This is a genomic window from Ruegeria sp. SATB027 (genome assembly GCF_059613825.1).
Genome location: NZ_JBXWTH010000017.1, coordinates 113987 through 339214, shown reverse-complemented (window position 1 = coordinate 339214; position 225228 = coordinate 113987). Strand labels below are relative to the sequence as shown.

Genomic DNA, 225228 nt, shown 5'->3' with positions numbered 1-225228 from the left:
TATGTGCTGGATGAGCCCTCGATCGGACTGCATCAGCGTGACAATGACAGGCTTCTGGATACGCTCAAGAACCTGAGGGATCAGGGCAATACGGTGATCGTTGTAGAACATGACGAGGAAGCCATCCGTGAAGCTGACTATGTTTTCGACATCGGTCCGGGGGCAGGCGTACATGGCGGGCAGGTGGTCAGTCACGGAACGCCTGCGGAAATCGCGGCAGATGCGGCCTCTATTACCGGGCAGTACCTTGCGGGAACGCGTGAAATCGCGGTTCCGGTGCAGCGCCGTAAAGGCAAAAAGCAGAAAGTCACGGTGGTCAAAGCCACGGGCAACAACTTGAAGAATGTCACAGCCGACTTCCCCTTGGGCAAATTCGTTTGTGTCACCGGTGTGTCGGGCGGGGGTAAATCCACCCTCACGATCGAGACATTGTTCAAAACCGCGTCAATGCGGCTGAACGGGGCGCGTCAGACACCAGCACCCTGTGAAACCATCAAGGGGCTGGAACACCTCGATAAGGTCATCGACATCGACCAGCGCCCCATTGGGCGAACGCCGCGTTCAAACCCGGCGACTTACACCGGGGCCTTCACCCCGATCCGAGATTGGTTTGCCGGCCTGCCTGAGGCTAAGGCACGCGGGTACAAACCCGGTCGCTTCAGCTTTAACGTCAAAGGCGGGCGGTGTGAGGCATGTCAGGGTGACGGTGTCATCAAGATCGAGATGCACTTTCTGCCTGACGTCTACGTGACTTGCGAAACTTGCAAGGGGGCGCGGTATAACCGCGAGACGCTTGAGATCAAGTTCAAGGGCAAATCCATCGCGGATGTGCTTGATATGACAGTGGAAGATGCGCAGGAGTTCTTCAAGGCCGTGCCCTCAATCCGGGACAAGATGGACGCCCTTGCGCGTGTGGGTCTTGGCTATATCAAGGTGGGTCAACAAGCCACGACGTTGTCAGGTGGCGAGGCGCAGCGGGTAAAGCTGTCCAAAGAGCTGTCGAAGCGTTCAACCGGACGAACGCTCTATATTCTCGACGAACCGACAACAGGTCTGCATTTCGAAGATGTGCGCAAGCTGTTGGAAGTGCTGCACGAACTTGTCGATCAAGGAAATACGGTCGTGGTGATTGAACATAATCTGGACGTGGTTAAAACCGCGGATCATATCATCGACATTGGGCCTGAAGGTGGTGATGGCGGTGGCGAAATCGTCGCCACCGGAACACCGGAAGACATAGCCGATGTTGAACGCAGCCACACCGGGCGATACCTGAAGCCGATGCTGAAAGGGGCGCGCGTCGCGGCAGAATAAGTGCCCAGACGCGGCCTCAGTTCAGGATATCTGCGATCGCACCAATCAGGTTCAATACTTTGCGTGTCTCGGGGTCGACCCGGTACACGTAGTCACCTGCACGGACATATGAGTAGTTTCGGTTCAACCCATAGCGATAGGGGTCATTGATCCAGCGGTAATCGTTGGTAATGAAGTCACCATCGCGATAGATTTTCTTTGCCTGACCCGGCGGCACACAGGGAACGGATTTCTTGGCCAGACCCGGAGGGCAATGCCCGGCCTTGTTCTTTGCACCCGCGGCAATCGGGGAAAGGGCCAAAGCCGCCAGAGTTGCCGTCGTCACCAAAAATCTCGTCATGTCGCCTTCCTTTGCGATTTGGCCAGCCGGGGCCTTTTGTTCATGACTGCCTAGATGGTCGCTTGCCCAACATCTGTCAAATCGTTGGGCAAGATGCCGCCAGTTGTCTTAGTCACGCCCGCGCTTTTCGAACCGTGGCAGCATGGCACTGAAATCGCGTCCCTTGCCATCTTCATTCTCGACAAATTGCTCATAAAGCGCGGCGGCCACCTGACCCATTGGCGTATCTGCATCTGCACTCTCTGCCGCCTGCTGGCTGAGGCGCAGGTCCTTCAGCATCAGCTCGGCTGCGAAACCGGGGGCGTACCCATTGTCCGCAGGGCTTTGCGGGCCGACACCGGGGGCAGGGCAATAGGCGTTCATCGTCCAGCTGTATCCAGACGACGTACTTACCACGTCAAACATCTTTTGCCGGTCCAGACCCAGCTTGTCGGCCAATGCGAAGGCTTCACAGGTTGCAATCATGGTCACACCAAGGATCATGTTATTGCAGATCTTGGCAGCCTGACCGGAACCGGCCTCACCACAGTGAACAGCTTTCTGCCCCATGATGTCGAACAGAGGGGATGCCTTGGAAAACGCGACCTCTGATCCGCCAGCCATGAAGGTCAGCGTGCCAGCCGCAGCACCACCGATGCCGCCTGAAACCGGCGCGTCTACGGACAACAGTCCGGCGTTGATGGCCTGATCGGCAACTGCACGAGCGCTTTCCACATCAACTGTCGAGCAATCGATCAGCACAGCACCTTGTGCCATTGCGGGAATGATCTGATCGGCAACGGCCCTCAGAATCGCACCGTTTGGCAGCATCGTGATGACAGCATCGGCCGTTGCAACAGCTTCCGAAGCGGTTGCGGCCTGAGTTACCCCTTCAACCGTCACGCCTGCTGTGTCAAAGCCAATAACCTGATGACCGGCTTTTGCAAGATTGGCCGCCATTGGCGCGCCCATGTTTCCCAGTCCGATGAAACCGATTTGCATCTCTTAATCCTCTTCGAAAGTCAGGGCGTCCGCACCCAGTGGCTGCAGCATTTTCGACACGGCCACCAGAGGGACGTTCATGTCAGGAAACTGCCAGTTCGGATTGCGATCCTTGTCGATGATCTGCGCACGGATGCCTTCCAGAAAATCGCCATGCTCCATCGCGCGGTGGGTGAAACGATACTCCATCTCCAGAGCTCGGCGTATGGTCAGAGAAGGGGAGCGCAGGCGATGAAGAACCTCGATTGTGCAAGCCACGGAAAGCGGCGCGTTTTTCCTCAGCATGTCCAGAGTTTTCGCCGAAAACTCACTGTCGTCGCTGCGCAGACTGTTCAGAATGTCGCCAAGGGTTTCACCGGAAAAATGCTGATCGATTTGGGCCTGCAAGTTCACCAATTCACCATCAGTCGGTGTATCGGCGTGGTCAGCCAACAGCTCAGCGTTTCCAGAGGCTTCGAGCAACTCTATCAGATCGGACCATTGTGATTGCGGGATGAAAAGGTCGGCAAACCCTGCATAGATCGCATCCGCAGGCCCCATCCGATAGCCCGTTGTTCCCAGAAACTCACCCGCGCGTCCAGGTGCAAGGGCCAGCATCAACGAGCCGCCGACATCCGGCACCAGTCCGATGGAGCATTCTGGCATGGCAATCTTTGCGCTTTCTCCCACAACGCGATGGCTGCCATGGCATCCGATGCCAACACCGCCGCCCATCGCGAACCCCTGAAGAAAGCTGATGACCGGTTTAGGATATTCGAAGATCAGGGCATTCAGACGGTATTCGTCACGCCAGAATTTCTGACCGTAAGAAAAATCACCCTTGGTGCCGGTTTCATAAAGTTCGGCAATATCACCGCCCGCGCAGAAGGCCTTTTTCCCTTCGGCGTCCAGGATGATCAGGTCAATCTCATCGTCCTCGCGCCAGTTGCGCAGCGCTGTGTCGATAGCCATGCACATGTCATAGGTCATAGCGTTCAGCGCATGAGGACGGGTCAGGGTGATACGCCCGGCACGGCCTGTGGTGCGGATATCGATATCTGACATGGGCGCCTCAGCGATTGGCAAGCAATTGGCGTGATACAATCACACGCATGATCTCGTTCGTGCCTTCCAATATCTGGTGCACACGAAGATCACGCACAAGCTTTTCGATGCCGTAATCCGCAAGATAGCCATAACCGCCATGCAATTGCAGGCACTGGTCCACAACTTTCGATCCGGTCTCGGTAACGAACTTCTTGGCCATGGCGCAGAACTTCGTGGCATCCGGCGCGCCCTGATCCAGCTTCCAGGCTGCCTGCCGAAGGAACGTCCGCGCGGCCTGCAATTCGATCTCCATATCCGCCAGACGGAATTGAAGGGCCTGAAACTGGTCGATGGATTGGCCAAAAGCCTTTCGTTCGGACATGTATTGCAGCGTCATATCCAGCCCGGCCTGAGCGGCCCCAAGCGAGCAGGCAGAAATGTTAAGCCGTCCGCCATCCAACCCCATCATCGCATATTTGAATCCGTCACCTTCCGTGCCCACAAGGTTTCCGGCCGGTATCTTGCAATCGTCGAACTGAACTTGCGCGGTGGGTTGGCTTTTCCAGCCCATCTTCTGCTCGAGCGCGCCAAAGCTGAGGCCGGGCGTGCCGTCTTCAACGTAAACGGTCGAAATCCCTTTGGGCCCGTCCTGGCCGGTACGCACCATACAGACGTAAGCATCGGAATATCCGCCGCCTGAAATGAAGGCCTTTGTTCCGTTCAGCGTATAGCCTTCGTTGGTCCGTTCGGCGCGTGTTTTCAGCGCTGCCGCATCCGATCCAGAACCGGGCTCGGTCAGGCAATAACTCAACACAGTTTTCAAGCTCAGAATATCGGGCATGATGCGCGCCTTTAGGTCATCGTCTGCAAAGTTGTCGAGCATCTTGGCGCACATGTTATGGATCGACAGGAACGCCGCGACCGACGGGCAGGCCATCGATAGGGCCTCAAAAACCAGGGTTGCATCCAGACGGGTCAGGTTTGACCCACCGCTGGCCTCGGACACGTAAAGGGCACCGAAGCCAAGCTCTCCTATTTGGGGCCACAAGGTTTTGGGGATCGTTCCATCAGCCTCCCATTTCCGGGCAAAAGGGGCGATATGTTCCTGCCCAAAGGCATGTGCCATGTCGAAAATGGCTGTTTGTTCCTCGCTGAGTGCGAAATCCATGGCGCTCCCTCCCATCGGCAATGAATTGAACAGTTGTTTATTTCTGAATTCTTACAGAAATTTTGCAGGTTCAACAATGGCTCTGGGCAGGGGGCTGTTGTCGCCAGTGTCTAAAGATCCGCGTGGAACTCTTCGATCAGGTGGCGCACGACGGCCTTGCCGGGATCTTCCCCGCGCGCGGAAGCCTCGGCATGAACGCGGCGCTGGCGTGTGGCCGAGGTGCCGTTTTCGGCGATCTGCCGCAGGCGGGCCAGTTCCGACATTGTGCCCAGTGCCTCGGCATCCTCGGCCAGCAATCCCATCAGATCACCGATCAGGTCGGACATGGGTTTTATCGAGCGATCGCCGAAATCGATCAATCCTTCGCCCACACCATATCGCTGCGCGCGCCAGCGGTTTTCACCTATCAGAAAGCGATCGTATTGCCGCCAGCGCAAGTTGCGATCTTTCAAGCGGCACAACATTCTGGTCAACGCCTGAACAAGGGCGGCCAGTGAAAGCGTGTGTTCCAACCTTGGCTGGACATCCATAATCCGCGTTTCAAGTGTTGGAAAGCGATGCGAGGGGCGCAGGTCCCACCAGATTTTAGTGGTATCTTCGATGACCCCAAGTTCAATCAAAATACCCGTGGTGCGTTCATATTCGCCCCAGCTTGCAAAGACCGGTGGCAGACCGGTACGTGGCAGATTGTCAAAGACGGTCAGGCGGTACGACGACAGGCCCGTATCTTCGCCGTTCCAGAAAGGCGACGACGTTGACAACGCCAGAAGATGCGGCAGGAAGTAAGACAATTGCGGCATCAGATCAGAACGCAAGGCTCGGTCTTCGATCCCGACATGAACATGCATGCCGCAGATCAACATCCGGCGGGCCACGCCCCCAAGCGCGTGTTGCAGCGAATCATAGCGTTCCTTTCGGGTGTGGTGCTGATCCTTCCAGTTCGCAAATGGGTGGCACGACACGGCTATTGGTGACAGGTTATACTCCGCAGCCCGTTCCGATACACAGGAGCGCAGGCGTTTCAGGTCCTCGCGCGCCGAAGCAACGGTTGCATGCGGGCGGGTGCCGACTTCTATCTGACATTGCAGGAATTCGGGGCTGACCTGTCCTTCGAAATCATTCTGACAGGCTTCCATCAGCGCTTCGGGAGCTTCGGACAATTGGAGGCTGTCGCGGTCTACAAGAAGGTATTCTTCTTCGATCCCGATCGTGAATTCCTGCTGCATGGCGGCCCTCGCGGTAGTTATTTTGATCAGTGAATACGGAAATTTTCTTTTTGCCAAGGGTTTGCCCGGCTTGTCCTTGCAGAGGAACGACCAGCAAAGGTATGGAATAACGCAGCAAAGACCACGGAGCCAGCGATTTGAAACCCAGAAAATTCCCGCAGATCAACGCCGCTCTGGATGAGCTGGGTGTGAAACTGGTCGACAAGGTCGCTGAACAGGATGAGCGCACACGCCTGGAAGCTTTTGAGGCTGCCGGAGGTCTGACGCGCCCCGTCTATGCTTTGTCGCCGGGAATGGATGGGTTTGATATTTCGCAACTGGTCAGTGAATACGCCGCGCATAAGCATGCGCTGGACGCGCTGAAGGATCCTGAGCGCAATCAGACCGGCTATCGTTCTGGAAACGGCTATTACGACAGCCCCGACGCGGATGCCTTGTATCTGATGATCCGACGCTTTCAACCCCGGCGGGTGATTGAGGTTGGATGCGGAAACTCGACCAGAGTAACCCGGCAGGCAGTCATCGATGGCGGGTTTGACACCAACATTACGGCAATTGATCCGTATCCCCGCGCTGACATCGCCCAAGTTGTTGATCGGTTCGAACAAAAACGGCTGGAGGACGCCGACCCGGCGCTGTTTTCAGAGCTGGAAGCCGGCGACATTCTGTTCATCGACTCCAGCCATGTTGTTCGGATGAGCAACGACGTCGCGCACTTGTTCTGCCGCATCATTCCGACACTGAAGCCCGGAGTGGTGATCCATGTGCACGATGTTTTTCTGCCCTACGAATACCCCAAGCGGTTCTTCTATGACTGCCCGGGCTGGGGCGAGCAGTACATGTTGCACGCTTTGCTGCAATCTGGCGCATATTCAATGCTTTGGCCGGGATATTACCTGCAACAGGATCGACCCGATGCCGTCGCCAATTTCCCCTTTTTGGCTGAAGGGCGCGCTCAAAGCATCTGGGTACAGCTAAAAGAAAAATGAATTCAGACTGATCCGGCGTGACGATAGCCCCGTACCCCTTTCCATAACAAGCTGGAGAGGAGAAGACAGCCATGTTTCGTCGTACTTTTATGGGTGCCGCCGCCGCATTTGCATTTGCCATGCCGGTCAAGGCGCAGGCTGCGGATATCGTTGATACCGCTGTAGCGGCCGGATCGTTCAACACGTTGGTTGCCGCAGTTCAAGCTGCAGGTTTGGTAGATACCCTGAAAGGAAAAGGTCCATTCACCGTCTTTGCCCCAACAGACGAAGCGTTTGCCGCTTTACCCGAAGGCACGGTGGAAACGTTGTTGTTGCCGGAGAACAAAGATCAACTCGTGTCAATCCTTACGTACCATGTTGTACCAGCCAAGGTGATGTCCGGCGACATAGCTGGCAAGCGCGCGAAGGTTCTGACTGTACAGGGTGATCGGCTGAGCGTGAATGCCAAAAACGGCGTCAAAGTGAATGACGCCAAGGTCATACAGGCAGATATCGAAGCCAGCAATGGCGTGATCCACGTGGTTGACGCTGTTATCCTGCCGGAATGACGCTCTGCTCCTCAAAAAATCAAAGCCCTGGCGTATGACCGGGGCTTTTGCTTTTCTAAGCTGGTAAATTAGACCAAACGAACCTGTGTGCCAATCTGGACGAGCGGATACAGTTCCTCGACATGTTGGTTGTACAGGCCGATACAGCCAGACGAGCTCTGACGACCGATCTTGCGCGTGTCGTGCGTGCCGTGGACGAGATAAGCAGGCCAGTCCAGATACATGGCGCGGGTTCCCAGCGGGTTGCCTGGATCGCCACCTTCCATCCGAATAGGAAGGTTGGGGTCACGCTCGCGCATCGAGGCGGTCGGCGTCCAGCTTGGGAACTCTGTCTTGCGCACAACTTTTGTGTAGCCGCGTTTTGTAAGCTCTTCGCTCATGGGCACAGAGCTGGGGTACAGCTTATAAGTGCCATCCGGCGCCCAATAGTGAACCGCGCGGCTGGTAATGTCGGCCAACAGGCAGCCAACGCCCAGCTCATCAAAATGGTCTTGCCAGTTTTGTTGCGCGAATGACGATACATTGCGCCGTACCGGTAACTGTGTGCTGATCGCGTCTTCTGTCTCCGGAAACGCGTCCGTGCTTTGGGCCCGAACAAGGGCGGGGGTCGCCATCAGGGATGCAACGCCCAGCAGGGCGGAACGACGGGTTATTCGGGAGTGGGACAAGGGTGCCTCCGGTAAATTCACTGCTCGTTGTGTATTTGGCGGCAAGATATTTCCATTGGTCGCAATTTTCCAGAGTGACGCACCTGAATTTCTTGTGAGCGTGAAGGATTTGAACGCTGCTCGGCGGAAAAATGCAAAAACCCGGCCCTGAATAGGGCCGGGTTCCATAGTCATGCAGGCTGAAATCAGTCCATGGCTTTGAAGTTGAACTCGCCACCTTCCTTGATGCCCGACGGCCAGCGTGCGGTTACTGTTTTGGTGCGGGTGTAGAACTTGAAGCTGTCCGGGCCATGCTGGTTCAGATCGCCAAACATGGATTTTTTCCAACCACCAAAAGTGTGATAAGCCAGCGGAACGGGGATCGGAACGTTGATACCCACCATGCCGATATTGATCCGGCTGGCATAATCGCGCGCTGTGTCACCGTCGCGGGTAAAGATCGCTGTGCCGTTGCCGTATTCGTGGTCCATCGCCAGGCCGATCGCCTCTTCGTAGGAACCTGCACGGACGGTCGACAGAACCGGGCCAAAGATCTCCTGTTTGTAGATGTCCATGTCCGGAGTGACGTGGTCAAACAGGTGCGGGCCGACGAAGAAACCGTCTTCATAACCTTGCAGGCTGAAGTCGCGGTTATCGACGACCAGCTTAGCGCCTTGCTCGACACCCGAATTGATCAGACCAAGGATACGCTCTTTCGCGGCGGCGGTTACTACAGGGCCCATGTCGACATCGTCACCAGCGGTGTAGGGGCCCACTTTCAGCTTTTCGACGCGCGGTATCAGCTTTTCGATCAGCTTGTCCGCGGTTTCTTCACCAACCGGAACCGCAACAGAGATTGCCATGCAGCGTTCGCCTGCTGCGCCAAACCCGGCACCGACCAGCGCGTCGGCGGCCTGATCCAGATCGGCGTCGGGCATGACGATCATGTGGTTCTTGGCACCGCCAAAACACTGGGCGCGTTTGCCGTTTGCGGTGGCACGGCTGTAGATATACTGAGCGATCGGGGTAGACCCCACAAAGCTGACGCCCTGAATGATCTCGCTGTCGAGGATCGTATCAACGGCCTCTTTATCACCATTCACGACCTGGAACACACCCTTGGGCAGACCGGCTTCGACAAACAGTTCGGCCAGCATCAGCGGAACCGAGGGGTCACGCTCGGACGGTTTCAGAACAACGGCATTCCCGCAGGCCAGTGCCGGACCGACATGCCACAGGGGCATCATCGCAGGGAAGTTAAAGGGCATGATCGAACCCACGACACCCAGCGGTTGGCGCATGGAATACATGTCGATGCCGGGGCCTGCGCTGTCGGTGAACTCACCCTTCAGCATCTGAGGCGCACCGATGCAGTATTCGATCACCTCCAGACCACGCTGCAAGTCGCCCTTGGCATCGGGAATGGTCTTGCCGTGCTCGCGGCTTAGTGCCTCGGCCAGTTTGTCCATGTCGCGGTTCATCAGGCCGACCATTGCCATCATGACACGTGCACGTTTCTGAGGGTTGGTCGCGCCCCACTCCGGCTGGGCAGCGGCTGCGGCCTCAATGGCCGCCGTGGTTTCCGCAGCACTTGCCATCGGGCACTTGTATTGAACCTCGCCCGTAGCCGGGTTGTAGACGTTGTCGAAACGACCGGATGTACCGGCGACCATTTCGCCGTTCAGGAAATGGGTCAGATCTTGCATCAATAACTCCTCCGATAGATTTGTGCGCACAATAGGCTTGCAGAAATCCCGCGAACAGAGGCAATGTCTCAAAAGAGTTTTGCAAAAATGCAAAAGGAAACGGTGTGACTCCAAACTGGGACGATATGCGGATCTTTCTGGCCGTGGCGCGCGAGGAAAGTCTTTCCTCCACTGGTCGTATCCTGAAAATCGATCCCGCCACCGTGGGGCGACGTGTTGCGCGATTGGAAACGACGCTGGATTCTGCGTTGTTCACAAAGTCGCAGCAGGGATATGTCCTGACACCGGCAGGGCAGCGCCTGTTGGAACATGGATTGCATGCAGAAGAAGCGATGCGCGCAGCGGCCGGAGCCGTGGCCGGATCCACGAAATCACTCAGCGGGCAAATCCGGATCGGCGCGCCAGATGGCAGCGCAAATTACCTGTTGCCCCAGGTCTGCGCCAGGATCAGTGATTCAAACCCGGAACTGGATATTCAGATTCTGGCTCTGCCGAGGGTGATCAACCTGTCCCGTCGCGAGGCCGATATGGCCGTGACCGTCAGCGCGCCAACCGCAGGGCAGCTTTTGGTCAAGAAAGTCAGTGATTACAAACTGCATTTGGTCGCGACCGATGAATATTTGAAACGTCACGAACCAATCCACTCGGTCGCTGACCTCAAGGGGCACCGGTTGATCGGTTACATTCCCGACATGATCTTTGACCGCGAACTGGATTACCTGAACGATATTGGGGTTGACCGTGTCGCGCTTGCATCGAACTCGGTCTCGGTGCAATTGCGGCAGGTCAGTTTGGGAACTGGCGTTTGCGTGGCACATGACTTTACGTTGCCGTTCCATCCGGGGCTTCGGAAAATCCTGACGGATCAAGTGAGTCTGACGCGCAGTTTCTATCTGGTTCGGCATGAAGGAGATCAGCGCAACGAACGGTTGAACCGCTTTGCCGATGCCCTGACGCGCGGCATTCGCGAGGAAGTGCTTCGATTGGAAGCAGATGCCGGTGCTTGACAGGTCGCCACAATCGCGCAACGCTTTGGAATAAGTGTTATTATTCCGGAGGAATTCTTCATGTTGGTACAGGCTATCCTGACGTCCAAAGCGACAGACGGCGTTGTAACGGTGGCGCCAATGGCGACAGTTTCAGAAGCCTCGAAGATTCTTGCGGAAAAGCGGATCGGGACGGTTGTTGTTTCTGACGATGGCGGAGAAACCGCGATTGGAATTCTGTCAGAACGCGACATCGTCCGCGAGCTTGCCGCCAGCGGTAGTGGCTGTCTCGACCAGCCTGTAAAATCCTACATGACGCAGGACCTGATCACGACGACGCGTCAGGCCTCTGTTCAGGATATCATGGCCCGCATGACAGAAGGGCGCTTTCGCCATATGCCGGTTGTCGAAGACGGTAAACTGATCGGCATCGTCACACTTGGTGACGTGGTAAAGGCCCAGCTGGCCGAACTGGCGATGGAAAAGGACGCCCTGGAAGGCATGATAATGGGGCACTAACAGCAAGGGGTGCCAAAGCAATCACTTGCACCTGCAGCAAAGTTGTGTTTGCTTGCGCAGAAATTTTATTGCGCAGGAGGGCGTGATGCGGGTTGGTTTGTATCCGGGAACCTTTGACCCTATCACCATAGGGCACATCGATATCATTCGCCGGGCGGCTGCATTGGTGGATAAACTGGTCATTGGCGTCGCTATCAACCGGGACAAAGGCCCGTTGTTCTCGCTGGAAGAGCGCGTCGCGATGATCGAGGCCGAATGCGCCGAACTGACCGAACAAACCGGTACTGAAATTATCGCTCATCCCTTCGAAAATCTATTGATCGATTGCGCAAGGGATGTCGGTGCGCAGATCATCGTCCGCGGTTTGCGCGCTGTCGCGGATTTTGAGTATGAGTTCCAGATGGTTGGTATGAACCGCGCACTGGACGACTCGATCGAGACTGTCTTTTTGATGGCCGAGGCACGCCATCAGGCGATTGCTTCAAAACTGGTGAAAGAAATTGCCCGCTTGAACGGAGACGTGTCGAAATTCGTCACGCCCCGTGTCAATGCCGCACTGCGTGAGCGGTTAGGCTAGGGCACCCATCGCGGCGGCCGTATCCAGCATCCGGTTCGAAAAACCCCATTCGTTGTCATACCAGGCCAACACGCGAACCAGCGTACCGTCGGTGACTTTGGTTTCTGCCAGTGACACCGTCGAGCTGTGCGAGTCGTGGTTGAAATCGACCGAGACCAGTGGACGGCTTTCCGCGGCCAGAACACCGGGGATTTTTGCCGCGGCATCAATGAACAGTTGATTGACCTCATCTTCGGTCGTTGGGCGCGAAACCTCGGCAACCAGATCAACGACCGAAACGTTCGGGGTGGGTACCCGGATGGCCTGACCCGTCAATTTGCCCCTGAGTTGCGGCAGTACCAGCCCCACAGCGGCAGCTGCACCGGTTGTGGTGGGGATCATCGACAGGGCTGCGGCGCGCGACAGGTAGGGGTCTTTTCCAACCGTGTCATGCACAGGCTGGCTGGCGGTATAGGCGTGAACGGTGGTCATGTTGCCATGTTTGATGCCAAGACCAGCGTCCAGCGCTGCGGCAACCGGAGAAAGGCAATTCGTGGTGCAGGATGCGTTCGAAACGATCAGATCGTCGGCGGTTATTTCGCTATCGTTGACACCAAAGACGATGGTTTTCACACCGCCGTCACCCCGTGCAGGGGCTGAGATCAGGACTTTCCGTGATCCGTTCTTGAAGTGACGTTCAGCCGCTTCTCGTGTGCGGAAAACCCCGGTGCATTCCAGAACAACGTCGATATCAGACCAGGGCAGGTCTTCGGGATTACGCTCACTGCTCAGGCGGATCGGGCCGCGGCCCACATCCAGACCGGCGTCTGTAAGCGTGACAGGGTTGGGATAACGGCCATGAACACTGTCAAATTCGAACAGATGCGCGTTCATGTCGGGCTTGCCCAAGTCGTTGATCGCGACGATCTCAACGTCTGTACGTCCGCTTTCCATCACCGCGCGCAGAACCCCGCGCCCGATCCGTCCAAATCCGTTGATCGCTAGTTTCAGGGTCATGGTTCGCTCCGTACAAATATCTCAGCCATATGAGTTAGCGCTAACAATTACAGATCAAGCGAAATGTCAAGAAAAACCTCTGTCATCGCCAAAAAGCGAGCCAGTCCAGAAAGTCGTATAGCTTCTTACCGAGGAACAACATGTGCTCGGTTCCATACAAGGCTACGTCCAGCATCATGCCCCCAAGCAATAGGACGCCAAGCCAGATAGCGATTTGATTGTTCATGTCGGTTCCGAACGAAAATGCCCGCCCAGATAACCTGAGCGGGCATCAACGTACAAGCGAAGTCCGAAGGGTCAGTTAAGGCGGCCCATGGCGACGGCTACGTCTGCCATGCGAACCGAGAAACCCCACTCGTTGTCATACCAGGCCAGCACGCGCACCATGCGATCATCGACGACACGGGTCTGGTCGGGTGCGAAGATCGAGCTTTCTTCGGTGTGGTTGAAATCGGTTGATACCAGCGGTGCGGGCTCATATCCCAGAACGCGCTGCATCGGGCCCTTGGCTGCTTCTTCGACGATTGCGTTGATCTCGGCCACCGAGGTGTCACGCGACGCGCGGAAGGTCAGGTCAACCGCTGAAACGTTCGGGGTAGGGACCCGGATGGCAGACCCGTCCAGACGGCCTTTCAGGTTTGGAAGAACTTCACCCAAAGCTTTGGCAGCACCGGTTGAGGTCGGGATCATCGACATCGCCGCAGCGCGGGCGCGATAGAGGTCGCTGTGACGACGGTCCAGCGTGGGCTGGTCGCCGGTATAGGCGTGAATGGTGGTCATGATACCGTGTTCAATGCCGACGCCCTCGTCCAGCACCTTGGCCAGCGGGGCCAGGCAGTTTGTGGTGCAGGAGCCGTTCGACACCATGTTGTCGTTCGCGGTCAGGGTGTTGTGGTTCACACCAAAAACGATGGTCTTGTTCACGTTCTTGCCGGGCGCGGACAGCAGCACCTTGCCCGCACCGCGATCCAGATGTGTTTTGGCCTTGTTGCCGTCATTGAATTTACCGGTGCACTCCAGAACGACGTCACAGCCCTCCCAGTCCAGTTCATTCATATCGTAGGTCGAAAACATCTGCATCGGGCCACGGCCCAGATCCATTGTGTTGCCTTCGATCGAAACTTCGCGCGGGAACCGCCCGTGAACGCTGTCATATTTTAGCAGATGCGCAGAGGTTTCCAATGGGCCGGTTGCGTTGACTTTGATCACTTCGATGTCGTTACGCCCCGACGCGGCGATGTGCGACAGGGTGCAGCGGCCAATACGGCCAAAACCATTGATACCGACCTTGATGGTCATGTGACGTCTCCTGATGCGCTTGCGTTGAGGGCCATATAGCGGCGAAATGGGAATCTCAAAAGGGCAAAAACGGCATATTTTTAAGGTGTTAGCGCAAACCTGTGACGGTTGCGCTAACGCTTGCGCTAGCCGTTGGATCAGGTAGGGTCCAGATGCGGCAGTGATTGGGAAAGGAAACGCAATGAGTGGTCTTTTGGCCTTGTTGGACGATGTGGCCGGGATCGCCAAGGTTGCGGCGACATCGGTGGACGATGTCGTGGCCGCGGCGGGCAAGGCAGGGGCCAAGACTGCGGGAGTGATCATTGACGACGCCGCAGTGACACCGAAATACGTTCAGGGCTTTGCCCCGGCGCGCGAATTGTCGATCATCTGGCGTATCGCGCGCGGTTCGGTGTTCAACAAAATCATACTCCTGTTACCGGTAGCCTTGCTGCTGGCCAATTTCGCCCCGTGGCTGATCACCCCACTGTTGATGCTGGGTGGATCATATTTGTGTTTTGAAGGCGCCGAAAAGATTTTTCACGTTCTGTTTCCTCATGGAAGTCACGTCATAGAGGAAGACATGAAAAACCGGGATCCGGGCCATCTGGAAGAGCAGAAGGTCAAGGGCGCGATCAAAACTGATTTTATCCTCTCAGCCGAGATTATGACCATTGCACTGGCGGCGATCGAAGCGCCAAACCTTTGGATGCAAGCCGCAACTTTGGCCGTTGTGGGGATTGGCGTGACGGTGGCGGTTTATGGCTCGGTGGCGTTGATCGTGAAGATGGATGATGTTGGGCTTTATCTGGCGCAGAACGCGCCGACACCTATCGGTCGCGGTCTGGGCCGAGGGTTGGTCAAGGCAATGCCCGCGGTGATGAAAACACTGTCGGTCGTCGGAACTGCGGCGATGCTGTGGGTGGGGGGCTCGATCGTCATCCACGGGATGGAGGTGTTGGGCTTTGGATGGTTGGGCCATCATATCCATGATTGGGCCTATGCCATTGGGCATACTGTGTCTGATCAATGGGTTGGCGCGGTTGAGTGGGTATCCAAGGCCACGATGGATGGCGTATTTGGTTTGGCTTGGGGATTGGTTTTGATCCCTGTTGCAACCCGGATCATAGCACCACTGTTAAGTAAGAATGCGAAACACTGAATTGACCCGTTACCGTCTGGGCACGACCATCGATGGCCCGCTTAATCGAAAAGTGGGCACCCGCGGATCAAACGGCAGATCCTCAATTATTTCTGCTTTGAGTGTTGCTGCCGACGAGGTCCCATTCGATGAATCCGAGCTGTACAGTTTCTTGCATTTTCGTGTTGATACCGCTTTCAGGGCGCAGGAGCGTAGCCGTTGGTTCGGGGGACGCTTTTTCAACGCTTTAGTGGGTCAATCGGCTGCTTATGTTCCGCTGTCTGGAACACATCTTCGCCAGGCGTTGTCTTGCCTCGGCCTGCAAGTACCTGAGAAAGTGGTGGTGCGAGGACGGTATGAGTTGCGATTGGATTACGCTCTAAAAGCCTATGAAGAACTTGCGCTTCGGGTAAAGGCTGAACCCAAATGAAAAGGGCGGCCAAGGCCGCCCTTTGCTCGATCAGATGGGACTGATTTACAGCCCCAACAATTCCTTGACCTTGGCCACGGTTGCTTCGGCGGTGATGCCGAAATGCTTGTACAGTTCACCGGCAGGGGCCGAAGCACCAAAGCTGGACATGCCGATGAACCCGGCTTTGGCTTCGCGGCCACGTTCACCCAGCAACCAACGATCCCAACCACCAGCACGAACCGCAGCCTCGATACCAACGCGGACCGGACCTGCCGGAAGGACGCGCTTGCGGTAGGCTTCGTCCTGCTCTGCGAACAGTTCCATGCAGGGCATCGAGACGACGCGGGTGCCGATGCCCTCGGCTTCGAGCATCGCTTTGGCTTCCATGGCCAGCGACACTTCGGAACCGGTGGCAATCAGGATCGCCTGACGCTTACCTTCTGCTTCGGCCAGAACGTAAGCACCTTGTGCGGTCAGGTTCTTGGTCTTGTGCTCGGTACGTACAGTTGGAACACCTTGACGGGTCAGCGACAGGACCGAGGGGCTTTCCTTGAAGGTCAGCGCCAGTTCCCATGCCTCGGCCGTTTCAATGGTGTCAGCGGGGCGGAACACAAAAGTGTTGGGGGTTGCACGCGAGATCGCCAGATGTTCGACAGGCTGGTGGGTCGGGCCATCTTCGCCCAGACCGATCGAGTCATGGGTCATCACAAAGACACTGGGGATCTTCATCAGCGCGGCCAGACGCATGGACGGGCGGGCATAATCTGTGAAGGCCATGAACGTGCCACCATAGGGGCGGATACCACCATGCAGCGCCATGCCGTTCATCGCGGCCGCCATGCCGTGTTCACGGATACCGTAATGGATGTAGCGACCCTTGCGGTTATCCGGAAGGAATACACCCATATCGGCCGATTTGGTGTTGTTCGATCCGGTCAGGTCCGCCGAACCGCCAACGGTTTCGGTCATGATCGGGTTCACAACGTTCAGGACCTTCTCCGACGACGAACGGGTGGCCAGTTTTGGCTGGTCTTCGGACATCTGCTTTTTGAAGGCACGAATGGCGCCAGCCAGTCGCTTGGGGGCCTCGAACGCATAGGCGCGGGTGAACTCAGCCTGCTTACGCTCGGACAGTTGTGCGAAACGCGCTTCCCATTCCGCACGCTCGGCAGCGCCACGCGCACCGATGGCTTCCCATGCGGATTTGACATTGGCAGGCACGTCAAACGCGTCATGCGCCCAGCCATAGGCCTTCTTGGCAGCCTTAAGCTGATCCGGATCGGTTAGCGCACCGTGCCCCTTTGACGTGTCCTGAGCCGCGTGGCCCAAAGCGATGTGGGTTTTACACGCGATCATGGTCGGCTTGTTCGACTTCTTCGCCTGAACGATGGCCGCGTCGATGGCCTTGGGGTCATGACCGTCGATTTCGATCACATGCCAGCCCGACGCCGCAAAGCGACGAACCTGATCGGTGCGGTCCGCGATGTCGACGGTGCCGTCGATGGTGATGTTGTTGTTATCCCAGAAGACGATCAGCTTGCTCAGCTCGTGACGGCCGGCCAGCGTGATTGCCTCCTGGCTTACGCCTTCCATAAGGCATCCGTCGCCCGCGATGACATAGGTATAGTGGTCAACAACCTTCTTGCCATAATGTGCACGCTGGATTTCTTCGGCTATCGCAAAGCCCACGGCGTTCGAGATACCCTGACCCAGCGGGCCGGTCGTGGTCTCAACGCCAGCGACCAGGAAGTTCTCGGGGTGGCCTGCGGTTTTTGCGCCCAACTGGCGGAAATTCTTGATCTCCTCCAGCGTCACATCTGCATATCCCGTAAGGTACAGCAGCGAATAGACCAGCATCGAACCATGGCCGGCGGACAGGATGAAGCGGTCGCGATCCGGCCAGTTCGGGGCCGAGGCGTCAAACTTCAGATGCTTTTCGAACAGGACGGTGGCGACATCAGCCATGCCCAAGGGCATACCGGAATGTCCGGAGTTTGCAGCGGCGACGGCATCAAGGGTCAATGTGCGGATGGCCGCAGCTTTGTCCCAGTGTTCGGGGTTGGCATTGCGCAGCGCAGTCAGGTCCACGGGCGTTGTTCCTTTGGATAAAAAGCAGATTGCGGGCTCAATACCACTCAGCACTCAAAGTGCAAGCAGAACCGGGGTTTATCCGCCTGGATTGCTTGAAGTGCGTGGCCCAAGTGGTTGAAAGCAAACAGTGGGTATTTTCTGTCGCATTCCGTTAGACTGGCGGCAGGCGGGATTCGATTTTGATTCGGATCGCTTCGCAACAGAATGAACCTTGATAAAGAGGTGACAGGGGCATGAGCCAACTTGAGGAATTACAGCACCGCATTATTGCGGCGATGGACCGTATCGGAGCGGGCGTCGACGCATTGGGCGGTGCGACCGTAGATGCCCGGCCAGATGACGGCCTCCAGGCAGCGCTTGAAGATGAAAAAGTTGCGAACGCGCAGCTTCAGGAACGTCTGAGAACCCTGAAGGAACAGCACGAACAGGAAGTGGACGGGTTGCGTGCCGATCTTGAGGAGTTGCGAGCCGCTCCGGCCGATACAGCCGAAACAGACGCTCTGCGATCCGAGCTGGAAGAAGCCCGTGCGAAAATCGCATCGGTCGAAGCCGCGCGCGCTGAATTGGCCGAAGCCAAGGCCGCACTGGACAATAGCACCGAGCTGGAGGCGCTGAAGGCGGAAAACAGCCGGCTAAAGGAAGAACTGTCAGACACTGTCCGCGTCGACGACCTGAGCGCCGAGCTTGAGATGCTGCGCGCTGAACGGACCAGCCACGGCGCTGCAATGTCGCGGCTGGACGACGATCTGCAACGGATGCGCAAGGCAAACGAGCAGTTGCGCACTGCGATAGACGAATTGCGCGCCGCCGCCGCCGAAGGTGTCGCAGATGCCGAGCTGCTGAACCGGGCCACCGTCGCGGAATTGGAAGCAACGCGCGCGGCACAGGCGTCAGACGCCGCCGAAGCGCAGGCCGTTCTTGCAAGGTTGGAACCTCTGCTGTCGCAGGCGAAACTTGTTGAAGGTGAGGTAGAGTAATGCCCGAAGTGACCATTCATATCGGCGGGCGCGGTTTTGACGTATCCTGCCGGGACGGGGAAGAGCCCTTTCTGCACGCTGCCGCCAAAGTGTTGGACGACGAGGCGCAGGTGCTGTCCGATCAGATCGGTCGTATGCCGGAATCCCGCATGTTGCTGATGGCCGGTTTGATGCTGGCCGACAAGACTGCGGCGACAGAGGACAAGGTCAAATCGCTCGAAGGGAAACTGGCCGAAGCCGAAGCCGAGCTTCAGGCGCTGCGAAACGCCCCGGCGCCCGAACCTGAGCGCATTGAAGTGGCTGTGGTTCCACCATCCGTTACGGATACGCTGGCCGAACTGGCCGCACGGGCCGAAGCGCTGGCCGCAGTAGTTGAGGAGAAAAAGGCACGATGAGGTTCCTGCGCAAATTCATCTGTGCGGCGGCGCTGGTTACGCCCGCGACAACGGCACTGGCCGAAATCGATATTCTGTCTGTCACCTTCACCTGCGAGAACGGAATACCGCTGCCTGTCACCTATTTCAACGCGCCGGGTAGTACAGGTGCAGCGGCAACCTTGGTGGACAATTCTCTGGTTGTGATGCGTCAAGTCCAAAGCGGGTCTGGTATCCGCTACGAATCCATTGGTGATGGTGGAACCTACATCCTGCGTTCGAAAGGGTGGGACGCGTCCGTAAGCTATTTGGCGGCAGGCGCCGCCGTTGAGCAGGAGATCTACCGGGGTTGTTCCAGCCGTTAGGCTGGATTACGCGTTTGCTTCGCGAATTTTGTCGGCTGCTTCCTTGTTGTAGCCGACGTTGTTTTCGTCGAACAACGCGTCCAGTTCGCCCGACAGAGTCATCTCGGTGATGATATCGCAGCCGCCAACAAACTCACCTTTGACGTAAAGCTGGGGCACAGTGGGCCAGTCGGAATAATCCTTGATCCCCTGACGCACCTCTTCATCGGCCAGAACGTTCACATCCGTGTATTCAACGCCCATGTAGTTCAACACACCAGCCACGCGCGAGGAGAACCCGCATTGCGGCATTTCCTTGGTGCCTTTCATATACAGCACCACATCGTTGGCTTTGACGGTTTGGTCGATCTGGGTCTTAACGTCGGTCATCTTGTTTTTCCTTTTCATCCGCATCTGCGGGGATTGTTCCATCACTGGGCAAACTGGGTGCCCATCCTTCGGTTTCAAGCCGCCGGTGTTCGGCCTGCGCCATTTTCACCGGATCAAGCCCGTATCTCTCAAGGCCGCCCACTTTGCTGAGTTCACCCGGATCTGGACGCATGTCGGCGAGGTTGCGTTTTCTGTTCCGCTTCACATAGGCTTCGATCAGCGCGGCGGCAACTATCAAAGCTGCGATTGCTGATATCCAAACCTGCCATGAACTCATTTTTTGGGAACCATCGCTTTGGCGTAGGCCTGTGGGTCTCTTGTGACCCGAGACACGGTTACATGACCACCGCCGCCTCCCAACACGGTTCCGTGGTCTATCAATTGGTCTCCGTGACCAGGTTTCACGCCCCGAATTTTGTCGGAGCGCGTATTTTTTATTGCCGATCTGACAATAAAGGCGCTGCCGGCAAAGGCAATCAGTCCACAAATGCCGTATATCCAGACGGTTGCACTCACTCAGGTACTTTCGTCGTCAGCGCCAGCGCGTGCAGCTCACCATCTGGGCCATCCATCTTGCCTTTCAGCGCGGCATAAACCGCGCGTTGTTGCTGCACCCGGTTTTTGCCGCGAAAGCTTTCGTCCACCACCATGGCGGACATATGAACACCGTCGTTGCCGCCGACCTGAATATCCGCATCAGGAAAAGCTTCTCGCAGCAGGTGTTCGATTTGATGGGCGCTCATCGGCATGTAGGTAACTCCTGAAGGTCTTTCCAAAGATGTAGAGCGCCTGAACCGGGCGCGCAAGGGCACATGAATGTGCCAAAACGACGAAACCTGCGCTTATTCAGGGCGCAGGTTTCGAGCAAGTTTTATTCAGCCTGATCAGGCGACGGCGTCGGCAAAACTGTTGCGGAAAATGGCCGTCAAGTCTTCCAACGAGGCCTCCGAGCTTCCGATCCTGATCGTATCGCCGGTGAAACGGCCAACCGAGACCAGCGGCACACCTGCCTGACCCGCCGCGATCATCAACGCCTCGGCCTGATCAAAGTTGCACGCGACCAGATACCGCGCCTGATCTTCCCCGAACAGGATTTCCGTCGGTGCATCATCCAGGCACACGCCAACCCCGGCGGCCTCGGCAAGTTCGAAGGCCGCCAGCGCAAGGCCGCCATCACTCAGGTCTGTGCAGGCCTTGATCATTCCACGATTGGCGCGAATGAAATCACCGTTGCGTTTTTCAGCGTCCAGATTCACATGTGGCGCGTCGCCATCTTCTCGGTTGAAGACTTCGGCCAGAAGGGCTGACTGACCCAGATGGCCTTTGGTTTCACCGATCACCAAAGCCACGTGACCCTCGCGCACCTCGTTGCCGATGATTTCATCGCTGTGGTTCAGCAGCCCGACAGCGCCGATTGTGGGGGTGGGCAGGATCGCCTGGCCGTCGGTTTCATTATACAGCGACACGTTGCCGGACACGATCGGCATATCCAGCGCGCCGACTGCGGCGCCGATTCCCTGAATGGCGCCAACAAACTGGCCCATGATTTCGGGCTTTTCCGGGTTGCCGAAGTTCAGGTTGTCGGTGGTAGCCAACGGTTTCGCCCCAACAGCCGTCAGGTTGCGGTAGGCTTCGGCCACCGCCTGTTTGCCGCCTTCAACCGGGTTGGCGCGGACGTAGCGCGGAGTCACGTCAGAGGTAAACGCCAGCACCTTGTCGGTGCCGTGGACGCGCACCATACCCGCGCCCAGGCCCGGTGTCCGGTTTGTATCCGCCATCACCATCGTGTCGTATTGCTCATAAACCCACTGCTTGCCCGCGTAGTTGGGCGACGAAAGTAAGGCGCGCAGGCCGTCAATCGGGTCGATCTGAGGCACTTCGGCCAGTTCCTCGGCTTCGGGCGTCGGCACCCAAGGGCGATCATATTCGGGCGCGGTCGAAGACAGTTTGGACAGGACGAGATCGGCCTTGACCTCACCGTTGTGCATGATCAGGAAGCGGTCTTCGGCAATGGTTTCGCCAACGATTGCGAAATCGAGATCCCATTTTTCGAACACGGCGCGGGCCTCGGCCTCAAGTTCGGGTTTGAGAACCATCAGCATGCGTTCCTGAGATTCGGACAGCATCATTTCATAAGCTGTCATGTTCTCTTCGCGCTGGGGGACGCTTTCCAGATCCAGACGTACGCCCAGACCGCCCTTATCGCCCATCTCAACGGCGGAACAGGTCAGGCCCGCAGCACCCATGTCTTGAATCGAGATCACGGCACCGGTCTGCATCAGCTCAAGCGTTGCTTCCATCAGGCGTTTCTCGGTGAAGGGATCACCCACCTGAACAGTAGGGCGTTTTTCCTCGATGGTGTCGTCAAACTCGGCCGAGGCCATCGTCGCGCCGCCGACACCGTCGCGTCCGGTCTTGGCACCCAGATAAACCACAGGCATGCCCACGCCCGACGCGGCAGAGTAGAAAATCTTGTCACTGTCGGCCAAACCGGCGGCAAAGGCGTTCACAAGGCAGTTGCCGTTGTAAGCCGGGTGAAAGCGGACCTCGCCCCCAACGCAAGGCACACCGAAACAGTTGCCATAGCCGCCAATGCCTTCGACCACGCCGTTAACCAACTGGCGGGTTTTGTGGTGGCCGGGTTCACCGAAGGACAGCGCGTTCATCGAAGCGATCGGGCGCGCACCCATGGTGAACACGTCCCGAAGGATGCCGCCGACACCCGTTGCCGCGCCTTGATAGGGCTCGATGTAAGACGGGTGATTGTGACTTTCCATCTTGAAAACAACGGCCTGACCGTCGCCGATATCCACGACACCGGCATTCTCGCCCGGTCCGCAAATGACCTGAGGTCCCGAGGTCGGAAGAGTGCGCAACCACTTCTTCGACGACTTGTAAGAACAATGTTCGTTCCACATAGCCGAGAAAATGCCAAGCTCGGTAAAGGTCGGTTCACGCCCGATGATCTCGAGGATCATGTCGTATTCCTCGGGCTTGAGCCCATGTGCGGCAATCAGATCGGGTGTGATGGCGGGCTCTTGCATCTTCTGTCCTGTGTCCAAGTGGGCCGAGATTGCGCGCCTTGTAGGGCAAGCACGCGCGTGTGGAAAGGGTCAAGTCGGCGCAGGTCGCGTCTTTCAAAGAAAAACGGAACCGGCTTCACGGCCGGTTCCGAAAAACCGCACAGCAGTCCTGTTGCAAATCGCAGACGTAAACCCCGAAGGTTACGCCGATCCCTGGTCTTTGTTGACCTCGGCAGCAGCTGCGGCGCCAACAGCAGTCTTCTGCTCGGGCGTCAGATGCTCGACCTCTTCCAGTCCGGGAATTGCAACGCGCACCTCGCGGCGGGCAAAGTCGATGCCGTTGGCCTTGAACTCGGCCTTGACCTTGTTGAAGATTTCCTTGCGCAAGGTGAACTGCTTGCCGGGCTTTGCCATGAATTTACCGCGAATGATCATGCCCACATCGTCGAAGTCGAACACACCCTGAGACTTGAAGGGTTGCAGGAAGCCTTCTTTGTGGGTTTCGTCCTCCATCATTTCGGCCCCGATCTTCTTGAAGATTTTCTTGACCTTGTTGGGATCGGTATCGAAGGGCACGGTGAACTTCAGCTTCATGATCACCCAGTCACGGCTGTAATTCGTCAGCTTCTGGATTTCACCATAAGGGATTGTGTGCACAGGCCCCCTGTGATGACGCAGTTGCATTGAACGGATCGAGATTTTTTCGACCGTTCCGGTGGTTCCGCCCACATCGACATATTCGCCGACGCGGAAGGCATCATCGACCAGAAAGAAAACACCACCGACGATATCCGCCACCAGTTTCTGAGCACCAAAGCCGATGGCCAGACCCAGAACACCGGCACCGGCCAGAAGCGGTGTGATGTTGATACCCAGCGCACCCAAGGCCAGCAGGCCAAAGATTACCGAAATTGTGACTTGGGCCGTAATCCGCATCAGCGGCAGAACCGTCGCCAGACGAGAGCCCCCGGCACCGCCGCCTTCACCGCCGGCTTCCTCGTCGACTGCTTCAGCTGCGGTCTGTTCCTTGGCCAGCCTGCGGTTGATCCATAGTGAAACAACCTCGTTCAGGATGTAGCCGACCGCAATGATCAGAAGGAATTCAATGACAGCGCCGCCAACTTCGGCACTGACACCGGCCGAGGCGACATTGCGCAGGTCAAGATGCCACGTGCGGGCGATCATGAAAACCACGACCAAACCCGCAATAACCCGCCCAATCCGGATATAGCTGCGCTTGGCCGCGCGATGAGCGCGTTCGGCCAGCGGGCCTTCTCCTGACATTGGTGGCTGCAAGTGGCGCACCAGCCCGCGGATCAAAGTGTCGAGGGCAGGGGCAATCAGCAACCAGAACATGGTTGTGAAATGCGCACCACCTCCAAGCAATCTGAGCGTCGATGGATCGCGTTGTGCGACCAGGAATTCGACCAGCAGCCATATTGTCACCGAAACGCCAATGGCGAAGTAGGGGTAATAATGCGCGACTTCTTCATCGAATTTTGTGCGGTCCGGGTCTGTTCCCAGCATCATCTGAGACAACCCGTCGCGCGCGGTCCAAGCGATGACGGCGATATAGACATGGATTGCCGCATTCAGCCAGAAGGCGATGCGTGTGTCGTCCCCTGTGATACCATTTAGGGCGTTGAATCGCACAACAAACAGTGTGAACCCGATCAGGATCAACAGCCCGATCAGATTGCGATGCAGATACTTTGCCCAATGGTCGTCAATACTCACCAACCGATATTTGGGCTTCTCCGGTGCCAGAACAAAACGTGAGGCCGCAGCCCCCAGGCGCGGAATCCAGATCAGATAGAAAACAAACGGAGCGGCATAAGTGATCTGTTCGGGTGTCAAAAGCCCTCGACCAATCGCGCGAATGACAACATAGAACACGATCAGCCCGGCAATTTCGCGACAGAACCTGCGGAACAGGTAACTGATGGCGCCCCTGAGATCGGCCTCATCCCCAACTTCGGTCGCTTCATGCCAGCGACGGGTCAGGAAAATGAATAGTTTCTCGGCTATGAAACCCGCAATCAACACAGAAAGAATAAGCCCAAACAGGGTAAGGACGCCGGACGTTCCAAACGTGTCGCTGAAATTGCCAAACGCAGTTATCTGTGCCGTGACAATATTGGGAAGCGTGGTCAGAACATGTGTCCAGGACGAGACCATCTCGGCCCATATCTCACTGATTTCGGTCAGCGGGTCTTCCACGTTCGCCTTCTCGGCAGCCTGCTTTTCGGCGACTGCATCAAGGCGCTCTAACAGAATGGCGCGCACCTGGTCATCTGACATGCGGGCAACCAGACCATCGACCTGGTCAGGTGTTAGATCGTCCGGAATGGTCACTGAAGAAGTTGAGCCGGTGTCTTGCGCATAAAGCGGAACCGCCAAAAATAAAGTGCAGACAATCGCCAACATAAGGCGGAATGGGTGGAACATGGATTTTCCCTCGAACACGAAATTATCTCGTTTTTTTTGGGATCATATGCCTATGCGTGTATTTTTCCCAGAGCTTTCGCTGACTTGATGCAATGCCTAGAGCAAAAAAAAGGCCGAGCAATAAGCTCGGCCGTAGTCCAACAGGGAGGTATGAAGATGATGAGCGTTTCAGCATCACCGCCTTCGAGTGCTCATTTAGGGGTCAGTTTATAAACGTTCAAGGAATTTAACCCTGAAATGTCCTCATGCCCGCTATGCTATTTGTGCATAGCTAAAGTTTTCCCATCTTTTTCAGTTGTTTGCGCTGTGCGATGATCTCGTCCTGCACAAAATCGCGGAACGCCCCGACACGTTTGGAGTGTCGGAGTTCTTCGGGATAAGCCAGATAGACCGGCACGTCAGCGGTTTCGACATCCGACAGAACCGGCACAAGATGCGGGAAATCCTGCGTGACGTAATCTGGCAGAACCCCAATCCCGAGATTGTGCAACACTCCCTGAAGGACGCCGAAGTAGTTGTTTACCGTCAACAGGGATGCGGGATTGTAGGTCATAAGGTGGCGAACCATAGCCGCGCTGGCGCCCACCTGGGGTGCCGCGGGTGTTTGACAGATCAGCCGGTGATTTTGGATATCCTCCAGAGATTTCAGCATTCCGCCATGGGCTTCGATGTAGTTGTGCGTCGCGTAAAGCGCCATCTGAACCGTCATCAGGCGTTTTCGCACAAGATCTGCCTGGCTGGGTTCCTTCATGCGAATGGCGACATCCGCTTCTCGCATGGGAAGGTCCAGAACTCGTTCTTCCAGCATCAGGTCGATGTTCAGATCAGGATATTGCTCATAAAGCTTGGGTAGGCGCGGGGCGAGCCACAGTGTGCCGAACCCAAAGGTCGTCGTGACCCGAAGAACGCCAAAGACCTCTTCTTCACTGTCGCGAATGCGTGCGGCAGCTGCGTCCAGCCGTTTTGACATGGCGGATGTGGCGTCGAACAACAATTCACCCTGTTCGGTGAGAATCAGCCCCCGGGCGTGACGGTGAAAAAGGGTGGCATCCAATGACTCTTCCAGCGCACGGATCTGTCTGCTCACGGCGGATTGAGACAAATTGAGCTTGTCCCCGGCATGTGTGAGGCTGCCTGCATCGGCCACCGCGTGAAATATTCTAAGCTTGTCCCAATCCATCGCCGCAACTTTCGTTATCTTTTCGAACGCCTATATGAAACAGGTAACAAGTTCTACAATCAAAGGCCGAAATCGTTACGGTTCAGTGCATAAAACCTATACAGGTCAGAAATTATGACCTAAAATGCGCTGAGTACATGCACACTGATCTGGCGAGGGGAGACGTCTGATGAGTCAGCCACAGATTACGTTAAACGACCGGTTCGATCTTGAGAAAAGCCCCGTTCTTCTGAACGGAACACAGGCACTTGTCCGGTTGATGCTGATGCAAAAGGCCAGAGACCGGCAGGCGGGACTGAACACTGCGGGGCTGGTGACTGGATATCGTGGCTCGCCACTTGGCGCTGTTGATCAGCAGATGATGCGGGCGCAAAGGCAGTTGTCCCAAAGCGATGTCACGTTTCAGTTCGGATTGAACGAAGATCTGGCAGCAACGGCGCTGTGGGGCAGCCAACAGGCCGGCTTGCGCGGCGACGGCAAGTTCGATGGGGTTTTTGGGCTTTGGTACGGCAAGGGGCCGGGCGTAGACCGGTCCGGTGATGTCATGCGCCACGCGAATATGGCCGGAACCGCCAAGCATGGCGGTGTGCTTATGGCGATGGGTGATGACCATACCGGCGAAAGCTCGACCGTGTTGCATCAGTCCGAATGGTCACTGGTAGATATGTATATGCCTGTCGTCAGCCCGGCGGGTGTGCAGGAAATCCTCGACTACGGAGTTTACGGCTTTGCGCTCAGCCGTTTTGCTGGGGTTTGGGTCGGGCTAAAGACCATGAAGGACACAATCGAGGTTACCTCGGTTGTGGATGGTCGCCCCGACCGAATGCAGGTCGTCGTACCTGATTTCGATATGCCGGAAGGCGGTTTGAATATCCGCCTTGGGGACACGCCGCACCTGCAAGAAACGCGCGTCATCGATTACAAAAGGTTTGCAGCCGAGACGTTTTCGCATGCCAACAAGCTGGACAAGCGGATATGGGGCAAACCGGGTGCAAAGATCGGATTTGTTGCGGCGGGCAAGAACTGGCTGGACCTGACCCATGCGCTGTCGCTTTTGAATATCAATGAATCCGAAGCCGAACGGCTGGGGATCACGACCTACAAGGTGGGGCAGACCTTCCCGCTGGACATGGTCGGGTTCCACGACTGGGCCGAAGGGCTGGACCTGATCGTGATTGTCGAGGAAAAGCGCAAACTAATCGAGGTTCAGGTCAAAGAGGCTATCTTTGACGACCGTCGCGGCCGCCGGGTATATGGCTGGTACAAAGGCGGTGCCGGTACGTTGCACCGCGATGAACTGTTCCCGACCCGTGGCGCGCTGGACCCGATCATGATTGCTGAAAAGCTGGGTGAGATCCTGATCGAAGAAGGGCGTGAAACCGAAGGTATTCGGGCCGGGCTGGCCTCTTTGTCCGAGGCGCGCCGGGCCGACAACGCACAGGAAATCGCAACGCGGCTTCCGTACTTCTGCTCGGGCTGCCCGCATAACAGTTCGACCAAAGTCCCGGATGGCAGCCGTGCCTATGCAGGGATCGGTTGTCATTACATGGTCCAGTGGATGGACCGGAACACCACGGGCTTTACCCAGATGGGCGGTGAAGGCGCGAACTGGATCGGTGAGGCCCCGTTTTCGACCACCGAACACGTGTTCCAGAACCTTGGCGATGGCACCTATAACCACTCGGGCGTTCAGGCGATCCGCGCGGCGTTGTCTGCGGGCACGAACATCACCTTCAAGATCCTGTTTAACGATGCCGTCGCCATGACGGGCGGGCAGGAGAATGAAGGCGATCTGACCGCAGAACGGATCGTTGCCGAAGTCAAAGCCATGGGTGTCCGTGAGGTTGCTCTGGTCTATGACGAAAAGGAAGACGTGAACTTCAAGGCTCTGCCGTCGAGTGTTCAGACGTTCGAGCGTGCGGAACTGATGCAGGTGCAGGAGAAGTTCCGCGAGATCGAGGGTGTTTCGGTCATTGTCTACGTTCAGACCTGTGCGGCCGAGAAGCGCCGCCGCCGCAAACGCGGCACGTTCCCGGACCCGGACAAGCGCGTCTTCATCAATACCGATGTTTGCGAGGGCTGCGGCGATTGCGGGGTGCAATCGAACTGTGTGTCGATCGTTCCCAAAGAAACAGAACTCGGGCGCAAGCGCGCCATCGATCAGTCAAGCTGCAACAAGGATTATTCCTGCCTGAACGGCTTTTGCCCGTCCTTCGTTACGCTTGAGGGGGCGAAGATCCGCAAAGAGGCAACAACCGAAATCGACTTGCCCGACCTGCCGATGCCGGTGCTGCCCAAAATCAGCGGTACGCATAACGTGGTGATCACGGGTGTCGGGGGAACCGGTGTTGTCACGCTGGGTGCGATCCTTGCGCAAGCTGCCCAGATTGACGGCAAAGGCGCGGGCATGATGGAAATGGCGGGCTTGGCGCAGAAGGGCGGCGCGGTCCACATCCATTGCCGTCTGGCCAACGCACCCGAAGACATCAGCGCCATCCGTGTCGCAACCGGCGAAGCCCATGCGCTGATCGGCGGTGATCTGGTGGTATCCGCCGGAGCCAAAACATTGGGCCTGACCCGCACTGGCCGTACAGGCGCCGTTGTGAACAGCCATGAGACGGTTACAGGCGACTTTACGCGCAATACCGAGTTCCGCATTCCCGCCGATCAATTGGAACTGGCTCTTCAAGCACGACTGAAAGAAGATGTCTCGCTGTTTGACGCGACCGAGTTGGCACGCGCCGTGATGGGCGACTCGATCTATTCCAACATGATGATTTTTGGCGCAGCGTGGCAGCGCGGGTTGTTGCCCGTCAGCCATCAGGCGATCTTTGATGCCATCGAATTGAACGGAACTACGATTGAACGGAACAAGCGTGCGTTTGATATCGGGCGTTGGGCGGTTCTTCATCCGGCAGAGGTACAGTCCATTCTGTCCCCGACCGTAACCGAGATGCCCAAATCGCTGGATCAGAAGATCGAATTCCGCGCAAGCCACCTGACCGACTACCAAAGTGTGCGGCTGGCCAAGCGGTATCGCAAGCTGGTCGACAGTGTTGAGGATGCGGATATCCGCGAAGCGGTGGCAAAAGGTTATCACAAGCTGTTGTCCTACAAGGATGAATACGAAGTCGCGCGCCTTCTTCTGACAAGCCGTGACAAAGCGGCCGCCGAGTTCGATGGCGATTTCAAGATGACATTCCATCTGGCCCCGCCCTTTTTGGGGGGATCGGGCAGCAACGGCAGACCGCGCAAACGTGCTTTCGGGGAGTCGGTCATTGGCCCATTGAAGCTTTTGACCCGGTTGAAGGCGCTGCGCGGTACGCCGCTGGATATATTTGGCTATTCGTCGGAACGCAGGATGGAGCGTGCGTTGATCCGTCAGTATGAAAAGGACATGCGCGAAGTTCTACCGCTTGTGTCGCAGACCACACGCGATGCGATTGCCGCCCTGGCCCGTTTGCCGCTGGATATCCGTGGGTTTGGCCCCGTATTGCGCGAGAACGAGGCCAAAGCAGCCAAGCGGCGCGAGGAATTGCTGGCCGTCATTCGCGGCGGAGGGGCAGGGTTGCAGGCCGCGGCAGAATAAAACGTCACAAGCGTGTCACGATAGCTAGGCAAAATTGTTACTTGCACTTATTTTGCAGGCAGCAAACCGGAGACCCATATGCCTTCTCGTCGTCATGCCGTTCGCGACATTTCCTACGCGCATTCCGCTGAAACCAAAGGCGGGCGGATGGTCATCAAGCTGATGGAGAACACGACGGGCCGTATGCGCCTGATCAAACGCGCGGACGGGTACGAGAAAGACGTTGCCAATGGGCGCGACTTTTGGGCCGTAATGGTTGACCGCTATGGGCTGACACTGGACGTGGTAGGGGGATCGCTTTCGAATATTCCGAAAGACGGCCCTCTGATCCTGATTGCCAATCATCCCTACGGAATTCTGGATGGCCTGATGATGGGACATATCCTGTCCGAGACACGGGGTGATTTCCGCATTCTGGCCCATCGGGTGTTTCGCAAGGCCGAAGACCTGAATCGCATCATTTTGCCAATTTCGTTTGATGAAACGAAAGAGGCGATGCAACTGAACCTTGAGACCCGCAAAACCGCGCTCAGCTATCTGGGCGAAGGCGGCGCGATCGGCATTTTTCCCGGCGGGACGGTCAGCACCGGGGTTAAGCCGTTTTCCCACCCCATGGATCCGGGTTGGCGCGGGTTTACCGCGCGGATGGTGGCCAAATCGAATGCCACGGTTGTTCCGGTTTTCTTTGATGGCCACACGTCTCGTCTGTTTCAGATCGCCAGCCATCTGCACAGTACTTTGCGCATGGGCCTGCTGATTAAAGAGTTCAAGAAACGCGTTGATACATCGGTGAAAGTCGTGATCGGAGAGCCGATACGCCGTGACATTCTGGACCCGCTCAGCAAGGATACGCGCAAGATGATGGATTTCCTGCGCAAAGCCACGTATGAGCTGTCTCCAACGCCGTTGAAGTCTTATGATTACGGCTATGAGTTTGAGGAACGGCATCGCGCCTGAAGGATCTAATGGCAGTAGGTATCTTCGATTCCGGTTTGGGCGGTCTGACCGTCCTGAGTGCCGCGCAGCAACGTCTGCCGGACGTTGATTTCCTGTATTTTGCAGATAGTGCACACGCGCCATACGGTGTGCGTGATGCCGAGGATATCTATCAACTGACCCGCAAGGCGGTTCAGGATCTGTGGTCGCGTGGCTGCAATCTGGTGATTCTGGCCTGCAACACGGCCAGCGCCGCAGCGTTGCGGCGCATGCAGGAAGAGGGCGTGCCCAGCGGCAAACGCGTTCTTGGCGTTTTTGTCCCGTTGATCGAAGCGCTGACCGAACGGCAATGGGGTGACAATTCTCCGCCGCGCGAAGTGGCCGTCAAACATGTGGCATTGTTTGCAACGCCTGCCACGGTATCCAGTCGGGCTTTTCAGCGTGAATTGGCCTTTCGGGCCATCGGTGTGGATGTCGAGGCACAGGCCTGTGGCGGCGTTGTGGATGCCATAGAAGATGGCGACATGATCCTGGCCGAAGCCTTGGTGCGCAGCCATGTGGATGCGCTCAAGCGCAAAATGCCGGAACCTCAGGCCGCTATTCTGGGCTGCACGCATTACCCGTTGATGGCCGAAGCATTTCAGGCGGCGTTGGGTGAAGATGTGCAGGTTTACAGCCAGGGTGCGCTTGTTGCTGACAGTCTGGCAGATTACCTGCAACGTCACCCCACCATGTTGGGCGACGGCCCAAGTGGTTTCCTGACAACAGGCAAACCCAATGTTGTCAGCGACCGGGCGACGCAGTTCCTCCGACGACAAATCACGTTCCAGGCTGCCTGACTTAGGTCAAGGACGCAGCCGCTCTGCTTCCCTTATTTCAAGGCCGTCGCATCGGCGGTCGAAACATGTGACACCCAAGTGAAAGAGGTCTGACATGACCCATAAAATCGCAATTCTTGGCGCTTCGGGCTATACCGGCGCTGAACTGGTGCGGCTGATCGCCGAGCACCCGAGCATGGATATCGTCGCGCTGGCTGCCGAACGTAAGGCTGGCATGCCAATGGCGCAGGTTTTCCCGCATCTGCGCCACATGGATCTGCCGGATTTGTGCAAAATCTCCGAGATCGACTTTGCGCAGGTCGACCTGTGTTTTTGTGCCTTGCCGCACAAAACCAGTCAGGAAGTGATCCGGGACTTGCCGAAAGACCTGAAAATCATTGACCTGTCCGCAGACTTCCGGCTGGCAGACCCCGACGAGTACGAAAAATGGTACGGCAATCCGCATATCGCGCTAAAACAGCAGGAAGAGGCGATTTATGGTCTCACCGAGTTCTACCGCGAAGACATCAAGGCGGCACGGCTTGTTGCAGGTACCGGGTGCAATGCGGCGACCGGGCAATATGTTCTGCGGCCACTGATATCTGCCGGGGTCATTGATCTGGACGATATCGTTCTTGATCTGAAATGCGCCGTATCAGGGGCAGGGCGGTCACTGAAGGAAAACCTGCTGCACGCTGAACTGAGCGAAGGCAGCAATGCCTATTCCGTCGGTGGGACACACAGGCATCTTGGCGAGTTCGATCAGGAGTTTTCGAAACTTGCCGGTCGGGCTGTGCATGTGCAGTTCACGCCCCACCTTATCCCTGCAAACAGGGGTATTCTGGCCACAACCTATGTGAAGGGTGACCCGCACAGCATCTACGAAACGCTTGCCAAAGCCTACGCGGACGAGCCGTTCATCCAGATGTTGCCGATGGGTGAGACTCCTTCGACCCACCATGTGCGGGGGTCGAATTTCTGTCACATCGGTGTTGTGGCCGACCGGATTGAGCGGCGCGCAATTGTGATTGCGGCGCTGGATAACCTGACAAAAGGTAGCAGTGGGCAAGCCTTGCAGAACGCGAACCTGATGTTAGGTGAAGATGAAACTCTGGGCCTGATGATGGCCCCGCTTTTCCCGTGAGGATGGTATGAAAACGCTCAAGAAACGTCGGCGTGTACAAGTCATTCTGGTGGCAGTTGTTGCCTTGGTGGCGGCAACTGCGTTGATTGGTTGGGCATTGCAGGACGGGATCAACTTTTTCCGCTCGCCCAGCGAGGTGATTGCAGAGCCGCCGAAACCGACCGAAGTGTTTCGGATTGGCGGCTTGGTCGAAGAAGGCTCGATCATCCGCGGACAGGGCGAAACCATCCGTTTTGTTGTAACGGATGGCGGCGAAAGCGTTCCGGTCTCGTTCACAGGTGTTCTACCTGACCTTTTCTCGGAAAATCAGGGAATGATCGGCACGGGAAGTTACGTGAACGGCGTCTTTGAAGCGACTGAAATTCTTGCCAAACATGATGAGACCTACATGCCGAAAGAGGTCATGGACGCTCTGAAAGAGCAAGGTGTCTATAAAGGCGCGGAAGAAAGCTGAAGCCGTTTGAATCTGTTACGGAGCGTTGCGTGCATGGTGCATACAGCGCTCCGTTTCGTTTTAAATCATTAATATCTGTCGGAAACGGTGTGGCCACCTAACGTTACGAGGGTGGTATGCAAACGGTTCGGCAAATTGCCAAAGAGATTGTGGCCCGTGAAGGGGGCTTTGTTGATGACCCCGACGATCCGGGCGGGGCAACCAAGTTCGGGGTCACGATTCACACCCTGCGCAGGCTGGGTTTGGATCTGACTGGCGACGGCCGGGTTGACGAGGCGGATGTGCGCGCAGTGTCCCCTCGGCAAGCGGTCGACATCTTTGTGCAGCACTATTTCGACAAGCCGCACATTGCGGAGCTTCCCGAAATCCTGCATGCTTCGGTTTTCGACATGTATGTGAATGCCGGTGCGCAGGCGGTCAAGATCCTTCAGCGGCTGCTACAGGAAATGGGGTTTAACGTCACCACCGACGGCGTGATAGGCCCGCAAACCGTGGCGGCCTGCCAAAGCGCGGCGCAGCCAGAGCCCGACGTCCTGCGCGACGCCTACGGGATTGCGCGGCGAAACTACTATTTTCGCCTTGCTGATCGACGGCCTGCATCCAGAAAATACGCGCGCAACCGTTCAGGCGGCAAAGGTGGCTGGATAATACGGGCCGAAGAGTTTCTGTCGCCGCGTTATCATCTTTCGGACAGCGAATTTAACAGAAGGATCGCGGCATGGGGCTGATTTCAGGTGTGCTGGCGCTTTTGTTTGGTAACGGGCGCAACGTCTTACAGGAAACCGCAGAACTCTATCGTGAAAACACCGAAGCAAGCGCAGTACGCGCCAATGAGATTCAAACTCAGGCCATGGTGCAGTTCGGTAGCGAATTTCAAGCACCTCAAAAGGGGCTGTTTGACCGTGTCATGGACGGCGTGAACAGGTTACCGCGCCCGGCGCTGGCATTGGGAACGCTTGGCTTGTTTGTTGCCGCCATGGTCGACCCAATATGGTTTGCCGCACGGATGCAGGGCATAGCCTTGGTCCCAGAGCCGCTGTGGTGGTTGCTGGGCGTGATCGTATCGTTTTACTTTGGCGCGCGTCACCAAAGTAAAATGCAGGATTTTCAGAGGGATATCCGCTCAACCATGACGCAACTGCCAACGGTCATGAGCAATATCGAGGCCTTGCGCACGATGCAGAGCGACAGCCCGGGAGTTGCTGATCCCGGTCCGGATGCTGTGCTGAACAGCGATGTCATACGTCCCGAGGAAAACCAGGCGCTGAACGATTGGCGAAAGCTACGCGGTATCTGACCCGCGACACTTTGTGCGTGCAGAACAAGCTAAAGGTCATGGCCCCCGGTTCCGCACCGGCGTATATTCCGGGGCATGATTACAGAGCTTGGCCACTTCACCCTGATCCTCGCGTTCTTTGTCGCAATCGTGCAAAGCGTTGTTCCCCTGATCGGCGCCTCAAAACGCTGGACCGGCTGGATGGGCTTTGCAGAGCCCGCCGCGATCGTCCAGTTCCTGCTGACAGCGTTTGCATTTGGTGCATTGATCTGGGCGTTTGTAACGTCTGACTTCTCCCTCAGGATTGTGGTCGAGAATAGCCACACGGCAAAGCCGATGCTGTACAAGATCAGTGGAACATGGGGCAACCACGAAGGATCTATGCTGCTGTGGGTGCTGATCGTCACCCTGTTTGGTGCGATGGCGGCCTTCTTTGGTGGTGGCTTGCCACCGACACTCAAAGCCCGTGTTCTGGCCGTTCAATCGGCTATTGCCGTGGCGTTTTTCGGTTTTATCCTGTTCACGTCGAACCCGTTTGACCGGCTTGCCATCGCGCCGTTTGACGGGCGCGACCTGAACCCGCTGCTGCAAGACCCCGGGCTGGCCTTCCACCCACCGTTTCTGTACCTCGGCTATGTCGGGCTGAGCATGGCATTCAGCTTTGCGATTGCTGCCCTGATCGAAGGGCGTATTGATGCGGCCTGGGGCCGATGGGTACGCCCCTGGACGCTGGCGGCCTGGGTTTTCCTGACTATCGGTATCGCGCTGGGATCCTGGTGGGCCTATTACGAACTGGGCTGGGGCGGCTTCTGGTTCTGGGACCCGGTCGAAAACGCGTCCTTCATGCCCTGGCTGCTGGCGGCGGCGCTGTTGCACTCGGCAATTGTTGTGGAAAAACGCGAAGCATTGAAAAGCTGGACCATTCTGCTGGCAATCATCGCGTTTGGATTTTCCCTCATCGGCACGTTTATCGTGCGTTCGGGGCTGCTGACCTCGGTTCACGCCTTTGCCAATGATCCGGAACGCGGTGTGTTCATCCTGATCATTCTGGTCTTCTTCATCGGCGGCGCGCTTACCTTGTTTGCCGCACGCGCGCAAGCGATGGAGGCCAAGGGCGTTTTTGGCATGGTCAGCCGCGAAAGCGCGCTGATCGTGAACAATGTCCTTCTGGCGGTCAGTTGCTTCGTCGTTTTTGTCGGGACGATGTGGCCGATGGTGGCCGAGATGATGTTTGACCGCAAACTTTCGGTTGGGGCACCGTTTTTCAACGCGGCGTTTTCTCCGTTCATGGTTTTGCTGGGGCTTATCCTGCCAATCGGGGCGATGCTGCCGTGGAAACGCGGTCGGCTGGGCAAAACGGCCTGGTCCCTGCGCTATGCCTTTGGTCTGGCGCTGGCGATTGCGCTGTTGGTTTGGGCAATGCAGACCGGCCGCAGCGCGTTAGGACCCGTAGGCTTGTTCCTGGGGGCTTGGATCACATTCGGTGCCGCCATTGATTTGTGGAGCCGGACAGGCCGCAATGGCAGCTTCATACGTCTGATCCGACTTCCGGGCGCCGATTGGGGTAAGGCAGTTGCCCATACCGGCCTTGGGGTGACGATCTTTGCGATTGCCGGTCTGACCGCGTGGGAGGCGGAAGATATCCGTGTAGCGCAACTGAACCAGCCGTTCGAAGTGGGTCAGTTTACACTGACATTGCAGGACGTGCGACGGGTACAGGGGCCGAACTATTTTTCAACCACGGCTGATGTTCTGGTCGAAAAGGGCGGTCGCGTCATCGGAACGCTGCATCCCGAGAAACGGGATTATCCCGTTGCGCGCATGCCGACAACCGAGGCCGCGATTGACTATCGTTTTCTTGGTGATCTTTACGTCGTCATCGGGGATCAGCAGGCAGATGGCGGCTGGGTCATGCGCACCTATATCAAGCCTTTGGCGAACTGGATCTGGGGTGGATGTATCCTGATGGCGCTCGGTGGTGTCCTCAGCCTGAGCGACAGGCGGTTCCGTGTCGCCGCAGGTGCGCGCAAATCCCCCGCTGGCGGAGTACCTGCGGAATGAGACGCCTTGTACTGATCCTGCTGCTGCTGGCAGCCCCGGTGTTTGCGGTACAACCTGATGAAGTTCTGGACGACCCTGTTCTGGAGCAGCGGGCGCGCGACCTGAGTGTCGGGTTGCGATGCCTGGTGTGTCGCAATGAAAGCATTGACGAAAGCAACGCTGAACTGGCACGCGATCTGCGCTTGCTTTTGCGTGAACGCCTGGTTGCGGGTGACAGCGACGAAGAGGCTGTCGCGTTTATCGTTGACCGCTACGGCGAATATGTCTTGCTCAAGCCCACCACCAGCGGTTCGAATCTGCTGTTGTGGCTTGCCGGGCCAATCATGTTGCTGATCGCTACCGCAGTCGGGTTGAACTTTCTTCGCACACGCGCCAGGGCGCAGGTTTCAGGTGAAACCGAAGCTCTAAGCGCAGAAGAACAGGAACGCCTTCGCCAAATTCTTGAAGACTGACGTTTGGTTCTGCTTTTCCCAACCAGCCCGGACAAGTAAACGTGCTTAAACACGTGGCGCGAAGGAAAAAGTCTTCATGAATTACGAAACGGTTCTATTGGACATATCGGACGGTCTGGCGGTTCTGACCCTGAACAGACCGGACAAGATGAACGCGCTGACCACTCGGATGCGGGCAGAGATTACCCACGCGATGAAAGACGCCGCGGTTAAAGCGCGTTGTATCGTTATCACCGGGGCAGGTCCGGCGTTTTGTTCCGGGCAGGATCTGGGCGATGCATCATCGACCGGCAAGATCGATCTGGAACGATCATTGCGCGACGAATACGAGCCGATGCTGGAAACCATCCACAGCTGTCCGGTTCCGACGATCGCTGCTGTAAACGGACCTGCTGCGGGGGCAGGGGCCAACCTTGCGCTGTGTGCGGATGTGGTTATTGCAACGGAAAGTGCGTATTTCCTACAGGCGTTTGCACGTATCGGCTTGCTGCCCGATGCCGGGGGCACCTGGTTCATGCCGCGCCAGATGGGCTTGGCCAAAGCGATGGGGGCCGCCTTGTTTGCTGACAAGATCAGCGCCCGGCAGGCCGAAGAATGGGGCATGATCTGGGAAGCTGTGCCCGATGATACGTTTGCCGCACATTGGCACAAAAGGGCAGAATATCTGGCCAAAGGTCCAACCGCAGCCTATGGCGCGATCAAACGTGCCATTCGCGGGACCTACGAAAACACATTGCAGCAGCAGCTTGCGACCGAGGCGCATCTTCAAGGCGAATGTGGCCGGTCGCGGGATTTTGCTGAAGGTGTAGTGGCGTTCATGGAAAAACGCCCTCCGAAATTCGAAGGGCGTTGATAAGCGTTAGGCGCGGCGGCGGCGACGCGTGCGGCGTTCGGGGCCCGCGTCGTCCTCGGTTCCGTCCGAAGCCGACGAAAACGGCCCCAGTGCCTCGGTGATCTGATCCAGTGTCGGGCGCTCGCCGCGCGAAGTGGTATCCAGCGCTTCGCGCATTTTGCGCAGATGATCGGGCATGGTGCCGCAGCACCCGCCAATGATTGTGGCGCCCGAATCCCGCGCCATGGCAGCATACCGACCCATCAGTTCGGGTGTCCCGTCATAGTGGATATGGCCATCCACGTATTTCGGAATGCCCGCATTGCCCTTTGAGATCAGCGGGCGCTCGGTGCCTTGCGCAGCAAAACCCAGAACCGTGCGCAGGATATCCGACGCGCCGGTACCACAATTGGCCCCAAAAGCGATCGGTGGGTTTGGCAAGGTTTCAACCAAAAGCGCAAGATCGGCCGAGGTGACACCCATCATTGTGCGCCCGGCCGTGTCAAAGCTCATCGTGCCGCACCAGGGCATGTCGGCCAGTGCAAAGGCCTCGGCTGCCGCGCGGAACTCCTCGGGCGCGCTGATGGTTTCTACCCAAAGAACGTCAACCCCGCCTGCTTTCAAAGCCTCGGCCTGTTCATGAAACATTTCAACCGCTTCGGAATGCGACAGGCTGCCGACCGGCTCCATAATCTCGCCGGTGGGTCCAACCGATCCGGCCACGACAACAGGGCGCCCGGCTTTGTCTGCGACTTCACGTCCAAGTTCTGCGCCGATACGGTTCAGCTCGCCCACGCGGTTCTGCGCATCATGCAGTTTCAGACGCGCCGCAGTGCCTCCAAACGTATTGGTCAGAAACAGGTCGCTGCCCGCATCGACTGACCCCTGATACAGCGCCCTGATCTTGTCCGGAGCATCCACGTTCCACAGCTCAGGCGCATCACCTGATTGCAGACCCATGTTAAATAAGTTGGTTCCCGTTGCACCGTCCGCAAGGATGGCGTCTTTGGTGTCCAGAAGTTTGCTCAGCGCGTTTGTCATAGGGTTATTCCAGAAAAAGCGTAAAAACGCTGCAAAAAAACAGAGACGCCCCATGTCTCACGACCAGGGCGTCAAATCAAATTCATAAAACTCATGAAGATCATGAGTTTTGCATTTCAGGCAATCAATGTTCGCCTTCCGCCATCACCTGTTCTTTGGCCTCAACCAGAAGCTCGGCCATTTTCGAACGGATCGTGGCTTCATCTGCAAGATCACCCAAGTAGGCTTTGACTGCCTCGACAACATCGTCCTCGCCGACATGCTGCAGGTCGGTATGAACCAGTTCCTGTCCGTATTTCCGTGCCTGTTCAACAGTTTCGCCCTTCAGCGCAGACGCCCAGACAGCCATAAAGCGGTTGCGGCGCATCCGTGCGATGAATTGCATCTTTTCGTCATGGGCGAATTTGCTTTCAAACGCGGCTTCACGTTCGTCGAATGTGGTCATTGGTTGGGGACCCCTTGGATTACCGTTTCTCACTGATGATATGACAATAGGACACTCTGGGTGCAAGGTATTTGCGCTGCGTCAAAGGCCCTCGGGGCTGCGAACTTGCGGGAACGCAGGGCTTGCACTATGAGGACGCCAACGTGAAGGGACTCATTCCCTTTCGCCAGTCTGGAAAGGTCGCTTATGGCGCGTCGCAAGAAAATCTACGAAGGCAAGGCCAAAATTCTGTATGAAGGCCCCGAGCCGGGCACCATCGTACAGTATTTCAAGGATGATGCCACCGCGTTCAACGCCGAGAAGAAGGACGTGATTGATGGCAAAGGCGTGCTGAACAACCGTTTGTCCGAGTTCTTCATGACCGGGCTGACCCAGATTGGCATTCCGAACCACTTCATCCGGCGCCTGAATATGCGCGAACAACTGGTGCGCAATTGCGAGATCATTCCGCTGGAAGTGATCGTGCGTAACTATGCGGCGGGTTCGATGTCGAAACGTCTTGGCATTGCCGAAGGGACGCAATTGCCTCGTCCGATCGTTGAATATTGCTTCAAGGATGATGCCTTGGGCGATCCTCTTGTCACCGAGGAACACATCGCCGCGTTTGGCTGGGCCAGCCAGCAGGACATGGACGACATCCTCAGCCTTGCACTGCGCGTGAACGATTTCCTGAGCGGCGTGATGCTGGCGGTGGGAATCCGTCTGGTTGACTTCAAGATCGAAATTGGGCGCGTGTTTGAAGGCGACTATCAGCGGCTGGTTGTTGCGGACGAAATCAGCCCGGACAGCTGCCGCCTGTGGGATATCAAGACCGGTCAGAAACTGGACAAGGATGTATTCCGCCGCGATCTGGGCAGTCTGACAGATGCCTATTCCGAGGTCGCCCGAAGGCTGGGTGTGCTGCCTGCCAGTAATGTTACCAAGCCGACGCTGATCAACTAAACACTCCTTCTCAGCAGCGCCGCCCCGCTCAGGGCGGCGTTTTGCCTTTGCCAAGTTGTTGGCCGAGCAGGGTGTTTGCGTGTGGCCGGGCCGTTTGATCAGATGACTATTCCGAAGTTTCCAGCTGCTGCGCCAACAAAACTACTCAGGTCCAACTGACGGCGCAGGATCGTCACTCGCCTGCGGCAAACTGCGTTTGAAACAGGGTTGTCGAAACCCATCAGGCGCGCTATCCCCCGCGCAACGAAATGGGCCTTGTATGCGGCCCACAGGTGGAGTTGCCAAAATGAAAGCACGGGTTCATGTGATGCTCAAGAACGGGGTGCTGGACCCGCAGGGCGAAGCAGTACGGCACGCATTGGGTGCAATGGGCTTTGATCAGGTCGAAGGCGTACGTCAGGGCAAAGTCATCGATCTTGAGCTTGCCGATGGCGCGACCGAGGCAGACGTGACCGAGATGTGCGAAAAGCTTTTGGCCAACACCGTCATCGAACGCTACGAGATCGAACTGGTCTGATTGATGCGGGCCGCGCGTCTGATCACCTATCGTCAACCGCTTGAGGTGTCGACGATCCCCGACCCGGTTCCCACCGAAGACGGTGTTGTGGTGCGGGTGCTGGCCTGCGGCGTGTGCCGGTCCGACTGGCACGCCTGGTCGGGCTCAGACCCCGACGTTGTCCTGCCCATGACACCCGGTCACGAGTTTTGCGGCGAGGTGGTCTCGGTCGGAACGCGCGTCACACGGTGGCGTGTCGGGGACCGGGTGATTGCGCCCTTCATCCTAGCCTGTGGGCATTGCCCGGACTGCGCGCAGGGTCATCAGACAATCTGTCCGAACCAGGTCGTACCCGGCTTTACCTGTGACGGGGCTTTTGCTGAATATGTTGCCGTGGCTCATGCCGATGCCAACCTGACATCCTTGCCAGACAGCGTCGCGCCCGAAATCGCTGCCGCATTAGGGTGCCGCGTAACCACGGCGTGGCAGGCGCTTGTTGGCCGGGCGCAGGTACAGGGTGGCGAGTGGATCGCCGTCTTTGGCGGCGGCGGCGTCGGAATATCAACACTTCTTCTGGGCAAGGCGCTTGGCGCGCGCGTTATCGTTGTCGATATCGCCGAGGACAAGCTGGCCTATGCCGAAACTCTGGGCGCCGATGCGGTGGTCAACGCTGCGACATGTGATGCCTCTCAGGCGGTGAAGGACATCACCGGTGGCGGCGCCGATGTTGCGATCGAGGCGCTTGGCGTCGAAGCCACGACCGTTTCCGCCATGCGATCCCTGCGCAAAATGGGGCGCATGGTGCAAATCGGAATGCCCGCAGGGGACCATGCGCAGATGTCGCTGCCGATGGATGTGCTCTATTCTGGTCAGCTCTCCGTATTTGGCACCCGCGGGATGCCAAGCTGGCGCTATCCGTCGCTGTTGTCGCTGATCGCGGGTCAAGGGGTCGACCTGAGCCCGCTGGTGACCCGGAAAATAACCCTGAACCAGGTAAGCGCCGAGCTTGCCGCTTTTGACCATCCAACGCCTCCGGGTGTTGCGGTTGTCACAGATTTTGTCTCGTAGGAGGGCCCACCATGCGTGCAGCCGTAATCGTATTCCCTGGATCCAACTGTGACCGAGATCTTGCCGTCGCCTTTGAGCAGGCCGGTTTTCAGGTCGATATGGTCTGGCACAAAGACGCGGCTTTGCCTGAAGGTATTGATATCGTGGGTGTTCCCGGCGGGTTCTCTTACGGAGATTACCTGCGTTGCGGCGCAATCGCGGCGCAATCGCCGATTTGCAAGGCCGTGGTCGAACACACGCAACGTGGCGGTTATGCCGTTGGAATATGCAACGGTTTTCAGGTTCTGACGGAAACCGGCATCCTGCCGGGCGCGTTGCTGCGCAATGCCGGGCTGAAATATATCTGCAAGACCGTCGGCCTGAAGGTCGAAACCAGCGACAGCGCGTTTACCAGCGGTTACAACGCAGGCGATGTGATCGGTATTCCGATTGCGCACCACGATGGCAACTATTTTGCGGATGACGCGACACTGGCCGCTTTGAAAGATCAGGACCGGATCGCGTTCACCTATGCCGAAAACCCGAACGGCTCGGTCGGGGACATCGCCGGGATCCTGTCGGAAAACCGCCGCGTGCTTGGAATGATGCCGCACCCCGAACGCGCAGCAGATCAGGGCCATGGCGGCACAGATGGGGTGGCGTTGTTCCGCGCATTGTCAGGTGTGTTTGAAGCGGCGTGACTTGAGGTCTCGCCCGCCGGGGCGTAACCTTTCGCCATGAACCCCGAAGTTCGATCTGGCTGGTCAAATATGTTGAAACCGTTTCGTGGTGCACCGCTGGGCTGGCGGTTGCGGCTGGCGGTTCTTGTTCTGCTGGTCGCGACAATTGCAACGGTGTGGGTCACGAACCGGCTGTTGACCGACAGGTTCACCGAATCCACGCGCAACCGGGCGGAACTGCGGCTGACGCTGTATTCGGGCAACTTGCTGAGTGAACTGCGCCGCAACTCGATTGTTCCGCAATTGCTTGCCCGCGACCCGACGTTGATTTCGGCATTGCAGTCAGGCGATTACACCCTGTCGACACAGCGCCTTATTTCATTCGTGGAAGAGATCGGCGCGGCCTCACTGGTATTGCTGGACAGCGACGGGCGCACAGTTGCCGCGACCGACCGGAACAGGTTGGGCGAGGGGCACCGGAACACACCCTATTTTGTGGATGCGATCCGCTCGAACGCGACGATATTTTCCGTTATTCCCAAGGATGCAGGCGGATACAGCTTTGTGTATTCGCGCCGGTTGGAGAACGGGGCGGAGTTTCTGGGGGTGATCGTCGTCGAGGTTGACCTGCAGAAGTTCGAACGCGCCTGGGCCGGTATCTCGGATGCAGTGATGGTTACCGACAGCACCGGCAACATCATTCTGTCTACTGAACCCCGGTGGCGCGGGCTGGATGAGAACACGGCGATGCTGCGCCAACCTCCACAAGGAGCGATTCAGCGCGCCATCCGTGCAACAACCGATTGGACCGCGCTGCCGCCTGATGCCTACCTTCAGGGCGAAGCTGTGATGCGGATCGAGACGCGCATTCCGTTCCGCGGCTGGCAGATGACCTCGTTCACGACCTATGCCTCGATCCGGGAAAAGGTGAACAGCGTTCTGGCGCTGGAAATCATGGGGTTTGCGATTCTTCTGGCGCTTGCGTTCTATGCGTTGAGCCGCCGTGCCACGTTGCGCATGACCCTGTTCCAGCGCGAGTCGGCAGAGCTTCGCGCATTGAACGCACGGCTACAGCGGGAAATCGCTGAACGTGAACGGGTTGAAAAGACGCTGGATTTGGCGGAACAGACGCTTGCGCAAAGCTCGAAACTGGCCGCTCTGGGCGAGATGTCGGCAGCGGTCAGTCACGAGTTGAACCAGCCTCTGGCGGCAATGAAAACCTATCTGGCCGGGGCCCGTCTGCTGCTGCGCCGCAACCGCCCGGAAGAGGCCCTTGCCAGCTTTGGCCGCATCGATGGTCTGATCGAACGGATGGGCGCAATTACCCGGCAGCTCAAGTCTTATGCACGCAAGGGCGCGGATGCGTTTTCACCAGTAAATCTTGGTGAAGCGCTGGCCTCGTCCCTGTCGATGATGGAGCCTCAGCTGCGTCAGCGCCACGTGAAGATCACGCAGATCGTACCAGAGGAACCTGTGATCGTGATGGGGGATCGAATGCGCATCGAGCAGGTCATGGTCAACCTCTTGCGAAACGCGCTGGACGCCACCAAATCAGTGGTGGAGCCGGATGTGGAAATCATCCTGGCAGCAGGTGATATGGCAGTGCTGACCGTACGCGACAACGGGCACGGAATCGAGGATATCGAAAACCTGTTCGAACCGTTCTACACGACCAAACAGCCCGGAGACGGTGTTGGTCTGGGGCTTGCCATCTCGTCAGGGATCGTGAACGACCATGGGGGACGGTTGACTGCGCGCAACGGCCAATATGGCGGTGCGGTGTTTGAAATGCAGTTGCCTGCACTGGGAAGCGACGGCCTTGAAGCCGCGGAATAACGAGGAATGACTATGGCACAAGCCATGAAAATTGCCATTGTTGACGATGAACAGGACATGCGCCAGTCGATCAGCCAGTGGCTCGCTTTGTCCGGCTACGACACGGAAACCTTTGCCAGCGCGGAAGATGCGCTCAAGGTGTTGGGACCGGACTATCCGGGGATAGTGATTTCGGACATCAAGATGCCCGGAATGGACGGCATTCAGCTTCTCAAAAAGCTGATGGGCGCTGACAGCACGTTGCCCGTGATCATGATCACCGGTCACGGCGATGTTCCGATGGCTGTCGAGGCGATGCGTGTCGGTGCATTCGACTTCCTTGAAAAACCCTTCAATCCCGACCGCATGTCAGAACTTGCCAAACGGGCAAGCAATGCGCGGCGTCTGACGCTGGACAACCGCGCGCTGCGCCGGGAATTGTCCGGCGGCACCCAGATCATGAACAAGCTGATCGGCGCCAGCCCGGTTATGGAACGTCTGCGCGAGGATATCCTCGATCTGGGTCAGGCGGATGGCCATGTGCTGATCGACGGAGAGACAGGAACCGGAAAGACGCTTGTTGCACACGCCCTGCACGCGGTTGGCAGCCGCGCCGGTAAGAAGTTCGTGCTGGTGTCCTGCGCGGCGCTCGAGGAAGACGCGCTGGCCAAACGTCTGTTTGGGCCGATGATGCCCGAAGATGCCCAATTGCCCGCCATCGAAGAGGCGCGGGGCGGGACGCTGGTTCTGGAAGATGTCGAGGCGCTCAGCGACTCCCTGCAAGCCAAGCTGCTCAGCGTGATGAACGAGCAGGGCACACCGGCCGAGACACGCATCGTTGCGATCTCGAACCTGCAAGAGGCGGGAAAAACCTCCGAAGATGTCTTACGGCCGGACCTGTTCTACCGACTGGCCGCCTTGCGCATCACCATGCCGCCCCTGCGCCAGAGGGGCGAGGATATTCTGACCCTGTTTACCCGTCTGAGCGAGCAGTTCGCCGAAGAATACGGCTGTGACGCGCCTCAGGTAAGTGCTCAGGAAGCGGCGCAGCTGTTGCAGGCGCCCTGGCCGGGGAATGTGCGCCAGTTGATCAATATTGCCGAACGCGCGGTGCTGCAATCGCGCCGCGGGTCCGGAACAATCGCTTCGCTGTTGATGTCAGATCACGAGGAAATGCAGCCGGTCATGACCACTGAAGGCAAGCCGCTGAAGGAATATGTCGAAGCCTTTGAACGGATGCTGATCGACAACACGATGCGGCGGCACAAAGGCTCGATCGCGTCTGTGATGGATGAGCTGTGCCTGCCGCGCCGGACGCTGAATGAAAAGATGGCCAAATACGGCCTCCAGCGGTCGGACTATCTGTAAACTTTGTGGCGGGGGCTCTGCCCCCGTCGCCTTTGGCGACTCCCCCGGGATATTTTTGGCCAGATGAAGGCGATCCCGCACGCCGTGGCAGGGGCGGTGCAGTTTGCCCATTGTCTTTTCCACAGGACTGCTTTTATTGTGTCCGGACGGGCCGGGCCAGTTTTTGTGTCCATAAGCCCCGAATCATTGAGTTTCGCTGCTTTGCTGATGGTGATGACGGATTGTTCGCCGCAAAGCAGACCGATTGTGCCTCATTTGGGGCAATGTAGTACCTGAGTCCGACATGTCGGGCGAAAGGAATAATGGGCAGGCTGCGGCTAACGCGCCTGTCGGAGAAGAACCGCGATGACGCGCGCGCAACGATTGAGTGACCGGGCAGGGGGCCACAGCGCCAGACCCTTCCGCGCGCCGTCCAATATCGCCCTGACAAGACACCTCCCCAAATGTGCCTGTCCACCTGGACGGGTCAGGACAACGCGTTTGGCGCGGTGCACCAAGGACACATGGCTAAGAAAATGCTTATCGATGCCACCCACGCGGAGGAAACCCGCGTCGTGGTGGTCGACGGAAACAAGGTCGAGGAGTTCGATTTTGAATCCGAAAACAAGCGCCAGCTTGCTGGCAACATCTATCTTGCAAAAGTAACACGGGTTGAGCCGTCGCTTCAGGCGGCCTTTGTGGATTATGGCGGGAACCGGCACGGCTTCCTGGCGTTTTCGGAAATTCACCCGGACTACTACCAGATCCCAATCGCCGACCGCGAGGCGTTGATGGAGGAAGAGCGCGCCTATGCCGAAGCCATGAAGGCGCGGGATGAGGCCGACGAGGGCAAGCCGAAAAAGCGGCGTTCTCGGTCCCGATCAAAGGCCGCGGATCTGAAGTCGGACGATTTGGTCGAAACGATGGAAGTTTCGACCGAGCCGACCGGTATGGAAACCATCGATTTTGACGACAGTGACGAAGCGGACATGGAGGTGCCCGAGGGGACATCGCCAATGGAAGTCGTCGCTGAAACACCTGTTGAGGAGCCTGAGGACAACGAAGCGCCGGAAGCTGCGTCAGATGACACTGCAGAGGAAACGGCTTCGGAAGACGAGGCAGAGGCTGAAACGGTTGAGGCTTCACAAGACGACGCAGCAGGGGATTCTGATGACGCGGCGGATGCTTCAAGCGCTGACGATGGCGATGAAGCGTCTGAATTGTCTGAAGATGACCGGGACGCAGATGATGGCGACGCGGATGAAGAACACGCTGACGCTGCCGCGAAAGATGACACGATTGAATCCGTGGCCGAGGAAGACGACAGCGAAGACATCCGCCCTCCGCGCAAGCCACGCCCACGCCGGTATAAGATTCAGGAAGTGATCAAAGTGCGCCAGGTGTTGCTGGTGCAGGTCGTCAAGGAAGAGCGCGGCAACAAAGGGGCAGCCCTGACGACATATCTGTCGCTGGCCGGTCGCTATTGTGTTCTGATGCCAAACACCGCCCGTGGCGGTGGGATCAGCCGCAAGATCACCAACGCGGTTGACCGCAAGAAACTGAAAGAAATCGCCGCGGATATTGATGTGCCCACGGGGGCGGGTTTGATTATCCGGACTGCGGGCGCCAAGCGCACCAAATCGGAAATCAAGCGCGACTATGAATACCTGCAACGCCTGTGGGAGCAGATCCGGGCATTGACCCTGGAATCCATCGCACCTGCGAAGATCTATGAAGAAGGCGATCTGATCAAACGGTCGATCCGGGACCTTTATAACCGCGATATCGATGAGGTTTTGGTCGAGGGCGAGGGCGGATACCGCATCGCCAAAGACTTCATGAAGATGATCATGCCGTCGCACGCCAAGAATGTGAAACGGTACGAGGACGCGCTGCCGCTGTTTGCACGCTATCAGGTGGAAAGCTACCTGGCGGGGATGTTCAACCCGACTGTTCAGCTGAAATCTGGCGGGTATATCGTGATCGGCGTGACCGAAGCGCTGGTGGCGATCGACGTGAACTCGGGCCGGGCCACGAAAGAAGGCTCGATCGAGGAAACGGCGCTGAAAACCAACCTGGAGGCTGCGGAAGAAGTGGCCCGCCAGTTGCGTCTGCGTGACCTTGCCGGTCTGATTGTCATCGATTTCATCGACATGGACGAGCGCAAGAACAATGCGTCCGTTGAAAAGCGTCTGAAGGACAAGTTGAAAACCGACCGTGCCCGCATTCAGGTCGGCCGGATTTCAGGTTTTGGCCTGCTCGAGATGAGCCGTCAGAGGCTGCGCCCCGGTATGATCGAGGCGACCACACAGCCATGCCCGGCATGCCACGGCACCGGCCTGATCCGTTCGGACGACAACATGGCGCTGTCGATCCTGCGTCAGATCGAAGAGGAAGGCACCCGCCGCCGCTCACGCGAGGTTCTGGTGCGCTGCCCGGTCAGTATCGCGAACTTCCTGATGAACCAGAAGCGCGAGCATATTGCTCAGATCGAATCGCGCTATGGCCTGTCTGTGCGGATCGAAGGCGATGTGCATCTGGTCAGCCCGGATTTCTCGATGGAGAAATTCAAGACCGCCAGCCGCATTGTTCCCGAAGCGATAGCACCTGTCGTTTCGGTCGATGCCTCGCTGATGGATCTGGTCGATTCTTCGGACGAGGAAGAAACCGAAGAGGATATCGCGCCGACCGAAGATGACACCAAACCCAAGCGAAAGCGCCGCCGTCGTCGTCGCAAGAAGGGCGGGGGCAATGGTGACGCGCCGGAACAGGGCGCGGATGACGGTGAAGGGACAGAGCAGGAGGATGCCGCAGGCGAATCCGCTGAAACCGAGACCGCTGTCGAGGCAACCGATGCCGAAGCGACGGAAGAGGAAAAACCCGCCAAGCCCAAACGCAAGCGCGCTCCGCGCCGTCGTAAGAAAGATGCGGTGGCAGAAGAGGCTTCGGAACAGACAGAAGCAACTGATGCCGATACCGGGGCTGATGCACCGGTGGTCGAAGAGGCGGCCTCGGACGCTGAATCCGAACCTGCCAAGGCGGCTGTCGCCGAGCAAAGCGAAGCGGCTGAGACTGCTGACGCTAAGCCGGAAGCAACAGAGGTTGCCGAGCAGACTGAGGAAGTCGCGCAAGCTGAAGCGGTCGTTGCGGTGGAGGAACCTGAAATTCAATCTGCGGATGAGCCGGTCGAAGACGCGCCCGTGGAAGAAACGCCCGTTGCAGCAGAACCTGAACCGGTGCTTGAAACTGTGGCAGATGAACCTGAGCCAAAATCCGACAGGCCCAAACGGCGCGGATGGTGGTCGTTGGGCAACTGATGAAATGGCGGGCAGATTTGCCCGCCTTTTTTTATATCATTAAGTCAGTCGGATTTTTGGATCAGATAGACCTGATGTTCGCCATCCAAATCCTGAGACAGCAATGTGTGGCCAGCTTCGGCGCAAAAATGCGGGACATCGATGATGGCTGCCGGGTCATCAGCCAGTACACGCAACACAGAACCTTGCGGCATGGATTTCAGCCGTTTGCGGGCCTTGAGGACGGGCAGCGGGCAAAGAAGGCCCAGCGCATCCAGCGTATCTGTAATCTCTGACATGATTTTCGGGATAGGGCGTAGTTGTAATATTGTCCAGATTCCAAGCACGAGGATGTGACTCATTGGCCCCGTGACGGACCGCCAATCATCACTTATGTGCTTAGACATGTTCGGAATAGAAATCATAGACGCGGGGCTGCTGCCCGCCATGTTTGTTGCCCTGCTGGGTGGCCTGATCAGCTTTCTGTCGCCTTGTGTGCTGCCCATCGTGCCGCCCTATCTGGCATATATGAGCGGCGTCACGATCAACGAAATGCAGGATGAGACCCGCGCCCGGCGCAAGGCAACCATGTCAGCGCTGTTCTTTGTGCTGGGCCTGTCGACGGTTTTTCTGCTGTTGGGCTTTACCGCATCTGCTTTTGGAGTGTTCGTGCTGCAAAATCAGGTACTTTTTGCCAAGCTGTCGGGGGCCGTTGTCATTGTCTTTGGCCTGCATTTCCTGAATGTCTTCCGCATCCCCTTTCTGGACCGCGAAGCGCGGATCGAAACCGGTGATTCCGGTGGCTCGGTCTTTGGTGCTTATATTCTTGGATTGGCCTTCGCATTCGGCTGGACGCCCTGTATCGGGCCCCAACTGGGCGCGATCCTGTCCCTTGCGGCGACCGAAGCCTCGGTGGCGCGGGGCACGCTGTTGCTGGGTGTCTATGCAGCCGGATTGGGTATTCCGTTCCTGCTCGCAGCCATGTTCCTAAACCGCTCTATGACGGTGATGAACCGGATCAAGCCCTATATGGGTGTGATCGAAAAGGTCATGGGGGGGCTGCTTCTGTTCGTGGGCATCATGCTGGTCACAGGCCTGTTCACCCGCTTCAGCTGGTGGTTGCTGGAAACCTTCCCGGCACTTGCGAATTTCGGCTGAGCGTCTGACCCCCTTACCTTGACCTAAAGCCTGCGTTAACCTGCGCGGCAGAAGGTAAAGGCATGAGCAGTCAGAGAAATCAGTCACAGGTGCGCAAACGCCGGGTGTTCTACATCCCCGGTTATGACCCGATGCCGCCACGACGATATCGCGAGCTTTACCGAACCGAGTCGCAAGCGCAGGCCCGGATTTCGGGATATGAGATCGCCATGGCTCCCAAGTCCGCGGAGGGTCTGTTCGGCTGGTCCGTGACGTCCATTCAGGACGGTGCGTCCGTCGAGACGGAGATCGAAGTACTGGTCTGGTCAGACATCGTGCGCGACAGCATGTCCGCGTCGATCCCTGCCACCTATGCGCAGTTGGCCCACACGGCGTGGATATACATTTCGACCGGTGCTTTGTGGCGCCTGATGCGGTTGCGCAAAGGCCCGGTGATTGCGGCGCTCTATCCGGTGGCGATGTTGGTGTCTCAGCTGCTGGTTGCGTTTGCAGTCGTGTGGGCATCCGTGGCGATGGCTGGCTGGTGGGGTCTGTTTCCGGGTATCGCCGTTGCGGTTGCGCTGATGCTGTGGTTCCGCAAGATCGACAACCGGTTGTTTGCCTACTACCTGATGCATGATTACGCCTATTCCGCACAGTTAAAGGGGGAAACTCCGCTTAAACTGAAGGAAAGGCTGGCCGCATTCCGAAAAGCGCTTGAAGCCGCGCTGATATCCGGTGTGGATGAGGTTCTGGTGGTGGGCCACAGTTCGGGTGCGCATCTGGGGGTGTCTGTTCTGGCCGACCTGATCCGCGACAGGGCGGTTCCGAAACAGAGGGCAGAGTTGTCGTTCCTCAGCCTGGGGCAGGTGATGCCTATGGTGTCCTTTCTGCCAAATGCGCATGGCCTTCGGTCCGACCTTCAATTCCTGTCTTCCAGTCCGGACATCACGTGGGTCGATGTCTCGGCCCCCGGGGATGGCTGCGCATTTGCGCTGTGTGATCCGGTGGCCGTTACAGGGGTGGCCGGGCCGGACAAACGCTGGCCGCTTGTCCTGTCGGCGGCCTTTACGCAAACTCTGGCACCTGAACGTTGGAAAGCCCTGCGCTGGCGGTTCTTCCGGCTGCATTTTCAGTACCTTTGCGCATTCGATACGCCGGGTATTTACGACTATTTCCGAATTACAGCAGGCCCTTTGACGCTGAAACAGCGTTTCCGAGGACGTGCCCCCTCACGCAGCCGGATTGAGACGCCTGTGTCCAAATACACGTCGGTTCGCCCATGAACCCGCCAAAGCCCCAGCCACGCGCAGACAAGGTTTCCCTATTGCGTTACCTGAAACTGTTTCGTCAGGATCTGCTGTCTGCGCAGCCAGCGCGCCTTTATCGCGCGTGGATGGCCGAATTCAGGACACCCTTCTTTCGGTCCTTCCTGGTCAATGAACCGGACCTGATTGACATCGTCCTCAGGAAAAGCCCCGAAGATTTTCCTAAATCGGGCCGGATCAGCGAAGGCCTGCGCCCCTTGCTTGGAAATTCGGTGTTCCTAACCAATGGAGAGACGTGGAAACGTCAGCGGCGCATCATTGACCCGGCATTTGAGGGCGGGCGGCTGAAAGACACGTTTCCCGCAATGCTGGCCGCAGCAGACGCTTGTGTTGAGCGGTTGCGCCCCCATGTCGGCAAACAGATCGAAGTCGAAGAACAGACAAGCCACGCCGCAGCAGATGTGATTTTTCGCACCTTGTTTTCGGTACCGATCGACCACGCCATAGCCAGCAAGGTGTTTGAAAAGTTCCGTAACTACCAGCGTGAACAACCTCTGCTGAACCTTGCAGCTTTCGTTCCGCTGCCCAAATGGATGCCTCGGTTCCACTCCCGGACGACACGGAAAAACGCCGAAGACATTCGTAACCTGATCACTGACCTGACCCATGAGCGGGCAGAGGCGATCAAGGCCGGAACCGCCCCCGATGATCTGGCAACCAAGATCATGACAACCGCTGATCCTGAAACCGGTCAGTTTTTCGGGCCCAAAGAAATGGTCGATCAGGTCGCGATCTTCTTTCTGGCAGGCCATGAAACCAGCGCATCGGCCCTGGCGTGGACATTGTACCTGCTGTCGCTTTATCCCGAATGGCAGGAAAGGATTGCTGACGAAGCTGCCGCTCTGGACGATCCGACCTTTGCCTCGGTTTCCAAACTCAAGATCAGCCGCGACGTGTTTCGCGAGGCACTGCGCCTTTACCCGCCGGTTCCCATGATGGTGCGAGAGGCCACGTGCCCACACCAGTTCCGAAACAGGGACGTTCCGAACGGATCACAAATCGTCATCAGCCCCTGGCATCTGCACCGTCACGAACGGTTATGGGACAATCCCGACGGCTTTGACCCGACCCGCTGGAACAGTGAAAACGGCAAAACATGCCAGCGTAAGGCATATATCCCATTTTCCGCGGGTCCCCGCGTCTGTACCGGGGCCGGGTTTGCCATGGTCGAAGGGCCGCTGATCCTGTCGATGCTGGTGCGGAATTTCAAATTCGAAACAATCAGCGGCAAAACGCCGGTTCCGGTGGCCCATCTGACAGTTCGATCCAGGGATGGCATATGGTTGCGGCTGGTTGAGCGCTAACAAACTACCATCGGTCCTGACTGTGATGTATGCGGGGGAAGACATCGGAATCATCATTGAACGGGAAAACAGTATGGCCAAAGCAGAACAGCGCGCGCAGATGATCAACGGCGCAGGCTTTATCGCGGCATTGGATCAAAGCGGCGGCTCGACCCCGAAAGCTCTGGCGTTGTACGGCGTTGACGCGTCGACCTATAGCTCGGACGCTGAGATGTTCGGCGAAATTCAAAAGATGCGCGCGCGGATCATTCTGGCAAATGACTTCACCAAAGACAAAGTCATCGGTGCGATCCTGTTCGAACGCACCCTTGGTGAAGAGATCGAGGGCCGCAAGGTTGCTGATTACCTCTGGTCGGTCAAAGGCATCGTGCCATTCCTGAAAATCGACAAGGGCCTCGAGGATCAGGTCAACGGCGTTCAGTTGATGAAGCCGATCCCCGGTCTGACCGATACGCTGGCAAAGGCAGAAGGCGTATTCGGCACCAAGGAACGTTCGGTCATCCATGAGGCCAATGCCGAAGGCATCGCGGCCGTGGTCGCCCAGCAATTCGACGTTGCCCGTGAAGTGACTGACGCCGGAATGGTTCCGATCGTCGAGCCTGAGGTCAACATTCATTCAGAAACCAAGGCCGAGGCCGAGGACATTCTGAAAGCTGAAATCCTGAAGAACCTTGACCAGCTGGGTGAGGGGCAGGAGGTCATGCTGAAGCTGACGATCCCGACACAGGCAAACCTGTATGACGAACTGGCCGACCATCCGCGCGTTCTGCGCGTTGTTGCGCTGTCAGGTGGGTATTCGACCGAAGAGGCCTGCGACCTGTTGGGACAGAACGGCAAAATGATTGCGTCTTTCTCGCGCGCACTGACCGAAGGTCTCTCGAAACAGCAGTCGGATGCCGAATTCAACACCGCTTTGGGCGGCAATATCGACAAGATCTTCAAAGCCTCGGTCTGATCCTCAGACAGGTTTCGTGAAAGAGCGGCGCAACTGTGCCGCTTTTTTTCTGCTGATACAGCCTTCGGCATGGTCATTGACCAGCCCCATGGCCTGCATGAACGCAAACACCGTCGTGGGGCCAACAAATTTCCAACCCCGTTTCTTGAGGTCCTTCGACATTGCCACCGACTCGGGCGATGTGGATGCCGATTGTGGGGGCGGCGGGGTTTCCGCCTCATACCGCCAGACATAAGCCGCCAGCGATCCTTCCGACGCCACCAGCTCCTGCGCGCGGCGGGCGTTGTTGATCACCGCCTCGATCTTGCCCCGATGGCGAATGATCCCATCATTTTGCAGCAGACGTTCAACATCGGCTTCAGAGAACTCGGCCATCTTGTTGAAATCAAACCCGTAAAACGCTTCTCGGAAATTCTCGCGCTTGTTCAGGATCGTGCGCCAGCTAAGGCCGGACTGAAAGCTTTCCAGGCACAGTTTCTCGAACAGTCGCTGGTCATCCGAGACCGGAAAGCCCCATTCGGTGTCATGATAGTCAAAGAATTCCGGCGCCGCCTGGCACCAGGAACACCGAGGTTGACCGTCAGGTCCCAATACCGTGCTTCCCATGAGTGTACCCCTTTTGTTCCTTGGGGACGTTACACTCAACAACCAAGATCTGACAAGCGTTAAACCTTGTCTCGGTACCAGTTCAGAATAAACACGCGAATAGCCGAGGCCAATCCGGTTTCCGGGTCGCGGTCAACATCAATTTGCGCGGCCAGTGCATTGATTGGCTGATCTTTTTCTTTCGCAATGTCGCGAAATGCCCGCCAGAACTCATCTTCAAGCGAGACAGATGTCCGGTGTCCCTTGAGGGTCAATGAACGTTTTATCGGTCGACCGCTCATTCATCCAGCTCGTGATTGTCAAGGTCACGCCTCTGCTTGTCCTGCTGAAGTTTGACGATTGTTTTCTCGGACTTGGTGCGCCCAAAGGCGACGGCATTCTGATCTGCGCGGGCCTTCTTTTCGGCCCGCGCCTTTTCTTTTCGATACCGGTTCAGGTTGACCGGCTTGCCCATCAGTCTTTCGGGCCGATCATCTGTTCGGGGCGCACAACGGCATCAAAGGTTGCCTCGTCCACAAACCCCAGCGCAATGGCTTCTTCCTTGAGGGTTGTGCCGTTCTTATGCGCGGTCTTGGCGACCGTGGTGGCGTTGTCATAGCCGATGGTCGGGGCCAGCGCCGTCACCAGCATCAGCGATTCCTTCATCAGCTTGTCGATGCGCGGCTCATTGGCCTTGATGCCCAGCAACATCCGCTCGGTAAAGCTGTCGGCGGCGTCGCCCAGCAACTGGATGGATTGCAACAGGTTGTAGGACATCATCGGATTATAGACGTTCAGCTCGAAATGGCCCTGACTGCCTGCAAAATTCATCGCGGCGTTGTTGCCCATCACATGCGCAGCAACCTGTGTCAGCGCCTCGGCCTGGGTCGGGTTCACCTTGCCGGGCATGATGGACGAGCCGGGCTCGTTCTCGGGCAGGATCAGTTCGCCAAGCCCCGAACGTGGGCCAGAGCCCAGGAAACGGATGTCGTTGGCGATTTTATAGCAGCTGCCCGCGATGGTCGCCAAAGCCCCGGACATAAAGACCATGGCGTCATGGGCGGCCAGCGCTTCGAACTTGTTCGGCGCGGTCACGAAGGGCAGGCCGGTGATCTGCGCCATATGGCCAGCAACCGCTTCGCCCCAACCGTTTTGGGTGTTCAGGCCGGTGCCGACGGCGGTGCCGCCTTGCGCCAGTTCGTAGATGCCGGGCAGCGCTGCGTGTACGCGCGCAATCCCCTGACGGATCTGGTGGGCATAACCGCTGAATTCCTGCCCCAGTGTCAGAGGCGTTGCATCCTGCGTATGGGTCCGGCCGATCTTGATGATGTCCTTGAACTCATCAGCTTTCTGCTCAAGACCAGAGGCCAGCTTTTCAAGCCCGGGCAGAAGGACGTCACGAACACTCATCGCTGTGGCGATGTGCATCGCGGTGGGAAAGGTGTCATTCGACGACTGACCCATGTTGCAGTGATCGTTCGGATGCACGGGGTCTTTTGAACCGATGACACCGCCCAGAATTTCGATGGCGCGGTTCGCGATGACCTCGTTCGAGTTCATGTTCGACTGGGTGCCGGAACCCGTCTGCCAGACGACCAGCGGAAAGTTGTCGTCAAACTTGCCTTCGATCACCTCACCCGCGGCCTGAATGATGGCATCGGCAATCCTGGCATCCAGTTTTCCGGTCGCCTTGTTCTCCATCGCGCAGGCTTGCTTGATCACGCCCAGCGCACGCACAATGGCGATGGGTTGTTTCTCCCAACCGATCGGGAAGTTCATGATCGAACGCTGCGTTTGCGCGCCCCAATACTTGTCGACAGGAACCTCGAGCGGGCCAAAGCTGTCGGATTCGGTGCGGGTCTGAGACATCTGTCACTCCGTCTGGTATGCTGTTGTATGCCGTTTAGCCGCAGCCAAGCTGTGACGCAATCGGCCAGTTGCGCGCACCTTAAACCCAAGGGCGTCAAAGGTATAGGCGCGGGGTGTGTCACTTTTATTGTTGTCGTCAGGGAATGTCCCATTGTGCGCGGCCCCCTCTCAGCTACAATAGGTTCGTAGCCGCCTTGGAGGACAAGATGTCAAATTTCCATCGCATTACGCTTGAAAAAGCGATCGTGTTATTTGCTGTCTGTGCTTTGTGGCTGTCTGTTCTGGGCGCATCTGCGCGCGCCGCGGACATTACCCCGTTCCTGGGGGATTATGTGGGCTCGGCAAATGTCGTGGATGCGGACGGAACCTCAACCCCGCGGGATATGAGCGTTTCCATTTTCGAGACCAAAAACGGGTTCAACGTCAGCTGGCAAACCACGACCTACAAGCTTGATGGGCGGGTAAAAGAACAGCAGTTTTCCATCGACTTCGTGCCCTCGGACCGCCCGGATGTGTTTTCAGCCGCAATGAAACGCAACGTGTTCGGTCATGAGGTTCCGCTGGATCCGATGAAAGGTGAACCCTTCGTCTGGGGGCGTATCGAAGGCGAAACGCTGACGGTGTTTTCGTTGTTCATTGACGTTGACGGCGGATATGAATTGCAGCAGTTCGACCGAACCCTGGCCGAAGACGGGCTGAACCTGTCATTCTCGCGCTTCATAGACGGTCAGAAATCCCGATCTGTCGAAACATTTCTGATGAAACGCTGAACCCCGCGCCGGGCGGGGCTCAAAGGCTTATTTGCGGAAGCTGTCCAGCGACACGACATCGGCGTCGTGATGCGCCTGTTCTTCCTCTTCGACTTCGATCAAGTCCTCTGCAACATAATTGTCATCATCTTCGTCGTCCGGGCTTTCGAACCGCAGTCCAAACTCCACCGATGGATCGACAAAGGTCTTGATCGCGCCATAGGGGATGTAAAGCGGCTCCGGCGCGTCCCCGAAATTAAGGGTAATGGCGAATCCGTTCTCTCCGACCTCGAGGTTTTCAAACCAGTGTTGCATGACGATTGTCATTTCTTCCGGATACCGGTCGCGCAGCCAATCGGCGATATCCACGCCATCTTCGCGTGTGTCGAAGGTAATGAAAAAGTGATGCGCTCCGGGCAGACCGGATTTCGATACATCCGTCAGCACAGTCTTGATAAGCCCGCGCATGGCGGTGTGCATCAGGTTGCCATAGTCGATGCCTTGCGACATGTGTCATCCTCAAAAGTGGTTAAGCTCAGCATAGGGGTTTTGTTCGGAAACGAAAGGGCGGGTATGATCGGATTGATCAGATATTATGCGCAACCAGCCCTGCCAGTGACATCAGAACCAACACTTTTCCGATCCCCAATTTTAGTCGAAATATCAATATTCCAGCAATAAAGGTTAACGCAAGCGCCGGGATGTCGAGCGAAGACACTTGGGGCACGGGTATTGCCGCCGGACCCAAATTCATGTCTGGCACCGATTCGAAAAGAACATTCAGGGCAAACCACACGGAAAGGTTGAGAATCACTCCGACAACAGCGGCGGTGATACCGTGAAGGGCGGCAGACAGGCGGGGACGTGTGGCCAGACGGTCAAGGTAAGGGGCCGTCAGGAAAATCCACAAAAAGCAGGGCACAAACGTTGCCCATAGCGCAACAGCGCCCGCAGCAAGCGCCAGTGAGAATCCACCGTCGATTTGTCCCGCCAGCATGGCGACAAACTGTGTAACCAGTATCAATGGCCCGGGGGTGGTTTCTGCCAGCCCCAATCCGTCAATCATCTGGTCTGCACTGATCCAGTGATACTGATCCACAACGGTTTGCGACATATAGGCCAGAACGGCATATGCACCGCCAAAGGTCACAACAGCCAGACGGGCAAAGAACCACCCCAGATCGCTGAGCAATTGATGGCCGCTGAGTGTTAAAGCAACAAGCGGCCCCAGCCAAAGCGGCAACCAGACCGCTATCGTCCGGGCCGAACGGGCAAAGTGCGGCGTGTCCTGAACATCGGTTGCCCCAATGGATCCATTATAACGCAAATACCCGCACAGGGCCGCGATCAGAATGATCAGCGGGAAGGGCAGGTTGAACAGAAAGATTGACAGAAACGACAGGCCTGCGATGACACGATGTTCCATATCCGTCAGCGCCTTACCTGACAGCTTGCGCAGGGCTTGCAGGACGATCACGATGACGGTCGCCTTGATGCCGGTAAATGCGGATTGCACCAGTGGAATGTCGCCGTATGCTGAATAAAGCGCGACCAGAACAGTAATGACAAACGCCCCTGGCAAAACGAACAGGCTGCCCGCAATCAACCCGCCCGCGACACCGCGCAAGCGCCAGCCTGCGTAGATAGCCAATTGCATTGCCTCGGGACCGGGCAGCAACATGCACAAGGAAAGCGCGCGCAGATAGGTCTGTTCATCCAGCCAGGGCCTGCGCTCGACCAGTTCCTGATGCATCAGCGAAATCTGGGCGGCGGGCCCCCCAAATGACAACAGGCCGATCCGTCCGAATACCTTGAAAAGGTCCAGTGCCGTGGGTCTCATGCGCCATGACCCGATGGCCAGTCATGCTTTTCATCAAACCCGTCGCGCGCCCAGCGGAACAGGGCATCATAAAGGTGCAACCCGGCTTCAAGCTGAGCATGATCATCGCGATACTGGCGGGACAAACCGACCGAGAACGCCAGCAACCCAGCGGCTTCCGGGGCCAGATCATTCTGGTCGGTATCCGCAGCGCGAATGATCCGGGCCATACGCTCAAGCGCCTCGGTTCGCAGGTCAAATGCCCGGATCATCGTGTCAAATGTGCAGCCGCTGTCCTGATGCGTCCAAAATGTATTCGGAACGTCAAAGGGGGTGGCGTCAAAATGATCAACGACTCCCTGAACTTCTTCCGACGCGACAAAAAGGAACCGTGCATAGCGGTCAACAAACCGGCGGATCAGCCAGGGGCAGGCGATACGGTCAATTTTGGGCCTTTGACGCGTAACCCACAATGTGCTGCCGTCAATGCGCGCCGGCAGAATCGACTGTGGGACCAACGGCGCCTCGCGCTGTTCGTACCACCCTTCAAACCCGCCTTCCAGATGTTCGGCGTTTTTGCCCATCCCGCGCAGCCAGGACGCCACCCCCTGGCTGAGCTTTTTGCCCTTGTGGCAGATTACTACGCAAGGGTCGTTGCCAATCAGACGACTCATCGCGTCAAGTTCCGTGTGCGGACAGCGAATTGACCCCGGAATCAACCGCGGATCGTCGCTGAAATCCGCATCGGTGCGTATATCGATCAGAACCGGCGCCTGAGGCGTTCCGATTAACCGGCTCAATTGGGTCGGTGTGATGGCGTTAAGGGCAGCCATAGCATGTCTCCTTTAGTCATTCGGATCCATGCGAAGCTTGGGCTGACGCCTCACGGGGTGTTCGCAAGCTGACCCCCTGCGCCAGTGCTACCGCGCAAGAACATAGGGGGTCAAGTTTGCGTTTTGAACCGTCAGGCCCAGTCGAGCCGCTGACCGGTCATACACACGGGAAGGGTGTCGGCGGGAAACTGACCCATCTCTTCAAAGAACGAGATGAAATCGAAATGATTATACGCTTCGACCATCTTATTGTCCTTGAACCGGGCCATGACCTGACCGGTCACCTCCAAAGGGGCACCGTTATCGGCCCGGCACGTCTGCACATGCAGGATTGCGGATACCCAATCGCCATTTTCGATGATCTTGGGCAAATCCACCTTGATATCCCCCAAGACATGACGGAACGCCGTTACGAGGTCCCGAAAATCGTCTGCACCCACCTGCATTTCGGGGATCAGCCCCTCGGCCATGGTTTCGGGCGCAAAGAACTGATCGATTGCCTCGGTGTTTCCGTTTTCCCAAACCTCAGAATACCAGGATCTGAGTATCTCCGAATTTGTCATCCCAACGCTCCTGTCCAACTGCGAACACGATGGCAAAAAGGAATGAACAAACTCTGAATCTGCGCAAAGGCGGCATAAATATCAGACATATTGGGGGGAAGTGCAGGTTTCTGTTGCCAGGTACCTGCGAACCCCGCCTTACGCGGCTAGGCGCAAGGACTTAAGTTTCGGTCTTGTTACTGCTTACGCAGCAACTGCAACCGGAGCACGATTGTCGTTTGCAATTGTACTGTTTTCGCCGGTAACGGTGGCAGACAGCCGAGACAAAGCTTACCCCTTTAGACGTTCGTCGATCCTGTTTCGGCCCCGTGATCCTCAAACGAAGGATTTTGGTGGAGCCGCCGGGTACCGCCCCCGGGTCCGATCCGCTTATTACGAGCGCGTTTATGTCCATAGTCCCGAAGGACACCTCATATATAGGTGAGGAGAGCTGCGGATGCAAACCCGGAATGCACATCTTTGTTAGCTTTAATTACAAAGCGTTACGCGGCCCTGTTGAAGTTGGCGGCGATCAACCATATCGCCAGCACCAGTTCGATTCCACCAAAGGTTGCTGCCTTCACAAAAGGCGGGTTATCCAGCGCCAGTGACAGGAAGCGGCCCAATGCGGTACCCGCATAGACTATGCCCAGCATCGTGTAGGCCATCGGAGCATTCAGCCAGATGACAGCAATGCCCGAGACCACAAACAGCCCTCCGACCGAAGCGCGCAGCTCGCTCAGACCCATGGTGCTGTTGGTGGGTGCCAGATCCAGCGCGTTGGCGGTATGAACTGGCGCCAGAAAGCCGAACAGGCCAAAACCGATTGTCAGCAACGCGGCAATGACATTCAGGGCAGTGATCATCCGGGCCTCATTGAATTGTAGTATCAGCACCTGAGAATAGTGTGTTGCGGCCCAAAGGAAAGCGATTAAACCGCCGACCACAGCCCCAAAAGACCAACTAAAACAAGGCTGAGCGCCCAGATGAGTTCCAGGTTGAACCAGCTGCGGGACAGGAAACGCAGCCCCAGCCAACGATAAACAGCGAAGGCCAGAAACCCTCCGCCCAGAACCATGGCGGCGGTGTGCAAGGCCGCAACTCCCAGAACCAGCAGACCGTTTGTTGTCATGATTTTGGAGATCGCCTGATGACCGGCATCCAGTTCATCCAGCTGGCACAGACCAAGATAGATCGGAACCAGCATAAGGGCGGCCCCGTGGGCAAGCGCCACCAGAAACGACCACAGCGCCAGTTTGCTGGGCGGTATGCGCGACAGAAAACGGGGATGACGGCGGGTGATCGCAATGTATAGCCCCATCGCGATGACAATCAACGCAGCCCCGATGCGGATTTCCCGTTGATAATCGACCAGAACGGCCATCAGCGCAAAAGGCAGAAGGACACCCAGCATGGCAATGAAATGTCCACCTGCCAAAGCTGCCAGCGCGCGCCAGAGGGCGGATTGGCGCTGCTCCATCAGGGCCGAGGAAACCGCCAGCGGCCAGCCCATCCCGGGGTTCAGCCCGTGATACGCGCCGCTCAGAACAACGGCCAGCCAAAGGCCAGCCGTTGATGTCATCAGAATCTCCAATTCAGACCGAGGGGTAGCAGAAACTGTCGGTTGAGCAATCTCCGCCCTCCAGCCGGATTTGGTGGCTGCGATATCCTTTGGGGAAATCAACCCAGAATTTCGGGTCCAAAATCAGCCCGCCATTCTCACCGACATCCGCCTTGACCATGGCCGCGCCGCCTTCTTCGGGATAGAACTGATCGTCCCACGTGGAATAAAGTGAATTGGTCCAATAGACGCGTTTACCATCGCGGCTGATCTCGACCATTTGTGGCCCATAGCCAAAGGTCTGACCGTTCGGATGTTTGGTCTTTTTGACAATCCCTCCGATTTCAACTTTCCCGGCAAGGGTCGGATTCATCGGATCGGATACATCATATTGATGCATCTCGCCGGTGCCCCAGCAAGCGACATAAAGGTATTTGTCATCCAGGCTCAGGTCGATATCGGTGACCAGTGGTGGTACGGCGGAAAACCCCTTCAGAAGTTCAGGAAGATCATCTGGATCAGCGGGTTGTGGGTCGATGGTGATCGTTTTCTTGGCTTCGAACGTGCCATCTTCATTGCGCCACCACGTAAAGATTGCGCCTTGCAGGTTGGTGGTATCGACGACAACACCACAGAATCCGTATTGTTTGACTGGGTCATGCGCGGGCCGGATTTCCAGCGCCATCTGGTGGTTTTCGCCCAGATCGATGGTTTGGATATTGGTCCGGTTGCGCAGGTTCCAGAAATGGATGCGGTGACCGTATTTGTTCGAAAGCAGATCCCCGGCCACCAGCCCGTTTTCAAATTGCGGGGGAAGGCCCCATTCGGAACTGACCATGTAATCGCGCGGCAGATTCCACCAGAAATCATAGTGCTTGTCCTGCACGCCGCGCTCAATCTCATAGCGCCCGATGATCTCGAAGGTTTCACAATCCATGATGAAAATACCCGGAGGGCCATCCGTGCCGTCCTCACCGCCGCCGCCCAGCGTGCTCACATAGATGCCTTCCGGCCCGCAATGGATCGTGTGTGGTCGTGAATACCCTGTTTTGTCAAAGACTTCCTCGGGTTCGATGATCTTGTGAATCTTCGCCTCAAGCGGGTTCTTTACATCGATGATGTATATCCGGCTCGACCGGATACCGGGGATGATCAGATAGCGACGTTCCAGAAACGCATGACCGCTGAGCGGTGACAGCGACGACGAACAGGCATTCCAACCAAAATGGTGAAACTCGTCGCCTTTTTCGGGCATGATCACCTGATGCACGATTTTCCCGAAATCGGCCGAGGTTGGATCGACATTCACAACTGCCAGCCCGTCGGGTTGTGAAAAATCGGGGCTGAGCATCAGCGTGAAAGCAAGCGTTTCAGCGGGGCCTTCCATCGCCAGCTTGGCCGAAGGATAAAAGGTTGGGTCCGGTCTTTTGTTCATAACGTCCTCCCGTAAATCATTGTCATTTAATTCTTATTGAGAGTTCCGGTCTTGATGCCGGATGACATTCTGCCTGCTCGACCTCTGCCTTTAAAGTATGTTTCCGTTTAAGCCCTCAGGCCGGTTTACGTTTGCGTTCGGCCACATCGTGGGCCAGTTGCTGTGTGTAATGCTCCAGATCGACCAGCGCGGCGTCGACGGTATCTGCGTCTCTGGCCTCAAGCGCGTCTGCAATTCTGGTGTGCAATGCGATGATTTCTTCGCGCGAACGTGCCGTGAAGGTAATCATGTTCATCAAAGGCTGCATCGCCTCGACCGCGCCAGCCAGTTGATAGGACAGGACCGGGTTGTCGGCCCCGTCCACCAGGGCCCTGTGGAAGGTGACGTCTGATGCACAAAACGCCTCATCCGTCAGACCGGGCTGAGACTGGCGAAAGATTTCCGCCCGCATCGTGGCAAGCTGATCCGCCGTTCGTCTCTGGGCAGACAGGGGGGCGCAGGCGCGCTCCAGCGCATAGCGGGCCTCGCAGGCCGTATCAAAGCTGACCGCGTTCATCGACAGCAGCAGGGTCGAGGTCGTGATCTGCTGAGAATAGGCATCTTCGAAACTCAGACGGTTTACAAACGCACCTCCGGTTGCGCCACGCTGTGTGCGGATCAGGGATTGCGCCGCCAGTCGTTTCAAAGCCTCACGCACCGTTGGGCGCGAGACCTGAAATTGCTCGGATAGTTCCGCTTCCGAGGGCAGGCGTGCATCCACGATCAACTCGCCTGAGACAATCGCGTCCCGGATGGCATGTGCAATCTGGGCAGACAGGTCGGCGGTTTTCCGAGGCGCGGTTTTCATATTCAGAAGACCCTGAGTAAATTTTTATTTGTCTGACATTTAAAAGTCTGACATTTGAAAAGCAAGAGAGTTGAGTCGGGAGGCCGAAGTGAGTCGTACTTGGCTGCGCAGCGGAATGTGGCTGGGCTTTTATGTCCTGATCCTGTGGGCATGGTGGGTCATGTTCGCGATGGGCCGCGACATGGACTTGGACCTGATCGGTCGTCCGGGGCCCATGGGGCAGGCGATGGCTGCGATGGACCCGCGCATGGACATGTACATGCCGATGGCCGAGTTTGGCACGCTGTTCTGGATGTGGGCGATCATGATGGCCGCCATGATGCTGCCGACGCTTGTGCCAACCCTGCGCAGTTATGACGACCTGATCCGCAGTGCCAATGGCACCCGTGCCGGGTGGCTGGGTGTGCTTGCAGGGTATTCCTTGGTTTGGGTCGGGTTTGCGGCTGTGATCGCGGGAACGCAACTGGCTTTGCTGTTTGGTGGCGTGATTGACATGCTGGGCATTGCCAGATCCGGCTGGGTTGCGGGCGGGTTGATGATCGCGGTTGGCGCGTTTCAGTTCTCGCGCGTCAAAGAGGTCTGCCATGGCGTGTGCCACGCCCCGATGACCTATTTCCTGGGCCATTGGAGAACCGGATTTGCGGGCGGCGTTCGCATGGGACTGGGCCTTGGTGCCTTCTGCGTCGGATGCTGCTGGGGTTTCATGGCGCTGGGTTTTGTAGGCGGCGTCATGAACCTGTTGTGGATGGGTCTTGCGACCCTGTTCATGGTTTTGGAAAAACTTCCCCAGATCGGGCATGCTGTAACCCGACCGGTGGGAGTTGCATTGATTGCGGGCGGTCTTTTCCTGCTCGTCTACCCTATTAGCTACGGAGGATAAGCCAATGGCTAAGAACAGAAAACCAGATGCCGACCGGTTGCCCGTCAGCCAGCGTATCGACAGCCGTATGCCCAATCCCAAACGGCGCGAGATGAGCCCGACGGACTGGGCCATCAAGGGGGAGTTGATCCTGAACTGCTCGTGCGATGTGTTCTGCCCCTGCGTCGTTTCACTGGGCGCGCACCCTCCGACCGAAGGGCATTGTCATGCCTGGATGGGTATTATCGTTGATGAGGGCCATTACGAGGGCGAGGACCTGTCGGGTCTGAATGTCGGCCTGCTGGTCGACATTCCCGGACGGATGGGCGAAGGCCAGTGGAAAGTGGCGGCTTACGTCGATGAACGCGCCAGCGGCAAAGCCTATAACGGTCTGCTGCAAATCTTCAGCGGGCAGGCGGGCGGCACCACCGGTCTGTTCACCATGCTCGTCAGTGAAATCATCGGGGCCGAACGGGCGCCGGTTCAGATCGAGCGTGACGGCACCAAACGCCGCATCATGATAGGTCGCAAGATTCAGGGTGAGATCGAGATGCTGGCAGGCAAAGACCCCGAGCATCCCGTGATGGTTTCAAACTCAAAATACTGGATGGGTCCTGACATCATCGTGGCGCGTGGCACCAAGTCGAAAGTGCGCGACTACGGGCGCGTTTGGGATTTTGGCGGCAAGTCGGCTGAAATCTGTCCGATCGACTGGCACGGGCCCAAGTGATGATCACCGGCGCTTATGCGCAAAAGATGGCGCGCTTTAATCGCTGGCAACGCGAGCAGTGTCATATCTGGATCTGACCCGATCCCGAGGACACCATCTGGTGCTTCGCCGCAAAAGAGGTCGATGTCACAATGCCTTACGAAAACTATGTGATCCATTTCTTCAACCATCAGACCCACCATGGGGGTCCATTGCTCAAAGTGCTGACCGAAGTTCGGTCGCAAGCGCCCGTTAGCGACATCGTCTTTATGTCCGAGGAGGTTTGAATGCCGCAGATTTCCGCTTCGCGCCGCTTGCGGCGCACACCGTTTTCAGACGGGGTCGAAGCCGCAGGGGTCAAGGGGTACACGGTTTATAATCGTATGCTGTTGCCCACGGTCTTCGAAAGCGTCGAAGCCGATTACCGGCATTTGAAATCCCATGTGCAGGTCTGGGATGTCGCATGCGAGCGGCAGATCGAGCTGCGCGGACCGGACGCCGCGCGCCTGATGCAGATGCTGACCCCGCGCGATTTGCGGGGAATGCTGCCGGGGCAATGTTTCTATATCCCCATCGTGGATGAAACCGGCGGTATGCTGAATGACCCGGTTGCTGTAAAACTGTCCGAAGACCGCTGGTGGATTTCTATCGCTGACAGCGATCTGTTGTTGTGGGTCAAGGGAATCGCCGTTGGATATCGTCTGGATGTGCTGGTGGACGAACCGGATGTGTCACCTCTTGCTGTTCAGGGTCCCAAAGCCGACGATCTGATGGCGCGTGTCTTTGGCGACCGGGTGCGCGACATCCGGTTCTTCAAATTTGATATGTTCCAGTTTGAAGGTCGCGATCTGGCTGTGGCGCGATCCGGTTATTCCAAACAGGGCGGGTTCGAGATTTATGTGGAAGGCAGCGATATCGGCATGCCCCTGTGGAACGCTCTGTTTGCGGCAGGGGAAGATTTGCAGGTGCGCGCCGGATGCCCGAACCTGATCGAACGGATTGAAGGCGGTCTGCTGTCCTATGGCAATGACATGACCGACGACAACACCCCGCATGAGTGCGGTCTGGGCAAGTTCTGCAACACACATACCGCGATTGGCTGTATCGGCAGGGACGCGTTGCTGCGTGTGGCCAAGGAGGGGCCCGTTCAGCAAATCCGCCCCATCGCCATTACGGGCGATCCGGTGCCTGGCTGCGACCGCCCATGGGGCCTTTACGCCGACGGCAAGCGTGTGGGGCAGGTGACCTCGGCCGCGTGGTCACCCGATTTCAACACCAACGTAGCCATTGGCATGGTACGCCTGAGCCATTGGGATGCGGGAACGGAGCTGGACGTGGAAACGCCAGATGGGATGCGCCGCGCGACCGTGCAGTCGCATTTCTGGATTTAAAGGGGGGTTTTGGGGGCGCTGCCCCCGTCGCTGCGCGACTCCCCCGGGATATTTAGGGCCAGGTGAAGCAACGGGCCGGTTACAGAAACACGAAAGGAATTGAGAGATGTTCAATGCACTTGTGATGGACAAGGACGAAGAAAGCGGTTTGGCGAGCGCGTCAGTCAGGCAGCTTACGCTGGATGATCTGCCGCATGGCGACGTCACGGTCGCGGTTGAATATTCCACAGTGAACTACAAGGATGGTTTGTGTCTGTCCCCCAAAGGGGGCGGTTTGGTGCGGGCGTACCCGCATGTTCCCGGAATTGATTATGCCGGTACCGTCGAGGCATCGACCGATGCGCGTTACAAGCCGGGTGACAAGGTTGTTCTGACCGGGTGGCGGGTAGGCGAGGCGCATTGGGGTGGTTATTCGCAGAAAGCCAGTGCCAAGGCGGACTGGCTGGTGCCTCTGCCGGATGGGCTTGATGCCCGGCGGGCGATGGCCGTAGGCACCGCCGGGTTTACCGCGATGCTGGCCGTGATGGCGCTGGAGGATCACGGGCTGACCCCCGATCGCGGCCCGGTTCTGGTAACCGGGGCGGCCGGTGGTGTTGGGTCGGTGGCGACAGCCATTCTGGGCCATCGCGGGTATGAGGTGGCCGCCGTGACCGGGCGACCTGAAACCGGCGATTATCTGAAATCGCTGGGCGCAACGACAATCGTACCGCGTGAAGAGCTGAATGAGACAACCAAGCGCCCGCTGGAAAGTGAAACCTGGGCGGGCTGCGTGGATGCCGTGGGCGGTGCGATGCTGGCGCGTGTGCTTGGGCAAATGAAATACGGCTGTTCGGTTGCGGCCGTGGGACTTGCGGGCGGCGCGGCGCTTCCTGCAACGGTGATTCCCTTCCTGCTGCGCGGCGTGAACCTTCTTGGCATCGACAGTGTGATGCAGCCCTATGAAAACCGGCTTCGTGCCTGGAAAAGGATTGCAACCGACCTGCCGATGGACAAGCTTGAGTCGATGGTACAACCAGCGGCCTTGTCCGACCTTCCGCAACTGGGTGCCGATATCCTGAAAGGGCAGGTCAAAGGGCGCGTTGTTGTCGATGTGAATGCCTGAGCGCAGTTGACAACCTAAACCCGATACGATGCCGTGTCGGTTTTTGCGAAGGCGGTTTGGTACAAAATGATCGCAACACCTCTGGCCATTGGTACAAAACCGCCTCATGATTGCTATACATCCCAAATGTGATGGCGTAAGACCCATCCAAAGAGTACCTGAATACGGGGAGTGAGCAGCATGTCTGACGACTTCGAACTGGACACCGATGACCTGAAACGCCGTATGGATGGCGCAATGGCCAATCTGAGAACCGAATTTGCCTCGCTGAGAACCGGGCGCGCCTCGGCTTCGATGCTGGAACCTGTCATGGTCGACGCGTATGGCTCGATGACACCGATCAACCAGGTGGGCACCGTCAACGTGCCTGAGCCCCGCATGGTCACTATAAATGTGTGGGATAAGTCATTGGTCGGGAAGGTGGAAAAGGCCATTCGCGAAAGCGGCCTTGGCATCAACCCGCAGCTGAACGGCACCATCATCATGCTTCCGATTCCTGAGTTGAACGAAGAGCGTCGCCGTGAACTGGGCAAGGTCGCTGGCCAATATGCGGAAAGCGCCCGGATCGCGATCCGCAATGTGCGCCGGGATGGCATGGATCAGATCAAGAAGGCAAAAGCGGATGGTATGTCTGAAGACGACCAGAAGCTTTGGGAAAGCGAAGTGCAGGATCTCACGGATGCGATGATCAAGGCGGTCGATGCGGCGCTTGAAACCAAGCAAACTGAAATCATGCAGGTCTGATCTGGTCTGATGCCGAAAGATCCCCAAACCGATCCGGTCTGCGGCCCGCGCCACGTCGCTATCATCATGGATGGCAATGGCCGTTGGGCGCAGGCGCGTGGTCGCCCCAGGTTGTTTGGGCACCATGCCGGTGCGCGGCGTGTTCGCGAGGTTGTCGAGGCCTGCCCGCATCTGGGGATCAAGTACCTGACTGTATTTGCATTCTCGACCGAGAACTGGAAGCGAACGCAGGTTGAGGTGGCCGGGTTGATGAGCCTGTTTCGGCGCTACATCATCAAGGAGACACGGACCCTGGCGGATAATGGCATCCGGGTTCGGTTCATTGGCGATCGGGTAAGGTTGGATTCGAAACTGACCGAATTGATGGATTCACTTGAAGAGGAAACCAAGGACAACGACCTTGTTCATCTGACGGTCGCCCTGAACTATGGCGGTCGGGACGAGGTGGCGCGCGCCACCAAACGTCTCGCGCGGGATGTGGCCGACGGGCGGCTTAGACCCGAGGATGTGGATGAAGAAACGTTACCTAAGTATCTGGATACACGCGTTCTTCCGGATCCTGACCTTGTCATTCGCACCAGTGGAGAAGCACGGATTTCGAACTTTCTGCTGTGGCAGTCCGCCTATTCCGAGTACGAATTCATAGATACGCTGTGGCCGGATTTCACCGCCGCAGAACTCGAGAGGCTTTGTCGCAACTATGGGGCCAGAGAGCGTCGGTACGGGGCGGTTCTGGCATGAGTGATGGCCGGTGGTCTGATCTGACGAGCCGGGTCCTTTCTGCCGCCGTTCTGGTTGCGATAGGGGCCATCGAAGTCTGGCTTGGCGGTCTCTGGTTCGAGGTCTTCATTGCGGCTGCTTGTGGCCTGATGACCTGGGAACTGGTTCGGATGATCGACCCTGAAAGCCAGGGTGTGGCCGTCCAGTTGGGCGTTCTGACTGCGATTGCGGTTATCCTCAGCTACCACCTGCCGGCGCTATACACGCTCCCGGTCGTGCTTGCGCCGGCTTTGGTGGGCATGGGACAGATCAGCCGTTCGAAACCCCTGTACGGCTTGTTCGCGGTCTGGATTGTTGCGGCTGGTCTGGGTTTCATATCCATTCGCGAAAACTCGGGTTTTGGCTGGATGGTCTGGCTGATCGCGGTGGTGGTTGCCACCGATGTGGCGGGCTATTTTGTGGGTAAAATGGTCGGTGGACCCAAGTTCTGGCCAAAGGTCAGCCCTAAGAAAACATGGTCGGGAACGGCAGGCGGATGGGCTGCTGCGGCCTGTGTCGGTATCGCCTTTGCAAGCCACGCGGGTTTCGGCTTTGCCTTTGTTGTTGTTTCCGTTCTCGCATCAATGGCCAGTCAGGCGGGTGACATAATCGAAAGCGCGATCAAACGTAAATTCGGGGTCAAGGACAGTTCAAATCTGATCCCCGGCCATGGCGGCTTTCTGGATCGGTTCGACGGCATGATGGGGGCTGCGGTGTTTGTTCTGATCGCAGGGCTTCTGTACACGCCGGGTGAGATGTAATGCGACGGATTTCCGTTCTTGGGGCCACGGGGTCGATCGGGCAAAACACGCTTGATCTGATTTCGCGTAAACCCGAAGACTATGATGTGGTGGCCCTTACCGGCGGCGCAAATATTCGACAACTTGCTGATGACGCTCGTCGGTTGCGTGCCGATTTGGCTGTCACGGCACATGAAGACAGGTTGGAGGACCTGCGCGCCGCACTGGCCGGAAGTGGGGTCGAAGCGGCGGCCGGGCCGCGTGCGATCGCCGAGGCCGCAGCGCGCCCGGCGGATTGGGTCATGTCAGCCATCGTCGGAGCAGCGGGCCTTGCGCCTGGGATCGAAGCCCTGAAACAAGGAACAACACTGGCCTTGGCCAACAAGGAAACATTGGTCTGCGCAGGATCGTTGGTTCTGGACACTGCAAAAAACCATGACGCGCGTTTGCTTCCTGTCGACAGTGAACATTCGGCGGTGTTTCAGGCATTGGTTGGTGAAGATATCGACGCTGTCGAGAGGGTGATTATCACCGCAAGTGGCGGAGCGTTCCGCGATTGGCCGCTGAAAGATCTGGCAAACGCCACCGTCGAACAAGCGTCCAGCCATCCGAATTGGGATATGGGCCAGCGGATCACGATCGACAGTGCCTCGATGTTCAACAAGGCGCTGGAAGTCATAGAAACAAAAGAATATTTCGGAGTTTCCCCGGATCAGATCGAAGTTTTGGTTCATCCCGAATCCATTGTCCATGCAATGGTCGGGTTTCGGGATGGCGCGATGATGGCACATATGGGCGCCCCCGATATGCGCCACGCCATTGGGTATGCGTTGCACTGGCCCGACAGGCAGGAGCTGCCGGTTCAGCGGCTGGACCTCGCAAAGCTGGGACAGCTGCGCTTTAACGAACCGGATCTGACACGCTATCCAGCCCTGAAACTCGCCTGGGACGTGATGCAGCGTGGTGGGCTGGCTGGCGCAGTATTCAATGCCGCCAAGGAACGCGCGCTGGATCACTTCATTGCGGGCCGGATCGGCTTTCTTGATATGGCGGATACCGTTTCTGCCGTATTGGACAGGTTTGACGCAACGGGTGGCCTTATTGATGCCCCGATGACACTTGATAACGTGCAGCAAACCGACCATCTGGCACGTCAGTGGGTCGATAACACTGTGATGGAACGAGCAGGATAGAAATTTGGACGTACTTTCGCTGATCCCGCAATTCGGCAATCTGCTGTGGACGATTGTTGCCTTTGTTATTGCGCTGTCGGTCATTGTGGCCGTGCATGAATATGGCCATTACATTGTGGGCCGGTGGTCTGGTATCCATGCCGAAGTCTTTTCGCTCGGGTTTGGACCGGTGCTCTGGAGCCGCAAGGATAAGCGCGGAACCAAGTGGCAGATCGCAGCGTTGCCTTTTGGTGGATACGTGAAATTTCTGGGCGATGCCAATGCGGCCTCGGGCAAGGATGAAGAGGCGATGGAAGACATCGCGACCCAAAATCCTGAGGAGTTGCGCCGCACCATGCACGGCGCCCCGCTATGGGCACGGGCAGCAACTGTCGCGGCTGGCCCGGTCTTTAATTTCGCCATGTCCATTCTGGTTTTTGGCCTGATCTTCTGGTCACAGGGCGTGTCGCGTGAACCCCTGACCGTTGGCGCGTTGCAGCCTTTGCCAGGCACCGTGCAGGAATTGCGCGAGGGAGATGTGATTACGGCTATCGCCGGTCGTCCGACACCGGACTATGACGAAGAAGTCGCATGGAAGGAGTTCATCGATCAGCTGCCTGTTCAACCGGTTCTGGATTATTCCGTGATCCGCGATGGCCAACCCCTTGAGGTTCAGGCCCCCTGGATGCTTCCGCCGCTGATCCGTCAGGTTGCTCCGCGTAGCGCGGCTATGGATATCCAACTGAAGCAAGGGGATGTCATCACCTCGGTCAATGGTGAACCGATCTTTGCCTTCGAACAGCTAAAGGATCATGTCGAAGGATCGGACGGCCGCGTCTTGCTGCTTGAAGTCTGGCGGGATGGGTCCGAGTTGGAATTTGCCCTGGCGCCCCGGCGCACGGATGAACCGCAGCCTGATGGTGGTTTTGTCACCCATTGGCGCATCGGAATCGTCGGCGGCATGATGCTTGAGCCTGCAACCGTACCGGCTGGTCTTTTCGATTCCCTAAAGGGCGGTGTCATCCAGACTGGACGCATCATCGAAGGGTCCTTATCCGGCATGTGGCACATGGTGACGGGTGCAATCAGCACCTGCAACATCTCGGGGCCAATCGGAATTGCCGAAACCTCGGGGGCGATGGCCAGCCAGGGGGCACAGAATTTTATCTTCTTCATTGCTGTCCTGTCGACGGCGGTCGGGTTGTTGAACCTGTTTCCCATTCCGGCGCTGGATGGCGGACATCTCGTCTTCTACGCCTACGAGGCCATTGCCGGGAAACCGCCCAGCGACCGGGCGATGCGCATACTCATGGGCATTGGAATTTCGATCATTCTGACCCTGATGCTGTTTTCGGTCAGCAACGACCTGTTCTGCTGAATGTGGCGGCTGGAGCAGATTCCAGCCGCATTACCGCCATATTTCAGCGCTACAATATTCCCGTCTAAAGGGAACAGTCATGTCCAAAACGCTGAAAAAATCGTATCAAAGCTTTAGCTTCCTCTTCATGTTGAATTGGGATGTTATGTTGAGTTTTGCCGTTACAGCGTTGGCGATGGCTGGGGCCGCCTATCTGGCGGGAATGTGATTCTCGGGAAAATCGTAGGTCTGTTGTCGCGAAGCCGTCTGCCTAACTGCTTCGATATCGCCTTTTGACAAGCTCATTCAATCCCGTTACTCAGCATTAAAGTCTCAAAATTCTGGGTAGAGCATAAAATGACTGACAGGCGAGACGCAGGCACATCCTGCGGGGGGCATATGCCGACAAACAATATTTTGTGGCAGGCGCTAACGGTTTTTTTCCTTTTTGTTGCGGTAAGTTTACTGGCGTTTCCGCATGCGGCATCGGCGCAAAACTACACAATCAACTCGTTCGATGTTGAGGGGAACCGCCGGATCGAAACCGGAACAATTATCGCTCGGACCGGAATCGAACCGGGCCAGACTGTAACGGCCGGGCAGCTTAACGATGCCTATCAGCGTTTGCTTGACAGTGGTGTATTTGAGACAGTTGAACTGACGCCGCGCGGCACGACTCTGGTCATTCAGGTCCAGGAATATCCAACGATCAACCAGATCAGCATCGAAGGGAATGCTCGCGTCAAAGACGACGTTCTTCTGGACGTGATCTCGTCGCAACCCCGCCGGGTCTTTACGCCACAGGCGGCCGAAGCAGACGCCGACACCATTGCCGAAGTGTATTCGGCCCAGGGTCGCGTCGCGGCAACCGTTATTCCTCGCATTATCCGTCGCAGCGACAACCGGGTTGATCTGGTCTTTGAAGTGGCAGAAGGCACGACCATTGAGGTCGAGCGCGTCAGCTTTGTCGGCAACCGCGCCTATTCGGACCGCCGGTTGCGCCGGGTTCTGGAAACCAAGCAGGCAACCTTCCTGCGGACGTTCTTCCGCAACGACACGTTTATTGGCGACCGCATTGAATTCGACAAACAGGTCATTCGCGATTTCTACCTGTCGCGGGGCTATATCGATTTCCGTGTGAACAGCGCCAACGTCGAATTTACCCGCGAACGGGATGCGTTCTTTCTGGTGATGAACGTCACCGAAGGCCAAAAGTTCTCGTTTGGAAAGATCACGACGGTTAGTGAAATTCCCGGTGTTGATGCGGCGCCGTATCAGGATGCGCTGAAAATCAAACCTGGCGTGACCTATACGCCGACGCTGGTGGAAAACTCGATCGCGCGGCAGGAACGCCTTGGGTTGAAACAGGGTGTTGATTTCCTGCGGGTTGAACCGCGTGTGACGCGCAATGACCGTGATCTTACCCTGGATATTGAATTTGTTCTGACGAAAGGTCCGCGGATCTTTGTCGAGCGGATCGATATCGAAGGCAACACCACCACGCTGGACCGTGTGATCCGCCGCCAGTTCGACACCGTCGAAGGTGACCCGTTCAACCCGCGTGAAATCCGTCAGGCCGCGGAACGCATCAATGCGCTCGGATTCTTTGCCGTTGCCGAGGTCGAACCTCGGGAAGGGTCGTCCCCCAGTCAGGTCATTCTGGATGTTGATGTCGAGGAACAGCCTACAGGTTCGCTGAGCCTTGGCGGCAGCTACTCGGTCACAGACGGCTTCGGGATTGCAATCGGCCTGAACGAGGCAAACTTCTTGGGACGTGGTCAGAATCTTGGTGTGTCGCTGTCAACAGCGCAGGATTCGGAGCAGTACACCATTAACTTCACCGAACCTTATCTGCTTGGCCGCAAACTGCGTTTCGACCTTGGACTGGGTCTGTCGGCAACCAATTCCGGCTTTGCCAGCTACGACACGAGCTCGTTGTTCTTCAGACCTCAGTTGACCTATGCAATTGGTGAACTGTCTGCTCTTCGGCTGCGCTATGGCTGGGACCGCAGCGAAATGACACAGCAGAGTAATCAGACCAGCGGCGCGGTGATTGCGTCCGAGATCGCGCAGGGAAAACGGACGTCCAGCTCGCTGGGACTATCCTACATCTATGACAGCCGAATTGGTGGTCTGAACCCGAACTCGGGTGTGCTGTTCGAAGTGGGCGTCGACGCGGCAGGCCTTGGCGGTGATAACAAATACTTCAAAACCACCGCACGCGGTATCGCTCAAACACGGGTCTGGAACGAAGAGGTTGTTTTGCGTGCAACTCTGGAACTAGGCGCATTGAATTGGTCCGGTAATGGTTTCAGCCGTGCAGTTGACCGATTTGTGTTAGGGCCCAGTACCTTCCGCGGTTTTGAGCCTGCGGGTCTTGGCCCGCGTGATTTGTCCAATGGTCAGGACGATGCCATCGGCGGCAACTATTACTGGGTCGCGCGTTTTGAAACCGATTTCCCCTTGGGTCTGCCCGAGGAGCTGGGCCTGCGGGGCGGTCTGTTCTATGACGTTGGAAACCTTTACAACATCAACGATGTGAACACTGCAGGGGCAAATATCGTTGGCGCAGACGGGTCCATTCGTCACGTTATCGGTATCTCGGTCTTGTGGGAAACGCCGTTTGGACCTTTGCAGTTCAACTTCTCGAAGGCTCTGAAAAAGGAAACGTTCGACAAGGAACAGAACTTTGACCTGACCATTCAGGCCCGGTTCTGATCTGCGATGACGAACAGGTTCTTTACCTTGATACAGGGCCCGCTTTGGGCCCTGTGTGCATTTATGATGCTGTTTCAGGCCCCTTCGGCTGATGCGCAGCAGCTAGGTGTTCCGCAAGCCAGCGTGGTTACGTTGTCCGGTGAGCAGCTGTTCAAGAATTCCGCATTTGGGCAACGTGTGTTGCGCGAGATCGAAAAAGAAAGCGCAATGCTTGCGGAAGAAAATGAACGGATTGTCGCGGAACTCAGCCGAGAAGAAAAAGACCTGACCGAAAAGCGCGCGACCATGCCAGCAGAGGAGTTTCGCCCGCTGGCCGAAGCGTTCGATGTCAAGGTTCAGTCCCATCGAGACGGACAAAGGGCAAAGCTGGACGCGCTGGCACGTCGCAGCGAGGAAGCGCAGCAAACGTTTTTTGAAATTGTTCGCCCGATCCTTGTTGATTTGCTACGCGAATTCGGGGCCAGCGTGATCATCGAACGCTCCAATGTCGTTGTAAGCACGTCAGATATCACCGAGGCCGCGATAATCCGCGTGAACACGGCAATTGGCGATGGCAGCGGGTTGCAAAAGGACACTAGCGAATAGGTTCGCTTGCCCTTGCGAGGCTGTATTGCTAACCACGCTGAAAAAGAAACATCCAGAACAGGATAACCGCATCATGACAACGGAAACCAAAAGTGCCGATATTCAGTTGATCCAAAGGATCCTGCCGCATCGTTATCCGTTTTTGCTGGTCGACAAGGTGGTGGACATCTCTGGCTATCAATCAGCCCGAGGTATCAAGAACGTCACCATGAACGAGCCGCATTTCCAGGGCCACTTCCCGGGAACACCGATCATGCCGGGTGTTACCATCGTCGAGGCGATGGCGCAGACAGCAGGCGTAATGCTGGGCGTGGGTATGGATGTCATCGACACCGAGTTGCTGATCTATTTCATGAGCATCGACAAATGCAAGTTCCGCAGGAAAGTTGTTCCTGGCGACGTCCTGGAAATGCATGTCGAAACGGTTCGCGGCAAGAAAGGTGGCAAGCTTTTCAAATTCAACGGCCGCGCAACTGTTGATGGTGAAGTGGCCGCCGAGGCAGAATTCTCGGCCTATGTCGATTGGGATATGGAAAAAACAACATGAGCGGTATCCACCCCAGCGCGATTATCGAAGACGGGGCGCAGATCGGGCAGGATTGCGTCATCGGTCCTTTCAGCTATGTGGGCGCCAATGTAAAACTGGCTGATCGGGTCGAACTGAAGTCTCATGTCGTTGTGACCGGTGACACATCGATTGGCGAAGACACCGTGATCTTTAATTTTTCGGTGATCGGTGAGATTCCGCAGGACCTGAAATTCGGCGGTGAAAACACGCGCCTTGAAATCGGTCAGCGCAACCGCATTCGCGAGCACGTGACGATCAATACCGGGACCGAAGGTGGCGGCGGTGTAACCCGGATCGGGGATGATTGCCTGCTGATGGCAGGTGTTCATGTGGCCCATGACGTGCAGATCGGCAACCGGGTTATCATGGTGAACCACGCAGGGGCAGCAGGCCACTGCATCGTCGAGGATGATGTGATCGTCGGTGGCATTTCGGGCCTGCACCAGTGGGTGCGTGTTGGTCGCGGGGCGATCATCGGTGCGCTCACCATGGTGCCAAAGGACGTCATTCCCTACGGTTTGGTACAAGCCTCCCGGGGTGAGCTTGAAGGTCTGAACCTCGTGGGTCTCAAGCGTAAAGGTGTTTCGCGCGAAGACATCTCGGCGTTGCGTGCCGCGTTCAAGGAGCTGTCTGAAGGCGATGGAACATTCATGGATCGCGCCAACCGTCTTGGTCAGGGTAACGACAGCGACTATGTGCAGCGGATCGTTGATTTTGTCACCGGACATAGCGATCGGTCGTTCCTGACACCGAGGAAATAGGGACATGCTTGCGTTGATTGCGGGAACCGGGGCGCTGCCGACCGAATTGGTTGCCCAGCTGGCAGAACGTCCGCTGATCTGCGCGATGGAAGGGTTCCTGCCGGATGATCTGGTCGCAGATATCGTGTTTCCGCTTGAACAGCTTGGCAGTTTTATTGCCGGGCTTCAGGCGAAGGGCGTGACCGAGATTTGTATGGCCGGCGCAGTTCGGCGCCCGAAGGTTGATCCCAAACGTATTGACGCGGCAACGATGCCGTTGGTTCCGGTGATCCAGCAGGCCATGCTGTCGGGTGATGACGGAGCTTTGCGGGCTGTCATTGGCCTGCTGGAAAGCGCAGGTTTGCGGGTGCGTGCCGCGCATGAAATCGCCCCAAGCCTGTTGCCGCCTTTGGGCTGTCTTACCGAAGTGCATCCATCCGAAAGTGACATGACAGATGCGGACCGTGCTGCCGGAATTCTGCGGGCCATGGGGGCTGCGGATATTGGTCAGGCCTGTGCCGTCTCAAAAGGGCAGGTTTTGGCAGTCGAGGGCATCTTTGGAACCGCCTGGATGCTTCAATCCCTGACGCAACGCCCGGACGCGGGCGGCGGCATACTGTTCAAAGGCCCAAAGCCCGATCAAGATCGGCGTGCTGATCTGCCTGCCATCGGGCCCGACACCGTCACGGATGCGGTCGCGGCAGGCTTGTCTGGCATCGTTCTGGAAAAGGGCGGTGTGCTGGTTTTGGAAAAAGAACAGGTCATCGCCGAATGTAACCGTCTTGGGCTGTTCCTGTATATTCGCGAGCGGGCGGTCTGATGCGCGTCTTTCTGGTCGCCGGTGAACCTTCGGGCGACCGGCTGGGCGGCGCGTTGATGGAGGGGCTGAAATCCCTGATCCCCGATATTGAGTTCGACGGGGTGGGCGGACCTTTGATGGCTGCTCAGGGGCTGACCAGCCGGTTTCCGATGTCGGAACTTTCGGTGATGGGTTTGATCGAGGTTCTGCCGAAGTTTTTTCACCTCAAGCGTCGAATCTCGGAGACTGCGCATGCAGTGTTGGACACACAGCCGGATGTTCTGATCACCATCGACAGCCCCGATTTCAGCCTGCGTGTCGCCAAAATCGTCAAAGCCGCAAGTGATATTCGCACCGTGCATTACGTTGCGCCCAGTGTCTGGGCCTGGCGTCCGGGGCGGGCGGATAAAATGGCAAAGGTCATCGACCATGTGCTGGCACTGCTTCCGTTCGAGCCGCCATACATGGAGCGGGCAGGGATGGAGTGCGACTTTGTCGGCCACCCTGTTGCCAGCGAACCGACGGCAACACAGGCCGAGATTGCGGCCTTCCGGAGCAGGTACGACCTAGGGGATGCACCAGTCCTGCTGGCTCTGCCCGGATCGCGACGGGGTGAGATCGAACGTCTGGCAGACACGTTCGGTGAGGTATTGCGGCTGTTTTTGACGGACCATCCCAGTTATCGTGTCGTGGTTCCAACCGTGGGTGCGACAACTGACCTGGTCAACGCTCTGACGCAAAGCTGGCCGGGCGCACCAATAGTGCTCGACCCGCGACAAATGGGGGCCGGGCAAGCCACGGTCGAAAAACGCGCGGCTTTTGGCACGGCATGTATCGCGCTGGCCGCTTCGGGTACGGTTTCTTTGGAACTGGCGGCGCAGTATACACCTATGGTGATCGCCTACAAACTCAATTGGCTGACCCAGAAAATGGCCGAACGCATGGTCAAGCTGGACACTGTTACATTGGTCAATCTGGTATCTGAAACACGCGCCGTGCCTGAATGCCTGCTGAACGATTGCCAGCCAGACAAGATCGCCAAAGCCCTGCATGATGTGACCAATGCCCCTGACGCTCAGCAACTCGCGATGAACCTGACAATGGAACGGTTGGGGCGCGGAGGAGAAGCTCCGGGGTTGCGGGCGGCACGGGCTGTGCTGGACAGAATGCAGATTGAGCATGCTTGATCACACGCTGTTCGCCGCTTCAGCCGGGGTTGCCATGATTTCCACCAATCTGGACAATCTGGCCGTCCTACTGGGTTTGATATTGGTGATCGAGCAACGCCGCGCCATCATTGGCTTTGCCGTCGCGCAGACAATTGTTCTGACATTGGCCATGACCGTCGCATTGGGTGTTGACCAGAGCGGCGCACCGTTTTGGATCGGGTTTCTGGGTCTTTTACCACTGGCCTTTGGTTTGCGCGGAATCTGGCGGCAATTTTTTGGGGCCAATTCTGAAGGAACCGAGTTAAAAGGGGCCGTAACATCGGTGGTTACCCTGTTCCTGAGCCTGTCGATTGACAGTTTCGCGGTCATGACACCGCTTTTGGCGGAGTCTGCCCCTTCATACCGTATTGCCGCCTTGATCGGCGCAGCACTGGCCGCTTCAGTTCTGGTCGTAGTTGCCGCCTGGGGCGCACCTCGGGCCAAAAGCCTTGGACCACGCGTCGCCCGTATGGATCGGATCGCCCCATATATCATGGTCTGCGTCGGGCTTTACATCCTCTTCAATTCGCCCACGGATGCCCTGTAACAGGCCTGTTTCGGCATTCCGTCTCGGGTTTGTTATCCGAGACCGTCTGTTGCAGCGGTGCGGACTTAAGATATCCTCGCTGAAAAGGAGATTTCATCATGACCCGCATCCCCCCTTTGTCAGACCCTGAGATGGCAGACGAGACACGCGCGTCACATGCGGCTTTGGGTGCTTATGGCCCGTTCGACAATTGGGCCCGGGTTGCCGCACATTGTCCACCGGTTCTGGAACATGTCGCGGGCATGTTGACGGCGTTGCGGGAACAGCAAACCTTGCCGCGTCGTGCGCTGGAACTGGCAATGGTGACGGTTTCCAAATTGAACGCCTGTGACTACTGCGTCTCGCATCATACTCCGCTGTTGACGGTTGCAGGTCTCAGCCCCGAAGGCGCGGCGCGCCTGCCAGATGTCGACAACCACCCCGAACTGGACGCGTGCGACAAGGCTGTCGTGCGATACGCCGAGGCGGTGACGACACGATCAGGCCGCATGCGCGACGCTGAGGTTTCCAACCTGCGGGACTGGTTCAGCGATGCCCAGATTGTCGAGTTAACCTGGCGCATCGCATTGTGCGGTGCATTCAACCGGTTCAACGATGCGCTTCAGATCCAGATCGAACCCGAGGTTGAACCCGTTTCAGCCTAGTATCCGCGCCAGATCCAGCCACCGCCAAAGATGCGGCTGCCTTCTGAGGCATAGAAGACGCAGGCCTGACCGGGCGAGATGCCTTCTTCGGGTGTCAGCAATTCCACCTCAGCAGCGGTGTCGGACAGCGGTCGAATAATGGCCTCGCGCGGGGGGCGGGTCGAACGGACCTTGACTGACAGGTGCCATTCTTCGCGCGATGTGAAGGCTTCATCGCCCAGCCAGTTGATCTCACGCACGGGAACGACACGCGTTGCCAGCATCTCTTTGGGGCCGACAACGACCTGTTTTTTGTCCACGTCCAGCTTGACCACATAAAGCGGCTCGCTCAGGCCGCCGATGCCCAAGCCGCGCCTTTGGCCGATCGTGTAATGGATCACCCCGTTGTGCTGCGCCAGAACGCGGCCATCGGCATGAACAATCTCACCCGGTTCCGCAGCACCGGGGCGCAGCTTTTCAATGACGTTGGCATAGTTGCCGTCGGGCACAAAGCAGATGTCCTGACTGTCGGGTTTGTCCGCCACAGACAACCCATATTGAGCCGCCATTTCGCGGGTCGCGTCTTTTGACGGCAAATGACCCAACGGGAAGCGCAGGAAATCAAGCTGTTCGGGCGTTGTCGAGAACAGGAAATAGGATTGATCCCGGTTAGCGTCTTCGGCGCTGTGCAGTTCCGGGCCGTTTGGCCCCATCTTGCGCTGGATATAGTGCCCGGTGGCCATACAGTCGGCCTCAAGATCCTTGGCGGTTTCCAGCAGGTCCTTGAATTTTACGCGCTCATTGCAGCGAATGCAGGGGACGGGTGTTGCGCCTGCCAGATAGCTTTCCGCAAACTCATCGATCACCGCGTCCTTGAAGATGTTTTCATAGTCCAGAACATAATGGGGAAATCCACGCTCTTCCGCTACGCGGCGCGCATCGTGGATATCGATCCCGGCACAGCACGCCCCTTTCTTGGCCAAAGCCGCGCCATGGTCATAGAGTTGCAGTGTCACCCCCACCACATCATAGCCCTGATCGGCCAAGTAAGCCGCGACGACGGAGCTATCGACGCCCCCTGACATGGCCACAACCACCCGCGTTTCCGAGGGCGGTTTGGCAAAGCCAAGCGAGTTCAGCGGGGTCTCGGTGTCGAGGGCCATTGGCGGTTCCTGTCCGGGTTAAGAAAGACCGGCAGAATATAGGAAAATTCTACACACTCTCAAGGGGTGGTTTCATACGACCTTAAGTAGGCTGGTGCCAGCTTTGATGCAGCAAAAAGGGTAAAGCGATGTATTTGCACAAAGTGGAAGGGCCAAGGTCTGTTTCTCTGCCGGATGGATCCATACTGACGCGCGCCGATCTGCCGCCGACAAGAACAAGGCGGTGGGTAGCCTCCCGCAAGATTCTGGTCGTGCGTGGGGTACTTTACGGGCTGATCAGCCTGTCTGAGGCAAAACAGAAATACGGCATCAGCGACGAAGAATTCAACGGCTGGGTTTCCCTGGTCGCGGAACACGGTGTCGAGGCTTTAAAAGCCACGGCCTTAAAAAAGTATCGACAACCTAAAGGTGAGCGGGAATAAATGATTCAACGGTAACGTCAGATTAACCATTCTTGGTCAGGTTTAATTTTAATTGGAATTATTGACCCGAATTGGAGCAGTGAAAATGCGTATACTTCTTGTCGAGGATGATCCGACTACGTCTAAAAGCATCGAACTGATGCTGACGCATGCGAACCTAAACGTTTATGCAACGGATCTTGGCGAAGAAGGTATCGATCTGGCAAAGCTCTACGATTACGACCTGATCTTGCTGGACCTGAACCTGCCGGACATGAACGGGCATGAAGTGTTGCGCCAGCTGCGGATTGCCCGGGTGGAAACACCGATCCTGATCCTTTCGGGCGCAGATGATACGGACAGCAAGATCAAAGGTTTCGGGTTTGGCGCGGATGACTATCTGACCAAACCCTTCCACCGCGAAGAACTGGTGGCCCGCATTCATGCCATCATCCGCCGGTCGAAAGGGCATTCGCAGTCCATCATCCACACAGGTCGCGTGGCCGTAAATCTGGACGCCAAGACCGTTGAGGTGGACGGAAAAACCGTGCACCTGACAGGAAAAGAATACCAGATGCTGGAATTGCTCAGCTTGCGTAAGGGTACGACTCTGACCAAGGAAATGTTTCTGAATCACTTATACGGCGGCATGGATGAACCCGAGCTGAAAATCATCGACGTCTTCATCTGCAAACTTCGCAAAAAGCTCAGCAATGCAACCGGTGGTGAGAATTATATCGAAACAGTTTGGGGGCGGGGCTACGTGTTGCGCGACCCGCAAAGCAACACTCTGGACGAGACGCGAATGGCGGTCGGCCTCTGATTTGAACCGTTTGTGTCGCTGGTGGTCCAGGGCGGCACATTGCACTCACGGCTCAGCACATCTGGACCTGGCCATGGCCTCGCCCTATCACTGAGGTCCAAGAACGCGTGACAGGGCGAGGCCATGAGCAATTCCACTCCCATATCAAACCTGACCGATGATGAGGCGCGTGCCGAACTGGCGCGGTTGGCGGACATACTGTCCCGAGCCAACACGCTGTATCACACAGAAGATGCGCCCGAGTTGTCGGATGCGGATTATGATGCCCTCAAACGCAGAAACGCCGAGATCGAGGCGCGTTTTCCCCACCTGAAACGTGCTGACAGCCCGACAGACCAAGTCGGGGCCAAACCGGCGGACGGGTTTTCAAAACTTACTCATGCCGTCCGAATGATGTCACTGGGAAATGCGTTCGACGATGGGGACATTGCCGATTTCGACGCCTCGATTCGCAAATATCTGGGCTTTGATGCAGGCGCGCCGCTGGCTTTCACAGCTGAACCCAAGATTGATGGCCTGTCTTTGTCCTTGCGTTATGAGAACGGACAGCTGGTTCAGGCCGCAACGCGGGGCGACGGTGAAGTTGGCGAGAACGTAACGGCCAACGCCTGCACTGTCTCTGATATTCCACAGCAGATTGAAAACGCGCCTGACGTTCTTGAGGTTCGGGGTGAGATTTACATGTCCCACTCTGATTTCGAAGCCTTGAACACGCGACAAGGCGAACGGGGGGGCAAACCCTTTGCCAACCCGCGCAATGCAGCGGCAGGGTCACTGCGTCAGCTGGATTCGGAAATTACCCGATCCCGCCCATTGCGCTTCTTCGCCTATGCCTGGGGTGAACTGTCAGAGCCTTTGGCGGATACCCAGATGGGAGCGATTGAGCGTCTTGCGACGCTTGGGTTCCCCACGAATTCCTTGACGCGCCTATGTGCCACGACTGAGGACATGATTGCTCATTACCGGGATATCGAAGCGCAGCGTGGGACTTTGGGGTATGATATCGATGGGGTCGTCTACAAGGTAAACGATCTGTCATTACAGGCACGTTTGGGTTTCCGTTCGACGACGCCAAGATGGGCAATCGCACATAAGTTCCCAGCCGAACTGGCCTGGACCAGATTGGAGGCGATTGACATTCAGGTTGGTCGAACAGGGGCGCTCAGCCCTGTGGCACGGTTGCATCCTGTAACGGTTGGCGGGGTGGTCGTCTCCAATGCCACTTTGCACAACGAAGATTATATCGCTGGGCGCGACGCCAAAGGCGGCACGATCCGTGATGGAAAAGATATCCGAGTGGGCGATTGGGTTCAGGTCTATCGCGCGGGCGACGTGATTCCCAAACTGTCGGATGTCGACTTGTCCAAACGCCCCGCCGATGCACGTCCCTTTGCCTTTCCGACACATTGCCCCGAATGCGGAAGCGATGCGATCCGTGAAGAGGGCGACGCGGTTCGACGGTGCACCGGCGGCCTGATCTGTCCTGCGCAGGCCGTTGAAAAGCTGAAACATTTCGTGTCGCGCAAAGCCTTTGATATAGAAGGGCTGGGCGCAAAACAGATTGAAATGTTCTATGGGGATCCAACCCTTCCGATCAATGCGCCAGCTGATATTTTCACGCTGGAACAGCGGGACGCAGCCAGTCTGACGCGGTTGAAAAACCGGGACGGGTGGGGCGAAACATCTGCCAGGAACCTGTTCGAAGCCATTGATAAAAAGCGGAAAATTTCTTTTGCGCGCTTGTTGTTTGCACTGGGCATTCGACATGTGGGCGAAGTCGGTGCGCGCGATCTGGCACTGTATTATCGTGATTGGGATGCGATGGCGCTCGCGTTGGACACTGCACGACCGGCTGCACTGGCGCAACGGCGGGCGGATGAGGCGGAAGACGCAGAGCGTGCGGCAGCGCAGCTTGAAGGGCGTCGCGCACGCGTGAAAGAAGTGCGGGACGCGGCCATCGGGGAGGCCAATGTCGCAGCCGATGCCAATGCCGCCTGGACAGAGCTGATCGGCATCGACGGAATTGGCGCAACACTTGGCCTTTCATTGTCGGACGCATTTGCCAATGAAGAGGAACGACGGGCTTTCGACACGCTGCGCAGCGAATTGACGGTTATCGCCCCCGACGCGCCAGCCTCGGACAGTCCGGTCGCGGGTAAAACCGTAGTGTTCACCGGAACGCTGGAAAAAATGACACGCGCCGAGGCGAAAGCGCGGGCCGAGGCGTTGGGCGCCAAGGTTTCCGGCTCTGTCAGCAAGAAAACCGATATTCTGGTCGCGGGTCCCGGGGCCGGGTCAAAGGCGAAGAAAGCAGCGGAACTTGGGATCGAAACTTTGGACGAGGATGGCTGGCTTCAGCTGATAGAAGGCGCATGAGCGGACGGCCCGAACAGCTTTTCCCGCTATTTGCGGGGTTGGAAACGTTGGATGGCGTCGGCCCCAAGACAGCGCAGGCCATGGCGCAGACCGGGGTGGAATCCCCGCGCGATGTTCTGTTCAGCCTGCCTTATGCCGTGGTGGATCGGCGCAGGCGGGATTCAATACAGGGGGTGGACCTGCCGGCCACTCTGACCGTGGAAGTGACAGTTGGCCCGCACAGACCGCCCCGCAGCAAGGGGGGTGCTTATCGCGTTCATGTCGAAGACAGTCAGGCCGATTTCCAGCTGGTCTTTTTCCACGCACGTGGTGAGTATCTGAAGAAAGTGTTGCCACAAGGATCACGCCGCGTGGTTTCCGGCAAGTTGGAACTGTTCGACGGTATGGCACAGATGGTGCATCCGGACCACATGCTGCCCGTTGAACAAGCAGGAGATATCCCGGAATTCGAACCGGTTTACCACCTGACGCAAGGGCTGACGCAGAAAACAGCGTTCAAGGCCAGCCGCAGCGCATTGGCACGCGCACCCGAACTTGAGGAATGGATCGATCCGGCGCAGGTGTCGCAGCAAAACTGGCCGAACTGGTCCGCGGCCATTCACGCCGGTCACAATCCGCGCGGCGCGGATGATGTCGCGCCGTTTGCCCCTGCACGTCAGAGGTTGGCGTATGACGAGTTGTTTGCGCACCAGCTGACGCTCGCTCTGGCCCGGCAACGAGAGCGCAAGTCGCGGGGAATCGTCAGCGTGGGAACCGGGGTACTGCAATCGAAAGTGCTGGCAAGCCTTCCATATCGCCCGACTGGCGCACAAACGCGCGCCATTGATGAGATTTCGGCTGATATGGCGTCTGACGCCCGAATGAACCGGCTGTTACAGGGCGACGTCGGCGCCGGTAAGACGCTGGTGGCCTTCATGGCCCTTCTGATCGCGGTTGAGGCGGGCGGGCAGGGCGTGATGATGGCCCCGACCGAAATTCTGGCGCGCCAGCATCTGGAAGGATTACGCCCCCTGGCCGAGCAGGCCGGAGTGGTTCTGGAACTGCTCACCGGGCGTGATAAGGGCGCGGAGCGGCGTGCCAAGCTTGAGGCGCTTAAACAAGGCGATATTCACATACTGGTTGGCACACATGCAGTGTTTCAAAGCGATGTTGAATTCAAGGCGCTGAGATTGGCCATCGTCGACGAACAGCACCGGTTTGGCGTGCGGCAGAGGATGGAGTTGTCGGAAAAAGGCAATGGGGCAGATGTTCTGGTAATGACCGCCACCCCCATCCCGCGCAGTCTGGCGCTGGCGCAATACGGCGACATGGATGTTTCGGTGCTGGATGAAAAGCCTCCGGGGCGAAAACCGATCAAAACGGCGATTGTCAACACACAGCGCATGGACGAAGTCATAGCCCACCTGCGGCGTGCGATTGATGAGGGGCGACAGTGTTACTGGGTGTGCCCTCTGGTCGACGAATCCGAAGTTTCGGACCTGACAGCGGCCGAGGAACGCTTCAAACGCTTGCGGGCCATTTTGGGTGAGGGCGTTGTGGGGCTGGTTCATGGTCAGATGCCACCTGCCGACAAAGACGCCGCGATGAGCGCATTTCAGAACGGGAAAACAAAGGTCCTTGTTGCCACGACGGTGATCGAGGTCGGCGTGAACGTACCCAACGCAACGATCATGGTCATTGAACGGGCCGAGATCTTTGGGCTGGCGCAATTGCACCAGTTGCGGGGGCGCGTCGGGCGCGGGGATGCGGAATCCACCTGTTTGCTGATGTATCAACCACCGCTCAGCGAGGGAGGGCGCAAGCGGCTGGAGGTTCTGCGCGAGACAGAGGATGGCTTCCGAATATCGGAAACTGACCTTGAGATGCGAGGCGCCGGCGATCTGATCGGAACTGCGCAATCCGGGTTGCCAAAATTCCATATCGCGGATCTGGAACGTCAGGCAGGATTGATGGCCGTCGCCCAATCCGATGCGCGGGCGCTGCTAACGACCGATCCCAAACTGACTTCGGACAGGGGAAGGGCCGCACGTGTACTTTTGTGGCTGATGAAACAGGATCAGGCGATCCGTTTGATTTCAGTGGGTTAGCTGTAACGTTCCCTAAAGTTCACAAATGTTCTTAAAAAGTTCTTTACCTGCGCCTGGAAATATGAGAACAAAAGGTCAACAAAGGATTAAAACTCTGACCGGAGGTGACCCTATGCTGACCCAGATCAAGACCGCTTTTAGCCGCGCGCAATCGACCATCCTGCAGGATGCCGTTGGCGTGTTGTCTTTGGTCGTGATGCTGATGGTGGCCCTTCACCTACCGGTTGGTTTCTAAGCCTTTCTGCCTGCGATCTCGTGCCGAAAAATCCGCGCTGTCATCCCCATTTCAGTCAAGGGTGACCTGCCTGTCCCAAACCCCTTGAGGGGCCATGCCTCGGCCCCGCGTGGTACACCGGACCCCACACGAGACACGCAATACCTGCCGCCGCCCTTTCGCCCGGAAAGCGCGGCGGCTTTTTTCTACAATTGGCCGGTTTTGAAGATCTCCAACAGCGCGGACAGGACTGAGTTGGCAGCAACCGAGGCCAAGATCATGCCCATGACACGGCTGATGATTGCCGCGCCTGAATGACCGATCAGCCGAATGATGGGCTCGGCCAAAAGCATCAGTACAAACGCAACCAGCAATACGGAAAGCATGACAAGCGCAGTGATACCCTGATCGGCGATGCTGTAACGGTGGTTGTCAGTCAGGATAACGATTGCCAGCATTGCGCCGGGGGATGCCAGTGAAGGCACGGCAAGCGGGAAAATCGCCGGGTTCTGCTGGTGATACGCGTCTTCACGATCTTCTTCGGCTTGCCGTTGTTCGATCTCTTGTTTGCTTTCACCAAAGATCATCGTCAGGGCAAACAGAAACAGGATAATGCCGCCAGCGACCTGAAACGAATTCAACCCGATATCCAGCGCTTCGATCAGCACCTGACCAAATACAAGGAAGAACAGCAATACGGCAGCACTTATCACGGCTGCTAACATCGCTGTCCGCCGCCGGCCTGCCGCGTCCAATCCGGCAGTAACTGCAATGAAAACGGGAATTGTTCCAATCGGGTCGATAACGACCCAAAGCGTAACGAAATGTTCGAGCAAATTATTCAAACCCATCCCTCCTGAAATCTGGGCAGAGGGTAAACGGGTTTACACCAAATAGCTATAATCAGGCGCAGTTTGCCTGTTCAGCCTGCGCCATGGCCTCAGCCGTGGCATCCAGAACCAGCAGGATCGACGCGTGGCGGTTTTTATAATCCCGTGCGGGCATAAGCACCTCAAGCCCATCAAACGGCGCATCAGGTGCAGGGCCGCCAGTCTTGAGCATGGCCGCCAACTGATCGCGCGCAGCTTCGACCTGCGCCCGCGACGCGCCAATTATCGCTTCCCCAACGACCGAGGCGGACGCTTGCCCCAAAGCGCAGGCTTTGACGTCCTGACCAAAGGCACTGATCTGACCATCACGAACCTTGATGTCCACAGTTACAGTCGATCCGCATAAAGGTGAGCGTTTCTTGACGGTTGCATCGGGATCTTCCAATCGCTCAAGATGCGGAATATCCGCAGCCAGCGCCAGAATGCGCCCAGAGTACAGCTTAATCAGGTCGTTCTCGCCGCTCATGGCTTTCCCTCGTCGTGTGTTACCCATACATAGTGGCGAGCCCACCGGATGCAAAAGGTTTTTGAGATGTCTGACCCAGTCGTGTTTGATCCCTCTACTTTGAGATTTAATGAGGCGGGTCTGATCCCGGCGATTGCGCAGGATGAAACATCAGGCGAGGTTCTGATGATGGCCTGGATGAATGTACAGGCAGTTGAAAAGACCCTCGAATCCGGGCGGGTGACCTATTGGTCACGCTCGCGGCAGGCTTTCTGGATCAAGGGCGAAACCTCGGGCCATGTGCAGGAATTGGTGGATTTCCGGATCGATTGCGACCGGGACTGCCTATTGGTTCTTGTCCGTCAAACCGGAGCAGCCTGTCATACCAACCGACGAACCTGTTTTTTTACCGCCGTTCGGGATGGGGTCGAAACTGAACTGATGGCGCCAATGGAATAGGGGTCAAAGCCCAACCATTCGGCGTATGTCATCTGGGCTGGCCCCTTCGGCCCGGTACTTTGCAATTGCGCGGGCATCGTCGCGTTTGGCCAGCCGTTTGCCTGAATCATCGCGGATCAGATCATGATGGAAATACGCGGGTGTCGGTAGGTTCAACAACGCCTGCAAAAGAACGTGGATGCGGGTTGCTTCGAACAAGTCCCGCCCTCGAACCACCTGTGTTACGCCCTGAACAGCATCGTCAAGCACAACGGACAAGTGATACGACGTCCCCATGTCGCGGCGGGACAGAACTACATCACCTATGGTGGTGACCAACTCATCAGGCGTGAAAGTGATAATGCCGGTTTCGCCGCCCGGACCCGATCCCAACTCAAGAAATTGGTACCTGTCCGGGTTGCGGACCGCCTGACACGCCTTGACCACGTCCAATCGCAAGGGGTTCTGAGTTGGACGAGGAAGGTTCGGTAAATCTTTGCCAGCAAACCTTTTTCGACAGGTTCCGGAGTACACAAGCCCGTCGGGTCCAAGCATGGGTGCGCCTTCCTGCGGCGCACTGGCTGCTGCTGCGATATCTTTGCGATTACACGTGCATGGATACAAAAGCCCCTGCGCCCATAGCTGGTCCAACGCCTTATGGTAAACGTCCATACGATCCGATTGGCGCATTACGGGTTCAGGCCATGTCAGCCCCAGCCATCTGAGGTCTCTGTATATCTGATCCTCCCATAGCTGTCGTGAGCGGGATCGATCGATATCCTCAATTCGCAGCAAGAACCGGCCGCTTTCAGATGCGGCCCTATCGCTGGCAACCAACGCAGAATACGCGTGCCCAAGGTGAAGGGGGCCTGTTGGGGATGGCGCAAAGCGCGTTACAAGAGTCACGCTTTTTCTAATACATACACGTCAGAGTTAAGGTTGATTCCAGGCAGGTGGGGACCGTGTTCACGAAATAACAAACGTGCTGCCCCCATGTCGACCCAATCCGTCAGACGGCAGGTGAATTTATGGTCCGCCAACGCATGATCGTTCAGCGAAAAGCCAAGCAAACCACCCTTGGGCAGTGCGTGCATCAACAAATCCAGTGTCTCGGGCGGGGCAGCACCTTTTCCGATCACTCCTATGGCTGTGATCATCGTGTATTCCCCACGCTTCAACGGCGCGGGCTTGGCGATATCGAATCCGGTCAATGTTCGGTAAACGCCCTTGCTGGCGGCTTCCTGAAGCATGTTCTCTGTTGGGTCCATCCCATCGATGACCTCAAAGCCGACAGCGCGCAGGGCAAGCCCCGACAACCCGGTGCCGCAGCCGTAGTCCAGAATAGGTGTCTGGGGCTTCGGTGCGAAAGACCACAAAGCCGCTGCTACACGGCCCGGCGTGGCGTAACCGTGTTCACCAACTTCCTTTTCATAGGTTGCAGCCCAGTTCTGATAGTGCGCTTCAGTCGCTTCAGGCGTGCCGAGATTGTATGTGCTGTTCAGAAACGTGTCGTTCATTCCAGCATGCTAGGCTGAGACCGCATTACGCGTCCAGTCAGCAATGCTCCAACCAGGTACTCCATTCGGCTTTGGCCCGGTCGGTATAGGCCTTGTACCTGTCTTTACGACCCCGACGACCGCCTTTCAGGCCATCCACGGGGCGAAACAGGCCGAAATTCACGTTCATCGGCTGAAAGGTCTTGGCCTCGGCACCGCCCGTAATGTGGTGAATCAAAGCACCCATTGCGCTGTCTTGCGGAACGGTTGGCAGATCACGCCCCAAAATCTGAGCGGCGGCAAGCCGACCGGCCAGCAACCCCATCGCGGCGCTTTCTACATAGCCTTCGACACCCGTGATCTGTCCGGCAAAGCGGATGTTGGGTTTGGATTTCAACCGCATTTGCGAATCCAAAAGCGTGGGAGAGTTGATGAACGTGTTGCGGTGGATGCCACCCAACCGGGCAAAGCTGGCATTTTCCAAGCCCGGGATCATACGGAACACTTCGGTCTGGGCACCATATTTCATCTTGGTCTGGAAACCCACGATGTTGAACAAGGTGCCCAAAGCGTTATCACGGCGCAGCTGCACCACCGCATGAGGTTTCACGTCGGGCTCATGCGGGTTGGTCAGCCCGACCGGTTTCATCGGACCATGGCGCAGCGTTTCGCGACCGCGTTCGGCCATAACCTCAATGGGTAGACAGCCGTCGAAGTAACCTGCTGTCTCTCCTTCGTGAAATTCGGTTTTATCTGCTGCCAGAAGCGCGTCTATGAAGGCTTCGTACTGATCCCGGTCCATCGGGCAGTTCAGATAGGCTGTGCGTTCTTCTTCGGTCTCGCCCTTGTCGTAGCGTGATTGCATCCACGCTTTGCTCATGTCGATGCTCTCGGCATAGACAATCGGTGCGATGGCGTCGAAAAAGGCAAGTGCGTCAGACCCTGTCTCGGCCTGGATGGACTGACCCAGCGTGGGTGACGTCAGAGGACCGGTCGCAAAGATCCACTGGCCTTCGTCGGGCAGGGTCGTCACTTCTTCGTCGGTTACCCTCACACGCGGGTGGGCGCGAAGTTTTGCGGTCACACTTTCTGCAAACGGGTCACGATCCACAGCCAGCGCGCCACCGGCTGGCAGGCGGTGTTCATCGGCCGTTGTCATGATCAACCCATTGGCGGCGCGCATCTCCCAATGCAGCAGGCCCACGGCATTCTGCTCATCATCATCCGAGCGGAACGAGTTCGAACACACCATTTCCGCCAGATTGCCGGTCTGATGTGCAAAGGTGCCGATGGTCGGACGCATTTCGTGGATCACAACATCCACGCCCATTTCAGCAGCTTGCCAGGCCGCTTCTGACCCGGCCATGCCGCCGCCTACAATATGCAAAACTTGTGTCATGCGATGCCACATAGGGCAGACCACAATCGGGCGCAACTGAGGCAAAGCGGTTTCGCGAATTTTATGGAAGGGGTCTTGGGGTCGCCGCTGCGGGATTGTCAGCGCTGGTGAGAGAGACCAGCTGGAGGGACCTTCCGCCCACGGCGACCCAAAAGTGTCCTGAGACCTTGGCCTCGACCCAGCTTTGCCACAGTGTCGCCCTTTTGAAAAGTGCAAAATTCAAAACAGTGGCGAAAAATGTGCAAAACAATTGCATTATTGGGACCAATTTGGGGGACGTTTTTCGATAAAGGCTGAAATGCCTTCTTCTGTATCCCGGTACAGCATGTTTTGCGCCATTACGTCGCCGGTATAGGCATAGGCCTGATCCAGCGGCATCAGAAGCTGTTGATAAAACGCCTCTTTACCGATTTTGACAGCGGCTCCTAGCTTGGAGGCAACCTGTTCTGCAAGCGCATTGGCTTCTTGTTCAAGATGCGTCATGGGGACAACGCGGTTGACCAAACCCAAATCGGCAGCACGTTCAGCTGATATGAAGTCTCCTGTTGTCAGCATCTCAAATGCCTGCTTTCTGGGGATATTGCGGCTGAGGGCCACCATTGGGGTGGAGCAGAATAAGCCAATATTAACCCCGTTCACCCCAAACCGCGTGTCTTCGGCGGCGACGGCCATGTCACAGGTTGCCACCAGCTGACACCCAGCGGCGGTTGCAATGCCGTGGACCTGTGCGATGACGGGCTGGGGCAGGGACTGGATTGACATCATCACCTTCGCGCAGCGCGAAAACAGGTCATTGAAATAAGCTTTGCCGCCATCTTCGGACTGGCGTCCGGCCGTCATCTGTTTCAGATCGTGGCCAGCGCAAAATGCCTTGCCCTGACCCGCCAGGATCACTGCCCGGATCGACGTGTCTTCACGCAACGTGTCCAGTTCAGCCTGAAGCGCCGACAGCATCTCATCACTCAGCGCGTTCAGCCGCTCTGGGGCGTTCATTGTAAGCCGCGCAACAGCGCCGGTGTCGTTACGTTCCAGAATTGCCATCTTGCCCTCCGATCCCATGTTGGGCCAACTCTAGGTCGGTATGAGCAGGAGGGAAAGCATGGCGTTGGCAATGAACCGGGACGAACTGTCACAATACCTTAAGCAGGTTTTCCCGCAGGTGCACAAAGACTTTGTCGTCGAGGACCTGACCGAAGATACAATCACCATGCGCCTTGTTGTGCAGGATCAGCATTTGCGGCCGGGGGGCACGGTTTCGGGGCCATCCATGTTTGGGTTGGCCGATGTTTGTGTGTACGCAATGGTTCTGGCGCGAAAAGGGCGTCAATCCCTGGCGGTTACAACGAACAGTTCCCTGGATTTTTTGCGCAAACCAGAAGGCAACACGGACATGATCGCCAAATGTCGCCTGCTGAAACTGGGCCGGACTTTGGCTGTCGGTGACGTGCTTATGTATTCCGATGGCGCAGAAGACCCAGTTGCCAGAGCGACGATGACCTATTCCTTGCCACCGGCAGGATCTGCGGCCGCGAAATTCGGATAAAAAAAGACCGGGGACAAGCCCCGGCCCAGGAAGAGGTCCCAATAATGGGACTGGGGATCGGTTAAATCTGCCAAAAATGGCGCTTTACTTCGCGGCGCGCATCATGACGGGTCAGACCGACGTCTTTCAGCAAGCGGTCATCCAGATAACTAAGATTGACGCGGCTGCGGCGACGACGCTCCCATTGAGTGACCGCTGCCGCAAACCGCACGGCCAGTGTAGCGGCCAGAGGCAGCCGGGGGCTGTCGGTCAGCAGCAGAAGGGCGGGGGTGTGCATTGTGCGTGTCATCTCGGAATTCCTTTCAAATTGTATTGACACAAATTAGCTGTACTTGGTACACATGACTGATACATTCGAAATTGTGTCAAAAGCAAAGGAAGAATTGTAATGGATACAATTTGGCCAGAGGCGCTGCCGAAATCTAAAGGACCGAAATACACTTTGGTTGCTGACACAATTCGAAAAGCCATAGATAACAAATCTTTGGAAGTCGGTGTCAAACTCCCTCCGGTGCGCGAACTGGCGTATCGCCTGCAAATAACACCTGGTACAGTCGCGCGCGCCTATACAATCCTGACTGATGAGGGGTTGTTACAAGCCGAAGTCGGACGTGGTACATTTGTTGCGCAGCCGAAATCGCCCATTCTTGACGACGTTTGGGCGCGGCAACTGCATCTTCGCGACGACAAGTACAATGCCAATGTAAGCCTGTTCAGCCCTAGGTTGGCGGATATGGGGCAGGTGTCCCTGATCCGTGAATGTCTGAAAAAAGTGTCGCAAGCCGATCCGGGTTTGTTTCTGAATTACCCGACGCGCGATGCGTACCAGCCCGTGCGTCAGGCGGTTGTGAACTGGTTGTCAGACCTTCCGCTGGGTGCACTGACCCATGATGATATTGTGTTGACACATGGTGGCCAGAACGGGCTTTGCGTTGTGTTTCAGACGATCCTGCGCGGGCCCAAACCTGTCGTGCTGGTCGAGGACCTGTCTTATGCCGGGTTCCGTCGCGCAGGCGAACTGATGCGCGCGGAAGTGGTCGGTGTGAAGATGGACAAATGGGGTGTCGATCCCGCAGCGTTGGAGCATGTTCTGCGCCAGACCACAGCGCAGGCCGTCTGTGTGTCGCCAGAAGTTCAGAACCCAACGGGCGCGCACACACCGTTGGAGCGGAGGAAAGAGATCGTTGAGATTGCCCGTCGCTTTGATTTGCAGATCATTGAAGATGACTGCTATCGCATGGGCGATGCCCGAGAGCCCAGCTTTCGGGCGCTGGCGCCTGAACGGGGATGGCATGTGTCATCAATCTCGAAGATTCTGACACCGGCATTGCGTGTGGGTTTTGCTATCGCCCCCAGAGAAAGAAGTGTGGATTTGCGCCGGTCCGCTGAATACGGATATTTCGGATTAGCCCAACCCTTGGCGGAATTAACCCGTCATTTGCTGTCCGATCCGCGCACGCGCCAGATCGCCAAGGATGTGCGCACGCGGATGGGGGATTATCTACGCGTTGCCGTCAATACCCTGGGTGGGTTTGATCTGAACTGGGGCCCGGATGTTCCCTTTGTCTGGCTGAGCCTTCCGTCTGGCTGGCGGTCGGCTGCATTCAGTCGCGCGGCCGAGCGGGAAGGGATACAGCTCCGATCCGCCGACGAATTCGCGCTGCGCGATGGGCGCGCGCCGAACGCGGTACGTATTGCCATGAATGGCCATGTGTCGCTTGAACGGTTCGAGGACGCGATGCAACGCCTGCGCGTTCTATTGGACAATCCACCTGAACAAATCAGCGTTTGAAGATGGGGTAAAATAATACCTATTTTTTAAGTATTTGTTTTTACGTATATAAATAAGACAAGTGTTGCTTGACCTCCGTGCAGGCACCTCATAAAACCCGTCCATCGAATTCGGGCCGCTCCGCTGGGGCGGTCTTTCACATCAAACAGGACTATCCTGCCATGAAAACCTTTTCTGCAACACCTGCAGACATCGACAAGAAGTGGATCCTGATCGACGCCGAAGGCGTTGTTCTGGGCCGTCTTGCTTCGATCGTCGCCATGCGCCTGCGTGGCAAGCACAAAGCGTCGTTCACCCCGAACATGGACATGGGCGACAACGTCATCGTGATCAACGCTGACAAAATCCAGATGACCGGCAAGAAGCGCGAAGAAAACTTCTACTGGCACACTGGCCACCCGGGCGGTATCAAGTCGCGCACCAAACAGCAGATTTTGGAAGGTGCGCACCCCGAGCGCGTGGTCTTCCAGGCCGTCAAGCGCATGCTGCCAGGCAACCGCCTGTCGCGCCAGCAGATGACCAACCTGCGTATCTATGCCGGTGCCGAGCACCCGCACGAGGCCCAGGCCCCCGAAGTTCTGGACGTCAAGTCCATGAACAAGAAAAACACCCGGAGCTAATGACCGATGGTTGATCAGATCAATACTCTCGAAGAGCTGAGCGCCGTCGCAGGCGTTGAAACCGTGGCCGAAGAAGTCATCGTGCGTGAACCCGTACGTGACGAGCTGGGCCGTTCCTATGCCACTGGCAAGCGTAAAGACGCTGTTGCCCGCGTCTGGATCAAGCCGGGTTCCGGCAAGGTCACCGTGAACGGCAAAGATCAGGACGTCTATTTTGCACGCCCCGTTCTGCAGCTGATCCTGCGCCAGCCGTTCCAGGTTGCCGGCGTAGAAGGTGAATTCGACGTTGTTGCAACCGTCAAAGGCGGTGGCCTGACCGGTCAGGCCGGTGCGGTCAAGCACGGCATCTCGAAAGCGCTGCAACTCTATGATCCGAACCTGCGTGGTGCCCTGAAAGCCGCTGGCTTCCTGACCCGCGACAGCCGCGTTGTGGAACGTAAGAAATTCGGTAAGCGCAAAGCCCGCCGTTCGTTCCAGTTCTCGAAGCGTTAATTCGCCGGGAATACCCAAAAGAAAGGGCTCGCACTTGCGAGCCCTTTTGCTTTGCGCGGGTCAGGGATTCATTCTTCGTGAACGAGTTTCCACGCACCGTTTTCAACAACGTTGACGAACACAGTATCCGCGCCCTGATGGTCTTCAGGACCATAGGTGATGTGGTTGCCGACCAGATCGTCCTGATAATCCAGAGTTTCCATCGCTGCGATGAAACTGTCCTGCGTCAGATCGGGGCCTGCGGCTTCTAACGCCTTGACCATCATCTCAGCCGCCGAATAACCCAGCATGGCAAATCCGACCGGATCTTCGCCCGTGGCTGCCTTGTATTCCTCGATAAATGCGGCCGGGGCAGGTTGATCCGCACGCGCCCAAAGATCCTGCCACGAAGCTGCCGCGTAGAATCCATCAGTCACGCCACCGGGCACCTGCGCCACGACCGTCAGGAAACTGGCCGAGGTGCCGAGAAATTTCATATCAGTCAGGCCCATTTTCTTAGCGGTGCCCACGACGGTGATCGCCTGCCGCACCCCAAGCGCCATGGTGACGATTTCGCAACCCTCTTCCTTGAGCTTGCTCAGCGATCCGACAAAGTCCGTCTCATCAGGTTTATGGGTGGTTTCTGATCCAAAAGTGATCCCGGCCTCTTCGGCTCCGGCCTTGCTGCCTTCTAGAATTTCCTCACCAAAATCTGTCGGCAGGTACATGGTGCAGACCGTCTTTGATCCAAACTCGCCTGCCAGATAGTTCACACCGACACGCGCCTGATCGAAATAGGTCGAGAAAGAGGTGAACTTGTTCCGCATGGGTTCCTGCAACATCTGACGCGCAGCAGTAAGTGGCGCCACGTTGGGAATGCCCTTGGGATCCAACAGCTTGAATCCTGCCATGTTCATCGGCGTTCCAAGCGACTGCAACATGGCAAATACCTTGTCGCGATTGAGCAATTTGTTATAGCCCTGCATGGCTCGCGGCATCTGATAGCCATTGTCTTCGACCACGTAACGAATTTTGCGCCCGTGCACGCCACCAGCCGCATTCACCCGATCAAAGACGACATTTGCACCTTTGGTCGCCGGAACACCCACTGCGGCGAAAATCCCGCTCAGGTCGTTGACAGAACCAATGACAATCTCATCATCGGTCACGCCCTGTGTTTGCGCCCAACCAAGTGTTGCCGATGCCGTCAGCAATGATGCGACCGCCAGCCTGTTACGTAATTTCTTCATCTCTTTCCTCCCGTTAATCTTTTGGTCAAGTGTACATGTCTTCGATCAGATGCCCGTGTTTCTTTTCCACCAATCCGCGCTTCAGCTTCATCGTGGCTGTAAGCTCGTCGTCTTCAGCGGTCAGCAGGACGTCAATCAGACGGAAATCCTTGACCTGCTCGACCCGCGCAAATTCTGCATTCACAGCGGCAATTTCTGAACTGATCAACTGCCTGATTTCCGGTGCTGCGCATAGCGAGGCAAAATTCGAGAATGGGATTTTATGGCCTTGCGCGTATTTTTCGACATTTTCCTGATCAATCATGATCAGTGCCGTCAGAAATTTGCGCCTGTCCCCGATAATGATTGCGTCCGCGACATAATGACTGAACTTAAGGCGGCTTTCGATCTCGGCTGGGGTGATGTTCTTACCCCCCGCGGTGATAATGATATCCTTCAGGCGGCCCGTGATGGTGACATAGCCATCCGTATCTATTGACCCCATATCCCCCGTACGCAGCCAGCCATCGGCGGTGAAGGTTTCTGCCGTCTTCGCGTTGTTGCGCCAGTATCCTTGAAAAATGTTCAGGCCCTTCAGTTGGATTTCACCATCGTCCGAGATGCGGATGTCGCACCCTTCGACGGCTTTGCCTATGGTTCCGATCTTATTGCTGTCTGTGGTGTTGAGCGTGGCAAGGCCCGAAGTTTCGGTCATCCCGAACCCTTCCACTAACGGCACGCCGATGGACCAGTACCATTTAAGCAGATCGGTCGAGATTGGGGCAGCACCCGTTCCTCCTCGTCGCAGTTTGTCCAAGCCCAGCATTCGGCGAAGGTTTTTCAAAACCAGCTGATCCCAGAACCAGAATCTGGTGGCGACGCCGGTTGGAACAGGTTGGCCGGCACTCAGATATCCGGCACGGCGCGCACCAATTTTCAATGCCAGGCCGAATGCCAGCCGCCCCAAAGGTGTGGCTTCCTGCGTCAGGATCTGGACGTGTGAGTAGATCTTTTCCCAAACCCTTGGCACCGCTGTGAAGGTTGTCGGCGAGACCTCCTGAAGGTTTGCAAATACGGTTTCAGGGCTTTCGGCAAAATTGACAGTGCAGCGGGCCGCCAAAGGAAAATAGACCGAGACATTACGTTCCAGAATGTGACACAGAGGCAGGAAACACAGCTGTTCATCGCCAGGCAGCGCTGGCAGCGCCCGTGCCGCGGATTCGACGGCGGCCAGGATATTTTCATGGCTAAGCATTGCGCCTTTCGGCTGACCGGTTGTGCCCGACGTATAGACCAGCAAGGCAGTGTCCTGCGGTTTGGCCAATGCAATTTCCGCTTCGAAGCGCCCGGGCTCGGCCAGTTCTGCCTTTTGGCCCAAGGCGAACAGCTCGTCGATCATCATGCAGCGCGGATGGTTCAGGTCATGCAATCCTTCGTCCTCAAGGATGATTACCTTGATCAGATCGGGAACCTCGGTCTCAATTCCCAGAAACTTGTCCAGATGTTCTTCATCCTCGACAATCAGAAACCGGCTGCCGCTGTCGTTGATCAGATACTGCAACTGACTGGCGGAATCCGTGGTGTAGACGCCGGAAGCGATACCGCCAACGCCCTGAATACCCATGTCGAGCCAGGCCCATTCCTTGCGATCTTCGGACAGGATTGAGACCACATCGCCACGCTCCAGCCCCAGCTTGCGCAAGGCCAGCCCGATCCATTTGGCATGCTGCCAGTAATCGGCCCAGGAATAGGACTTCCAGATACCCAGGTCTTTTTCGCGATGCGCCGTTCGGCTGCCCAGTTCGGCACATCGGCTTTGGAACAACTCAGCAATTGTGATGCAGCCATCAACACGCACCGGGCGCTGACCTGCCGTTGCGTTGAACTGAACGCCGTTTATCACGACCTGTGGGGGTAGGGGCGTGGCGTCCATCCGTTTTACCTCCACGTCTTTTTCCGCTTCCAGCGGCGGCTTTCGCGCGCGCCTTCTTCTTGTTTTCCAAGATAGAAGCTTTGAATATCCTCGGATCGCAAAAGCGCATCCGCGGCCCCGTCCATGACGATGCGACCCACCTCCATGACATAGCCGTGATGCGCCAGTTCCAGCGCCGCATTGGCATTCTGTTCAACCAGCAACATCGTCATATTCTGTTCTTCGTTCAGACGTTTGAGAATGCCAAAGATCTCTTGCACCAGCAGAGGGGACAGGCCCAAAGACGGCTCATCCAGCAACATGATACGAGGTCTGGCCATCAATCCGCGCCCTATGGCCAGCATCTGTTGCTGCCCACCCGAAAGGGTTCCGGCCTCTTGCGACCGACGGCTTTTCAGAACCGGAAAATAACGAAAAACCAGCTCACGATCCTGTTCGATCTGGTCTTTGTCTTTGCGGGTGTAGGCGCCGAGGCTTAGGTTTTCATCAACCGTTAACAGAGGAAACACTTCGCGCCCTTCCGGGATGTGGACCACCCCGCGCTGGACAACCTTGTGCGGCTCCCAGCCCTGGATGTCACCGCCGTCAAAGGTAATCGTTCCCTTTTCCGGGTCCATCACTCCAGAGATGGTTTTCATCAATGTGGTTTTGCCTGCGCCGTTTGCGCCAAGGATCGACACGATTTTTCCTTCGTGCACATCCAGAGAAACGCCCCGAATGGCCATGATCGGACCGTAGAAACTTTCGATATTGCGAACTTGCAAGATCGGAGCGTTCATGAGGCTTTCCCCAGATATGCCTCGATCACTGCCGGGTGCGATTGCACGTCTGCCGGTGGCCCGAGGGCCAGCTTTGCCCCATCTGCCATGGCCAGGACCCGGTCGGACACGCCTGATACCAATCCCATGTCGTGTTCGACCATCAGCACGGTAATTCCCATTTGCCGCCGGATATCGTCGATCCACCAACGCATATCGGTCGTCTCTTCCACCGACAGCCCCGACGCCGGTTCATCCAGCAACAGTAGCTTGGGATCGGTCGCCAGGGCACGTGCCACTTCGACCACTTTGCGCACGCCGTAAGGCAGCCCTGAAATCATCTTGTCGCGATAAGCCTGCAGGTCGAGGAAATCGATGATTTGCTCGACTTTTTCCCGGTTCTCCAGCTCTTGCCGTCGGACTGCAGGGGTGAACAAAAGTTCTGAAATCAGGTTCGTAGTCCGATGCCTGTGTCGTCCGACCAAAAGGTTTTGCAGGACAGTTGCGTGTTCGAAGAGCTCGATGTTCTGGAAGGTTCTCGCCACACCAAAGGCCGCCACGCCAGACGGTTTGACCTGAAGTAGATCGTGACCATCAAACCTAATCGACCCTGAAAACGGTTCGTAAAAGCGCGAGATCAGGTTGAAGACCGTCGATTTGCCCGCGCCATTCGGCCCGACTATGGCAAAAACTTCGCCCTTCTGAACCTCGAAGGACAAATTGTCCACGGCCGTCAGACCACCAAATTTCAGGGTAACGTTTTCAAATTCCAGCAAGCTCATCTCAGACGCTCCGTCTTGAGATAGGATTTCTGCCGTTTGAACATGTCCTTGCGATAGAAAGGAAACAGTTCGAACCAGGTGCGGATTTTTAACCAGCGGCCATAGATGCCCATGGGTTCGAAAAGGATGAAGCCGATCAGGATCATGCCAAAGATGCCGAACTCCAGCCCCGGAATGGCAACGGTGTTTCCGCCGATGATCGCGCCGACATATTCCTTTGAAATCGATAGAAACTGCGGCAAGAACCCGATGACGATTGCGCCCAGGAACGCGCCATGGATCGAGCCCAGCCCGCCAATAACAATCATCATCAGCAATTGGATCGAAATCAGGACGCTGAAGGTTTCATTGTTAAACGCACCAGCAAACAGACCCATCAACGCGCCGGCCCAACCTGTAACCGCACAGGACAGGGCGAATGAAATCATCTTTGTTCGCGCGATATCGATACCCATCGCCTGCGCCGAAACCTCGGAGTCGCGAACGGCGATGAAGCTACGTCCTAGAGGGGCCCGCAGCAGGTTTATATATCCCAACGTGACCAGAACGGTGACGAACAGAACCAGCCAGTAAAAAAGATCAGGCGTCCCCCAGCGATCAACCGTAAGGCCAAAGATCTCGACCCCGCCGATATATTTACCCGCGACACCACCAGTGATCGGCTCGGACAGAACGATGATGTCATCCATCAGGATGGACAGCGCCATGGTAAAGATCGCCAGGTAGATACCGTGAAGCCGCAGGGCAGGGACTGCGACGGTCACACCCGCGATTCCGGTCAGAATTCCGGCCAGCGGAAACGCGACTAGAAAAGGAACGCCTGCTTCGATCAGGGCCACGTTGGCGTAACAGCCAAAGGCCAGAAAGGCCGCATGGCCCAGGCTGACTTGCCCTGTATGTCCGGTCAGGATCATCAGACCCAGACCGGCGATGGCCCAGATCAGAACGTTTGTCAGTTCACCCAGATAGAAATCGTCCAGTGCGAAAGGCGCGGCCGCGACGACAAACAGTAGAAGCAGATAAAGGCGCAGCTGGAACCCGTCTTTCCAGGGGCGAATATCCTGCATGTAGTCGGTTTTGAAAACGATCCGCATGGCTCAGACCTTCTTGACCCGGACCTGACTGAACAGCCCGTTTGGTCGGAAGATCAGGACGGCAAGCAGCAAAGCGTATGGCGCGACCTGGCTGTAACCTGCCGCAATGTACCGGCTGGCGAAGGGCTCGATAACACCGACAATCAGCCCTCCGGCCAATGCACCCGGCAAACTGCCGAACCCGCCGATAACGGCGGCGGCAAACGCCTTGATGCCCAGCAATCCGGTTGTCGGATCCACAGCGCCTTTTGCAGCAAAGAGAATTCCGGCAATTCCTGCAACGCCTCCGGCCAAAGCCCAGACCCTTCCCTGAACACTCCTGACGGGAATGCCCATGTAATAAGCTGCCAGCTGGTTTTGCGAGGCACCCTGCATCGCCAGACCCAGCTTGGTGCGGCTGAAGAAAACATAGAGTGCCCATGTCAGCAGCACCGTAACAACGATTATCGCGACATCCTCCATCCCCAGTACAAGACCGCCCATTCGCACTTCTTTGCCCGCAAGCGGGTTTTGCAGCGTTTGCGGCTCGTGCCCCCAGATCAGACCGGCAACGAAACGGATCACAAAGCCCAAAGCAATGGTCAGTATGACAACGGCGGTCTGGCTTTCACCAAACAGGCGGCGAATGATCAGGCGATCCAGAAGAAAACCAAGCGCGCCCATGATTCCCAATGATACCGGCAGAGCGAGCCAGAACGGCAACCCCATGTATTCGGTATTTGTCAGGCCGATGGTCACAAATGCGCCCAGCATCATGAAATCGCCCTGCGCAAAGTTCACCGCTTCGGTAGCCTTGTAGATCAGTACAAAGCCAAGCGCGATCAGGCCGTAGACACACCCGTTCGCCAGCCCGCTAATCAGCAGCTGCGCGTTATCCACACTGTCCTCCCTCCACCGGTTTTCCAGCGTCTTCGTCCGCCCGCGTGTATCCTCCGGTAACGCAGGTGAGTTCTACTATGGGGTGATAATCACCTTTCCGTCACTCTTTTTCAGCGCATCGGCAAGATTCGACACAAGATTTTCGAGTGTAAGATGTTCGGAAACATCCGTTTTCCAGCGACCATCGGCAAAGCGGGCCTGAACTTCGGCCACAACCCGCATCTGGTCAGCGTGCGGTGTCGACATCATCCATTGCGTCAGCCAGAAACCTTCGATCCGTTTGCCCATGAAGATCAGCTGGCCGGTCTGAGAAAGCGTTGGCGCTTCGGTCGAAAGTTTGCCGTAGGTAACCCAGCGCGCCCGGTTGGGCATGGCGCAGAACAGTTTCTCGGACAGTTGATCCGTCACAGCATCAAGGAAGACCCGAGGCTTCAGCGTGGCGCTTATCGCGGCAAACTTCTCGACGATTTCAGGATCGGACGTCACAAGCACTTCGGCTGCTCCAAGACTTTTCAGCGTATCGACTGTCTCGGCCCGGCGCACCAGCGCAATGGGTTTCAACCCCAGATCACGCCCAAGGCTGCACATCAGTTTTCCCAATTGGCTGGACGCAGCGGATATCACAAATGCATCGCCGTCTTCCCTTGCCATGTCCACCATCGCCATCGCGGTGAGAGGGTTGACGATTTGCGCGGCACCGTCATCATCTAAAATATCCGGACGCAAGGGAATACACATTTGCATCTGCGTCACGATGTATTCCGCCCAGGCGCCGGAACCTGCGGCCACGAAAGCGACGCGCTGTCCCTTCAGCGCTTCGGCACCTTTTCCGGCTGCAACGACGTCGCCACAGCCTTCGAATCCGGCCGCGGCACCTTTGACGCGCGGCTGGCCGTATTCACCCTTGATGAAGTGGAGGTCGGACGGATTGACCGACGACGCGCGCAGGCGGATCAAAACCTGACCGGGGCCGGGATTGGGAACGGGCAGTTCCGCGGCTTCAAGCCAATCAGCCGCATTCTCGATAACTGGTCCGGTCGAAGTGGCCGAGTACCCGCCGTGTTTCAGGATGGCAGCTTTCATTGTTTGGGGCAGGTCAGTCATGGGATCGTCCTCAAGATGGCTTGTTCAATGCGCACACCCCCTTGAACAGAAGATTGCCAACGGGCGACCTCGGGGTGAGGATGTGTTGTCGGGGCAGCCAATCAAAAGCCGCACACTGGGTCAATTCAGAGAAACGATAACGTAAGGGCACGACTGGAAGATTGGCGTGAGAGGAAGGGGCCGGGAACTGGCAACCGGCCCCTTCTTTGTTATTGCTGCGTCAACAGCGCGGTCAGTTCCTGAATCTTCAAGGCGATGGTTTCAGGCGACTCTTTAATGTCATTTACAATCTTGATCGCCTGTTCTTTCAGATCCGTGGCCAATGTGCTGTCCTGAATCGAGCTCATGATACCTTCATAGTCGAAATTGGTGGGGTCCAGCTTGCCTTCCTGAATCCAGGAGCTCAGCAATTCCTGTCCCTGACCCGCCAGCGCCGCCACCTGATCACCGGCTTGCTGCGCTGCCTCGGATGCTTGTTCCGCAACAGACGAAGCTGCCTCACTGGCTTGGTCGGCAACCGACGATGCGGCTTCCTGCGCCTGTTCGGTCAAGGATGAAGCTGCCTCGCTGGCCTGTTCTGTTGCACCTTCCAGCGCATCAGACGCAGCTTCCTGAGCGGTTGACGCGGCATCAGCCACTGCATCGCCCGCCTCCTGCGCTGCGGATTGCACTTGTTCAGCCGGGGTTTGTTCGGACTGGTTGAGATAGTAGTAACCACCAACACCAACAGCGGCGATGATGATCAGGATAAGAATACGCGACATGTGTGTCTCCTTTGGAAAATGTGTCGCTGGGATGCGTTAAATGTAGCGGGGATACAAAGGGGAATTCCTGTGAATTCTCAGCAGAATACAGGTTTGGGCCGTGCTACGCTGATTGCACCAGATTTCACGGCAAGAACACGCCGGGTGACCCAGGCCACTACAGTTTCTGACAGCGGACCACTTGCAATTTTGTTGAGAACCCAAATCAGACCGGAAGACGTTTTCTGACAGCCTTCGATATTGGGATTGTGGCGGAGAGACAGGGATTCGAACCCTGGGTGGGCTTGCACCCACAACGGTTTTCGAGACCGCCCCGTTCGACCACTCCGGCACCTCTCCGCGGGGGTCTGTGAGGGGGGGATTTAGTCAGGAACGAACGGGGGCGCAAGCAGAAAATTCCGGAAATCGTGATTGCCGGGATTTTCCGTTGCCTGCCAGCGCAAAACACCTACTCTGAAAGGTATGACACAGTTTGCACACCGCATCGCCTTTTGGTTTCTCGCCCCGTTTCTGGCACTTGTTCTGGTTCCTTTGGAGCTTTCTGCGGCGAACCGGGATCGGATTGAGGCTTTTTTGACGACGACCGGTTTTGACGTAGCTCTTGAAAGCATCGCCCTGAGCTCACGGTCCGCGCCGCAGATGTTGGGTGTTGACCCAGAGGGTTTCGGCTCGGACTGGACCCGTTTGACGGACGAGGTTTTTGAAGTCGGTGCAATGCACGACACCGCAGTTTCCATTCTGGAACAGACCCTAAGTGACGAGGCCCTGGCACACGCTGTCGAGTTTTACGCGTCTAACCTTGGTCAACGTCTGGTCGTGGCCGAAAATGCCTCACACATGCAAGAAGACGATGACGTCAAGCAATTGGCAGGCCAAAGGATCATTTCTGATCTGATCAAGAACGGGTCGAAACGGGTCGAAAGTTTTAAACGCATGAACGCCGCGATCGATTCCACAGGTACGGCGTTGCGTGCCTTGCAGGAAATTCAGGTGCGCTTCCTGCTGGCGGCCAGCGCATCGGGAGTCATCGAGCTACAGCTGGACGGGGATGAACTGCGTGAATTGATGAAGCAAAATGAACCGGCAATGCGTCAGTCACTGCAATTGTCCAATCTGGCGGGCGCTGCTTACACCTATCAGGGTTTTTCCGACGCTGATGTCGATACATATGTTGACGCGCTGGAACAGCCGCTGATGCAGGAAGTTTACGAGCTGTTGAACGCCATCCAATATGAGATCATGGCCATGAGGTTCGAGGTTCTGGCCGCACGGATGGCCGAGTTGCACCCGGCACAGGACATTTGATGCAGCGCGTAATTCTGGCATTTGTGGTCGCCCTGTGTTGGGCACTGCCGCTGTATGCCGATGGAAAAGTCGATCGGCTGGCACAAGCCATGCGTCTGACACAGGTGATGGAAATCCTTGTTCACGAGGGGCAGGGCCATCGCGAAACTCTTGACGATACTTTTTTGGATAACAAGGGTGGCGCTTTTTTCGAGTCGCAGGTCAATCGTATCTACGATCCCCTTTGGATGCGGGAACATCTGACGGACGCCTTCAAAGAAGGTATGTCCGATGTTCAGCTTGATCAGGCCATCTTGTTTTTTGAAAGCGATCTTGGCCAGACCATCGTAACACTGGAAAACTCGGCCCGGCGCGCCATGTCGGATCAGGCAATCGAAGACATGGCCCGAGAAGCCTACAAATCCGCAGAACGCAGCACCGCTCAGTTTGCTTTGGTCAAGGAATATATCGAGGCAAATGACCTGATCGAAAAGAATGTTCAGGGGGCATTGACGTCTGACTACAGCTTCTTTCAGGGGCTTGATGTTGATGCGCGGACCGATGATCAGGAACTGCTGGCAGAGCTTTTGTTGCAGAAAGATAGCCGGGCCGAGGACACTGAGGAGTGGCTTTTCTCGTTTCTTCTTATGGCCTACCGCCCGTTGGACGAGGCGCAGATGCGCGAAAATATCGCGTTTTCCAGAACCGAGACGGGACAGGCCCTGAATGACGCCGTGTTTGACGGCTTTGATCGCATGTTCAATGATATTTCCTATCGCCTGGGGCAGGCGGTTGTACAGGCGCTGAGGGCGTCCGATCTTTGACGCCGCTTTGGTGTTGACTTTTACCTGTAATCTATGGATAAGCGCGCATCCCGGCCGGTTTTCCGCGCCGGGTATCGTTATTATTTGGCCCTCATGACGTTGTCAGGGGCCATTCACACAGCCCGAAAAGGGCGCGCTGTTCGAGGTGGCTTTCAAGTTTCTTGGGGCCAAAACACCCAACCGGGGACCACAGAACGCGGGTTAGAAAAGGAAAGACGCATGTTTGCGGTCCTCAAGACTGGCGGCAAGCAGTACAAGGTTCAGGCGGGCGATATCCTCCGCGTTGAAAAACTTGCTGCCGACGCAGGTGAAAAAGTTCAATTCAACGATGTTCTGATGCTGGGCGGTGACGCTCCGGTCGTTGGCGCACCTTTCGTTGCAGGCGCAGGCGTTCAGGCCGAAGTGATCGAACAGATCAAAGGTGACAAGGTCATCAAGTTCGTCAAACGCCGTCGTAAGCACAGCTCGAAGCGTACCGTTGGCCACCGTCAGAAACTGACACTGGTCAAAATCACCGACATTCTGGCGTCGGGCGCCGACAAATCCGGCATCAAAGCTGCAACCGGTTCCGCTCCGGCTGGCGAGGCGGCACCCGCTGCAAAGCCTGCCAAGAAAGCCGAAGCCAAGGCTGAAGCACCCGCTGCTGCCGCTGCTGACGATCTGACCCAACTGAACGGTGTCGGCCCTGCCGCCGCCAAGAAGCTGGTTGAGGCCGGTATCGAGAGCTTTGCCGCTCTGGCCGCCTTGTCGGATGAGCAGATTGCTGCTATCGAAACGGTCAAAGTGAAACCCGAATGGGTTGAGCAAGCCAAAGAATTGGCTAAAGGCTAAGGAGAGAGAGAATGGCACATAAAAAAGCTGGCGGTTCCTCCCGTAACGGTCGCGACTCAGCTGGTCGTCGCCTTGGCGTAAAACTGTATGGTGGCCAGGCCGCTATCGCAGGCAACATCATCGTGCGTCAGCGCGGCACCAAGTTCTGGCCGGGCGAAGGCGTAGGCATTGGCAAAGATCACACCATCTTTGCAACTGTCGATGGCGCCGTGAAGTTCCACAAGGGACTTAAAAACCGCACCTTTATTTCGGTCCTGCCAGTGGCGGAGGCCGCAGAGTAAGCCGAGACCCAGAAGGTTTAAGAAAAATTCATGGGGGACCGGCACAAAGTGCCGGTCCCCTTTCTCGTTTTAACGCAGTCGTGATCGAAAGAACCGATGACAGTCGCAACCACCAGTTTCCTGATCTTTGCCGCCTCTCAGGTCGGTACGCCGGGGCCGGCCAACATGGTCCTGCTGGGAACGGGTGCGCGCTATGGGTTTCGTGCCGCATTACCTTTTGTGGCCGGTGTCGTGCTTGGTAAGCAGCTGATTATCTGGCCCGTGGGCTTTGGTCTGCTGGAACTGGCGGAACAGGTTCCGACGGCCTTTGCGGCGCTGAAATATGCTTCGGCTGCATATATTTGCTGGCTGGCGTGGAAGATCGCGAGTTTGCGACTGTCGCGCGAAACTGTGGTTGGTGATGTTCCGGGATTCTGGGCGGGGTTGTTCGTGCATCCGCTGAACCCAAAAGCCTGGGCCATGATTGTTGCAGGTTTTACGGGCTTTGTCGCGGCGGGGACGTCCAGCTTTGACGCAACGCTCACGATCGCTCTTAGTTTGTTGATCTGCCAGATTGTTCTGCACCCGATCTGGACTTTTGCGGGGGATAGAATCGCGCATGCGGTTGAAGGTCGCCCGGCGGAAAAATATCTGATGTGGACGTTGGCGGGTCTTACGGTCGCGTCCGTACTATTCGTGTTGTTCGGAGGAGGAACACACCAATGAAGCTTGAGACAATAATAAATCAGCCGGTCATTGAAACCGAGCGGTTCGACCTGCGCCCCCTGCGCCGGTCGGATATGGGCCTTATCGAGCATTACGCAGGTGATGAGCGCGTGGCGCGGATGACCACCAGTATTGCACATCCACTGGCCCCCGGTTCGATCGAAGCCTTTGTAACCCGTTCGATGGCTGACAACCGGGACGAGGACGTCTGGGTCATGGATGCCACCAAGGACGGTGGCCCGGAACTGATCGGTGTAATTTCGCTGAAACGGCTTGATCGGAATCAGTCTGAAGTCGGCTATTGGGTCGCGCCGATCTATTGGAACACGGGCATTGCCTCGATGGCTGTGGAAGCGCTTGTTAACGCCAACCCGCTGGAAAACGCGACGATGTTTGCCAGTGTGTTTCAGGATAATCCGGCCTCGGCCCGGGTCCTGACCCATTGCGGGTTCCAGTATCTGGGCGATGCGGAAAGCTATTCGGTGGCGCGCGATGCGAATGTGCCCACCTGGACATACAGTAAAAAACTCTGACTTGTGGCCGATGGGGCCTTTGCAGTAGGGGACACACATGAAATTTCTCGATCTCGCAAAGGTCTACATCCGGTCCGGGGCCGGCGGTAGCGGCTGCGTCAGCTTCAGACGCGAAAAGTTTATCGAATACGGCGGCCCCGATGGCGGGGACGGCGGCAAAGGCGGGTCTGTCTGGGCCGAAGTTGTGGATGGGCTGAACACCCTGATCGACTTCCGCTATCAGCAACACTTCTTCGCCAAAAACGGGCAACCGGGCCGGGGGCAGCAACGCACCGGCAAGGATGGGGACGATATCGTTCTGCGTGTTCCGGTTGGCACTGAAATCCTGGACGAAGACGAAGAAACCGTCATCTGCGACCTGACCGAAGTCGGGCAACGCGTTCTGCTGGCCAAGGGCGGCAATGGCGGCTTCGGCAATCTGCATTTCAAGTCCGCCACCAATCAGGCCCCGCGCCGCGCCAATTCGGGGCAGGCGGGGATTGACCGCACAATCTGGCTGCGGCTCAAGCTGATCGCCGATGTGGGTCTTTTGGGTATGCCGAATGCAGGCAAGTCGACCTTTCTGGCGGCCACGTCGAATGCGCGGCCCAAGATTGCCGACTATCCGTTTACCACGCTGCACCCCAATCTGGGCGTTGTCGGCGTGGACAACGTCGAATTTGTTGTGGCCGATATCCCGGGCCTGATCGAAGGTGCTCATGAAGGCCGTGGCATTGGTGACCGTTTTCTGGGTCACGTGGAACGCTGTGCCGTGTTGTTGCATCTGGTCGATGGCACCTCTGCGACGGTCGCCGATGATTACCGCACGATCATTCACGAGTTGGAAGCCTATGGCGGTGAACTGGCTGAAAAGCCCCGGATCACTGTTCTGAACAAGATCGACGCGCTGGATGACGAAGAACGTGCCCTTGCCGTCGAAGAGCTTGAGGAAGCCGTGGGCGGCCCCGTCATGACCATGTCCGGTGTGGCACATCTGGGTGTAACCGAAGTTCTGCGGGCGCTGCGCAGCCAGATTGACGACAACCGTGTGCGTCAGAAACCCGCTGAGGAGGCACAGCCTTGGCAACCCTGACCTCGGCACGCCGTCTGGTGGTAAAAATCGGGTCGGCTTTGCTGGTTGATCGCGACACTGGCCTGCTGCGGTCTGACTGGCTGCTGTCGTTGGCGCAGGATGTTTCCTGGCTCAAGGGGCAGGGGAAAGATGTAATCCTTGTTTCGTCCGGTTCGATTGCACTGGGCCGCGGCGTTCTGGGCCTGCCGATGGCGGCACTGCCCTTGGAACAGTCACAGGCAGCTGCTGCGGTTGGGCAAATCCGGCTTGCACGCGCTTATGAAGAAGCGTTGGCACCCCATGGGATCACCACGGCGCAGGTTCTGGTGACGCTTGAAGACAGCGAAGATCGCCGCAGGTATCTGAACTCACGCGCAACCTTGGAAACTCTGCTTGGGTTGGGCGTCGTGCCGATCGTCAATGAAAACGACACGGTCGCAACGGACGAAATCCGATATGGCGACAATGACCGTCTGGCCGCGCAAATCGCCGTGACAGTAGGGGCCGACCAACTGATTCTGCTGTCGGATGTGGATGGCTTCTATTCGGGCAATCCCAAGGAAGACACTTCGGCGAAGCGCTTCGAGACAATCGACAGGATCACACCCCAGATTGAAGCCATGGCCGGTGATGCGGGCTCGGGCCTGTCAAAAGGCGGGATGAAGACAAAACTGTTGGCAGCCAAGATGGCAACCGCGGGCGGTTGCGCCATGGCGATTACCGAAGGGTCGGTTCTTAACCCTCTGAAAACGCTCGAAAACGGTGCCAATTCCACATGGTTTACCGCGACATTGGATCCACACGCAGCCCGCAAACGCTGGATTTCGGCGATGAAACCTCGGGGTGAGATTACCGTGGACGAGGGGGCGGCCAAGGCACTGGCCAATGGCAAAAGCCTGCTCCCTGCCGGGATTGTGGAAGTGACCGGAGATTTCGGTCGTGGCGATCCTGTCGCCGTCCTTGATCTGGAATCCCGCCGTCTGGCTCAGGGGATCAGCCGGTATACGGCGCAGGAAGCCGATGCGATCAAGGGGCGTAAGTCTTCTGAGATTGAAGCGACGCTGGGCTATCCCGGTCGCGCAGCCCTCATCCACCGGGACGACCTGGCCCTTTAACCTTCAATAAGATGATCTGAAAGGCACGCGATATGAAAGACTTCGACAGCATTCCTGCTCTGATGGAAGATCTTGGGAAACGTGCCAAAGCCGCTTCGCGTGAACTGGCTTTCGCAACAGCTGAACGAAAGCACGCAGCACTGATTGCAGCCGCCGACGCGGTTTGGGCCAACCGGGCACGGATCATCGAAGCTAATCAAAAAGATCTGGAATTCGGCCGCGACAAGGGACTGAGCCCCGCAATGATGGATCGCCTGATGCTGGATGAGGCGCGTGTTCAGGGCATGGTGGACGGGCTGAGAACCGTCGCAGATCAGGCCGATCCGGTTGGTGAGGTTCTGTCTGAATGGAATATGCCCACGGGCCTTAACATCCAGCGGGTCCGGACACCGTTGGGGGTTATCGGCGTGATCTATGAAAGCCGACCCAACGTGACTGCGGATGCCGGGGCGCTGTGCCTGAAATCGGGCAATGCGGTAATCCTGCGTGGCGGATCCGAAAGCTTTCATTCCTCAACCGCGATCCATGCCTGTCTGGTCGAAGGGCTAAAGGCCGCGAACCTGCCTGAAGACGCCATTCAACTGGTGCCCACACGCGACCGCGCCGCGGTGCAGGAGTTGCTGACATTGACCGACTATGTCGACGTCATCGTCCCACGCGGAGGCAAGGGACTGGTGGGACTTGTACAACGAGAGGCCCGTGTGCCGGTCTTTGCTCATCTCGAAGGCATCGTGCACATTTACATCGACAAGGCTGCTGATCCGCAGAAAACGCTGGAAGTGGTACTGAATGCCAAGACCCGCCGCACTGGTATTTGCGGAGCCGCTGAATGCTTGCTGGTTCATAAGGATATCGCCGACACACTGGGGCGTGACGTGGTTGCGGCACTGGTCCAGTCAGGCGTCGAGGTTCACGCCGACGGTGTTCTCGCTGGAGAGGGTACAGTTGCTGCTACGGCGGATGACTGGGGAAAAGAGTTCCTCGACAGCGTGATCGCGGCGAAGCCCGTTGCCGATATCGATGCCGCGATTGCTCATATTCAGCAATACGGCTCGAACCACACCGATTGCATCATGACCGAGGATGACGCAGCAGCGGCCCGTTTCTTTGAGCGTCTGGACAGCGCAATCCTTATGCACAATGCCTCGACTCAGTTTGCGGATGGTGGCGAGTTTGGCATGGGGGCAGAAATCGGAATCGCGACGGGCAAGATGCACGCGCGCGGGCCGGTTGGGGCGGCGCAATTGACCAGTTTCAAATATCTCGTGCGCGGGAACGGAACGATCCGGGCTTAAAACCGAAGTGACACGCGGGTTGCCGAGGTTTCAACGGCAATCCGCCGACCCATCGCAGCTGCCGTTTCAGGCAGCAACGCGAACTGAACGTGCGCGGGCGTGATCTTGGTGGGAAACCGACCTGTCATAACGTTCTTCCAAAGATCACCATTGACATTCAACCGGTCTGCAACCCCGGTCACTATCCAATTGTTGCCCTGATTGACGATCTCGACCGCGCCGCCCAGAGGCATGGCACTTTCGCAGCACATAAGCGCCAGAAAGGCCAGTTTGACCTGATTACGCGGCACTGGACCGGTCAGGTTCCAGTTGACCCGTATCCGCCCGGCACGCTCGATATCTTTCAGCAGTTCGGTTACTTCTGTCCGCCCAAGCGGCTGATCACTGGCCGAGCCAAAGGCAACGCGGAAAAAGCGAATACGTGCCCCGGCACTTCCGACACTGCCCGAGATCAGTTCCATCTCGGGGCCCTGTACGGCGCCCACCATATCCAACAGCTCAAGCCCGTTGGTGATCGCGCCGATCGGGCTGATCAGATCATGGCAAATCCGCGAACCGATCAATTCGGCCAGGTTGACGTTGCTCTCGCCCATGCGTACCTCCGACTGTATCTGCCGCACGTCCCGGAGGCCCCTATGACAGACATGAATGCTATACTTGCACCGGGCATGTTTGTCCGCCACCCGGATTTTCCCGAATGGGGCGTCGGACAGGTTCAGTCCAACATTGCAGGCAAGATCACCGTGAACTTTCGCGAGCAGGGAAAAGTGGTGATCGACGGAACGCGCATCGCCCTGATGCCGGTCTTTGATCTGTGAAAGTGGTTTAGGAAAGGTTAACAACGCTGACCGAAGCGGGGCTTGTTGCCTTTGGCTGAAAAACTGCGGTATCAGCAGCCAAAAGAACACGGATCGCCCCATATGCCGGATACTGGCCCTTCTTTCACTGTAAAACTGGCCGAGACCGAAGCCGACCTGCAAGCAGCTCAACGCCTGCGCTATGACGTCTTCGTGCGTGAGTTGGGGGGCGGCGGAGAGATGGTTGATCACGATGCTGGCCTCGAGAAAGACCGTTTCGACCCGTATTTCGATCATATGTTGGCCTATGATGATCACACCGGCGAAATCATTGGCGTCTACAGGATGTTACCGGGCGAACGTGCTGCGGAACTGGGGCAATTCTATTCCGAAGATGAATATGACCTGACCGTTCTCAAGAACAGCGGGCGCAAACTGCTGGAGTTGGGACGGTCGTGCCTGCACCCCGACTACCGTGGGGGTACGGCAATGTACCACCTGTGGAACGGTTTGGCCGCTTATGTAGCGGAACGTGACATTGAGGTGCTGTTCGGCGTAGCGAGTTTTCACGGAACAGACGTGACCACATTGGCGCAGCCCTTGTCGATGCTTCACCACAACCATCTGGCTCCGCCAGAGTTGCGCGTACGGGCGCAGCCCGATGTTTTTCAGTCGATGAACCTTGTGAAACCAGAGGCTTTGGACCGCCGCGCCGCCATGGTTCAGGTGCCAGCATTGATCAAAGCCTACCTGCGCTTGGGTGGTTTCGTGGGCGAGGGCGCCTTTATCGACCACACCTTCAACACAACGGATGTGTGCCTGATCCTCGACACGACGCGCATGAATGAACGGCAGCGTCGAATTTATGGCGGGGCGTGACGCTGTGAACGACCCGCTCTGGAATAGTGAAGACGCGCCCGATCCGATCGAGCTGGGCGTTACCGGATGGGTTCTGGTCATTCTGCGCGGAGTCCCGCTGGCGGCCCTTGTCTTTGGTGGCCTGATCATCCTTCTGGCCGTTCGTCTGATCGAGTATCCGATTTTCGGCGTCCGGCGACCTGTGACGCCGTTCATCACGCAGTTTGTCTGCCGCAACGCGTTTCGAATTCTTGGCATCGGGTTCCGAACATCAGGCGCGCTGATGAAAGAGAGGGGGGCGGTGGTGGCAAACCACACGTCCTGGCTGGATATCTTTGCTCTGAACGCGCGCAAGCGGGTCTATTTTGTCTCCAAGGCAGAAGTGGCCAAATGGCCCGGTATCGGCTGGCTGGCCCGTGCGACCGGGACGCTTTTCATCGAACGGGATCGCAAGAAAGCTAAGGAACAGACCAAGCTGTTTGAAACCCGCCTGAAAGTGGGTCACAAACTGTTGTTTTTCCCCGAAGGCACCTCAACCGACGGGCTTCGCATTTTACCTTTCAAAACAACGCTTTTCGCCGCGTTCTTTGCAGATGAGTTGCGTGAATTCATGTTTATCCAACCCGTTTCTGTGGTGTTTCACGCGCCCAAAGGCCAGCCAAAACGCTTTTATGGCTGGTGGGGGGATATGGAGTTCGGGCCGCATTTGCTGAAGACCCTTGGCGCACGTCGGCAAGGAACGGTTGAACTAATATATCATGCGCCAGCGCGGGTCAGCGACTTTGAAAACCGCAAGGCTCTGGCGGCCCATTGTGAAGACGCCGTCAGGCATGCGCACGCATTGGCGCAGCTTGAAAAATAAGGGCGATTGGCCCTTGCGTAGCGCGCAAACCTGCCTTATACGCGCGCCATTCAAACCCGCAGGCGGGGTTTGGCCTTTTTGAGGGAGACATCCTCATCAAGACCGCCGGTTGGAGCGTCCGCTTCTTTCACCCCCGCCCAGGCGTAAACCGGAAAAGGAAAATAGCATGGCTCTTCCCGAGTTCACCATGCGTCAGCTGCTGGAAGCTGGCGTTCACTTTGGTCACCAGACACAGCGTTGGAACCCCCGCATGGGCCCGTTCATCTACGGCTCGCGCAATGGCATCCACATCATGGACCTGACCCAGACTGTTCCGATGCTGGATCAGGCTCTGCAGGCTGTTCGTGACACCGTCGCAAAAGGTGGCCGCATTCTGTTCGTTGGTACCAAGCGCCAGGCCGCTGGCCCGATCGCTGAAGCGGCTGAAAAGTCGGCTCAGTACTACATGAACCACCGCTGGCTGGGCGGCACCCTGACCAACTGGAAAACCGTTTCCCAGTCGATCAACCGTCTGAACCAGATCGACGAAGCAATGGAATCGGGCGCAGAAGGCCTGACCAAGAAAGAGCGTCTGGGCATGGAACGTGACCAGGGCAAACTTCAGGCATCGCTGGGTGGTATCCGCGAAATGGGCGGCGTTCCGGACCTGCTGTTCGTCATCGACGTCAAGAAAGAAGCACTGGCCATCGCAGAAGCCAACAAACTGGGTATCCCGGTTGTGGCTGTTGTCGACACCAACTGCTCGCCCGATGGCGTTGACTACATCATCCCCGGCAACGACGACGCAGCTCGCGCAATCGCTCTGTACTGCGATCTGGCCGCACGCGCCGCTCTGGACGGTATGACCGCGCAGATGGGTGCAGCAGGCGTAGACCTGGGCGCATTCGAAGAAGCTCCGGTTGAAGAAGCTCTTGCGGAAGAAGCCGCAGAAGCCCCAGCCGAAGCGTAAGCTGCCCGTCACGTAAATGACATATGGGGCAGGGTATGACCTGCCCCAATTCCGTTTGAATTGAGGAGAGCCAAAAGATGGCAATCACAGCAGCAATGGTTAAAGAACTGCGCGACTCGACCGGCGCAGGCATGATGGACGCAAAAAAAGCGCTGACCGAAACCGGCGGCAACATGGACGACGCCGTTGACTGGCTGCGTACCAAAGGCCTGGCCAAAGCGGCCAAGAAATCTGGCCGTACCGCAGCAGAAGGTCTGGTTGCTGTTCACGTCAACGGTGGCAACGGTGTTGCTGTCGAAGTGAACTCGGAAACCGATTTCGTTGCGAAAAACGCTGAGTTCCAGGAAATGGTCAGCAAGATTGCAAACGCGGCTGAAGGTGTGGACAACATCGAAGCGCTACTGACCGCTGATCTGGGCGGCAAAAGCGTTGCCGACACCCTGACCGACAAGATCGCCACTATTGGCGAAAATATGTCAGTGCGCCGCATGGCCAAACTGTCGGGCGACACTGTTGTGTCTTATGTGCACAATGCTGCGACCAACGGCATGGGCAAAATCGGTGTGCTGGTTGCACTGTCGGGTGGTGATGAAGCTATCGGCAAGCAGGTTGCGATGCACATCGCCGCTGTGAACCCGGCCGCCCTGTCTGAGGCCGACATGGACCCGGCAATTGTCGAGAAGGAAAAGCAGGTTCAGATGGACATCGCCCGCGAATCCGGCAAGCCGGAGCAGGTGATCGAAAAGATGATCGAAGGTCGCATGAAGAAATTCGTCGCCGAATCGACATTGCTGAGCCAGCAATTCGTTGTGAACCCTGATCTGACCGTTGAAGCCGCTGCAAAAGAAGCAGGCGCAACCATCACCGGCTTTGTTCGCCTGGAAGTTGGCGAAGGCATCGTTGTGGAAAAAGAAGACTTCGCTGCCGAAGTCGCAAAAGCTGCTCAGGGCTAAAGAAAGGCTCCGACAGGGGCCTTGCTGAACAAAGTGAAAGGGTTACGCGTCGCGTAGCCCTTTTTTGTTGGTGGCACATCAGAGAATTGGCAAAGAAGTGAAGGATTGGAGGGCCCCGCATGATGGGGATGGTCGAGGCCCCCCAAAATTCCGACACAGGTACGCGGACGAATAGGCGCCCCCTTGTCAGAGTGATTGGAGAGCTTTGAAATCGCAAAGATCCAACCGAATGTTCCCTGGCTAAAGCCACCACTCACGGAACACTCTCACTTTGCAACTTTTAGGTTAGATTTGAAAAGTAGTGATTTCCTTACCTAGGGTAAACTGACGCGAGATGGCGTCATAAAAACACTCCTAAACTTCCATAATGAACATCTGATTATGCAAAGATGCCTTCAAAACAGCCTGAGCCGTCGTTTCAACCGACAACGCCTCACGGGCGAGTCGAAGATGCTTTTCGACAGTTGCCGCTGTCAGGCCCATCAGCAGGGCTATGTCCTGCGTGGTTTTGCCGTCACCAACCCATTGCAACGCCTCGCGCTGACGCTTTGTCAGGGCCCGGTTCGGTGGGTTGAAAGGCAATGTCAGGATCTTCAGATGCGCAACGTTGTTCATCAAAAGAATGTCTTCGCCATGCTCTTGCCAGATCGCGTCAATGTCTTCCTGGCTCATCCCTTCCTTGGCGGATAGGGAAATCGCCCCTTTCGAGCGCACAGAGACCGAGTTGAAGCTGATGGTGTAACCAGAAACGACGCCCATGGACTTATTGAACTCGAAAACTTCGCGCTCTTTATCGGTCATCGACCCGCGAGAGTGCATGTCCAGCAACATTTTCCAGCTGGCGGCACCTTCATTGTCCAGCGCCCATTTCAACATGGGGGCGTGAAAATACAAACCGTCCTTGATGAAGCCATCCACATAGGCACGGTTATGGTTAGTCAGAATGACAAAGTCCTCTGGATCACCCAATGAGGTTGCCGTCCTGTATTGCGTGTGGCCGTAGATAAGGCGATCGAACCCGAATTCCGCCATCTGTCGGCAATGCGCATCCCACAGGTCTTCCAGGGTCTTGGCATAGCTGACAAACCGCAGATAATCCCTGAGGGTCATGCCGTTCCACCTGCTTTCAAATGCGCGGCCAGCGCGTCCAGAGCAAGAACATAGCTTTGGGCACCAAAGCCACAGATCTGACCCAGAGCAACAGGCGCGATATAGGACTTGTGACGGAATGCTTCCCTTGCATGGATGTTTGACAGGTGAACTTCGACAACCGGCAGTTCAACTGACGCGATGGCATCCATCAACGCAACCGACGTGTGTGTGAACGCCCCCGCATTGATCACAAGGCCATCCTGCACACCGCGTGCGCCGTGGATCGCATCAATTAACACACCCTCATGGTTGGATTGCAGATGCGAGACTTCAAGGCCAATGGACGCGCCATGGCGCTGGCACTCCTCCTCGATCATCTTCAGAGTGGTGCTGCCGTAAACCTCAGGCTGCCGTGTGCCAAGCAGGTTGAGGTTTGGGCCATTCAATACCAAAACTTTGTGCATGTCTTCACGATCCCCATTAATGGTACATAGACGCCTAAAGGTTGGGTTGTCTACCTGCCTTTGCCGGATCGAGTACAGTCGAAAAACCGGTGTACGAAGCGGGTCGCTGTTTTGTTCACGGCTTCAACTTTCCGCCATGGTGACAACGATTTTCCCCAGAACGGATCGCTGCGACAATTGTTCAAGCGCCTCGTGCGCGCGGGCAAGCGGGAACCGCGCGCTAATTCGCGGTTTGATTTTGCCGGCTGTGTAAAGATCGAACAGGTTCTTGACGTTGTCAGCATGGCCGATTGGGTCGCGGAAAACTGACGCGCCCCAAAACACACCAACGATCTGACATCCTTTCAAAAGCGCCAGATTCAAAGGAATCCGCGGAATGCCCGCCGGAAAACCGACGACAAGGTAACGACCTTTCCAGGCTATGCTGCGCAGGGACGGTTCGGCCAGCGCACCCCCAACAGCGTCGTAGACGATGTCTACGCCGTCAGGACCGGCAAGTTTCTTAACTTCGGCTGAGAAGGCTTTTTGCGCATCCTTGTCCATGTCGCGCGGGTAAATCACCACGTCATCGGCACCAATCTGGCTACAGAATTCGGCCTTTTCAGGTGATGAAACAGCTGCGATCACCCTGGCACCCATGGCTTTGCCCAGTTCAATGGCGGCTGACCCCACACCTCCGGCGGCACCCAGTACCAACAGGGTTTCACCAAGTTGAATCTCCGCCCGATCCCTCAACGCGTGGTACGACGTGCCGTAGGTGAAAATGAAACAGGCGGCATCTTCATAGGGCATCGCATCAGGAATTCGGATTGCAGCGTCCGCCTTGAGCGTGACATGGGTCGAAAACCCACCATGCCCGGTTAGGGCCAAAACACGGTCGCCTGGCTTAAATCCATTGACGCCTTCGCCCACAGCCAGAACTTCACCCGCAATTTCACCGCCCGGAGCAAAGGGCCGTGGCGGCTTCATCTGGTACAGATCGCGGATAATCAACGTGTCCGGAAAATTCACGCCCGCTGCTTTCACACCGATCAAAAGCTGACCTTTGCCCGGCTGCGGATCTGGTAGGGTCGTAAGCTCCAGGGTTTCGGGACCGCCCGGTGCGACGCTGAGTAATGCTTGCATACCGCCTCTGATCTGCCTGTACTTTGTGTCGAGGAAGTTTTGGTGCAGCATGGTTTTTTGTCAACGCTACGGTCCAACGCCTGCCGCGACGGCAAGAGGAACGCAATTTGTATCAGGATGAACTGGTGACAAAGAAACTGAGGAGCACAAAATGACCCCCGACACCCTCTTTTCGCTTCACGGCAAAACCGCTTTGGTAACAGGTGGAGCGACAGGTATTGGCCGCATGGCAGCCGAGGCGCTGGTTCGTGCGGGCGCGCGCGTGCTCATTGCCTCAAGAAAAGGGGACGCCTGTGCCGAGGTCGCCGCAGAACTGAACGCGCTGGACGCGCCGGGCAGTTCCGAAGGCTTTGCCGGTGACATTGGCAGCGCAGTCGGTATAGGCAAGCTGGTCTCTGACATTCAGGAGCGTACGGACAAACTGGACATCCTGATGAACAACTCGGGGGTGTCCTGGGGTGCTCCCATGGGGCAGTTTCCCTACGATGCATGGGAAAAGGTCATGTCTGTCAACGTGACAGGGATATTCGAACTGACCCAGCGGCTTTTGCCAATGCTAATGAAATCAGGCACCGCCGAAGACCCGGCGCGCATTGTCAATGTGGGGTCAGTCATGGGTGAAGTCCCAATGGGCGATGGGGCCTACAGCTATTCGGCCTCAAAGGCTGCTGTTTTGCACCTGACCAAGGTCTTGGCCAAGGAACTTTCACCGCACCACATCACGGTTAACGCACTCGCTCCGGGGCCGTTTGTGTCGCGCATGACTGCCTTTGCGACAGCCGATGAGGATACCAGAGAACGGGTTGGCAAGTCTGTACCTCTGGGTCGCGTCGGACGGGACGAGGATATTGCAGGCTGTATGTTGTTCCTGTGCGGTCGCGGCGGCAGCTATGTGACAGGCGCAGTGATCCCGGTTTCGGGTGGGATCAACGTGGTGACCGCCGGAAACATCTTTGCCGAGGCCCTGTGACGGGAAGACAGCCAATGAAAACCGAAATCAAACTGGATCTGGCGGCGGTAGATGCGTATCTGAGCGCGCATCTTTCCGGCTACAACGGGCCATTGGAGGCGAGGAAATTTGATGTCGGGCAATCCAACCCGACGTTTGAGTTACGCACACCAGAGAAAGCCTATGTGCTGCGCCGAAAGCCCGCCGGCGTATTGCTGAAATCGGCACATGCCGTTGATCGCGAATTTCGGGTTCAAAGCGCCCTTGCCGGGAGCGAGGTTCCGGTGCCCAAGATGTATCTGCTGTGTGAAGACGACAACGTCATCGGCTCGGCCTTCTATGTGATGGAACGCTTGCAGGGCAGGGTGTTTCCGGACCCAACCCTGCCCAAAGAAAGCAACGAAACCCGCGCCGCCATCATTGACGAAATGAACAGGGTTCTTGCCCAATTGCACATGGTGGATATCGATGCCGTTGGCCTGTCTGACTATGGGCCGATTGGCAACTATTACGAGCGTCAGATCGCGCGCTGGACCAAGCAATACCGCGCGTCCGAGACCTCGGCCATTGCGGATATGGATGCGCTGGCTTCAGCGCTAGAGACCTCGGTACCGGCCGATGACGGACAGCGCACGCTGGTGCATGGGGATTACCGCATCGACAACCTGATGTTTGCGCCGAACCGGGCGGAATGTATCGGGGTGTTGGATTGGGAACTGTCGACGATCGGTCACCCTTATGCGGATCTGGCCGCAGTAATCATGCAATGGCAGTTGCCGCCGGGAAAACAGGGCCGGGGGCTGGCGGGTGTGGATCGAAACAGCCTGGGCCTGCCCAGCGATGAGGCATTCATTGCCCAATACTGCAAACGTCGAGGCCTGGATGGCATAGACAATTTCGGCTTTTATCTGGGCTTCAATTTCTTTCGCATGGCGGGCATTCTACAGGGTGTCTACAAACGCGCGCTGGATGGCAACGCGTCAGACCCCGACCGCGCAAAGGCTTTTGGCGCATATGTTCCTATATTCGCCCAGCACGGCCTGAAAGCAATTGAGTCCACATTAGAGTGACGACCTATCAAGCTGTTTTTATGTCACTATCTTGCCTTGAAAGTTCAACCTCAAGATTTGGCAGACTGTTCTTTCCAAAAAACAGCTCAGCCCCGGTGAACATGCTGGGAACCCCAAACACACCTCGCCGAACCGACGACTTGGTTATCTCTTTCAGTTTCAGTTTAACGTCGGGGCTCGTCATGGCTTCGCGAATTTTGCGAACGGGCAAGTCGTTTTCATGCAGGATATCCGTTAGGACACCGATCTCGTCCGCCTTCTGACCATGTACCCATATCGCATCAAAAACCGCGTTTATATATCTGACTTCCCAAGGTTTTCCATTGGCAAAACACGCGCCGCGCATGGCAAGTTTTGTGTTGATCGGAAAATGCGGGCTCATATGAAAGCTCAACCCACGACGGCGGGCAAACCGGTGCAGATCATGCGTCAAATAGGCTGTCTTTTGGCGGTTTTCGGAATACGCCTGAAATGGGCTTTGGTTATGCGTCGCCTTGAACACCGCAGGCAGCAGGACAGGAACATAAGTAATGCTTGCGTCATAGCGCTCGGCAAGATCGGGGAGCATCTTATGGGCGAGAAACGCGTTCGGGCTGCAAAAATCGTAAATGAAGTCTATGGTCTGCGTCATGGGGTTCCTCCCTTTCGGTTCCTTGAAATCTTGTTCATTGAACTTCAGGCGAATCTGCGTCGAAATCAGTCTAGCATTCCATTGTGAGGCACGCTGATGAAGCCCGTTCACGAATTTCTCTGCAACACGCAACTTTTTGCTGCTATTTCAGGTCACAAGCTCAAACAGTCGCAGTTTAGTACCTCACGGAAGTTCCCAAATGTCCCACAGGCAATCCATGTTTGATCAAAACCGGCTAGATCGGCTTAGCCATTGGATGGAAAACTATGTTGAGCAGCGCAAATATGCCGGATCATCCTTTTTGCTGCACCACAAAGGGAGTGAGGCCTTTTTTCATGCCTGTGGTCTCAGCAGCCTCGAGACTGGCCGGCAATTCCAACGCGACACGCTGGTGCGCATTTATTCCATGACCAAACCGGTCACATCGGTCGCGTTGATGACATTGGTCGAACGCGGGCTTGTTCACCTGAACGCGCCTGTGTCTGAGTTTCTACCTGAATTCAAAGATATGCAGGCGCTGGTCCCGGGGGCGGAGAAACTAGATCAGACCGAGGCCGCACCGCCTCCAACACTACATCAGTTACTGACGCATACCAGTGGGCTAAGCTACCCGTTCAACCCGGGGCTTTTGCCCCAAGCGATGGATGAACGGGACCTTATTTTCAAACCCAATCAGGGGCCTCTGGAACATCTTGTGCGCGATCTGGCTGGGCTGCCACTGGCGTTCCAACCCGGTGCACGCTGGGAATACTCGGTCGGGATTGACGTGCTGGGTCGAGTGATCGAGGTGGTCTCGGGCCAGTCATTGGAGCAGTTCTTTCGAAGCGAGATCCTTGAGCCGCTGGACATGCGCGAAACAGGTTTTTCCGTACCCGCTGGGGCAGGGGATCGTTTCGCATCGCTCTACACCCCATTGGCTGGCGACGCGATGGCCCTGAATTCCGCGGATCACGGTAGCGAAAGCCTAAGACTGTTCGATTCCCACATAGAATCCCCGTTCGAAAACACGACGACCTTTTCCGGCGGTGGCGGTCTGATTTCGACAATCGATGATTATGCCAAATTCGCGGACATGCTTCGAAATCGGGGGGCCGGGAACGGGTACCGCATACTTGGCCCGAAAACCGTCGATTTCATGATGCGCAATCACCTTCCCGGGGACATTGCGTCAATGGGTCCGCAGAGTTTCGCAGAGCAACCGATGGAAGGAATGGGCTTTGGGCTAGCCGGTGCGGTTGTTCTGAATCCCGGTCTGGTAAGGGTTCCCGGCTCTATCGGGGATTTCAGCTGGGGTGGAATGGCGTCGACCTATTTCTGGATTGATTGGCAGAATGACCTGACGGCGATTTTCTTTACCCAACTGTCCCCCTCAAGTTCGTACCCATCCCGCGCCGAACTCAAGGCACTGGTTCATGCGGCCATGATTGAATGATTTCCTCTGTACTGATACCCGGTGCCGGACGACACAACTTGCGAGCAGACGATGACCGAAGCGGAACGTATCTTACTGGATCTTCTGGATATTGAACGGCTTGAGGTCGATCTGTTTCGCGGGACAGGGTCGGGCGGTGAAACGCCCACACGCATCTTTGGCGGACAGGTCATCGCGCAAGCGCTCGCTGCGGCGTATCGGACTGTTGAAGAGCGGTTGTGCCATTCGCTACACGCCTATTTCATTCGCCCGGGAGATCCAGAGAAACCCGTTATTTATCAAGTTGATCGCGCGCGAGACGGAGGTTCGTTCACAACCCGCCGTGTGGTTGCGATTCAGCATGGAAAGCAAATACTGAACATGTCGGCATCCTTTCATGTCCGGGACGAAGGTTGGGACCATCAGCATCCGATGCCCGTCGTGAACGCACCGGAAGCGTACCCGTCCCGATCTGAATTGCGTAAAACATATGTTGAACGTGTTCCAGAAAGGTTACGAGGCGAATTGCTGCGCGAACGCCCGATCGAGGTTCGGGAAGTCGATCACCTGGATCCATTCACACCGAAAGTCTCTGATGATCGAAACCAGACTTGGTTCCGTATGCCCGCTGCCGCTTCCGTTGACACCAGAACGCAGCACTTACTGCTGGCATATGCGTCTGACATGAACCTGATGTCCTCTGGATTGCGGCCACACGGTCTGAGCTGGTTTAGCGGAGAGTTCAACGGCGCAAGTCTGGACCACGCGCTATGGTTTCACGCACCGGTAAATTTTCAGAACTGGCATCTTTACGTAATGGACTCGCCGTGGACGGGGCAGGGACGCAGTTTTAACCGTGGATCGATCTATTCCGAGGACGGTACCCTTGTTGCATCTGTCGCACAGGAAGGATTGATGCGCAGAATTCGCGCGCGACCTTAAGTATTGCCTATAAACCTTTGATTTAACTTTTTCATTCCACCAAGCCACCGATCGTAATCAGCCGCTTTGAATTGCAAATAATCAGCGACTTGTGGATGAGGCAGAACCAAAAACCGTTCATTTCGAATAGCTTGCACACAGGATTCAGCCACATCGCTGGGCTCAAGCATCCCATCAATCGAAGCTACTGAGATTTCATGGCCTTCGGTCATTTTCGAACGTACTGCCTGCGGACACAGGACCGAGACTTTCAATCCTTCAGCGCCATATGTCAGCGAAAGCCATTCGGCAAATCCTACAGCCGCGTGTTTGGTAACCCCATATGGGGCTGCACCAGGTTGGTTCAGCAAACCTGCCGCAGACGCAGTTATCATTATATATCCGCCGCCGCGACGAACCATGCGTGGAACCAGATGGCGAGCAGTCCAGACATGGGACATGACATTGATCTTCCAGATCCGATCCCAGTCTTCGTCCGCAACATCGAGACCGCCAAGCGTCAGAATTCCGGCATTTGCGCAAAACAGGTCAATTGGACCGACAGTTTCTTCAACAAAATCAATCAGAGCCTTGATCTGCACTTCGCTGGAAACGTCGCAGGGATACGCCTGACCACCAATTTGCTCCGCGACCAAATTTGCGCCAGCGATGTCGACATCCGAGCAGATAACACGTGCACCTTCATGGGAAAACCGTTCTGCAAGACCACGACCAATGCCTTGGGCAGCGCCGGTGACAACGACAGTTTTGTTCTTAAGCTCCATGCGTATTCCGGACAGGTTCGTTACAGTGTTTTCAATGTGTTGGCTTGCCTTCCGTATTACAAGTATTACGTTTTTACCATAATACCAATTACACGCTAATTGAAAGTAGCGGAGATATACTCAGATTCCACTGCAATCAGTCATCAGACCAATGCGATCAACACAGGTCTGATGCGATTTATCCCAACGCGTAACCTGCACCGCGGACTGTTCGAACCGGATCATCCCCGCCGTGTTGCGTTAAGGCTTTGCGCAGTCGTCCAATGTGAACATCAACGGTACGCGTATCGACATAGATGTCGCGTCCCCAGACCCGATCCAGCAATTGTTCACGGCTCCAGACCCTGCCCGGCTTTTCCATGAACGTGCTAAGAAGCCGGAATTCGGTTGGACCAAGTTTCAAGGGCTTGCTGTCACGGCTGACCTTGTGGGTTTCCGAATCCAGAATGATGTCATCGTACTCCAGTCGCAAGCCAACAGTTGCAGGTCGGACGCGGCGCAGTTGTGTTCGGACACGCGCCATCAGTTCGACGATCGAATATGGTTTGACCACATAATCGTCGGCACCAGTTTCCAGCCCGCGAACCTTGTCTACCTCTTCTGATCTGGCCGACAGCATTATTATCGGGATCGAACGTGTGTCCGGACGGCTTTTGAGCCGGCGGCAAACCTCAATCCCGCTTAGGTTGGGCATCATCCAGTCCAGAACAATGATATCCGGGCAGTCTTCGTCGACCAGTAGCATAGCTTCGTCACCGTTGGCCGCCTTTGAGACGCGAAAACCTTCGGCTTCAAGGTTGTAGGCCAGCACCTCGCGTTGGGCCAACTCATCCTCGACCACCAGAACCGTCGGTTGATCTGCGGACATCTCAAGCCTCTCCTACGCTGTTTGCGACGTTATATCGGCCTTGGGCCGAGCCTCGGTCGGGCGGTCGCCTGTAACCAGATACACCACCTGCTCGGCAATCGAGGTTACATGGTCGCCCATACGCTCGATGTTCTTGGCGATGAAATGCAGGTGCATACAGGCCGAAATATTGCGCGGATCCTCGGCCATAAAGGTCAGGAATTCGCGGAACAGGCCGTTATACATCTGGTCGACCTCTTCATCGCGGTTGATGACGTCGGTGGCCAGTTCCGCGTCGCGCTGAATATAGGCGTCCAACGCGTCGCGCAGCATACGTTCAACTTCGCGCGCCATGCGGCGTAAGGCAGCTGCGCTGCCGCTGATCTCGCCCGCATTGGCCAGAACGGTCGTACGCTTTGCGATGTTCTTCGCGTAATCGCCAATCCGCTCAAGATTGCCGGATACTTTCAGGACCGAAAGAACCAGTCGCAGGTCACTGGCCGTGGGCGCGCGCAACGCAATCAGACGCGCGGTTTCCTCGTCGATCAGGTCTTCCAACGCGTCGATGGCCTTGTCACCTTGTCGTACTTCCTGGGCCAGCTCAACGTCACGGCTTTCAAGCGAGCGCGCCGCGCCCATGATAGCGGCCTCAACCAGACCGCCCATCTTCATGATATGCGCCTGGATTGTTTCGAGGTCGCGGTCAAAAGCAGATGCAATATGTTGTTCGCTCATTGTTTGATACCTGTGCTTAGCCGATACGGCCTGTAATGTAGCTTTCCGTGCGCGGATCGACCGGATTGGTAAAAATCTGACCGGTTTCACCGAATTCCACCAGATTACCCAGGTGGAAAAAGGCCGTTTTCTGACTGACGCGCGCGGCCTGCTGCATCGAGTGGGTGACGATCACAACCGAATATCGGGAACGCAATTCGTCGATCAACTCTTCGACCTGTGCGGTTGCAATCGGGTCCAGCGCCGAGCACGGCTCGTCCATCAACAGGACTTCCGGTTCAGTTGCCACGGCGCGCGCGATACACAAACGTTGCTGTTGCCCCCCTGACAAACCCGTGCCAGGCGAATCCAGACGGTCCTTGACCTCATCCCAGATTGCGCCTCGACGCAGTGATTTCTCAACGATCTCATCCAGTTCCGCCTTATTCTTGGCCAAGCCGTGGATACGCGGACCATAGGCCACGTTGTCGTAGATCGACTTGGGGAACGGGTTCGGTTTTTGGAACACCATGCCGACTTTGGCGCGCAACTGAACGGGGTCGACCCGCTTGTCATAAATGTCTTCGCCGTCCAACAGGATATCACCTTCGACACGGCAGATATCGATGGTGTCGTTCATCCGGTTCAGACACCGCAGGAAGGTCGATTTTCCACAACCCGAAGGACCGATAAAGGCCGTGACGGTCTTGTCTTCGATCTCAACACTCACGTCCTTGATGGCGTGGGTATCACCGTAGTATACCTGAACCTTCTTCGCGTTGATCTTGATGTCTTTGGAGTCCACGGTTCTCTCCACTCGTGTCATGTCGTTCATTATTGCCCCCAATTACCAGCGGCGTTCAAAGCGGCGGCGCAGGATGATAGCGATGATATTCATGGTCAGCAGGAACATCAAAAGGATGATGATTCCGCCCCAGGCCTTTTCGTAGAACCCGACATCAGCGCGTGCGGCCCAAGTGTAAATCTGGGCGGGCATTGCCGAGTTCGGCTCGGTAAAGCCGGCAAGGAACCCGTCGGGATATCCCCGCGCCACAAAGCCTACCATGCCGATCAGCAACAACGGCGCGGTTTCACCCAAGGCTTGTGCCAGACCGATGATGGTGCCGGTCAGAATGCCCGGCGCGGCCAAAGGCAGCACGTGGTGGAACACAGCCTGCATTTTCGAGGCCCCTACCCCCAACGCTGCATCACGGATCGACGGCGGAACCGCTTTCAGCGAGGCGCGGGTCGAGATGATGATCGTCGGCAATGTCATGAGGGTCAGAACCAGACCACCAACCAGCGGCGCCGATTGTGGCAGGTGCATGAACTGGATGAACACGGCCAGACCCAGAATACCGAACACAATCGACGGCACGGCTGCAAGGTTAGAGATGTTCACTTCAATCAGGTCGGTGAATCTGTTCTGCGGGGCGAATTCTTCAAGATAGATCGACGCTGCCACACCAATGGGCAGCGACAGGCCCAAAACCACCAGCATCATGAAAAACGACCCAATGACCGAGGCGCCGATGCCGGCACCGCCCGGGTTGTCAACGCCAGAATCCGCGCCGGTGATGAACGGCCAGTTGAAAGCCTGCTTGATGATGCCCGCCTGTTCCAGCGCATCAACCAGATCCAGATCGCTTAGCTGTAGAAACCGGCTGTCCTGCAAGGTGTCACGGGACACGCGGCCTTTGAAATACCCGTCGACCCGGCTGGAGGCGGCCAGATCAAACTTGACCGGATCACCCAGCTTGCCGGGGTTATCGGCATAGTAAGTTCGGATTGTACCACCGATTTTACCAAGAAGACGTTCGATCGCCGCTTCGTCGAAATCAACGCTGATCCCATGGTCTTCCAGTTCCTTGCTCAACTGAGCGATGAACAGGTTGGAATAGGCCTTGGTCTTGAACAACGTACCTTCCGCCTCGTCTCGCTGCGCAGCGGACAAGGTGAAATCCACGCTGACAACAGTGCGCTGAAAGGCCGGAATACCCTGCGACAGGATTGAGGCGAACAGAACGATCAGGAAGAACAGGCCCGTTGCAATAGCGACAATCCCGTAGGCCCGAAATCGTTTCTCTGCATTTGCACGTTTTTTGGTATGTGCATCCGCTACAGTCAGCGAGACAGAGCGATGACCTGTTTCAGGGCTTTGCATGCTGGCGTCGGTCATTCGTATTGCTCCCGATACTTACGCACGATGTAGAGGGCAAAGATGTTCAGCCCAAGCGTGAGAGTGAAAAGGGTCATGCCCAGTGCAAAGGCCACAAGCGCCTCGGGCGATGCGAAATCCGCGTCTCCGGTCAGCTGGCTCACGATTTTTGCGGTGACCGTCGTCATGGCTTCAAACGGGTTCAGGCTCAGCCGTGCTGCCGCCCCTGCCCCAAGGACCACGATCATTGTCTCACCTATGGCGCGCGATGCGGCCAGCAGGATCGCCCCCACGATACCCGGAAGGGCCGCAGGTAAAACAACCTGACGGATGGTTTCGGATTGCGTTGCGCCCAGTCCGTAAGAGCCGTCGCGCATGGCCTGCGGCACCGCGTTGATGATGTCATCCGACAACGAGGACACAAACGGGATCAGCATGATGCCCATGACCAACCCAGCGGTCATGACTGCCGTGCCAGCCTTCATCCAGCCAAGCCCGTCATCCCCGAACAGGCCAAGCAAAAGCGGACCAACAGTAAGCAGCGCAAAAAGGCCGTAAACGATGGTCGGGATACCGGCCAGAATCTCGAGCAGCGGTTTTGCTACGGCGCGGACACGGGGGGAGGCGTATTCGCTGAGGTAAATCGCGGCGAACAATCCGATCGGGACAGCCACTAGCAGGGCAACGAGCGAGATATAGAATGTCCCCCACAACAAGGGAATAATACCAAGTTCAGACGACCCGCCGCGCCCCGAAAAGCTGGGGGCCCATGTCGTGCCGAAAAAGAAATCGGTAGCAGGGTAGAGCTTGAAGAATTCCCAAGTGTTGAAAACCAGGGACAGGACAATCCCGACAGTGGTCAGAATTGCGATGGATGCGGCCGCCAGCAACAGGATACGCACCCCCTGCTCGACCACATTACGCGCGCGGTATTCCGCGCGAGTTTGAAACCAGCTGACCGCAGCACCGGCGAGTGCGGTCAGTATGACGGCGACTGCCATGATCGAATAGCCGGATGCATTCATGATCCGATAGCTTTGCGCCGCGCGCAGCACAGGTTGCGTGATGTCAGACGTCACCACTTGCCCGGCATCTTTCAGGCGCTGGGTCATATCGATCACATCCGCGCGTGCGTTGCGCGCCAGTTCCTCGGGTATCTGCCCGGCGGCAACTGCGTTATCCAGACCGTACGCGGTGCGACGGACCTCGGCCATGACCAGATTGAGGGACGCGCCGTCTTCGATGGCGGAACCCGAGATCATTTCGGATACCTGAGAGTTCACGTAAAGCGGTTGTACCAGCAACCAGAGGATCATTAGGCCAAATGCGGGAACGATCGTCTTGAGAGCGACATTTGCGCCATAATACGACGGCAGCGAGTGCAAAGCCCGGATATCTCCTTTGGCGCTTTGCAGGGCGCGTGAGCGCCCCAACACGTAACCGACTGAAGCAATCGCTAGCACGATCAGAACAAGCCATACTATCGGCATGAAACCCCCATTTGGTCTTGGCCGGGAAAGCTAATAAATGTGGGGGCGACAGGAATGCCGCCCCCGGTATTTCGAACCAAAGGCCGGATTAGCTGCCCGAACCCATGGTTACTTCGTTGGCGATTGCATCCTGAGTCTTTGCCAGCTCAGGGTCCGCAACCAGACCATAATTTGCCAGAGGACCCGAAGCACCTGCGATTTCGTCGTGGGTAAAGAACTGGGCGTATTCTTTCAGGCCGGGAATCACGCCGATATGGGCTTTCTTCACGTAGAAGAACAGCGGGCGCGAAACCGGATATTCACCGGTCGAGATGGTTTCGGTCGAAGGAGCGATACCCGACATGGTGGCCACTTTCAGCTTGTCGGTGTTGTTCTCGTAGAACGCCAGGCCGAAGATGCCGATGCCATTGGGGTTGGTGTCGATACGCGCCAGCGTTTCGGTGTAGTCACCATCGATGTCGACCGCTTTCCCGTCGGTACGAACGGCCAGACATGCATCTTCTGCGTCGTCTTCGCTCATACCGCCAGCAATCATGGCTTCCAGCGCGCCGGTCGCTTCACAACCGATCAGCAGAACTTTTTCTTCGAACACTTCACGGGTGCCGTGTTTGGTGCCCGGAATAAAGCCCGCGATTTCTACATCAGGCAGTTCAGAGTTGAATTCGGCCCAGGTGGTGTAAGGATTATCAACCACTTCGCCGTCTTTCAAAACTTTTGCGCCCAAAGCGTTAAAGATGTCGGTAGGTTCAAAAGCGGTGAAGGCAGGACCGGTCTGCTGGCTTGCAAAAACGATACCATCATAACCGATGCGGACTTCCATGATGTCAGTCACACCGTTTTCGGCGCAGGCTTTGATTTCTTTTTCACGGATCGCGCGCGATGCGTTTGCAATGTCGATGGTGTTTTCACCAACACCCTCACAGAAACGCTTCAGACCAGCTGACGAACCGCCCGATTCAACAACCGGGGTCGGGAAGTCGGTGTTCTCACCAAACAGTTCCGCAACGATCGAGGCATATGGCAGAACGGTCGACGAACCGGCAACCTGAACGTTGTCACGGGCAGCGGCGGTGGTTGCCGAGACGGCGGCGATTGCCAGCGCAGAAGCCGACAGTTTCACAAAGGACATTTCAGTCTCCTTGAAAAGGTATGATTGATCACCCCCATGATGATCCTGCGTGCACCCCTAGGGGCCGTGCGTAAGCCTTTTGTGACAAGTGTGTAACGCTTTTATGACAACTCTCGAATATCCTGAGATTTCGGGTCAAAAAATCGTAACGAGGAAGATTTCGTAGGGTGGTAATGCGGGAAGGGCTACCGTGGTAAGATGACCGTAAACACGGAACCTTTTCCCAACTCACTTTCCACGCGCAACCGTCCGCGGTGGCGATTGACGATGTGCTTGACGATGGCCAGCCCCAGCCCCGTTCCACCCAACTGCCGGGATCTGTGATTGTCGGCGCGATAGAATCGCTCGGTCAGACGTGGCAGATGCACGGAATCAATTCCTGGCCCCTTGTCGATGACCTTCACCCGCACCCCAGGTCCACGCATCGCCGCGTCACGCTCTGATGACAGAACGCTGACTGTGACGCTGCCACCGCTGGCACCGTATTTGATTCCGTTTTCGATCAGGTTGGTGAATACCTGCCGTAACTGATCGCTGTCTCCGGTCACGGAAAGTGGGCCGTCCTGTGCGTCAAGCGTTAGCGTCACACCCGCCTCTTCCGCCAGGGGGCGCAACGAGTTCAGGGTGGATTGCAGCAGCCCTGTCAGCTCCAGCTGTTGATTTGGGCGTACTCTTTCTTCGCTTTCCACGCGGTTCAGGGACAAAAGATCGCCAACCAGCCGGTTCATCCTGTTGGCTTCATCAGCCATGATTTGCAGGAACCGGTCACGCGCAGCCGGATCGTTGCGTGCAGGGCCGCGCAGGGTTTCAATGAAGCCCATCAGTGCCGTCAAAGGCGTCCGCAATTCGTGACTGACATTGGCAACAAAGTCGCGGCGCATCTGACTTGCCTGCTCCAGATGCGTGACATCTTGAAAAGTGGTCAGAACGGCCCCGCCCGACACGGCTCCGACCCCGTTCATATACCGGCATTGCACATCAAATGTTGTGTCCTGTGCACCATCATTGGAAAGATGACGTGCCGTCTTGGTTCCCTTCGATTGAAGGCTTTGTTCAATTGCTTCAAGAACCTGTGGCTGCCGCAGGATGGTCGCAAAATGCCGCCCTACGATATTCTGCCCCAAAAGGGTTTTCGCATCCGTATTGGCGGCAACGATTCGTTCGGTCTGATCCACCATCAGCGCGGGCATAGGGATGGCCTGGACAAATCCATCAAGAAGGTCATCTGACATGCTTCAAACCCCGATCAATCCACGCGCCTTATTGAGCAGCTCTCAGGGTGTCACGAAACCTGCGCATGTTTTCCTGATAGTGCAGCGCGCTTAGGGTAATCCGTTTTGCTGCGACCTCGTCCAGCTGGCGCACCACTTTGCCCGGAGCCCCCATCACAAGGGAATTATCCGGAATCTCCTTGCCTTCCGTGATCAGGGCCCCTGCCCCGATCAGGCAATTCCGGCCGATCCGGGCACCATTCAGAACAATCGCGCCCATTCCGATCAGAGTATTTTCTCCGATCGTACACCCGTGCAGCATCACTTTGTGTCCGATGGTGCAATTCGAACCGATCGACAAAGGATACCCGGCATCGATATGCATGACGCAGTTTTCCTGAACGTTGCTGCCTGCACCAACGCGGATTTCCTCGTGATCTGCGCGTATCGTGCAGCCGAACCAAACCGAGGCGCCCTGTTCCAGCACGACCTTGCCGATTAGGTTGGCATCGGGCGCAACCCACGTGTCCTCGTGAATATCCGGCATGTGCTCGCCTAACGCGTAGATCGTCATGACAGCTCCTCGAATTCGTTTTGAAGTTTGCGCACGTGCTGTTGCAGATTTGGCTGTTGAATACGGCGCATCCGTTCGGCGCTGACGATGGTCTTCAGCTTCTTCTCGGTCGCCTCAAGATCGTCATTGATCAGGACATAATCGTAATAGCCCCAGTGGCTGATCTCGTCCCAGCTTTTGAGCATCCGCCTTGCGATAACTTCATCGCTATCCTGTCCACGCGATTCCAGACGGCGGCGCAGTTCAGGGATCGACGGCGGCAGGATGAAGATCGACAGCGCGTGTTTACCCAAGTCCGAATTGCGAATCTGCACCTCGCCTTGCCAGTCCACGTCGAACAGAACGTCCTTGCCCGCGTGAATCGAGCTACGCACCGGATCAGCGGGTGAGCCGTAGAAATTGCCGAAAACATGCGCATGTTCCAGCATCTGGCCATTGGAGACCTTCTGCTTGAACTCGTCCTCTGAAAGAAAATAGTAATCCCGCCCATGTTCTTCTCCCGGACGCGGGGCGCGGGTTGTGGCCGAGACCGAAAACTCAAGGTCCTTGTCCCAGTCCATCAGCCGCTTTGCTAGGGTGGATTTGCCTGCCCCGGACGGGGAAGACAGGATGATTAAAAGGCCTCGGCGATCCGCCATATCAGTCGTTCCCATCATTATTCTACGTTTTGCACTTGTTCGCGCATCTGATCGATCACCGCCTTCAATTCCAGCCCGACAGCCGTCAGTTCCGTACTCTGAGCCTTGGAACACAGCGTGTTGGTTTCGCGGTTGAATTCCTGCATCAGGAAATCAAGTTTGCGTCCGACAGCCCCTTCTTGCCCAAGCAGCTCTCTTGCTGCGACGACATGTGCAGACAGGCGGTCAATCTCTTCGGTAATGTCGGCTTTGACCGCGATCAATGCCAGTTCCTGCGCGACGCGATCCGGGTCCGCGCCCTGCGCGTTGTCCAGTACGTGCGCCAGATTGTCCCGCAATGTCGCGGCCATCTTGTCCTTACGATGCACGGCCAGATCAGCTGCCTGAGCTGTCAGCGCCGCAACTTGGTCCAACTGAGTGTTCAGCACGGCAGCCAACGCTTCGCCCTCGGCCCGGCGCATTTCGACAAAAGCGGCCAACAGGTCGTTGAAATCTTCGGTCAGGCGCACCACCAGCGGCGCGGGATCATCCGCATCTGCGGTTGCATCCAACATGCCTTTCAGTGCCAATAGGTCCGAGGCGCGCGCCGGTTCCAGAGCGATACCGCGCGAAGCTGCCATCTTGTGTGTTTGTTCCAACGCGCTCAGGGCAGCGGCCATAGCGACCTCGTTCAATGCCAGTTCCGAGGCAGAGTCCTCGCGGGTCAGACGCATTGAAAGGGTCACATTCCCTCGGCTCAGGGATTTTGACAGCGCGGCCCGAAGGGCCACCTCAAGCCCGGTCAGCCAATCAGGGACGCGCAGGCGCATATCAAGGCCTTTGCCGTTAACACTGCGCAACTCCCACGTCCAGCTGTGCGGTCCGTATTCCCCCTTCCCCGAGGCAAACCCGGTCATGGATCTGATCATGCCTGTCCTTTCCTGTGACCTCACCCAATTGGATGTGTGCCGCACCTAATGCGATTGGCCGGTGCAGAGCAAGAGTTTGCTGAGGCCGCATTTGTTTGGCGTAAGTTAACCATTCGTTAAAGAATTGCTCCAAAATTGAATAAACCCGAGTCAAACTACCCCTGGTAATGGCTTGCAGGCCACAAATGCTCCGGTTGTGTTGCATTTTATGAAAATGGCGGCCAATTGACGTAAGGGTGAAGAAAATGAAAACCTTTTTCGGGACTGGTTCCGGGTCAGAATTTGGAAAGATCGTCGCAATGGATCGCTTTGACAGTGGGCGCAGCCTTACGCCGATCCGCCAGGCCGAGGCGTATTGGACTGCATTGCTGAGCGGTGACGGTGTTCCGATGCGGTCTCAGGTCGACCCGCGTGGACTGGAAAACATACTTGAATATACTTTCATTCTTGAACGGATCGCGCCCGGACTGGCCCGGTTTCGCCTTGCCGGAAGCCACTTGAACGCGCTTGCCGGGATGGAGGTTCGCGGCATGCCTGTGACGGCCTTTTTTCAACCTGATGACCGCGCCAGTCTTAAGGACGTTCTGGAGCAGGTATTCGCAGCACCCGCCGTTGCCGAACTGGGGCTGGATTCGAGCGGGATACTGGGACGTACCAGGATGCAGGCCTGCATGATCCTTTTGCCGCTCAAAAGCGATCTGGGCGACGTCAGCCGGGTTCTGGGCGTCATGGTTGCGGATGGTGCGATTGGTAAAACCCCACGCAGATTTTCGATTACGGATACGCGGATCAAATCGTTTTCGGAAGTTCAGGCGCCAGTTCCTGCTATGCCTCAAACCGTTGACGGTTTCGCCGAAGACCAAACGGATTTCAAACGCGCGGCCAAACACCTTCGTCTGGTCGTGTCGCGCGATGACTGAACCAGTTTGAACACCCGGAACAAAAAAACAGCGGACCGTTGGCCCGCTGTTTTTCCATCTTTTCGCACGCTTAACTTGCGGCGCGTTTTGATCCGTTACGGCGTAGGTTGGTCAGTTCTTCCGCCACAAGGAACGCCAGTTCCAGCGACTGAGACGCGTTCAGGCGCGGGTCGCAGGCGGTGTGGTAACGATCCGACAGATCCTCTTCGGTCACGGCCCGCACACCACCGGTGCATTCGGTAACGTCGAGACCGGTCATCTCGAAATGGACACCGCCAGGGATCGTGCCCTCGGATTGATGCACACCAAAGAAATCGCGCACCTCACGCAGGACAGAATCGAACGGGCGGGTTTTGTAACCCGTGGCCGATTTGATCGTATTGCCGTGCATCGGGTCGCAGACCCAAGTAACCTTAGCGCCTTCTTCCTTCACGGCCTTGACCAGACGCGGAAGGTGTTCACCCGCCTTGCCTGCACCAAAGCGCGCGATCAGGGTCAGGCGGCCCTCTTCATTTTCAGGGTTCAGCTTCGACATGAGAACCTTGAGGTCTTCTGCCGTCGTTGTCGGACCACATTTCAAACCGATCGGGTTCAGAACGCCACGACAGAACTCGACATGTGCGCCGTCAGGCTGGCGTGTACGGTCGCCGATCCAGATCATGTGGCCAGACCCGGCCAGCCAGTTGCCCGAGGTCGAATCCAGACGAGTCAGCGCCTCTTCATATTCCAGTAACAGACCTTCGTGACTGGTGTAGAATTCAACAGTCGAGAATTCGTGCGTCGTGTCTGCCGTGATACCAGCCGCTCCCATGAAGTCGATGGTGTCTTGAATGCGGTCCGCAACTTCGGAATACTTCTGAACGTCCTGTTCGTCGGTAAAGCCCAGCGTCCACGAATGAACACGGCTCATGTCGGCGAAGCCACCGGTTGAGAAGGCACGCAGCAGGTTCAACGTGGCCGCCGCCTGCGTGTAGGCCTGCAACATCTTTCCGGGATTCGGAATCCGCGCTTCGGGCGTGAACGCCAGTTCGTTGATGATGTCACCCCGGTAGCTGGGCAGTTCTATACCATCCACAACCTCGGTCGGGGCGCTGCGCGGCTTTGCAAATTGACCGGCCATGCGACCGACCTTTATCACAGGCACCTTGGCACCATAGGTCAGAACCATCGCCATTTGCAGCATCACCTTGAAGGTGTCACGGATCGCATCGGCGCTGAATTGTTCAAAGCTTTCAGCACAATCCCCGCCCTGAAGCAGGAAGGCCTCGCCGCGACCGGCGGCACCAAGATGTTGCTTGAGGCGCCGCGCTTCACCGGCAAAGACCAGCGGGGGATACTGCGAAAGCTGGGCCTCGACCTTGGCCAATGCGGCCGCGTCGGTATACTCTGGCATCTGAACCCGGGGCTTGTTGCGCCAGTTCGACTTTTGCCATTCGGTCATAGCTTTGATCTCCGCTGAAGTGTTCAGGTCGCCTCTATACAAAAAGCAATGAAGAGTGACCATATCCCATTTGCGCCTCTTGACGCCGCAAACAAGCTTTGATCATGGTGACTGCCAAATACGTCGCCGGATACCAGGTTTTCCCGCGCAGAATTAAGGACATTTTGTCATGCAAGTGCAACGCCAAGCAGTCACGGTGGAAAATGCTGGGGCCACACCCCGCCATTTCGTTTTTGTCCTGCTGGACAAGTTTTCGCTGCTGTCTTTTGCGTCGGCGCTCGACAGTCTGCGCATCGCAAACCGCATGGCCGACAAACAACTTTATACATGGACGCTTTCAGGTGAAGGCGGAGATTCGATTTCATGTTCGGCCGGAACCGAATTCAAACTGGATCGTGACCTGGACGAACTGCAACGCGACGATGTCGTTCTGATTTGCGGGGGCGTTGACGTACAAGCCGCGACCACCAAACGCATTCTGAACTGGTTGCGGCGCGAGGCACGGCGCGGATTGCGGATCGGCGGTCTGTGCACGGCTGCTTATACCTTGGCCAAGGCGGGTCTGCTAGACAACAAGCGCGCCACGATACATTGGGAAAACTCAGACAGTTTCATCGAAGAATTCGATGAGGTCGAGTTGACGAAAGCTGTCTTTCAGATTGACGGCGGTCGTATGACGACGGCTGGAGGGACCTCGTCTATCGACCTGATGCTCAAATTGATTGCAGACGATTTCGGCGAAGACCTAGCAAATGCGGTGGCGGATCAGATGATCTATTCGTCAATCCGGACAGATCAGGACACGCAGCGCCTATCTACACCGACACGGATTGGCGTACGTCACCCCAAGCTGAGTCAGGTCATCCTGATGATGGAAAAGAACATAGAAGAGCCGATCTCACCTTCGATTCTGGCCAAGGAAGTCGGCATGTCGACCCGCCAGCTTGAGCGTCTGTTCCGGCGCTATCTCAGCCGCTCGCCCAAGCGGTACTATATGGAACTTCGCTTGCACAAGGCGCGGAACCTGCTGATGCAAACGGATATGAGCGTCATCAACGTAGCGCTGGCCTGTGGGTTCGCTTCGCCCAGCCATTTTTCAAAATGCTACCGCGCGCATTACAACACCACACCCTATCGCGAACGCGGAGCGCAAAGCGGGCGGCTATCGGTGTAAGGTCACTCCGCCGGAGATATTCTGTAAACGGCCCCCTTCCCAACCGAAATAAACCAGATCGACCCGTCTGGCGCTTCGACGATATCGCGGACACGCTCGGTTTCAGGGCTTCTGATCTGTTCGGCCTCATGCATTGGATCGCCCTGAAGTCGGGCGATATAGTCAAATTTCAACGATCCTACGAAAATATCACCTGCCCATTGCGGCCAGAGCTTGCCGGAATAAACCAGCAGGCCGGACGGCGCGATGGAAGGATCCCAGTAGTGAGCTGGCTGTTCCAGCCCCTCTTTCGATGTACCTTCCCCGATTTTTTCACCTGAATAATGCGTACCATAGGAGATGAGAGGCCAACCATAATTCCGGCCTGCGCGGGGTTGGTTGATTTCATCTCCACCCCGCGCCCCGTGTTCCGAGGTCCAAAGTCGGCCACGCGCGTCCAAATCCGCGCCCTGTGGATTTCGATGACCGTATGACCATATTTCGGGTTCGATATTCGATTGCCCGACAAAGGGGTTATCTGCCGGAACCGTCCCATCGCGGTTGATACGGATGACCGAGCCCATGGGATTGGACCGATCCTGTGCATTCTCCGCCTGCCCACGGTCACCGAGGGTCACGAACAATGTCCCGTCCAGCGCTTCGACCACACGACTGCCAAAATGCCGACCACCCGTACCACCGGGCGATGCCTCGAAAATTACTCGGAAGTTCTGAAGGCTTTTGCCAGTCTCGGACAGGCGCGCAACCGCAACCGCAGTCCCTGCACCGTCGCCCTGAGGTTTTGCGAAGGTCAGAAAGATCTCTCGGCTTTGATTGAAATTGCGCGAAATCGTGACGTCCAGCAATCCGCCCTGCCCCAAAGCCGCAACCTTTGGAACGCCTGAAACATCCCCAACTTGTCCATTTCGCACATACAGCAACCTTCCAGCCCGTTCCGTGACGAGGAAACTTTCATCGGGCAAAATGCCAACCGCCCATGGGGTCTCCAGCCCGCCGATCATTTCTTCCAGTTCGATCATCCCGGTGGAAACCGACAACGTCTGGGCTGCGGCATTCCAGGCGCAGAGTGAGAAAGACAGAATCATCGCCGTCCTGAACATTCTGATCCCTTTCGATAACAATCAGGGGTGAGCCCCAACAAAACAGATAGATTTTCAACCGAAAAAGACACGTTTGCGTTAGGACTTTTCTTTTCCGAACAGCTTGCCTAGGGTCGTCGCCAGAACGAATACGTTCACAACTGGGAGTAACCATATGAAAAAGCTGCTTACTGCAACTGCAGCAACTGCATTGCTGGCCGGCGCAGCCATGGCCGAAGATGTCAAACTGGGGATTTTGATCGGCTTTACCGGCCCGATTGAATCGCTGGCCCCTGCCATGGGGTCGGGTGCTGAGCTGGCAATCGCCGAAGTCAACGAATCCGGCAAGTTCATGAACGGCGCCAGCGTGGCTGGTGTACGTGCTGATACCGGCTGTATCGACAATGGTCTGTCCACCTCGAACGGCGAGCGTATGATCGCTGACGGCGTTGCAGGCATCATCGGCGGCGACTGTTCGGGTGTTACCGGCGCGATTCTGCAAAACGTTGCCATTCCAAACGGCATGGTCATGATCTCGCCTTCGGCGACCTCGCCCGGCCTGTCGACCATGGAGGACAACGGCCTGTTCTTCCGCACCGCACCGTCGGATGCGCGCGAAGGTCAGGTTATGGCTGATATCCTCAAGGATCGCGGCATCAACTCGATCGCGCTGACCTATACCAACAACGACTATGGCAAAGGTCTGGCCGATGCGATCCAGACGTCCTTCGAAGCGGTTGGCGGTGAAGTGACCATCGTTACGGCGCATGAAGACGGCAAAGCCGACTATTCGGCTGAAGTTGGCGCGCTGGCCTCGGCCGGTGGCGACATTCTGGTTGTCGCGGGTTATCTGGACCAGGGTGGTCTGGGCATCATCCAGTCGTCGCTGGACAGCGGTGCGTTTGACACCTTTGGTCTGCCCGGTGGCATGATCGGTGACTCGCTGCCCGCAAATGTCGGCCCCGACCTGAATGGCTCGTTCGGTCAGATCGCCGGGTCCGGTGGAGAAGGTGCCGAAAAGTACTTTGCACTGGCCGAAGCAGCCGGATTTGACGGTTCTTCGCCCTATTCGCCCGAATCCTATGATGCGGCAGCGCTGTTCATGTTCGCCATGCAAGCCGCCGGTTCGACCAACCCGGCAGATTACGCGGGCAAAGTTATGGACGTCGCCAATGCGCCGGGTGAAAAGATCTATCCGGGTGAACTGGCCAAAGGTCTGGAACTGCTGGCCGCCGGTCAGGACATCGACTATGTCGGCGCGTCCGGTGTCGAGTTGATCGGCCCCGGCGAAAGCGCAGGGTCGTACCGCGAGATCGAAGTGACCGACGGCGAAAACAAGACCGTCAACTTCCGTTGATCCCGCATATCAAGCTATAAAATCAGACAGCCCGGGCCTTGTGTCCGGGCTGTTTCAATGACAAAAGGCTGCACCTCGTTTCACGGGGACAAGGCAAGGGGATACCATGATCGTCGTCGAGGACGTGCATAAGCATTTCGGCGGATTTCACGCGGTGGACGGGGCGTCGCTGGAAATCCAAAAAGGGTCGATCACCGGCCTGATCGGGCCCAACGGGGCCGGAAAAACCACTCTGTTCAACGTGATCGCCGGTGTTTTGCCTCCGACCAGCGGCAAGGTGGTTATGGATGGTGAAGATATCACCGGCCTGCCCCCGCACGAACTGTTTCACAAGGGATTGCTGCGCACGTTCCAGATCGCGCATGAGTTTTCGTCGATGACCTGCCGCGAAAACCTGATGATGGTGCCCGGTGCGCAATCGGGTGAGGCGCTGTGGAATACCTGGTTCGGACGCAAGCGCATCGCTGATGAAGAGCGCGCGTTGAAAGCCAAGGCAGACGAGGTGCTGGAGTTTCTGACCATCGAACATCTGGCCGATCACAAGGCCGGTCAGGTTTCGGGCGGTCAAAAGAAACTGCTGGAACTTGGTCGTACCATGATGGTGGACGCCAAGATCGTATTTCTGGACGAGGTCGGAGCAGGCGTGAACCGCACCCTGCTGATGACCATCGCTGATACGATCCTGCGCCTGAACAAAGAGCGTGGTTATACGTTTGTTGTCATCGAGCACGACATGGATTTCATCGGCAAGATCTGCGACCCGGTCATCTGCATGGCCGAGGGCAAGGTTTTGGCCGAGGGTACTCTGGATGAGATTAAGGCAAACGAGCACGTGATCGAAGCCTATCTTGGCACCGGCCTCAAAAACAAAGACAAGCTGGAGGCCCAGACATGACCGCTGGCATGAGCGACAACCCCTATCAGGACGACAAGGGCAACAAGGACGCATCGATTACCAACACGCAAGGTATCGGAACAATGACGCCTGCCCATCGTAAAAGCGGGACGACTCATCGCGTTGAAGGCGGCCCGTTTCTGATCGGCGACACCATGACCGGCGGTTATGGCAAAGGCCCGGACATCCTGCACGACTGCACCATTGCCGTGGACAAGGGTGAGATCGCCGTTATCGTCGGCCCCAATGGCGCGGGCAAGTCAACGGCGATGAAGGCCGTGTTTGGGATGCTGGATGTGCGCGCCGGCTCTGTACGCCTGGATGGCGAGGATATCACCAGCCTCACCCCACAAGACCGCGTAATCCGCGGTATGGGCTTTGTTCCTCAGACATCGAACATTTTCACCTCGATGACTGTCGAGGAAAATCTGGAAATGGGTGCCTTTATCCGGCACGACGATTTCTCGGACACAATGGAGCAGGTCTATGATCTGTTCCCAATTCTGCGTGACAAACGCAACCAACCTGCCGGCGAACTGTCCGGCGGTCAGCGCCAACAGGTTGCCGTGGGTCGCGCGCTGATGACGCAACCCAAGGTCCTGATGCTGGACGAGCCCACCGCAGGTGTCTCACCCATCGTGATGGATGAGCTTTTTGACCGCATCATCGAGGTCGCACGCACCGGCCTGCCGATCCTGATGGTTGAACAAAACGCCCGCCAGGCGCTGGAGATTGCCGATAAGGGATATGTGCTGGTTCAGGGGCGAAACGCCTATACCGGTACGGGCAAGGAATTGCTGGCCGATCCGGAAGTGCGGAAGAGTTTCTTGGGCGGTTGAGGATGAGACGGAGCGCAAACTCCCTTTTGGTGCGCACCGTCCTCCTCATTCTAGCAGTGGGTTCGCAGAAACACGTTGCTTCAAGGAAAACAGTGCAGAAAATCACTGCATAACCAAGTGCAACCGCCTTCCTAATTCTCACCCCGCCGGATTGCTACAATATCCAGAGTCATTCGCGGCATGTGGGCCTTTGACCGACATGTCATAGTGCAGGTTATCGAAATCCACCACAAAGGTCACCACGTTCTGATCCATGATATGCAGGAAGGTGAGCGAGTTCAGACCGGGAATAATCTGCGCCTCGCCCTTGATGTTTTCGGCCACGATGAACCCCTTGTCCGTCTCACCCGACCGCGCCAGAGTCACCGATCCCCCGTTTTTGTCGGAGAGGCAATTGACGACAAAATCCGCGCCATTCAGCGGGTCGTCGATTGCAGCTTGAACGAATGTGGGCATCAACAGGCCAGCCGTGATCAGCGCGGTAAATCTCATGAGTTTCTTCCTTCGGTTACTTATGCCTGCCTTCGCGCGCTATTACGCTCGCGAGATCAGCCTTATATTTCGGTCCTGGCTGCGCTCGACAATCACATCTTCCGCAGCTCAACGAAGTGAACTTAGGAAAAACCCTTTCGTATCATAGACCTGACCCAGCCATTTCACCGGAACTTGAGGCCAGGTGAGGTGGTGTGCGCTCAGCTTGAGACAAAAACAATCTGGGGCCCTAGATTGGCAGACAGAACGGCTCGGCGCGGGTCACTTTGAACCTGAATCGCTCAACCTATGTCTGATTGTGTTTTCAATATGTCAGGATAATGGTGCGTTGAATTTGAGGACGTTAAACATGACTGTTATTTACTTGTTTTAATGGCTCTTTCACGAGACCAAATCGGTTATTTTCACGCGTTACTCAAAGGGCAAAAAACACGCTTAAGTTCAATTTGTGACATAATGGAGCTTTAGGCGGGCCATCCACGCCGGTCGGGCCATATTACTGAACCAATGGCTCGACAGTTCGAAGGCGAATGCAAAATCGAAGACAAGGACCCGCAGACTATGAAACTCTGGATCGCTTTGCCGCTTGCCCTATTTTCGGCCACTCAGGCAGTAGCCGAAGAACGCCACCTATTGTGCACCTCCGACCGCGACGGCAGCGAAATCCGCCTTAGCCGTGCCGCGGACGGTGACAAAGGTAGCATTGAAACCCCAATAGCCGCAGGCGATGCTGTGATCCTCAAAGGCGTGGGCAGCATGACGTTCATGTATATCGAAGGTCAGAACGTGATGACGCTGGTGGTTCAACTTGACGACATGTCCTATGATCTGTCTGTCAAAGGTCCCCATGCCGACGAGGATTTCGGCAAATGCCAAGACGTTCAGGCGTGACTTTGCATCCAAGCAATACTGCCGGGTGGCCACGCTGACCTCAAAAGTCGCGCGGCTTCACCTGCGGGTTTGGTTCTCGGAATCTCACAAGCCTTTCTGGTTCCGCGTTACCCAGGCAAAAAACGTTCGTCCAATTCGTTGAAAACCATAGCCGTGTGTTGAATTACCAATGGTACACATGCCATAAAGCCGCACCCGGACAGTGAGAAGAATTCATGGATTTACTGAACGCGTTGGTCACACTGGCCAACTTTGTCATCGTGCCTGCGATTGCCTATGGCAGCCAGCTGGCATTGGGAGCGCTAGGCGTGACCCTGATCTACGGCATCCTGCGGTTTTCGAACTTTGCCCATGGTGACACCATGGCCTTTGGGGCGATGATCGCTGTGCTTGTCACTTGGGGCTTACAGGCCGCTGGTGTCAGCTTTGGGCCGTTGCCGACTGCCCTGCTCGCCCTGCCCTTTGCCATCCTTGGCTGCATCCTGCTGGTGTTGGTCACGGACAGGCTGGTCTACCGCTTTTACCGTGAACAAAAGGCCAAGCCGGTTATCCTTGTGATCGTATCAATGGGTGTAATGTTCATCATGAACGGTTTGGTGCGCTTTATCATCGGGCCGGATGACCAAAAGTTTTCGGACGGTGCAAGATTCCTGATATCCGCGCGGGATTTCAAATCCATGACGGGCCTTCAGGAGGGGCTGGCTATCAAGACCTCGCAAGGGATTACACTGATAGTGGCCGTTATTGCCGTGGCCTTGTTGTTCTGGTTCCTCAATAAAACACGAACCGGGAAATCGATGCGCGCCTATTCCGACAACGAGGATCTGGCGCTTTTGTCCGGCATCAACCCTGAACGTGTTGTGATGATCACCTGGATCATCGTAGCCGCCTTGGCGACCACAGCGGGTGTTCTATACGGGTTGGACAAAAGCTTTAAACCCTTCGTCTATTTCCAGCTTCTGCTGCCGATTTTCGCTTCGGCCATCGTGGGTGGCCTTGGTAACCCACTGGGCGCAATTGCAGGCGGGTTCATCATCGCGTTTTCCGAGGTGACGATCACCTATGCCTGGAAAAAAGTTCTGACCTATGTGGCCCCCGAAAGCCTGGAGCCGTCCGGATTGGTCCAGCTCCTGTCCACCGATTACAAATTCGCTGTCAGCTTTGTCATCCTGCTGATCGTGCTTCTGTTTAAGCCCACGGGCCTGTTCAAGGGAAAAGCAGTATGACCGAATCTGTCAAAAACACTCTGCTTTTCATTGCTGTTGGCAGTCTCATTTTGCTGACCGGTTTCACGCAAAGCTGGAACACTGCCGTTCTGATCCTGAACATGGGGCTGATCTCTGCCATCATGGCGATCGGTGTGAACCTGCAATGGGGCTTTGCGGGCCTGTTTAACGTAGGGGTCATGGGCTTCGTCGCGCTGGGCGGTCTGGCCGTGGTTCTGGTTTCGACAGAGCCTACTCCGGGTGCTTGGGGCGCCGGCGGTTTTGGTATCGTTCTGTCCTTGCTACTGGGGGCTGCCACCGTTGTTGCAGCCGTACTGGTGGCAACAAGACTGCCCAAAGGCCGGGTGCAGACGCTCACAATAATCACTGTCCTTATCGTCGGCTTCTTCCTCTACCGGGCCGTGTTCGACCCCAATGTTGCCGCGGTCGAGGCCATTGACCCGGCGATTGCCGGAAACATCGGTGGACTGAACCTGCCCGTTCTGCTGGCCTGGCCTGCCGGAGGTCTGCTGGCTGCCGGGGCGGCGTGGCTGATTGGCAAAACCGCGCTAGGGCTGCGGTCAGATTATTTGGCGATTGCCACGCTGGGTATCGCCGAGATTATCATCGCCGTCATGAAGAACGAGGACTGGCTGGCCCGCGGCGTGAAGAACGTCTATGGCATCCCGCGTCCCTCCCCGGTTGTCGGGTATGAAGTTGACTTGCAGCAAGATCCGGCTTTTCTTGCCCGCGCCGAATGGCTGGGGCTGGATCCGGTCACTGCATCCACCCTCTCGGTGAAGCTTGGGTATTCTCTGCTGTTCATGCTGGTTCTTCTGGTGCTGCTCTGGATGGCGCAAATGGCGCTGAAAAGCCCGTGGGGCCGTATGATGCGCGCAATCCGCGACAATGAAGTTGCAGCCGAAGCGATGGGCAAGGACGTCACCCGTCGCCACTTGCAGATTTTCGTATTAGGGTCGGCCATTTGCGGCATCGCAGGCGCGATGATGACCACTCTGGACGGACAGCTGACGCCGGGCACCTACAATCCGCTGCGCTTTACCTTCCTGGTTTGGGTCATGGTGATCGTTGGCGGTTCGGGCAACAACTTCGGGGCCGTTTTGGGTGCGTTCCTGATATGGTTCTTGTGGGTTCAGGTCGAACCGATTGGCTTGTGGTTGATGAGTGTTATCACTGCAGGCTTGCCGGATGGCAGCGCGCTGAAGGCACATCTTATTGATAGTGCCGCACATATGCGCCTGTTCACGATGGGCCTGATCCTGTTGATTGTTCTCAGATTCAGCCCAAGGGGTCTGATCCCCGAGAAATAGGTCCGCGCCACGTTCCAATGTGCAAAACCGCGCCACTTATCTGGCGCGGTTTCTTGATTCTTAAGGTTTTTCTGAATAAACGAACCCACCACAGTGTTTTCGATTTGCGGCAGGTTGCTGGCACTCACCCTCGCCTATGCCGTTTCAATCGATCAACAAGACGAGTAGATAAGAGTAGAAAATGAAAGCACCACATCTGAAATCACTCATTCTGTTTCCGGCTATTGCGGTTGCGGTATCCGCTTGTGTTCCCAGCCTCGAAGATCTTGAGACGACGCCCGTCAAGGTTCAGACACCTAAAGGTGTCGTGACCTGTCAGTTGTATCGTCAGGATCGCGTGACCTGGGACCGTGCAATCGACTTCCCAGCCACGAAGATGTCTGTTCCCGAGGCTGACGCCTATTGTCGCCAGGAAGGCCAACGCCGACTGAAGTAAACGCTGTAGCGCCCACCAAGGACGCTACGTTTTTACCTGTTGCGAAACAATCCGCCGAGGATACCGCGCACGATCCGGCGCCCGGTTGTGCCCTTAAGCTCTTTGATCACCGCTTCGGTCATTGCCGTGGCAAACGTGTCCTGCTTGCGCTCAACCCGGGAGGAGGACCGGCCGACCCGGCTGCCCGAATATCTGCGGGCCGAAGAATATTCGCGTTCGATCGGCGATTGCGCCTCAAGAACTTCGTCGGATTCGGCCAGTTCAGCGGCATTGGCCGCAGCTTGGGCCCGCGCCTGAAGAATCTCGAAGGCTGATTTTCGATCTACGCTCTTGTCGTATTTCCCTGCCATCGCCGAGGCGGCAAGGATATCCCGGCGTTCGGCATCTGAAATAGGCCCCAGCTGAGATCCCGGCGGACGAATAAGCGTACGCTCGACCACGCCCGGAACACCTTTCTTTTGCAGCATTGAGGTGACGGCCTCCCCCACACCGACTTCGCGAATTGCCGTTTCCGTGTCAAAAGTAGGGTTCTCGCGATAGGTTTCAGCGGCCAGCCGCAGGTTCTTTCGATCCCGCGCCGTGAATGCCCTTAATGCGTGCTGAATACGGTTGCCCAGCTGTCCAAGAATATCTTCCGGGATATCGGCGGGGCTTTGAGTAATGAAGTATACACCCACACCCTTTGAACGGATCAGGCGGGCGACCTGTTCGACCTTGTCCACCAGAACCTTTGGCGCATCGTCGAACAACAGATGGGCTTCGTCAAAAAAGAACACCAGCTTTGGTTTTTCGGGGTCTCCGACCTCTGGCAGCTCTTCGAACAGTTCACTCAACAGCCACAACAAAAACGTTGCATATAGCCGTGGGGCTGCCATCAGCTGGTCTGATGCCAGAATGTTCACCATTCCCTGCCCGTTTTCGTCAGTTCGCATCAGATCGGCCAGATCCAGTGCAGGCTCGCCAAACAGCTTTGTACCACCCTGATTCTCGAGGACCAGCAGACGTCGCTGAATCGCCCCAATCGAGGACGTGGATACATTGCCGTATCGCAATGACAGTTGCGCCCGATTCTCTCCGATCCAGACCAGCAACGCCTGTAGGTCCTTAAGGTCCAGCAACGGCATCCCTTCTTCGTCGGCCACGCGGAATGCGATATTCAGGATACCTTCCTGCGCCTCGCTCAACTCCAGTAACCGCGACAGCAACAGCGGGCCCATTTCTGTCACTGTCGTACGCACCGGATGGCCCTGTTCACCGAACAGATCCCAGAAAGTCACCGGACAAGCAGAATAGGCAAAATCCTCGAACCCGATCCGACCGGCCCGGTCCTGAAAGGCCTGATGCAGTTTGTGGGTCGCGCTTCCAGGAAGGGCCAGACCAGACAGATCCCCTTTCACATCCGAGAGGAATACCGGGACACCCGCCTGAGAAAAACCTTCTGCAAGAATCTGCAATGTCACGGTTTTGCCGGTACCAGTTGCCCCGGCAATCAACCCGTGGCGGTTGGCATATTTCAACGCCAGTTCCTGCGGCTGGCCATAGTTTTCACCGCCACCGCCCAAAAAAATATTCGTGCCCATTAACATTGCCTTATTGTTCACCGATCTGCCGCCAGCATACAAAGTTAACCTTTGACTGCGATAGTCTATTTGCCTTGCATTGCGAGGCAGACTTCCTCCCTGTCGACTGGCCGTGCCTGCTGGCACGGCCTTTTTGGTTTGGCCATCGGATTATTATTCTGGCGCATAGATTAAAAAATGAGGATAGCTGTTGACCCGTGTGCGCCCCTTCCGTAGGGTTTGCGCATAAATAAGTCGGCCAGTCCGACGGGGAGAAACTTATGGGGAAGGGAGCTGGTCGAACAGCTCCCTTTTTCTAATCTCCGAAGGTGCGGTTCCAGGCCTCAGGCAAGAATCCGTTCACGTTCGCAAAGGCTGTTCTGTTAGTGCCTGACACTGGTTCAGAAGAGTGTTAAACGAAGCAAAAAGATCAATCATCAACCCGAGGCATTCATGTTCAAGAAAATCCTCTCGTTCAACACGGTCGCCGCTGTTCTGCTTTCCGGTGCGGCGTATGCACAGGACACAACCCAAGAAAACCAGCTGCAGACTGAAGCGCCACAAACGGAAGTCGCTTCCGATCTCGACCTGGGAGAGAGTGGACCCCGCGTCGGTGAACAGTACCTCAAAGAGGAAAGCGGTGACTGGAAAATCACCTGTATCAAAACTGAGGATGGCAATGACCCCTGTTGGCTTCGCCAAATTCTGCTAGGGGAAGAAGGCCAACCGATTGCTGAAGTATCCGTAAACAAATTACCACGAGGCTCCGCGGCAATCGCCGGCGCGAGTCTTATTGTTCCTCTGGAAACTCTGCTTCAGGCACAAATCGCACTGTCCATCGACGGTGCTCCTAGTAAAAGATACAATTACCATCATTGTAACCCCGTCGGCTGCGTAGCCCAATTGGGCTTTACCGAGGGGGATGTCGATGCTCTGAAAGCAGGTAGTAAGGCAACCCTCTCTCTTGTCTCTGTCCTTGCACCCTCCCAACTATTGCAGATTGACGTTTCATTGGCTGGATTCACAAAAGGATATGACCAGCTAACGGTACTGGAGAACTGAGTCACCGGAAAAACTAGAAACGCCGCCTTTTTTGCTGGCGGCGTTCGGCAGAAAAATTATTGAAGCGTTAAACCCGCTTCAGGGCCAGTACGGCATTCAACCCACCAAAGGCGAATGCGTTGCTAAGCGCGACGTCGACCTTTGCTTCGCGTGCTTCGTTCGGTACCACGTCCAACGCGCATTCCGGGTCCGGTTCCTCATATCCAATCGTCGGTGCAATGACACCGTCCCGCAGTGCCATGATGCAGGCCAGCAGCTCAACAGCTCCGGTCCCGCCTATCAGGTGGCCGTGCATGGACTTCGTGGACGATATCATCAGATCGTCTGCGTGCGGCCCAAACACGTCGGCCACGGCTGCGCATTCGGTCTTGTCATTTGCAGCTGTTCCGGTGCCATGCGCGTTGATATAACCCACATCTTTTGCGTTCAGCTTCGCATCGGCCAAGGCACCGGCCATGGCACGCGCGGCCCCTTGTTTGCTGGGCATCACAATGTCCGAGGCATCCGATGACATGGCAAAGCCGACAACTTCGCACAGTATTTCGGCCCCTCGGGCGCGGGCGTGTTCGTATTCCTCAAAGACAAAGACACCAGCCCCTTCGCCCTGCACCATTCCGTTGCGGTTGGCACTGAACGGGCGGCACGCGTCTTTCGACATCACGCGCAGACCTTCCCAGGCTTTTACACCGCCGAAACACAACATAGATTCGGACCCGCCCGTAACCATGACCGGAGCCGCGCCGCTACGCACCATCTGAAAAGCCTGAGCCATCGCATGGTTTGATGACGCACATGCCGTCGACACGGTGAAACTGGGGCCTTTTAGGTTATGTTCCATTGAAACATGACTGGCGGCGGCATTGTTCATGAGCTTTGGAACGACAAAGGGGTGTACCCTGTTCTTCCCGTCCTCATAAACGGAACGGTAATTGTCATCCCAAGTCGAAACACCACCACCCGCGGTCCCCAGAACGACGCCTGATCTGGCCGCGAGTTCGCCGTGAAATTCGATGCCCGACTGTTCAATCGCCTCTTTGGCTGCTGTCAGGGTGAATTGGGTGAAACGGTCGTACAGCGACATCTGCTGTCGGTTGAACCGCCCTTCCGCCTCGAACCCCCGAACCTGTCCGCCGATCTTGATGGCCAACCGATCAACATCCCGGAATTCAAGTTCCGAAATACCACAACGACCTTCGCGCATTGCTTCCAGCGTGTCAGGGACCGAATGGCCCAGCGAATTGATCGTACCTGCTCCGGTAATGACAACGCGTTTCATGAGCGTGTGTCAGACCTTTTCCGACACAAGCTTTTCGATCCCAGAGATGATCGCGGCCACATTGGAGATATCAAAATCGTTGGCCTCGGGCTCGTTGGCATTGAAAGGAATCGAAATGTCGAACTCTTCCTCGATGGCAAATATGCTTTCGACCAGCCCTAGGCTGTCGATACCCAGATCTTCCAGCGTGCTTTCGGGCGTTACATCCGATGGCTCCAGAACGGCCTGCTCTGCAATGATCGCGATGACGCGGTCGCTGATGCTCATGTCGATCCCCTGATTATCAGTTTGAGGTTGATTTAATCGCTCGGGGTCTGTTTGAAAACAGCCTTTTTCAATGCCTCGACGTCGCGTGCCATACGGGGCAAACGCCGTTGTGCCTTGTAGATGTCCGTATGCGTTTCCATTTTGACGCCGGGATACCCCATGATCACGCGACCAGCAGGCACGTTGGAAAGTATCTTGGTGCCGCCACCGGCAATAACCCCATCCCCGATGAATATGTTGTCGACAACGCCGGTCTGACCGCCCAGAACCACGTTGTTTCCGATCTCAACCGAACCCGACACACCAGTCTGACCGCACAACAGGCAGTCCTGACCGACTCGGGTGTTGTGCCCGACATGGACCAGGTTATCCAACTTGGAACCGTGGCCAATATACGTATTTCGGATCGTGCCATTGTCGATTGTGCAATTCGCACCAATTTCAACGTCATCACCGATTTCCACAGCGCCCAGCGAATGAATGCGCAGCCAGCTCTGAGCTTTGGCCTCACCCTGATCGCCCATTGTCTTGCGTACATTTTCGACGCCCGAGACTTCGGGTGTTACAAAACTGAACCCGTCCCCGCCGATCCGGGCACCGGGTTGCGCAATAAAACGATCTCCGATCTGCGCCCGTGCGCCAATGCTGACCATTTCGCGCAACACCGCCTGGTCGCCCAATACGGCGTCCATTCCCACCACGCAATGTGCGCCTATGACAGAGCCCGCGCCGATCCGGGCGCGCGCGCCCACAACAACCAACGGACCAATCGCCACATCCAGACCAATTTCAGCGGTCGGGTCTATCACGGCCGAGGGGTGAATCCCCGGCTCGACCCCTTGCCCCCGGTCCAGCATGGAAGTGATGCCAGCCATCGCCATACGGGGACGTTTTACAAAAATCGCCGCACGCAATCCCATCGACTGCCAGTCGGCCCCTTCCCATAGGACGGCCGCACGAGCGGCTCCGTTGGTAAGCGCCTCGGCGTATTTCGGAGACATAGCCATCGCCAAATCTGTCGGGCCTGCATCGCCCGGTTCGGCGGCGCGCACGATCGTCAGGCCGCCATCGCCCTGACATTCGGCACCCAGAGACTCGGCAATCTGTTGTACGGTAAACTGCATGGCGGGCTTCCTTTTGGCAGGATTTGCCCTGTGCTTACCCCTGAACGTCCGGCAGGGCCACCCCTGCCTTTTGTAGGGCATCCCAAATCTTGCCGTCCCGCCCATAGACATCGCGGCGATACTGCACTTCACCTTTGGGCCCGATATAGGCCGTGCGGTAAATCAGATGCACCGGAACTTTCTGTTCCAAATTAACTTTGGTCTCTTTTCCGGTGTTCAGAACGCGATGGAAGAATGCCTTTGGATCTTCCTCTTGTTTGGCCAGCAAGGCGTATGCAAATTCAAAGGGCTGGGCCAAGCGGATACACCCATGTGAAAAGGCCCGAACTTCGCGCGAGAACAGGTTTTTCTGTGGAGTATCATGCAGATAGATGTTGTGCTTATTGGGGAACATGAACTTCACCAGACCCAGCGCATTGCTTTGGCTGGGCGGTTGACGCATTGCGAAGGGAAAATTGCTGGTCGTGAACTGGGTAAAGTCCACCGCACCCCGATCGACCTGCCTGCCGCTTCTGTCAGTTATCAGAATATGGCCCACGGAATTCGGGTTTGATTGCAGTTTCGGAAGGTATTCCTTGGTCACGATCGAGCGGGGAACATGCCAGCTTGGGTTGATCACCATATGCTCCATCTCATCCGAAAATTCCGGACTTCTTCGATCATGCACATTTTTACCGATGACTGCGCGGGTTTCAAAAGTGACTTGCCCTTCGTCCACGATCTTGGCCGTGAAGTCGGCTTGGTTCACAAGGATATGACGCGTGCCGCGTTCCCGAGGCAGCCAGCGTTCGCGTTCCAACGCAACGTAAACGGCTTTCAACCGGTCTGTGGCTGGACGGTTAATTTCAGCAATCGTCCCCTTGCCCGCCACACCATCGGTTTCAAGCCCATGCGCGGATTGAAAGGCACGAACGCCTTCAAGCAACGCGCTGTCGAAAGACGGGCTGGCGGACGGTTTCATGTAACCCATCACCACCAGACGGTCGCGCAGCTTGACAACATTCGGTCCCGTGTCGCCGTATTCCAGTTTGCTTTCGGGAACTGTTGGTCCCCATCCCCCTTGAAACACCAGCTTTTCCAAGGACAACTTCTGCTTCATCAATGCGCGGTATTGATGTGATTGCGGCGCCAGGGCTGTAAAGTAGGCCGCGCCCAGAGTGCTTATTCCCTGCAAATGCTCAACTGTGCTGCGTCGTTCTACGGACCGAACCAGCCCATCATCCACACTGCCGGGCCGGATTGCGCCCGCATAAAGCGCGTCGGCATATTCGACAAAGATACGGCTCAATTCTGCTTCAACCGCACCGAGATCGCGCACCGAACGGGCCTTTTCCATCTTCTCCATCACGGCGGCAACAGTCGGCTCGGCCTGTGGAAGGCCGTGCAGATGCGCATTCGTAAGCGCATTTATCAGCGCCGCGCGGCGTTGAGTGTGTTCAGGCGTATCGCCGACCCAAAGCGGCGAAAATCCGTTTGCCCGGTAGAACTCAACCAGTTGCGGCGCCTGCTGAGTATGTTCAGCCATCGCCATCTGAAACGCAGTTCCTGGCGTAGCTTCGGACGACACATTGGCGACGGATGCAGTAGCCACGAAACACGCGGCAAACAGGATGCTGGTACTGGTGCGGAGAACAGAAAACATAGGATGGCCTTGGAATTCAATAGTTTGAACTGGTGATTTATACGTCGAACAACTATGCAGTCGCGCCAGAACGCTTGTCCACTCACGATATCCTTACCAAATCGCTTCTTCGTGGGCCTGATGCGCGTTTGCATCGGCTGCGCGGCCCAAAGCCCACAACTGCGAAATATTTGTGATGCTCTGTGGCAAATGCGCAAAAAACTGCCGAAAATTCCCCCTTGAAAAGGTGAAAATGAAACACTTCTTGGCCGTCGAATCCGATTGTGCCATAAATCCCGCATCTGGGATGGGAATAATTAAGACAGTGCACGTAACATCGTGTGCAGGCAGGAACAGTACGGGACGAAACCAAAATGACAGAGAGCAGTTCCTCGGGCTTGACCCGGCGTGCCCTATTGGGAGCGTTTGCAGCAACGGCAGTCGTAGCAGCACCCACCTACTCCAACGCAGCAGGCTTTTTACGCGGTGGCGGCGATATTCGTCGCATTCGTATGTATTCCGGTCGCACTGGCGAACGGTTGGATATGATCTATTGGGTCGATGGTAAGTATATCAAGGACGCTGTCAAAGAAGTGAACAACTTCATGCGTGATTGGCGCACAGATCAGGTAAAATCCATCGATTTACGCACGATTGATATCATGGCGGCATCACACAGCCTGCTGGATGTCAACGAACCCTACATGCTGTTGTCCGGCTATCGCTCACCTCAGACCAACGCAATGCTGCGTTCCCGGTCCCGCCGTGTGGCGCGCAACTCGCTTCACATGGAAGGGCAAGCAGCTGATTTGCGCCTTGCCTCCCGCTCGGTATCGCAGATGGCCAAGGCGGCGATGTCGTGCCGCGCAGGCGGTGTTGGTCAGTATTATGGATCGAACTTCGTACACATGGATTGCGGCGTAGTTCGCACCTGGCGCGGGTAAAACCTGAACACATCGGTTCTGTTTGGAACTTTTGACTGACTGAGTTTCTCACTCGGTTTTCTAACATTCGTGGCGGTTGGCGGCAGAGCCGCCAAATCAGCTACTACAATAACCCCCGATACCCGACAGCGAATCCCTCCCTCAAATACTGCAACTCAGCAGTATTTTTGCACTCATGGGCCGTTGTGATGACTGCACGATCAACGCATTAAGCAATCCAATCGACAAGTCCGCTGTTCAGGGCTTCCGATTTCAATCCGACGTTGAATATTGGGTGGCGCACCTGAGAGGATTCGAACCTCTGGCCTCTGCCTTCGGAGGGCAGCGCTCTATCCAGTTGAGCTACAGGTGCCTTGGCCGTTAGCTAACCTTGTTCCAATCCGGGTGCAACTGCAAATCGCGATTGCCGCACCCTTATCAAGACCAAAATCAGGCAAACAGATCATGCGCCAATTCAAGCGCTTCGATCAGCGTATCTACTTCATCGGTAGTGTTATAGAGACCAAAACTGGCGCGGCATGTTGCCGTCACCCCCAGGTGGTCCATCAGCGGCCCTGCACAGTGGTGACCGGCACGAACCGCAACACCTTTCTTGTCGAGAATGGTAGAAACGTCGTGTGCATGGCCAGCACCGTCCAGCGTAAAGCTGAAAATCGCGGCCTTGTCCGGGCGAGTGCCCTGAACCTGCAACCAGTTCAGTCCGGTCAGACGTTGCATCGCGTAATCGCGCAAGCTGGATTCATGGGCAGCGATGTTTTCCATCCCCAGGTCCATCATATACTCCAGCGCTACGCCAAGACCGATGGTCTGAACGATCCCCGGCGTGCCGGCCTCGAACTTCATTGGCGGGTCATTATAGATGACCTGATCCTTGCTGACCTCTTTGATCATGTCGCCGCCACCGATAAAGGGGCGCATTTCAGCCATGCGTTCGGATTTGATGAAAATCGCACCCGACCCTGACGGACCATAAAGCTTGTGGCCTGTGATTGCGTAGAAATCGCACCCGATCTCTTCGACATTTACTGGCATGTGAACGGCACCCTGACTGCCATCAACCAGAACCGGAACGCCCTTGGCATGTGCGCCATCAGTTATGGCTTTGACATCCACGACCGTACCCAGCACGTTCGAGCAGTGCGTCACAGCAACCAGCTTGGTTTTCGGCCCGATTGCATCGATTACCGCCTGAGGGTCAAGCCCGCCCTCTGCGTCGACATCGACCCATTTCAGCACAACGCCCTGTCGTTCGCGCAGGAAATGCCAGGGTACGATGTTTGCATGGTGCTCCATCACACTCAGAACGATCTCATCCCCCGCTTCAAGTCGCGGCATAGCCCAGCCATAGGCGATCAGGTTTATCCCTTCGGTGGTACCAGAGTTCAGGACGATCTCATTCTCGTTCGATGCCCCCAGAAACCGCGCGATCGTGCCACGAACGGCCTCGTATTTCTCTGTCGCAAGATTGGACAGAAAATGCAGGCCACGATGGACATTCGAATACTCCTCGGCATAGGCCCGCGTCACCGCGTCAATGACCACCTGAGGTTTCTGAGCCGAAGCACCATTGTCGAGATACGTCAAAGGCTTGCCATTCACCTGACGCGACAGGATCGGAAAGTCAGAGCGGATTTTCTGCACATCATACATAAGAGTGGTATTCCTAGACGGGCCCGGTTGGGCTTAGAAACAGAACAAAAGGGATGGCGACAAGGGCTGACAACACAATTACCGCAAAGGATTTCCAGAGCGACCCGAGCTGATGCGCTTCGTTCAGAAAATGAAGCGTGACGTAAAGGCTCAGGATTGCTGTCGCCAACAATGTCATCATCATCAGGAACGGTAGGGTCAGGCTCAAGATCAGCGTCACGACCAAGGCGGCTATTTGCAGGAACTGTAGCCAGATCGTCAGAACCATCAGATCATCGAACCTCGCCAGACCTCCAAACATCCGCCCGACCAGCAGAAACGCGACAATGCTCAGCATCATGGCCCCGGCTGAGCGCACCAAAACCATGGGAATGCTTTCGAGCGCAGGAGAGGGTTGACCCGCCGCCACTGTTATCGACAGATCAATTCCCAATTGGACAACGCAGTTCAAAACGACCGCCAGCGCAAATGCCAGCCAAAGCACTTCTCGCCCCAGCTTGAGCGCCATCAGTTGTCGCGCCGCTTCGGACGGGTTCTTGATCGTCAAGGCCGCCAGATTTCCCAGAAAACTCGAATTCATGCGACGGACCTTTGCACTTGTCTGAAACCGGATACCCAGAACCAGACAAAAACAGCAACCCAGGCGAGACCTACAAACGTCAAGGTAGGCCCTGGCCCGATGAACCCGGCGACAAGGCCGTTCAGCAGAATCAGCGGCGCAGAGGATAACAGCGCCCAGAACAGTGCCAGGCGTGCACCATAAGCGCTTCCCTGCCCGCCAAACAGGCGTGCCGCCCAATGAGATACCAGTGCCAGCGTGTAAAAAACCAAGGGCAGAATGAACACTGATCCAAGCAGAGCACCACCCAGAAGCATATTCAGCTCAACGCCTTCCAGATGCGCTTTACGGGCAAGGCCAGGCATCTGGGCGATGAATGCCACCACACAAAAAGCCATGACAAAGATCAGCGCCCGGTCTTCTCGTTGGCCCATATCCAGAAGCCTGCGCACCACGCGCCCCGGCCCCCGGTACGTTGCTAGGATATCCGACGACAGGGCCATCAGCTTCGACGCGCCAGCCACCCTTCCAGACGGCTTACGATTTCATCTGCCAAAGCACTGTTTTCGATTTCGTCCACCGCTTCGGCCAGGAACGCCAGCGTCAACATGTTGGTCGCGTCCTTGACCGGTACACCCCGTGACCGAAGATAGAACAGCGCTGTTTCGTCAATCGCCCCCGAGGTTGAGCCGTGGGAACACGCCACGTCATCGGCGTAGATCTCTAGCTCCGGTTTGGCGAGGAACTGGCTGTCATCATCCAAAAGCAGCGATTGGCTGATTTGGTAGCCGTCAGTTTTCTGAGCCCCTTCCTTTACAAGGATCTTGCCCTGAAACACTCCGGTCGCACCGTTGCGAAGAACTTTCTTAAAGACCTGACGGCTTTCGCAATTCACCGCGTCATGGGTGATGAAAACCGTGTCATCATGGTGGAAATCACCATCCCCAACACAGGCCCCGGCCACATGCGCCACCGCATTGTCCCCGGTCAGTTCAACAACCTGTTCGTTACGGGTCAGCACCCCATTCGCCGTCAAGGTGAAGGACTTGTAGACCGATTCTGCCCCCAAACGCGTGAACATATGGGTCGCGGCGCGACGTTCATGGTCCCTGCCCTGCGCCCGCACATGATGCAGCGTCCCCTTGTCGGCAATTTCAATTTCCATGCATTTGTTGAAACGCGACGCCGCCGGGCCGGATTCAAGAATTGTCACCTCGGCCCCGCTTTCCACGCGAATAACGTGATGGAGGATCGCATCGGATGTCGGCGAGGCATGACGATAGATCAGGTTGATCGGTTTAGAGGGTTTGCCTGTAACGTGAATGGCAACGCCGTCCGACGCAAAGGCCGTGTTCAATGCAGCCAACGGACGTTGAACCGGGGACTGGCCACGCGCTTCCAGAACGCCATACAGGTCTTTTGCCCAATGAATGTCTTTGCAGCAGATGTCTTCAATCCGGTCGATCTTGACACCGTCCAGCGACAGATCATCGGATTCCTCGGCGCTGAACACCCCGTCGACAAAGACTATTTTCAAACGGTCAAGGTCGTTGAATAGTACCGGTTCATCATTGATAAACACCGCCGCAGGCAAAGCCTCGGCAGAAATCAGACTGTCGGGCTGAGTGTATTTCCAGTACTCATCCCGGCGCCCCGGCAGCCCGGATTCCAGAACACGCGCCAAAGCGTCTTCTCGTGCACCACGGGTGCAGCCCGCGTCAGGCATGGTCAGCGCGGCCAGACGCGCCTCGGTTGCGGATTGTTTCGCTTGCGGCAAAGCCATCAGTTCACCTCGGCCAGAATGTCAGCATAACCGTTGTTTTCAACTTCAAGCGCCAGTTCAGGTCCGCCCGTCTTAACGATGCGACCATTGGCCATAATATGCACAACATCCGGTTTAATATGATCCAGCAGGCGCTGATAATGCGTGATCACCAGAAACCCACGGCCTTCGTCCCGCAGGGCATTCACACCTTCGGCCACCAGCTTCATCGCGTCCACATCCAGGCCCGAGTCGGTTTCGTCCATGATGCACATCTTTGGTTCAAGCATGGCCATCTGCAGGATTTCGTTACGCTTTTTCTCACCACCCGAAAAACCAACATTGACCGGACGCTTGAGCATTTCTGCGTCGATCTTCAGCGTCTTGGCCTTGGCACGCACCTCTTTCAGGAAGTCTGCGGCAGACAGTTCCTCTTCTCCACGGGCCTTGCGCTGCGCGTTTACTGCGGTGCGCAGGAACGTCATGTTGCCAACGCCGGGGATTTCAACCGGGTATTGGAAAGCAAGGAAAACACCCGCTGCCGCGCGTTCTTCCGGTTCCATCTCCAGCAGATCCTGACCGTCCAGAGTAGCCGAACCTTCAGTCACTTCGTACCCGTCGCGCCCCGACAGAACATAGCTGAGGGTCGATTTGCCCGACCCGTTCGGACCCATAATCGCGTGTACCTTGCCAGCCTCGACCGTCAGGTTCACACCTTTGAGAATCTGTTTGTCTTCTTCTTCAAGCTGTACGTGCAGGTTTTTGATTTCCAGCATTTTTTGTCCTTTTGCGTATCGCAAGGGGCGCCGAGGCCCCGCATTGTTCTAGCCCAGTATTCTGCGGATCAGTCTGGCGAGGATCCAACCCAGGATTGCCCCGCCACCTACTGCCCAAACCGGGTTGATGAATTCCATGTAATGGGTGTTGACGTAGGCCACGCCAAGCAGACCGCCCAGAACCGGCAATGCGTACCCAAGCCAGGTCAGCACATCATCCTTACGGATGCGGGTTCCGGGTGACCGCGTCATTACCCAACCGAACCTTCAAGTGAGATGGCAACCAACTGCTGTGCTTCCATCGCAAACTCCATTGGAAGCGCCTGAAGCACATCTTTGCAGAACCCGTTGACCACCAGGGCCACGGCTTCTTCCTCGTCCATGCCGCGCTGACGGCAGTAGAACAGCTGATCGTCATCAACTTTTGACGTCGTCGCCTCGTGCTCAACGCGGCTCGAGTTGTTCTTGACCTCGATATAGGGAACCGTATGTGCGCCGCATTTGTCGCCGATCAGCAGACTGTCACACTGCGTGTAGTTCCGGCTGTCCTTGGCTTTCGGGTGCATCGACACAAGTCCACGATAGGTGTTCTGGGCCTTGCCCGCGCTGATGCCCTTGGACACGATGCGCGACTTGGTATTCCTGCCCAGATGAATCATCTTGGTGCCGGTGTCGGCCTGCTGATAATTGTTGGCTATCGCGATCGAATAGAACTCACCCTGGCTTTCATTGCCGCGCAGGATGCAGGACGGGTATTTCCATGTCACGGCTGATCCGGTTTCCACCTGTGTCCACATCACCTTGGACCGGTCACCCCGGCAGTCGGCGCGTTTGGTCACGAAGTTATAGATACCGCCCTTGCCGTTTTCATCCCCCGGAAACCAGTTCTGAACGGTCGAGTATTTCACCTCGGCATCTTCTTCGACGATGATCTCGACCACAGCGGCATGCAGTTGTGCCGTGTCGCGCTGGGGTGCGGTACAGCCTTCCAGATATGAGACGTACGAGCCCTTGTCAGCAATGATCAGAGTGCGTTCGAACTGGCCCGTGTTCTCGGCGTTGATCCGGAAATAGGTGCTCAGCTCCATCGGGCAGCGAACCCCCGGCGGGATGTAGACGAATGAGCCATCCGAGAATACGGCCGAGTTCAGTGTCGCATAGAAGTTGTCCGATACGGGAACCACGGTTCCCAGGTACTTCTTGACCAATTCGGGATGCTCTTTGATCGCCTCAGAGATCGAGCAGAAGATCACGCCTGCCTTTTTCAGTTCGGCCTGAAAGGTCGTGCCCACGGAAACCGAGTCAAACACTGCATCGACCGCCACCTTGCGGCCCTCGGCAGGTGCATCCTCAGCCCCTTCAACACCAGCCAGAATCATCTGTTCTTTCAGAGGGATACCAAGCTTTTCGTAAGTGGCGAGCAGCTTTGGATCAACCTCATCCAGAGATTTGGGCTTCTCTTCCATCGATTTGGGGCGGGCATAGTAATACTGGTTTTGAAAATCGATTGGCGGATAGTGAACCATCGCCCATTTGGGTTCTTCCATTTTGGTCCAACGCTCGAACGCGGCCAGACGCCATTCGGTCATCCACTCGGGCTCATCGTTTTTCCCCGAGATCAGACGGACGATATCCGGGTTCACGCCTTTGGGCGCGTATTCCATCTCGATATCGGTGTCCCAGCCATATTTGTATGTGCCGACCTCGCGAACCGCGTCCACGGTTTCCTGGTCGACACCTTCTTTCACCTGGGTCTGGTCCAAAGCGGCCATGACTTACCCTCCGTCAGATCACGCAGCCCGCGCGCGATGCTTTTTCTCTTTTTCAAGCCACGTTTCGGCGAAACGCAGCACATCTTCTTCAGTCGTCTCTGGCCCCAACGATACGCGGATTGCGCATGACGCCACCGTCTCATCAAATCCCATTGCCGTCAGAACCCGACTGGTTTTGACCTTGCCGCTGGAACAGGCGGATCCCGCACTGATGGCAAAGCCAGACAAATCCATCTGCATCACCTGCGTTTCGCCTTTCCAGCCGGGCGTCGCGAAACACAGGGTGTTCGGGAGTCGCTCCTGATCTTTCCCGACAAAAATAGTAGATATTGCACCAGCCTCAAGGGCGTTTTCTAGAATATTTCTAAGTTCTCTGACTTTTTCCCATACTCCATCCGCCAGATCGCGCTGAGCAGCCTCGGCAGCCGCGCCAAATCCGGCAATACCCACCACATTTTCAGTACCGGATCTTCGGCCCATTTCCTGTCCGCCACCGCTGGCCAAAGGTTCGATATCGATACCTTGCCGCAGGATCAAAGCGCCAACACCTTTTGGCCCGCCAATCTTATGCGCCGACAGGATCGCCATATCAGCGCCGCTCCAGGCGAAGGAAAATGGAATGCGTCCGACAACCTGCGTAATATCCAGCAACAGCCAGTCCGCGCGCCGCGCGCCATAGGGCCACTGGTTCTCAACTTTCTGTGGCGGCTGCGTGATGACTCCGGTTTCGGAGTTCGCAAGCCCCATCGCCAATACGTGCCCGGGGCCAAAGGGATACTCGCTGCAATGGGTCAGATCGAAATGCGACCACAGCGCATCGTGGGCAGTGCTGTCGACAAAGACGTCGCAGCCTTCGGGGCGATTTTGCAGAACCCGCGCCGCTTCGGTCGCGCCAGAGGTAAATATGACCTCTTGCGGACGGCAACCGACGGCCTCGGCGACCTGAGCCCGCGCGCGTTCGACCAGCGCTTTTGCGGCACGTCCTTCCGCATGAACAGATGACGGGTTCCCGACCACATCCATCGCCGCGATCATTGCCTCGCGCGCTTCGGGTCGCAGCGGCGTAGTCGCGTTATGATCCAGATAAACACGTTTCATGGATACATCTTTTCCTGCACAGAACTCATATGCATGTTCGACTTACCCAGCTCATTCATCGACGACGGAAAACAGGCTTGGAACTGCCGGGCAAGGCGCAAGGTCATTTCTGATCACATCCGACAGGCGCGTCTGGTGCAGGAAGACATAAACATGCGCGCTCAGGCTTTCCCACAAGCGGTTCGTCAGGGATTGCGCCCTGCTACCCGATGACGCACCGGATGCTCCGGCCCCTTTTTGCAGCGCATCAACTGTCTCATCCACGGCGGCCAGAACCTCGACCACGCGAATCTCGGACGCGGGACGTGCAAGACGATACCCCCCTCCGGGCCCACGGACAGAAGCAACCAGTTCCGCGCGACGCAGCTTGACGAAAAGCTGCTCAAGATACGGCAGAGAAATGTCCTGCCGTTCCGAGATTTCGCTCAGGGTTACCAGCCGGTCTGTTGGCTGAAGCGCAATATCCGCCAAAGCGACCATCGCGTAACGCCCTTTGGTCGAAAGCTTCATGCCCTGCCCCCTTTTAGCCGGATCTGCGCGAAATCATTGACGCCGACGCTGCCAGTGCGTATCTCCGACTGACAGCGCGATTGCGCCAAGCAATGTAATTAGAACCGTTCTAAGGTGTCCGACGATTATAGTCAAGTATATCCGGATGCCCGCACGAAAATGACAGGACCAAAGCACACATGCCCGAGGTGATTTTTCCCGGACCCGAAGGCCGCCTGGAAGGCCGTTACCACCCGCAAAAGGAAAAAGACGCACCGATCGCTATCGTGCTTCACCCGCATCCTCAGTTCGGCGGGACCATGAACAACAAGGTGGTCTATAACCTGCACTATGCCTTTTACAACATGGGATTCACAGTGCTGCGCTTTAACTTCCGCGGCGTCGGTCGCAGCCAAGGTGAATATGATCAGGGCGTAGGCGAGCTGAGCGATGCGGCATCTGCGCTGGATTACCTGCAATCCATGAACAACAACTCGAAACACTGTTGGGTTGCGGGCTTTTCGTTTGGGGCGTGGATTGGAATGCAGTTGCTGATGCGCCGCCCCGAAATCACGGGTTTCATCAGCGTGTCGCCGCCTGCAAACATGTATGACTTTTCCTTCCTTGCGCCCTGCCCGTCTTCGGGCCTGATCATCAACGGATCGGCTGACCGTGTGGCACCACCAGCGGATACCACCGCGCTGGTCAACAAGTTGCACGAGCAAAAAGGGATCACGATCACCCATAACGAGGTTGAGGGCGCGGATCATTTCTTCCAGGATCGCCACATGGACACGCTGATCACAGATGTCAGCGACTATGTGAAACGTCGGCTGACCGAGAACACCCGCTAATGTCCGACACCATCACATCGCTCGCGGCCAAACTGGCCGAAGATACGATGAAGGTCATGGACGAAACCGGCGAAGACCGGTTCTTTGTGGAAGTGGGTGAAGTTCTTGGTGCGGCGTCTCAATCTCTGGAAGAGGCTTTCCTGACAGAAATCCGCGTGCGTCTGGCTGAACGCAAGGCCAGACAATTCGTGATCAAGCGCCTCGCTTCGCATCGCGCGAAACTCAAGGCGATTGAAAAGCAATGACCGATCGCCTGGTTGCGCAGGTCGCATTTCTGAAACGGGCCGACAATCTGAAACTGGTCGAGCGGGCAAATGTCCTGCTTGACCAGTCAAGGCCCGAAAACTCCGCCGAACACAGCTGGCACTTGGCTTTGTGGGCAATGGTCATGGCGCCGCTGGCTGGGCCGGACATCTCGGTCGACCGGGTCATCCGCATGTTGCTACTGCATGATCTGGTCGAGATCGTGACAGGTGATCACCCGATTCACCTCAACACGGATTGGGATACCCTGGCCAAGGCTGAACAGGCCGCAGCACAGGAATTGTTTGGCCTGTTGCCCGACGAACAGGCACAGGAATTTCTTTCTCTCTGGCACGAGTTCGAGGCGGACCAGACCCCGGATGCCCGGTTCGCCAAGATTCTGGATCGCTGCCAGCCGCTGTTTCAGGTTCTGTGCGCCACCGACCCGCGACACGATCATGTGGAAATTGCGCAGTCGAACCTGGCGGGAGGGCGCGCAGCTTACCTGGCCCATGCGTTTCCACTGGCCCATCAGCATGCCACAAACCTATTGACCAACTCGGACCATCAGGAAGATGCATTCACGAAAAGATTGGCGTTTCTCACAGAAGCGGATCAGTTGAAATCCGTTCTGCGCGCGTCACGCCTGATGGCCAGTGACCGGTTCGAAAACTCGGCGGAACATTCGTGGCATGTCATGCTCTACGCCTGGGTATTGTCGGAATACGCGCATTCGGATGTTCAAGTGGACCGAATCCTCCAGATGTTGCTTTTGCATGATGTTGTCGAAATCGACGCGGGCGACCACCCGATCCACGGACATGTCGACCACGCGGAACAAGAAGCCAAGGAACAGGCCGCCGCCAAACGACTGTTTGGCCTTCTGCCTGACTGTCAACACAGGTCATTTACTGAACTATGGCGCGAGTTTGAGGCGGCTGAAACCCCGGAAGCCAGATTTGCAAAGGCTGTTGACCGGTTTCAAACACCCATAGCAAATCTGGAAACAGGTGGCGGATCATGGGTCGAATACAAAGTGAAATTCGACCAGATTGTAACGCGTGTCCGACCAGCTATTGCAGCGGGAGCGCCTCAGCTATGGGACTGGCTGCAACCGCAACTGGTTGTGCATTTTGAACATGTCGAAACACCCGATCCTCAAACATAAAAAAAGGAGCCTGAAGGCTCCTTTTTTCTTGCTTGGTTTCTAGCGGCGTTCAAAAAACACTACTACCATCAAACTGTTGAACCACGTTGGCTGCATTCACTTCGACGGACCCCCCGTCAGCAAGCCACCCAATCGCCACTATCAGACCCGAAGCAAATATGATTGATTTCGCAAATAACGTCATCGCTCAAAACTCATTAACAAAAATAAAAAATATAGGGCAAATATTACATTCATTCGATTGAAAAAACAGTCAGGTATACCTGACCCAAGGTAATCTTGTAGACTGCATGGCGGTCGACGTATTTCACTCACGAAAATCGCCACCAAGCCACCCGACCCACCCTTTTCGAGGTACTCAAATGCCCCAAGCCTATCTGTATCTGTTACTGGCAGTGCTGGCGGAAACCATTGGCACGACGGCCTTGCAAGCCAGCCAGCAGTTTTCGCGGTTCTGGCCATCCGTGATCGTTGTCGTTGGATACGCGTTTGCGTTTTACCTCATGGCGCTAACGCTGAAATTCATGCCTGTCGGTATTGTTTATGCAATCTGGTCCGGTCTCGGTATATTCCTGATCGCCGTGATCGGATTCATCGTGTTCGGCCAAAGGCTGGACTGGCCTGCGATCCTGGGGTTGACGTTGATATTGTCCGGAATCCTGATCATTCACCTCTTTTCAAAGACTGCCGGGCACTGAAGGCCGGTTAGGGCTGGTATATTTTGCCGCGCCGCGTTATGCGCGCGGCAACTTCCCGTTCAAAGGCTGACCTCTCATGGACCTGCGCAACATCGCAATCATCGCTCACGTGGACCACGGCAAAACGACCCTGGTGGACGAGCTGCTCAAACAATCCGGTGCATTCCGGGAAAATCAGGCCGTCGCGGAACGCGCCATGGACAGTAACGACCTGGAGCGTGAACGCGGCATCACCATCCTGGCCAAGGCCACCTCGGTTGAGTGGAAAGACACGCGCATCAATATCGTCGACACCCCTGGCCACGCCGATTTCGGTGGCGAGGTCGAGCGCATTCTCAGCATGGTCGACGGTGTTGTTCTGTTGGTGGACGCCGCAGAAGGCCCGATGCCCCAGACCAAGTTTGTAACGTCCAAGGCACTGGCGCTGGGCCTACGCCCGATCGTGGTTCTGAACAAGGTCGATAAGCCGGATGCCGAACCGGATCGCGCGCTGGACGAATGCTTTGACCTGTTCGCCAATCTCGGCGCGGATGACGACCAGCTGGATTTCCCTTCAATGTACGCCTCGGGCCGTTCGGGCTGGGCGGATATGGAGCTGGACGGCCCCCGCAAGGACTTGAGCGCGCTATTCGACCTGATCGTCGATCATGTCCCTGCCCCGAAGCAGGTCGATCACAAAAATGAACCCTTCCGCATGCTGGCCACGACACTGGGCAGTGATCCCTTCATCGGTCGTATCCTGACCGGTCGTGTGGAAAGCGGCACGCTGAAGGCTGGCGACAGCCTCAAGGCGCTCAGCCGCGATGGTTCGGTCATCGAAAACTTCCGCGCCACGAAAATCCTGGCGTTTCGGGGACTGGCCCAGCAGCCCATTGATGTAGCCGAAGCAGGCGACATCGTGACCATCGCTGGCATGAGCAAAGCCACCGTAGCGGATTCACTGGTTGCCCCTCAGGTCACTGAGGCCCTGCCCGCGCAGCCCATCGATCCACCGACCATTACCGTGACCTTCGGTATCAATGATTCTCCGTTGGCAGGCCGTGATGGCAAAAAAGTTCAATCACGCGTCATTCGAGACCGCCTGATGAAGGAAGCCGAGTCGAACGTCGCCATCCGTGTCACCGACACCCCCGGCGGCGAGGCGTTCGAAGTTGCGGGCCGCGGCGAGCTGCAAATGGGCGTTCTGATCGAGAACATGCGCCGAGAAGGCTTTGAGCTTAGCATCTCGCGCCCGCAGGTTCTGTTCCGTGAGGAAGGCGGGCAGCGGCTTGAGCCTATCGAAGAAGTCACTATCGACGTGGATGACGAATATTCTGGTTCCGTTATCGAAAAGATCACCGGCGCCCGCAAAGGTGAACTGGTCGAGATGCGCCCGGCTGGTACTGGCAAGACGCGGATCATCGCCCATGTCCCGTCCCGTGGTCTGATTGGTTACCACGGCGAATTTCTGACCGACACGCGCGGTACCGGCGTACTGAACCGTGTGTTCCACGATTGGGCGCCACATAAGGGGCAAATTCCGGGCCGTCGCGCAGGCGTTCTGATCTCGATGGAGAAAGGTCAGGCTGTGGCTTATGCGCTGTGGAATCTGGAAGAGCGTGGCCGTATGTTTGTTGGTCCGCAAACAGACGTATATCAGGGTATGGTGATCGGCGAACACTCGCGAGACAACGATCTGGAAGTGAACCCGCTCAAAGGCAAGAAGTTGACAAACGTGCGCGCCAGTGGATCCGACGACGCGGTCCGCCTGACGCCGCATATTCAGTTCTCACTGGAAGAGGCAATTGCCTATATCGACGATGATGAACTGGTGGAAGTCACACCAAACGCGGTGCGCCTGCGGAAGCGTTTTCTTGACCCGCACGAGCGTAAGCGGATGGCCAAATCTGCCTAGAACACTCTCAGGTTGCAAACTGACCAAACGGAAACAATGGCATTAGTGTGGCATATTTGCTTCCAATACGACAAAAGACGAAATCAGAAAAACCGGGCTCCATGCCCGGTTTTAATTTGAAAACTAACACCTTTCTCCGCATGGTTGCAAATTTCCGCCCCAGGCCTCACCAACAAGATATTGTAGGCGCCCTCGAATTATGGTCAAAACACGTCAGAAGTGTGACGTCCTTCACAAACACCGATACGGGAATGGTGCAAAGAAGGACGTAGTTTAGTTATCGAGTTCCAAGGAGTTCAAAATGGGTAATAGAGCTCGCAAGTTTCCACTGTTTTTTGTTGCGACAACTTTTCTGCTTTCACCTGCCGGTGAAACCTTTGCCGCTGGGACGTGTACAGTTGCAACAGCACGGCAATCCGCTGCGTCCGCTCAGGTTTTGTGCGAATGCGATGCTGTGACATCCGGCATGATCCGCTACATTCAACGCCGTCATGACTTCGATCAGATCCTGGCGCGCGTCGGTGCAGAATGCGCCCCGCTGGCAGGTCTGCTAAGTGACTTCCCGACCGCATCGATCGGTGTCTCAGACCAGAGATCCGGCGACGGACCTTCCCAGGAAAATGGCACGCCCCCCAATGGCGGTGGCGGTAACCCAACCGGTGGTGAAGAACCCGGTGGCGAAGAGCCTGGTGGTGAAGAACCCGGTGGGGAAGAGCCTGGTGGTGAAGAGCCCGGTGGGGAAGAGCCCGGTGGTGAAGAGACCGGTGGGGAAGAGCCCGGTGGTGAAGAGCCCGGTGGGGAAGAGCCCGGTGGGGAAGAACCCGGTGGGGAAGAACCCGGTGGGGAAGAACCCGGTGGGGAAGAGACCGGTGGGGAAGAGCCCGGTGGTGAAGAGACCGGTGGGGAAGAGCCCGGTGGTGAAGAGCCCGGTGGCGAAGAACCCGGCGGCGAAGAACCCGGTGGGGAAGAACCCGGTGGTGAAGAGCCCGGTGGTGAAGAGCCCGGTGGGGAAGAGCAAGAAGAAGACCGATAGAGACGAAACCGAATACCAGCGAACCGGCCTCAGGAATGCGGAGCGTATTCGATAGAAAAAACTCTGCTGGTCGTGGCATCGGGGCTAGAATACGTCGATACGCAAAACGTTCGGATTAATCCGTCCAAGCGACAGGACAAAGACTACTCTCTTGGGCGCAGACCAAATCTGCGTCCAAGGGCAAGATTTTGGGTATGTAAATATACCACTGAGGTCAGCTGCGCCCGTAAACGCCGACCCATTGACTGGGCCGCTTCGGATCTTGCATGCGCAGGAACAAATAGCGCGTAGCTGTCCAGGGTTTAATCCGGTTTGTGAGATTGTCCAAGATCAGGTCGCCCTGCGCCGAGCGGTAGACCAGAACCGCATGAGGTGTCCGGCGTGTGTCCAGAACGGTGGCAATCAAAAGCTTACTTGGATCAACCCCGGCATGGATCAGATCCCTCTTCTTCAACAATGCAAAGTCTTCACAATCACCGCCTCTGGGTGTTGGCAAGGCCCATCGCTCGCGCGTTTTGTACTGGGATTGATCAGTAACTTCACGGGTCGACGCGTTTACGCGGCGATTCACCTGATTTACCACCGTCAGCTCTTGGTGGCTGGACAACGTGACCGAGCGTTTTGCAGTGCAAGCCCAGTTATATTGGTTGCATAGGTTGATTGCGCCTGAGGGCGGAGGTGAAGACGCAACGATAGGGATAAAGACGCCGTCGGATGCCTGCGCGACAGGTGCGGAGGCGATGACGCCGATACACACGGTGCAGATACCCAATGCGCGCGCCGCAGCCGATGCAAGAGCGGCAACACACCTCTTGGCTAAATTCGCGAATGAAATCATGCGAGTTCCCCGATCCGATGTTCTTCGAACGATTGCATGTCCAACTGCACCACATTCTGTTTCTTGAAACTATCTGTGATCAGGCGTTTCGCGCAATCTTTTGAGACCCTGCAAAGGAAACGGGGCGAAAATTCGTCCGAGATTCTGACAATTTCACGTAAGAATTTTGTTGGCGCGGCCACAATTCAGCCAAGAACCATTCGACAGAGCGGGAGCGTTGAAGGGTAAGCGATTGAAATAAAACTATTAAACAAAAAAAGCCCGCTGTCGCGGGCTAATCTTTATGAACTGAACAGGACATAAGCCGAATCTTGCTTATTCACCGTCAGTTTTTTCGGAATTATCAGTATCTTGGATACTAAACCCGAAGTTCACTCCGTGATTTCGACCACTACCAGTTCACGTTCACTTGCGCCGCGCGCGTGATTCAGGGCCTGCTGGTAGTCATCCGAGTTATAGCAATCAACCGCAGCCTCCAGCGTCGGGAAGCGGGCCACCACGTTTCGTGGACGTTCCTTGCCTTCCAGCTGAACGTACCGCGCAGCACGGGCGATAAACTCGCCCCCGTGCTTGGCGATGGCCGGTCCGGCCAGTTCAGCGTATTTGCCGTACGCCTCAGTGTCCGTCACCGTGACATGCGCAATCCAAAGAGCAGCCATATTATCCTCCCAAAACCTGTTGTGCGGCCTTGATTGCCGCCTCTGCATTTGATGCATCCTTGCCGCCGCCCTGGGCCATGTCAGGACGGCCGCCGCCGCCTTTTCCGCCCAACTCGATCACGGCCGCTTTTACAAGATCCACCGCCGAAATTCGTCCGGTCAGATCTTCCGTCACACCAGCTGCAACGGCCGCCTTGCCGCCCGTATCCGCAATCAGCAGCACCGCACCCGATCCAAGGCGGCTTTTGTGTTCGTCGATCAACGCAGGGAGGTCCTTGCCTGAAACACCGCTAAGGGCTTGCGCCAGGAATTTCACACCATTTACGTCCCGCGCCTCGGCACCACCGCCCTGACCGGCCCCACCAGACATAGCCAGATCCCGGCGCAACTGAGCCACTTCATTCTGCAAAGCCTTGCGTTCGTCCAGAAGGCTTTTCACGCGCGCCACAACGTCGTCCGGTTGCGCCTTCAGTTCTGATGCGACCTGAGCCAGACGTTGATCCTGTGCCGAAAGATAGCGGAAGGCTTCATCCCCGGTCAGCGCTTCGATCCGGCGCACACCTGCACTGCTGGCGCTGTCACCCAACACAACAAAGGTGCCGATATCACCTGTCTGGCGCACATGTGTACCGCCACAGAGTTCTATCGACCACGTATCGCCGTCATGGCCTTTGCCTGTTGGCGCCTTGCCCATGGAGACGACACGAACCTCGTCACCATATTTCTCGCCGAACAAGGCCTGCGCGCCCAATGCGCGCGCGTCGTCAGGTGTCATGACCCGGGTTTCAACGATCGAATTCTGGCGGATGAAATCGTTCACCTCACGTTCGACTTTTTGAATTTCCTCCAGGCTCAGCGCTTTGGAATGACTGAAGTCAAACCGCAAACGATCCGCCGCGTTCAGCGAGCCGCGCTGCGCCACGTGATCACCCAGCGTTTCGCGCAACGCTTCATGCAGCAGGTGCGTGGCCGAATGGTTGGCGCGAATGGCGGAACGGCGGGCGTGATCAACTTCAAGCTCTACCGCGTCGCCCTTGCAAATGACTCCGCTTTGAACCGCCACCTTATGAGCATAGACCTTGCCGTCGGCAAACTTCCTCGTGTCCTCCACGCGGCTCAGGTGATCGCGATCCTCCAGCCGACGCAACGCGCCAGTATCACCGACCTGACCACCGGCCTCCCCGTAGAATGGGGTCTGGTTCACGACGACCCAACCGCTGTTGCCCGCGTCGATCTTGTCGACCATTGCGCCATCAACAACCAAAGCGGCAACCTGCGCTTCGGCTTTCTCGGTATCGTAGCCGAGAAAATCCGTCGCACCGGCGGTATCCAGCACATCAAACCATACAACCTGATCCGCTGCTTCACCTGACCCGGCCCATGCGGCACGTGCCTTGGCCTTCTGTTCAGCCATCGCGGTGTCAAAACCGTCCGTGTCGACGCTCAGGCCCTTTTCACGCAGCGCATCCTGCGTAAGATCCAGTGGGAAGCCATACGTGTCGTAAAGCTTAAAGGCCGCTTCACCTGACAGGGGCGCCCCCTCAGAAAGCCCTGAAACCTCATCATCCAGCAACTTCAGACCACGGTCCAGCGTCTGCTTGAACCGAGTTTCTTCCAGCAGCAGCGTCTCTTCGATAAGCGGTTGCGCCTGTTTCAGTTCAGAATAATGCCCGCCCATCTGCTGCACCAGCGTAGGCACCAGGCGATGCATGACAGGATCCTTGGCGCCCAGCAGGTGCGCATGGCGCATGGCGCGGCGCATGATCCGGCGCAGAACATATCCCCGGCCGTCATTGCTGGGCATCACACCGTCTGCAATCAGGAACGAGGTCGACCGCAGGTGATCCGCGATCACCCTGTGATGCACGTTCTGGTCGCCATAGGGGTCGACACCGGTCGCATCTGCCGAAGCCTCGATCAAGGTTTTGAACAAGTCGGTGTCGTAATTGTCATGGCTGCCCTGCAACAGCGCCCCAATCCGTTCAAGCCCCATACCGGTATCGATGGACTGCATGTCAAGCTCGACCATCGAGCCATCTTCGAACTGCTCGTTTTGCATGAAAACGACGTTCCAGATTTCGATGAACCGGTCGCCATCTTCCTCGGGTGAACCCGGAGGGCCACCCCAGATGTGATCGCCGTGATCATAGAAGATCTCGGTACACGGGCCGCAAGGTCCGGTCGGACCCATCTGCCAGAAATTGTCATTGGTGGCGATGCGAATGATCCGGTCCTCGGGCACACCGACCTTTTTCCAGATTTCAAAGGCTTCATCATCAGTATGATAGACGGTGGTCAACAGGCGGGTCTTGTCGATACCGAATTCCCTGGTGATCAGCTCCCAGGCAAAAGGGATCGCTTCATGTTTGAAGTAATCCCCGAATGAAAAGTTTCCCAGCATCTCAAAAAACGTATGGTGACGCGCCGTATAGCCAACATTGTCAAGATCGTTGTGCTTGCCGCCCGCACGCACACATTTCTGGGCCGTGGTGGCGCGTTTGTAATCGCGGGTTTCCAGACCGGTAAACAGGTTCTTGAACTGCACCATGCCTGAGTTCACGAACATTAGTGTCGGGTCATTGCGCGGCACCAGCGGGCTGGACGCGACGACCTCATGCCCTTGTTTTTCAAAGTAGTTCAGAAAAGTCGATCGGATGTCGTTCAGGGTTGGCATAGGGCTCTCTCGGCGCACATATATCTTGGTCTCCGTTGGTTTAGCCCCCCGTCAGGTGAGTGTCCACAGCAGAGGCACTCAGGAACGAAACAAGGCGACCCGATCAGGCCGCCTTGTTTCAAGTGATACAGTCTTTGCGCAGATGTCAGGGGTTACCCACCTCAGGACATCAGGCCTCCAGAATATCGTCATCCTCGGCAACGCCTGGCGACATATCGAATTCCAGTCCATGCGCTGCGCGGATCTTGTCTTCGATGTCCAGCGCCACCCGGCTGTTTTCCCGCAGGTATTGTTTGGCGTTCTCACGCCCCTGCCCGATCCGCTCATCACCATAGCTGAACCAGGACCCGGACTTTTCGACAACACCGGCTTTGACACCCAAATCCAGCAATTCGCCCATCTTCGAGATGCCTTCGCCATACATGATATCGAACTCGACCTGCTTGAACGGCGGTGCGACCTTGTTCTTCACAACTTTGACGCGGGTCTGGTTCCCGACCACTTCATCCCGGTCCTTGATCGCGCCAATCCGGCGGATATCCAGCCGAACCGAGCTGTAGAATTTCAGCGCATTGCCACCGGTTGTGGTTTCCGGGCTGCCGAACATCACGCCGATCTTCATCCGGATCTGGTTGATGAAGATGACCATGCAGTTCGAACGGCTGATCGAGCCTGTCAGTTTGCGCATTGCCTGGCTCATCAGCCGGGCCTGAACACCCACGCTGCTGTCTCCCATGTCCCCTTCGAGTTCCGATTTCGGCGTCAGGGCAGCGACCGAGTCGACAACAACCATATTGACTGCGCCCGAGCGTACCAGAGTATCTGTGATTTCAAGCGCCTGTTCACCGGTGTCAGGCTGCGAGATCAAAAGCTCATCCAGATCAACACCCAGCTTGCGGGCATATTGCGGGTCCAGAGCGTGTTCCGCATCTACGAACGCGCAAACTCCGCCCCGCTTTTGCTGCTCAGCAATGCAATGAAGGGTCAAAGTCGTTTTACCCGAGCTCTCAGGCCCGTAAATCTCAACGATACGCCCCATCGGCAGCCCGCCGATACCCAGCGCGATATCCAGACCCAGCGACCCGGTCGAGCTCGCCTCGATGTCCTGCCGGGCATCTTCTCCCAGCTTCATGATCGACCCCTTGCCGAACTGCCGTTCGATCTGGGCCAGCGCACTGTCGAGCGCCTTTTGCTTGTCTGCGTTTTTCTTGTCGCTCATTGTCAGAAGATCCGCCATTGTCCTGTCGCCTTCCCTTTTGTCACACCCTTAATCGGGCGGCAATCGCTGCTTTGTTCGCCTCTTGTTCCTTATGAGATCAAAAAGAGAACATTTCAACTAAAACTTACAGAAATCAGTCTTCTGCAATTGTGTTAAAGAGTCGTTTACGACAATCTGCATAAGAAGCATGGCAACCTTGGGAACCGATAAATGCTTGTTTTTTATAAAGAACGACTTGCTTTTCTTTCAGTCCCCAAGACCGGAAGCACGGCTTATCACACGGCGTTGCGTGACCGGGCCGATCTCATCGTGACACATCCGCCAGAGCTGAAACACGCCCCGGTGCGTCGGTATGACCGGTTTTTCCAGACCATGTTTCGAAAACTGTTTGATACCGAGATGGAAATTATGGCCGTTGTGCGCGAGCCGTTGGATTGGCTGGGCAGCTGGTACCGGTTTCGCAGTCGTGAAGACTTGATAGGTCAACCGCGCTCGACACGTGACATGAGTTTTGACGCATTCGTTCAAGCCTATTTGCTGGACACACGTCCCGAGTTCGCAAATGTCGGCAGCCAGGCGCAATTCTTCCGTACCCGCAACGACAGTGCTGGCGCTCGTCATATCTTCAAATACGAACATCAGGACAAGGTGTTGGACTTTCTGCAAACACGTCTGGACATGCAGATCGACCTGAAGCGCGAAAACGTATCGCCTCCGGGAGATTTGCATCTGTCACCTGCTACCGAACAGAAGTTTCGAAATGCCTGCCCGGAAGAATTTGCGCTGCACAAAGCCGCATTGTGATCCATCAGTTGAGTTGTTGAAACACAGCCTCTGTCAATTGGTTGAGGGAAAACGGTTTGGGCAGGAAGGTTGAGTTGGCAATATCCGGACCGGTATCACCGAAAACGCCTTCGGTATACCCGGACACGAAAATCACACGCGCATCCGGGCGCGTCTCCATGGCCTTGCGCACCCAAGTGGGCCCGTCCATTCCTGGCATGACAACATCTGTGACGAATACATCAACACTTAACGCGGAATCTTCAAGCAGTCGAAGCGCCTCTTCCGCCGAGTCCGCCTCGAGCACGGTGTAACCTTTCAGCCGCAGGGCGCGGGTCGCAAAGGCGCGAACAGGCGCCTCATCCTCGACCAGCAGCACCACGCCTTCGCCCTGCCTGGCGCTCTGGGCTACGGGCTGGACTGGCGATTCAGTTTCGACCTCGGACGTCGTCGCGCAAACCGGAAGAAAGACAGTGAACTCGGTGCCCCGTCCAATTGCGCTGTCGACAAAGATAAACCCACCGGTTTGCTTTACGATCCCGTAGGCCGTTGACAACCCCAACCCGGTGCCCTCACCAGTTCGTTTCGTGGTGTAGAAGGGTTCGAAAATCTTCTGCAGCTTATCTGCTGGGATACCAACACCGCCATCCACAACCTTGACTGTCACATAGTCGCCCGGTTGTACGGTTGCCCTGTCCCGCATGAGAGGCTGCAAAAGGGTCAACACACTGGTTTCAATGCGAATTTCACCACCGTCCGGCATGGCATCTCGTGCGTTAACGACAAGGTTCATCAGCACCTGCTCAAGTTGACGCTTGTCCGCCCGCACGGGTTTGAGCACCGGATCGTGGCTCAGCGTCAATTGCACCTTCTCGCCAACCAAACGGTTCAGCAAGTGAATAAGATCCGATATCGTGTCACGCAGATCCAACACTTCGGGCCTGAGGGTCTGTTTTCGCGAAAACGCCAAAAGCTGACTGACCAGCGCGGCGGCCCGGTTGGCATTCTGATTGATCTGCACCAAATCCCCGTAGTCCGGGTCATTCTGGTCATGGCGCAACAGCAGCAGATCGCAGTGACCGGAAATGGCCGTCAGCAGGTTGTTGAAATCATGTGCAACACCTCCGGCCAATTGCCCCACGGCCTGCATCTTCTGGCCCTGAACGAATTGAGCTTCGAGCGTCTTCAGTTCAGTCGCATCGTTCAGAACCGCGATCAGGCATATCTTTCCATCGACAAACACACGGCTCAGGGTGACTTGAACAAAGATTTCCTTGTCGTCCCTAATGAACTGCAAAAACTCTGATCGCTGCGTTTCTTCATGCGCCTCGGTTCGTTTCAACCAATCCAGCACAGGCCCCCCCACGCCCCGCATGATGTCGCTGATGTTACTGCCTTCAAGCTGCTTCTTTCCCAACAGTTTCGCCGCCAGCCGATTACTGTCCAGAATGATGCCGTCCTCGGAAAGTCTGAGGATTGGAACCGGAAGGTCAGAGAAGGACATGACCGCATCCTGTACGGGCATCTGCGTAATCGGTAACAAACAAAGGCTTCGTTCCGACCCGGATTGAGAAAATTCGGACACGGCTGCCAGAACATGACCATCGCGGGTCCTGACTGCGTTGACAGCCCCGGTCCGCGGTTCGGCTTCGCTGAAAATATCCTGCGCCCTGGCAGGGTGCGCACCAAACAAACGCTCGGCCGTGGCATTGACGCGCAATACGTCACCTGCGCGTCCAAGGGTTACGACCGGCAAGCCAAGGGTTTGCCAGCTATCCTGTTGAACACAGCTAAAGTTCCAGTAGAACAGTCCCGGCCGCAATCGGTGCACGGAAACCGAAATAGTCCGATCGCCACCGGGAAACTCGCTCTGGGCGCTTCCTGTGGATTGCGCCCGCGATTGTAGGCTCAACAAGATCGCCGAAGGGTTAGCAAACCTGGAGCGCAAACAGCGGGCTAGGTTTTCGCCTCGTATGGCCCCCAACTTTTTGTCCGCCAGGACGTTCGCGGCCAATATGTCACCATACCCGTTTGAGATCACGACCGGAGTATCCTCGCGCTCTGCGAAAGCGGCCAAAAGGGCTGATATCTGTTGCAAATGCCTGTTCGTAATCGCCCCCTTGATCCCAAACAAAAGCGCCACAACCAAAAGGGAAATGCCTGTTGCCAGCAAACCCTTTGTCCAATCCGACGGCAGAAACCCAACCGCAGGTGCCAGGCTGATCAACAGCGCCACAAACACCAACGACCCGATCCGAAACACCGATGGAGTATTGGCGGCTGAAGGGGCTGGAACAAATTCAGTGATGTCAGGCATAAACGGCTCGGGCACAGGTTTTGCGGTAATAACAGGTAGAATTGGTTAACACTCGCCTAACGGCGTTAAAAAACAAGTTAGCTACCCAAGGTTGTATTTATCGAAAGATCAGCGCGTCAAGTGTGACGTAAAGAACCCGTCGGACCCGCGCGTAACCTGCCATGCCTGCCGGAAGGTTTCACGCCAGCCCGCATGTTGCGCCAGAAACCTGTCGACAACCGCATCGTTCTCGTCGGCAAGAACCGAGCATGTTGCATATGCCAGCACTCCACCTGCTTGGACCAACGGCGTGATTTGTGCAAGAATGTCAGCTTGGATGACCGTGAGATCTTGCAAACGGTCTTCAGTCAATGCCCATTTGCCTGCTGGTGCGCGCCGCCACGAACCGCTGCCGGAACACGGGGCGTCGGCCAAAATGACGTCAAAAGGCCCGTGATTGGCAAGATCTGCGCTGTTCAGTAGGGTTATTCTGGCCCCTGCCCGTTCTGCCCGCGCTGGAATATCCTTCATTCGGCGCGCGTTCACATCATGAGCGTATACTTCGACACCCTTGTTGGCCGCAATCGCAAGCGACTTGCCACCACCCCCAGCGCAATAGTCCAAAACGCGCATTCCAGGGCGCAGATCCAAGGAAGCAACAACCGCCTGACTTGCCGCATCCTGAAGCTCGACCAAACCCTGAGCGTATTCCTGGCTTTGCGCAATCCGACGCGCGCCCTCTGTCACCTCCAGAGCGGTTTCACATATCGGCGTTGGACGGGCTGAAATACCGTCGGTCGCCAAAGCATCAATCGCCCGGGCTACATCCGTTTTCAACAAGTTGACCCGCAGATAAACCGGAGCGCGTTCCTGCAATGCCAGTGCGCAAGGAACGGCGGCATCATTCAAGGATGCGACGAACTTTGGCCACAGCCAGTCGGGAAAATCATATCTCTCGGCTTCGGATGCAAAATCCCTTGATACTTCGTCATTTTGAAGGGCTTCGGGCGCGTGGCGGTCGCCGGTAAACAACTCAACCGGGTCTTCACCCGATGCGCGAATGGCGCCGATCATCAGGCCGCGGCCAGTTCCGGAACCGCCCAACGCAGCAAACGAGCGTTTGCACCGCAAAGCGTCAAACACATGATCGCGAATAGCTGCCCGATCCTTGGAGCCCGCAAACCTGCTGCGCCGCGCCCAGCCGGTCAGCGCCTTTTCAACCGGGGCCCCGGCGAGAATTTCATCCAGAATTTCAATCGAGGCCTGAACGCGGGCAGCAGGTGTCATCACGGATTACCTTGGCTGAAAAAGGCCGTGACAGGCCAATCCAAAATCACTACGGCACCCCATGCATGGGTGCCGTATGTCATGCGCAACGGCTTACATCACCCGGTAGTTCGGGCTTTCACGTGTGATCTGAACATCGTGTACGTGGCTCTCTTTCAGACCTGCGCCCGTGATCTTCACGAATTGGCAGTTTCTGCGCATCTCTTCGACGGTCGCGCAGCCGGTGTATCCCATCGCAGCGCGCAAACCACCAACAAGCTGGTGGATCACTGCACTGGCTGATCCTTTGTAAGGAACCTGCCCTTCGATCCCTTCGGGTACCAGCTTGTCATTTGCCGCGTCCTTCTGGAAATACCGATCCGCCGATCCGCGCGCCATCGCACCAAGACTGCCCATACCGCGATAGGATTTGAACGACCGGCCCTGATACAGAATGACCTCACCCGGGCTTTCGTCTGTGCCCGCGATCATCGAACCGACCATGGCGCACGACGCACCGGCGGCAATTGCCTTGGCAAAATCGCCCGAAAACTTGATGCCACCATCCGCAATGACCGGAACATCCCCCGCCGCGGCGGCACAATCACTGATCGCGGTCAACTGAGGGACACCAACGCCCGCCACCATGCGTGTTGTACAGATCGAGCCGGGGCCAATACCCACCTTGATGGCGTCAGCACCTGCGTCGATCAGCGCCTTGGTCGCCTCGCCTGTAGCAACGTTTCCGGCAATGATCTGAACCTCGTTCGACAGGGTTTTGACCCGTCTCACCGTATCCAGCACGCCCTGAGAGTGACCATGCGCCGTATCGACCACAATGATATCAACACCCGAAGCTACCAGCTGCTCGGACCGCTCAAAACCCGCGTCTCCAACCGAAGTCGCGGCAGCCACTCGCAGGCGGCCAAGCCGGTCTTTGCACGCTGTTGGGTTCAGAACCGCCTGTTCGGTGTCTTTCAACGTTAGCAGACCTGTAAGTTTTCCCGTGCCATCAACCACAAGCAATTTTTCGATACGACGGGCTCGCATCAGGCTTTTAGCCTCTTCCAGATCGGCGGGTTCTTTCAGCATTGCCAGGTTTTCCGAGGTCATCATCGCCTTGATCGGTGTGTTGTCGGAATTGGCAAAGCGCATATCCCTGTTGGTCACGATACCAACAACGCGGCCATCCGCGTCAACTACCGGGAAACCGGTAAAATTATAGCGCTCGACCAGAGCCTTCGCATCGGCCAGGGTTTGATCCGCGCGCAAGGTAACAGGGTTGTAGACGATACCCGACTCGAACCGTTTGACGCGGCGAACTTCGCGAGACTGCTCTTCTACGGAAAGGTTCTTGTGGATGACCCCGATACCACCTGCCTGTGCCATGGCAATGGCCATGCGCGCCTCGGTCACCGTGTCCATGGCCGAGCTCAGCAGCGGGATGTTCATGGTAATCTCACGCGTGACACGCGTGGTGGTGTCCGCTGTTGCCGGCAGCACTGAAGATGCGGCCGGAACTAGAAGAACGTCGTCAAAGGTGAGTGCCTCACGAATCTGCATCTGAATACCCCATGCAAAAGCCCGTTTGGCGGTGACCCTATTGCATGGATTGAACCAAAGGAAAAGCCCTTGAGGGCAACTCTGTGGCTCCAGTTGACTATACAGCCGAAGAAAACGACGCATGCCGTGCAAATCGTGCCGCTGATAGCCCTTTCCCTTTGCGCTCAAACCCATATCTTGCCGGGAAAACGCGCGAACACAAAAAGGCATGTCACTCATGACCAACGACCCACTTGTCGTCTTTACCCCGTCCGGCAAACGCGGGCATTTTCCTGTCGGCACACCCATTCTGACCGCAGCCCGCCAATTGGGAGTGGATCTGGATTCGGTTTGCGGGGGCCGCGGTATCTGTTCAAAGTGTCAGATCACCCCAAGCTATGGCGAGTTTCCCAAGCACGGCGTCACGGTGGCCCAGGATGCGCTGAGCGAATGGAACGCGGTCGAGCAACGTTATGACGACAAGCGCGGCCTAAAACCCGGTCGTCGTCTGGGATGTCAGGCCTCGGTTCAGGGCGATGTCGTGATCGACGTGCCGCCGGAAAGCCAGGTGCATCGTCAGGTCGTTCGCAAGGCCGCCACGGCACGCGCCATCACCATGGATCCGGCAACGCGTCTGTATTTCGTGGTGGTGGAAGAGCCCGACATGCATTCGCCAACCGGCGATCTGGAGCGCCTTGAACGTGCGCTGCGCGAGCAATGGAAAATTGACGCGGCCACGGCGGACCTATCGCTTCTGTCCAAGCTGCAACCGGTTCTGCGCAAAGGCAAATGGGAAGTCACTGTGGCCGTTCACAAAGGCCACAAGGACAGCGTCGCACGCATTGTCGAAATCTGGCCCGGCCTGCACGAAGGCGGGTTGTATGGGCTGGCCATCGACCTAGGCTCAACTACGATTGCGGCTCATCTGACCGACTTGGAAACCGGCGAAGTTAAAGCGTCATCAGGTCTGATGAACCCGCAAATCCGCTTTGGCGAAGACCTGATGAGCCGTGTTTCATATTCCATGATGAACCCCGGCGGGGATCGGGAAATGACAAAAGCCGTGCGCGAGGCGATCAATGACCTGACCACCTCAATCGCCGAAGAAGCCGGCATTGACACCGCGCTGATCGTTGAAACGGTGTTTGTCTGTAACCCGGTCATGCACCATCTGCTGCTGGGTCTGGATCCCGTCGAGCTGGGTCAGGCGCCCTTTGCCCTGGCCACGTCCGAGTCGATGTCCCTGCCCGCACGCGAGATGGAACTGACCACCATGAACCCCCGCGCGCAGGTCTACATCCTGCCTTGCATCGCGGGCCATGTGGGCGCGGATTGTGCGGCGGTTGCCCTGTCCGAAGAACCCGGCAAATCCGAGGATTTGGTTCTGATCGTCGATGTGGGCACCAATGCCGAAATCCTGCTGGGCAACACCAGCCGCGTTCTGGCCTGTTCCTCACCAACCGGGCCTGCGTTTGAAGGCGCTCAGATCAGTTCTGGCCAGCGCGCAGCACCCGGCGCGATCGAGCGGATCGAAATCGATCCCCTCACCAAGGAACCCCGCTTTCGCATCATCGGGTCCGAGAAATGGTCGGACGAAGACGGCTTTGACCTTGATGTCGCCACCACTGGTATCACCGGCATCTGCGGCTCGGGCATTATCGAAGCTGTGGCCGAGATGCGCATGGCTGGCCTTCTGGATGAAAGCGGCCTGATCGGATCGGCCGAACAGACTGGAACGGCCCGCTGCATTCCTGAAGGCCGCACACACGCTTACCTGATTCACGATGCCAGCGCCGAAGGTGGCCCCCGCATCACCGTCACGCAGGGCGACATCCGCGCCATCCAGCTGGCAAAATCCGCGCTATATGCCGGTGCGCGTCTGCTGATGGACGAGATGGAAGTTGACAAGGTGGATCGTGTGGTTCTGGCCGGTGCCTTTGGAGCTCATATTTCGACCAAACACGCCATGGTTCTGGGCATGATCCCTGATGCACCGCTGGACAAGGTCACCAGCGCGGGTAATGCCGCTGGTACAGGCGCGCGGATTGCGCTGTGCAATATCGGATCACGCGCTGAAATCGAACGCGTCGTGCGCGAGATCACCAAGATCGAAACCGCAATTGAGCCGAAGTTCCAGGATCATTTCGTGGCCGCCAACGCGATCCCGCACAAAACCGATCCGTTCCCGGAACTGACGCAGGTTGTCACGCTGCCCAATCCAAGCTTCAACACGGGCGGAGAAAGCGAAACAGGCGGTGGACGCCGTCGCAGACGTCGCGGTTAAACCAGCAAAGGAACGACTCGCAGGTACGCCTTGGGTCGTTCCCCAAACTGGTTTCAGGTTGCGCGTCGCACCTCGCCCAGCGACGAAACGCCCATCTGCGCCATGGCAATACTCATTTCATCACTCAGCACAGACCACAGCTGCTCAAGCCCTTCTTCCCCTTCTGCCGCGATTGCAAATTGCAGGATGCGGCCGAAGAAGGCAAAATCTGCCCCGTTTGCCAACGCTTTCAAAACATCCTCGCCCGAGCGCAAACCGCTGTCGTAAAACAGCGGATAATCCGGACCGACGGCGTTCCGAATTTCTGGCAATACGGCAATCGGCGCTGGCGCACTGTCCAACTGGCGCCCACCGTGGCTTGAGACCTGAATGGCATCGACACCTGCCGACCTGAGGCTCAGCGCGTCCTCTGCATCCAGAACGCCCTTGACCACCAGTTTCCCGGCCCACTGGTCGCGCAGACGGGCCAAAGTCTCCCAAGTCGCCCTGGCCCGGCTTTCCCGGCGATCAAAATCATATCCGTCCATCAGGAAATTCGCCATTTCGGGCTTGCCCCGCAGCAGCGTCGACAGCGACCACCGCGGATGAAGCGCAAAATCAAGCACCTGTTTCGGACCCATTTTGAACGGCATCCTGAACCCATGGCGCAATTCGCGCGGGCGACGTCCCACTTCGGGCACGTCGACCGTCAGTACCAGCGTTTCGTACCCCGCAGCCTTTGCACGCTCGACCAGCTTGAACGTGCCACTGCCATCGCCGCTGAAATACAGTTGAAACCAGGCATGTCCTTCTGCCTCGACAATCAGGTCTTCCAACGGGGTCGATGCGACGGTTGACACCCCAAGCGGCACCTCGTACCGCGCCGCAAGACGTGCCAGCATCAGATCTGCACCGGGGGCCGACAGGTTGCACATACCCATCGGTGCGATGCCAAACGGGCGCTGGGTCGACCTGCCAAAGACGGAACAAGCCAGCGACCTTTCACTTACATCTTTCAGAATCCGAGGGCGAAGGATCAGCTTATCCAGTGCAGCCCTGTTTCGGGCTGCGCCAACCTCGGCCCCGGCAGACCCATCGATATAGTCAAACACCATCCACGGCAGACGCCGCCGCGCCAGGCGGCGGGCGTCTTCGGAACTGTGGATAGCGCTGGATAGCATCAGGCCTGTACGGCCTTCATGAACCGGTCGCGGATCACCACCGGATCCATCGTGATAACAGGCATCTTGGCGTTTCCGCTTTCGCACTTGGCCACGATGATGGTCATCTGTTTCGAATCCAGCGCTTCTTGCAGCACGCGGCCGGTGTCTTCGGCCTGACATTCGATTACTCGCTCGCATCCCGCGGCTTCCGCCATTTTCGCCAGAGAGGTCTTCTGCCCGGCATAAGTCGGCTGATCCCCAGTGGACCCGTAAGAGCCATTGTCGACGATCAACAGGATATAGTTGTCCGCCACGTTATTGGCGATGGTCGGCAAGGTACCCAGATTGGTCAGGACCGACCCATCCCCATCGATCACGATAACCGGCTTGGGCTGCGACAAGGCCAGACCTAGACCGATGGATGAGGCCAGCCCCATCGTGCCCAGCATGTAAAAATTGGTAGGCTGGTCGTCGATGGCATGCAGCTCCTGGCTTGGAATGCCGATGTTACAAACAACAAGCTGATCGCGCAGGATCGGAGCGATTTCTTTCAGAATTTCAGAGCGGATCATTGGTCGCCATAGCCTCCCCAGAAACTGGCATCGGTCAGAATGGCGACCGGTTTGTTGCACATAAAGGTGTATTTGAGGATCGCGTCGAGTTCCTCAACATCTGACTGATGGTGGAAGTGATAAGTCGGGATATTCAGCTGAGCCAGCAGCGCTTTGGTATGCACAGCCATTTCAACCTGGCAGGCAACCGGTTCGCGCAGCTCTCCGCGATAGGAAATCAGCATCGGCAATGGCATGCGATAAAACTGGATCAGTGTCGCCAGTGTGTTAATCGTCACACCGATTGCGGTGTTTTGCATGATGATCGCGGGACGCTTGCCGCCCATCCATGCCCCGGCGCACAGGCCCATCCCCTCGTCTTCCTTGTTGGACGGGATGTGATGGATGCCCTCTCGCTGGTCGATTTCAGCGATGACACCCGCCAGTTGCTTGCACGGGACGGTGGTGACGAACGAGATATCGTTGGCCACCAGATCGTCGGTTATCTTCTTGTCTATGTTCATGGTCGGGCTGTTGGTCCTGTTGGGGCGCTTGGCGCGATTAAGGAAATCAGGTTCTGCGGTGCACATGTACAGCGCAGGGGGCATGACGAACAACGCGTGACGCTGTCGATCCCAGAAAGTAGTCGCTCAGGTCCGGTTTGTGCGAACCTATAACAATGCAGTCCACATTGTTGCTGGTCGCGTAGTCAATGATGGTGCGGGCGGTGTGTCCTTTGATAATTTCGGCTTTCACACCATCCAGCCCGTCAACTTTTTGCAACAATGCCCGCCTCGCGCGTTCGAACCCTTCGGCCACTGCGGATTTGTCGAGATAGGCGCTGACTGATCCCTGTGGCATTTCGTAGACATGCAATCCGATGATCTCGGCCCCGTTTTCGGACAAGGCACGCGCGACCTCCAGCGTGTGTTGTGATATGCCGTGATCCAAAGCCATCGGGACCAGAATTTTCTTGTACATGGTGGCCTCCAGTTCTGTCAGGTTTATCCCCAGGGTCTCAGGATAATCTTTGGTGCGGCTACAGAGCCAGAGCGGATATCGCGAAACGCCTGCGCGCCATCGGCCAGTGCACGCTCATCGACCCAATTCAGGGCGCCAAGACGGCCGTCAAAGATCGCCTGAGCCGTGTCGCGGAAATCCTGCGCGGTGTAGGTGTAGGTTCCGATAAAGGTGATTTCCTGCAAGGTCATGCGACGCACGTCCAGACCTCTGGCATCTTCACCCAATCCGACATGCGCGATCACGCCACCCGGCGCGACCAGGGCCGAAGCGACCGACCGTGTCGCGGCATATCCAACAGCATCAATGACCAACGGGAAAGACCCATTGGGCGCATCCACAAGTGCAAAACTATCGATTTCCGCCAGATAAGTCCGGCGCAACGCGTTTGGTTCCGCGATTGTAACGTCTTCAATACCCTGCGCCCGCAGGGCCAAGGCCGCCGCAAGGCCAATGGCCCCTGCGCCAATCACCAAGGCGCGGCGGTCCATCGCAGAATGCAGAGCCTCGATCCCCAGTCTGACTGCGTGCCAGCTTACAGCCAGAGGTTCAGCCAGCGCAGCCTTGGCGAAAGGGACATCATCGGGCACGTCGACAAGATTTCTGCCTGGCATCGAGACATATTGCGCGAACGCCCCTTCGCGCGGTGGCATCGAGATGATCTGGCGGTCCGGGCACAGGTTCTCGCGACCCGCCCGACATGCCGCGCATTGGCCACAGGTTACCAGCGGGTTGATCGTCACCCGGTCACCGGCGCGGATACCATCAGCTATGACACCGGCTGCCTCGTGCCCGAGGATCAGGGGCGCTGGGCGACGTGCATCATGGCCCAGATAGGCGTGCATGTCCGATCCGCAGATGCCAACCGCCTCGACCCGGATCAGGTGTTCCGATGCGCCCGGTTCGGCATTCGGCACATCGTCAAACACCATGTGTTCAACACCTTTGTAAACCAGAGCCTTCATTTGGCAGTAAACCCTCCGTCAACCATCAGAACCTGTCCCGTGACATAGTCAGACGCCCGAGAGCATAAGAACAGGATCGGCCCGTCGATATCCTGCATCCGCCCATTGCGTCCGATACAGGTTTGCGCGGCGTTCCGTTCCGCGCGCTTGGGGTCGTCGAACACAGCCTGCGTCAGTTCGGTGGGAAAGAACCCCGGTCCGATGGCGTTGGCGTTTATGCCAAAGGGCGACCACGCCTCGGCCATGGCGCGTGTCAACTGCCCGATCCCCGCTTTGGACGCGCCATAGGCGATACCACCTGGAAAAGCGCGCGTTGTTTGCAGCGAGGCGAAATTGACAATTCGCCCCCACCCCTTTTCCTTCATTGTTGGCACCATGGCTTGGCTAAGGAAGAACGGCGCGCTCAGGTTCAGGGCAAGCGTTGCGTCCCACCCCTCAGGAGTAACATCATCGGCGGCCTCACGCGTGTTCAGCCCAGCCGCATGGACCAGAATGTCGGGGGGGCCAAACTTGGAAGCGACGTCCTGTGTCAACGCATTTACCCCATCTCGATCTGCAACGTCTGCAACAACCGTTGCAGCGCGCGCGCCAATCTCGGCCTGCATCTGCGCCAATGCCTCGCCGCGCCGGGCCACGCCGACAACACGCGCACCTGCCGCGGCAAGAGTCCGTGCCACTTGCCGCCCAAGTCCCGAGCTGGCACCGGTGATACACGCCACCCGGCCAGTCAGGTCAAACAATGAGCGCGGGTCATCCATCGGCGGTCAAGTCGAATTGCTCGTCCGGGAAATACTTTGCAAGACGCACATCTGCGGCACGGGCGTGACCTTCCATTCCTTCCAACCGCGATATCCGCGCGGTCGCTTCGGCGATGGGCTTTGACCCTTCGCGGGTGGCCCTCTGCCACGTCACGATCTTCATGTATTTATGGACACTCAGCCCGCCAGTATAGCTGGCCGCGCCCGAGGTTGGCAGAACATGGTTCGTACCGGTCGCCTTATCTCCGTATGACACGGTTGTTTCCTCGCCCAGAAACAGCGATCCGTAACAGGTCAGCCGTTCCAGCCACCAATCCAGATCCTCAGCCTGAACCGTAAGATGCTCAGGTGCGTATTCGTCGGAACAGGCGGCCATCTCTTCGCGGTTGGAACAGACGATAACCTCAGCATAATCGCGCCATGCGGCCGAGGCGTTTTCGCGGTTCAGTTCCGGCAGATCGGCGATCAGCGCAGGCACCAGTTCCATCACCTTTCGAGCAAGGTCGCGATCATCGGTGACCAGCCAAACCGGCGAGTTGTATCCGTGCTCGGCCTGACTGACCAAATCGGTGGCGACGACATGCGCATCGGCAGACTGATCGGCAAGGATCAAACTGTCGGTTGGACCTGCGATCATGTCGATACCGACCTTGCCGTAAAGGATGCGCTTGGCTTCAGCCACGAACTGATTGCCGGGGCCCACAAGGATGTTGGCGCGCGGTAGACCAAACAGGCCGTAGGTCATGGCGGCAACGCCCTGCACGCCCCCCATAGCCAGAATGCTGTCGGCCCCGCAGATATGCGCCGCATAAACGATGGCAGGCGCGACCCCTTCGCCGGGACGCGGGGGCGAGCACGCCGTGATGTGTCGACATCCCGCAACTTTCGCGGTGGTCACTGTCATAATCGCACTGGCGATGTGGCTGTATCGCCCCCCCGGCACGTAACACCCCGCAGCGTCCACTGGGATCGCCTTCTGCCCAGCAACGAAGCCTGGCACAATCTCGGTCTGGACGTCCGAAACGGTGGCTTTCTGCGTCTCGGCAAAGCGCCTGACATTGTCGTGGGCGAAACGGATGTCGGCTTTCAGCTTTTCGGAAACTTTTGCACAGGCGGCCTCAATCTCAGCCGGGGTCAGCAAGACATTCCCTTCGTACTTGTCGAACTTGGCGGCGTATTCTCTTGCCTTTGCATCACCGCCCGCCTCGATATCGGTCAGAATTGTCTTCACCGTATCATGCACCTCTGAGGCGTGTGATTGAGCCGTTAAAGTTGCCTTTTTCAGATATTCACGAGGCATGTTCAGCAAGTCCTATTGGTAGATTTCAGGGAGCAATGTTGTCGACACGGCTGGCACGTAGGCGATCAGGATCACCACGATCAGCATGGTCAATACGAAAGGCACGGCTCGGGCGGCAATCTTCAGAATGGATTCACCGGTAATGCCAGATACGACGAACAGGTTCAGCCCCAGCGGCGGGGTGATAAAACCCACTCCCAGCGCGGTGATCATCATGATGCAGAACTGGATCTCGTTCATGCCGATATTGTCCGCCAGTGGTTTCAGGATAGGTGCCAGGATGACGATATTCGGCGTCGTCTCCATGACGCAGCCCGCTGCGATCAGAATGCCGATCATCAACAGGATCAGCAGATATGGGTCGTCTGTCAGCGAGGTCACCGAAGTGACAAACCCCTGAGGAACACCCATGATCGCCAGCGCCTCGGCCAGCGGAGCGGAAAACGCGATGATCGGCAGGATCACCCCGTTCACCTTTGCAGAGCTGACCAGCATCGACGGAAAATCCGCCAATGTCAGCGTACGCAGGATGAAGCCCATGATGATGGTGACGACAACAGCCGTGGCACCAGCCTCAGTCGGCGTCAGTCGGCCCGAAAAGATGCCATAAAAGATAATCCCCGGCACGATAAAGGCATACCAGCCAGACCTGAGCGCTTTGCCCAGATTGGCCAACCACTCCCCCGTGGTCATCATGCCGCCGCCTTCGTATGCATAAAGGCGGTTCATGATGATATTGGTGATCAGGATCGACACCAGGATAGCCAGACCCGGGATCAGAGCTGCCAGAAAAAGCGTCGATGCGGAAATACCCAGCACAAGGCCGATGATGATATAGGCGATCGAGGGCGGTATCAGAATGCCGGTGCAGGCACCGGCCGCGACCAGAGCACACGCGTAGGGGCGCGGATACCCGCTTTCCACCAACCGGTTGATGGTCATCCTGCCAACCGCAGCAGCCCCGGCGGCGTCTGATCCCGAAATCGCGGCAAACATTCCGCAGACCAGCACCGTGGCCGATCCGAAGCCGCCCTTGGCGAAGCATGTCAAAGCCTCGGCAACATCCAGAAACTTGCGTGACAACCCCGTCCGAACCAGAACATCCCCGGTCAGGATAAACAGGGGCACGGCAGTCAGGGCAAAAGCATCGATGCCGGTAAACAGGCTCTCTCCGACAAGGCTGAGAGGAAGGTCACCGGACATGATCAGCATTACGATCGCAGCCGTTCCAATGGCCGCCCAAACCGGTACGGCCAAAGCGATCAGGGCAACAAACAGGATCACCGGCAGATAAAAATCCCAGCCCAGTTCAACAGTTTGATTGAGGGAGTTCCAAAGCATCCGGTCTCTCCTCAGTCAAACAGTTTGTCGCCTTCGAAGACGGGCGTGCCGTCGCGAAGGCATTTCAGATCGCGCAACAGGGATTGGATCAGCCGCCAGATCATCAGGGCAAACCCGGTCGGCACGGCCATCAGGAACCAAACCTTGGAAATCCGCAATCCGTCCGTAACGGAACCAAACTTGGCCGAAACGTGCACGGCTTCATACGACCAGTAGAGTGCGATGATCGCCACCAGGAACATCACCAGATCGCCGAAGATATAAAGCAGTGCCTTGGGGCGCGGCCCGACATAGTGCATGATCACATCGATCCGGATATGAGCGCGCTCTTTCACCGCGGCAGCAGCACCGATCCAAGCCAGATAGATAAAGGAATACCGCACGATTTCCTCGCCCCAGATCGAGGAATAGGCGAATATCTCGCGCCGCAGCACCTCGATGGCCATGGTGATCACCAGCATCACGTAGAACACCAGCAGCAACCAGCGTTCGGCGTTTCGGTCAATGTTCTGAAGAACGGTCATCTGATCCTCCGGCGATGGGACAGCCCAGTCCGTACCTGCCTTGACGGGCCACTGTCGGCCGCGCGGTACAAGAATCGTGGACGCCGACAGACGCCCACGGGTTTCACCTTAGGCGTCGTGGACGTAGTATTTGCCCTGCGTACCGGCCGCTTCGACCAGCTTCTCAAAGTTGTCCATCGAACCGGCCAGTTCCGTCTTGAAAGGATCCCATTCCGAACGCTGATATCCACCGGCATCCTGCCATTCCGCCAACTGATCATCGCTGAGTGAATGGAATTCAACACCAGCCTTGTTCAGCTCGGACATGGCGTAAGCACGCGCCGATGGAACCTTGGACAGGTTCTGATGGCCAGTCATCTCGGCACCCCACATAATGCCTTCCTGCACGTCAGCAGGCATCGAGTTGAACCACTCCAGATTACAGGAATAAACCTGACTGTCCGGAACGGCCTGCGTGAAGGTCACATGGCTGAGGATGTCCTTGAAACCAAAGACATACAGTGCTCCAACTGACGGGTCGAGCGCGTCGGCAACACCCTGCTTGATCGCCGAAGGTGTTTCACCCCATGCCACAGGCGTCGGGTTGGCACCAACCATGCGATAGTATTGTTGCAGCATCTTCGAACCGGGAACGCGGAACTTGATCCCGCCCATGTCCCCCGGTGTTATGACCGCATTGCCACCCTGCCGGACTGCGACAACACGCGGATCGATATTCACGTAGAACAGGGCCTTGAAGCCTGCCGCCTCGACCTTGGGGTGGACTTCGCTTTTCCATGTGTCCGAATGGACAAGGTTGGTGAAGCGCTGGTTCGACCCGCACAGATACGGCATGTTGATCAGGTCGACCGTGGACGCAAAAGGCGCAAAATTCGACAGCGAGTGCTGCGCGGCCTGAATGGTTCCACCCTGTACTTTCTGCACCAGCGCACCGCCCGCGCCAAGCTGACCACCGGGGGCCAATTTGACATAGACCTTGCCGTTGGTAGCATTCTGGATGTTTTCCTTCAGATCCAGCTGCATGATCGGATAGCTGCGCGACGCACCCAGCACATAGGCTGTGGCCACCGTCATAACGTGGTCTGCGGCCTTTTCGCGCTCACTCTCTTCTTTTGCGGTTTGCGCGGCAGCCTCGGAAGACCACAAAACACCCCCTGCCCCGGCAACCAATGCGGCCGTGAACGCGCCACTCGCGCTCAGCTTCAGAAAGTTGCGACGTTCTGTTGACGCCAGTTCAATCTCGTCGTTGTTCATGAATTGCCCTCCCAAGCAAAAGTTCAGCTGCCGTCTGTTGCGTTTCGGTCAGCTTCCTTTTTCAGAATCGCGACAACGAACAAAATCGACGCCGCGAACAGAACCAACATCTCTCCTACGTCACCAAGAAACGCGCGGCCTGCAAAAGCACCCAAAGCAACGTTGGCGAAATAGATCGCGAAAACGACGACAGATGCAGCAAGGACCATTTCCGGGACTCCCATTCAGAATCGGCTCAACACCTTTGTAAGCGCTTACATCAATATTGCAAGCGCTTACATTGGTGCTTTCATCATTTGAAAAATGCGATTAACTTAAGCCAACTGGAATTGAGAGTTCGAGAATGTCAAAACATCGGTCTGCTCCGACACTGGATGACGTTGCCAAGGCCGCGGGTGTTTCGACCGCGACAGTGTCCCGGTGTCTGAACAACCCGCAGCAAGTTGTTGAAGCTACGCGCAAACGTGTCCTGTCGACGGTCGAGGAATTGGGGTACACGCCGAATTTCGCGGCCCGCGTGATGGCGGCCAAGCGGTCATTTACCATTGGCGCCATCATCCCCACCATGGAAAACGCGATATTCGCAAGGGGGTTGCAGGCGTTTCAGGAAGAGATACATCAGCGTGGTTACACGTTGCTGGTCTCCAGTTCAGCCTATGAGCCCGAAGCGGAAAAGGATCAGATCCGAACCCTGGTCGCACGGGGTGCGGATGGGCTGTTATTGATCGGTCATGACAGGGACGCAGATATTTACGATTACCTGGACAGACGGAAAGTGCCCGCGCTGGTTGCCTGGTCCTTTCTGCCGGATAAACCTGTGCCGTCAGTTGGGTTCGACAACCGCAAGGCCATGAAAGCGCTGGCAGACCAGATCATCAGACAAGGACATACGCGTCTTGCGACGATATCGGGTATCAGTTCGGGTAATGACCGGGCGCGGCTCAGGATCGCAGGGATAAAAAGCGCCATGGCCGAGCACGGCCTGCAGCCGGATGACCTAATGGTGATCGAAACCACGTATGAATTCGAAAATGGCGCGACGGCGTTCAGGGATCTCATGGCGACTGACACGCCACCGACCGCAGTTTTGTGCGGAAACGATGTTCTGGCAGTCGGCGCATTGAGGCAGGCGCAGAAAATGGGGCTCCGAGTGCCCGAAGACGTGTCGATAACCGGCTTTGACGACATCGAAATCGCGCGCATTGTCAGCCCTGCCCTGACAACAGTTCACGTGCCCCACCGTGAAATGGGACAAAAAGCTGCGCAGGAGCTGATACGGATGATCGAAACGAACTCTGCGGGCCAGTCTTTGGAGCTTTCGACCCATTTGGTCACCCGAGACTCCTTGCTTGACCGCATTCCTTAAGGCTCAGAAAGTTCGGCGGTTCATTGCGTGTAAAAGGCGCACCGGTCTACGATTCAGTGTGACGATCCGCTTTCATTGACCTGAATCAAAGCACGCAAAGTGACCACATAGTGAAGTACGAATATATCAACGGGCCCGACGCTCACCTGCCTGACCCCAAGCAAATTTACCGGTGATCAGTACTTCAACGGCGCGAAGGTTTCACTCCACGGGCGCGGCAAATGCGAGGCGCGCTCTTCTGCCGACTACCCTCAGGCTCCTCGGAACCTAACGCACGCCAGTCACTGCATATGATCGAGGCAACTAGCCAAGTACAGAAACGTCGAAGCCAACTTAAGACACGCGGAGCGAAGCAATTGGCGGATAGATGATGCCCATCGTAGAACAAAAGACACCAAAGCTGCGACGGGCGCTGACGACCCCGCTGCTCACGCTCTATGGGCTTGGGGTAACCGTGGGCGCTGGAATTTACGTGCTTGTTGGTGCGACGGCCGGGATTGCGGGCCCATTTGCCGCTGTTTCGTTCCTGATTGCTGCGCTTGTTGTTGCGCTGACTGCCCTGTCTTACGCAGAATTGGCAACCCGATATCCTGTGAGTGCGGGTGAAGCCGCTTATGTCGAAGCAGGGTTTCAGAAAAGCTGGATGGCCGTTCTGGTCGGTCTCGCGGTGGCCGCCTCGGGCATCATCTCGGCCTCGGCCGTGGCTATCGGGGCCGCGTCGTACCTTCAAACGCTTACAGGCTTAGGCATTTCAAGTCTGACAATCGGTGTTGTTCTGGTCATGGGGCTGATCGCCCTATGGGGGATCACGCAGTCGGTAATGGTGGCGGCAGTCATTACCATCATAGAAATCAGCGGGCTACTTGTCGTTATTGGTTGGGGCCTGTCCCTTCCAGACCCTCAGGGCTATGCGCTCACCCAGATGGTTCCTGGGCTGGACCCAAACGCCTGGAGAGGGATATTGGCCGCTTCGCTTCTGGCGTTTTTCGCCTTTGTGGGTTTCGAGGACATGGCGAATGTCGCTGAAGAAGTTAAAGACCCCGCCGGAACAATCCCGAAAGCGATCCTGTTGACGCTTGTTCTGGCCACGGTCTTGTATCTTGGTACGTCCATGACTGTTCTGAATGTGGTGCCGATCAATGTCCTTTCGACGTCCGCCGCTCCGCTGGCCCTGATCTTCACGGACGCGCCCGAGGTTATCCAGCAGGGGTTTTCGGCCATTGCCATCGTAGCCACGATCAATGGTGTTCTGATCCAGATGATCATGGCATCCCGCGTGATTTACGGGCTCGCGGATCGGGATCATTTGCCAAAGTTTCTGGCTACGGTATCTCAGGTCACTCAGACACCAACGGTAGCGACAATCATGGTCACGGCGATAATCCTGTTGCTGACCCAAACGCTTCCAATCGCCATTCTGGCCGAGCGCACGTCGCAAATTGTTCTGGGGGTCTTTGTGCTGGTCAATCTTTCACTGATCCTTTTGAAGACCCGGGCTGAATTCGAAGAACCGCAGTTCCGCGTGCCACTTGTTGTTCCCCTCTTTGGGGTGGTGACCAGTTTGTTGCTTTTTGCGTCCGCGTTTCTGTAAGCCTGTATCATTGGGTCAAGGAAATCCTGCGATGCGATTTACGTGAACATGACCACTGACCAGCCTTCTACAGGAGCGCCGCTTTCTGCATGGTGGCATAGAACCTTTGTTGATCTGGCGCGACAGATGCGATGGTCCTACCTGCCACCGCTCATGGTCTACTTTGCCGCCGGGGTTTCTGGCCTGACATCGGTCGTCGGCGCTTTTTTTCTTAAGGACTATCTTAACCTATCCGCTTCCTTTGTTGCCGGGCTCGCGTTTTGGGCCGGGCTTCCCTGGATCTTGAAAATGCCACTGGGTCATATCGTTGATCTGTTTTGGCGGTGGAAGTCATTGCTGATCCTATTGGGGGCGACCATAATCACCTTGTCCCTGCTCACCATGTACGGGCTTGTAGCCTTTCCCGGACATATGGCTGATGTCATGCCGCTGGAACACTGGTATATCATCGCCCTGCTCTTGGCGCCTTCCGGCTATGCCATTCAGGATGTCGTCGCCGACGCGATGACGGTCGAGGCCGTTCCAAAGATCAATCCCGACGGGCAGCCGTTTTCGCCCGAGGAAACCCGTGCGCAGCATACAACAATGCAAACACTGGGCAGGATCGCCATTTTCTCGGGATTCGCAGCCGTAGCCGCGGTCAATATCTGGGTGTTCTCGGGAACCGAGGGCATGCAGAAATCAGACCGTCTTGCATTGTATGGCAACGTCTATCTGATCGCGCTTGTCATTCCGCTGTTGTCCGTCAGCGGTGTGGTTTTGCACGGTTTGATACAGCGTCAACATCTTCGCCTAGGTCATCCCCCGCATACCCCTGACCAAACTACCGAGGTCAAATGGCCGATCCTGCTGGGCGGTCTCGCATTTGTTGTACTGAGTATCGTATTGGGAACATCGAATTTCCAACTTGCCCAGGAAACTATATTTGTAGTCTCACTGAGTGTGATCTTGTACCTGATGTCGCGCTTGGTGAAGGAACTGAACCCAAATCAGGCAAAGGCTCTGATTGGTACGGCGATAATCATTTTCGTGTTTCGTGCGGTTCCCTTGCCCGGGCCGGGGCTGACCTGGTTCGAAATCGACGAGTTGGGGTTTGACGAGCAGTTCCTGGCAATCCTGGCGCTTCTGACGTCCCTGCTCGCACTGGTCGGGCTCATCGTCCTTAGACCGTTTATGGCCAACCGCTCGATTGCGCAGGTCGTTATCATTCTGACCATCGCGTCGGGGGTCCTCGCCCTGCCCAACCTTGCGCTGTATTACGGCGTGCATGAATGGACATCTGCGCATACCGACGGGATCGTAGACGCAAGGTTCATTGCAATCCTCGACACCGCAGTTGAATCTCCGCTGGGTCAAATCGCGATGGTTCCGATGCTGGCCTGGATCGCACGTAATGCTCCTGTGCATCTGAAGGCAACTTTTTTTGCCGTCATGGCGTCATTCACCAACATGGCCTTGTCGGCCAGCAGTTTGGCAACGAAATACATGAACCAGATTTTCGTGGTGTCGCGCGCGGTAACCGACCCGGAAACCGGTGTCGTCACATCGATTGCCGATTACGGCCAACTTGGACACCTGTTGATCGCCGTGGCCCTGATTTCTGTGATCGTTCCGTTGACGGTCGTATTCTTTGTTCAAAAATCGCCTTTCCAGACCAGTGATTGATCACTGGCTGACAGTTTCATTCAGCAAGGTTTTCAGGTGCAAAACCGGAACCCCGATGTTTGAACCCCCGAACTCTGGCAGGATCGCGGCGTTAATCGCGACCACCTCTCCCTTGCGGTTCAGGGCCGGCCCTCCGCTTCCTCCTGACGTTGTTTCTGCGTCGTAAACGACTGCACCTGGACTTGTCTGCGCCACGATTCCTCGGCTGGCGAGAGGTTGAACCTGGTTTTGCGCAGATAACCGTGCGGCGATCGTCCAGAAATTGACGGACCCGTCTTTCTCGAGCGTTTTCAGAAATTCCGGCCCCGCCTGCGCGATTAACGCTTTAAGGCCAGTAGGATACCCCAGAAGAAAGACTTCGTCACCGCTGCGAGGAAGGTCATCGGCCAGTCGTAATCCCAGCCCTTCGACACGGTTTGGATCAACCGACAAAAGTGCCAGATCAGCGGTCTCACTGAACCGGTCCAAAGTGGCTTCAATCGGGTCGGCCTGACCTGGCAGATAGGCCAGCAACCGCAGCATCTCGGCCTCAAGACCTGCGTTTTTCAGTGCCTGAGCCTTGTCGCCGGATGTCCAGGGCAAGGCAACGTGGCGGTTGGTGGCCAACAGCGGCGTACCCTCCAGCAGAAATCCAGTGCCGGTGAACTGGAACTCCGCGGGCTCACCCGTTGCGTCCGGTTCGATCCAGGGTTGTCCGAAAGGCGTTTGCAACTTCTCTCCGTTTGGCCCCAACACATGGCGCAGCAGTTTACCGCTTTCGATATGACGCAATCCGTAGGCGCCCTGAATGAAAGCCACGGATTGAGTAGAGGCGGTGATAACCCGCGTGGACGCCCCCGCGCGCTGTTCAAGGGTACCCAACCGCTGCTCAGTTGATATCAGTTGGTTCTGAAAGGCATCCCTCAACGCCACAAGGTCTTCTGGGGTCAGCACATCTTCCCGCGTCTGGCTAAGCATGGCCGACACCGCTTCGATCTTGCGGGCTTCCTGTTGCAGGCTGTCGGCCAGTCTACGGTCGTTTTGATAAAGCAGGAACAGCAGACCTGCGATCAGCGCAATCGCTGCAACCACCGTAATCCTGAAGAACATAGTGGTTTGAGAAACAAGCCTTCGCCCACTCTCACGCAGCGCACCCGACATTCTTTGGGCAAAGGGTCGGCGACTTGACCGCGCATAAGCATAGGCGTCACTTAGGATATCCTCGACCGTGTGACGAATGGGAAACCTCTGAGTACAAATGCGGTATCGGGAGATCGGGCCCAATTCGCCAAACTCGATCATGTCGCCGTGTTTCAGCGTTGCCGACACAATCTTGTGGCCATTGACCCAGATGTCTTGCCCCGCCAGCGCGTTGAGCACATAGCCCCCCTCGGACCACTGAAGCGTTGCGATATCTTCGTCATGGGGCGGTGTGTTGTCTTTCAGGCGCAGACCTAGCGCACGGCCTTCGCCAACAGAAACAGTCAATGCGCTGTCAACAAGCCAGGAAACCGTTCCACGGGACGGGCCGGTCAGGCTCTCCAGAAAGGCATGAACATCACCTGCGCAAGGCTCTTGGGGTGTACTCGTGCCGGTCTGATCAATTTCCCGCATAGTTGGGCTCTGCTCAACAGTGATGGGGTCACTCTATCATAAGACGCCCGGAATCCTACCAATCGCGAGGGGGCTGCCCAAAACCGGAAATATCTACAGGCACAAGTCAATTTGGTGGAACGTCCCGAAACGACCCCAATTCTTGCCGGAGCAGGCCTTCACCGGAAAACACCGTCTGACCTGAAAGTTCTGGAGCGGGTAGCGGGAATCGAACCCGCGCGTTCAGCTTGGGAAGCTGACAGGCTACCATTACATCATACCCGCCGCACCCCTGAGATATAACCAGAGTTCCCTGACACGCAAGCCGGATCGTTTCAGGTTGCCTGGAAAAAGTCACTCGGTCCGCGCACGAAGACTGTCGATCAGCGAGTCATCTACATCCAAAGCCTGGATGGCCGCCTCAAGCGTGCGGCTGTCCAGATGTTGCGGGTTCAGATCGACCCCGGCTGAAAAGGCTTTGACAATGGCCTTCATGGCGCTGATGCGCGCGTATCTTTTGTTATTGGCCGGTATCACGTGCCACGGTGCCAGATCGGTCGACGTCCGGGCCAGCATTTCATCCACGGCGATCTCGGTATCATCCCATTTCTCGCGATTCCTGAAATCCTCGTATGTCAATTTCCAGCGCTTCAACGGGTTTCTTAGCCGTTCAGTAAACCGCTGCATCTGTTCATCTTCAGAGATGTGGAAGAACAGCTTGACGATCCGGGCACCATCGTCGACCAGCATGCGTTCGAAATCATTGATTTCCTGATAAGCAGCGCGCCAGCGTGTTTCCGGTGTCAGGTTCTCGATCCGCTCAACCAACACGCGCCCGTACCAGCTGCGGTCGAATGCGGATATCGCTCCGGACGGTGGCAAACGTTCCCAAAACCGCAGCAGGTAATGCCGGTTGAGGTAGTAGTTCCGGGGCGCCCCAATTGGCCAGACCTTAAAGCTGCGCGGGTCCAAAGCCTGGCTGACCCTACGAATGGTTCCCCCCTTGCCAGCCGCATCCCAACCCTCGAACACCAGCACACCCTTGAGCCCGTGAAACAGATACGCTTGTTGAATCCTGGCCAGCTTGGCCTGAAGATCAATCAGTTGCTCGAAATACTCCTTTTTGCCCAACCGCTTGGTCAGATCCGCTTCTGAGAGTTTCGGGGGGTGATGTTTACGCATGGTGCCACCTGATCGTTGCGTCCCGGATCAGGATATCCTGAACCCTTGCGCAAAATCGACATTGATCAGGGTCAAACGAAAAAGGCCGGGCACAGTGCCCGGCCTTAGCTGTCTTTGTTGATGCAATCAGGCGCGGCGACGACGGCCACCGCCGCGACGACCACCGGCTGCGCCACCGGCCTCGTCAGGTGATTTGTTGAACCTGATCCACTCCCCACCATGCGGGTCGTTGTTGGTCAGCAGGTTGGCGGCGCGGATGGCCTCCATCTCCTTACCGGCGCGCGGCTTGGTGGAGCCCAGGCCGAACATCTGAACGAACGTCTCGTCATCCATGCCTTCGGGCAGGATGATGCCAGCTGCGGCAACGGCTTCTTTTTTCTCGGCGATTTTTGCCTGCGTCACCGGCAGAGCCACCGGGTTCATGATCGCCGAGGTCATGCCGGCACCCATTGCCATCGGCAGGAAGGCATTGTTGATGCCGTGGCGGTTCGGCAGACCGAACGAGATGTTGGACGCGCCACAGGTGGTGTTAACGCCCAGCTCCTCGCGCAGGCGACGGACCAGAGCAAACACCTGCTGACCGGCAGTTGCCATCGCACCGATCGGCATGACCAGCGGATCAACAACGATGTCGTGCGCAGGGATGCCGAAATCAGCGGCACGTTCAACGATCTTTTTGGCCACTTCGAAACGGACATCGGGATCTTCCGAGATGCCTGTGTCGTCGTTCGAGATTGCCACAACAGGAACATTGTATTTTTTGACCAGCGGCAGAACCAGTTCCAGACGCTCTTCCTCACCTGTGACCGAGTTCAGCAGCGGGCGACCTTCCGCCGCCTCAAGACCCGCTTCCAGAGCACCGGGAACCGACGAGTCGATACACAGCGGAACTTCAACCAGCCCCTGCACCAGCTCAACGATCTTGCGCATAAGCGGCGGTTCGGTCTCGTTCGGGTTTGGGTTCGAGTTGTAGACGACGCCCGCATTGATATCCAGAACGGTTGCGCCCGCCATCACCTGTGCCAGCGCATCTTTCTCGACGGTCGAGAAATCGCCTGCTTCCAGTTCGGCCGCCAGCTTTTTCCGACCGGTCGGGTTGATCCGCTCGCCGATCACGCAGAACGGTTCGTCAAAGCCCAGAACGGCGGTTTTTGTTTTTGATTCTACGACTGTACGGGTCATGTCCGTTCCTTAGGAGTTTGCAGGCTGCGCCGAGGCGCCGCCATTATTGATCGCCCAGTTGGCGTTGGTTTTGATCCCGCCCAGCGGGAAGAAGTGCACGTTGGTGATGTTGAAATCCGGGTTGGCCGCCTTGTGGTTGGCCAATTCAGTCACAACATCATTCGGCTCATAGGGCAGCAGAAGCTTCGACACATCCATGGCGCGCTTTTGCAGAACTTTCAGCGACGGGCCGACGCCGCAGGCAATTGCGAACTTGATCAGGGTCTGCAGTTTGGCCGGACCGGCGATACCGATGTGGATGGGCAGGTCGATACCCGCCTCTTTCAGACTATCTGCCCAGGCGATGATCGGTTTGGCATCGAAGGCAAACTGGGTTGCCAGCGCCATCTCGGCATCCGTGGTCTCGTTGAATTTCTGTTTCCAGCGCAGGGCGTCATCGACATTCTTGGTGGACCCATCGGGATCGATGTCCTTGTTCCCCTCGGGGTGACCGGCAACATGAAGACGTGTGAACCCTGCCTTGTCGAACAGACCGGTTTCCATCAGCTGCATGGAACTGTCGAAATCGCCATGCGGCTTTGTCACGCCACCGGCCAGCAACAGCGCCTGTTCGACGCCCGCCTCGCCCTGGTACATCGAGATCCAGTTTTCCAACGTCGCCGCATCCTTGATGATCCGCGCCGGGAAGTGGGGCATGACAGGATAGCCTTCGGCTGCAATCCGCTTGGCTGTCTTGACCATATCTTCAATCGGGGTGCCTTCGATATGGGCAATGTAGACGCGTGTGCCTTCGGGCAGCAGCGCGCGGAAATCCTCGACCTTTTCGGCGGTCCGCGGCATGACCTCGATCGAATAGCCTTGCAGGAAGGCTTCGACGGTCGGGTTCACAGGGCTGTTTTCGACCACATCACGTTTCTTGAAGTTCAGCAAAGCCATTGAGGCCTCCCATTAAGATCCGGGCTTATGCCCAACCGTCATTTGCGATCAGCGCTTTGATGCGGTCCTGATCGTATTCCTTTTCCAGACGCAGGGCCTCGGCCTCGGCTACTTCTGCCGGGTCGCCATCAACCGCAAAAGGCTCGGCCTTGCGCCATTCGGCCAGATAGGCATCACTGTCCTTGGCGTTTACCTTCATGGCGGCGCGGTCGATGGCTTGCTCGAACCGTTCTTCCAATTGCCGCTTCGCGCCGCGACGGCCTTTGCCGACGATGACCTGAGCGGGAATGTCGCGCCAGTACACGATGGTGACGTCAGGCATTACTGTGATTCCTCCTAACCCGATGGGCCGGTTCTAAACTTCAATGTGGGGATGGGTCGGTCGGTTTTCGACACCCGGCGCTTTTCAAGCGACGTTTTCGCCCACGGTGGCGTGGCGGGGTTTTAACCCGTCTCGCGGCGAAAACGCATACCAAAATCCTCATTGTCACTATGAGAGCGCTGCATAATGAACAAAACGCCCCGGACGGCATGACCTGCCCGAGGCTTGATTCAGCGCGTCTTGCCAGGGTTAACCGACCAGCCCGCCGTCTTGACGAGTAACCGCAATGATGGCTGAACGTGGAACCGAGCTACCACCGTCGGGCCAGTGGCTGTTGCCGTCTTCACCGGGGTGCTGAATACCAACAAACATGGTGCGGCGATCCGGCGACCAGCTGAGCCCAGTGATCTCACACTCGTTCGGTCCAACCAGAAAACGACGGATTTCACCGGTAACCGGGTCGCCTGCCAGCATCTGGTTATTCCCCTGCCCTTCGAAGTCGCCCTCGTTGCTGTATTTGCCGTCGGTCTGGATCCACAGCAGGCCGTTGCTGTCAAACTTCAGCCCATCGGGCGAGTTGAACATGTTGTCGGCGTTGACATTGTCCGAACCGCCATACGCATCCTGATGCACGGTCGGGTTTCCGGCCAGTACATACAGGTCCCATTCGAAACCCGATTTGCCATGATCACCGCCTTCAGGACGCCAGCGCACGATCTGACCGTATTTGTTCGCCTCGCGCGGATTCGGCCCGTTGACCGAAGTGTCGTCGCCACCGGCATTCGGTTTCACACCGCGGTTCTTGTTGTTGGTCAGGCAGCAATAGACCTCGGGCGCGTTCGGATTGGCTGCAACCCATTCCGGGCGATCCATAGTGGTCGCGCCCACGGCCGACGCTGCCTGTCGCGTATGGATGCAGATTTCGGCCTGCGACGTCATACCAGTTGTTTCGGGGGTCAGGTCCAGCCACTCACCAGTCCCGTCGTCGTTGAACTTTGCAACCGACAACGTACCGTTCTCAAGCAGCGCATTCGTATCCACACCAGCGGCATAAACACCTTCCGAGACGAAGCGATACAGGAACTCACCCCGTTCATCATCACCCATGTAGACGACGACGCGACCGTCATTGTTCACAATGGCCTCGGCGTTTTCATGCTTGATCCGACCAAGCGCAGTCAGCTTGCGAGGCGTCGAGGCCGGATCGGTTGGGTCGATTTCGACAACATAGCCTGCGCGGTTCGGCTCGTTGGGGTTTTTCGAGACATCGAAACGCTCGTCAATTCCGGCCCATCCGTATCCCCAGTCCTTGGTCGAAACGCCATAGCGCTGAAGTTCGGCGCTGACCTCGTGGTTTTCGTCTTCAGCCGAGAAGTAGCCGTTGAAATTCTCTTCACAGGCCAAATACGTCCCCCATGGGGTCATGCCGTTGCCACAGTTGTTCCAGGTGCCCTTAGTGGCGGTTCCCGTCGGATCAGCGTGAGTTTTCAGCAGATCATGGCCCGCAGCAGGTCCTGTCAGTGACATGTCTGTCTGCGGCGTGATGCGGCGGTTATACGGGCTATCCTTAACAATGCCCCACTTGCCATCGGTAGCTGCAATCTCGACCACCGTCACACCATGCGCCATCATGCCTTTGGCAACATCGTCATCCGAGGCGGCCTTGGCGTCCGGGTTGTTTCCCCAAAGGATATCGCGATTGGTGTATTCGTTGTTTACGACCAGCAGAACGTGACCCTCGTGTAGAAACACATCCTGACCGTCGGTGTTATCACCGAATGCACGTTCCTGACTGGCGGCAGTTCCACGGGTGGCCGGATCGAATTCGGGCGCATCAGACCAAAGCGGATCACCCCAGCGCACCATCACCTCGGCCTTGTAGCCCGGCGGTACAATGACGTCATCGGCAGTTGACGCCGGAATCGCCTCAAACGCAAAGCGATCCGCGGCTGCACGCACACCAGTCGGAAGCAGCGCCCCACCCAAGGCCGTGAAACTTCCCATCGCCAATACGCCGCCCAGAAATCCACGACGTGACAAGGCACGCTCAACGACGCGGTCAAACTCACATTCCTCTGGGCGCGGATTCACCACTTCATCGAATTCGTCAAAGGTCAGGACACGTTCATCTTTCATGGCAGGCTCCGTCTGCGGCTAATTGCGATCAAGAATCCCTCAACCGGGATCAAAGTTCAAATCGCACCTCAGTATGAACGACGTGTGACATCCAGACTAAATTCGAAATGGAAATCGCTTGCACGTCGGCGATGCGCCGCCTAGGGTCAAATCAACTCGAAAATCGGAGGGCGTTACGATGGCGCCCAAGCGTCCCAAAGGTGCGGGCGCGTTCCCGCAAGCGGTCGAAAGCCCCGCGCCGGCAAGACCCGATCCGGATGCCCTGTATGCGGCTCTGGATTTGGGAACAAATAGTTGCCGCATGTTGATAGCCCAGCCCAAGGGCAGCGGGTTTCATGTGGTTGACAGCTTCTCCAAGTCCGTGCAGCTGGGCGCGGGTCTGGAACGCACCGGACGTCTGTCGCGGGCGTCGATGGCACGCACCGTTCAGGCGCTGCGAATCTGTCAACAGAAGCTCAAGCGGAACAAAGTGAAACGGATGCGTCTGATCGCGACCGAGGCCTGCCGCCGCGCCAAGAATTCCCGCGAATTCATCCGGCAGGTCAAACGCGAAACCGGGCTGACGCTTGAAATCATCCAACCCGAAGAAGAAGCCCGTTTGGCGGTGATTTCCTGCGCCCCGCTGGTGTCCACCAAGACCGAACAGCTGTTGGTTGTCGATATTGGCGGCGGTTCGACCGAGCTGGTCTGGATCGACATTTCGTCCGTCCCTCGCCGTGACCGCCCGGCTGCGATCATGCGTTTGCATAACGGATTTCACACGGTCGACAGCCCTTTTCCGGCTGCAAAAGTTGTGGACTGGATCAGCGTGCCACTGGGCGTTGCCACGTTGCGGGATCAGTTCAATGATGTCGAAAACGACGCCGCGCGGTTTGCGTTGATGAGCTGGTTTTTCGAAGAAAACCTGGCCGATTTCGCACCTTACAAAGACGAACAGACCCGTGAAGGTTTTCAGATCGTCGGCACCAGCGGAACTGTCACAACGGTTGCGGCATCGCATCTGGGCCTCAAGCGGTATGACCGGACCAAAGTTGACGGGCTGCGCATGACCAGCGATCAGATTGACAAAGTCATACGCGGGTATTTAGAACTCGGCCCTCATGGGCGCCGCCGGGATCCTCGGATTGGGGAAGACCGGCAGGCCCTGATCATGTCCGGCTCGGCCATTTTGCAGGCATTGTTGCGCTGTTGGCCCACTGATCGCCTTTCCGTGGCAGATCGGGGGCTGCGCGAGGGCCTGCTTTATGCGCAGATGAGCGCGGACGGGGTACTGGAAGACGGACCGTTCTGATGGCGAAGACACCAACTGGCAAAAACAACTCGGGGCGCGGGCAGCGTGACTTGAAGGTAAAGGTAAAGACCGCACGGGGTCGCAAGCTGAGTTCGACCCGTTGGCTCGAACGGCAGTTGAACGACCCCTATGTCAAGCGCGCCCAGACCGAAGGATACCGTGGGCGCGCCGCGTATAAGATCATGGAGCTTGACGACAAGTTCCGCTTTCTCGTTCCCGGAGCACGGGTTGTTGATCTGGGGTGCGCGCCTGGTGGCTGGTGCCAGGTTGCTGTCAAACGGGTAAACGCGCTTGGCGAAAAATCGGGGAAACGGATCGGAACGGTGCTGGGTATCGACTTGCAGGAAGTGGAACCGGTTGCGGGTGCCGATACCCATGTGCTGGACTTCATGGAGGATGACGCCGACCAGAAGGTCAAGGACTGGCTGGGTGGCAAGGCGGATGTGGTAATGTCGGATATGGCCGCGGCGTCCTCGGGTCACAAGCAGACCGACCATCTGCGGATCATCGCACTGTGTGAAACTGCGGCCCATTTCGCGTTTGACGTGCTGGAAGAAGGTGGCACATTCGTAGCCAAGGTTCTTGCCGGCGGTGCCGAGGGCGATTTGCAAAAACTTCTGAAGCAGAAATTTCAGAAAGTGGCGCATGTGAAACCGCCCGCATCCCGCTCGGACAGCTCCGAGAAATTCGTTATAGCAACCGGGTTTCGCGGCTGAACTTAATCTTCCAAACGGATACGGTTTCCGGTCAGACGTTGTTCACGCAACGACGTGGCCGCCATACCCTGCAACATCAGAGTATCCCCGTGCGAAACATATACAGGCTCGCGATTGCGCAGCTCTTCAATGCGCTGCGCCAGCGTAGCAGGGTTCGGCCCGGTTGCTTTCTGTCTTGTTGACTCAGTGGACATGCATCACCTTAAAACAACAGTTCTGAAATGCTGTTATCGTAAAATCTTGCCGTGAAGATGGAACAAATCGGGCAAGCCTGTGCCGGATCAGGGGCCCAGTTGTTGCAACAATTGCAGCAAGGCCGGGTCATCGGGCAACCTACCCAAGGCTTCGCGCAGGGCTATACGTGCGGCTTCCGGGCCGCGATTGATCTGTGCCAGCTGTACCACCATGGGCCACGCTTCGGCACGTTGAGGGTCCAGCGCTACAACCTCGCGAAAGGCCCGTTCGGCAGCCGGGGCGTTGCGCAGCGTCAAGGCCATCCCCCCCAGAACCAGATGCGTTTCCGGGGCATCCAGCCTGTTCGAGATCGCCGCTTGCCACTCGGCCATCCCCTGCCCGGCCAGATCCTGTTGTTGAGGTGTCAGGGCTTGAGGAGGGATACTCAGATACTCCTTGGCGGCGGCAATGCGAACGTTGCGAAAAGGATCAGACAAAAGGGGCTCTAACCTTTGCACACGATCCGTTGGGCTCGCCTGACGCTGCAAGGCTGCTGCATTTGCGCGTATCAGCGGATCGTCTTCCTGCAACAGTCGCGCTGTGTGCGCGGCAACTTCGGGCGAGCCGAAGGGTTGCAGCAGATACGCCGCTGTTGCGCGCACGATAGCGGGTTGCGAGGGATTCATTGCGACAGCAATCAAACCCTCTGGCGTTTTCAACTGACCATCGGCAGCAGCTTTGAATACCGTACCAAAATGTGCGCCCCGATTGGCTGTGTCAGGAAACCACCCTTTGATCCGGCTGGCAGCCCAGACCTGATCCTTATTCTGGTGGCAATCAGTGCAGGCATCAGCCCCTAATCCCAAATCCGGTCGCGGCACGCGAAAGCTGTGATCCCGGCGACCGTCCACTCCCATATAAGTGCGTTCGGTCATGTGGCAGCTTTTGCACTGGGCACCCGCGCTATCCATAACGTGATGATGGTGACTGGGGGTATCGTATTCCTGTTTCGCTAGCGTCGGGAATTCAGGGTTTGCGGCCGTGGAATGACATTGCGTGCAAATACCGTTGCCTTCGGCCTTCAACTGCGCGCTGTGTGGCTCGTGGCAGTTCATGCACCCGACCCCTCGGGCATACATTTTGGATTGCAGGAACGAGCCGTAAACGTAGACCTCATCAAGTATCTGCCCGTCCGGATGATACGAACCGGGCCGCAACACAGCCAGGTTATAGGCATCATGATACGGGGTTCCCGGCAAAGGATTTCCGTTGCCGTGCGCCTCGCGCCGCGAATGACATCCGGCGCATTGCTGGATCCCGGCCTCGGTCTGGCCCTTGCCCCAGCTCATCGAAAAGCCTGTATTACTCAGACCCCCGGCAACGCCCTGCCCCTTGGTCCAATCGATATGTGCCGACCCCGGTCCATGGCAGGCTTCGCAGCCAACACTAATCTCGGCCTGTCGGGAAGAGTATGTTCTGGATTGCGCGTCGTAGTTCTTTTCAAACCCTGTGGCGTGACACTCGGCGCAGCGCGCGTTCCAGTTCTTGTAAGGGCCCGTCCAGTGCAGCCCGTCTTCTGGTGGCAGATCCTGATCGGGGTATAAGTGGTACCAGCGCTTCTGCTGAGTATCCCAAACCACATCAAAACTTTGCAACCGCCCCGGTTCGGTTTCAAACAGATATTGTTGCAGGGGTGCGATCCCAACGACCGAATGCACATCATATGCCGTCGTCGCACCGTCTTTTTCCGTTACACGAGCTGTGAACCTGTCTGCCTGTTTAGTAAACTCAACCGTCATCCCGTTCTGCACGAACCGGGTTCCATCGAAATCGGCGACCAGATGGCCGTCGCCAACTTCCGTCCAGGCCAAGGCATGATGAGACGAAGCCCATGCCTCGGCCTCGCGTTGATGGCAGTCCGAACATTGATCCGATCCAACATATTCCAGTGACTGCGCCTGCCCTTCACTTGCGAGGGTTAAGCAAGCCGCCAGAATGGCAAATCTCATGCCATATCTCCTTCAGCGGCGTTCCGAAGGTCGATCAATGCGCCGTTGTATTCAGCGCCAAGGATCAGCATCGCAGAACACAGATACAGGAAGATCAGCGCAGCCATTGCCCCGGCCAAACCCGCATATGTGGCACTGTAGGTGGCGAACTGGCTGATATAGACTGAAAAAGCCCATCCGCCAGCTGCCCACAAAACCAATGTCAGTACGACGCCGGGCAGGATCTGGGTCAGGCTGTGCCTGCGGGTTGGCAGAATTAGATGAGCCAGCAGGACGGTGCCTGCCGGAACGGCCACGGTAAACGTCCACCGCAGGCGATCTACGGACAGCCAGTCCGCTACCGGAGCTTCGGTATGCTCTGCCACCAGTTTCGTGTAGACCGGCAAGACCACCTCGACCGTTGCAATAACAAGGATTGCCGAACCGCCAAGGATAACCAGAACCAGACACAACAGCCGGGTCTTCCAAAAAGGCCAACTGTCCTGATCGTGATAGGCCTGATTCATCGCAGCGCGTACTGCGGCAACCCCGTTGGAGGCAAAGTAGATCGCAAGTAAGCCACCCAGCGTAATCACACCCGACCCTGCCCCGGCCAGAACGGCACGCAATTCGGCCACGATAGGGTCCGCAACATCCTTGGGCCATGCCCCGAACAGCAGATCAATCAACTCATCAGTGACATAGTCCTGCGACAATGCCCCGGCCAGCGCCACGGTGAACAACACAAAGGGAAACAGGGCCATCATCAACGACATGGCGACGTGGCTGCTCATGACAGGTCCGTTTTTCCTGACGAACCGGCGAAGTGCCAGCCACAGTGCCTGAAGCGGGCGGCCAAACGGGGGAATCGTGGGCTTTGTCATCCTGCAACCCTAACCTGCAGAAATAAAACACAAAACCCGTCATCGGTATCAAAGTGACAAATGCCGATCTGCAAACGGCTGACTGCATTGCTAAAAACGGATTGCAGGTGCAGGATTGGATAAAGCGGGGCGATCACCAGCCTGCGTAAGAACAGATAAACAGGATACTGAATGATCCCGGATCAGGAAGATTTCACGGCTCGCCCCAGGCTAAAACTGTCTGTTGTCCGCGACACCTGCATTATCGCGACGCTGATAGTGTTGGGGCTTTATGCCGGGGCGAACTTCCTGATCCCACTTGCCATGGCGCTGCTGGTCAACGTTCTGATCATTGCGCTGAGCGACCGCGTTACCGCGCTGACCCGTGCTCCGGTCTGGTTGGCCAATATCGCCGGAGTGACCGTGGTTCTGGTGGGATTGTTCATGATCATGTACGTGCTGGGCAGTCAGGCAACGCAGTTTGCTCGGTCCGTCAGCACCTACGAAAACCAGTTCGACGGGGCGGTTGAGCGCATAACCGGTCTTGTCGGCAACGATGTCACCACTTTCATCCGCGACAATCTGGTCAGCATCGACATGACCTATGTCGCACGCCTGTTGCTGGGCAGCGCTACGTCCCTGCTAAACCAGTTCTTTCTGATCAGCCTCTATGTCGCGTTCCTGATGGCCGAGCGTCTGGCCTTTCGCAAGAAAATTCAACTTGCGGCTGGCGACCCCCAAACCGGCGCAGATTTTGCGACCATGCTTGATGCCATATCGATCAGCCTGCAACGATATGTAGGGGTAAAGACGCTGATCAGCCTGATCACAGCGGGCATTAGTTATTTTGTATTCAGGGTTCTTGGTTTGGAATATGCGGAAACCTGGGCCGTTTTGACCTTTGCTCTGAACTTCATACCCTCGATCGGGTCGATCATAGCGGTGTTTTTCCCAGCCATGATCGCGCTTGTTCAGTTTGATACGATCGTTCCGTTTCTGATTATCTTATTTGGGTGCGGCACCCTACAATTCCTGATCGGTAACTTCCTTGATCCGGCCATGCTGGGACGTTCGCTGAACATGTCGACATTCCTAGTTATTCTGGCATTGACCTTTTGGACAACTGTCTGGGGCCTGATCGGCGCTTTCCTGAGCGTGCCACTGACGGTCTGCATCCTGATCGTGTTCAGCCACATCCCTGCTTTACGCCCGGTCGCAATCATGATGTCTCTGGACGGCCAATTGGGCGAAGAGGACGGTCAGGCGCGTGCGAAAAACTGAACCACGAAGCAGCGTTGATTTAAGCTCGTCGGGCGCCGTACACTGCGGCCAGCCTGTCCGCGTATTTTGAACCATATACCGGTGTCGCGACCCGAAACCTCAGGTCTGACAACTGGCTATCAATGCGCCCCGATCCAGCAGTCGAACCCGGCCATACCCCAGTTCGATTAACCCCAAATCCACAAGCCGGTGAAGGTTCCTGTGCAATGTCGGTTGCGATACAGCAATCATCGCCGCCAGATCGTCTTGGGAAACATCAATCCAGCCCTCGGTTTTCGTGGTCCCTTCGTCCAAATGAAGCAACCTCAGGACCAGCCGCTTTTCCGTTCCCGTCACGGCCAGATTTGCCATGATGCGCAAAGCGGTCCGCATATTCTCATGCGTTAACGCATAGAAATCCCGGATGTAGTCAGGATTGTTCTGAATCAACCGCGAGATGCTCAGGTTAGGGAAAAACAAGGCTTGAGTGGCTTGCGTCGTGACAACACTGACCAGACGCAGTGCACCTGCAAACAATGCAAGATCGCCAATCCAGAACCCAGCGCCATCGCGGTGCAAAACGAACTCCTGACCGTCATCCGCGGGGGCCGTTATCTGCACACCACCGCTGAGAATCGCGTAGATTCCATTTGCCGAATCACCGTAGTGGTACAGTGTCTCACCCGCCTCAACCGATTTCAGTATGCCAAGAGCTGCCAAATCGGCTTGAAACTCTGACGAGCGGTCACTGAACCATCCGGTGTTTCGTAATAGCTTCAGATTATTCATTTTGTCTCACATTTGTACTTTGAGATATAATCATATGATGAGTTTCCGACGCAAGAACTGACCTATGCTGAAAACGTTCGATTCCCAGAATCTGATATTTTCGACATGGGAATCAACACATTGCTGCCGTGTTGTTCATGCGTTTGAACGCCGGAGATTTAATTTTCCAAGGGTCACTAAGATCCTATCAGATCAGGAGCAAACCATGTTACCTCCATGTTCGCTATCCGGCACCTGGCGCAGTAACTTGTGCCGACTTGCCGTGGTAACCGCCACACTGACACTGGCCATACCCGCCTGGGCGCAGCACCAGAAACCGAATATCCTTGTGATCTGGGGCGACGATGTCGGCCAGTCCAACATCTCGGCCTACACGCGGGGTCTGATGGGGTATCAGACACCCAATATCGACCGTATTGCCGAAGAAGGCATGATGTTCACGGATTACTACGGTGAACAGTCGTGCACGGCCGGGCGATCATCTTTCATCATGGGGCAATCCGTTTTCCGTACGGGCCTGTCCAAAGTTGGCCTGCCCGGCGCTGAGGAAGGCATGCAGATCGAAGACCCGACCATTGCGGGCCTTCTGAAAGCAGAAGGCTATGCCACAGGTCAGTTCGGAAAAAACCACCTGGGTGACCGGGATGAACATCTTCCAACAAACCACGGTTTTGACGAGTTTTTTGGCAATCTCTACCATCTCAACGCCGAGGAGGAGCCGGAAAACATCGACTATCCCAATGATGCTAATCTGCCCGATGGCAGAACCTTCCGACAAGCTTTCGGACCACGTGGCGTGATCAAGTCGACAGCAGGTGGTGAAATCGAGGATACCGGCCCGCTGACCAAGAAGCGCATGGAAACGGTCGACGATGAAACCGCAGCGGCGGCGATTGAATTCATCCGCAAACAAGAGGAAAGCGGCACACCGTGGTTCGTCTGGTGGTCAGGCACCCGGATGCATTTCCGCACGCATGTTTCCGAAGAGAAATGGGCAAAAGCCAATGAAATCGTGGGCAAGCAGGTGGATGAGTATACGGCTGGCATGATCGAACACGACATGCATATCGGTGACTTCCTTACTGCGCTGGACGAGCTGGGCATCGCCGATAAAACCATCGTGTTTTATTCGACCGACAATGGTCCGCACATGAATACGTGGCCAGATGCCGCGATGACACCGTTCTGGGGTGAGAAAAACACCCAATGGGAAGGCGCATGGCGCGTACCCGCCATGGTTCGGTGGCCCGGCAAGATTGCCGAAGGCGCTGTGTCGAACGAGATCGTGCACCATATGGATTGGTTGCCAACATTCTTGGCGGCGGCTGGCAACGAAACCGTGAAAGAAGATCTTCTGGAAGGCGTCACCGTGGCCGAAGTTGGCGGCGGGCGTGACTACCGCGTGCATCTGGATGGCTACAACATCCTGCCGATGCTGACCGGCGAAACAGACGAGAGCCCGCGCAGGGAAATCTTCTATTTCACCGACGATGGTGACCTTGCCGCGCTGCGCTTCGGTGATTGGAAGATCACCTTCCTTGAACAGAAGGCATGGGCAACATTGCGCGCCTGGATGGAGCCTCTGACCCCTCTGCGTGTGCCATTGATCGCCAACTTGCGACGTGACCCTTACGAGCGTGGCTATCGCACGTCGAACACCTACTATGACTGGATGCTCGACCGTGCCTACATGCTGGTGCCTGCACAGGCCTATGTCGCGCAGTTCCTTGAAACCTTCAAGGAATACCCACCCCGACAAGAAGCGGCGAGCTTCAGCCTCGACAAGGTGATGGAGAAGTTGACGTCACCTCCGGGCGCACCGTGATGCTGGCTGTTTGATCCAAGACACCTCAAAGCCGGAGTCCCGATACCGGGGCCCCGGCACTTCTCATTGGCGGTTGAAAATTGAGGAATAACCCGTGCGTCTGTTTTTGATATTGTACAGTGTGCTAGAAGCGACGGTCGCCATCGCCGACCCCTTGCCCTCTTGGAACAATCTAGAATCCAAAGCGAAAATCGTTTCGTTTGTTGACGAAGTGACCGACCCTGCCTCAGCTCACTACGTGACGCCCGATGACCGGATCGCCGTATTCGACAATGACGGAACGCTTTGGGCCGAACAGCCCGTGTATTTCCAGTTTGTTTTTGCCATGGACCGACTGGCCGATCTGGCCGAGCGGGACCCGTCGATCCTGACAACGCCTGCTTTGGAAGCTGCAGCAAAGGGTGAACTAGCGGCCGTTCTTGAAGGCGGGCATGAGGCGCTGATCGAAGTTGTCAACGCATCGCATTCTGGCACCAGCGTCGATGACTTTCAGGCAGGTGTTGCGCAGTGGCTGGAAACCGAACGCCACCCTGGCACCGGCCTGCCCTATGACCAGATGACCTATCAGCCGATGGTCGAGTTGCTGCGTTACTTGCGTGATGAGGGTTTCAAGACCTACATCGTATCCGGCGGCGGCATTCATTTCATGCGCGCCTTCGCCGAGGATGCCTATGGTATCCCGCCGGAACAGATATTGGGGAGCTATGCAGACAGCACCTATAAGGTGATCGACGGCAACCCGACGATCATCAAGGCACCGGGGTTAGCCTTCATTGACGACAAGGAAGGCAAGCCGATCAACATCGAACGTACGATTGGCAGACGCCCGATTCTGGCCGCAGGCAACTCGGACGGAGATTTCGCTATGCTGGATTGGACAACGTCGGGTGATGGCCCGCGTTTGGGAATTCTGATCCACCACACGGACGCCGAACGCGAATGGGCCTATGACCGCGAAAGCCCGATAGGAAAGCTGGCAGACGGGCTGGATCAGGGTCCTGACAAGGGATGGATCATTGTCGATATGGCGCAAGACTGGTCACGCATCTACACTGGGGCAAACTGAACGGCCCGAAAGATGTAAGACCCCATGTGGACAGCGCTGGTATCTATCTTTGTATTCACGTTGTACGTGGCTGCATTTGTGTTTTCGATCCGAGCAGCACAAACCGCGCGAACACCGCAAGGTGCAGTTGGGTGGGTGGTCTTTCTGGTATCAGCACCTTTCCTGGCGGTGCCGTTGTATCTTTTTCTGGGACACCATCGCTTTCACGGATATCGCATCGCGCGCCAGAAAAGTGAGCGGGTTGTTGAAGGGATCAAAACCTTTGCCGATTACTCAAGGCCCGATCCCTCGTCTATGTCGATCAATCCGCGCCCGTTCGAGTTTCTGGCGCATCTTCCTGTGTCCAGCGGAAACGGTGCCCGGCTGCTGGTTGACGGGCACGCCACATTCGACGCCATTTTCGACGCCATCGACAAGGCGAAGAACTATATCCTCATTCAGTTCTACATCATCAGAGACGACGCACTGGGCCGCAAACTGCAATCCAAGCTGATCGAGGCGACGAAGCGTGGGGTTCACGTCCGTTTCATGACCGATGCAGTTGGCAGTTATGGTTTGCCGCGCGCGTATCTGGATACCATGCGTGAAGCCGGGATTGATGTCGCCGACCCGCGTCAGCAACGCGGCCCGAATTTCCGGTTTCAGCTGAATTACCGAAACCACCGCAAAACCGTCATTATCGATGGCGAGACAGGCTTTATCGGTGGTCACAATGTGGGTGAGGAATATCTGGGCAAACATCCGCATTTCGGCCACTGGCGCGACACTCACATAATGATGTCCGGTCATGTCGTCCGGCAATTGCAGCTTATCTTCACCGAAGACTGGCATTGGGCACATAACGAAGACCTGATTGATGAACTTGACTGGGCGGGCAGTGAATCCGAACAGAACATGAATGCCCTGCTGGTTGCGACCGGGCCCGGAGACGAAACCGAAACTGGCGCCATGATGTTCTTTGCGGCAATCGCCGAGGCAAAAGAACGGTTGTGGATTGCGTCGCCTTACTTCGTACCCGACATCGATGTCATGACAGCCCTGCAACATGCCGCGATGCGCGGTGTGGATGTGCGCATCCTTGTTCCTGACATGATCGACCATCGCCTGCCCTGGCTGGCCGCGTTTGCCTATTTCGATGAAATCCGCGACTGCGGCGTACGCGTGTTCCGCTATACCGGCGGGTTCATGCATCAAAAGGCGTTCGTTGTCGACGATACGCTGGCCGCTGTTGGAACAACAAACCTCGACAACCGATCCTTCCGTCTGAATTTCGAAGCAATGGCGCTGTTCTTTGATGCCCGGGCTGCGCAGGCCGTCGACCAGATGCTACAAGAAGATTTCGAATCTAGCTACGAACTGACCCGCAGGTTGCGTCAACAACCGGCCCACATCCGCTTTGGTGCGCCGCTGGCGCGGTTGTTTGCACCGATCCTTTAGGAAAAGAACTTCTCCTGAAAAACGCGTGTCATCAGTGCGACCAGATACGCGGTCGACAATCCAAACGCCAACAGCCCGGTGACCGAGGCAAACGAGCCGAAGATGCGCAGCCCTTCACCCAAAACGATGTCGCCGTATCCGAGCGTCGTAAACGTCACCAAAGAGAAATAGATGGCCGAGTTCCAGTCCGGCAGCACATTCAGCAATACCCAGACGATAGCCCAGATCCAGACCTGAATGGTATGCGTCGCGATAATGAACCCCAGGGCAACAGAAATCGGCCCCGCCGTTGCCACAAACACCCCGCGTGTGACCCATTTTTTGTCCATCTTGATAATGAATATCGTGCACCAGGTCAGAAAGAGAATCTCGATCAGGATGCAAATACCCAGAAAGGTACTGCCCCAAACGATCTGATGCAGCAACGTCATGTATTCTCACCCTGAATTTCGACCATGGATTGCCCGGGCACAATGACCTTTAGAACCACAAGGCACAACCCCGCCGCCAGATGAAGTAGCCTGCGGCGAAAGGAACCGGAGTAAGGTCTGCACTGGACAGTTGGGAAGTCCGACGCACATCCTGTGCAAAAAGGGCGCTTCATGCTGTTGATCATCGACCGAGTTCAAAAGACTTATCCCGGCGGGCGGCCCGTTCTGCGCGATGTGTCTCTGACACTGGATCAGGGACAAACGCTTGCACTGACCGGTGAAAGCGGCAGCGGAAAAAGCACCTTGTTGAACCTGGCAGCCGCCCTGGACGATTTCGACGGGGGCGAGATCACGCTGGATGGCACGCCACTGTCCCCGTTGGACGATGCCGGGCGGGCCGGGTTGCGGCGCAGTAAGGTTTCGCTGGTGTTCCAGCAGTTCAACCTCATCCCATCGCTGACCGTGAGGCAAAACCTGTCCTTTCATGCCCGCCTTGCAGGTACCGAAGATGCCCAATGGTCCGGGCAACTGGCCGAACGGCTTGGGCTTTTGGATCTGCTGGACCGCTACCCCGAAAGCTTGTCGGGCGGACAGCAGCAGCGGGTGGCCATCGGACGCGCCATGGCAGCGCGCCCGAAACTGTTGCTGGCGGACGAGCCGACGGGCAATCTTGACGAAACCGCCAGCGCCAAAGTGCTGGACCTGATGCTGTCACTTGTGTCTGATACTGGCGCAGCTTTGCTGCTGGTGACGCATTCCCCGCAAATCGCGGCCCGTCTGGACACGCACCTACGGCTGAGCGGCGGGTGCATCCAATGACATTGGCCGTCGTCCAGGCCCTGCTGTCCCATTGGCGGATGCACCGGTTGCAACTGGCAACACTGCTAATCGGTATCGCCTTGGCAACTGGTCTGTGGTCCGCTGTTCAGGCCATCAACGCCGAGGCCCGCGCCAGCTATTCCCGCGCCAACGCCCAGCTGGCACTTGGGCAGTTTGACGAGTTGCGAGATCCAGCCGGTTTCATCCCCATGTCCCGCTATGTCGATCTGCGTCGCGCGGGATGGCAGGTGGCCGCCGTACTGGAAGGCCCTTATCGGGTCGCTGGACGTACGTTGCGTTTGATGGGCGTGGATATGGTGGCCTATCCCGCGCTGCCCGCAATTGCCGAGGCCCAGCAAAGCGGTGCGCCGCCCGACCCGGCGGACATATTGACTGCTCCGGGCCGCCTGCTGGTTTCGACAGAGTTGGAGCACTTGTTGCGCGGTCACGATACTCTGCCCCCGGTTCTCAGTACCTCTGCACTACCGCCAGATGTGATCCTGACGGATATCGGCGTTGCCGAACGTCTTCTGAATCAGCCCGGTGCAATCTCGCGGCTCATTATCCTGCCTGATCAACCCCGCGGGATTCAGCCCCTGACCGCGATCGCGCCAGAGCTGGAACGCATCAGCCCCTCACAAAAGATCGACACTGCTCGACTGACCGACAGTTTCCACCTGAACCTGTCAGCCTTTGGATTGCTGTCCTTCGCGGTCGGCCTTTTTATCGTGAACGGCACAGTCGGGCTGGCATTTGCCCAACGCAGGGGCATTATCCGCACGCTGCGGGCACTGGGTATCTCGATGCGATTACTGGTCTGGCTGATCCTTGCCGAGCTGACATTTCTGGCCTTGATCGGTGGGCTCGTCGGGTTGCTTTTGGGCTTCTTTCTGGCCGGAGCACTTCTGCCCGATGTCGCGGCCACGTTGCGTGGCCTTTACGGCGCACCAGTAACAGGGCAACTGACGCTGCAACCGGAATGGGTTTTGGCTGGGATCGCCATGGCAGTCTTTGGCACATTGCTGGCCAGCGGCCACGCATTGTGGCGCCTGTCGCGTATGCCCCTTCTGACAAGTCCGGGCGTTCAAGCGTGGCGGGGCGACCCCCGTGCGCGCCATCTTGCAGCGGCATTCGGATTGGTGATGATCCTGGGTGGCGGTTTGGCCTATGTCAGTTTCGGGGGGCTGATCGCCGGGTTTGCCCTGTTGGCTGGCTTGCTGACCGGTGCAGCGCTGATGCTGCCTGCGCTTTTGTCAGTAATGCTTTCATTCTGCGCCAGCACAGCGCGGGGGCCTATTGCCCAATGGGTCTGGGCGGATATGCGGGCACAACTGCCCGGATTGTCACTTGCCCTGATGGCCCTGTTGCTGGCTTTGGCAGCGAATGTCGGCGTAGGCACGATGGTGTCCAGCTTCCGGCTGACATTCGTCGGGTGGCTTGACCAGCGCCTGACGTCAGAACTCTACCTGACAGCCAGCGACGACGATCAGGGGCAGGAGATTACCGACTGGCTGCGCCCTCAGGTCGAAGCTATTCTGCCAATCCGAAATATGGAAATGTCGCACGAAACGGGGCCTCTGTTTCTTTACGGTGTCGTGGACGATCCGGTCTATCGGCAGAACTGGCCAGTGATCACCTCAAGCCCGAATGCATGGGATGACGTCATGGCCGGACGTGCGGTTCTGATCAACGAGCAACTGGCCCGGCGTGCCGATCTCTGGCCCGGCGGTGCTTTGGCCTTATCGCCGGACCACATCCTGACCATCGCCGGGGTCTATTCGGATTATGGGAATCCTACCGGGCAAGCCATCGTCTCGATGGACCAACTGAACCAGATCGCTCCGGGTACGGAGGCCCGCCGTTTTGGCATTCGTCTAAACCCCGAAAACGCAACCGAAATGGCGCAAACCTTGAGGGAACGGTTCAACCTTCCACGTCAGGCTGTCGTACAGCAAGCTGCAATGAAGGCGCAGTCGCTGTCGATATTTGAGAAGACTTTTGTCGTGACCTCGGCCTTGAATGTGCTGACCCTCGGCGTGGCGGGATTTGCCATTCTCACCAGTCTGCTGACCCTGTGGACCCAGCGCCTGCCACAGATCGCACCGGTCTGGGCGCTGGGGCTGAACAGGGCGCAACTTGCAGGGCTGGAACTGTTGCGCAGCTTATTGCTGGCGGCATTGACCGCCTGTCTGGCGTTGCCACTTGGGCTTGTTCTGGCATGGGTTCTGCTGACGGTGATCAACGTTCAGGCTTTTGGTTGGCGCCTGCCGATGTTCGTTTTCCCCTGGGATTGGCTGTGGCTGTTTCTACTGACCCTTCTTGCTGCCCTGCTTGCCGCCGCCTTGCCCGCGCTACGGATGCTGCGCCTGCCACCCGCCGATCTGCTGAGAGTGTTCGCCAATGAACGTTAGGACCCTCCTGTTCCTTCTTATGTGGCTCTACCCGATACCGCTTTGGGCGCAGGGCTACGCAGGTCTCGGCGGGTCGGCCGAAGGCTTTGACGTGCCAGTAGCCGGGTATGAGTTTGATATCCCAAGGGACCATGGCCCCCACCCGGCGTACCGCATCGAATGGTGGTATCTGACGGCCAATCTCCAAGGGGACGACGGCCTGGACTATGGCATTCAATGGACCCTGTTCCGGTCAGCCCTGAAGCCCTATGACAGCTACGGATGGCAAAGCCCGCAACTTTGGATGGGTCATGCTGCTGTTACGACCCCCAAGGCTCATTTTTTTACCGAGCGATTATCACGCGGGGGGATTGGGCAGGCCGGTGTGACAGTCCAACCGTTTGAGGCCTGGATTGATGAATGGCGCATGGCCGGATCGGATTTGGACGGCCTGTCGCTGTCGGCCAATGGTGATGACTTCGGCTATGACCTTTCGCTGACTGCGCAAGGGCCATTGGTTCTTCACGGCGACGCGGGCTATTCGGTCAAATCTTCTGATGGGCAGGCAAGTTACTACTACTCGCAGCCCTTCTATACAGTCGAAGGCGTGCTGCATTTGCCGGATAGCGAAGTCCGTGTAACCGGTCAGGGCTGGCTGGATCGGGAATGGTCCTCACAACCCTTGGCGGCAGATCAGAGGGGTTGGGATTGGTTCTCGCTCAGCTTTGAGGGCGGCGATAAGCTGATGGCTTTTCGCCTGCGCGGGGACCGAAGCGACTTCACTTCGGCCACCTGGATCAATTCAGACGGCAGTACTGAGGCCATCCCCAACGGCTCAATCAGCCTTTTGCCGCTGAGTACCAACGAGGTTGCCGGGCGTGACATCCCGACACACTGGCAAGTCGACCTTGTGGACCGGGGCATAGATATTCAGGTCTCAGCCCTGACACCTGATGCGTGGATGGGTACCAGTTTCGAATACTGGGAAGGTCCTGTCACCGTAACCGGCAGCCATGAAGGCGTTGGCTATCTTGAGATGACAGGCTACTGAACCAACCCGATATTTGTTCACGACCAGCGACGCGATCTTTTGCGTGCTGGAAAATCAGTCAGCGAACGACATACACCGAGACGTTGGAATGCCGCACCACTCGCGCGGCATTCGGACCAAGCAGGTAGTCCTTAAAATCCGGCTTATGCGCGCCGATCACTATCAGATCGGAACCGGCGCTTTCGGCGGTTTTCAGAATCTCCTGATAGGCTGTGCCTGTCGCAACGACATGGCGGATGCTTTCATTGCGCTCGGCCCCCAATGCCGAAATACACAGCGCCGTCAGTTTGGCCTGCGCCTCGGCCAAAGCCTTGTCGTGAAAATCGGATTCAAAGAACCCGGACACCCAGCTTTCCCCGAAATCGGGCAACACAGTCACAACATCCAACTGTGCCCCTTCCAGATCCGCCAAAGCGGCGGCTTTTTGCAGGACCGGAGCATCAATCTCGCCATTGCTGATATCAATGGCACACAGAACAGAACGTGTCATGCGGGCACCCCTTGTCTGGCGGCACGGCCGCGTTGCAGGAACGCGATGAGACCCAAAAGGATCATCGCTGGGATATACACCAACTGCTTGGGCAGCTGGTCGGACGGTAAGCTGACCGAGGCCAGGCGTACGGGTTCATCGCCATAGTAGTCGAAGATGCCCAGATCGTCGGCCACCGGCGTGCCGAACAGCGGCTCGTCAAGCTTGACCAACCCGTCCTCGGGGACCAGAAGCAAGCCCATCGCCTCGACTCGCGCGGCCCCTCCTTCTTCGTCGCCCACAGTGACAACAACGGTTGTATCCACCATCTCGAGCGTATCGAAATCGGGGCCCGCGACGACCAGGCGGACATCTGTTCCCGGCCGTGTCTGACCAATGGTCTCTTCAAATGCAGCAGGTTCAACCGATTTGAACGGAGGCGAGATGCGATCCATGAAAAAGTCCGGTCGGAATAGGGCAAATGCCACCAAAACGAGCGCGACACTTTCATAGATACGGCTGCGGGTCAGGAAATACCCCATCGTACCCGCCGTGAAGACCAGAATCGCTATGGTCGCGAAAACGGCCACCGTGATCCCTTCAAGCCATGTAACGTCGATCAAAAGAAGATCAGTGTTGAAGATGAACACAAAAGGCAGTGCCACGGTGCGCAGGCTGTAGAAGAACGCCGTGAAACCGGTTTTGATCGCATCACCGCCCGACACAGCAGCCGCCGCGAAGCTTGCAAGCCCAACAGGCGGTGTAACATCGGCCATAATCCCGAAGTAAAACACAAACAGGTGCACAGCGATCAACGGTACAATCAGCCCGCTTTGCGCGCCCAGTTCAACGACGACCCCGGCCATCAACGAGCTGACAACGATATAATTCGCCGTGGTCGGCAGACCCATGCCCAGAATCAGACTTAGCAGCCCAACCATAACCAGCATAAGGATAAGATTGCCGCCTGAAAGGAACTCGACCAGGTCAGCCATTACTTGCCCAACACCCGTCAAAGTCACTGTGCCGACGATCACGCCCGCAGTGGCAGTTGCCAGCGCGATACCGATCATGTTCCGTGCACCATCAATCAACCCCTGCCACAGGTCAGCGATGCCATCGACAAAGGTGTTCTTGAGATTGCTCTGCCCCCGGAAAAGAGCCTTGAGCGGTTTCTGCGTCAGCAGGATTACGAACAGCAAAGCGGTCGCCCAGAACGCCGACAGTCCCGGCGATTTCTGTTCGATCATCAGGAAGTAAACCAGAACGATGATCGGCAGCAGGTAATGCAAACCTGCCTTATAAATATCAGCGATAACAGGAAGCGTGACCTCTTTTGCATTCGGGTCGTCCGGCTCAAGGTCCGGCACCTGAGCGGCCAGATAGAGCAATCCGACATAAACCGCGCAGACGATCAAGCTCAGCACCAGGCCTGCCGCAGACGGTACCCAGCTTGTTACAGCATCGACCGGGAATTGCGAGCCGTAACAAAGCCCTGCAAACACCAGGAAGAAAGCCAACATACCCACAACGGTTCGCGCCAGATGCACGTCACGGTCGCCCAAAGTCGGCATGTTTCGCTTCACGGCTTCCAAATGCACGATATAGACAAGCGCGATGTAAGAAATCGCCGCAGGGAGGAAGGCGTGGGTGATCACCTCGACATATGAGATGCCCACATATTCCACCATCAGGAAGGCAGCCGCGCCCATCACAGGTGGCATGATCTGACCGTTGACCGATGAGGCCACTTCGACCGATCCGGCCTGTTCACTGCTAAAGCCCACACGCTTCATCAGCGGAATGGTAAATGTTCCGGTCGTCACAACGTTGGCAATCGACGAGCCCGAGATCAGGCCGGTTGCGGCAGAACCAACAACGGCCGCCTTTGCCGGACCACCGCGCAGATGCCCGAGCGCACCAAAGGCCATCTTGATGAAATAGTTCCCTGCCCCGGCCTTATCGAGTAACGCGCCAAACAGCACGAACAGGAACACAAACTTCGTGGAAACGCCCAATGCGATGCCAAACACGCCTTCAGACGTGATCCACATATGGCTCATCGCCTTTTTGAGACTCGCACCTTTCCAGCGGATCACTTCCGGCACCCATTCAGATGCGCCAAAGAAGACATAGGCCAAAAAGATCGTCGCGATAATTGCCATGGCCGGGCCAAGCGCGCGTCGCGCGGCCTCGAACAGTAGCACCAAGCCAAGCAACGCGACCCATTTGTCCGTATCGTCGGCCAAACCGCCCGCATTTACGATCTTGTCATAGAAAAAATAGCCATACAGCGCGACGAACGCACCGACCAAGCCCATGATCCAATCCTGAATCGGGATAAAGCCACGCGGGCTGGTTTTCAGCGCTGGATATGCCGCAAATGCCAGAAACAGAGCGAAGGCAAGATGGAATTGCCGCGCATTGTTTACTACGCTGCCCGGCAACACGTAGTTTGCGAGCGGCGACGCCAGGATAACCTGAAAAATCGACCAGATCGCGGCTACAATCGCCAGGAAGACACCTACATTCCCGACCGGATTACGCCCGCCCGCGTCGGATGATGCGACCAGATCCTGAAGCTCTTCTTCGGAAAGCGGACGATTGGATTGAGTGTCGGAATTCATCAAATGTCTCCCCGTCGCGGCCATTTTTGACCTTCTAACTCACCTGCTTGGTACAGGCGTTGTGCAGGGCGCCCTAAAAAGCGCCCTGCTTCAGGTCTGGTTTACTGAATCCAGCCTTTTTCTTTGTAATACTTCTCGGCCCCCGGATGCAGCGGTGCAGACAGGCCATCTGCGATCATTTCTTTGGGCTTGAGGTTGGCAAACGCCGGGTGCAGTTTTTTGAAGTCTTCGAAGTTTTCAAAGACCGAGCTGACCACCGCATATACCGCGTCGTCCGACACATCTGCCGAAGTCACAAAAGTCGCACCTACGCCAAACGTCTGGGTGTCGCCGTCAGAACCACGGTACATGCCACCGGGGATGGTTGCAGTACGGTAGAACGAATTGTCGTTGACCAGCTTGTCCACGGCTTCACCGCTGACATTCACCAGAACCGAGTCACAGGCTGTGGTGGCTTCCTGGATCGAACCAGACGGGTGACCAACGGTATAAACCATAGCATCGATCTGGTTGTCGCACAGGGCAGCCGATTGTTCAGCCGCTTTCAGCTCTGTCGCCAGTTCGAAATCATCGGTGGTCCAGCCCATTTCGCCCAGAAGAACTTCCATGGTGCCGCGCTGACCGGAACCGGGGTTCCCGATGTTCACGCGCTTGCCTTTCAGGTCTTCAAAGTTTGTGATGCCTGCATCGGCGCGGGCCACAACGGTAAAGGGCTCGGGGTGGACCGAGAACACCGCACGCAGGTTTTCGAAAGGACCGGCCTCTTCAAATTTCGAGGTGCCGTTATACGCGTGATACTGCCAGTCGGACTGGGCAACACCGAATTCCAGCTCGCCTTCGCGAATTGTGTTGATGTTGTAGACCGAGCCACCGGTCGATTCGACCGAGCAGCGGACACCGTGTTCCTTCCGGCCCTTGTTTACCAGACGGCAGATCGCGCCACCTGTCGGATAGTAAACACCGGTCACGCCGCCGGTACCGATTGTAATGAACTCTTCGGCATACGCCGCCGGAGCCAACATGGCTGCGGTTACAAACGCGCCGAGGCTCAATTTGCTGCTGTTTCTCATTTCAATACTCCCACATTTTTTGTCTGGCAGTTGGAATTCAAATCGATCATCTGCCCATAAAACTGTGCCGATAACGATGATCGGCCCGCCTTACAGCAGGTGCAACCTGTTGAATTTTCCAGTTTCTCCCAACCCCTTTGAGGGTTCATTCAGATACTTTCAATGTCAAGGCCAGCGCCAGCCTGACTCGCATCAATCCGCATATATGAGCGCAAATTTCGAATTTTCCCCTCTGGCACACAGGAATACCCGCCAGATCGGTCTTCCTGATCTTTGCTCCCAAATATGTTCAGGTCGGTTCAACAGCGGGTCGCATATGGTGCCCTTTCGCAGGGAAAAGTTGATACCAGAGGACTGAAGGGAACCAGACCAGATCGAAAAGTAAGAATTAAGTGTGCGAACACGCAAGTGGCCCGAAAAGAAAAAACAGGAAGCAGGTTCCCCTAACTCCCTGTTTTTACTTTGGTACCCAAGGCCGGACTCGAACCGGCACGGTATCACTACCGGGGGATTTTGAATCCCCTGCGTCTACCATTCCGCCACTTGGGCCACGGACACTGGATTAGCGCCCATCAAAGGGAAGGTCCAGAGG

General features: G+C 56.7%; 223 protein-coding genes, 4 tRNA genes and 1 other RNA gene (1 of these 228 running past the window's edge). 111 read left to right on the top strand and 117 right to left on the bottom strand.

The features are described 5' to 3' along the window. Positions 1-1314, top strand: the 3' end of a protein-coding gene (gene uvrA / locus AC2FPW_RS03660) for an excinuclease ABC subunit UvrA (RefSeq protein WP_496812578.1). The gene continues 1545 nt to the left of window position 1, outside the view; only the last 1314 of its 2859 coding nucleotides appear in the window; its start codon lies beyond the left edge, outside the window; its stop codon occupies positions 1312-1314. Positions 1315-1330: 16 nt separating this feature from the next. Here the strand turns inward: uvrA and AC2FPW_RS03655 are convergent, their stop codons facing one another. The 5 genes from AC2FPW_RS03655 to AC2FPW_RS03635 form a co-directional block, all read right to left on the bottom strand. After that, positions 1331-1654, bottom strand: a complete 324-nt coding sequence (locus AC2FPW_RS03655; RefSeq protein WP_480481119.1) for a hypothetical protein — start codon at positions 1652-1654, stop codon at positions 1331-1333. Between the two features lie 108 nt (positions 1655-1762). Beyond that, positions 1763-2635: a 3-hydroxyisobutyrate dehydrogenase gene (gene mmsB / locus AC2FPW_RS03650; RefSeq protein WP_496812577.1), complete on the bottom strand. Its 873-nt coding sequence runs from the start codon at positions 2633-2635 to the stop codon at positions 1763-1765. Between the two features lie 3 nt (positions 2636-2638). Continuing rightward, on the bottom strand, positions 2639-3679 hold the full coding sequence (locus AC2FPW_RS03645; protein ID WP_496812576.1) for a 3-hydroxyisobutyryl-CoA hydrolase: 1041 nt from the start codon (positions 3677-3679) through the stop codon (positions 2639-2641). Between the two features lie 7 nt (positions 3680-3686). After that, on the bottom strand, positions 3687-4829 hold the full coding sequence (locus AC2FPW_RS03640) for an acyl-CoA dehydrogenase family protein (RefSeq protein WP_496812575.1): 1143 nt from the start codon (positions 4827-4829) through the stop codon (positions 3687-3689). Between the two features lie 110 nt (positions 4830-4939). Then, entirely contained in the window at positions 4940-6055 is a 1116-nt protein-coding gene (locus AC2FPW_RS03635) for a carboxylate-amine ligase (protein WP_496812574.1), read from the bottom strand. Positions 6056-6192: 137 nt separating this feature from the next. Here AC2FPW_RS03635 and AC2FPW_RS03630 point away from each other — a divergent pair, with 137 nt between their 5' ends. Next, positions 6193-7044: a class I SAM-dependent methyltransferase gene (locus AC2FPW_RS03630; RefSeq protein ID WP_496812573.1), complete on the top strand. Its 852-nt coding sequence runs from the start codon at positions 6193-6195 to the stop codon at positions 7042-7044. Positions 7045-7115: 71 nt separating this feature from the next. After that, on the top strand, positions 7116-7592 hold the full coding sequence (locus AC2FPW_RS03625; protein WP_480485754.1) for a fasciclin domain-containing protein: 477 nt from the start codon (positions 7116-7118) through the stop codon (positions 7590-7592). A 68-nt stretch (positions 7593-7660) separates the two neighbouring features. Here AC2FPW_RS03625 and AC2FPW_RS03620 read toward each other — a convergent pair whose 3' ends face one another. Further along, entirely contained in the window at positions 7661-8206 is a 546-nt protein-coding gene (locus tag AC2FPW_RS03620; RefSeq protein ID WP_496812588.1) for a L,D-transpeptidase, read from the bottom strand. Positions 8207-8445: 239 nt separating this feature from the next. Beyond that, entirely contained in the window at positions 8446-9945 is a 1500-nt protein-coding gene (locus AC2FPW_RS03615) for a CoA-acylating methylmalonate-semialdehyde dehydrogenase (RefSeq protein ID WP_496812572.1), read from the bottom strand. 125 nt (positions 9946-10070) lie between these two features. Between AC2FPW_RS03615 and AC2FPW_RS03610 the strand changes: the two genes are divergently transcribed. The 3 genes from AC2FPW_RS03610 (at position 10071) to coaD (ending at position 12027) form a co-directional block, all read left to right on the top strand. Then, positions 10071-10952, top strand: a complete 882-nt coding sequence (locus tag AC2FPW_RS03610; protein WP_496812587.1) for a LysR family transcriptional regulator — start codon at positions 10071-10073, stop codon at positions 10950-10952. Between the two features lie 60 nt (positions 10953-11012). Beyond that, entirely contained in the window at positions 11013-11450 is a 438-nt protein-coding gene (locus tag AC2FPW_RS03605; protein ID WP_267363439.1) for a CBS domain-containing protein, read from the top strand. Between the two features lie 85 nt (positions 11451-11535). Continuing rightward, positions 11536-12027 carry a pantetheine-phosphate adenylyltransferase gene (gene coaD, locus AC2FPW_RS03600; RefSeq protein WP_209596116.1) on the top strand — a complete coding sequence of 164 codons (492 nt, stop codon included), beginning with the start codon at positions 11536-11538 and terminating at the stop codon, positions 12025-12027. On the opposite strand, the gene gap (AC2FPW_RS03595) is transcribed toward coaD, so the two are convergent. Together gap (AC2FPW_RS03595) and gap (AC2FPW_RS03590) are read right to left on the bottom strand one after the other, a co-directional pair. After that, a complete protein-coding gene (gene gap / locus AC2FPW_RS03595; RefSeq protein WP_496812571.1) occupies positions 12019-13023 on the bottom strand; it encodes a type I glyceraldehyde-3-phosphate dehydrogenase in 1005 nt (334 codons plus the stop codon). The two genes, coaD and gap (AC2FPW_RS03595), sit on opposite strands and share 9 nt — an antisense overlap. Positions 13024-13320: 297 nt before the next feature. Continuing rightward, complete coding sequence (gene gap / locus AC2FPW_RS03590; RefSeq protein ID WP_267363431.1) at positions 13321-14322, bottom strand: type I glyceraldehyde-3-phosphate dehydrogenase; 1002 nt, start codon at positions 14320-14322, stop codon at positions 13321-13323. Positions 14323-14503: 181 nt separating this feature from the next. On the opposite strand from gap (AC2FPW_RS03590), the gene AC2FPW_RS03585 reads away from it, so the two are divergent. Together AC2FPW_RS03585 and AC2FPW_RS03580 are read left to right on the top strand one after the other, a co-directional pair. After that, positions 14504-15463: a DUF808 domain-containing protein gene (locus AC2FPW_RS03585; RefSeq protein WP_496812570.1), complete on the top strand. Its 960-nt coding sequence runs from the start codon at positions 14504-14506 to the stop codon at positions 15461-15463. Between the two features lies 1 nt (position 15464). Further along, on the top strand, positions 15465-15872 hold the full coding sequence (locus tag AC2FPW_RS03580; protein WP_496812569.1) for a hypothetical protein: 408 nt from the start codon (positions 15465-15467) through the stop codon (positions 15870-15872). Between the two features lie 45 nt (positions 15873-15917). Here the strand turns inward: AC2FPW_RS03580 and tkt are convergent, their stop codons facing one another. Further along, positions 15918-17942, bottom strand: a complete 2025-nt coding sequence (gene tkt / locus AC2FPW_RS03575) for a transketolase (RefSeq protein WP_496812568.1) — start codon at positions 17940-17942, stop codon at positions 15918-15920. A gap of 236 nt (positions 17943-18178) precedes the next feature. On the opposite strand from tkt, the gene AC2FPW_RS03570 reads away from it, so the two are divergent. From AC2FPW_RS03570 to AC2FPW_RS03560, 3 genes are read left to right on the top strand one after another with little or no spacing between them, the layout of a single operon-like run. Then, positions 18179-18922 carry a coiled-coil domain-containing protein gene (locus tag AC2FPW_RS03570; RefSeq protein WP_267363423.1) on the top strand — a complete coding sequence of 248 codons (744 nt, stop codon included), beginning with the start codon at positions 18179-18181 and terminating at the stop codon, positions 18920-18922. Continuing rightward, positions 18922-19317: a cell division protein ZapA gene (locus AC2FPW_RS03565; protein WP_480537788.1), complete on the top strand. Its 396-nt coding sequence runs from the start codon at positions 18922-18924 to the stop codon at positions 19315-19317. The genes AC2FPW_RS03570 and AC2FPW_RS03565 overlap by 1 nt, the downstream gene beginning before the upstream one ends. After that, entirely contained in the window at positions 19314-19661 is a 348-nt protein-coding gene (locus tag AC2FPW_RS03560; protein ID WP_496812567.1) for an MliC family protein, read from the top strand. The genes AC2FPW_RS03565 and AC2FPW_RS03560 overlap by 4 nt, the downstream gene beginning before the upstream one ends. 6 nt (positions 19662-19667) lie before the next feature. Here the strand turns inward: AC2FPW_RS03560 and grxD are convergent, their stop codons facing one another. From grxD to AC2FPW_RS03530, 6 genes are all read right to left on the bottom strand, one after another. Next, positions 19668-20030, bottom strand: coding sequence for a Grx4 family monothiol glutaredoxin (gene grxD, locus AC2FPW_RS03555; RefSeq protein ID WP_480481103.1), 363 nt, complete (start codon positions 20028-20030; stop codon positions 19668-19670). Beyond that, positions 20017-20307, bottom strand: a complete 291-nt coding sequence (locus tag AC2FPW_RS03550) for a hypothetical protein (RefSeq protein ID WP_480913039.1) — start codon at positions 20305-20307, stop codon at positions 20017-20019. The genes grxD and AC2FPW_RS03550 overlap by 14 nt, the downstream gene beginning before the upstream one ends. A gap of 235 nt (positions 20308-20542) precedes the next feature. After that, positions 20543-20779, bottom strand: coding sequence for a BolA/IbaG family iron-sulfur metabolism protein (locus tag AC2FPW_RS03545; RefSeq protein WP_267363417.1), 237 nt, complete (start codon positions 20777-20779; stop codon positions 20543-20545). 135 nt (positions 20780-20914) lie between these two features. Further along, positions 20915-23074 carry a phosphoribosylformylglycinamidine synthase subunit PurL gene (gene purL, locus AC2FPW_RS03540; RefSeq protein ID WP_496812566.1) on the bottom strand — a complete coding sequence of 720 codons (2160 nt, stop codon included), beginning with the start codon at positions 23072-23074 and terminating at the stop codon, positions 20915-20917. 180 nt (positions 23075-23254) lie between these two features. Then, positions 23255-25501, bottom strand: coding sequence for a mechanosensitive ion channel family protein (locus AC2FPW_RS03535; RefSeq protein WP_496812565.1), 2247 nt, complete (start codon positions 25499-25501; stop codon positions 23255-23257). A gap of 271 nt (positions 25502-25772) precedes the next feature. Then, positions 25773-26681, bottom strand: coding sequence for a LysR family transcriptional regulator (locus tag AC2FPW_RS03530; RefSeq protein ID WP_480481095.1), 909 nt, complete (start codon positions 26679-26681; stop codon positions 25773-25775). A 169-nt stretch (positions 26682-26850) separates the two neighbouring features. Between AC2FPW_RS03530 and AC2FPW_RS03525 the strand changes: the two genes are divergently transcribed. The 10 genes from AC2FPW_RS03525 (at position 26851) to AC2FPW_RS03480 (ending at position 38264) form a co-directional block, all read left to right on the top strand. After that, a complete protein-coding gene (locus AC2FPW_RS03525) occupies positions 26851-30270 on the top strand; it encodes an indolepyruvate ferredoxin oxidoreductase family protein (RefSeq protein WP_496812564.1) in 3420 nt (1139 codons plus the stop codon). 78 nt (positions 30271-30348) lie between these two features. Continuing rightward, a complete protein-coding gene (locus tag AC2FPW_RS03520; RefSeq protein WP_480909310.1) occupies positions 30349-31227 on the top strand; it encodes a lysophospholipid acyltransferase family protein in 879 nt (292 codons plus the stop codon). Positions 31228-31235: 8 nt separating this feature from the next. Beyond that, a complete protein-coding gene (gene murI / locus AC2FPW_RS03515) occupies positions 31236-32045 on the top strand; it encodes a glutamate racemase (protein ID WP_480505303.1) in 810 nt (269 codons plus the stop codon). Positions 32046-32139: 94 nt separating this feature from the next. Beyond that, positions 32140-33168: an N-acetyl-gamma-glutamyl-phosphate reductase gene (argC, locus tag AC2FPW_RS03510; protein WP_496812563.1), complete on the top strand. Its 1029-nt coding sequence runs from the start codon at positions 32140-32142 to the stop codon at positions 33166-33168. A 7-nt stretch (positions 33169-33175) separates the two neighbouring features. Further along, positions 33176-33622, top strand: a complete 447-nt coding sequence (gene ccmE, locus AC2FPW_RS03505; protein ID WP_209504023.1) for a cytochrome c maturation protein CcmE — start codon at positions 33176-33178, stop codon at positions 33620-33622. Between the two features lie 116 nt (positions 33623-33738). Continuing rightward, the gene (locus tag AC2FPW_RS03500) at positions 33739-34350 is read left to right on the top strand and encodes a holin-associated N-acetylmuramidase (protein WP_496812562.1); all 612 of its coding nucleotides are present in this window, start codon (positions 33739-33741) and stop codon (positions 34348-34350) included. Continuing rightward, positions 34341-34919 (top strand): holin family protein, encoded by a 579-nt coding sequence (locus AC2FPW_RS03495; RefSeq protein ID WP_496812561.1) that lies wholly within the window; start codon positions 34341-34343, stop codon positions 34917-34919. Before AC2FPW_RS03500 ends, AC2FPW_RS03495 begins: the two co-directional genes overlap by 10 nt. 75 nt (positions 34920-34994) lie before the next feature. Next, complete coding sequence (locus AC2FPW_RS03490) at positions 34995-36959, top strand: heme lyase CcmF/NrfE family subunit (RefSeq protein ID WP_480869252.1); 1965 nt, start codon at positions 34995-34997, stop codon at positions 36957-36959. After that, complete coding sequence (locus AC2FPW_RS03485) at positions 36956-37411, top strand: cytochrome c-type biogenesis protein (RefSeq protein ID WP_496812560.1); 456 nt, start codon at positions 36956-36958, stop codon at positions 37409-37411. Before AC2FPW_RS03490 ends, AC2FPW_RS03485 begins: the two co-directional genes overlap by 4 nt. Before the next feature lie 76 nt (positions 37412-37487). Beyond that, positions 37488-38264, top strand: a complete 777-nt coding sequence (locus AC2FPW_RS03480) for an enoyl-CoA hydratase-related protein (RefSeq protein ID WP_480485732.1) — start codon at positions 37488-37490, stop codon at positions 38262-38264. Positions 38265-38270: 6 nt separating this feature from the next. Here the strand turns inward: AC2FPW_RS03480 and bmt are convergent, their stop codons facing one another. Beyond that, entirely contained in the window at positions 38271-39284 is a 1014-nt protein-coding gene (gene bmt, locus AC2FPW_RS03475) for a betaine--homocysteine S-methyltransferase (protein WP_267364607.1), read from the bottom strand. A 124-nt stretch (positions 39285-39408) separates the two neighbouring features. Next, positions 39409-39729 (bottom strand): DUF1476 domain-containing protein, encoded by a 321-nt coding sequence (locus AC2FPW_RS03470; RefSeq protein ID WP_267364605.1) that lies wholly within the window; start codon positions 39727-39729, stop codon positions 39409-39411. Between the two features lie 186 nt (positions 39730-39915). Here AC2FPW_RS03470 and purC point away from each other — a divergent pair, with 186 nt between their 5' ends. The 7 genes from purC (at position 39916) to AC2FPW_RS03435 (ending at position 49373) form a co-directional block, all read left to right on the top strand. Continuing rightward, entirely contained in the window at positions 39916-40671 is a 756-nt protein-coding gene (purC, locus tag AC2FPW_RS03465; protein ID WP_209504015.1) for a phosphoribosylaminoimidazolesuccinocarboxamide synthase, read from the top strand. A 286-nt stretch (positions 40672-40957) separates the two neighbouring features. Next, positions 40958-41188, top strand: a complete 231-nt coding sequence (purS, locus tag AC2FPW_RS03460) for a phosphoribosylformylglycinamidine synthase subunit PurS (RefSeq protein WP_117872765.1) — start codon at positions 40958-40960, stop codon at positions 41186-41188. Between the two features lie 3 nt (positions 41189-41191). Next, positions 41192-42235 (top strand): zinc-dependent alcohol dehydrogenase family protein, encoded by a 1044-nt coding sequence (locus AC2FPW_RS03455; RefSeq protein ID WP_496812559.1) that lies wholly within the window; start codon positions 41192-41194, stop codon positions 42233-42235. 11 nt (positions 42236-42246) lie between these two features. Continuing rightward, a complete protein-coding gene (gene purQ / locus AC2FPW_RS03450) occupies positions 42247-42915 on the top strand; it encodes a phosphoribosylformylglycinamidine synthase subunit PurQ (protein ID WP_209504013.1) in 669 nt (222 codons plus the stop codon). A 69-nt stretch (positions 42916-42984) separates the two neighbouring features. Then, positions 42985-44730 carry a sensor histidine kinase gene (locus AC2FPW_RS03445; protein WP_480493249.1) on the top strand — a complete coding sequence of 582 codons (1746 nt, stop codon included), beginning with the start codon at positions 42985-42987 and terminating at the stop codon, positions 44728-44730. A 12-nt stretch (positions 44731-44742) separates the two neighbouring features. Next, positions 44743-46077, top strand: a complete 1335-nt coding sequence (locus AC2FPW_RS03440; protein WP_267364599.1) for a sigma-54-dependent transcriptional regulator — start codon at positions 44743-44745, stop codon at positions 46075-46077. Positions 46078-46580: 503 nt separating this feature from the next. Continuing rightward, entirely contained in the window at positions 46581-49373 is a 2793-nt protein-coding gene (locus AC2FPW_RS03435; protein ID WP_496812558.1) for an Rne/Rng family ribonuclease, read from the top strand. 44 nt (positions 49374-49417) lie between these two features. Here AC2FPW_RS03435 and AC2FPW_RS03430 read toward each other — a convergent pair whose 3' ends face one another. Next, positions 49418-49651: a sulfurtransferase TusA family protein gene (locus AC2FPW_RS03430; protein ID WP_480481072.1), complete on the bottom strand. Its 234-nt coding sequence runs from the start codon at positions 49649-49651 to the stop codon at positions 49418-49420. A 106-nt stretch (positions 49652-49757) separates the two neighbouring features. Here AC2FPW_RS03430 and AC2FPW_RS03425 point away from each other — a divergent pair, with 106 nt between their 5' ends. The 4 genes from AC2FPW_RS03425 to AC2FPW_RS03410 all read left to right on the top strand — a co-directional run bounded on the left by AC2FPW_RS03425 (position 49758) and on the right by AC2FPW_RS03410 (position 54076). Continuing rightward, the gene (locus AC2FPW_RS03425; protein ID WP_267364596.1) at positions 49758-50510 is read left to right on the top strand and encodes a cytochrome c biogenesis CcdA family protein; all 753 of its coding nucleotides are present in this window, start codon (positions 49758-49760) and stop codon (positions 50508-50510) included. Between the two features lie 62 nt (positions 50511-50572). Beyond that, a complete protein-coding gene (locus AC2FPW_RS03420) occupies positions 50573-51775 on the top strand; it encodes a hypothetical protein (RefSeq protein ID WP_496812557.1) in 1203 nt (400 codons plus the stop codon). Beyond that, complete coding sequence (locus AC2FPW_RS03415; protein ID WP_496812556.1) at positions 51772-53121, top strand: cytochrome P450; 1350 nt, start codon at positions 51772-51774, stop codon at positions 53119-53121. Before AC2FPW_RS03420 ends, AC2FPW_RS03415 begins: the two co-directional genes overlap by 4 nt. Before the next feature lie 73 nt (positions 53122-53194). After that, on the top strand, positions 53195-54076 hold the full coding sequence (locus AC2FPW_RS03410) for a fructose bisphosphate aldolase (RefSeq protein ID WP_496812555.1): 882 nt from the start codon (positions 53195-53197) through the stop codon (positions 54074-54076). A gap of 3 nt (positions 54077-54079) precedes the next feature. On the opposite strand, the gene AC2FPW_RS03405 is transcribed toward AC2FPW_RS03410, so the two are convergent. Genes AC2FPW_RS03405 through fumC form a run of 4 tightly spaced genes read right to left on the bottom strand, consistent with a single transcriptional unit; the run spans position 54080 to position 56530 of the window. Then, entirely contained in the window at positions 54080-54682 is a 603-nt protein-coding gene (locus AC2FPW_RS03405; protein WP_496812554.1) for a DNA-3-methyladenine glycosylase I, read from the bottom strand. A gap of 59 nt (positions 54683-54741) precedes the next feature. Continuing rightward, a complete protein-coding gene (locus tag AC2FPW_RS03400; RefSeq protein ID WP_267364385.1) occupies positions 54742-54963 on the bottom strand; it encodes a ribbon-helix-helix domain-containing protein in 222 nt (73 codons plus the stop codon). After that, positions 54960-55136: a DUF4169 family protein gene (locus AC2FPW_RS03395; protein WP_480584142.1), complete on the bottom strand. Its 177-nt coding sequence runs from the start codon at positions 55134-55136 to the stop codon at positions 54960-54962. Before AC2FPW_RS03395 ends, AC2FPW_RS03400 begins: the two co-directional genes overlap by 4 nt. Next, the gene (gene fumC / locus AC2FPW_RS03390; protein ID WP_480481058.1) at positions 55136-56530 is read right to left on the bottom strand and encodes a class II fumarate hydratase; all 1395 of its coding nucleotides are present in this window, start codon (positions 56528-56530) and stop codon (positions 55136-55138) included. The genes AC2FPW_RS03395 and fumC overlap by 1 nt, the downstream gene beginning before the upstream one ends. Positions 56531-56736: 206 nt before the next feature. On the opposite strand from fumC, the gene AC2FPW_RS03385 reads away from it, so the two are divergent. Beyond that, the gene (locus AC2FPW_RS03385; RefSeq protein WP_480481056.1) at positions 56737-57300 is read left to right on the top strand and encodes a hypothetical protein; all 564 of its coding nucleotides are present in this window, start codon (positions 56737-56739) and stop codon (positions 57298-57300) included. Between the two features lie 27 nt (positions 57301-57327). On the opposite strand, the gene AC2FPW_RS03380 is transcribed toward AC2FPW_RS03385, so the two are convergent. The 9 genes from AC2FPW_RS03380 to AC2FPW_RS03340 form a co-directional block, all read right to left on the bottom strand. Beyond that, positions 57328-57789, bottom strand: a complete 462-nt coding sequence (locus AC2FPW_RS03380) for an SspB family protein (protein ID WP_496812553.1) — start codon at positions 57787-57789, stop codon at positions 57328-57330. Positions 57790-57865: 76 nt separating this feature from the next. Further along, positions 57866-59119 (bottom strand): chromate efflux transporter, encoded by a 1254-nt coding sequence (gene chrA / locus AC2FPW_RS03375; RefSeq protein ID WP_496812552.1) that lies wholly within the window; start codon positions 59117-59119, stop codon positions 57866-57868. Beyond that, positions 59116-59931, bottom strand: a complete 816-nt coding sequence (locus AC2FPW_RS03370) for a chromate resistance protein ChrB domain-containing protein (RefSeq protein WP_496812551.1) — start codon at positions 59929-59931, stop codon at positions 59116-59118. The genes chrA and AC2FPW_RS03370 overlap by 4 nt, the downstream gene beginning before the upstream one ends. A gap of 131 nt (positions 59932-60062) precedes the next feature. Then, the gene (locus AC2FPW_RS03365) at positions 60063-60494 is read right to left on the bottom strand and encodes an ester cyclase (protein ID WP_267364373.1); all 432 of its coding nucleotides are present in this window, start codon (positions 60492-60494) and stop codon (positions 60063-60065) included. Between the two features lie 99 nt (positions 60495-60593). Then, positions 60594-60940, bottom strand: a transfer-messenger RNA (tmRNA) gene (gene ssrA, locus AC2FPW_RS03360). Positions 60941-60976: 36 nt separating this feature from the next. Next, complete coding sequence (locus tag AC2FPW_RS03355; RefSeq protein ID WP_496812550.1) at positions 60977-61339, bottom strand: DUF4345 family protein; 363 nt, start codon at positions 61337-61339, stop codon at positions 60977-60979. A 65-nt stretch (positions 61340-61404) separates the two neighbouring features. Further along, a complete protein-coding gene (locus tag AC2FPW_RS03350) occupies positions 61405-62055 on the bottom strand; it encodes a hypothetical protein (protein WP_267364371.1) in 651 nt (216 codons plus the stop codon). Positions 62056-62068: 13 nt separating this feature from the next. Continuing rightward, positions 62069-63469 carry a selenium-binding protein SBP56-related protein gene (locus AC2FPW_RS03345; RefSeq protein WP_496812549.1) on the bottom strand — a complete coding sequence of 467 codons (1401 nt, stop codon included), beginning with the start codon at positions 63467-63469 and terminating at the stop codon, positions 62069-62071. 115 nt (positions 63470-63584) lie between these two features. Further along, positions 63585-64316, bottom strand: coding sequence for a FadR/GntR family transcriptional regulator (locus AC2FPW_RS03340; protein WP_496812548.1), 732 nt, complete (start codon positions 64314-64316; stop codon positions 63585-63587). 115 nt (positions 64317-64431) lie between these two features. On the opposite strand from AC2FPW_RS03340, the gene AC2FPW_RS03335 reads away from it, so the two are divergent. The 19 genes from AC2FPW_RS03335 (at position 64432) to AC2FPW_RS03245 (ending at position 80958) form a co-directional block, all read left to right on the top strand. After that, a complete protein-coding gene (locus AC2FPW_RS03335; RefSeq protein WP_496812586.1) occupies positions 64432-65196 on the top strand; it encodes a DUF2182 domain-containing protein in 765 nt (254 codons plus the stop codon). A 4-nt stretch (positions 65197-65200) separates the two neighbouring features. Then, positions 65201-65905, top strand: a complete 705-nt coding sequence (locus AC2FPW_RS03330; RefSeq protein ID WP_209596177.1) for a DUF1326 domain-containing protein — start codon at positions 65201-65203, stop codon at positions 65903-65905. Positions 65906-66036: 131 nt separating this feature from the next. Next, positions 66037-66171, top strand: a complete 135-nt coding sequence (locus AC2FPW_RS03325; protein WP_496812547.1) for a hypothetical protein — start codon at positions 66037-66039, stop codon at positions 66169-66171. Continuing rightward, entirely contained in the window at positions 66172-67275 is a 1104-nt protein-coding gene (locus AC2FPW_RS03320) for a dimethylsulfoniopropionate demethylase (RefSeq protein WP_496812546.1), read from the top strand. A gap of 106 nt (positions 67276-67381) precedes the next feature. Further along, on the top strand, positions 67382-68377 hold the full coding sequence (gene acuI / locus AC2FPW_RS03315) for an acryloyl-CoA reductase (RefSeq protein ID WP_496812545.1): 996 nt from the start codon (positions 67382-67384) through the stop codon (positions 68375-68377). 180 nt (positions 68378-68557) lie between these two features. Beyond that, complete coding sequence (frr, locus tag AC2FPW_RS03310; protein ID WP_480481034.1) at positions 68558-69121, top strand: ribosome recycling factor; 564 nt, start codon at positions 68558-68560, stop codon at positions 69119-69121. A 9-nt stretch (positions 69122-69130) separates the two neighbouring features. Beyond that, the gene (uppS, locus tag AC2FPW_RS03305; protein WP_480564851.1) at positions 69131-69862 is read left to right on the top strand and encodes an undecaprenyl pyrophosphate synthase; all 732 of its coding nucleotides are present in this window, start codon (positions 69131-69133) and stop codon (positions 69860-69862) included. After that, entirely contained in the window at positions 69859-70641 is a 783-nt protein-coding gene (locus AC2FPW_RS03300) for a phosphatidate cytidylyltransferase (RefSeq protein WP_480564848.1), read from the top strand. Before uppS ends, AC2FPW_RS03300 begins: the two co-directional genes overlap by 4 nt. After that, positions 70641-71813 (top strand): 1-deoxy-D-xylulose-5-phosphate reductoisomerase, encoded by a 1173-nt coding sequence (gene dxr / locus AC2FPW_RS03295; protein ID WP_480830962.1) that lies wholly within the window; start codon positions 70641-70643, stop codon positions 71811-71813. The genes AC2FPW_RS03300 and dxr overlap by 1 nt, the downstream gene beginning before the upstream one ends. Positions 71814-71817: 4 nt before the next feature. Then, positions 71818-73170 carry an RIP metalloprotease RseP gene (rseP, locus tag AC2FPW_RS03290; RefSeq protein WP_480558446.1) on the top strand — a complete coding sequence of 451 codons (1353 nt, stop codon included), beginning with the start codon at positions 71818-71820 and terminating at the stop codon, positions 73168-73170. 79 nt (positions 73171-73249) lie between these two features. Continuing rightward, positions 73250-73378, top strand: coding sequence for a hypothetical protein (locus AC2FPW_RS03285; protein ID WP_267364732.1), 129 nt, complete (start codon positions 73250-73252; stop codon positions 73376-73378). 128 nt (positions 73379-73506) lie between these two features. Beyond that, positions 73507-75867, top strand: coding sequence for an outer membrane protein assembly factor BamA (gene bamA / locus AC2FPW_RS03280; protein ID WP_496812543.1), 2361 nt, complete (start codon positions 73507-73509; stop codon positions 75865-75867). A 63-nt stretch (positions 75868-75930) separates the two neighbouring features. Further along, complete coding sequence (locus AC2FPW_RS03275) at positions 75931-76452, top strand: OmpH/Skp family outer membrane protein (protein WP_480545593.1); 522 nt, start codon at positions 75931-75933, stop codon at positions 76450-76452. Between the two features lie 73 nt (positions 76453-76525). Continuing rightward, positions 76526-76999, top strand: coding sequence for a 3-hydroxyacyl-ACP dehydratase FabZ (gene fabZ / locus AC2FPW_RS03270; protein WP_480831221.1), 474 nt, complete (start codon positions 76526-76528; stop codon positions 76997-76999). Next, on the top strand, positions 76996-77781 hold the full coding sequence (gene lpxA, locus AC2FPW_RS03265; RefSeq protein WP_267364736.1) for an acyl-ACP--UDP-N-acetylglucosamine O-acyltransferase: 786 nt from the start codon (positions 76996-76998) through the stop codon (positions 77779-77781). The genes fabZ and lpxA overlap by 4 nt, the downstream gene beginning before the upstream one ends. Positions 77782-77785: 4 nt before the next feature. Further along, positions 77786-78580 carry an LpxI family protein gene (locus AC2FPW_RS03260; RefSeq protein WP_267364737.1) on the top strand — a complete coding sequence of 265 codons (795 nt, stop codon included), beginning with the start codon at positions 77786-77788 and terminating at the stop codon, positions 78578-78580. After that, positions 78580-79746 carry a lipid-A-disaccharide synthase gene (gene lpxB / locus AC2FPW_RS03255; RefSeq protein WP_496812541.1) on the top strand — a complete coding sequence of 389 codons (1167 nt, stop codon included), beginning with the start codon at positions 78580-78582 and terminating at the stop codon, positions 79744-79746. Before AC2FPW_RS03260 ends, lpxB begins: the two co-directional genes overlap by 1 nt. Continuing rightward, positions 79739-80314, top strand: a complete 576-nt coding sequence (locus AC2FPW_RS03250) for a hypothetical protein (protein WP_496812540.1) — start codon at positions 79739-79741, stop codon at positions 80312-80314. The genes lpxB and AC2FPW_RS03250 overlap by 8 nt, the downstream gene beginning before the upstream one ends. A 98-nt stretch (positions 80315-80412) precedes the next feature. After that, on the top strand, positions 80413-80958 hold the full coding sequence (locus tag AC2FPW_RS03245; protein ID WP_496751869.1) for a carboxymuconolactone decarboxylase family protein: 546 nt from the start codon (positions 80413-80415) through the stop codon (positions 80956-80958). Here AC2FPW_RS03245 and mnmA read toward each other — a convergent pair. Then, positions 80955-82100: a tRNA 2-thiouridine(34) synthase MnmA gene (gene mnmA / locus AC2FPW_RS03240; protein ID WP_496812539.1), complete on the bottom strand. Its 1146-nt coding sequence runs from the start codon at positions 82098-82100 to the stop codon at positions 80955-80957. The genes AC2FPW_RS03245 and mnmA overlap by 4 nt on opposite strands. A gap of 128 nt (positions 82101-82228) precedes the next feature. Here mnmA and sciP point away from each other — a divergent pair, with 128 nt between their 5' ends. The 5 genes from sciP to AC2FPW_RS03215 all read left to right on the top strand — a co-directional run bounded on the left by sciP (position 82229) and on the right by AC2FPW_RS03215 (position 88022). Further along, positions 82229-82522 (top strand): CtrA inhibitor SciP, encoded by a 294-nt coding sequence (gene sciP, locus AC2FPW_RS03235; protein WP_496812538.1) that lies wholly within the window; start codon positions 82229-82231, stop codon positions 82520-82522. Between the two features lie 85 nt (positions 82523-82607). Continuing rightward, positions 82608-83324, top strand: coding sequence for a response regulator transcription factor CtrA (ctrA, locus tag AC2FPW_RS03230; RefSeq protein WP_267364745.1), 717 nt, complete (start codon positions 82608-82610; stop codon positions 83322-83324). Positions 83325-83447: 123 nt separating this feature from the next. Next, positions 83448-85700: an NAD-dependent DNA ligase LigA gene (ligA, locus tag AC2FPW_RS03225; RefSeq protein WP_496812537.1), complete on the top strand. Its 2253-nt coding sequence runs from the start codon at positions 83448-83450 to the stop codon at positions 85698-85700. Continuing rightward, a complete protein-coding gene (gene recG / locus AC2FPW_RS03220) occupies positions 85697-87787 on the top strand; it encodes an ATP-dependent DNA helicase RecG (protein ID WP_496812536.1) in 2091 nt (696 codons plus the stop codon). The genes ligA and recG overlap by 4 nt, the downstream gene beginning before the upstream one ends. A 112-nt stretch (positions 87788-87899) precedes the next feature. Further along, positions 87900-88022, top strand: a complete 123-nt coding sequence (locus AC2FPW_RS03215) for a hypothetical protein (RefSeq protein ID WP_267366389.1) — start codon at positions 87900-87902, stop codon at positions 88020-88022. A 185-nt stretch (positions 88023-88207) separates the two neighbouring features. Here AC2FPW_RS03215 and AC2FPW_RS03210 read toward each other — a convergent pair whose 3' ends face one another. Both AC2FPW_RS03210 and AC2FPW_RS03205 read right to left on the bottom strand, forming a co-directional pair. Further along, the gene (locus AC2FPW_RS03210; RefSeq protein ID WP_267366387.1) at positions 88208-88846 is read right to left on the bottom strand and encodes a MarC family protein; all 639 of its coding nucleotides are present in this window, start codon (positions 88844-88846) and stop codon (positions 88208-88210) included. 58 nt (positions 88847-88904) lie between these two features. Next, positions 88905-89357, bottom strand: coding sequence for an iron-sulfur cluster assembly scaffold protein (locus AC2FPW_RS03205; protein WP_267366385.1), 453 nt, complete (start codon positions 89355-89357; stop codon positions 88905-88907). Positions 89358-89405: 48 nt separating this feature from the next. Between AC2FPW_RS03205 and hisI the strand changes: the two genes are divergently transcribed. Further along, positions 89406-89795 carry a phosphoribosyl-AMP cyclohydrolase gene (gene hisI / locus AC2FPW_RS03200; protein WP_496812535.1) on the top strand — a complete coding sequence of 130 codons (390 nt, stop codon included), beginning with the start codon at positions 89406-89408 and terminating at the stop codon, positions 89793-89795. Between the two features lie 3 nt (positions 89796-89798). Here the strand turns inward: hisI and gluQRS are convergent, their stop codons facing one another. The 4 genes from gluQRS to AC2FPW_RS03180 all read right to left on the bottom strand — a co-directional run bounded on the left by gluQRS (position 89799) and on the right by AC2FPW_RS03180 (position 93710). Continuing rightward, on the bottom strand, positions 89799-90680 hold the full coding sequence (gene gluQRS, locus AC2FPW_RS03195) for a tRNA glutamyl-Q(34) synthetase GluQRS (RefSeq protein ID WP_496812534.1): 882 nt from the start codon (positions 90678-90680) through the stop codon (positions 89799-89801). Then, a complete protein-coding gene (locus tag AC2FPW_RS03190) occupies positions 90677-91291 on the bottom strand; it encodes a class I SAM-dependent DNA methyltransferase (RefSeq protein ID WP_480505215.1) in 615 nt (204 codons plus the stop codon). Before AC2FPW_RS03190 ends, gluQRS begins: the two co-directional genes overlap by 4 nt. Before the next feature lie 37 nt (positions 91292-91328). Next, a complete protein-coding gene (gene trmFO, locus AC2FPW_RS03185) occupies positions 91329-92669 on the bottom strand; it encodes a methylenetetrahydrofolate--tRNA-(uracil(54)-C(5))-methyltransferase (FADH(2)-oxidizing) TrmFO (RefSeq protein WP_496812533.1) in 1341 nt (446 codons plus the stop codon). A 255-nt stretch (positions 92670-92924) separates the two neighbouring features. After that, positions 92925-93710: an enoyl-CoA hydratase gene (locus AC2FPW_RS03180; protein WP_496812532.1), complete on the bottom strand. Its 786-nt coding sequence runs from the start codon at positions 93708-93710 to the stop codon at positions 92925-92927. 58 nt (positions 93711-93768) lie between these two features. Between AC2FPW_RS03180 and AC2FPW_RS03175 the strand changes: the two genes are divergently transcribed. After that, on the top strand, positions 93769-94212 hold the full coding sequence (locus AC2FPW_RS03175) for a PaaI family thioesterase (RefSeq protein ID WP_480558422.1): 444 nt from the start codon (positions 93769-93771) through the stop codon (positions 94210-94212). Between the two features lie 61 nt (positions 94213-94273). Here AC2FPW_RS03175 and AC2FPW_RS03170 read toward each other — a convergent pair whose 3' ends face one another. Continuing rightward, positions 94274-94501 (bottom strand): DUF1127 domain-containing protein, encoded by a 228-nt coding sequence (locus AC2FPW_RS03170; RefSeq protein ID WP_496812531.1) that lies wholly within the window; start codon positions 94499-94501, stop codon positions 94274-94276. Between the two features lie 99 nt (positions 94502-94600). Between AC2FPW_RS03170 and AC2FPW_RS03165 the strand changes: the two genes are divergently transcribed. From AC2FPW_RS03165 to rpsI, 3 genes are all read left to right on the top strand, one after another. Beyond that, a complete protein-coding gene (locus AC2FPW_RS03165; protein WP_496812530.1) occupies positions 94601-96004 on the top strand; it encodes an aminotransferase-like domain-containing protein in 1404 nt (467 codons plus the stop codon). Positions 96005-96165: 161 nt separating this feature from the next. Next, a complete protein-coding gene (gene rplM, locus AC2FPW_RS03160; RefSeq protein WP_209503960.1) occupies positions 96166-96624 on the top strand; it encodes a 50S ribosomal protein L13 in 459 nt (152 codons plus the stop codon). A 6-nt stretch (positions 96625-96630) separates the two neighbouring features. Beyond that, entirely contained in the window at positions 96631-97116 is a 486-nt protein-coding gene (gene rpsI, locus AC2FPW_RS03155; protein WP_209503959.1) for a 30S ribosomal protein S9, read from the top strand. 68 nt (positions 97117-97184) lie between these two features. Here rpsI and AC2FPW_RS03150 read toward each other — a convergent pair whose 3' ends face one another. The 9 genes from AC2FPW_RS03150 to AC2FPW_RS03110 all read right to left on the bottom strand — a co-directional run bounded on the left by AC2FPW_RS03150 (position 97185) and on the right by AC2FPW_RS03110 (position 105977). Further along, entirely contained in the window at positions 97185-98345 is a 1161-nt protein-coding gene (locus tag AC2FPW_RS03150; RefSeq protein WP_496812528.1) for an ABC transporter substrate-binding protein, read from the bottom strand. A 25-nt stretch (positions 98346-98370) separates the two neighbouring features. After that, the gene (locus AC2FPW_RS03145) at positions 98371-100257 is read right to left on the bottom strand and encodes an AMP-dependent synthetase/ligase (protein WP_496768680.1); all 1887 of its coding nucleotides are present in this window, start codon (positions 100255-100257) and stop codon (positions 98371-98373) included. A 5-nt stretch (positions 100258-100262) separates the two neighbouring features. Continuing rightward, a complete protein-coding gene (locus AC2FPW_RS03140; RefSeq protein ID WP_480505203.1) occupies positions 100263-101036 on the bottom strand; it encodes an ABC transporter ATP-binding protein in 774 nt (257 codons plus the stop codon). Continuing rightward, on the bottom strand, positions 101033-101797 hold the full coding sequence (locus tag AC2FPW_RS03135; RefSeq protein WP_496812527.1) for an ABC transporter ATP-binding protein: 765 nt from the start codon (positions 101795-101797) through the stop codon (positions 101033-101035). The genes AC2FPW_RS03140 and AC2FPW_RS03135 overlap by 4 nt, the downstream gene beginning before the upstream one ends. After that, complete coding sequence (locus tag AC2FPW_RS03130) at positions 101794-102891, bottom strand: branched-chain amino acid ABC transporter permease (protein ID WP_267364860.1); 1098 nt, start codon at positions 102889-102891, stop codon at positions 101794-101796. Before AC2FPW_RS03130 ends, AC2FPW_RS03135 begins: the two co-directional genes overlap by 4 nt. A 3-nt stretch (positions 102892-102894) precedes the next feature. Further along, a complete protein-coding gene (locus AC2FPW_RS03125; protein ID WP_496812526.1) occupies positions 102895-103770 on the bottom strand; it encodes a branched-chain amino acid ABC transporter permease in 876 nt (291 codons plus the stop codon). A 75-nt stretch (positions 103771-103845) separates the two neighbouring features. Further along, a complete protein-coding gene (locus tag AC2FPW_RS03120) occupies positions 103846-104874 on the bottom strand; it encodes an alcohol dehydrogenase catalytic domain-containing protein (RefSeq protein ID WP_496812525.1) in 1029 nt (342 codons plus the stop codon). A gap of 209 nt (positions 104875-105083) precedes the next feature. After that, positions 105084-105638: a hypothetical protein gene (locus AC2FPW_RS03115; RefSeq protein WP_480545581.1), complete on the bottom strand. Its 555-nt coding sequence runs from the start codon at positions 105636-105638 to the stop codon at positions 105084-105086. Positions 105639-105887: 249 nt separating this feature from the next. Further along, positions 105888-105977 (bottom strand) — tRNA-Ser (locus tag AC2FPW_RS03110). A 123-nt stretch (positions 105978-106100) separates the two neighbouring features. On the opposite strand from AC2FPW_RS03110, the gene AC2FPW_RS03105 reads away from it, so the two are divergent. The 9 genes from AC2FPW_RS03105 (at position 106101) to AC2FPW_RS03065 (ending at position 113557) form a co-directional block, all read left to right on the top strand. Next, positions 106101-106943: a DUF2059 domain-containing protein gene (locus AC2FPW_RS03105; RefSeq protein ID WP_480545580.1), complete on the top strand. Its 843-nt coding sequence runs from the start codon at positions 106101-106103 to the stop codon at positions 106941-106943. Next, the gene (locus AC2FPW_RS03100; protein ID WP_496812524.1) at positions 106943-107746 is read left to right on the top strand and encodes a DUF2059 domain-containing protein; all 804 of its coding nucleotides are present in this window, start codon (positions 106943-106945) and stop codon (positions 107744-107746) included. Before AC2FPW_RS03105 ends, AC2FPW_RS03100 begins: the two co-directional genes overlap by 1 nt. Before the next feature lie 219 nt (positions 107747-107965). Next, a complete protein-coding gene (locus AC2FPW_RS03095; protein WP_480480969.1) occupies positions 107966-108577 on the top strand; it encodes a 50S ribosomal protein L21 in 612 nt (203 codons plus the stop codon). Between the two features lie 11 nt (positions 108578-108588). After that, positions 108589-108858, top strand: coding sequence for a 50S ribosomal protein L27 (gene rpmA / locus AC2FPW_RS03090; protein WP_050602452.1), 270 nt, complete (start codon positions 108589-108591; stop codon positions 108856-108858). A gap of 96 nt (positions 108859-108954) precedes the next feature. Next, positions 108955-109563: a LysE family translocator gene (locus AC2FPW_RS03085; protein WP_496812523.1), complete on the top strand. Its 609-nt coding sequence runs from the start codon at positions 108955-108957 to the stop codon at positions 109561-109563. Next, the gene (locus tag AC2FPW_RS03080; protein ID WP_480472732.1) at positions 109560-110096 is read left to right on the top strand and encodes a GNAT family N-acetyltransferase; all 537 of its coding nucleotides are present in this window, start codon (positions 109560-109562) and stop codon (positions 110094-110096) included. The genes AC2FPW_RS03085 and AC2FPW_RS03080 overlap by 4 nt, the downstream gene beginning before the upstream one ends. Positions 110097-110133: 37 nt before the next feature. Next, positions 110134-111168: a GTPase ObgE gene (obgE, locus tag AC2FPW_RS03075; protein ID WP_496812521.1), complete on the top strand. Its 1035-nt coding sequence runs from the start codon at positions 110134-110136 to the stop codon at positions 111166-111168. Next, the gene (gene proB, locus AC2FPW_RS03070; RefSeq protein WP_480505190.1) at positions 111156-112262 is read left to right on the top strand and encodes a glutamate 5-kinase; all 1107 of its coding nucleotides are present in this window, start codon (positions 111156-111158) and stop codon (positions 112260-112262) included. The genes obgE and proB overlap by 13 nt, the downstream gene beginning before the upstream one ends. Positions 112263-112294: 32 nt before the next feature. Next, on the top strand, positions 112295-113557 hold the full coding sequence (locus AC2FPW_RS03065) for a glutamate-5-semialdehyde dehydrogenase (protein WP_496812520.1): 1263 nt from the start codon (positions 112295-112297) through the stop codon (positions 113555-113557). Here AC2FPW_RS03065 and AC2FPW_RS03060 read toward each other — a convergent pair. Next, on the bottom strand, positions 113554-114150 hold the full coding sequence (locus tag AC2FPW_RS03060; protein ID WP_496812519.1) for a histidine phosphotransferase family protein: 597 nt from the start codon (positions 114148-114150) through the stop codon (positions 113554-113556). The two genes, AC2FPW_RS03065 and AC2FPW_RS03060, sit on opposite strands and share 4 nt — an antisense overlap. Before the next feature lie 42 nt (positions 114151-114192). On the opposite strand from AC2FPW_RS03060, the gene AC2FPW_RS03055 reads away from it, so the two are divergent. From AC2FPW_RS03055 to tsf, 5 genes are all read left to right on the top strand, one after another. After that, positions 114193-114375, top strand: a complete 183-nt coding sequence (locus AC2FPW_RS03055; protein WP_267364751.1) for a DUF3553 domain-containing protein — start codon at positions 114193-114195, stop codon at positions 114373-114375. Between the two features lie 102 nt (positions 114376-114477). Continuing rightward, positions 114478-115233, top strand: a complete 756-nt coding sequence (gene olsB / locus AC2FPW_RS03050) for an L-ornithine N(alpha)-acyltransferase (RefSeq protein ID WP_480584232.1) — start codon at positions 114478-114480, stop codon at positions 115231-115233. Then, positions 115199-116074 carry a lyso-ornithine lipid O-acyltransferase gene (gene olsA, locus AC2FPW_RS03045; protein WP_480623031.1) on the top strand — a complete coding sequence of 292 codons (876 nt, stop codon included), beginning with the start codon at positions 115199-115201 and terminating at the stop codon, positions 116072-116074. The genes olsB and olsA overlap by 35 nt, the downstream gene beginning before the upstream one ends. A 166-nt stretch (positions 116075-116240) precedes the next feature. Next, entirely contained in the window at positions 116241-117023 is a 783-nt protein-coding gene (gene rpsB / locus AC2FPW_RS03040; protein WP_209503940.1) for a 30S ribosomal protein S2, read from the top strand. Positions 117024-117100: 77 nt separating this feature from the next. Continuing rightward, positions 117101-117976, top strand: a complete 876-nt coding sequence (tsf, locus tag AC2FPW_RS03035; protein WP_480564795.1) for a translation elongation factor Ts — start codon at positions 117101-117103, stop codon at positions 117974-117976. A gap of 354 nt (positions 117977-118330) precedes the next feature. Here the strand turns inward: tsf and AC2FPW_RS03030 are convergent, their stop codons facing one another. The 3 genes from AC2FPW_RS03030 to AC2FPW_RS03020 all read right to left on the bottom strand — a co-directional run bounded on the left by AC2FPW_RS03030 (position 118331) and on the right by AC2FPW_RS03020 (position 120657). Further along, positions 118331-119086, bottom strand: a complete 756-nt coding sequence (locus tag AC2FPW_RS03030; protein ID WP_480564792.1) for an autoinducer binding domain-containing protein — start codon at positions 119084-119086, stop codon at positions 118331-118333. Then, the gene (gene aroQ / locus AC2FPW_RS03025; RefSeq protein WP_496812518.1) at positions 119083-119532 is read right to left on the bottom strand and encodes a type II 3-dehydroquinate dehydratase; all 450 of its coding nucleotides are present in this window, start codon (positions 119530-119532) and stop codon (positions 119083-119085) included. Before aroQ ends, AC2FPW_RS03030 begins: the two co-directional genes overlap by 4 nt. 123 nt (positions 119533-119655) lie before the next feature. Continuing rightward, positions 119656-120657: an NADPH:quinone oxidoreductase family protein gene (locus tag AC2FPW_RS03020; RefSeq protein WP_496812517.1), complete on the bottom strand. Its 1002-nt coding sequence runs from the start codon at positions 120655-120657 to the stop codon at positions 119656-119658. Between the two features lie 151 nt (positions 120658-120808). Here AC2FPW_RS03020 and AC2FPW_RS03015 point away from each other — a divergent pair, with 151 nt between their 5' ends. Further along, entirely contained in the window at positions 120809-121627 is an 819-nt protein-coding gene (locus AC2FPW_RS03015; RefSeq protein ID WP_496812516.1) for an SDR family oxidoreductase, read from the top strand. 14 nt (positions 121628-121641) lie between these two features. Beyond that, complete coding sequence (locus tag AC2FPW_RS03010) at positions 121642-122676, top strand: phosphotransferase family protein (protein ID WP_496812514.1); 1035 nt, start codon at positions 121642-121644, stop codon at positions 122674-122676. A 7-nt stretch (positions 122677-122683) separates the two neighbouring features. Here the strand turns inward: AC2FPW_RS03010 and AC2FPW_RS03005 are convergent, their stop codons facing one another. Next, positions 122684-123418, bottom strand: coding sequence for a 2-hydroxychromene-2-carboxylate isomerase (locus AC2FPW_RS03005; RefSeq protein WP_496812513.1), 735 nt, complete (start codon positions 123416-123418; stop codon positions 122684-122686). 106 nt (positions 123419-123524) lie between these two features. Here AC2FPW_RS03005 and AC2FPW_RS03000 point away from each other — a divergent pair, with 106 nt between their 5' ends. Together AC2FPW_RS03000 and AC2FPW_RS02995 are read left to right on the top strand one after the other, a co-directional pair. Further along, entirely contained in the window at positions 123525-124739 is a 1215-nt protein-coding gene (locus AC2FPW_RS03000) for a serine hydrolase domain-containing protein (protein ID WP_496812512.1), read from the top strand. Positions 124740-124790: 51 nt separating this feature from the next. Continuing rightward, complete coding sequence (locus tag AC2FPW_RS02995) at positions 124791-125660, top strand: acyl-CoA thioesterase (protein ID WP_496812511.1); 870 nt, start codon at positions 124791-124793, stop codon at positions 125658-125660. On the opposite strand, the gene AC2FPW_RS02990 is transcribed toward AC2FPW_RS02995, so the two are convergent. From AC2FPW_RS02990 to AC2FPW_RS02940, 11 genes are all read right to left on the bottom strand, one after another. Continuing rightward, a complete protein-coding gene (locus AC2FPW_RS02990) occupies positions 125657-126424 on the bottom strand; it encodes an SDR family oxidoreductase (protein WP_496812510.1) in 768 nt (255 codons plus the stop codon). The two genes, AC2FPW_RS02995 and AC2FPW_RS02990, sit on opposite strands and share 4 nt — an antisense overlap. Positions 126425-126602: 178 nt before the next feature. Continuing rightward, the gene (gene phoB / locus AC2FPW_RS02985) at positions 126603-127292 is read right to left on the bottom strand and encodes a phosphate regulon transcriptional regulator PhoB (RefSeq protein ID WP_480480935.1); all 690 of its coding nucleotides are present in this window, start codon (positions 127290-127292) and stop codon (positions 126603-126605) included. Between the two features lie 12 nt (positions 127293-127304). Next, a complete protein-coding gene (phoU, locus tag AC2FPW_RS02980) occupies positions 127305-128006 on the bottom strand; it encodes a phosphate signaling complex protein PhoU (RefSeq protein ID WP_267366515.1) in 702 nt (233 codons plus the stop codon). Positions 128007-128022: 16 nt separating this feature from the next. Beyond that, positions 128023-128820, bottom strand: a complete 798-nt coding sequence (gene pstB, locus AC2FPW_RS02975) for a phosphate ABC transporter ATP-binding protein PstB (RefSeq protein ID WP_267366513.1) — start codon at positions 128818-128820, stop codon at positions 128023-128025. A gap of 12 nt (positions 128821-128832) precedes the next feature. Further along, a complete protein-coding gene (pstA, locus tag AC2FPW_RS02970) occupies positions 128833-130164 on the bottom strand; it encodes a phosphate ABC transporter permease PstA (RefSeq protein ID WP_496812509.1) in 1332 nt (443 codons plus the stop codon). Then, the gene (gene pstC / locus AC2FPW_RS02965; protein ID WP_496812508.1) at positions 130161-131633 is read right to left on the bottom strand and encodes a phosphate ABC transporter permease subunit PstC; all 1473 of its coding nucleotides are present in this window, start codon (positions 131631-131633) and stop codon (positions 130161-130163) included. Before pstC ends, pstA begins: the two co-directional genes overlap by 4 nt. Before the next feature lie 88 nt (positions 131634-131721). Then, positions 131722-132762, bottom strand: coding sequence for a substrate-binding domain-containing protein (locus AC2FPW_RS02960; RefSeq protein ID WP_496812507.1), 1041 nt, complete (start codon positions 132760-132762; stop codon positions 131722-131724). A 185-nt stretch (positions 132763-132947) separates the two neighbouring features. After that, positions 132948-133994 carry an ATP-binding protein gene (locus AC2FPW_RS02955; protein WP_480772696.1) on the bottom strand — a complete coding sequence of 349 codons (1047 nt, stop codon included), beginning with the start codon at positions 133992-133994 and terminating at the stop codon, positions 132948-132950. Between the two features lie 28 nt (positions 133995-134022). Next, positions 134023-134547 carry a gamma carbonic anhydrase family protein gene (locus AC2FPW_RS02950; protein ID WP_480919556.1) on the bottom strand — a complete coding sequence of 175 codons (525 nt, stop codon included), beginning with the start codon at positions 134545-134547 and terminating at the stop codon, positions 134023-134025. Further along, positions 134544-135185 (bottom strand): guanylate kinase, encoded by a 642-nt coding sequence (gene gmk / locus AC2FPW_RS02945; RefSeq protein WP_496812506.1) that lies wholly within the window; start codon positions 135183-135185, stop codon positions 134544-134546. Before gmk ends, AC2FPW_RS02950 begins: the two co-directional genes overlap by 4 nt. Before the next feature lie 17 nt (positions 135186-135202). Then, on the bottom strand, positions 135203-136093 hold the full coding sequence (locus AC2FPW_RS02940; protein ID WP_496812505.1) for a YicC/YloC family endoribonuclease: 891 nt from the start codon (positions 136091-136093) through the stop codon (positions 135203-135205). Positions 136094-136338: 245 nt separating this feature from the next. Between AC2FPW_RS02940 and AC2FPW_RS02935 the strand changes: the two genes are divergently transcribed. After that, on the top strand, positions 136339-137013 hold the full coding sequence (locus AC2FPW_RS02935) for a PAS domain-containing protein (protein WP_496812504.1): 675 nt from the start codon (positions 136339-136341) through the stop codon (positions 137011-137013). Between the two features lie 70 nt (positions 137014-137083). Here the strand turns inward: AC2FPW_RS02935 and AC2FPW_RS02930 are convergent, their stop codons facing one another. Next, entirely contained in the window at positions 137084-138454 is a 1371-nt protein-coding gene (locus AC2FPW_RS02930; RefSeq protein WP_496812503.1) for a class II 3-deoxy-7-phosphoheptulonate synthase, read from the bottom strand. Positions 138455-138623: 169 nt separating this feature from the next. Here AC2FPW_RS02930 and AC2FPW_RS02925 point away from each other — a divergent pair, with 169 nt between their 5' ends. After that, positions 138624-139628, top strand: a complete 1005-nt coding sequence (locus tag AC2FPW_RS02925; RefSeq protein ID WP_267365697.1) for a GlxA family transcriptional regulator — start codon at positions 138624-138626, stop codon at positions 139626-139628. Positions 139629-139630: 2 nt separating this feature from the next. On the opposite strand, the gene AC2FPW_RS02920 is transcribed toward AC2FPW_RS02925, so the two are convergent. Then, a complete protein-coding gene (locus AC2FPW_RS02920; protein WP_496812502.1) occupies positions 139631-140728 on the bottom strand; it encodes a PQQ-dependent sugar dehydrogenase in 1098 nt (365 codons plus the stop codon). A 154-nt stretch (positions 140729-140882) separates the two neighbouring features. Here AC2FPW_RS02920 and AC2FPW_RS02915 point away from each other — a divergent pair, with 154 nt between their 5' ends. From AC2FPW_RS02915 to AC2FPW_RS02905, 3 genes are all read left to right on the top strand, one after another. Then, positions 140883-142064 carry an ABC transporter substrate-binding protein gene (locus AC2FPW_RS02915; protein WP_209503916.1) on the top strand — a complete coding sequence of 394 codons (1182 nt, stop codon included), beginning with the start codon at positions 140883-140885 and terminating at the stop codon, positions 142062-142064. A 106-nt stretch (positions 142065-142170) separates the two neighbouring features. Further along, positions 142171-142959 carry an ABC transporter ATP-binding protein gene (locus AC2FPW_RS02910; protein WP_209596275.1) on the top strand — a complete coding sequence of 263 codons (789 nt, stop codon included), beginning with the start codon at positions 142171-142173 and terminating at the stop codon, positions 142957-142959. A gap of 8 nt (positions 142960-142967) precedes the next feature. After that, the gene (locus AC2FPW_RS02905; RefSeq protein ID WP_267366696.1) at positions 142968-143798 is read left to right on the top strand and encodes an ABC transporter ATP-binding protein; all 831 of its coding nucleotides are present in this window, start codon (positions 142968-142970) and stop codon (positions 143796-143798) included. A gap of 138 nt (positions 143799-143936) precedes the next feature. On the opposite strand, the gene AC2FPW_RS02900 is transcribed toward AC2FPW_RS02905, so the two are convergent. Then, positions 143937-144290 carry a hypothetical protein gene (locus AC2FPW_RS02900; protein WP_496812501.1) on the bottom strand — a complete coding sequence of 118 codons (354 nt, stop codon included), beginning with the start codon at positions 144288-144290 and terminating at the stop codon, positions 143937-143939. 561 nt (positions 144291-144851) lie between these two features. Between AC2FPW_RS02900 and AC2FPW_RS02895 the strand changes: the two genes are divergently transcribed. The 4 genes from AC2FPW_RS02895 to AC2FPW_RS02880 all read left to right on the top strand — a co-directional run bounded on the left by AC2FPW_RS02895 (position 144852) and on the right by AC2FPW_RS02880 (position 148153). Next, complete coding sequence (locus AC2FPW_RS02895; protein ID WP_480564750.1) at positions 144852-145181, top strand: hypothetical protein; 330 nt, start codon at positions 144852-144854, stop codon at positions 145179-145181. A gap of 215 nt (positions 145182-145396) precedes the next feature. After that, a complete protein-coding gene (locus tag AC2FPW_RS02890; RefSeq protein WP_496812500.1) occupies positions 145397-146407 on the top strand; it encodes a branched-chain amino acid ABC transporter permease in 1011 nt (336 codons plus the stop codon). After that, positions 146404-147717 carry a branched-chain amino acid ABC transporter permease gene (locus tag AC2FPW_RS02885; protein WP_480564747.1) on the top strand — a complete coding sequence of 438 codons (1314 nt, stop codon included), beginning with the start codon at positions 146404-146406 and terminating at the stop codon, positions 147715-147717. Before AC2FPW_RS02890 ends, AC2FPW_RS02885 begins: the two co-directional genes overlap by 4 nt. Positions 147718-147898: 181 nt before the next feature. Beyond that, positions 147899-148153 carry a hypothetical protein gene (locus tag AC2FPW_RS02880; protein WP_496812499.1) on the top strand — a complete coding sequence of 85 codons (255 nt, stop codon included), beginning with the start codon at positions 147899-147901 and terminating at the stop codon, positions 148151-148153. A 32-nt stretch (positions 148154-148185) separates the two neighbouring features. Here AC2FPW_RS02880 and AC2FPW_RS02875 read toward each other — a convergent pair whose 3' ends face one another. After that, positions 148186-149733 (bottom strand): helicase HerA-like domain-containing protein, encoded by a 1548-nt coding sequence (locus AC2FPW_RS02875; protein WP_496812498.1) that lies wholly within the window; start codon positions 149731-149733, stop codon positions 148186-148188. A gap of 432 nt (positions 149734-150165) precedes the next feature. Here AC2FPW_RS02875 and AC2FPW_RS02870 point away from each other — a divergent pair, with 432 nt between their 5' ends. Next, entirely contained in the window at positions 150166-150774 is a 609-nt protein-coding gene (locus AC2FPW_RS02870) for an invasion associated locus B family protein (RefSeq protein WP_496812497.1), read from the top strand. A gap of 67 nt (positions 150775-150841) precedes the next feature. Here the strand turns inward: AC2FPW_RS02870 and AC2FPW_RS02865 are convergent, their stop codons facing one another. Genes AC2FPW_RS02865 through AC2FPW_RS02850 form a run of 4 tightly spaced genes read right to left on the bottom strand, consistent with a single transcriptional unit; the run spans position 150842 to position 155083 of the window. Further along, complete coding sequence (locus AC2FPW_RS02865) at positions 150842-152050, bottom strand: beta-ketoacyl-[acyl-carrier-protein] synthase family protein (RefSeq protein ID WP_267366704.1); 1209 nt, start codon at positions 152048-152050, stop codon at positions 150842-150844. A 9-nt stretch (positions 152051-152059) separates the two neighbouring features. Then, entirely contained in the window at positions 152060-152317 is a 258-nt protein-coding gene (locus AC2FPW_RS02860; RefSeq protein WP_171723262.1) for an acyl carrier protein, read from the bottom strand. A gap of 32 nt (positions 152318-152349) precedes the next feature. Then, positions 152350-153441 (bottom strand): UDP-3-O-(3-hydroxymyristoyl)glucosamine N-acyltransferase, encoded by a 1092-nt coding sequence (locus AC2FPW_RS02855; protein WP_496812496.1) that lies wholly within the window; start codon positions 153439-153441, stop codon positions 152350-152352. A 34-nt stretch (positions 153442-153475) separates the two neighbouring features. After that, positions 153476-155083: a L,D-transpeptidase family protein gene (locus tag AC2FPW_RS02850; protein WP_496812495.1), complete on the bottom strand. Its 1608-nt coding sequence runs from the start codon at positions 155081-155083 to the stop codon at positions 153476-153478. Positions 155084-155436: 353 nt separating this feature from the next. On the opposite strand from AC2FPW_RS02850, the gene mepK reads away from it, so the two are divergent. Beyond that, on the top strand, positions 155437-156006 hold the full coding sequence (mepK, locus tag AC2FPW_RS02845) for a peptidoglycan L,D-endopeptidase MepK (RefSeq protein WP_480480893.1): 570 nt from the start codon (positions 155437-155439) through the stop codon (positions 156004-156006). Between the two features lie 275 nt (positions 156007-156281). On the opposite strand, the gene AC2FPW_RS02840 is transcribed toward mepK, so the two are convergent. The 10 genes from AC2FPW_RS02840 to iscR form a co-directional block, all read right to left on the bottom strand. After that, positions 156282-156358: transfer RNA gene (locus tag AC2FPW_RS02840), tRNA-Arg, on the bottom strand. 77 nt (positions 156359-156435) lie between these two features. Continuing rightward, positions 156436-157656 carry a cysteine desulfurase gene (locus AC2FPW_RS02835; RefSeq protein WP_496812494.1) on the bottom strand — a complete coding sequence of 407 codons (1221 nt, stop codon included), beginning with the start codon at positions 157654-157656 and terminating at the stop codon, positions 156436-156438. A gap of 13 nt (positions 157657-157669) precedes the next feature. Next, positions 157670-158236 (bottom strand): YIP1 family protein, encoded by a 567-nt coding sequence (locus tag AC2FPW_RS02830; RefSeq protein ID WP_480557851.1) that lies wholly within the window; start codon positions 158234-158236, stop codon positions 157670-157672. After that, positions 158233-158718, bottom strand: coding sequence for a YIP1 family protein (locus AC2FPW_RS02825; RefSeq protein WP_496812585.1), 486 nt, complete (start codon positions 158716-158718; stop codon positions 158233-158235). The genes AC2FPW_RS02830 and AC2FPW_RS02825 overlap by 4 nt, the downstream gene beginning before the upstream one ends. Beyond that, on the bottom strand, positions 158718-159998 hold the full coding sequence (locus tag AC2FPW_RS02820) for a SufB/SufD family protein (protein WP_496812493.1): 1281 nt from the start codon (positions 159996-159998) through the stop codon (positions 158718-158720). Before AC2FPW_RS02820 ends, AC2FPW_RS02825 begins: the two co-directional genes overlap by 1 nt. Then, on the bottom strand, positions 159998-160753 hold the full coding sequence (gene sufC, locus AC2FPW_RS02815) for a Fe-S cluster assembly ATPase SufC (RefSeq protein ID WP_496812492.1): 756 nt from the start codon (positions 160751-160753) through the stop codon (positions 159998-160000). The genes AC2FPW_RS02820 and sufC overlap by 1 nt, the downstream gene beginning before the upstream one ends. 48 nt (positions 160754-160801) lie before the next feature. Then, a complete protein-coding gene (locus AC2FPW_RS02810) occupies positions 160802-161005 on the bottom strand; it encodes a hypothetical protein (protein WP_496812491.1) in 204 nt (67 codons plus the stop codon). Then, on the bottom strand, positions 161005-162525 hold the full coding sequence (sufB, locus tag AC2FPW_RS02805; RefSeq protein WP_267365773.1) for a Fe-S cluster assembly protein SufB: 1521 nt from the start codon (positions 162523-162525) through the stop codon (positions 161005-161007). Before sufB ends, AC2FPW_RS02810 begins: the two co-directional genes overlap by 1 nt. An 18-nt stretch (positions 162526-162543) precedes the next feature. Further along, positions 162544-163623, bottom strand: a complete 1080-nt coding sequence (locus tag AC2FPW_RS02800; RefSeq protein WP_496812489.1) for a cysteine desulfurase family protein — start codon at positions 163621-163623, stop codon at positions 162544-162546. Between the two features lie 51 nt (positions 163624-163674). Beyond that, positions 163675-164133 (bottom strand): Fe-S cluster assembly transcriptional regulator IscR, encoded by a 459-nt coding sequence (gene iscR / locus AC2FPW_RS02795; protein WP_496812488.1) that lies wholly within the window; start codon positions 164131-164133, stop codon positions 163675-163677. A 179-nt stretch (positions 164134-164312) separates the two neighbouring features. Here iscR and AC2FPW_RS02790 point away from each other — a divergent pair, with 179 nt between their 5' ends. The 6 genes from AC2FPW_RS02790 to AC2FPW_RS02765 all read left to right on the top strand — a co-directional run bounded on the left by AC2FPW_RS02790 (position 164313) and on the right by AC2FPW_RS02765 (position 170057). Next, positions 164313-164966 carry an alpha/beta hydrolase gene (locus AC2FPW_RS02790; RefSeq protein ID WP_170424714.1) on the top strand — a complete coding sequence of 218 codons (654 nt, stop codon included), beginning with the start codon at positions 164313-164315 and terminating at the stop codon, positions 164964-164966. After that, the gene (locus tag AC2FPW_RS02785; protein ID WP_267366187.1) at positions 164966-165211 is read left to right on the top strand and encodes a hypothetical protein; all 246 of its coding nucleotides are present in this window, start codon (positions 164966-164968) and stop codon (positions 165209-165211) included. Before AC2FPW_RS02790 ends, AC2FPW_RS02785 begins: the two co-directional genes overlap by 1 nt. Continuing rightward, positions 165208-166377 (top strand): HD domain-containing protein, encoded by a 1170-nt coding sequence (locus AC2FPW_RS02780; protein ID WP_496812487.1) that lies wholly within the window; start codon positions 165208-165210, stop codon positions 166375-166377. Before AC2FPW_RS02785 ends, AC2FPW_RS02780 begins: the two co-directional genes overlap by 4 nt. Positions 166378-166739: 362 nt before the next feature. Then, on the top strand, positions 166740-167075 hold the full coding sequence (locus AC2FPW_RS02775) for an SMR family transporter (protein ID WP_267366185.1): 336 nt from the start codon (positions 166740-166742) through the stop codon (positions 167073-167075). A gap of 76 nt (positions 167076-167151) precedes the next feature. Continuing rightward, complete coding sequence (gene typA / locus AC2FPW_RS02770) at positions 167152-168969, top strand: translational GTPase TypA (protein ID WP_480564718.1); 1818 nt, start codon at positions 167152-167154, stop codon at positions 168967-168969. A gap of 620 nt (positions 168970-169589) precedes the next feature. Then, positions 169590-170057, top strand: a complete 468-nt coding sequence (locus AC2FPW_RS02765; RefSeq protein WP_496812486.1) for a histone H1-like repetitive region-containing protein — start codon at positions 169590-169592, stop codon at positions 170055-170057. 159 nt (positions 170058-170216) lie between these two features. Here the strand turns inward: AC2FPW_RS02765 and AC2FPW_RS02760 are convergent, their stop codons facing one another. The 4 genes from AC2FPW_RS02760 to recA form a co-directional block, all read right to left on the bottom strand. Then, positions 170217-170840, bottom strand: coding sequence for a transglutaminase-like cysteine peptidase (locus AC2FPW_RS02760; RefSeq protein WP_480480872.1), 624 nt, complete (start codon positions 170838-170840; stop codon positions 170217-170219). A gap of 371 nt (positions 170841-171211) precedes the next feature. After that, on the bottom strand, positions 171212-171499 hold the full coding sequence (locus AC2FPW_RS02755; protein WP_480485606.1) for a DUF1330 domain-containing protein: 288 nt from the start codon (positions 171497-171499) through the stop codon (positions 171212-171214). 1 nt (position 171500) lies between these two features. Then, entirely contained in the window at positions 171501-174173 is a 2673-nt protein-coding gene (alaS, locus tag AC2FPW_RS02750) for an alanine--tRNA ligase (protein ID WP_496812485.1), read from the bottom strand. A 169-nt stretch (positions 174174-174342) separates the two neighbouring features. Then, positions 174343-175410, bottom strand: a complete 1068-nt coding sequence (gene recA / locus AC2FPW_RS02745; RefSeq protein WP_267366220.1) for a recombinase RecA — start codon at positions 175408-175410, stop codon at positions 174343-174345. 192 nt (positions 175411-175602) lie between these two features. On the opposite strand from recA, the gene AC2FPW_RS02740 reads away from it, so the two are divergent. Then, positions 175603-176196: a sulfotransferase family protein gene (locus AC2FPW_RS02740; protein ID WP_480480866.1), complete on the top strand. Its 594-nt coding sequence runs from the start codon at positions 175603-175605 to the stop codon at positions 176194-176196. A 4-nt stretch (positions 176197-176200) separates the two neighbouring features. Here the strand turns inward: AC2FPW_RS02740 and AC2FPW_RS02735 are convergent, their stop codons facing one another. The 3 genes from AC2FPW_RS02735 to guaB form a co-directional block, all read right to left on the bottom strand. Continuing rightward, positions 176201-178492 (bottom strand): ATP-binding response regulator, encoded by a 2292-nt coding sequence (locus AC2FPW_RS02735; RefSeq protein WP_496812484.1) that lies wholly within the window; start codon positions 178490-178492, stop codon positions 176201-176203. Between the two features lie 108 nt (positions 178493-178600). Next, on the bottom strand, positions 178601-179758 hold the full coding sequence (locus AC2FPW_RS02730) for an RsmB/NOP family class I SAM-dependent RNA methyltransferase (protein WP_496812483.1): 1158 nt from the start codon (positions 179756-179758) through the stop codon (positions 178601-178603). A gap of 93 nt (positions 179759-179851) precedes the next feature. Further along, positions 179852-181300 (bottom strand): IMP dehydrogenase, encoded by a 1449-nt coding sequence (guaB, locus tag AC2FPW_RS02725; protein WP_496812482.1) that lies wholly within the window; start codon positions 181298-181300, stop codon positions 179852-179854. A gap of 217 nt (positions 181301-181517) precedes the next feature. Here guaB and AC2FPW_RS02720 point away from each other — a divergent pair, with 217 nt between their 5' ends. Beyond that, positions 181518-183563: an ASKHA domain-containing protein gene (locus AC2FPW_RS02720; protein WP_496812481.1), complete on the top strand. Its 2046-nt coding sequence runs from the start codon at positions 181518-181520 to the stop codon at positions 183561-183563. 53 nt (positions 183564-183616) lie between these two features. On the opposite strand, the gene AC2FPW_RS02715 is transcribed toward AC2FPW_RS02720, so the two are convergent. The 11 genes from AC2FPW_RS02715 to AC2FPW_RS02665 all read right to left on the bottom strand — a co-directional run bounded on the left by AC2FPW_RS02715 (position 183617) and on the right by AC2FPW_RS02665 (position 192627). Further along, complete coding sequence (locus AC2FPW_RS02715; protein ID WP_480830842.1) at positions 183617-184723, bottom strand: alpha-hydroxy acid oxidase; 1107 nt, start codon at positions 184721-184723, stop codon at positions 183617-183619. Then, the gene (comE, locus tag AC2FPW_RS02710) at positions 184723-185277 is read right to left on the bottom strand and encodes a sulfopyruvate decarboxylase subunit beta (protein WP_209503877.1); all 555 of its coding nucleotides are present in this window, start codon (positions 185275-185277) and stop codon (positions 184723-184725) included. The genes AC2FPW_RS02715 and comE overlap by 1 nt, the downstream gene beginning before the upstream one ends. Further along, positions 185274-185780: a sulfopyruvate decarboxylase subunit alpha gene (comD, locus tag AC2FPW_RS02705; RefSeq protein ID WP_480537898.1), complete on the bottom strand. Its 507-nt coding sequence runs from the start codon at positions 185778-185780 to the stop codon at positions 185274-185276. The genes comE and comD overlap by 4 nt, the downstream gene beginning before the upstream one ends. A 46-nt stretch (positions 185781-185826) precedes the next feature. Beyond that, the gene (locus AC2FPW_RS02700) at positions 185827-186237 is read right to left on the bottom strand and encodes a universal stress protein (RefSeq protein ID WP_480505127.1); all 411 of its coding nucleotides are present in this window, start codon (positions 186235-186237) and stop codon (positions 185827-185829) included. Positions 186238-186260: 23 nt separating this feature from the next. After that, positions 186261-187241, bottom strand: a complete 981-nt coding sequence (locus AC2FPW_RS02695) for an alcohol dehydrogenase catalytic domain-containing protein (RefSeq protein WP_496812480.1) — start codon at positions 187239-187241, stop codon at positions 186261-186263. Continuing rightward, positions 187238-187999 carry an SDR family NAD(P)-dependent oxidoreductase gene (locus AC2FPW_RS02690; protein WP_496812479.1) on the bottom strand — a complete coding sequence of 254 codons (762 nt, stop codon included), beginning with the start codon at positions 187997-187999 and terminating at the stop codon, positions 187238-187240. The genes AC2FPW_RS02695 and AC2FPW_RS02690 overlap by 4 nt, the downstream gene beginning before the upstream one ends. Continuing rightward, positions 187992-189299: a histidinol dehydrogenase gene (gene hisD / locus AC2FPW_RS02685; RefSeq protein WP_267366027.1), complete on the bottom strand. Its 1308-nt coding sequence runs from the start codon at positions 189297-189299 to the stop codon at positions 187992-187994. Before hisD ends, AC2FPW_RS02690 begins: the two co-directional genes overlap by 8 nt. Positions 189300-189311: 12 nt before the next feature. After that, entirely contained in the window at positions 189312-190640 is a 1329-nt protein-coding gene (locus AC2FPW_RS02680; RefSeq protein ID WP_496812478.1) for a TRAP transporter large permease, read from the bottom strand. An 11-nt stretch (positions 190641-190651) separates the two neighbouring features. Then, positions 190652-191164, bottom strand: coding sequence for a TRAP transporter small permease (locus tag AC2FPW_RS02675; RefSeq protein ID WP_209503870.1), 513 nt, complete (start codon positions 191162-191164; stop codon positions 190652-190654). 108 nt (positions 191165-191272) lie between these two features. Continuing rightward, a complete protein-coding gene (locus AC2FPW_RS02670) occupies positions 191273-192418 on the bottom strand; it encodes a TRAP transporter substrate-binding protein (RefSeq protein WP_267366029.1) in 1146 nt (381 codons plus the stop codon). Between the two features lie 23 nt (positions 192419-192441). Then, the gene (locus tag AC2FPW_RS02665; RefSeq protein ID WP_267366030.1) at positions 192442-192627 is read right to left on the bottom strand and encodes a hypothetical protein; all 186 of its coding nucleotides are present in this window, start codon (positions 192625-192627) and stop codon (positions 192442-192444) included. A gap of 134 nt (positions 192628-192761) precedes the next feature. Here AC2FPW_RS02665 and AC2FPW_RS02660 point away from each other — a divergent pair, with 134 nt between their 5' ends. The 3 genes from AC2FPW_RS02660 to AC2FPW_RS02650 all read left to right on the top strand — a co-directional run bounded on the left by AC2FPW_RS02660 (position 192762) and on the right by AC2FPW_RS02650 (position 197040). Next, positions 192762-193784: a LacI family DNA-binding transcriptional regulator gene (locus AC2FPW_RS02660; protein WP_496812477.1), complete on the top strand. Its 1023-nt coding sequence runs from the start codon at positions 192762-192764 to the stop codon at positions 193782-193784. Between the two features lie 370 nt (positions 193785-194154). Continuing rightward, entirely contained in the window at positions 194155-195375 is a 1221-nt protein-coding gene (locus AC2FPW_RS02655; RefSeq protein ID WP_496812476.1) for an APC family permease, read from the top strand. A 48-nt stretch (positions 195376-195423) separates the two neighbouring features. After that, positions 195424-197040 (top strand): MFS transporter, encoded by a 1617-nt coding sequence (locus AC2FPW_RS02650; RefSeq protein ID WP_496812584.1) that lies wholly within the window; start codon positions 195424-195426, stop codon positions 197038-197040. Here the strand turns inward: AC2FPW_RS02650 and AC2FPW_RS02645 are convergent, their stop codons facing one another. The 7 genes from AC2FPW_RS02645 to AC2FPW_RS02615 all read right to left on the bottom strand — a co-directional run bounded on the left by AC2FPW_RS02645 (position 197041) and on the right by AC2FPW_RS02615 (position 204370). Then, positions 197041-198633: a trypsin-like peptidase domain-containing protein gene (locus AC2FPW_RS02645; RefSeq protein WP_496812474.1), complete on the bottom strand. Its 1593-nt coding sequence runs from the start codon at positions 198631-198633 to the stop codon at positions 197041-197043. It lies immediately after the preceding gene. A gap of 190 nt (positions 198634-198823) precedes the next feature. Then, positions 198824-198897 (bottom strand) — tRNA-Gly (locus AC2FPW_RS02640). 69 nt (positions 198898-198966) lie between these two features. Beyond that, entirely contained in the window at positions 198967-199794 is an 828-nt protein-coding gene (locus AC2FPW_RS02635) for a polyphosphate kinase 2 family protein (RefSeq protein ID WP_496812473.1), read from the bottom strand. A gap of 126 nt (positions 199795-199920) precedes the next feature. Then, positions 199921-200976: a methyltetrahydrofolate cobalamin methyltransferase gene (locus AC2FPW_RS02630; protein WP_267365939.1), complete on the bottom strand. Its 1056-nt coding sequence runs from the start codon at positions 200974-200976 to the stop codon at positions 199921-199923. 9 nt (positions 200977-200985) lie between these two features. Beyond that, the gene (locus AC2FPW_RS02625) at positions 200986-201912 is read right to left on the bottom strand and encodes a methylenetetrahydrofolate reductase (protein WP_480537915.1); all 927 of its coding nucleotides are present in this window, start codon (positions 201910-201912) and stop codon (positions 200986-200988) included. A gap of 25 nt (positions 201913-201937) precedes the next feature. Next, entirely contained in the window at positions 201938-202234 is a 297-nt protein-coding gene (locus tag AC2FPW_RS02620; RefSeq protein WP_209503861.1) for a virulence factor, read from the bottom strand. A gap of 249 nt (positions 202235-202483) precedes the next feature. Continuing rightward, a complete protein-coding gene (locus AC2FPW_RS02615) occupies positions 202484-204370 on the bottom strand; it encodes a PhoX family protein (RefSeq protein WP_496812472.1) in 1887 nt (628 codons plus the stop codon). A gap of 178 nt (positions 204371-204548) precedes the next feature. On the opposite strand from AC2FPW_RS02615, the gene AC2FPW_RS02610 reads away from it, so the two are divergent. Then, the gene (locus AC2FPW_RS02610) at positions 204549-205661 is read left to right on the top strand and encodes a Ppx/GppA phosphatase family protein (RefSeq protein ID WP_267365936.1); all 1113 of its coding nucleotides are present in this window, start codon (positions 204549-204551) and stop codon (positions 205659-205661) included. Further along, on the top strand, positions 205661-206377 hold the full coding sequence (locus AC2FPW_RS02605) for an RlmE family RNA methyltransferase (RefSeq protein ID WP_267365935.1): 717 nt from the start codon (positions 205661-205663) through the stop codon (positions 206375-206377). Before AC2FPW_RS02610 ends, AC2FPW_RS02605 begins: the two co-directional genes overlap by 1 nt. 2 nt (positions 206378-206379) lie before the next feature. Here the strand turns inward: AC2FPW_RS02605 and AC2FPW_RS02600 are convergent, their stop codons facing one another. The 3 genes from AC2FPW_RS02600 to AC2FPW_RS02590 form a co-directional block, all read right to left on the bottom strand. Further along, positions 206380-206571 (bottom strand): hypothetical protein, encoded by a 192-nt coding sequence (locus AC2FPW_RS02600; RefSeq protein WP_480480831.1) that lies wholly within the window; start codon positions 206569-206571, stop codon positions 206380-206382. 87 nt (positions 206572-206658) lie between these two features. After that, positions 206659-208560, bottom strand: a complete 1902-nt coding sequence (locus tag AC2FPW_RS02595; RefSeq protein WP_496812471.1) for a multiheme c-type cytochrome — start codon at positions 208558-208560, stop codon at positions 206659-206661. Further along, positions 208557-209423, bottom strand: a complete 867-nt coding sequence (locus AC2FPW_RS02590) for a YihY/virulence factor BrkB family protein (protein ID WP_496812470.1) — start codon at positions 209421-209423, stop codon at positions 208557-208559. Before AC2FPW_RS02590 ends, AC2FPW_RS02595 begins: the two co-directional genes overlap by 4 nt. A gap of 171 nt (positions 209424-209594) precedes the next feature. On the opposite strand from AC2FPW_RS02590, the gene AC2FPW_RS02585 reads away from it, so the two are divergent. Next, a complete protein-coding gene (locus tag AC2FPW_RS02585) occupies positions 209595-210683 on the top strand; it encodes an AI-2E family transporter (RefSeq protein ID WP_480505094.1) in 1089 nt (362 codons plus the stop codon). 99 nt (positions 210684-210782) lie between these two features. Here the strand turns inward: AC2FPW_RS02585 and AC2FPW_RS02580 are convergent, their stop codons facing one another. Next, on the bottom strand, positions 210783-211451 hold the full coding sequence (locus AC2FPW_RS02580; RefSeq protein ID WP_496812469.1) for a Crp/Fnr family transcriptional regulator: 669 nt from the start codon (positions 211449-211451) through the stop codon (positions 210783-210785). A gap of 205 nt (positions 211452-211656) precedes the next feature. On the opposite strand from AC2FPW_RS02580, the gene AC2FPW_RS02575 reads away from it, so the two are divergent. The 3 genes from AC2FPW_RS02575 to cls all read left to right on the top strand — a co-directional run bounded on the left by AC2FPW_RS02575 (position 211657) and on the right by cls (position 215779). Continuing rightward, on the top strand, positions 211657-213276 hold the full coding sequence (locus AC2FPW_RS02575; RefSeq protein WP_496812468.1) for an arylsulfatase: 1620 nt from the start codon (positions 211657-211659) through the stop codon (positions 213274-213276). 94 nt (positions 213277-213370) lie between these two features. Continuing rightward, a complete protein-coding gene (locus AC2FPW_RS02570; RefSeq protein ID WP_496812467.1) occupies positions 213371-214342 on the top strand; it encodes an HAD family hydrolase in 972 nt (323 codons plus the stop codon). A gap of 24 nt (positions 214343-214366) precedes the next feature. After that, positions 214367-215779: a cardiolipin synthase gene (cls, locus tag AC2FPW_RS02565; protein ID WP_496812466.1), complete on the top strand. Its 1413-nt coding sequence runs from the start codon at positions 214367-214369 to the stop codon at positions 215777-215779. Here cls and AC2FPW_RS02560 read toward each other — a convergent pair. Next, positions 215776-216210 carry an ion channel gene (locus AC2FPW_RS02560; RefSeq protein WP_267366422.1) on the bottom strand — a complete coding sequence of 145 codons (435 nt, stop codon included), beginning with the start codon at positions 216208-216210 and terminating at the stop codon, positions 215776-215778. The genes cls and AC2FPW_RS02560 overlap by 4 nt on opposite strands. 171 nt (positions 216211-216381) lie before the next feature. Here AC2FPW_RS02560 and AC2FPW_RS02555 point away from each other — a divergent pair, with 171 nt between their 5' ends. The 3 genes from AC2FPW_RS02555 to AC2FPW_RS02545 are packed head-to-tail and all read left to right on the top strand — an operon-like array spanning position 216382 to position 220470. Further along, positions 216382-217029 (top strand): ABC transporter ATP-binding protein, encoded by a 648-nt coding sequence (locus AC2FPW_RS02555; protein WP_496751670.1) that lies wholly within the window; start codon positions 216382-216384, stop codon positions 217027-217029. Further along, positions 217026-219440 (top strand): FtsX-like permease family protein, encoded by a 2415-nt coding sequence (locus AC2FPW_RS02550; RefSeq protein ID WP_496812465.1) that lies wholly within the window; start codon positions 217026-217028, stop codon positions 219438-219440. Before AC2FPW_RS02555 ends, AC2FPW_RS02550 begins: the two co-directional genes overlap by 4 nt. Beyond that, positions 219430-220470 carry a lipocalin-like domain-containing protein gene (locus AC2FPW_RS02545; protein ID WP_496812464.1) on the top strand — a complete coding sequence of 347 codons (1041 nt, stop codon included), beginning with the start codon at positions 219430-219432 and terminating at the stop codon, positions 220468-220470. Before AC2FPW_RS02550 ends, AC2FPW_RS02545 begins: the two co-directional genes overlap by 11 nt. A 58-nt stretch (positions 220471-220528) precedes the next feature. Here the strand turns inward: AC2FPW_RS02545 and AC2FPW_RS02540 are convergent, their stop codons facing one another. The 4 genes from AC2FPW_RS02540 to AC2FPW_RS02525 all read right to left on the bottom strand — a co-directional run bounded on the left by AC2FPW_RS02540 (position 220529) and on the right by AC2FPW_RS02525 (position 225185). After that, positions 220529-220960 carry a universal stress protein gene (locus AC2FPW_RS02540; protein ID WP_267364463.1) on the bottom strand — a complete coding sequence of 144 codons (432 nt, stop codon included), beginning with the start codon at positions 220958-220960 and terminating at the stop codon, positions 220529-220531. Further along, positions 220957-223566: a TRAP transporter permease gene (locus tag AC2FPW_RS02535; protein ID WP_496812463.1), complete on the bottom strand. Its 2610-nt coding sequence runs from the start codon at positions 223564-223566 to the stop codon at positions 220957-220959. The genes AC2FPW_RS02540 and AC2FPW_RS02535 overlap by 4 nt, the downstream gene beginning before the upstream one ends. 101 nt (positions 223567-223667) lie before the next feature. Then, on the bottom strand, positions 223668-224636 hold the full coding sequence (locus tag AC2FPW_RS02530) for a TAXI family TRAP transporter solute-binding subunit (RefSeq protein WP_496812462.1): 969 nt from the start codon (positions 224634-224636) through the stop codon (positions 223668-223670). A 463-nt stretch (positions 224637-225099) separates the two neighbouring features. Further along, positions 225100-225185 (bottom strand) — tRNA-Leu (locus AC2FPW_RS02525). Positions 225186-225228 lie beyond the last annotated feature (43 nt).

What these genes read in the sequence shown, in the direction of transcription:
- AC2FPW_RS03655 (WP_480481119.1), bottom strand. Translation starts at nt 1,654, where the DNA reads ATGACGAGATTTTTGGTGACGACGGCAACTCTGGCGGCTTTGGCCCTT.
- mmsB (WP_496812577.1), bottom strand. Translation starts at nt 2,635, where the DNA reads ATGCAAATCGGTTTCATCGGACTGGGAAACATGGGCGCGCCAATGGCG.
- AC2FPW_RS03645 (WP_496812576.1), bottom strand. Translation starts at nt 3,679, where the DNA reads ATGTCAGATATCGATATCCGCACCACAGGCCGTGCCGGGCGTATCACC.
- AC2FPW_RS03640 (WP_496812575.1), bottom strand. Translation starts at nt 4,829, where the DNA reads ATGGATTTCGCACTCAGCGAGGAACAAACAGCCATTTTCGACATGGCA.
- AC2FPW_RS03635 (WP_496812574.1), bottom strand. Translation starts at nt 6,055, where the DNA reads ATGCAGCAGGAATTCACGATCGGGATCGAAGAAGAATACCTTCTTGTA.
- AC2FPW_RS03625 (WP_480485754.1), top strand. Translation starts at nt 7,116, where the DNA reads ATGTTTCGTCGTACTTTTATGGGTGCCGCCGCCGCATTTGCATTTGCC.
- AC2FPW_RS03620 (WP_496812588.1), bottom strand. Translation starts at nt 8,206, where the DNA reads ATGGCGACCCCCGCCCTTGTTCGGGCCCAAAGCACGGACGCGTTTCCG.
- AC2FPW_RS03615 (WP_496812572.1), bottom strand. Translation starts at nt 9,945, where the DNA reads ATGCAAGATCTGACCCATTTCCTGAACGGCGAAATGGTCGCCGGTACA.
- AC2FPW_RS03610 (WP_496812587.1), top strand. Translation starts at nt 10,071, where the DNA reads ATGCGGATCTTTCTGGCCGTGGCGCGCGAGGAAAGTCTTTCCTCCACT.
- AC2FPW_RS03605 (WP_267363439.1), top strand. Translation starts at nt 11,013, where the DNA reads ATGTTGGTACAGGCTATCCTGACGTCCAAAGCGACAGACGGCGTTGTA.
- coaD (WP_209596116.1), top strand. Translation starts at nt 11,536, where the DNA reads ATGCGGGTTGGTTTGTATCCGGGAACCTTTGACCCTATCACCATAGGG.
- gap (WP_496812571.1), bottom strand. Translation starts at nt 13,023, where the DNA reads ATGACCCTGAAACTAGCGATCAACGGATTTGGACGGATCGGGCGCGGG.
- gap (WP_267363431.1), bottom strand. Translation starts at nt 14,322, where the DNA reads ATGACCATCAAGGTCGGTATCAATGGTTTTGGCCGTATTGGCCGCTGC.
- AC2FPW_RS03585 (WP_496812570.1), top strand. Translation starts at nt 14,504, where the DNA reads ATGAGTGGTCTTTTGGCCTTGTTGGACGATGTGGCCGGGATCGCCAAG.
- AC2FPW_RS03570 (WP_267363423.1), top strand. Translation starts at nt 18,179, where the DNA reads ATGAGCCAACTTGAGGAATTACAGCACCGCATTATTGCGGCGATGGAC.
- AC2FPW_RS03565 (WP_480537788.1), top strand. Translation starts at nt 18,922, where the DNA reads ATGCCCGAAGTGACCATTCATATCGGCGGGCGCGGTTTTGACGTATCC.
- AC2FPW_RS03560 (WP_496812567.1), top strand. Translation starts at nt 19,314, where the DNA reads ATGAGGTTCCTGCGCAAATTCATCTGTGCGGCGGCGCTGGTTACGCCC.
- grxD (WP_480481103.1), bottom strand. Translation starts at nt 20,030, where the DNA reads ATGACCGACGTTAAGACCCAGATCGACCAAACCGTCAAAGCCAACGAT.
- AC2FPW_RS03550 (WP_480913039.1), bottom strand. Translation starts at nt 20,307, where the DNA reads ATGAGTTCATGGCAGGTTTGGATATCAGCAATCGCAGCTTTGATAGTT.
- AC2FPW_RS03545 (WP_267363417.1), bottom strand. Translation starts at nt 20,779, where the DNA reads ATGCCGATGAGCGCCCATCAAATCGAACACCTGCTGCGAGAAGCTTTT.
- purL (WP_496812566.1), bottom strand. Translation starts at nt 23,074, where the DNA reads ATGCAAGAGCCCGCCATCACACCCGATCTGATTGCCGCACATGGGCTC.
- AC2FPW_RS03535 (WP_496812565.1), bottom strand. Translation starts at nt 25,501, where the DNA reads ATGTTCCACCCATTCCGCCTTATGTTGGCGATTGTCTGCACTTTATTT.
- AC2FPW_RS03530 (WP_480481095.1), bottom strand. Translation starts at nt 26,681, where the DNA reads ATGGATTGGGACAAGCTTAGAATATTTCACGCGGTGGCCGATGCAGGC.
- AC2FPW_RS03525 (WP_496812564.1), top strand. Translation starts at nt 26,851, where the DNA reads ATGAGTCAGCCACAGATTACGTTAAACGACCGGTTCGATCTTGAGAAA.
- AC2FPW_RS03520 (WP_480909310.1), top strand. Translation starts at nt 30,349, where the DNA reads ATGCCTTCTCGTCGTCATGCCGTTCGCGACATTTCCTACGCGCATTCC.
- murI (WP_480505303.1), top strand. Translation starts at nt 31,236, where the DNA reads ATGGCAGTAGGTATCTTCGATTCCGGTTTGGGCGGTCTGACCGTCCTG.
- argC (WP_496812563.1), top strand. Translation starts at nt 32,140, where the DNA reads ATGACCCATAAAATCGCAATTCTTGGCGCTTCGGGCTATACCGGCGCT.
- ccmE (WP_209504023.1), top strand. Translation starts at nt 33,176, where the DNA reads ATGAAAACGCTCAAGAAACGTCGGCGTGTACAAGTCATTCTGGTGGCA.
- AC2FPW_RS03500 (WP_496812562.1), top strand. Translation starts at nt 33,739, where the DNA reads ATGCAAACGGTTCGGCAAATTGCCAAAGAGATTGTGGCCCGTGAAGGG.
- AC2FPW_RS03495 (WP_496812561.1), top strand. Translation starts at nt 34,341, where the DNA reads ATGGGGCTGATTTCAGGTGTGCTGGCGCTTTTGTTTGGTAACGGGCGC.
- AC2FPW_RS03490 (WP_480869252.1), top strand. Translation starts at nt 34,995, where the DNA reads ATGATTACAGAGCTTGGCCACTTCACCCTGATCCTCGCGTTCTTTGTC.
- AC2FPW_RS03485 (WP_496812560.1), top strand. Translation starts at nt 36,956, where the DNA reads ATGAGACGCCTTGTACTGATCCTGCTGCTGCTGGCAGCCCCGGTGTTT.
- AC2FPW_RS03480 (WP_480485732.1), top strand. Translation starts at nt 37,488, where the DNA reads ATGAATTACGAAACGGTTCTATTGGACATATCGGACGGTCTGGCGGTT.
- bmt (WP_267364607.1), bottom strand. Translation starts at nt 39,284, where the DNA reads ATGACAAACGCGCTGAGCAAACTTCTGGACACCAAAGACGCCATCCTT.
- AC2FPW_RS03470 (WP_267364605.1), bottom strand. Translation starts at nt 39,729, where the DNA reads ATGACCACATTCGACGAACGTGAAGCCGCGTTTGAAAGCAAATTCGCC.
- purC (WP_209504015.1), top strand. Translation starts at nt 39,916, where the DNA reads ATGGCGCGTCGCAAGAAAATCTACGAAGGCAAGGCCAAAATTCTGTAT.
- purS (WP_117872765.1), top strand. Translation starts at nt 40,958, where the DNA reads ATGAAAGCACGGGTTCATGTGATGCTCAAGAACGGGGTGCTGGACCCG.
- AC2FPW_RS03455 (WP_496812559.1), top strand. Translation starts at nt 41,192, where the DNA reads ATGCGGGCCGCGCGTCTGATCACCTATCGTCAACCGCTTGAGGTGTCG.
- purQ (WP_209504013.1), top strand. Translation starts at nt 42,247, where the DNA reads ATGCGTGCAGCCGTAATCGTATTCCCTGGATCCAACTGTGACCGAGAT.
- AC2FPW_RS03445 (WP_480493249.1), top strand. Translation starts at nt 42,985, where the DNA reads ATGTTGAAACCGTTTCGTGGTGCACCGCTGGGCTGGCGGTTGCGGCTG.
- AC2FPW_RS03440 (WP_267364599.1), top strand. Translation starts at nt 44,743, where the DNA reads ATGGCACAAGCCATGAAAATTGCCATTGTTGACGATGAACAGGACATG.
- AC2FPW_RS03435 (WP_496812558.1), top strand. Translation starts at nt 46,581, where the DNA reads ATGGCTAAGAAAATGCTTATCGATGCCACCCACGCGGAGGAAACCCGC.
- AC2FPW_RS03430 (WP_480481072.1), bottom strand. Translation starts at nt 49,651, where the DNA reads ATGTCAGAGATTACAGATACGCTGGATGCGCTGGGCCTTCTTTGCCCG.
- AC2FPW_RS03425 (WP_267364596.1), top strand. Translation starts at nt 49,758, where the DNA reads ATGTTCGGAATAGAAATCATAGACGCGGGGCTGCTGCCCGCCATGTTT.
- AC2FPW_RS03420 (WP_496812557.1), top strand. Translation starts at nt 50,573, where the DNA reads ATGAGCAGTCAGAGAAATCAGTCACAGGTGCGCAAACGCCGGGTGTTC.
- AC2FPW_RS03415 (WP_496812556.1), top strand. Translation starts at nt 51,772, where the DNA reads ATGAACCCGCCAAAGCCCCAGCCACGCGCAGACAAGGTTTCCCTATTG.
- AC2FPW_RS03410 (WP_496812555.1), top strand. Translation starts at nt 53,195, where the DNA reads ATGGCCAAAGCAGAACAGCGCGCGCAGATGATCAACGGCGCAGGCTTT.
- AC2FPW_RS03405 (WP_496812554.1), bottom strand. Translation starts at nt 54,682, where the DNA reads ATGGGAAGCACGGTATTGGGACCTGACGGTCAACCTCGGTGTTCCTGG.
- AC2FPW_RS03400 (WP_267364385.1), bottom strand. Translation starts at nt 54,963, where the DNA reads ATGAGCGGTCGACCGATAAAACGTTCATTGACCCTCAAGGGACACCGG.
- AC2FPW_RS03395 (WP_480584142.1), bottom strand. Translation starts at nt 55,136, where the DNA reads ATGGGCAAGCCGGTCAACCTGAACCGGTATCGAAAAGAAAAGGCGCGG.
- fumC (WP_480481058.1), bottom strand. Translation starts at nt 56,530, where the DNA reads ATGTCTCAGACCCGCACCGAATCCGACAGCTTTGGCCCGCTCGAGGTT.
- AC2FPW_RS03385 (WP_480481056.1), top strand. Translation starts at nt 56,737, where the DNA reads ATGTCAAATTTCCATCGCATTACGCTTGAAAAAGCGATCGTGTTATTT.
- AC2FPW_RS03380 (WP_496812553.1), bottom strand. Translation starts at nt 57,789, where the DNA reads ATGTCGCAAGGCATCGACTATGGCAACCTGATGCACACCGCCATGCGC.
- chrA (WP_496812552.1), bottom strand. Translation starts at nt 59,119, where the DNA reads ATGAGACCCACGGCACTGGACCTTTTCAAGGTATTCGGACGGATCGGC.
- AC2FPW_RS03370 (WP_496812551.1), bottom strand. Translation starts at nt 59,931, where the DNA reads ATGGCTGCCCTTAACGCCATCACACCGACCCAATTGAGCCGGTTAATC.
- AC2FPW_RS03365 (WP_267364373.1), bottom strand. Translation starts at nt 60,494, where the DNA reads ATGACAAATTCGGAGATACTCAGATCCTGGTATTCTGAGGTTTGGGAA.
- AC2FPW_RS03355 (WP_496812550.1), bottom strand. Translation starts at nt 61,339, where the DNA reads ATGATCACTGCCCTGAATGTCATTGCCGCGTTGCTGACAATCGGTTTT.
- AC2FPW_RS03350 (WP_267364371.1), bottom strand. Translation starts at nt 62,055, where the DNA reads ATGACATCAACGGCTGGCCTTTGGCTGGCCGTTGTTCTGAGCGGCGCG.
- AC2FPW_RS03345 (WP_496812549.1), bottom strand. Translation starts at nt 63,469, where the DNA reads ATGAACAAAAGACCGGACCCAACCTTTTATCCTTCGGCCAAGCTGGCG.
- AC2FPW_RS03340 (WP_496812548.1), bottom strand. Translation starts at nt 64,316, where the DNA reads ATGAAAACCGCGCCTCGGAAAACCGCCGACCTGTCTGCCCAGATTGCA.
- AC2FPW_RS03335 (WP_496812586.1), top strand. Translation starts at nt 64,432, where the DNA reads ATGTGGCTGGGCTTTTATGTCCTGATCCTGTGGGCATGGTGGGTCATG.
- AC2FPW_RS03330 (WP_209596177.1), top strand. Translation starts at nt 65,201, where the DNA reads ATGGCTAAGAACAGAAAACCAGATGCCGACCGGTTGCCCGTCAGCCAG.
- AC2FPW_RS03325 (WP_496812547.1), top strand. Translation starts at nt 66,037, where the DNA reads ATGCCTTACGAAAACTATGTGATCCATTTCTTCAACCATCAGACCCAC.
- AC2FPW_RS03320 (WP_496812546.1), top strand. Translation starts at nt 66,172, where the DNA reads ATGCCGCAGATTTCCGCTTCGCGCCGCTTGCGGCGCACACCGTTTTCA.
- acuI (WP_496812545.1), top strand. Translation starts at nt 67,382, where the DNA reads ATGTTCAATGCACTTGTGATGGACAAGGACGAAGAAAGCGGTTTGGCG.
- frr (WP_480481034.1), top strand. Translation starts at nt 68,558, where the DNA reads ATGTCTGACGACTTCGAACTGGACACCGATGACCTGAAACGCCGTATG.
- uppS (WP_480564851.1), top strand. Translation starts at nt 69,131, where the DNA reads ATGCCGAAAGATCCCCAAACCGATCCGGTCTGCGGCCCGCGCCACGTC.
- AC2FPW_RS03300 (WP_480564848.1), top strand. Translation starts at nt 69,859, where the DNA reads ATGAGTGATGGCCGGTGGTCTGATCTGACGAGCCGGGTCCTTTCTGCC.
- dxr (WP_480830962.1), top strand. Translation starts at nt 70,641, where the DNA reads ATGCGACGGATTTCCGTTCTTGGGGCCACGGGGTCGATCGGGCAAAAC.
- AC2FPW_RS03285 (WP_267364732.1), top strand. Translation starts at nt 73,250, where the DNA reads ATGTCCAAAACGCTGAAAAAATCGTATCAAAGCTTTAGCTTCCTCTTC.
- bamA (WP_496812543.1), top strand. Translation starts at nt 73,507, where the DNA reads ATGACTGACAGGCGAGACGCAGGCACATCCTGCGGGGGGCATATGCCG.
- AC2FPW_RS03275 (WP_480545593.1), top strand. Translation starts at nt 75,931, where the DNA reads ATGATGCTGTTTCAGGCCCCTTCGGCTGATGCGCAGCAGCTAGGTGTT.
- fabZ (WP_480831221.1), top strand. Translation starts at nt 76,526, where the DNA reads ATGACAACGGAAACCAAAAGTGCCGATATTCAGTTGATCCAAAGGATC.
- lpxA (WP_267364736.1), top strand. Translation starts at nt 76,996, where the DNA reads ATGAGCGGTATCCACCCCAGCGCGATTATCGAAGACGGGGCGCAGATC.
- AC2FPW_RS03260 (WP_267364737.1), top strand. Translation starts at nt 77,786, where the DNA reads ATGCTTGCGTTGATTGCGGGAACCGGGGCGCTGCCGACCGAATTGGTT.
- lpxB (WP_496812541.1), top strand. Translation starts at nt 78,580, where the DNA reads ATGCGCGTCTTTCTGGTCGCCGGTGAACCTTCGGGCGACCGGCTGGGC.
- AC2FPW_RS03250 (WP_496812540.1), top strand. Translation starts at nt 79,739, where the DNA reads ATGCTTGATCACACGCTGTTCGCCGCTTCAGCCGGGGTTGCCATGATT.
- AC2FPW_RS03245 (WP_496751869.1), top strand. Translation starts at nt 80,413, where the DNA reads ATGACCCGCATCCCCCCTTTGTCAGACCCTGAGATGGCAGACGAGACA.
- mnmA (WP_496812539.1), bottom strand. Translation starts at nt 82,100, where the DNA reads ATGGCCCTCGACACCGAGACCCCGCTGAACTCGCTTGGCTTTGCCAAA.
- sciP (WP_496812538.1), top strand. Translation starts at nt 82,229, where the DNA reads ATGTATTTGCACAAAGTGGAAGGGCCAAGGTCTGTTTCTCTGCCGGAT.
- ctrA (WP_267364745.1), top strand. Translation starts at nt 82,608, where the DNA reads ATGCGTATACTTCTTGTCGAGGATGATCCGACTACGTCTAAAAGCATC.
- ligA (WP_496812537.1), top strand. Translation starts at nt 83,448, where the DNA reads ATGAGCAATTCCACTCCCATATCAAACCTGACCGATGATGAGGCGCGT.
- recG (WP_496812536.1), top strand. Translation starts at nt 85,697, where the DNA reads ATGAGCGGACGGCCCGAACAGCTTTTCCCGCTATTTGCGGGGTTGGAA.
- AC2FPW_RS03215 (WP_267366389.1), top strand. Translation starts at nt 87,900, where the DNA reads ATGCTGACCCAGATCAAGACCGCTTTTAGCCGCGCGCAATCGACCATC.
- AC2FPW_RS03205 (WP_267366385.1), bottom strand. Translation starts at nt 89,357, where the DNA reads ATGAGCGGCGAGAACGACCTGATTAAGCTGTACTCTGGGCGCATTCTG.
- hisI (WP_496812535.1), top strand. Translation starts at nt 89,406, where the DNA reads ATGCAAAAGGTTTTTGAGATGTCTGACCCAGTCGTGTTTGATCCCTCT.
- AC2FPW_RS03190 (WP_480505215.1), bottom strand. Translation starts at nt 91,291, where the DNA reads ATGAACGACACGTTTCTGAACAGCACATACAATCTCGGCACGCCTGAA.
- trmFO (WP_496812533.1), bottom strand. Translation starts at nt 92,669, where the DNA reads ATGACACAAGTTTTGCATATTGTAGGCGGCGGCATGGCCGGGTCAGAA.
- AC2FPW_RS03180 (WP_496812532.1), bottom strand. Translation starts at nt 93,710, where the DNA reads ATGGCAATTCTGGAACGTAACGACACCGGCGCTGTTGCGCGGCTTACA.
- AC2FPW_RS03175 (WP_480558422.1), top strand. Translation starts at nt 93,769, where the DNA reads ATGGCGTTGGCAATGAACCGGGACGAACTGTCACAATACCTTAAGCAG.
- AC2FPW_RS03170 (WP_496812531.1), bottom strand. Translation starts at nt 94,501, where the DNA reads ATGACACGCACAATGCACACCCCCGCCCTTCTGCTGCTGACCGACAGC.
- AC2FPW_RS03165 (WP_496812530.1), top strand. Translation starts at nt 94,601, where the DNA reads ATGGATACAATTTGGCCAGAGGCGCTGCCGAAATCTAAAGGACCGAAA.
- rplM (WP_209503960.1), top strand. Translation starts at nt 96,166, where the DNA reads ATGAAAACCTTTTCTGCAACACCTGCAGACATCGACAAGAAGTGGATC.
- rpsI (WP_209503959.1), top strand. Translation starts at nt 96,631, where the DNA reads ATGGTTGATCAGATCAATACTCTCGAAGAGCTGAGCGCCGTCGCAGGC.
- AC2FPW_RS03150 (WP_496812528.1), bottom strand. Translation starts at nt 98,345, where the DNA reads ATGAAGAAATTACGTAACAGGCTGGCGGTCGCATCATTGCTGACGGCA.
- AC2FPW_RS03145 (WP_496768680.1), bottom strand. Translation starts at nt 100,257, where the DNA reads ATGGACGCCACGCCCCTACCCCCACAGGTCGTGATAAACGGCGTTCAG.
- AC2FPW_RS03140 (WP_480505203.1), bottom strand. Translation starts at nt 101,036, where the DNA reads ATGAACGCTCCGATCTTGCAAGTTCGCAATATCGAAAGTTTCTACGGT.
- AC2FPW_RS03135 (WP_496812527.1), bottom strand. Translation starts at nt 101,797, where the DNA reads ATGAGCTTGCTGGAATTTGAAAACGTTACCCTGAAATTTGGTGGTCTG.
- AC2FPW_RS03130 (WP_267364860.1), bottom strand. Translation starts at nt 102,891, where the DNA reads ATGCGGATCGTTTTCAAAACCGACTACATGCAGGATATTCGCCCCTGG.
- AC2FPW_RS03120 (WP_496812525.1), bottom strand. Translation starts at nt 104,874, where the DNA reads ATGACTGACCTGCCCCAAACAATGAAAGCTGCCATCCTGAAACACGGC.
- AC2FPW_RS03115 (WP_480545581.1), bottom strand. Translation starts at nt 105,638, where the DNA reads ATGTCGCGTATTCTTATCCTGATCATCATCGCCGCTGTTGGTGTTGGT.
- AC2FPW_RS03105 (WP_480545580.1), top strand. Translation starts at nt 106,101, where the DNA reads ATGACACAGTTTGCACACCGCATCGCCTTTTGGTTTCTCGCCCCGTTT.
- AC2FPW_RS03100 (WP_496812524.1), top strand. Translation starts at nt 106,943, where the DNA reads ATGCAGCGCGTAATTCTGGCATTTGTGGTCGCCCTGTGTTGGGCACTG.
- AC2FPW_RS03095 (WP_480480969.1), top strand. Translation starts at nt 107,966, where the DNA reads ATGTTTGCGGTCCTCAAGACTGGCGGCAAGCAGTACAAGGTTCAGGCG.
- rpmA (WP_050602452.1), top strand. Translation starts at nt 108,589, where the DNA reads ATGGCACATAAAAAAGCTGGCGGTTCCTCCCGTAACGGTCGCGACTCA.
- AC2FPW_RS03085 (WP_496812523.1), top strand. Translation starts at nt 108,955, where the DNA reads ATGACAGTCGCAACCACCAGTTTCCTGATCTTTGCCGCCTCTCAGGTC.
- AC2FPW_RS03080 (WP_480472732.1), top strand. Translation starts at nt 109,560, where the DNA reads ATGAAGCTTGAGACAATAATAAATCAGCCGGTCATTGAAACCGAGCGG.
- obgE (WP_496812521.1), top strand. Translation starts at nt 110,134, where the DNA reads ATGAAATTTCTCGATCTCGCAAAGGTCTACATCCGGTCCGGGGCCGGC.
- AC2FPW_RS03065 (WP_496812520.1), top strand. Translation starts at nt 112,295, where the DNA reads ATGAAAGACTTCGACAGCATTCCTGCTCTGATGGAAGATCTTGGGAAA.
- AC2FPW_RS03060 (WP_496812519.1), bottom strand. Translation starts at nt 114,150, where the DNA reads ATGGGCGAGAGCAACGTCAACCTGGCCGAATTGATCGGTTCGCGGATT.
- AC2FPW_RS03055 (WP_267364751.1), top strand. Translation starts at nt 114,193, where the DNA reads ATGACAGACATGAATGCTATACTTGCACCGGGCATGTTTGTCCGCCAC.
- olsB (WP_480584232.1), top strand. Translation starts at nt 114,478, where the DNA reads ATGCCGGATACTGGCCCTTCTTTCACTGTAAAACTGGCCGAGACCGAA.
- olsA (WP_480623031.1), top strand. Translation starts at nt 115,199, where the DNA reads ATGAACGGCAGCGTCGAATTTATGGCGGGGCGTGACGCTGTGAACGAC.
- rpsB (WP_209503940.1), top strand. Translation starts at nt 116,241, where the DNA reads ATGGCTCTTCCCGAGTTCACCATGCGTCAGCTGCTGGAAGCTGGCGTT.
- tsf (WP_480564795.1), top strand. Translation starts at nt 117,101, where the DNA reads ATGGCAATCACAGCAGCAATGGTTAAAGAACTGCGCGACTCGACCGGC.
- AC2FPW_RS03030 (WP_480564792.1), bottom strand. Translation starts at nt 119,086, where the DNA reads ATGACCCTCAGGGATTATCTGCGGTTTGTCAGCTATGCCAAGACCCTG.
- aroQ (WP_496812518.1), bottom strand. Translation starts at nt 119,532, where the DNA reads ATGCACAAAGTTTTGGTATTGAATGGCCCAAACCTCAACCTGCTTGGC.
- AC2FPW_RS03020 (WP_496812517.1), bottom strand. Translation starts at nt 120,657, where the DNA reads ATGCAAGCATTACTCAGCGTCGCACCGGGCGGTCCCGAAACCCTGGAG.
- AC2FPW_RS03015 (WP_496812516.1), top strand. Translation starts at nt 120,809, where the DNA reads ATGACCCCCGACACCCTCTTTTCGCTTCACGGCAAAACCGCTTTGGTA.
- AC2FPW_RS03010 (WP_496812514.1), top strand. Translation starts at nt 121,642, where the DNA reads ATGAAAACCGAAATCAAACTGGATCTGGCGGCGGTAGATGCGTATCTG.
- AC2FPW_RS03000 (WP_496812512.1), top strand. Translation starts at nt 123,525, where the DNA reads ATGTTTGATCAAAACCGGCTAGATCGGCTTAGCCATTGGATGGAAAAC.
- AC2FPW_RS02995 (WP_496812511.1), top strand. Translation starts at nt 124,791, where the DNA reads ATGACCGAAGCGGAACGTATCTTACTGGATCTTCTGGATATTGAACGG.
- AC2FPW_RS02990 (WP_496812510.1), bottom strand. Translation starts at nt 126,424, where the DNA reads ATGGAGCTTAAGAACAAAACTGTCGTTGTCACCGGCGCTGCCCAAGGC.
- phoB (WP_480480935.1), bottom strand. Translation starts at nt 127,292, where the DNA reads ATGTCCGCAGATCAACCGACGGTTCTGGTGGTCGAGGATGAGTTGGCC.
- phoU (WP_267366515.1), bottom strand. Translation starts at nt 128,006, where the DNA reads ATGAGCGAACAACATATTGCATCTGCTTTTGACCGCGACCTCGAAACA.
- pstB (WP_267366513.1), bottom strand. Translation starts at nt 128,820, where the DNA reads ATGAACGACATGACACGAGTGGAGAGAACCGTGGACTCCAAAGACATC.
- pstA (WP_496812509.1), bottom strand. Translation starts at nt 130,164, where the DNA reads ATGACCGACGCCAGCATGCAAAGCCCTGAAACAGGTCATCGCTCTGTC.
- pstC (WP_496812508.1), bottom strand. Translation starts at nt 131,633, where the DNA reads ATGCCGATAGTATGGCTTGTTCTGATCGTGCTAGCGATTGCTTCAGTC.
- AC2FPW_RS02960 (WP_496812507.1), bottom strand. Translation starts at nt 132,762, where the DNA reads ATGTCCTTTGTGAAACTGTCGGCTTCTGCGCTGGCAATCGCCGCCGTC.
- AC2FPW_RS02955 (WP_480772696.1), bottom strand. Translation starts at nt 133,994, where the DNA reads ATGTCAGATGACCTTCTTGATGGATTTGTCCAGGCCATCCCTATGCCC.
- AC2FPW_RS02950 (WP_480919556.1), bottom strand. Translation starts at nt 134,547, where the DNA reads ATGACGATCTACGCGTTAGGCGAGCACATGCCGGATATTCACGAGGAC.
- gmk (WP_496812506.1), bottom strand. Translation starts at nt 135,185, where the DNA reads ATGGCGGATCGCCGAGGCCTTTTAATCATCCTGTCTTCCCCGTCCGGG.
- AC2FPW_RS02940 (WP_496812505.1), bottom strand. Translation starts at nt 136,093, where the DNA reads ATGATCAGATCCATGACCGGGTTTGCCTCGGGGAAGGGGGAATACGGA.
- AC2FPW_RS02935 (WP_496812504.1), top strand. Translation starts at nt 136,339, where the DNA reads ATGAAAACCTTTTTCGGGACTGGTTCCGGGTCAGAATTTGGAAAGATC.
- AC2FPW_RS02930 (WP_496812503.1), bottom strand. Translation starts at nt 138,454, where the DNA reads ATGACCGAATGGCAAAAGTCGAACTGGCGCAACAAGCCCCGGGTTCAG.
- AC2FPW_RS02925 (WP_267365697.1), top strand. Translation starts at nt 138,624, where the DNA reads ATGCAAGTGCAACGCCAAGCAGTCACGGTGGAAAATGCTGGGGCCACA.
- AC2FPW_RS02920 (WP_496812502.1), bottom strand. Translation starts at nt 140,728, where the DNA reads ATGTTCAGGACGGCGATGATTCTGTCTTTCTCACTCTGCGCCTGGAAT.
- AC2FPW_RS02915 (WP_209503916.1), top strand. Translation starts at nt 140,883, where the DNA reads ATGAAAAAGCTGCTTACTGCAACTGCAGCAACTGCATTGCTGGCCGGC.
- AC2FPW_RS02910 (WP_209596275.1), top strand. Translation starts at nt 142,171, where the DNA reads ATGATCGTCGTCGAGGACGTGCATAAGCATTTCGGCGGATTTCACGCG.
- AC2FPW_RS02905 (WP_267366696.1), top strand. Translation starts at nt 142,968, where the DNA reads ATGAGCGACAACCCCTATCAGGACGACAAGGGCAACAAGGACGCATCG.
- AC2FPW_RS02900 (WP_496812501.1), bottom strand. Translation starts at nt 144,290, where the DNA reads ATGAGATTTACCGCGCTGATCACGGCTGGCCTGTTGATGCCCACATTC.
- AC2FPW_RS02895 (WP_480564750.1), top strand. Translation starts at nt 144,852, where the DNA reads ATGAAACTCTGGATCGCTTTGCCGCTTGCCCTATTTTCGGCCACTCAG.
- AC2FPW_RS02890 (WP_496812500.1), top strand. Translation starts at nt 145,397, where the DNA reads ATGGATTTACTGAACGCGTTGGTCACACTGGCCAACTTTGTCATCGTG.
- AC2FPW_RS02885 (WP_480564747.1), top strand. Translation starts at nt 146,404, where the DNA reads ATGACCGAATCTGTCAAAAACACTCTGCTTTTCATTGCTGTTGGCAGT.
- AC2FPW_RS02880 (WP_496812499.1), top strand. Translation starts at nt 147,899, where the DNA reads ATGAAAGCACCACATCTGAAATCACTCATTCTGTTTCCGGCTATTGCG.
- AC2FPW_RS02875 (WP_496812498.1), bottom strand. Translation starts at nt 149,733, where the DNA reads ATGGGCACGAATATTTTTTTGGGCGGTGGCGGTGAAAACTATGGCCAG.
- AC2FPW_RS02870 (WP_496812497.1), top strand. Translation starts at nt 150,166, where the DNA reads ATGTTCAAGAAAATCCTCTCGTTCAACACGGTCGCCGCTGTTCTGCTT.
- AC2FPW_RS02865 (WP_267366704.1), bottom strand. Translation starts at nt 152,050, where the DNA reads ATGAAACGCGTTGTCATTACCGGAGCAGGTACGATCAATTCGCTGGGC.
- AC2FPW_RS02860 (WP_171723262.1), bottom strand. Translation starts at nt 152,317, where the DNA reads ATGAGCATCAGCGACCGCGTCATCGCGATCATTGCAGAGCAGGCCGTT.
- AC2FPW_RS02855 (WP_496812496.1), bottom strand. Translation starts at nt 153,441, where the DNA reads ATGCAGTTTACCGTACAACAGATTGCCGAGTCTCTGGGTGCCGAATGT.
- AC2FPW_RS02850 (WP_496812495.1), bottom strand. Translation starts at nt 155,083, where the DNA reads ATGTTTTCTGTTCTCCGCACCAGTACCAGCATCCTGTTTGCCGCGTGT.
- mepK (WP_480480893.1), top strand. Translation starts at nt 155,437, where the DNA reads ATGACAGAGAGCAGTTCCTCGGGCTTGACCCGGCGTGCCCTATTGGGA.
- AC2FPW_RS02835 (WP_496812494.1), bottom strand. Translation starts at nt 157,656, where the DNA reads ATGTATGATGTGCAGAAAATCCGCTCTGACTTTCCGATCCTGTCGCGT.
- AC2FPW_RS02830 (WP_480557851.1), bottom strand. Translation starts at nt 158,236, where the DNA reads ATGAATTCGAGTTTTCTGGGAAATCTGGCGGCCTTGACGATCAAGAAC.
- AC2FPW_RS02825 (WP_496812585.1), bottom strand. Translation starts at nt 158,718, where the DNA reads ATGGCCCTGTCGTCGGATATCCTAGCAACGTACCGGGGGCCGGGGCGC.
- AC2FPW_RS02820 (WP_496812493.1), bottom strand. Translation starts at nt 159,998, where the DNA reads ATGGCTTTGCCGCAAGCGAAACAATCCGCAACCGAGGCGCGTCTGGCC.
- sufC (WP_496812492.1), bottom strand. Translation starts at nt 160,753, where the DNA reads ATGCTGGAAATCAAAAACCTGCACGTACAGCTTGAAGAAGAAGACAAA.
- AC2FPW_RS02810 (WP_496812491.1), bottom strand. Translation starts at nt 161,005, where the DNA reads ATGACGCGGTCACCCGGAACCCGCATCCGTAAGGATGATGTGCTGACC.
- sufB (WP_267365773.1), bottom strand. Translation starts at nt 162,525, where the DNA reads ATGGCCGCTTTGGACCAGACCCAGGTGAAAGAAGGTGTCGACCAGGAA.
- AC2FPW_RS02800 (WP_496812489.1), bottom strand. Translation starts at nt 163,623, where the DNA reads ATGAAACGTGTTTATCTGGATCATAACGCGACTACGCCGCTGCGACCC.
- iscR (WP_496812488.1), bottom strand. Translation starts at nt 164,133, where the DNA reads ATGAAGCTTTCGACCAAAGGGCGTTACGCGATGGTCGCTTTGGCGGAT.
- AC2FPW_RS02790 (WP_170424714.1), top strand. Translation starts at nt 164,313, where the DNA reads ATGCCCGAGGTGATTTTTCCCGGACCCGAAGGCCGCCTGGAAGGCCGT.
- AC2FPW_RS02785 (WP_267366187.1), top strand. Translation starts at nt 164,966, where the DNA reads ATGTCCGACACCATCACATCGCTCGCGGCCAAACTGGCCGAAGATACG.
- AC2FPW_RS02780 (WP_496812487.1), top strand. Translation starts at nt 165,208, where the DNA reads ATGACCGATCGCCTGGTTGCGCAGGTCGCATTTCTGAAACGGGCCGAC.
- AC2FPW_RS02775 (WP_267366185.1), top strand. Translation starts at nt 166,740, where the DNA reads ATGCCCCAAGCCTATCTGTATCTGTTACTGGCAGTGCTGGCGGAAACC.
- typA (WP_480564718.1), top strand. Translation starts at nt 167,152, where the DNA reads ATGGACCTGCGCAACATCGCAATCATCGCTCACGTGGACCACGGCAAA.
- AC2FPW_RS02765 (WP_496812486.1), top strand. Translation starts at nt 169,590, where the DNA reads ATGGCACGCCCCCCAATGGCGGTGGCGGTAACCCAACCGGTGGTGAAG.
- AC2FPW_RS02760 (WP_480480872.1), bottom strand. Translation starts at nt 170,840, where the DNA reads ATGATTTCATTCGCGAATTTAGCCAAGAGGTGTGTTGCCGCTCTTGCA.
- AC2FPW_RS02755 (WP_480485606.1), bottom strand. Translation starts at nt 171,499, where the DNA reads ATGGCTGCTCTTTGGATTGCGCATGTCACGGTGACGGACACTGAGGCG.
- alaS (WP_496812485.1), bottom strand. Translation starts at nt 174,173, where the DNA reads ATGCCAACCCTGAACGACATCCGATCGACTTTTCTGAACTACTTTGAA.
- recA (WP_267366220.1), bottom strand. Translation starts at nt 175,410, where the DNA reads ATGGCGGATCTTCTGACAATGAGCGACAAGAAAAACGCAGACAAGCAA.
- AC2FPW_RS02740 (WP_480480866.1), top strand. Translation starts at nt 175,603, where the DNA reads ATGCTTGTTTTTTATAAAGAACGACTTGCTTTTCTTTCAGTCCCCAAG.
- AC2FPW_RS02735 (WP_496812484.1), bottom strand. Translation starts at nt 178,492, where the DNA reads ATGCCTGACATCACTGAATTTGTTCCAGCCCCTTCAGCCGCCAATACT.
- AC2FPW_RS02730 (WP_496812483.1), bottom strand. Translation starts at nt 179,758, where the DNA reads ATGACACCTGCTGCCCGCGTTCAGGCCTCGATTGAAATTCTGGATGAA.
- guaB (WP_496812482.1), bottom strand. Translation starts at nt 181,300, where the DNA reads ATGCAGATTCGTGAGGCACTCACCTTTGACGACGTTCTTCTAGTTCCG.
- AC2FPW_RS02720 (WP_496812481.1), top strand. Translation starts at nt 181,518, where the DNA reads ATGACCAACGACCCACTTGTCGTCTTTACCCCGTCCGGCAAACGCGGG.
- AC2FPW_RS02715 (WP_480830842.1), bottom strand. Translation starts at nt 184,723, where the DNA reads ATGCTATCCAGCGCTATCCACAGTTCCGAAGACGCCCGCCGCCTGGCG.
- comE (WP_209503877.1), bottom strand. Translation starts at nt 185,277, where the DNA reads ATGATCCGCTCTGAAATTCTGAAAGAAATCGCTCCGATCCTGCGCGAT.
- comD (WP_480537898.1), bottom strand. Translation starts at nt 185,780, where the DNA reads ATGAACATAGACAAGAAGATAACCGACGATCTGGTGGCCAACGATATC.
- AC2FPW_RS02700 (WP_480505127.1), bottom strand. Translation starts at nt 186,237, where the DNA reads ATGTACAAGAAAATTCTGGTCCCGATGGCTTTGGATCACGGCATATCA.
- AC2FPW_RS02695 (WP_496812480.1), bottom strand. Translation starts at nt 187,241, where the DNA reads ATGAAGGCTCTGGTTTACAAAGGTGTTGAACACATGGTGTTTGACGAT.
- AC2FPW_RS02690 (WP_496812479.1), bottom strand. Translation starts at nt 187,999, where the DNA reads ATGGATGACCCGCGCTCATTGTTTGACCTGACTGGCCGGGTGGCGTGT.
- hisD (WP_267366027.1), bottom strand. Translation starts at nt 189,299, where the DNA reads ATGCCTCGTGAATATCTGAAAAAGGCAACTTTAACGGCTCAATCACAC.
- AC2FPW_RS02680 (WP_496812478.1), bottom strand. Translation starts at nt 190,640, where the DNA reads ATGCTTTGGAACTCCCTCAATCAAACTGTTGAACTGGGCTGGGATTTT.
- AC2FPW_RS02675 (WP_209503870.1), bottom strand. Translation starts at nt 191,164, where the DNA reads ATGACCGTTCTTCAGAACATTGACCGAAACGCCGAACGCTGGTTGCTG.
- AC2FPW_RS02670 (WP_267366029.1), bottom strand. Translation starts at nt 192,418, where the DNA reads ATGAACAACGACGAGATTGAACTGGCGTCAACAGAACGTCGCAACTTT.
- AC2FPW_RS02665 (WP_267366030.1), bottom strand. Translation starts at nt 192,627, where the DNA reads ATGGTCCTTGCTGCATCTGTCGTCGTTTTCGCGATCTATTTCGCCAAC.
- AC2FPW_RS02660 (WP_496812477.1), top strand. Translation starts at nt 192,762, where the DNA reads ATGTCAAAACATCGGTCTGCTCCGACACTGGATGACGTTGCCAAGGCC.
- AC2FPW_RS02655 (WP_496812476.1), top strand. Translation starts at nt 194,155, where the DNA reads ATGCCCATCGTAGAACAAAAGACACCAAAGCTGCGACGGGCGCTGACG.
- AC2FPW_RS02650 (WP_496812584.1), top strand. Translation starts at nt 195,424, where the DNA reads ATGACCACTGACCAGCCTTCTACAGGAGCGCCGCTTTCTGCATGGTGG.
- AC2FPW_RS02645 (WP_496812474.1), bottom strand. Translation starts at nt 198,633, where the DNA reads ATGCGGGAAATTGATCAGACCGGCACGAGTACACCCCAAGAGCCTTGC.
- AC2FPW_RS02635 (WP_496812473.1), bottom strand. Translation starts at nt 199,794, where the DNA reads ATGCGTAAACATCACCCCCCGAAACTCTCAGAAGCGGATCTGACCAAG.
- AC2FPW_RS02630 (WP_267365939.1), bottom strand. Translation starts at nt 200,976, where the DNA reads ATGACCCGTACAGTCGTAGAATCAAAAACAAAAACCGCCGTTCTGGGC.
- AC2FPW_RS02625 (WP_480537915.1), bottom strand. Translation starts at nt 201,912, where the DNA reads ATGGCTTTGCTGAACTTCAAGAAACGTGATGTGGTCGAAAACAGCCCT.
- AC2FPW_RS02620 (WP_209503861.1), bottom strand. Translation starts at nt 202,234, where the DNA reads ATGCCTGACGTCACCATCGTGTACTGGCGCGACATTCCCGCTCAGGTC.
- AC2FPW_RS02615 (WP_496812472.1), bottom strand. Translation starts at nt 204,370, where the DNA reads ATGAAAGATGAACGTGTCCTGACCTTTGACGAATTCGATGAAGTGGTG.
- AC2FPW_RS02610 (WP_267365936.1), top strand. Translation starts at nt 204,549, where the DNA reads ATGGCGCCCAAGCGTCCCAAAGGTGCGGGCGCGTTCCCGCAAGCGGTC.
- AC2FPW_RS02605 (WP_267365935.1), top strand. Translation starts at nt 205,661, where the DNA reads ATGGCGAAGACACCAACTGGCAAAAACAACTCGGGGCGCGGGCAGCGT.
- AC2FPW_RS02600 (WP_480480831.1), bottom strand. Translation starts at nt 206,571, where the DNA reads ATGTCCACTGAGTCAACAAGACAGAAAGCAACCGGGCCGAACCCTGCT.
- AC2FPW_RS02595 (WP_496812471.1), bottom strand. Translation starts at nt 208,560, where the DNA reads ATGAGATTTGCCATTCTGGCGGCTTGCTTAACCCTCGCAAGTGAAGGG.
- AC2FPW_RS02590 (WP_496812470.1), bottom strand. Translation starts at nt 209,423, where the DNA reads ATGACAAAGCCCACGATTCCCCCGTTTGGCCGCCCGCTTCAGGCACTG.
- AC2FPW_RS02585 (WP_480505094.1), top strand. Translation starts at nt 209,595, where the DNA reads ATGATCCCGGATCAGGAAGATTTCACGGCTCGCCCCAGGCTAAAACTG.
- AC2FPW_RS02580 (WP_496812469.1), bottom strand. Translation starts at nt 211,451, where the DNA reads ATGAATAATCTGAAGCTATTACGAAACACCGGATGGTTCAGTGACCGC.
- AC2FPW_RS02575 (WP_496812468.1), top strand. Translation starts at nt 211,657, where the DNA reads ATGTTACCTCCATGTTCGCTATCCGGCACCTGGCGCAGTAACTTGTGC.
- cls (WP_496812466.1), top strand. Translation starts at nt 214,367, where the DNA reads ATGTGGACAGCGCTGGTATCTATCTTTGTATTCACGTTGTACGTGGCT.
- AC2FPW_RS02560 (WP_267366422.1), bottom strand. Translation starts at nt 216,210, where the DNA reads ATGACGTTGCTGCATCAGATCGTTTGGGGCAGTACCTTTCTGGGTATT.
- AC2FPW_RS02555 (WP_496751670.1), top strand. Translation starts at nt 216,382, where the DNA reads ATGCTGTTGATCATCGACCGAGTTCAAAAGACTTATCCCGGCGGGCGG.
- AC2FPW_RS02550 (WP_496812465.1), top strand. Translation starts at nt 217,026, where the DNA reads ATGACATTGGCCGTCGTCCAGGCCCTGCTGTCCCATTGGCGGATGCAC.
- AC2FPW_RS02545 (WP_496812464.1), top strand. Translation starts at nt 219,430, where the DNA reads ATGAACGTTAGGACCCTCCTGTTCCTTCTTATGTGGCTCTACCCGATA.
- AC2FPW_RS02540 (WP_267364463.1), bottom strand. Translation starts at nt 220,960, where the DNA reads ATGACACGTTCTGTTCTGTGTGCCATTGATATCAGCAATGGCGAGATT.
- AC2FPW_RS02535 (WP_496812463.1), bottom strand. Translation starts at nt 223,566, where the DNA reads ATGAATTCCGACACTCAATCCAATCGTCCGCTTTCCGAAGAAGAGCTT.
- AC2FPW_RS02530 (WP_496812462.1), bottom strand. Translation starts at nt 224,636, where the DNA reads ATGAGAAACAGCAGCAAATTGAGCCTCGGCGCGTTTGTAACCGCAGCC.